Origin of the sequence: Yoonia ponticola (assembly GCF_014199395.1) — a bacterium.
In the GTDB taxonomy this organism is placed as follows: domain Bacteria; phylum Pseudomonadota; class Alphaproteobacteria; order Rhodobacterales; family Rhodobacteraceae; genus Yoonia; species Yoonia ponticola.
This window is the reverse complement of record NZ_JACIJM010000002.1, coordinates 229,143-459,828: the sequence shown is the minus strand read 5'-3', so window position 1 is coordinate 459,828 and position 230,686 is coordinate 229,143. Positions and strand designations below refer to the sequence as shown.

Below are 230,686 nucleotides of genomic sequence, written 5' to 3'. Positions count from 1 at the left end.
GTGGCGTCCTGCCGACTGCCGTTCACCAAGAGATGCGCGTGATCGTGTTAACCACAGCAATCGCACTATCGCTTTGGGTGAACTTCGCGCGTACCGCCCGCGCATCAGTCTTCGTCGAAAAGAACAAAGAATACGTCCAAGCCGCGATGATCATGGGGCAGCATCCGTTGCGCGTCATGTTGTGGCATATCCTGCCAAACATCATGGGACCACTGCTGGTAATCATGACCGTGGACCTCGCCAGCGCGATCCTGTTAGAGGCGACGTTGTCGTTCCTTGGCATCGGATTACCAGCGGATTCCCCTTCGTTAGGGACGCTTATTCGCATCGGGATGGGCTTTTTGCTATCCGGTGAATGGTGGATTTTATGGGTGCCGACGATGTTCCTTGTAGCACTTGTCGTGTCGATCAACATTCTTGGCGATTTCCTTCGCGATGTCTTTAACCCGAGGTTGCGCTGATGCTGCAAGTCACGAACCTAACCGTCAAATTTCCGTCCCGTCGGGGTGAATTCACGGCTGTCGAAAATGTCGATATCAGTGTCAAACCCGGCGAAATTCACGGGTTAGTCGGGGAAAGCGGCGCTGGGAAATCGACCATCGGTGCGGCGATCATCGGGCTGCTGCAATCGCCCGGCTATGTCGCACAGGGCGAGATGTCTTTGCATGACACCAACCTACGCACGTTAACGCCTGCACAAGCCCATGCTGTGCGCGGTGCGCGTATTTCTATGATCTTTCAAGATCCGCAAACCAGTCTGAACCCGTTGATGCGGATCGAAGATCAACTGATTGAGACGATGCAGGCGCACGAGGACATTTCAGACGCTGATGCGCGTGATCGCGCTGTCGCATTGTTGTCTGAGATCGGGATCAAAAACGCGGCGGAGCGGATCAAAGCCTACCCGCATCAGTTCTCTGGCGGAATGCGGCAGCGCGTCGTGATCGCCTTGGCGCTTTGCACGAACCCCGAGTTGATTATAGCGGACGAGCCGACAACCGCGCTGGATGTCGCGGTGCAATCTCAGGTTCTCGACCTGATCCGCGCATTGGCCGACGAACGCGGCATCGGCTTTATCCTGATCACGCACGACATTGGCGTGATCGCGCAGATTACCGACAAAGTGACCGTGCTGCGTGGCGGAAAGGTCATGGAAACCGGCGAGACGGCAAAGATTCTGCGCGAGCCTGAACACCCGTATACCCAAGCATTGCTGGCCGCCGTGCCAAGGTTGGATAAAAAAATCGACCGCTTTTTGGTGCCTGCGACCGAGGCCGATGTTGAAGCCCCGCAAATCATCAGCGGCATCGATGCCGAAGCGTGGTTGCTCGACGGTGGTGTACAAGACCCTATCGGGTTACAGGCGCACGATATCACCGTAAAATTCGCGGGCGAACGCACGTCATTGTTCCGAAAACCGGACAGTTTCACCGCGTTAGACTCTGTTTCGTTGGATGTTCGGGCCGGCACGGTCATGGGCTTGGTCGGCGAAAGCGGCTCGGGCAAATCGACCATGGCGAAAGTGTTAACCGGCCTCGTGCAGCCCAGCGCGGGCACGATGACATTGGGTAACGACGCCTTGCCTGACGCGAAATCACGCGCCCGCAAAGACCAGTCGCGTCGCATCATTCAAATGGTGTTCCAAGACCCTTATTCGAGCCTGAATTCGCGGCATCGTGTTGGCGCGCTGCTGGCCGAACCTCTCTGGCTTTATGGCTTAGAGAACGATGCTGCAAAACGGCGCGCGCTCTGTGAGGCGATGTTGTCGCTGGTTGGGCTTGCCCCTGACGCGATCGACAAATACCCACATCAGTTTTCGGGCGGTCAACGACAACGGATCGCTGTGGCGCGTGCATTGCTTGCCCGTCCACGGTTTCTAATCTGCGACGAACCGACATCCGCGCTTGATGTATCTATCCAAGCGCAGGTTTTGAACTTGCTGAAAGACCTGCAAAAGACCTTTGGCCTGACCATGTTGTTCATCAGTCATAACCTCGCGGTCGTGCGTCAAATGTCCGATGACATCACTGTACTGCAAGGCGGAAAAGTGATGGAATCCGGCGGATCAGAGCCGTTTTTCACCAATCCACAGGCGGACTATTCAAAGAACCTGTTGTCGCTGACGCCGACGCTTTAGTCCGCGATAAACGTGCCGTAGACCTTGCCGCTGGTTCCGGTCGAAAAGATCACGCCACCCACTTCGTCGGGGGCAGTGCCATCAACGCCAAAGAACTGGCCTTGCGCCACAGTCGTGCCGTCCGATCCGGTGATATCAACCGCGCCGCTGTCATTGCGCAGTGCCAAGGTGCCGCCCGAGAAACCACCACCAGCGATCATCGCGTTGCTCAGGACCATCTCGGACACGGGGGATGCAACGACATTGCCGCTAAGCTGGTTCACACCTTCGAAATCATCAAGCGTCACCGTCACGCGGCCTGTGGCGAACGCGACATCCACGACGCTGCTGCCGTTGATGAGGTCAACACCATTGGTGCCTGTGATGACAAAGCCGGATGCCCCGCCCTCATAACGTGCATTGCCGTTTGTCGGCATCGCGGTTGTCGGCGTGGCTAGGCCCACGACGCCAACCGTGCCGTTCTGGTCATGGTAAAACGATGCGGCGTGGTCGTAATCGCCCCGCACATCGTTGCTCACGGTTGCGGCCAGACCTGCGAGGCTAAGCACCCCATCAGTCCGCGTGTATAGGCCGTTGCGTATCTGCGTGCTGCGATTACCAGCCGCATCGGTGACAAGTGCGACGGCGCTGAGCTGTGTTTCGTTTGCAGTAAATGCGGCAAGGGTCGCCAGCAATTCTGGATCGGACGTATCAATCCCATCGGGCAGCACTGTGCCAATATCGTCAAGCGGGTTTGGGTTTACTGTCTCGTTAGGCGGCTCTGACGTTGACAAGTTGTTGTCGGTTGGCGGCACGGATGTTTTCGGCACATCCACGGACACTGGCCCAGCGCCGCCGCATGCTGACAACACGATGAGGGACGACATGAGTATCAACGACTTTGGCAGTAACATTCGCAGCCCCTTAAAATACAAAAACATCGGACGTCAGCATGTCTGCTGATATCCCGAATAACGTGATCGTGGTTGCTTGGGCGGAGAACACCGCACCATCATCGCCGTCTGACACAAAATTCATGACGTTCGACGTATTGATCCCACTGAAACCTGTCAGCTTGATCGTATCAACCCCGACAACAAAATCAGCAGACACCGGATCAATGTCGCGCCACGATGCTGTGCTGATGTCGCCCACATCAAAGCTGCCGATGACGTCATTGCCGTCGCTTGGCCGGAACACAAACTGATCCGCGCCGCGCCCGCCCATCAACAGATCGTCGCCATCGCCGCCAAAGATCACATCATCGCCAAACATCAAACCACGGCCACCTTCGCCACGGATTTTGTCGTTACCGGCACCACCAGACAAATAATCCCCATCAATTCCGCCGATGATGATGTCGTCGCCGCTACCGCCATCAAGATTACCGTTCCCAGACAACGCCACGACAGCATCCGCGCCAGAGCCGCCTTGTGCCGTCGTATCACCAAGCCCGTCGATAATCAGATCGTTGTCCTGACCGCCGATCAGCGTGTCATCACCCGCCAGACCATACAGTACGTCTGCGCCTTGTCCGCCGGTCAGCGTATTATTCAAGTCGTTCCCGATCATCAGATCGCGGAAATTACCGCCAATCGCGTTCTCGAGCAGCGACGACAGGTTCCCATTGTACAGATACGGGTTCGCGATGTTGCCTTCCGCGAAATAATCACCGCTGCCAGTCGCGTCTGGCAAATAGCTATCACCAAAACTAGTAAACGCGCCCGGTTGCAGGTTGATCGTCATATCATCGCGACCGCCCGACAGATCAAGCGTGTCGTTTCCGCCACCGTCCCAAATCGCGCGCTGCATCTTATTGTTATTCGGCACACCTTGGGACGTGCCATCGATCAGCAGTTCGCCAGTGATGAAATTCACCTGATACAGTGTGTCGCCCGATTGCGCGTTAAAATTCGCGCCATATCGGTACTGCAATGCCGCGATATCGGCGATCATAAAGGTCTCTGGTCCGTGTTCATCCCCGAAATACAACGAATCCGTGTCGGGATGGGCGCGGTAGGACATCACGCTCCAGGAATGGCCTTGGTAAGCATCGGGCAGGCCACCGTTTTCGTGACCATGCTCTAACCCCAGCCCGTGACCAAATTCGTGCAGGATCAAATGGTCAACATAGCCGCCCATCACAGGCGTATCGCGGTCCGGATTAAAGACGTGCATCACGCCGCCGTTGTAGGCGTAAACATAGGCCGTGGACGTATTTTTTCGGAAACTGAAGTAGAGATCGGCGGATTGTTCCAACGCGTTAACTTCGGTAAATTGCAGACCAGTATAGGCTGTCACCTCGTCGAAAACTTCAAGTTGACGGTTAATCGTGGCAGCGTTCAGAACAGAGTTGGCGCTATTCGCCGCAATGTCTGCGGTCAGATCAAACGTATAGGTCAGCTCGTCAGTGACGTTGGTACTGTCATCGTTCAGCAAGCCGCCGATGATGTCGTCGAGCAAGGCATCGCCGGTGTTAATCACGTCAGGTCTGCTCTTGCTTGCGGCCAGACCGTTGCCCTCGCGCCGGACATAACCGACGAGATGTTTTGTAACAAAAGACGGCGTGGTGCCTGCGTCAACAGCGACAGAGATTTGATCAAAGTAGTCGCTCCTGTAAGCAGCATTCTGAAATTCAGCGGTTATACGCCGAAGGTACTGGCATCGGATCGAATGCGCAAACTGCGATCATCGTCGCATATCCTGGTCAACGCAGGTTTCACGTCTTTCGCCACGGTTCGAGCGCCACATACAAAACTGAGAAATTAGCGATAAATCTAACGCTTTCTTAAACAAATTGGCTGAAACATGGTAAGGTGCCTTAGGCGCTTAAAATCACTTTGGGCCGAATTGAAATTACACTGATGCCAGTCCACGTTCACCAAATTATCGTCCTTTTTGATTTTTGCTGGGCGTGGGTCTCGGACAGTGCTGTAAATTTGACGTGATTGTTGCCATTTTCCCCTGCCAACCCATTTGTATTACTGCATATAATCCCTCGAACACGGGGAACGTGTCTTCTTTGAATATTTTAGCGTTGAATTTTACGCATACATTAGAACCAGTAAATTTGATCAAAGCAAAGCGTCGCGTCCTCGCGGCTGATGCGAAAGGTTAAACAGTAAACCATGTCCAATACCGAAACGGCGTCGTCAAATACACTGCTTGCGATCACGCAGCTTAGGGACCTTATCTTTTCGGGTCAGCTTGGTGCGGGCACTGATCATCTAGAAGGCGAATTGGCCGAACGGCTGGGCATGTCACGGACCCCCGTGCGCGAAGCATTGCTGCGCCTCGAATGTCAGGGGTTGGTCGAAGTGCGTCGCCGCAAGGGTGTCCGCATCACCCCCTTCACGCCCAAAGACATGGCAGAAGTTTACGACGTCCTGACCGAGCTTGAAGGTCTTGCCGCAGCACGGGCAGCCGCACGTAATCTCAGCGACGATGATCTTGCGCCAATGGTGCAGGCCATCGCGGACATGGAAGCCGCAGTGGCGGTGTGTAACCGCGACGATTGGGCCGCCGCTGATGATATTTTTCACTGCGAATTGGTGCGGCTCGGCGGCAACGACCGCATTTCCATGATCACGCAAATCATGGCGGATCAGATGCGTCGCGCGCGGCTGGTCATACTGTATATTCGCCCTGCCCCGATGCATTCCAGCAAAGAGCATCGCAAGCTTGTCGATGCCATTCGCGCCGGTGACGCTGATCTGGCAAAGCAAATTCAACGCCAACATCGGACTGTCGCCAAGGGTCTGTTGCTTCAATTGCTCGAACGCCACCACCTGAGCGTTCTCTGACCCCACCGCGTTCAGTTGCGTTCGATCCGTGTAACGCATATCTGCAAAGCACCCACTTGGAGACCGCAGATGGCGAACCACCTTTACCAAAACGATTTGCCTGACGGGCTACACCTTGGGCCGATTGTCGCGATTGATTGTGAAACAATGGGTCTGCACCCGCATCGCGACCGCCTGTGTCTAGTTCAAATGTCGAGCGGCGATGGCGATTGTCACCTTGTCCAAGTCCGCAAAGGACAGACCGACGCGCCGAACCTGTGCAAGATGCTTGCCGATCCTGACGTGCTGAAACTGTTCCACTTCGGCAGGTTTGATATTGCCGCGATGCACAACGCATTCGGGACGCTCGCGGCTCCTGTATACTGCACCAAGATCGCGTCGAAACTGGTACGCACATTCACCGACAGGCACGGGTTGCGCACGCTTTTACATGATATGGTTGGCGTGGATATCTCAAAATACCAACAACAAAGCGATTGGGGCGCCGCGACCCTGACCGACGCGCAACTCTCCTATGCCGCGTCCGATGTTCTGCATTTACACAAGCTAAAAACTGCGTTCGACGCCATGCTGGCCCGCGAAGGCCGCACAGAGACAGCACAGGCGTGTTTTGATTTCCTGCCGATGCGCGCGAAACTTGATCTTGATGGGTGGCCAGACATGGACATCTTTGCGCATTAGAGGCGGATGATGGCGACCTATAACAACTTTCACACGTGGTTCGTCGGATGGGTAAAGATTATCTTGCCACTGATCGCGATTGCGCTGCTGTCCACGCTTTTCCTGTTCGCGCGCACCTCTACGGACGAGCCTGACATCCCTATCGCGCAAATCGAAGAACTCGCGCGCGAGCAACAGATCACTGCCCCACAGTTTTCTAGCGTCACCGATGATGGGTCCGTGATTGCCGTGTCCGCACGCACTGCCAAACCTGACATGGAAAATGATGACACGTTGCTGGTTGCAGACCTCGTGATTGACGTCGATTCCGCTGACGGCACTACGATGAATGTCACCTCTGGCATGAGCATTTTGAACAGCAAAGCCCAAACCGCCCGCCTGAATGGACTATCCCGCGTGACCACATCCAGCGGTTACACGATGGAAACTGTCGGCCTGACTGCGAACCTCCTCACCGGTGAAATCGTGTCGGACGGCGATCTTGAAATCCAAGCCCCGTTTGGCGAATTGTCGGCGGGCAAAGTACGCATAATGATCTCGAAAGACGGCACCGGACAGCAGATGCTATTCACACAAGGCGTTCGCCTGCTATACACCCCAGAACCAACACAGCCTTAGTGGCGAGAGGACAGACCAGATGATCAGATGGATCGCGCTTTTTGCCCTGCTGTCGGCCAGCCCTGCGCTGGCCCAGACCAACATTGACCTTGGCGGGGTCACAACGGACCCCAGCGCCCCCGTCGAAGTTGCCGCCGATAGCCTGTCAGTTGACCAAGACACAGGCACCGCGATTTTCGAAGGTAACGTGTTGATCGGCCAAGGTGATTTGCGGATCGCTGCAGGCCGTGCGCAAGTGGTCTACGATGGCGTCAGCGGCGATATTGCCAGCTTTGCGGCGAGCGGCGGCGTGACTTTCACGACGGCTACCGAAGCGGCAGAAGCGCAGACTGCGAACTACGATCTCAAAAATGGTCAGCTTGTTCTCAGCGGTGAAGTCTTGTTGACGCAAGGCCCATCAGCCCTGTCAGCGGACCGCATGATCATCGACGTGGAAACCGGAAACGCCCAGATGGAGGGCCGCGTGCGTACCGTGTTCCAGCAAGGCAACTGATGACGGAACTTTCGGTGAAAGACGGCGACGTTGGCCTGCGGATCGTCAATCTGCGCAAAAGCTATCGCAAGCGGACCGTTATTCGGGACGTGAGCCTGACGCTTGGACGCGGTGAGGTCGTGGCACTGTTGGGTCCGAACGGGTCCGGTAAAACGACCTGTTTCTACTCCATCGCTGGCCTTGTGACGCCCGAAGGCGGGCAAGTCATCATCGACGGACGTGAAGTTACCACACTGCCAATGTATCGCCGTGCGAAGCTTGGGATCGGATATCTTCCACAGGAAATGTCTATTTTTCGGGGGCTGTCTGTCGAGGACAACATCAAAGCGATCCTTGAGATCGCGGTGCCGTCGAAAAAGAAACAACGCGAACGTCTCGAAGAACTACTGTCTGAATTTTCCATCGAACACCTGCGTCGCGCACCCGCGCTTGCGCTGTCCGGTGGTGAACGCCGTCGCGCCGAAATCGCGCGCTGTTTGGCGGCTGGCCCGAAATATGTGCTGCTGGATGAACCTTTTGCGGGGGTCGATCCGATTGCCGTCGGGGAAATTCGGCATCTTGTTGCTGACCTCAAGAACCGCGGAATCGGTGTGCTGATCACCGATCACAACGTGCAGGAAACACTTCAAATCGTGGATCGTGCCTATATTTTGCATGATGGTAAGGTTCTGATGAGCGGCACAACCGAAGAAGTCATCAAAGACGAAAATGTGCGGCGCGTTTATCTGGGCGATAGTTTCCGCGTGGTATGAACTTGTTCACCGCGTCGCCAGCTTATCATTGACAAATAGCGCAATTACGCGCCCAATGGAGTGGATGACAGACAGGTTTCACGCCCTTCACTACCGTCAGGCCCATGTGGCCGATGCCTCTGGTAAGGCATTGATAAACTTGTCGTTATCACCTTTCCCATCGTACACATTTGCCGCCTAAAATGGTGTATTTTACCGGCGTTGCGGCGTGTACCAGTCAATATTGGAGAACCTATGCGGTATCAGATCAGTGGTAAGCAAATCGACACAGGCAACGCGCTTCAGACCCATGTTCAGAGCGAATTAGGGGCTGTTCTCGAGAAATATGCGGGACGTCCGACGGATGCTAACATTGTTTTTTCGAAGTCCGGACATGAATATGTTTGCGAATCCATCGTGCATTTGTCGACGGGCCTCACAGCACAAGCTACTGGACACGCTACCGAAATTTACGCTGCCTTTGATGCGTCCCTCGAAAAGATGGACAAACAACTTCGGCGTTATAAGCGTCGCCTGAAGGATCACCACAAGGAGAGATCACAGCCTGTTGAACTCTCGGACGCGGGGTCCTATATCCTCGCTCCAACAGACGAGTCAGGCGAAGCGGAGCAAGATACGGTCAGCGCGATGATTATCGCCGAGATAGAGACGAAAATCCCGTCTTTGTCTGCTGGTGAAGCGGTGATGCAGATGGAACTGTCCAACGCCCCGGTGCTGGTGTTCCGCAACGAAAAACATAACGGAATCAATGTCGTTTATCGGCGTGATGATGGAAATATTGGGTGGGTTGATCCGAAGAATGCGGGTTAACCTAACCGGTTGAAAAGTGAGTTGAATGGAACTGTCAAAGATCCTCAAACCAGAAGCCGTGAAAACGCTGACGTCTTGTACAAGCAAGAAGCGGCTTTTTCACGACCTTGGTGATATCGCCGAAACTGCCTATGGGTTTCATCCGGGCGATGTTGTCGACGCACTGATCAACCGTGAAAGCCTTGGACCAACAGGCGTGGGGCATGGCATTGCCCTGCCCCATGCCCGCCTTGCCGACGTGACAGGCGTGTGCGGCATGTTCCTGCGCCTTGAAAAACCTATTGATTTTGACGCGGTTGATCGTCAGCCTGTCGATCTGATTTTCGCGTTGCTTGCACCTGAAAATGCTGGCGTTGAACACCTCAAAGCGCTCGCTTTGGTGTCGCGCACGCTGCGCGATCCGGATATGCAGGCAAAACTGCGGGCCAATGCGGACCTTGCGACACTGCACACGATCCTCACCGAAGCGCACGCGCAGGCCGCTTAAGCCCAATTTCCAAAACCAAACGCAACGTAGTCGCGCTGATATACATCGCGACCGGCTGCTTCTATGTCGGCATCGTAGATTTCGGCAAGACGCTGCGCATGCGGATCAGTCACCTCTGGAATACCCGGCATGGTCTCACGACCGATGTGAGCTGCCAGAATAGCCAAATCGTGACCCATCCGGTCTTCACGTACAATCAGATCAGGAATCGTGAAGTCGGCCATGCCTTGCAGCAACGACAGTTGCGACGCCCAAGCGGGATCAACGCGCAGACTGGTCTGCCCCGCGAGGTTCTTTTTCAGAAACCCGAGAAACGCTAAGAACGCGGTCTTATGCGCGTCCATATCGTAGCCAGCATCAGGATCGCGCAGCGGATCAAACTTTGGAATCGGGACGCCGTGCTGCTTGATCAGGCTAGCGCGAATTTCTGGGAAGCTATCATTCATCGTCGACAAAATCCGATCGCAGAACACTGCGTGCGCACGAGACAACGGATGGCGCAACACAGTAAACGTGCGGTGATCGGTGTACGCAGATTTCCATTGGCGCAGGCTTTTTTGGCTGAACTTCGTCAGTACCTCTGCGCCATCATCCAGTTGCGACAGCCAATCCGTGACGACATCCACGGGGCCGGACTTCAACGGCAAGTACAGCAGCGGCGCGCGCGGCGCGGCGATAAATGTCGGCACATTTGGTCCGCGACGTGGCTCAAAATTCGGCGTGCGATTAAGGTTAAACCGATCCATGCGGGCCAAAGCTTGCGCCATGGCGTCAAAGTTCACCAGTTTGTCTTCCAACGGTTCTGGATTCTGCTTTTTCAGTTTTTTATCAAGCGCATCAATGCGGGACTCCGTCCCTAAAAACGCTGCCAACCCATTCATCACATCAACGTCTTGCAGGTCTTCGTAAGCTACAAAAAACGCAGTTTGCCCCGATTTTTGCAACGTATTCAATAGCGTGACCTGAAACGCTTGTAGGTCCGCCATGTGCTGCTCAAACTCTGCAGCGTCGAATTTCACCTGACTGCTACGGGCGTGTTTAATATTGGTCAGCTTCCACTGTCCCGTTGCTTTCGCGATTTTCCAGCTGACGTAGCTATCAATCGGATTGCGCGTCAGGACAATCTTGGCGCAGCGCGGGTCCGGCAAAATTTCGGCCAACGCCCGCGCATCGTGGTTATTAAAGAACCGAAAACCGCCCAGCCCCTGTGTCTTGGTCTTGATCGTGTTGATCAGGCCAATCGGGTCCGCCTCGCGCATGTCGCGGGTCACGCCAAGGATATTATCCACGTTCGGGAAGCCAACAAAATGCGGATTAAACGCCTCGCCATGGCAAGTTAACCCGTCAAAACTGTTGATATTCGCTTCCAAAAAATTGGACCCAGTCCGCATTTCAGCGAACACAACAAAGTAGTCAAAACGAGACATTATTTACGTACCAAATAGGGTTTACGGGTGGTGGATTTCGGCGCTGGGATTGCATTTTCGACGGGGAAGTCGCCCATCAAATAGGGGTGCATCCCTTGATTTTTGAGGTTCTGTAAGAACTGCCCAAAGCCCTGTAAATCAACCATGCGTGGTGCTTCTGTCACCGTGCGCACCGATTTTCCGGTCATTTCATCGACGATCGTTTGCAACGCTTCCATCGGGCTATCGATGAAATCGGCCATCGTCCAAATCCGCACACGCGCCTTGGTGTCGGCTGCCCGCAGCGCGTTCAAATGTGCAGTTTCAACCTGCTGCATCCGCGCAGCATCGATGCGAATGTCGGCGAAGTTACGGTTCGACAGGAACAGCGGAACAGCCCAAGCGCCTGAAATTACAGAAACTTGCGCGTTGCGATCCCGAATAAAGGACGGTGCAACCTTTTGATTGTCGTCGGGACCAAATTGGAACGCCTGCCGTTCGCCACGTGTGTTCCAAATCAGGTTCGTTAGGAACATATGCGGCTGGTAATCCCGCAAAATCGCACTGTTCGACAACGCACCTTGGAAATGATCCTGCCGGCCGTCAAACATCGCTTTTTCGGGGTGATATAGATGTCCATGCACACGTGCGCCGGTTTCTTTGGCGAGCCAAAATTCGAAATTCTCAAACAGTTCAACAAAGCCTTCGAACACGGAATAAGGCGACGATGTCAGCCCGTTTTCGCGATCCATACGCGGCCAGCGGCTTTGCATATATAGCCCCGGACGCCCCAAAGTGCGACGGTCTACCGCTTTTGCAAAAATGCGGTCAATCTTGCCGGGATTGGGTTCCGCCGCCTTAAACGCTGCCGGATCGGGGTTCAGGAATGTATTATAGAGCCTGTTCGCATGCGGCCACGTTTTACGCGCAACAAAGCAGTCAGACCGCCGCAGCAATTGCAGATGATCATCGTAAAAAATATGTGGTTTACCCTGAAAATCGAACTTCGACAGGGTCAGCGAACGGCTTTCGATGTGCGGAGAATAGAGCCGCACAAGCGTCTGGAAATAGCTTTCGTCAGGGATCCAGACCTTTTTGAAGTAAGCATCATACGCGGGCCGGTCCGGATCTTGTAGGATCGCGGACAATGTTTGCCGCGTCAGGCACCACCACTGCGAGCCCATGTGCGGCACGAGACCGGACGGGATATGCCGTTTGAACCGGAAACGCCGTTGAAGACGGACGTACCCATCAAACAAACGCCGATGCTTTTTCCACGAAAACGGGAACCGCAGCGTGAAGCGTTCTTTATCCAGACCACCGACCGTCCAAGGCACATCCGCCGTTGTCGCGCTTTCGATGAAATCAGTGCGCGGGCGACCATCGAGATACGTGCGCAATTCCTCGACAGGGCGCAGCGGCAGGCACGAGCCAGAAGCAAGGTAAACGTGGCGCACATCAGGAAAACTGGTCAGCATCATTTCGGACGCGTTTTGCGTCGCGGCAACCATGCCCCACGTGCCCCATTCGCAGCGGTATCGTTTCGAAAACTTGACTGTTTTCAGCGGCTTCAGCTTACGCTCGAACGCTTTAAACGTCCCGTTCGGCACACTGGAATCCACGTGAACTACAACAGGGCAGCCACCCTTGACCCAGTGTCGGATGACCTGTTCAGCCCGATCAAACGCCGTGTGAACTAATATGACAATGCCGACGCTACTCATGCCCAGTTTCCTTTGGACATGATGCCGAGAATCTCAAGTTGGCGCCAGTTGATGTACTTTTCGCTCCATTTGCACCAAAGCTCGGGGCTGGTTTTCAAGCCCTCTGCATAGGCTGCGTATTCGGCGCTACCTGCGTAGTGTTCACCGCGCGATAATTCTTCTGCAGCTTTTGCACCCAGCGTGTCGAGGAATTTCATGTGCAGCAAAACGCCCGACGCTTTTTCGCCACCCCATTCGTCATAGACGAGGTTCAGACCGCGCGGCAGCAGCATATGTGTTGAGCTGACGTATGTATAATCGCTCGACCATTTCACCAGCGGCACTTTGTTCAGTGCAGGCGCGCTTTTCGGCCTATCTGCAAAGAAGACACGCGCACGTGGCCCGCCTTGAATCCACAGGTTTCGGAACTGATCATTCCGACTAATCGTGTAGTTTCCGGCATCAAACCAAGGGGCGATATCCAGCGGATTCGTATCGCGTTGGTACGGCGTGTCCGTCACTTTACCCTTGGGGTACATATCCAACATCATCGCGCCAAAGGACCGGATGTTCGAACTATCCAACCAATCGGTCAATGCACGCACAGGCCGCGTATCGCAAAACGGAAAGACGAAAAATTCGTCGACATCAACGGTCAGTGTCCAATGATCGTCGGCGTAACGCATCTGAAGATAGGTCAGCCAATCCAGCCCAAAGCGGGATTTTTTGTAACTGGCGGTTGTGGACCAGATCGACACATCCGGCTGCTTGGCCAGATATTCAGCGCCGCCATCGTTGCTGCCGTTGTCGACGAAAATAAAATGATCGACACCTAACTCGCGGTAATAGCGTAGAAAATACGGGATGCGCACATCTTCGTTCCGCATCGTGCAGAATAGCAGAATATCGTTTGGCCGGATTTCACTGGTGCGATTGGCAAGCGCGCGCAGTTCACGACTTTTGCGGCGAGCGCGCACTTTAAATCGCTTCCGCTTCAATCGTAGCCGATATGATGACCAAACGCTCAACCGTGCCTCGTTACTATTCGGTTCCGGTAGATGATACGCAAATTCTGTTAATAGCTGATTGCGTCAATTCAAAACGGATTACTAATTGGAAACAATCAATAGCAACACCCTGAGATTAAACAAGGTTTAGCGGCATAGTTCACGCCGACCAGTCGCCTTTTGACATCAGTTTACACGCAACCAGCGGTTCCCAGCCCTGATATTGCTTTGATCCATCATACCACAAATCCACGTCGTCGATCAGGGATTGGTAATAATCGTCATAAAGATCAGAGTTCTCAAAGTGTTGGCGCCTACCCCGTTCCTCTGCTGATTTTGCGCCAATGGTGTTCAGAAATTTGCTATGCAGCAGAACACCGGACGGCAGGCCGTCAACCTGCGTATCAAATACATGGTTTAACTTGCGCGGCAGCATGTGGTGGGTCGAAGTTACATAAGCGTAGCCCTTTTTCCAATGGACCAGCGGGACTTTGTTCAGCGTCGGCGCACGTTCTGGCCGATCTTGGAAAAAGACGCGATCACGCACACCGCCTTGAATCCATTCGCTCTGAAACTTTGGATTTCGGGTGCGGCGGTAGTTGTCCGCATCAAACCAACCCAGTGCTTTGCTCGGATCATCGCCCGCCACATAGGGCTGCGCGGAAAGCGGCCCCTTTGGGTATAGATCCAACATAATCGCGCCAAACGACCGGACCTTTCGATCAGCCAGCCAGCCCGTCAAATCCGCTAATCCGCGATTTTCCCAATCAGGGTAGATCAACGCCTCGTCGGCATCCACAGTCAAACACCAGTGACCAGCGCCATATTGCATCTGCAACCACGTCAGCCAATCCATGCCGAACCGCGATAATTTATAGCTATCGCCAGTCCGCCAAAGCGATACATCCGATTGTGATTTCAGCATCTCAACTGACCCATCATCGCTGCCATTATCGACGACAACGAAATGGCGCACACCGAGCCGCCGATGATGATCCAGAAAAAACGGTAGACGCAGGGCTTCGTTTCGCAATGTCACGAAACACAAAATATCGGGCGGCGCGATTTGCTCCGTCCGATCTATGTCCAACCGCAGTTGCGTGCGTTTCCGCCAAGCCCGCAGCAGGAATCGCTTGCGTCTGATCCGCAACCGATAAGCCTGCAAAGCGGACGACCCTTGCAAGGGTTAGTCAGCCGCGATTTGTGGGGCGACGGTTTCGCGCAGATACGCGGAAAGTTCGCCGCGCAGTTCAGGCCGCGCCAGCGCAAATGCTACCGTCGCTTGCAAGAACCCAGCTTTAGAGCCGCAGTCGTAGCGTTCGCCTTTGAATTTAAACCCGAAAACATCACGCCCTTCGACGATCTCTTGGGCAATCGCGTCGGTCAGTTGCAATTCACCGCCAGCGCCCTCGGAGATTTTGCTGAGGTTATTCAACACCTTCGGCGTAATAATATAGCGACCAATCACAGCAAGGTTCGATGGTGCTTCACCAGCCGCAGGTTTTTCGACCATGCCGCGCGCTTTCACAAGTTGGCTGCCATCGTTGTCCGCATCAAGAATACCATAAGACGATGTCGCCTCTGGTGCGACTTCCATCGTGGCAACCATTGCGCCACCAGTTTCTTCGTAGGCGTCGATCATTTGCTTCAAGCAGCCTGTTTCGCCCGCGATCACGTCGTCAGGCAACATTACAGCAAAAGGTTCGTTGCCGATCAAACGACGGGCGCACCAAACCGCGTGGCCAAGACCCAGCGCCTTGTGCTGGCGAATATAGGCAATCGCGCCGCTATCCATGTTGGTCGATTTCAAAATATCCAACAGGTCCAACTTGCCAGCCTTCCGCAAGGATTGTTCCAGTTGCGGTGAGTGGTCAAAGTAGTCTTCCAACGCGCCTTTGCCCCGCGACGTCACAAAGATAAACTCTTTGATTCCGGCCTCGCGAGCCTCGTCAATCGCGTATTGCACCAGCGGTTTGTCCACCAATGTCATGATTTCCTTTGGAACGGACTTTGTCGCGGGCAAGAACCGCGTCCCCATTCCAGCAACAGGGAAAATTGCCTTGGTGACTTTTCTCTTCATGGTGTCCACTCCAATTTCCTTAGGTAAAGCGCAATGTGATGATGCAACGTAGATGGATTCGCTTAAAGGACTAACTCACCCATTTTAGTGGGGAAAATTAGGCGTTAAGCGACTATAAAGCGTTAAGTTTTCTGCAAATTTAAAACCGCGTCACGGTTTTTGAAGCGTCACACCCGGCGCATATGCGATGAAAAACGGGTTCGCGAAAATCTCTTTTCCGTAGCGCAACGGCGTGTGATCATCAAAGCGCACGACGTCACCGCCAGCACCCGTCAGAACCGCGTGACCTGCGGCTGTGTCCCATTCCATCGTGCGGCCAACGCGCGGATAAATGTCCGCTTCGCCAGTTGCGACGAGACAGAATTTCAGCGACGACCCCGCGCTTTTCATGTCTTTGACGTTGTATTTGTTGATATAATCGTCTGTCGCCTGATCACGGTGCGACTTGGACGCGACGACCATCAGGGCATCGTTATCAGGGGTCGTGACCTTGATCGGCTTTAGTTCACCAATCGTGTCTTTTGCGAAATCGCCCATTTCTTCGACGGACACACCATCGGCATCAGTAAAGAACATCCGGCCTTTCGCAGGCGCATAAACGACGCCGCGTACAGGCACGCCATCTACGACATATGCGATGTTTACCGTGAAATCGCCACGACGGTTGATGAACTCTTTCGTGCCATCCAGCGGATCAACAATTAAAAACGTATTGGCTGTCACCGCATGCGATGCGGCCTGTTCTTCTGTCACCAAAGCGACATCTGGGAACACTTTGCGCAACCCATCGCTGATAATCGCGTCAGCTGCTTCGTCCGCAATCGTCACTGGGCTGTCGTCGCTTTTGGATTTTACTTCAAAGTCCGGCCCATTGTAGATTTCCATGATCTTATCCCCCGCTTCCAAAGAAAGGCGGCGCATCACTGTTGTGAGAAGATCATAATCCATCAAAGTACCTATCAATTCGAACCAGCAATCACTGGGAACGTTGAAAATTAAAGTTTCCAGCTTTATGATCGTACACTAACGAGACTTCAAGAATTTCGTGTTAGACCTTTCTCTACAACGCGCCAAACACACCCAAACGAGCAGGATTTCGCCTCATGTTCCAAGTAGAGACCCGACAAACGCGGTCCCGCACAGTTCTAGGCATGTTAGAGTTGATCTATCATGCCACCGTGCGCGAAGTTCGCAAAGATCACCGTAACGCCTTTATCGGCCTGCTGATGAACATGCTGCAAACGGTCATCTTTGTGCTGACCTTCTTTTTGCTCTTTCTGTTTCTCGGCATGCGGGGCAGCGCGATCCGTGGCGATTTTCTACTCTATATTATGTCCGGCATTTTCCTGTTCCTCACGCATACAAAGGCGATGGGCGCTGTCGTCGGGTCCGAAGGCCCCGCGTCGCCGATGATGCAGCACGCCCCGATGAACACCGCGATCAGTATCTCGGCGGCGGCGCTGTCCTCGCTATACTTGCAGACGCTTTCACTGGTGACGGTGCTTTTCATCTACCACGTGGCAGTGACGCCCGTGGTGATCGACAACATGGTTGGCGCTTATGGGATGGTCCTGATTGCATGGATTTCCGGCGTTGGCGTTGGCATGATTTTCCTCGCGATCAAGCCTTGGGCACCCGGTTTTGCGACCATCGGATCAAACATCTATTCGCGGGCGAACATGATCGCGTCGGGCAAGATGTTTGTGGCGAACTCTTTGCCATCGTCCATGCTGGTCCTGTTCGATTGGAACCCGCTATTTCATGCGATTGATCAGGCGCGTGGCTTTATCTTTTTGCATTACAATCCGCACTTTAGCTCGTGGACCTATCCGTTGTACGTCAGTGCAGGCCTGATCATGATCGGGCTGATGGCTGAATTTTACACCCGTAAAAACGCATCAGTCAGCTGGAGTGCGGGACGGTGATCAAAGCACTCGCATTCCTTCTCCTTTGCGCCTCGCCTGTGGTCGCTGACACGCTGCCTGCGCATTTCGTGACCCGCGGTGTTGCCGCTGACGATACGCTCAACATCCGCGCAAAGCCGGATGCCTCTGCTGAAATCATCGGGGAATACGGGCCGCACACGCTGAACATCGAGGTGATCACCACTAGTTCTGACGGCGCATGGGGTTTTGTCGGTATGGGCGAACGCAACGGCTGGGTCGCGATGCGATACCTCGAACGCTCTGACCACCAAGATGAAAATGCGTTTCCCCGTCCAATGACTTGCTTAGGGACCGAACCATTTTGGACGCTCAACGTGACAACGCGCGGGGACGAATACCACGAGCTTGGGTTTGAACGTCGAGATCTGGAAATGACCCAAGGCATGGGCGCGCTGAACGGCGCGATGGCCGTATTCCAAGAGGGGCCCACCTTAAACCGGACACTGATTGTCCAAAAAGGCTACTGCGGCGACGGCATGTCGGACCGTGAATTCGGCTGGAAAGCGACCCTATTTACCGAAGCCCCAGACGGAAATTACGTCCAATCCGGTTGCTGCACGATGGACGCAAACCACTAACGAATCTGCCAATCCTGCGCGGTGTCTTCTTGCCACCCAGTTTCGTGCAAAAGCGGCGTATCGGAATCTGATGCGGTATGTCCCAGACACAAATAGCCAGTGAATAGCCAATTTTCTGGCGTCTCTAACGTGGCGGCGACGGCGGTTGGATCAAGAATCGATACCCAGCCAAGCCCGATATTTTCCGCACGCGCGGCCAACCACAGCGTATAAATCGCCATCACGGTGGAATACGACAGCGTCTCAGGCATCGATTGCCGCCCTAGCCCGCGCCCCTCGTCAACACTTAGATCAGTGAACACCGCCAGATGCACAGGCGCTTCGTGCAAGCCAGCCAGCTTGAGCGCCAAGTAATCTGCCTGTTCATCATCAGCGTAAGCCTGCGCCGCCGCACGGTTACATGCCTCAAAGTTCGCGATAATCTGCGCCCGTAAATCGGGATTTTCGACCTGAATAACCCGCCATGGCCGCGCGTTCCCGACAGATGGGGCAAAAGTCATACTCTTTTGCAGCCGCGCCAAGACGTCAGGATCAATAGGATCACGTCGAAAATGCCGGACATCGCGCCGCCATTTCAGCACATCAGCTAGCATCGCCCTGTGGTTTTCTGTCAGCTGCACGATATTCACCCTCCCGTTGCGCGATGCGGCGTCAAATGCGCATCACACATTCTTTCTCTAACACTTGCGTTACGGCAACTCCACGACAGGCTTACCGCCTCAAAATGCGGGAAAAGCCGCAATTTGACGACGTTTCGTGACCACATCTGCTTAATCCGCCACATCACCCGTAAAACTTGCACTTTGTTCCGGTTTATCCGCCCCCGACTGCTTGCAGCCTCGAAAACCCATCCCTATATACCGTTCGATCACAGCACAGGGCGTGCCCTTGCTGATCTAGTTTAACTCAGGCGCGGGTGCCGTAAGCGGGTTCGCGCTGCTCAAACCGCCTAAACGTAAGGGATTTGAAACATGGCTAAAGTTATTGGTATCGACCTCGGGACCACCAACTCTTGTATTGCGATCATGGACGGCTCTAAGCCCCGCGTGATCGAGAACGCTGAAGGCGCACGGACAACACCGTCCATCGTCGCTTTCACAGATGACGAACGCCTCATTGGCCAACCAGCCAAACGTCAGGCCGTCACAAACCCAGAAAACACAATCTTTGCTGTCAAACGCCTGATCGGTCGTAACGTAAACGACAAGGTCCTGCAAAAAGACAAAAAGAATATGCCGTTCAAAGTTGTCGACGGCGGCAACGGTGCTGCTTGGGTAGAATCAAAAGGCGAGAAGTACTCTCCTTCGCAAATCTCTGCGTTCATCCTCGGTAAGATGAAAGAGACTGCGGAAAGCTACCTTGGCGAAGATGTGACACAGGCGGTTATTACCGTTCCTGCGTACTTTAACGACGCCCAGCGTCAGGCCACCAAAGACGCCGGCAAAATCGCTGGCCTCGAAGTGCTGCGCATCATCAACGAGCCAACAGCGGCTGCGCTGGCTTACGGCCTCGACAAAGAAACAACTCAGACAATCGCGGTCTATGACCTTGGCGGCGGTACATTCGACGTCACGATCCTTGAAATCGACGACGGCCTGTTCGAAGTGAAATCCACCAACGGCGACACGTTCCTCGGCGGTGAAGACTTTGACATGCGCATCGTTGACTACCTCGCAGGCGAGTTCAAGAAAGAGCACTCTGTCGATCTGACCCAAGACAAGATGGCATTGCAGCGTCTGAAAGAAGCAGCTGAAAAAGCGAAGATCGAACTGTCGTCTTCCAGCCAGACTGAAATCAACCAGCCGTTTATCTCTATGGGTTCTAACGGTCAGCCGTTGCACATGGTGATGAAACTGACACGTGCGAAACTGGAAAGCCTCGTTGCTGACCTGATCAAAGCGTCCATCAAGCCATGCCAAGCTGCGTTGAAAGACGCTGGCCTGTCCACATCCGACATCGACGAAGTCGTGTTGGTTGGCGGTATGACACGTATGCCACGCGTCAAAGAAGAAGTGACTAAATTCTTCGGCAAAGAACCACACCAGGGCGTGAACCCTGATGAGGTTGTTGCGATGGGTGCGGCCATTCAGGCTGGTGTTCTTCAGGGTGACGTTAAAGACGTTGTTCTGCTCGACGTAACACCGCTGTCCTTGGGTATTGAAACGCTTGGTGGTGTGTTCACACGTCTGATCGACCGGAACACAACGATCCCGACCAAGAAATCTCAGGTCTTCTCAACTGCCGAAGACAACCAGAACGCTGTAACTTTGCGTGTGTTCCAAGGTGAGCGCGAAATGGCTGCGGACAACAAAATCCTTGGTCAGTTCAACCTCGAAGATATCCCGCCAGCACCACGCGGCATGCCACAGATTGAGGTTACGTTCGACATCGACGCCAACGGCATCGTGTCTGTTGGGGCCAAAGACAAAGGCACCGGCAAAGAACAGAACATCACGATCCAAGCATCCGGTGGTCTGTCTGACGACGATATCGAGCAAATGGTACGCGACGCCGAAGAGAACGCTGATGCTGATAAAGCACGCCGCGAACTCGTTGACGCCAAGAACCAAGCGGAAAGCCTGATCCACTCGACTGAAAAGTCCATGGAAGAGCACAAAGAGAAAGTCGATCCAACAACCATCGAAGCCATCGAATTGGCTATCGCTGCGTTGAAAGACGATCTCGAAGGCGACAACCCGGACAAGATCAAAGCCGGTATTCAGAACGTCACAGAATCAGCGATGAAACTGGGCGAAGCCATCTACAAAGCATCCCAAGATGCTGAAGAAGGCGTTGAAGAACCAAAAGGTGCGGATGAAGGCGGCGACGACGACATTCTCGACGCTGACTTCGAAGATCTGGACGGCGACAAGCGTGACTAAGCCCACGGGCTAAACGACTGGACCGGTCCGTTTACAGCGGGCCGGTCTTTTCCGTTCCCAAAGGGGGAAGATACCATGGCAAAAAGAGATTATTACGAGACACTCGGCGTCGCCAAAGGCGCGTCTGAGGCTGAGATCAAGAAGGGCTATCGCACCAAGGCGAAAGAACTTCACCCTGATCGCAACACTGACAATCCAAACGCCGAGGCGCAGTTCAAAGAAGCGAACGAAGCCTACGACGTACTGAAAAACCCCGAGAAAAAAGCCGCTTATGACCGGTACGGCCACGCAGCCTTTGAAGGCGGTATGGGCGGCGGCGGTCAACGCGGCGGCGGCGGTCAAGGTGACTTTGCCTCTGCCTTCTCTGATGTGTTTGACGACCTATTTGGCGACATGATGGGCGGCCGTGGTGGCGGTGGCGGACGGGCACGTGCCCAACGCGGCAACGACCTGCGGTACAATCTGCGCATCAACCTAGAAGACGCCTTTGCGGGCATGCAGAAAACCGTGAACGTGCCGACTGCTGTTAGCTGTGATGGCTGTAACGGCACTGGTGCCGAAGGTGGGTCCGAACCCGTGACCTGTCCGACATGTGCCGGCATGGGTAAGGTCCGCGCGCAGCAAGGTTTCTTCACTGTTGAACGCACTTGCCCGACCTGTTCTGGCATGGGCCAAACGATCAAAAACCCATGTGACAAATGCCACGGCCAAGGACGCGTCGAGAAAGAGAAATCTTTGTCGGTCAACATCCCGGCTGGCGTTGAAACTGGCACCCGTATTCGTCTCGCTGGTGAAGGCGAAGCTGGGATGCGCGGCGGTCCAACTGGCGACCTGTATATCTTCATCGAGGTGAACGATCACAAGCTGTTTGAACGCGAAAACACCAACCTGTTCTGTCGCGTGCCTGTCTCAATCACGTCTGCCGCTCTTGGTGGCGAGATCGAAGTACCGACAATCGACGGTGGCCGCTCTCGCGTGAAGATCCCTGAAGGGTCGCAATCTGGGCGTCAAATGCGCCTGCGTGGCAAAGGTATGCCCGCACTGCGTGGCGGTGGCCAAGGCGACATGTTCATCGAACTTGCCGTGGAAACCCCCGTGAACCTGACGTCTCGCCAAAAAGAAATCCTCAAGGAATTCGACGAGATCGCAGCAGAGAACAACCCCGAAGGGTCATCGTTCTTTAAGTCTGTGAAATCATTCTGGGACGGGATGAAGGGTTAAAACCCAATTCTGGTGAGCGACGTTAACCCGCCGTTCACCAGAATCACCACAAGCTTCGGCAATGTCACACTTTGCCGAAGCCCGCTCTTTTTTCGACGACGATGTTCAGGCCATTGCGCCTGTCATTGATCGTGCAACCCCACACATCAGCGTCCACCGCAAACACCTACGGGACCGTTTTGCGATGGGTGGCGGCCCCGCAATGTTGGATTGCGAGCTTCTTGAATTGATCCTAGTCCGCGCCATTCCCCGCCACGACGTTCGGGCGATTTGCATCGATTTGCTTGAACAATTCGGCGATTTTAACAGGGTCGTGTCCGCACCATTGCATCGCCTACTCAAGGTCAGCGGCGTCACCGAGGCAGCCGCCTTAGAGATCAAGATGATCGAAGCCGCCGCGCATCGCCTGTCACGCGCGAAAATCCTGCAACGCCCTATCGTGTCGAGTTGGGACGCGTTGATCGACTATTGTCACACCATCATGGCGCATCGCGACACTGAACAGCTTCGTGTGCTGTATCTTGATACGAAAAACACATTGATCGCGGATGAGACACAGGCCAACGGAACAATCGATCACGTCCCCGTCTACCCCCGCGAGGTCGTGAAGCGGGCGCTGGACCTGAACGCCGCCGCAATTATTCTGGTTCACAACCATCCGTCCGGCGATCCAACACCCAGCCAATCCGACATCACCATGACGCAGCAGATTGCGGACGCGGTGAAACCTTTGCGGATCACCCTGCACGACCACCTTATCATTGGACAATCTCGCGAGTTCTCTTTCAGGGCTCAAGGATTACTTTGATTGATCCATAGCTCGACACGGCGATTCATTTGCCGCCCCCATTCGGTGTCGTCGCAGCCCATTGGCAGCGCTTCACCAAAGGCTTCGGTCTCGACGGTGACATCATCAGGCAAGCTACCCAATGCCGCGGTCAATGCGCGCTTCACCGCTTCAGCACGCGCACTCGACAATTCACGGTTTGGCTGCGGCGCACCGCGCCCATCGCTAAAGCCAACCAACATCAGGCTTTGCCCATCATAGCGCCCGTCCCTGATCGCTTGCCCCAGCGCCATCAAATTTGATCGAGACTGCGCGTCTAGCCGCGTTGATCCGACCTCAAACCTGAAACTCGTCGACAACCGCGTGCGTGGCATCAACACGCGCACCATCCGTTGTAATTCAACCAGCGGAATGTCTTCGCCCGCATTGGCAATCGCATTTGCGAAACGCTGCCCTTGGGCATCAAGCGAGATCGGCACGGCACCTTGATCAACAAAACCGGAACGCCTGACCACCAGTTGCGCCTCTGGCCCACGCAGCCACGCCAAAAAGTCGCGCACAATTTGCGGCTGAATACGATCTGGAATGTAAAGAAACAGAGGCTCTGTCAGCGGATAATCTTCGGTTTTTAACGTCGTCGTAACGGGGATCGACGTGAACCCACAGGCATCGCGCAAGGCTAATGGCTGTGTATTCCCCGTCTTACTGAACGGCAAAACTGCAATACTGCCGGGCACTTCAGACACCGCGCTGCGCAACGCCTCGAAGTCAGTATGGCGTATGACGTCTTGCGCCAGTGTCCCGCGCCCCAGACTGATTACCCGATCCTCAAAGAACTGCATTTGCCCGTTCCCGTCGGGACCGAGGTGCCGCTGCACAGGTAAATCGGGACCGCCGATATCCGCCCAGTTATCGACCAATCCGCGAAACACGCGGGCGACGTCTTGCAGGGCAATCGCGTCTAACTCCAACGCTGGATGCACCACAGGCACAAGCGCATCCAAGCCGATGATCCGACTTTGCCGTGGCGCGGTCAAATCACCTAGCCCCGCGTCCATTGCCAACTGCGCTTCATCCGCATGAATTTCGCGCACGGCCAGCGCCATGTCCGCTTCAAACGCCACAAGATCGGCGAAGCCTTCGTCGGTGGTGGTAATCCGGAATGCAAACGTGGCCTGCGTGACCTCGGCGTCATCCAGTAATGCGACTTCAAAATGTATCGGATCAATTTGGGTCAGGACCGACTGCCAGCCATAGGACCGGCCGAACGCTTCAACCAAGGCCGGCATCGCGACCTCGACCATCCGTGCTGCGCCGGACATCCGTACAATCGGAACGAAGTTTTCAGGATCAGGGCAATCCGCGCCCTCGCAGTCAACAGCGCCGTAATGCAGCGTCAAAGGCCCGTAATCAGTATGCAACTGCAAAAACGCGCCATCATACCCGACCACATCACCCGTCAACGCCAAGCCGCCACTCTTGGATGTGACCGTAACAGGATCAGCCGCAGCGCCAGACGCACACAGCAAAACTGCGGCAATACATACCGCAGTTTTCAGTTTTTTCGTAAATGGGGCCAAACAATCTCGAGTCATCTCGCAGCGAGTGTCTGTTCCCCCAGTACCTTTTTCAACTCAAGAGTTGCGCCAACCTGTTCACAACTCGGAAGTGTGATGCGGATGTCCTTAAACGCAAGGTCAACAACGCCCGGAAAGATCGAAAAGCTTTCGGCGACAAGCGCCTGACCGCAGTTCAGATCGGTGACTTGGGCAATCACGTCAATGTCGGCCAATCCAGTTGCCATGTCGGTGTCCGCCGGAAACGTATAGATTTGTGCGAACCGGGGGATTGCACCGACGTTTTCGCCAAGCAACACAATGTTCGCGTCGTCGGCTTGCAGGTACGATCCCTCGTGGCCTTCCCACTGAAACACCACGCGGTTGTACAGCGATGCATCCGGTGCGTAGGTCGACGTTGCAAAGCTTTTGCCGTCGCTGAATGTGATAAAGAAGGTCGCATCTTCGGACAGCGCGGGCACCGTTAGTTTCGCAGTACCTTCGGCATCCGTCTGTGCAGAAAACGAAAGCCCGTTATGGCTGACCGTGAACGGCATGTCCGCACGGCATTCCGATGCAACCGTCATTGCCACCGAACCCGTTGCATTGGGTGCGGTTACGGCGCTAATTCCGCAATCGCGTCTCGGGCTGGCGTTCGATTGAGTTTGTGCAAACAAGCTTTGGCTGTCCACGGGTTCGACGTCTTCGATCAACGCGATCAGCTTCACACTATCGGGATCAACCGCCAAATTCGATGTCGATGTCATATAAACAGATGCAGGGTTTTCCGCCTTTGGCGACATGCTATCCAACGCAGTCAGCGGCGAATAATCGACCAACAAAACCGGCTTGCGAAGCTCAATGTGGGCATCAGGTTGGTAGCGCGCTGCATCCGCATCGTCGTATTGCATGACAAAGCCGATACCCAACGCCATCGCAAATGTACCTGCAATGGTTGTTACTTTTTTCACTCTCGTTAGTCGCGACATTAGATAGCTCCCGATTCCACTTGGAAACAATAGCACCTGAGTCGTGACCCCAACGCGGCCGCGCTGGGGTTTTACGGTGACGGGAATATGGCTGAAATTAGCCGAGTTTGCCGTGGCAATGTTTGAACTTTAGCCCAGAACCACACGGGCATAGGTCATTCCTACTTGGCGTGCCCCATGTTGATGGATCATCTTCGACGAAACCTTCACGCGCTGTGCCAGCCGTTGTTGCGCTAGCGGAAACAGCGGTCGCGCCTGCAGCTGCAGCAGCGGCTGCCGCTTGTTGTTCACGCACCTGCGCAACCATACGTTCCTGTTCTTCCGCAGACATTGGACGGATCGCGCCCAGTTTTTGCGTCACATCAGTCCGCAAGCCATCCAAAAGGCGCTCAAACAGTTGGAACCCTTCGGTTTTGTATTCATTCAACGGATCACGTTGCGCGTACCCACGGAAGCCAACGACAGAGCGCAGGTGTTCCAACGTCAACAAATGCTCGCGCCATTTCGCATCAATGGTCTGCAACAACAGTTGCTTTTCGATGTTGCGCAATGTCTCTGGGCCAAAGGCTTCTTCTTTTTCGGCCATGTATTTGTCTGACTCGGCCTCTAGCCGTTCACGCATCACATCAGCATCAACGCCTTCTTCAGACGCCCACTTCATCACAGGCGCATCCATGCCAAGATCGCGGATCACAGCGGCATATAACCCTTCGGTGTCCCATTGATCGGCGTAAGATTTTGGCGGCATGAATTCGTCAACCAAATCTTCGATCACTTGCAGACGCATATCGCGAGCAACTTCGGACAGATCGCTGTCTTCCATGATGTCGCGACGCTGACCAAAGATCACTTTGCGCTGCTCGTTCATCACGTCGTCGAATTTCAACAACTGCTTGCGCATGTCAAAGTTACGACCTTCGACTTTCGCCTGCGCACGTTCTAGCGATTTGTTCACCCATGGGTGAATGATCGCTTCGCCTTCTTTCATGCCAAGCGTAGACAACACTTTGTCCAGACGCTCGGACCCGAAAATCCGCATCAGATCATCTTCGAGCGACAGCAAGAACAACGACCGGCCCGGATCCCCCTGACGGCCAGACCGACCGCGCAACTGGTTATCAATCCGACGGCTTTCGTGGCGTTCAGTGGCCAGAACGAACAGACCGCCCGCCTCTTTTACCTTTGCCTCTGCGTCCGCGTGCTCTGCTTCAATCCGCGCACGGACCTCGTCGGGATGCGCGTCTGGGTCGGCGGCCAAAGCCTGCACGATCTGCATCTCAATGTTACCGCCAAGCTTAATATCAGTACCGCGACCCGCCATGTTGGTGGCGATTGTCACTGCACCCAACTTGCCCGCGTCACCGATGATCTGCGCTTCTTGCTCGTGCAAACGCGCGTTCAGCACGTTGTGCGCAATGCCTGCGTCAGTCAGCATCTGGCTGATCAGTTCGGATTTCTCAATCGACGTTGTACCAACCAGCATCGGCTGGCCTTTTTCGTGGGCTTCCTTGATCGTATCAACAACGCCCTGATATTTCTCACGGGCAGTGCGGTAGACCTGATCGTTTTCGTCGATCCGCGCGATCGGACGGTTCGTCGGAACCTCGACCACACCAAGCCCGTAAATCTCGTTGAATTCGTCAGCTTCGGTCAACGCGGTGCCAGTCATTCCAGCAAGCTTGTTGTACAAACGGAAGTAGTTCTGGAACGTAACCGACGCCAGCGTGACGTTTTCCGGCTTTGGCTTCACGCCTTCTTTCGCTTCAATCGCTTGGTGCAGACCATTGGACAGACGGCGCCCGTCCATCATCCGGCCCGTAAATTCGTCAATCAGGACCACTTCACCGTCACGAACGATGTAGTCTTTGTCTTTTTGGAACATCTTGTGCGCCAGCAAACCTTGGCTGACGTGGTGCACCAGCGTAGCGCTTTCTGGATCGTAAAGCGTCTGACCTTCGGGCAGTTGACCCATTTCGGACAGGCGTTTCTCGATGAAATCGTTGCCGTCGTCGGTGAACGTCGCCTGACGCGACTTTTCATCTAGGGTAAAGTGATCGTCTTGTACTTCGGGGATCAAACGATCAATCGCGATGTACATTTCAGACCGATCTTGCGCAGGGCCGGAGATGATCAGCGGTGTCCGTGCTTCGTCGATCAAAATCGAATCGACCTCATCCACAATCGCAAAGTTGTGATCGCGCTGGGACATCTGGGACAATTCAGACTTCATGTTGTCGCGCAGATAATCGAACCCAAGCTCGTTGTTCGTCGCAAAAGTCACGTCAGACGCATAAGCCGCGATCTTTTCGGCTTCTGGCTGCTGCGGGTAAATCACACCAACAGTCAAACCGAGGAAGTTATAAACGTTCGCCATCCATTCGGCGTCACGCTTGGCAAGGTAATCGTTGACGGTAACGATATGAACGCCTTTGCCCGTCAACGCATTCAGATAGGCGGCGAACGTCGCTGTCAGGGTTTTACCCTCACCAGTTTTCTGCTCTGAAATATTGCCCTGATGCAGGAATATCCCGCCCATCAACTGTGTATCAAACGCCCGCAAGCCAAGAGCACGACGCGCGCCCTCGCGACAGTTGGCAAACGCTTCTGGTAGCAACGCATCCAGACTTTCGCCGCCCATCGCGCGACCAGCAAGTTCTTCTGTCTTCGCTTTGATCTGCTCGTCAGTCAGTTTTTCAAACTCTGGCTCTAGCGCGTTGATCTTTGCGACCAACGGACGAACCGCTTTGACTTTGCGATCATTAGCGGTGCCAAAAACTTTTTTGGCAACATTTCCTAAACCAAGCATGTGTTCTCCGGTGGCGCAGACACGCCGTTCTAACATCGAATTGAGAGGAGGTCGCTTGTAGCCCCTGAACAGGCCACCTACAAAGGGCCAAGACCAGCCCCCTCAGGGTCTCTCAATGATCTAAGGTCGGGGTTGAACAGTGTCAACGTCACGCACCTGCGTGATGCATTAAGGGATCGTTTTATGATGAAACATGCAACATTTTTGGGGTCGGCGGCGCTGATCGCAGTACTCGCAGCACCAGTTGCAGCGCAAGACACCACAGCCGCGACCGTTATCGCAACAGTTGGTGAGACCGAAATCACACTCGGCGAGATGATTATCGCACGCGCTCAACTGCCTCAGCAGTATCAGGCATTGGCTGCCGACGTGCTGTTTGATGGCGTTTTAGAGCAACTGATCCAACAACAGCTTTTGTCTGATGCCGTCACAGAAACACCTGACCGCGTCGAATACGCCCTGCGCAACGAACGCCGCTCTTTGCTGGCTGGCGAAGCAATCGACATGCTTTCCGTCGAAGCAATGACCGACGAAGCGCTGCAAACCGCCTACGACAGCAAATATGAGACAGGCGAATCAGAAACCGAATACAACGCAGCACACCTGCTTGTTGAAACGCTGGAAGAAGCCGAGGCTGCCAAAGCGCGTATCGATGAAGGCGAAGAATTCGCAGACGTCGCGAAAGAAGTGTCCACCGGACCTAGCGCGCCAAACGGCGGCAACCTTGGCTGGTTCGGCGCAGGCCAGATGGTCACACCGTTTGAAGATGCCGTCATGAACATGGAAGTCGGCGCTGTTTCCGACCCTGTCGAAACGCAATTCGGTTTTCACGTGATCAAACTGCTCGAAAGTCGCGTCAAAGAAGCACCAGAGCTTGAAGAAGTCCGTTCAGAACTGATGGCCGAAGTGCAGGAAGCCGCGATTCAAGCCCGCTTGGCCGAATTGACCGAAGCTGCTGACATCGTGCTGCCAGAAGACGGCGCATTTGATCCTGAACTTCTCGGCGATCTGTCCTTGCTGGAGCCGAAATAAATGCCACTTTCCCCGCTGGCCCCTGCGGCCTTTCCCGACCTTCCCGTCATCGACGGCGTGACATTCGCAACTGCGGAAGCGGGGGTGAAATACGCCAATAGGGCCGACGTCATGTTGGCCCTATTGACCCCCGGCAGCACCATCGCCGGGGTCTTCACGCGCTCTGCAACGCGGTCCGCCAACGTGCTGGACTGCCAGGAAAAACTAGGTGGCGACCAGTCCGGCCCCGCCGCGATTTTCGTGAACTCGGGTAACTCCAACGCATTCACGGGCAAGCATGGCACAGGTTCGGTCAACGCGATTGCATCCGCGATCCAAGACACAACAGGCGTCGCCGCAAATCGCGTCTTCACGTCCTCGACAGGCGTGATCGGCGAGCCATTACCGCACGACAAAATCATCGCGAAAATCGGCGAACTCCACACAGCGCAAACGACCGCAGGCCTGTCCGACGCGGCCCGTGCGATCATGACCACCGATACCTTTGCCAAAGGATCGACGCGCCAGATCACCGTGGACGGCAAGACAGTCAACATCGCAGGCATCGCCAAAGGATCAGGCATGATCGCGCCGGATATGGCGACGATGCTGGTCTACATCTTTACCGACGCTGTGATTGGCTTTGAGGCACTGCAATGGGTCCTGACGGATAACACCAACAAAACATTCAACAACATCACCGTCGATAGTGACACATCGACCTCTGATACGCTGCTTGTCGGGGCAACTGGCGCATCTGGTGTTGACGTCACGGGCAACGACGATTTCGCCGAGGCGCTTCACGCGGTCATGCTTGATCTCGCCCACCAAGTTGTGCGCGACGGTGAAGGTGCGACCAAATTCATCACCATCGACGTCACCGGCGCAGATAGCGACGACGACGCGCGCAAAGTCGCAATGGCCACGGCCAACTCTCCACTCGTCAAAACCGCTATCGCTGGCGAAGATGCGAACTGGGGACGGGTCGTCATGGCCGTCGGGAAATCCGGCGCCAAAGCAGATCGCGACGCGCTGTCGATCAGTTTCGGCGATATCAAAGTAGCCGACAACGGCTGGCGCGCGCCTGATTATTCAGAAGATGCGGCAGCGGCCTACATGAAGGGCGATGAAATCACGATCAGCGTTGATCTTGGCATCGGTTCCGGCAGTAGCACCGTTTGGACCTGCGATCTGACCCACGAATATATCCGTATCAACGCGGATTATCGCTCGTGAAAACGCTTCTGGTTTCCGCAGTCGCGCTCATCGACACCGATGGGCGCGTCCTGCTTGCACAACGACCCGAAGGCAAATCGCTCGCGGGCTTGTGGGAATTCCCAGGCGGCAAAGTCGAGACTGGCGAAACGCCCGAAGTCGCCCTGATCCGCGAACTGCAAGAAGAACTCGGCATCGACACATGGGAAAGCTGCCTCGCGCCGCTAACCTTTGCATCACACAGCTACGACGATTTCCACCTGTTGATGCCACTTTTCGCATGTCGCAAATGGAACGGAACACCGCAAGGCCGCGAAGGGCAATCGCTCAAATGGGTCGCCGCAAGAGACCTGCGCGACTATCCAATGCCGCCCGCAGATATCCCGCTCATCCCGATCCTCAGGGACTGGCTTTAATCGCACCACGCCCTCGGCTTCTTTGACTTCTTCTAAATCCCCGCCGGAGGCATCCGACTGTCCCCCCACGCAAACACATCTGCGTGGGGGAAACCGTTCTATTTACCGAACCAAATTCAACGACGTACCATCATCAGTTGTATCTTATGGCTTAGGTGGCGGCCCACCACGATCACCTTGCGCGGACCCAATGCCCTGCGCGGCGGTTGTGCTAAAGTTATCCTGCGCGGACACCCCAACCAGACAGTTCGGCAGGTTCGGGAAAGTTTCGCCAGCGTGGTAATGGTAAACAGCCTCGTCATCTGCGGCCGTCATACCGATATGGCCACCGCACCTATCCAGATCAGCGGGCATCGTGCCGTCCGCTTCTGTGTGTCCAAAGATCGCGAAACCGTCAAACGCATAGGCGAACAATGCGCCGCTATCCTGCGCCACGCTGCATGTGCTCTCAATTCCGGCTTCTTCCAGCGGTGTCGCGATATCGGTGGCGGTCGCGTGCCAGTGATACCAGCCACCTGGGTCAATATGACCACCACAAACGTCCAGCGCGGGCATATGTGACCGCTCTAGAACCGATGGCGCATCGGCAAAGATTGGCACGCCATCAATCCCGATACCCACCTTCGCAACGGTGCCCAGATCAGTTGGTTCATCCGCCATCACAGGGTTAATCGGGATCAGAACAGTCATCTCAGCCGCCTCATCGAGCGACGCATTGATACATTCGTGGTCTTCAACAGGACGTTCGGTGCGAATATCAAACGAATAGACATTCTCGTCACCATCATAAAACGTGTAGCCCTGCCCGTTCAGCATCTCAAAGAACGCGCGGTCCAGTAGATACGTACCGTCACGTTCGCCGTCCCACTCCCAAAGCCCACCCGTTTCATCAAGTGTCGCAGGGCAGAACGGTCCGATTTCCAGATCGTCAGGCAATGATTTCACAGTGTACGACGCACATTGCGCCGCATCACCGTTTTCAAGCGTACAATCGACGATCTCGCTTGGTGCCGTCAGGGCATTTTCGGCGACCGTGTCGTGGTCTGCGTGGGCGAATAACGCCGACGGCAGTAGGCATAACGCAGCGATCGGGGCAAAAACGGGGCGCATCAAATCTTCCTTCATGAGGTGCTTTGCGAGTTAAACGATAGCACAGGTGATTTCCGTCGCACAAAATACGTCAGAAACGAAAAAGGGCGGCCCAACCGGACCGCCCTTTTCAATTCTTTGGATCGCCTGATTACAGGTTCCGTTCGACTTCTTCACGCTCGAAGATCTCGATGACGTCGTTTGCACGAACATCTTCGTAGTTCTCGAATGCCATGCCGCATTCCTGACCGGACTGCACTTCTGGCACTTCGTCTTTAAAGCGTTTCAGTGTTTTCAGCGTACCTTCGTGGATCACGACGTTATCACGCAACAGGCGAACACCCGCAGAGCGACGCGCAACACCTTCGGTCACAAGACACCCGGCAACCTTACCAACATTAGACACCTTAAAGACGTCCTTGATAGTAGCGTAGCCGATAAAGTTCTCGCGGATTTCAGCAGACAAGAGACCAGAGGCCGCCGCTTTCACATCGTCTACGAGATCGTAGATGACGGAATAGTAACGGATTTCCACGCCTTTTTGGTTCGCTGTGTTCCGCGCTGATGCGTTTGCACGGACGTTAAAGCCGAACACAGGCGCACCTGACGCTTCGGCCAAACCGATATCCGTTTCAGTGATCGCACCAACACCCGAATGCAGAACGCGAACGCGAACTTCATCGTTGCCGATTTTTTCCATCGCTTGAACGATTGCTTCAGCGGAACCCTGAACGTCAGCTTTCACCAAGATCGGCAATTCGCTCACGTCTTCGTTCGCTTTGGCGTTCGCCATCAGCTGTTCCAGTGTCGTCGCCGCACCCGCTGCTGCGCGTTTATCTTTCGCAGCATTTGCACGGTATTCCGCGATTTCACGCGCTTGTGCTTCGGTGGATGTCACGTTCAGCACGTCGCCCGCTTCTGGTGTCCCGTTCAGACCTAGCACCTCAACAGGAACGGATGGACCCGCTTCTTCGACGCGCTCGCCGTGATCGTTGATCAGCGCACGGACTTTACCCCATTGTTCGCCCACAACGAAGATATCGCCGCGACGTAGTGTACCGGATTGAACCAGAACCGTAGCAACTGGACCGCGACCAACATCAAGTTGGGCTTCGATCACCGCACCAGTCGCAGCGCGATCTGGGTTGGCTTTCAGTTCCAAGATTTCAGACTGAAGCGCGATAGCTTCAAGCAGCTTATCAAGGCCCTGACCTGTGATCGCAGACACTTCAACGTCCTGCACATCGCCGGACATTTTTTCGACAATCACTTCATGCTGCAACAAGTCTGTCCGCACTTTATCAGGGTTCGCACCTTCACGGTCGATCTTGTTGATCGCAACGATCATTGGGACCTTAGCTGCTTTCGCGTGTGCAATCGCTTCAATCGTTTGTGGCATCACGGCGTCGTCAGCCGCAACAACAAGAACAACAATATCAGTTACTTGCGCACCGCGTGACCGCATCGACGTGAACGCAGCGTGACCTGGTGTATCGAGGAACGACAGCACTTGGCCACCATCAGTTGTCACCTGATAAGCACCGATGTGCTGTGTGATACCGCCAGCTTCGCCAGCCACAACACGTGTCTTACGGATCGCATCCAAGAGCGATGTTTTACCGTGGTCAACGTGGCCCATGATCGTGATGATCGGGGCGCGTGGTTTCAGGTCTTCGGCTTTATCTTCAACCGCTGTAATCACCTGCTCAACGTCAGCATCAGAAACGCGCACAACAGTGTGGCCAAACTCTTCGATGATCAATTCAGCGGTATCCGCGTCAATCGTCTGGGTTTGTGTGGCCATGATACCGTTTGTCATCAACGCTTTCACAACGTCAGCAACACGCTCGGTCATACGAGCCGCCAATTCAGAAACGGTGATCGCTTCTGGCAATGACACCTCGCGGTAAACCTTTTCACGCTCAGCAGACACACCCATCGCTTTTGCGCGGGCACGGTCTTGCTTGCGTTTCATCGCAGCCATTGAACGCTGACGACCACCTTCACCACCGCGCATCGCGGCGTTGACTGTCAGTTTACCTGACCGACGACCATCGTTTTCACTGCGACCCGGCTTGCCGGATTTGTTGTCGCGGTTGTCACGCTCAGGCGTTTTGTTGCGCGGTGCAGCGTTGCGTGCAACGCCACCCGTTGTCGGTGCTTCGTCCGAAGGTGTCGTCGATGTAGCAGGTGTGGCAGCAGCGCGACGTGCGTCGGCTTCTGCTTTTGCCTTCTTAGCGGCTTCATCTTCAGCTTTTTGCTTAGCGCGCTCTTCGCGCTCGCGGTCTTCAGCCTCTTTGGCTTCTTGTTCCGCGCGACGTGCAGCGCGATCGGCGGCACGTTCTTTTTCTTCAGCTTCGCGTTTCGCGGCCTCTTCGGTCTCGCGGGCACGCGCCATCGCAAGTGCTTTCATCCGGCGCTCTAGCTCGACATCAGAAATGCCTGCTGGGCGTTTGGACGGATCACCACCGATGGGCCGGCCTGTTGGGCCAGACGGCACAGGTTTCCCCGCGCCAGGCTTTGGAACCACAACGCGTTTACGCTTTGTTTCCACCACGACGTTCTTCGTCCGCCCGTGGCTAAAACTTTGTTTCACGTTGCTTGGACGAGAACCGCCAAGACCAAGTGTCTTTTTGCCGTCGTTATCGCTCATTTAAATTCGTATCCTTCCCAAAGGCCGCTTTGCCTTTGCCAGTCTTTTGACCATCAATCCCGCGTAAGCCCGAAAGCTTTGTTGCATCCTCTACAACACGATTGCTGAGTCCACCAGTGGAGAGAGCGCAATGTATCACACTTCCTCTGCCAAAGGCCAAACCCAGCTCTTGCGCGGTCAGACAACCAAAATAGCGGGCCCCTTCCGGGGTCCATAGTTTCGTTTTGCCCCGTTCAGACCCGTCAGAGGCCTGCATCAAGACACGGACGTTCTCGCTACCGGCGAGCCACCCTTTTACTTTTTCAAAGCCGCACACGGCGCGACCAGCCTTGCGAGCAAGACCAAGCAAATCAATGACATGCTGAGCAATCAATCGCTCAACATCGTCGATCAAGGTGTCCGATACTGTCACGGCTTGCTTTGCACTACGGGCAAAATGCCCTTTTCGTGCGTCTTCTAGAACAGCCCGGTCAGCGGTCACGTACATACCACGAACCGGCAGTTTACCCAAGACATCTGGATAAACAGCATTATCGGGGCCAACCACAAACCGGATCAATCCGGCTTTTGGTTGCACCTCTCCCGTGACGATGCATTTACGTTCCGCATCATCGTTAGGGTTCTTATGTTGGCCACCGCGCGCCATATTCAAGGTCAGAAGCCAAATTAGGCTTCTGATTCCTCCTCTGTCGCGGCAGCTTCGTCTGCGGCCAACTCGTCGGGATCAACCCAACCCAGCATCACGCGGGCAGTCATGACCATGCTTTGCGCTTCCTCAAGCGACACATCAAATGGCTCAAGTACACCGTCATCTTTGGTGCGCTCGCCTTTGGTGATGGTCCAGCCACCAGCCAATTCCCAGTCAGCACAGGTCGCGAAATCTTCCAGCGTTTTCACGCCATCAGCGCCAAGTGCTTCCAACATCTGTGGTGTCAGACCTTCAAAGTCGATCAAGGACTGCTCGACACCAGCGGCCAGCGCGGCATCCATCGCCTTTTTGTTCTGTGCTTCAAGGTATTCGCGGGCACGTGTTTGCAGTTCGCCTGCCGTACCTTCGTCAACACCTTCGATAACCAACAACTCTTCAGCCTCAACGTAGGCGACTTCTTCGAGGTTCGTGAACCCTTCGGAAACCAGCAGTTGTGCAAAGAATTCGTCGAGATCCAGCGTATCCATGAACAGCTTCGTGCGCAGTTCGAATTCGGCCTGACGACGTTTGGATTCTTCTTCTTCAGTCATGATGTCGATATCAAGACCAGTCAGCTGGGACGCCAAACGCACGTTCTGACCACGACGGCCAATCGCAAGCGACAGCTGCTCATCAGGAACAACAACTTCGATTTTGCCAGCTTCTTCGTCCAAAACAACTTTGGAGACTTCAGCAGGCTGCAATGCGTTCACGAGGAAAGTTGGCATATCTTCATTCCAAGGAATGATGTCGATTTTCTCGCCCTGAAGCTCGTTTACAACAGCCTGAACACGTGAACCGCGCATACCGACACAGGCACCGACCGGATCAATCGAGTTATCATAAGAGATAACAGCGATCTTAGCGCGGGAACCCGGATCACGCGCAACTGCTTTGATCTCGATAACGCCTTCGTAAATCTCTGGAACTTCCATCTTGAACAGCTCAGCCATAAATTCTGGCGCTGTACGTGACAGGAAGATCTGTGGACCGCGCTGCTCGCGACGAACTTCTTTGATGTAGCAACGAATACGCTCGTTCGGGCGATATGCCTCGCGACCGATTTTTTCGTTACGACGCAAGATCGCCTCGCCAGAACCCACGTCGATGATGACGTTGCCATACTCTTCACGCTTAACAAGCGCGTTGATGATGGTGCCGGCCTTGTCTTTGAATTCTTCGTACTGCTTGTCACGCTCAGCTTCGCGGACCTTTTGCAAGATCACCTGCTTGGCGGATTGCGCCGCGATACGGCCCAATTCAACTGGCGGCACTTCTTCGATCAGCTGTTGGCCGACCTCAGGGTTGTCCATGTAGTCCTTGGCGCTCGCAACAGTGAATTCGGACTGGTAGTTTTCGAACTCTTCGTCCGACACAACAGTCCGAACACGTGTGAACGTGGCCTTACCAGTGCGACGGTCGATGGCCACGCGAATGTCCATTTCAGCGCCGTAACGGGATTTCGCAGCACGCGCGAGGGATTCTTCCATCGCTTCGATCACCAACACAGGGTCGATGTTCTTTTCGCGGGCTACGGCCTCTGCGGTTTGCAGCAGCTCAAGCTGGTTGGCTGAGGTAATCGCCATTAGTTACTCTCCTTGTTCGCGCTGTTCTTTGAACTTGGGCGCTTTTTGGACTTGCCGGTCTTAGACGGGGCTTCGTTTTCTTCACTGTCGATGATCGTTTTGACCTCATCGAACTGTGATTCATCAATTTGGCCAGCATCTTTACGGCCACTCAAAACATCGCGGATCAACTCGTCAGTCAAAACCAGCTTGGCGTCAGACAGCCATGCGAATTTCAAACCAATAGTGCCTTCTTCGATGGTGATCAGCACTTCGTCGTCCTGCGTACCAGCCAATTCGCCCTTAAAGCGGCGGCGGCCGTCGATCAGTTCGTCAGTTTCCAGCTTTGCCTCAAAACCCTGCCACTGGTCGAAATCTTTCAACCGCGTCAGCGGGCGGTCAATGCCAGGGCTGGACACTTCAAGGTTATAAACTTCAACAATCGGGTCTTCGACGTCCAAGGTCGCAGAAATCGCAGTGGACACCTGACCGCATTCATCAATTTCGATCTGGCCATCGGGGCGCTGGACCATAATCTGAAGAATCGTCTCTTTGCCAGACATCAGACGCACGCGCACGATCTCGAACCCCATGTCTTCTACGACAGGGGTGATGATGTCCGCGATGCGACGGTCAATCGCTGCTTTTGCAATCAAATCATTCATTTAGCTTCGCCATTCTATCAGGCACAAAAAAACGGGCGCGCGGCCCGTATCAGATTTCCGGTTGGGTCGGGGGTGGAAGCCGACGCCGCTGTTAGCAAGGGACATAGCCCTTAAAGGCGAGAACTGCAAGGGGGTCTGCATTTACTGCCACCAAACCCGCCGACCCATACGTTTGCGCAGCCAACCTCCGACACTGAAATGATCGCGATTGATCAGCAGGATCAGCGCGACAAACGCCGCAAGCACCGCAAGATCAATGACTTGGTTCCGGTTAATCGGAAAACCGCGCTCGTTCAGGGCAAATGGATCAAAAAACCCATCCCAGCGCCGCGTCACGGTAAAGAAGTGCATTACAGCAAGGCCGGAATAGCTCATCAGCCGCAGCGCACCAATCGCGGTCAACACACATAACGCGATCTGAAACCCAGCCGTGGCGTAAATCTGCGCAAACGAAATCTCAATACCTTCATAGTTGCGCACAAGCCCCTGATATTGTCCGGGCGTGATGATCTTATGGGCGGCCCACAAAAAGATGAACCAAGCCAGCCCGATCCGTAAAATAAACACGGCGGCGGCATCTTTGCGATCGTCAAACGTCATGGAATCCTCGGGGTTGCTTGATCATCGTTAGACCACGACCCGCAGTCAGAGCAATCCACTTAACTGCATCGTGATCAGCGCGCGGTCACAACCCAAGCATCGCGTGCAGTTCCATCATCGCGTCATTCGACAACGCCACCTTGTCACACAGGTTTTCAAGCGCGGCCTGCGCTACGATCTGCGCGGCCTCTGCACCTTGCTGCAATGCGTTATACGCGTTGGCCGCATCATCCTTGCGTGCGTGGAATTGGCGTCGCGTCAGGCCTACTTGCGATGCGGTCATCGCGGCCAAGTCTTCGAAATGTTCTAGCGCCATGTTCTGGGCCGCAACCGCACTTTCAAGCACACGTCGCGCTTGCTGATAGGCGTATAACTTGCCTTCTAAGCTATCAGGTGCAGCATTCGCGAGGTTTGCTTCGCTGGCATCCACATCTTCGATCCCCGCCATGGTTTCCGCCAAAGTCGCCCGAGACAGCCTATTCAGATCACCTCCATAGGCAGAGGTTGGCGCGATCAGCAGTGCAAAGCAAACGGCAGAAATTCCAATAATTTGGGCAGGCAATGCAGTAAACCCAGCATGGCCTGAACTATTTAGAAATCTCATGCGACAAAACCCGTTCGTTTCTCAATGGTTCGGTTCTTGCATAGCGATTTGGCAGGATTATGGCGACAACACACCCCTTAAGTTGTGCAAATCATCCCCCAAAAAAACGCCCCACCGTTTCCGGCAGGGCGTTTCTATCATAATAATAAGGTCGTTTAGACTTCTGACCAGCGCTCTGCCATGCGAGCGTTATCCATCTGCCACAAGTTCCCAACAGTATCAGGAGTCGCGATACGGTTGTTTACAGCCTGCACATAGTTGGCAAACATCGGAACGATAACACCGCCATCGTCACGCAGGATTTGCTGCATCTCATAGTACTGGCTGCGACGTGCATCCGTGTCCAACTCGCCACGCGCAGTGACAAGCAACTCTTGGAAACGAGCGCTGTCTTTGTCGTCCCACTGGCTGTCGTTCCACGGCACACCAGTCTCGTAAGCGCTAGAGAACATCCAGTCCTCAGTCGCACGACCAGACCAATACACAGCCGAGAACGACTTTTTCAGCCAGACGTTGGACCAGTACCCATCAGCAGGCTCTTGGATCACGTTCAAGTTAATCCCAGCAGCACCAGCAGACGCTTGATACAATTGCGCCGCATCAACAGCGCCTTCAAACGCCGCGTCAGACGCCGAAATGTCGATGTTCAAGCTGTCGAGACCCGCTTCCTTCAAATAGAAGGCGGCCTTGTCTGGATCATAAGCAAGCTGTTCCATCTCGGTGTTGTAGTACTGGTTTGCAGGACCGATTGGCGTGTCGTTCGCAACAGCACCGTGGCCTTGCAGGATTTTGTCGACCATTTCCTGACGGTTAATGCCGTACTTCAACGCGCGACGCACGTTCACGTCGTTCAATGGCGCGTTATCAGTCAGCATCGCAAAGGTGTAATGCTGGTTGCCGGTGACTTCTTGAATACGAACCTGTGGGTTCGCGTTCAGCAGACCTTCGGTCTTGAAATCGATCCGGTTAATCGCATCAACCTGACCCGTCATAAGCGCGTTCATCCGCGCTGTGTTGTCGTTGATCGCAATATATTCGATCTCGTCAAAGAAGCCCGCAGCGTCACCTTTATAGTGATCATCAACGCGCTTACCGACAAAGCGAACACCTGGATCAAAGCTAACAACGCTATAAAGACCCGTACCGATACCGTTCTGAATGGCTTCTTCGATCTGGCCCGCTGGGAACATCAGGATGTGATAGTCGGACATCAGATATGGGAAATCGGCGTTAGCGGCGCTCAGTGTCATCGTGACCTGATAATCGCCCGTCTTTTCCATCTTCGCGATATTTTCAACAATCGGCTTTGCTGCTGACTTGGATTCTTCGCCAAGGTGCATCTGCAACGATTCAAGCACATCTTCAGGACCAAACGACTTGCCGTTGTGGAATGTCACGCCCTGACGCAGGTTGAACACCCACGTGATCGCGTCATCGGATTCCCAGCTTTCAGCCAATTCGCCCTTCAGGCTACCGTCGGCGGCAACTTCGGTCAGCGCATCAAAAACTGCGCCGTTGGCAGAGGCAATCATGAACAAGTCAGAATGCGTACGGCTGTCCCAGCTATCAGATGTATTCGCGCCGTTCAGACCGGCAGTCAGTTTACCGCCTCGTGTCTGCGCACGCAGCGGCATACCCGTCAGGCCCAGAACACCAGCAGCAGCGCCGGTTTTCAAAAGACTTCGTCTGCTAATTCCATGCAACATGTTTCAATTCTCCCTAGTTTTGATTTCGGACGTTTAGCGTCCAATTATGTCGTCCGTATAAACGGATGATTCGTTTTACATATTATCAACGGCAGCATCGCCGATGTTATCGACGCCACGTTCTGCCAGCAAATTCGTTAACCAATCGGGGTCCATTTCTGGCACCGATGACAGTAGCAAATCGGTATAAGGGTGATGCGGCGGCTTGAACATTTCGCGCTTCGGCCCTTGTTCGACCACACGCCCCTCTTTCATCACAACCACTTCGTCAGCAATTGCGCGCACGGTCGCAAGGTCGTGGGTGATGAACATATAAGACAGAGACAATTCATCCTGCAACCGCGCCAATAGCCGCAGGATACCTTCTGCAACCAGCTGATCCAACGCCGATGTCACTTCGTCGCAGATGATAAACTTCGGTTCCGCAGCCAAGGCACGCGCAATCCCGATCCGCTGTTTTTGACCACCCGACAACTCGGACGGCAACCGTTTGTAATATTCATCCGCAGGCAGCTCAATCTGATCCATCAGTGAATCAACGCGCTTGCGCAGCGCCTTACCCGTCAGTCCCGAATAAAACTGCACGGGCCGCGCGATGATATTGCCAACAGTCACCCGTGGGTTCAACGCCGTATCGGCCATCTGATAAATCATCTGCACTTGGCGCAACTGATCCTTGGTGCGGCGTTTATAACTCGGCGGCATCACCTCGCCATCAAACAAGATCTCGCCCGCAGACGGTGGCAATAGCCCCGTAATACACCGCGCCGTTGTCGATTTACCGGACCCGGATTCACCCACAACCGCCACAGTGCGGCCTTCGTGCATGTCAAAACTCACGTCATGCAACACCGGCACTTTACCATATGCCGCATCAACGGACCTGACAGAAACCACAGGCACGGCGCTTGCGATCACAGGCGATTTCAACGGACGTTCAAAACTACGCACAGCCCAAAGCGACTTCGTGTATTCCTGCGTCGGTGCGGTAAGCATCGTGCGGGTGTCAGCGGTTTCAACCTCGTCACCCTTAAGCAGCACCTTAATCCGGTCCGCCATCTGCGCGACAACTGCCAAATCATGCGTGATGTAGATCGCGGCAGTGTCAAATTCCTGAACAATCTCGCGGATCGCGGCCAACACTTCGATCTGTGTCGTCACATCCAGCGCCGTTGTCGGCTCGTCGAAAATGATCAAGTCGGGACGACAGGCCATCGCCATCGCCGTCATCGCACGCTGCAATTGACCACCAGAGACCTGATGCGGATACCGGAAACCAATCTCGTCAGGGTTCGGCAAACGCAGCTTGCGATACAGTTCCATGCCGTCGGCTTCGGATTCTTCCTTGGTCATCACACCATGCTGGGTCGGGCCCTCGACGTGCTGGTCGATGATTTTATGCGCAGGGTTAAAGCTGGCAGCAGCAGATTGCGCGACATAAGCGATCCGCTTGCCTAGCAAATCGCGTTTTACAGCAGCCGAGGCGTTCAGCAGATCGATCCCGTCGAATTCAACCGACCCCTTAAAGACGCGCACGCCGTCACGACAAAAGCCCATCGCAGCCAGACCCAGCGTGGATTTTCCGGCACCGGATTCACCGATCAGCCCCAAAACCTCACCTTTTTTCAGGTTCAGATCGACGCCATTGATAATCGGGTTCCACGTCTCGTCACTGCGGCCCTCAAGCCAGAGATCGCGGATTTTGACCAGTTGATCGCTCATTCCTTCAACCCCGATGATTTGTGCAGCATCCAATCGACGACAAAGTTCACAGCGACGGTCAGCAAAGCAATCGCGCCCGCTGCCAACAACGGCGTGACCGACGCTTGCGGTGCGAATTGGGCGTAGCTGATGAAACCCGCCAAGTCGCGGACCATCGTGCCCCAGTCAGCCAAAGGCGGCTGGATACCGACACCCAAGAACGACAGCGCGGCAATCATCAGGAATACAAAGCAGAAGCGCAGACCAAATTCGGCCAACAACGGTGCAGTCGCGTTCGGCAGGATTTCCTTAAACACAAGATACCCCATACCTTCGCCGCGCAGTTTTGCCGCTTCGATATAATCCATCACCACGATGTTTTGTCCAACGGCACGCGCCAGACGGAACACGCGGGTACTGTCGATCAACGCGATAATCAGCACCATAAACACAGTCAGCGGAATACCCAACGTCGCGGACCACACACTTGCAATCGTCATCAGCAAAAGTGCGAAAATCAACGACGGGATCGCCATCAACACGTCCACCAGACGGGACAGCAACTGATCCAACCAACCGCCAAAAACAGCGGCAAGGAACCCAAGCGTGCCACCCAACAAGAACGCCAACATAGTTGTGACAAACGCGATGCCAACGGTGTTTTGTGCACCGTAAATCAAACGGCTCAGAATATCGCGACCGATCTGATCTGTGCCCAGCGGATACGCAGGATCACCGCCCAGCGCAGTATTACCGCCAGCGGTTACGTTCGCCGCAGCCCCTTGGATGATCTCGTCCTGCCCATAAGGCGCAATCCACTGCGCAAAAACAGCCACGACGATGTAAATTATAATCACCAACACACCAAAAGCAGCCGTCAAAGGCATCGACCGGAACATCTTTTTCGACCATTCCGTACCGATGGTCTTGCCTGCCAATTTGAACAGCCAAGCAGCCACAGCGAAGATCACAAAACCTTCGATCGCGGCCTTCAGGAAAAAGAACTTGTTCGCGACCAACGGATCATCAGACCGCGCTTGCACATAACCCCACGCGAGCCATGCAATGAGCGCCACCGCAAGAACGTAACCAAACGCGACACCATAGGTCATATCGCGAAACTTGGGCGCGTTACCGGTCACTTTTTGACCAGCGAACCGCATCACCCACGCAGCAACAGCAATGACAGCAAGATAGATAATCAAATTAATCATTTCGGATGCCTCAGACGCGGATTGCTCAGGATCGACATGATGTCCGCCGTGAGGTTCAACAGGATATAAGCCGCCGCAAAGATCAGGCAGCAAGCTTGGACGACAGGAATATCGCGGATTTTCACACTATCCACGAACAACTGACCGATGCCCGGATAGACAAACACCACCTCGACCACGACCACACCTGTGATCAGATAGGCAAGGTTCAGCGCCACCACGTTAATGATTGGGGCCAATGCGTTCGGCAGGGCGTGCTTCACAATCACCCGCATCGGGGACATGCCCTTAAGCCGCGCCATTTCGATATAGGGGCTGGCCAGCAAGTTGATAATCGAGGCCCGCGTCATCCGCATCATATGCGCGGTCACAACCAGCGTCAGGGTCAGCGCAGGCAGCATCGTCTTTTCAAGACGGTCACTTAAGGCCATGCCATCATAGATATTGGACAGCGACGGAAAGATCGGATTGATCACGGCCAGCACGAGGATCAGCACATAGGCCATGAAAAACTCTGGCGATGATATCGAACTGAGCGTTGCGATGTTCGCGACCCGATCAAAGATTGTATTGCGATACAGCGCGGCCAAAACACCCAATGTCACGGCAATCGGAACCGCGATCACGGCGGTCACACCCGCAAGGAACATCGTGTTGCCCAAGCGCGGCAAAATCTGATCCAGCACAGTGACGGTATTCGCGCCACCCATGTTGGTGGCAAAGTTCAGCTGTGCGAAACTTGATCCCAGATCACCGGTCAGCATGCCGCCAAGCCAAGTGAGGTATCGCGCGACCATCGGCTGATCGAGCCCTAGATCCCTGCGGATCGTGTTAACGGCTTCTTCTGTTGCCCCTTGGCCTAGGATCAATTGGGCGAAATCACCGGGAAGCAAGTTCACCGCAACAAAGATCACAACAGAGACGATCAGAAGTGTGAGAACGCCCAGCGCAAGGCGTTGCAGTATAATGGTTAGGACATTGCCCAAAATAAAAGGTACTCCCTGAGGATTAATAACAAGTTAGCGCCATCTACGTATCTGTAAACCCTACAGATTCAGAAAGTCGCGTTTGTCCGCGAACATATCCATGGTCTGGACCAACTCGCGACTGATCCCCGGTTCGGACAAAGCGTGTCCCGCTTTACCCACCATGACCAATCGCCCCTTGGGCCATTTCGACGCCAGAGTGTACGCAGAAATCGGCGGACAGATCATATCGTAACGGCCCTGAACGATGACGCCCGGAATGTCCGCAATCCGGTCCATGCGGTTCAAAATCTGCTGATCTTCAGACAAAAATCCGGCATTTACAAAGTAGTGGTTCTCAAGCCGCGCAAAGGCACGCGCATAGCTCGCAGGGCTGTCGCCCGTTGATCCATTCGATTCAATCGAAGCCAGCGCATTTTCCCATCCAGCCCACGCACGGCCAAAGCGGGATTCCATCGCGACGTCACCCGAAAACAAGCGGCGGTGATACGCCGCGATCAAATCGTTATGCTCGGACTGCGGGATCATATCAGCGAATTTTGCCCATAGATCAGGCCAGAATTTCCCGGCCCCGCCACCATAGAACCAGTCCAACTCTGGCTGTGTCATTAAAAACACGCCGCGCAACACAAGTGCCGCAGTGCTTTCAGGATGGCTTTGCCCATAAATCAACGACAGGGTCGCGCCCCAGCTGCCCCCAAAGACGACCCAGCGATCAACACCAATCGCCTCGCGGATCATCTCGATGTCGGACACCAGATGCCATGTCGTGTTGTTTTCAACGCTTGCATGGGGTCGTGACCGCCCGCAACCGCGCTGATCAAATAGCACGATGCGGTAAACGCTTGGGTCGAAATAACGTCGCATCGCAGGGCTACAGCCACCACCCGGTCCGCCATGCAGCACCACAACGGGAATCCCATCAGGGTTCCCGCATTGCTCTACATAAATTGAATGCCCGTCACCCGTGTCCAGCATACGCTGATCAAACGGGTCTATTGGGGGATACAGATGCGCACCTGTGCGCTTTTGACCTACGACCTTGTCCATAATCGTCCTATATAGCGCATTGAGACGGGAAACCATGACCCGACAGCGAATTGGATGATGAAATGATTGATGCCGCAACAAACACAGTAGATCCCGCAGAAATTGCGAAATTCGAGGCAATGGCCGCCGAATGGTGGGATCTTGAGGGCAAATTCAAACCGCTGCACATGCTGAACCCCTGCCGCTTGGACTACATCACCAGCCAAATCGCCGCGGAATTCGGGCGCGACCTGAACGGTCCTGCGCCGTTCGACGGTCTGCGTATCCTCGATATCGGTTGCGGTGGCGGGTTGCTATGCGAACCGATGGCGCGGCTTGGGGCGACGATTGTGGGTGTTGATGCGGCAGCAGGGAATATCCCAGTGGCGGAAGTCCACGCGCAGCAATCCGGCCTGACCATCGACTACCGCCACAACACGGCCGAGGCGATGGCCGCAGACGGTGAACAATTCGACGTCGTGCTGAACATGGAAGTGGTGGAACACGTCGCCGACCCTCTTGGGTTCCTGACCGCATGTCGCCAGCTTTTGAAACCCGCTGGCTTGCACATCTGCTCAACCATCAACCGCAATCCCAAAAGCTTTATGATGGCGATTGTCGGGGCTGAACATGTGATGCGCTGGCTGCCCAAAGGCACACATGAGTTCAGCAAATTCATCACGCCGGACGAATTGTTCGACCTGCTACGCAATGCGGGTCTCGACCCCGTTGACCGCAAAGGGTTCCAGTTTAATCCAATCATGTGGAACTGGCGAATTTCTGACCGCGATCTATCGGTGAATTACGTCACAGCCGCGATCAAACCGGAATAGAAAAAGGGCGGGCCAAACGACCCGCCCCATACTTGCTACTGCACAATGCTTATTTCAGCAGCGCCAACAACTGCTCTGCTGCGGCCTCTGACGAGGCTGGGTTCTGGCCCGTGACCAGTTTCCCGTCAGTGATCGCAAAAGACGCCCAATCATCGGACTTCTCATACAGACCGCCGTTTGCTTTCAGCATGTCCTCGACCAAGAACGGTACAACGTCCGTCAGTTGAACAGCATCTTCTTCGGTGTTGGTGAAACCAGTGACGCGCTTGCCGTCCACGAGCGGTTTGCCGTTAGCGCCTTTGGTGTGTTTGAACACAGCCGGGGCGTGGCATACAGCACCAACCGGACGGTCGCTGGCCGCAAATGCCTCGATCAAACGAATGCTGTCCGCGTCTTCGGCCAGATCCCACAATGGACCGTGCCCACCTGGGAAAAAGACCGCGTCGAAACCTGCGTCTTGCACGCCAGACAGAACAGCCGTGTCAGCCAGATCAGCCTGCGCATCCTCGTCAGCCTTAAAGCGTTTCGTCGCCTCGGTCTGTGAATCCTCTGCGTCACTTTTCGGATCAATCGGCGGCTGACCACCTTTTGGGGATGCCAGAACAACCTGCGCACCAGCATCTTTCAGCGTGTAATAAGGGGCGGCAAATTCTTCCAACCAAAATCCGGTCTTCTCGCCTGTATCACCAAGTTGATCGTGTGATGTCAAAACCATAAGAATCTTCATGGGCGTGGTCCTTCCAGTGTCATGAACTCGGGTCTGTAACGCGCCTGCAGGCAAAGCGTTCCCGTCACCTTGCGTCACCATCAAGTTGGCGTGATCCTATTGAATGCGGCCCGCGACAGCAGGTTAATCCGCGTCCGCCAAACGCTGCCGCAATTCACGCAAAACAGGCAACGCACCACGGACACGCATGGGACCGATGTCTTTAACAATCTGGGCAATCATCGGGGAAATCGCTTGGATCGCAGCATTCCGCGCCGACACACCCGCAGGCGAAATCGCAACCATCTTGCGCCGCGCATCATCCCAATCAGGGCGAATATGCACCCATCCGGCCCATTCAAGTTTACCAAGCGTGTTTGTCATCGCACCGCGCGTCAAATGAAACGTCCGCGCCAGTTCGCCGGGGGATCGTTCAACGCCACTATGGGCAAGGTGATTAAGGACGGAAAAGTGGGACAGCTCCATGCCGCGCGGCAGAACCTTTGTGACACTCGCGCGGGTTAGCTGATCAACTGCCAAGATCTCGCTGAATAACGTCGCAGCCAGATCATTGGATTCATCGGTCATCAGGGTCCTGCGAAATCTCTGTCGTGTGTCAGCGCGGGGATGCGCTTGCGCGCATGTGACACTTCTGCGACATCAATATCAACCATTACCAAGGTCGGGTCAGTGCCGCCGTCCGCCAAAACCTCGCCCCATGGACTAACAACCAATGAATGGCCGTAAGTCGTGCGCGGCCGCGCGGCGGTCTCGTCGTATGTTCCGGTTTGGGCAGCTGCGAAGACATAACACCCTGTTTCTATGGCTCTTGCGCGCAATAAAGTTTCCCAATGGGCTGCCCCCGTCACAGGCGAAAACGCGGCAGGCACCAGTAAAATATCAGCACCAGCCTGCGCCAACTGGCGGTACAAATAAGCAAAGCGGACATCGTAACAAACCGACATTCCGACCCCACCAAACGGCGTTTTCACCAATGTCGCGTGATCGCCGGGGCGATAGCCCTTCGATTCGCGGTACGTTTCGGCCTCTGAAACCGTCACATCGAACATATGGATTTTGTCGTAGCGTCCGGCAATCGACCCGTCAGGGGCAATCATAAACGACCGATTGGCAAACCGACCATCCGCGTCGCCTGTTTTCAGCGCAAGCGATCCAATCGACAGCCAGACGCCCAGCGCCTTTGCCTCGGCACGCAACGCAGCCAGCGTATCGTCGTCATCTTCAAGCTGTAGAACCGCGTCCTGTTGGGCGCGCTTCCACGTCAAACAATTCGTTACTTCAGGCGTCAGGGCAAACTCAGCGCCCTGTGAGGCCGCATCGCGCATCATGCCCAGAACCGTTTCCAAGTTTTCGGCAGGATCATCGCCCGACGTGATCTGAAGTAACGCTATCTTCATGCTTTCAACAACGCATCCAGTTTGCCACGCGCATTCAACGCGTTCAGATCATCATACCCACCGATGTGTTTACCATCGATAAAGATCTGCGGCACAGTTGATCCGCCCTTCGCGCGTTGGATCATCTCGGCGCGCTTTGCAGGTTGCGCGAGAATGTTGATGGTGGCGTAGCTTGCTTTTTTGCTGTCCAGCATACGGGCCGCCGCGTGGCAAAATCCGCAAGTTGGTTTCATATACATTTCAATCGTCGCCATCGGGCATGTCCTTTTATCTGGGTCGCGGCTTACTTAGGTATCCTTGACCACCCGCGCCAGAGTAACAATAGACACATTTGCGGCACCGGCCATCCGTGCTGCTTCTGCCGCAGCGGCCAATGTCGCGCCAGACGTCATCACATCATCGACGATCAAAACGGACTTGTCGCGTAGGGCAGCACTGCGTTTCGGATGCGGTTGGATTTTACCGCTCAACATATCAAACCGCGCCGCGCGTCCTACGCCATCCAGCGGCTTCGTGCGCTCTAACCGCACCAGCGCGTCCACAAAAACCGGACGTTTCAAGTGTTTTCCTAGGTCCACCGCCAATGCAGCCGCTTGATTATATCGCCGCTTGACCAATCGCGACCAATGCAACGGTACAGGCACAATCACCGTATTTTCCTTGACCAACGCGGCCGCACGCACCGCCATCCACCCTGCCGCGGGCCATGTCAGATCCAACCGATCCCCGTGTTTCAACCCCAGAACCAGACGCCGCCCGATCCCTTTGTATTCCAATGCAGCCCGCCCCTGATCCCACGGTCGGGCTATCGTCATGCACTCATCGCACTGCACACGTTCCCCCTCATCCGTACCCATCTGCAGCGCACCGCAGGTGTCACAAACCAACCCGCTGATGAACGCCGTTTGCGCCCAGCAAGGACCGCATAAACCATGTTCCGCCTCGGTCAGCGTTTCACACGCGACACATTGAGGCGGGTAAATTGCACGAACGACACTTTGCATTAAGCTCTGCACGCTCTAAATCCCCCTTATGGATACGCCACCGAATATAACCGACCGCACCGCCCTGACCCGAAATCGCAATCGGGCAGAGCCTGATGCCTTGTTCTTGCATGACGTCGTTGCCGACGAATTTCAGGAAAGACTCAACGAGGTTAACAGAACGTTTACGAACATCGCGATTGTGACCGGTTTTCCCGATTTTTGGGCGGCGAAGTACCCAGATGCCACAATCGTCAGCGACGAGGACACGCTCGCGCTAGATGTCGAAGCCTTTGATCTGGTGCTGCACACGCTCGCGTTGCACTGGGCGAACGATCCCGTCGGGCAGCTTGTCCAATGTCGCCGTGCGCTGAAACCTGACGGCTTGTTTCTCGCCGCCTGCTTTGGTGGGCAGACGCTAAACGAGTTGCGCACTGCGCTGGCCGAAGCAGAGATCATCGTCAGCGGCGGCTTGTCCCCGCGTATCGCTCCAATGGGTGAAATTCGTGACCTTGGTGGCTTGCTGCAACGCGCTGGCTTTGCCCTACCCGTTGCCGACGGTATCCCGCTAAACGTCAGCTACGCCAACGCATTCCACCTGATGCACGACCTGCGCAAAATGGGCGAAACCAATGCCCTGACCGACCGCATCAAAACCCCAACGCCACGCAATGTTATGACCGAAGCCGCGACCATCTACGCCGATAACTTCCCCGCCGAAGACGGTGTGCGGATCACGGCAACCTTTGAAATCATCACGCTCACCGGATGGGCGCCCGCCGAGAACCAACAAAAACCGTTGCGCCCCGGCAGTGCGACAACCCGCCTCGCCGATGCCCTCGGCACTGACGAGACCCCGCTGAAATAGCTAAATTAGCCAAATGAACCGGACGAAACACATGAATGACACGCCCTCAGAACGCCCCGCCACTTGCCCGGTTCACGCAAAAGCCGACCACCCCGCAGTGAAACCTGCGCGGGTTGGTGTGCTACTTGCCAACCTCGGCACGCCGGACAGCACGGATTACTGGTCGATGCGCCGCTATCTCAGCGAATTTCTGTCCGACAAGCGCGTCGTCGATCTGCCCTCGTGGAAATGGCAACCGATCCTGCAACTGATCATCCTGTCGAAACGGCCCTTTTCATCCGGTGCGGCCTATAAGTCGATCTGGAACGAAGAAGCCAACGAAAGCCCGCTTCTCACCATCACCAAAAAACAGACAGCGGCGATCAAAGCAAAGCTAGCGGCAGAATACGGCGACGACGTGCGCGTCGATTTTTGCATGCGCTACGGCAACCCCACAACCAAATCCAAAGTGCAGGAAATGGTCGACGCGGGCTGCACTAAAATCCTGTTTTTCCCACTCTACCCGCATTATGCTGGCGCCACGTCAGCCACAGCCAACGACTCGTTCTTTCAGGCGTTGATGAAACAGCCATGGCAACCAACCGCCCGCGTCGTTGATCCCTATTTCGAAGACCCCGCCTACATCGACGCCTTGGCCAAATCCATCGAAACAGCCTACGCAAAGGCCGAGAAAAAGCCCGAAGTTCTCGTGTGTTCCTACCACGGCATGCCGGAACGCTACCTGACCGAAGGCGATCCGTACCACTGCCAGTGCCAGAAAACGACGCGCCTGCTGAAAGAACGGCTCGGCTGGGATGACACCCAAATCCGCACAACATTCCAATCCGTCTTTGGCCGTGAAGAATGGCTGAAACCTTACACCGTTAAAGAAGTCCCGAAAATGGCGTCCGAGGAAGGCATTAAAAACATCGCCGTCTGCGCCCCCGCTTTTTCCGCTGACTGCATCGAGACGCTGGAAGAAATCAACGAAGAGATCAAAGAAGCCTTTGAGCATGCAGGCGGCGAAGACTTTACCTACGTGCCCTGCCTGAACGACGATCCTGCGCACATCAACGCACTGACTGGCATCATCAACCGCAACCTGCGCGGCTGGTTACGGTAATAAAAACAACGGCTAAGGTTTCCTAGCAGACCTGAGCCGGACACCTCTATGTCGATGCCCCCAAAAGACATTCATGACATATTTCATAGGATTGTCCCCACATGAGGGTCTAATTTCCGACAAACTTGAACGATATCCCATCAAGAGCAAAACCTTTCTGATGGATACTACCATGAAAAATACAATTTTAACGATGTGCCTTGTTATGCTCGCAGGATGTTCCGGTAGCTGGGTCACTGATTATGGCACCGGCATTGAAGCCTCTGTTTCACAGGGCTGGAACGTCACCGAAGTAACTGTAGCCGTTCCGTCTAATTTGACGACAACCGAAGCAAACAGCTACGCACCAAACGCAGATATCGTATGGCACGAAGACCCTGCTGGCGACCGCAGACAGCAAGTCGCAGCAATCTTGCAAAACGGCATCGCGACAGGCGCGAAAACATTGCGTGGTAACCGTCGTGTTCAGTTGAACGTCACTTTGGAAGAATTCCATGCCGTGACACCAGTCACGCGCGCGCGTGCGCCTTCTGCCGTGCATAACATCAGCTACGTCATCCAAGTGGTCGATGCCCGCTCTGGCGAACCACTGACAGAACCACAGCTTATTCGTGCCGACTTGGAAGCCTACGTTGGCGGAGAAGCATTCGAAGCAGTCGCACGAGGCGAGACCCAAAAAGTAAGGATCACACGTCACCTTGCAGCCGTCACCGCTGGTTGGTTGGGCATAGGTCCAGACCCTAGCCGCAAGTTCTCTTCCGTAGGTCGCTAAACGCCTACACGTTCAGAATACAAAAAAGCCCCGCCAGATTTGGCGGGGCTTTTTTCGTTAGACTGTTGTGACGGTGCTAGATCAACATGACCTGCGCACCATTCCCGACAAGCGCGTAGAGCTCTTGAATGTGCTCGTTATACAGACCGATGCAGCCGTTCGATGACCGGCGACCAATCTTGCGTGTGTCATGCGTGCCGTGGATACGGTAATACTGCCAGCTGAGATACAAAGCGTGCGTTCCCAATGGGTTATCCGGTCCAGGTCCGATCGTGGCGGGCCATTCAGGATTGCGTTCGCGCATCGACGGCGTCGGCGACCATGATGGGCCTTCGACCTTGCGGATCACTTCGGTTTTACCGCGACGTGTCAGGTCTTCGGATAATGGAACCGATGTCGGGTACAGTTTGTAGATGCTTTGATCTTGCGACCAGTAATGCAAAACGCGGCTCTCAAGGTCGCACAAGATCGCGCCACCAACCAACGTGTCAAAATACGGACGCCAATCTAGCGACCGGAATGATGCGGTGTTGCGGCTTACGCCGCGACCGATATTTGCTTCGAGTTCGGTGGAATTATTCGTCTGGCCAATAGCAGCCGTGCCAACCGTGGCAGCAGTCGCAGCCATAAAGCCGCGGCGTGAAAGGGACTTGAAGTCGGACGTCATGGTCTCGCGCTCCGTGAAATACCAAAAATGACTGACCCAGATTTAATCGCCTTGCTGAAATCGCGCAATCAAACCTGCGTCACAGCCGTGTTATATTAGCAAACTGTTGCCGAACGGTGTTTGAAGTGTGCAAGGAATCCAGCTAGGATGAGGCATTATAAAGGTGAGTAAACCCATGTTTCGACGCGAAATCATCCTTGGACTGACCGCATTCGGTTTGGCCGCTTGTTCTAGCCGCACACCCGTTGCGCGAATAGGGCCCGACGGCCTGCCTTTGCCGACCGTTTACCAAATCGGGGCGAACGACGTCGATGCAATCCAGTTCCGTATGGAAGAAAGCATCAATGCGCTGCGTCAGGCTGCGGGCGTCACACCTGTGGCACTTGATTCGAACCTGATCGCTGCGGCAGCAACACACGCCCGCGACATGTCGGTGCAAAACCGTCCGTGGTTGTTTGGGTCTGACGGATCATCACCACTGGACCGCGCGCGTCGCGCAGGTTTCACAGGTCAGTTGTTGGGTGAAATCATCTCTGAATCCTATGAGACAGAGCTCGAAACCCTCGCCGCATGGTCCCAAGACCGCGATAGCCGCGAAGTGCTGCTCGACCCATCTGCACGCCGCATCGGCTTTGCTTGGTATCAAGAACCGGCTGGCAAACTGTGGTGGACACTGAACGTCGGCTCCGCACCGGGTTCACTGTCAGCACCATCACCAGTTGATATCCGCCCGCTCGGGTCTCCCGTCGCAGGCAGCACGTTTCAAGGATAAATGTAGATCGGCGTACCGTTACGCACCATCGCGTACATCTCTTCGATCTCATCATTCGTCACGGCAATACAGCCCCAAGTCCAATCCTTTTCGTTGGAAAACGGATTTGGGGTGCCGTGAATAAAGATGTCACCACCAGGGCTTAGCCCGTGTGACCGCGCAAAGTTCAAGTCATTGATATTCGGGTAGGAAATACCCAACGACAGATGAAATCTGCTGTTCGGATTGCGACGGTCGATCAGATACGCGCCTTCTGGCGTGCGTCCGTCACCTTCGAATTGTTTGTGTTTGGTCGGCTCAAAGCCCAACTCAAAGTTGTAGTCCTTCAACAGCCGTTCGCCGTTCAAAAGCTGCAACTTCCGCTTGCCTTTAAATGCCTGAATCCGCGTGACTGGCGGTCCGTCATACGTCCGGAATCGATCCGGTGTCGCTGTCGAACATCCTGCCAGTGCCGCAGCACCCATACCTGTTACTACTGTTCGTCTCGATATTTTCATCTGCCCACCGCCGGTCTATGCCGCTTTATTCGGATATTACTCTTTAACTTTGATCTACTATAAGGCTCAGCGTCAAAGTGTTGTTCACTTTCGCGTGAAGCTGCCAACAACCTCAACATGCGGCGACCAGCGGAATTGATCAACAACTTGTAACCAATTCAGCGTAAATCCGGCGGCAACCAGTGTTTTTGCGTCACGCGCAAAGGTCACAGGGTTACACGACACCATCGCAACCTTCTTGATCGCGCTCACAGCCAGCGTAGCGATCTGCGCCTCGGCACCTGCACGTGGCGGATCGATCACAGCCGCATCAAACTTGCGCAACTCATCCGGCTCTAATGGGCGACGGAACAAATCGCGTGTCTCGGACGTCACGCGCTTCAGGTTTTTGCCGTCACGCCAACCACGATCAAGCGCTGCGATCATATCCGCCTCACCCTCGACCGCATGAATTTCTGCGCCTTTCGACAGCGGTAAAGCAAAAGTGCCCGATCCAGCAAACAGGTCAACAATCCGGTTCGCACCCGCCGTGATCTCTGAAACCGCATCACGCAATGCCGCCTCACCATGCTTTGTCGCCTGCAAAAACGCACCAGCAGGCGGAACAGCGGACACACCGCCAAAGTCCTGCGCAGGCGGCTGCATCGTGACGATCACCTCGTCCTGCCACACCAACCGCGACAAACCATGCTTCTGCGCAAACACCGCAAGCTCCATTCGCAACTGCGATGTTAACTCTTTTTCAGTCTCTACACTGACATCCGGCCCCACAGCCGTTTCCGTCACCGTGAACGAAACATGCGACTTACGCGATGCCGCGATCATAATCAGCGCCTCTAGCGCAGGACGCGCATCATGCAATCCCACCGTGATCAACTGGCAATCAGGCACCGCGATAATCGTGTCCGAACCCTTGGCATAGAACCCGAGCATCACGCCCTTTTTCGTGCGCTGTCCAGCAAACTTTGCCCGACGCCGCGACTGGGGTGGTGACGTCTGAATCTCACGAAATTCCGCTGTTAGACCCTGAGCAGTGACCGCTTTACGCACGATCTCTTGCTTCCAACTCGCGACAAAAACGTCATTGGCGTGCTGCATCGCGCAACCGCCACAGGTCTTGAAATGACGACACGGGGCCGCAACACGATCCACCGACGGTGTGATAATGCGGACAGTGCCATCTTGGTCAACACTCACTTCTTCGCCCGGCAAAACGCGCGGCAACAATGTGCGCCCGTCGTCCAATTTGCCCAGCCCGAGGTGGGTTAACCCTTCGATCATCGCCATATGATTATTCCGCCGCGTCTTTTACGTTAATAAATCCGCCCGACTGCCGGTTCCAGTACCGCGCATACAGGCCATCTTGCGCTAGCAAGCCTTCATGGCTTCCTTGTTCAACGATGCGCCCCGCGTCAAGCACGATGATGCGGTCCATCCGCGCCAATGTGGACATGCGGTGTGCAATCGCGATGACGGTCTTGCCGATCATAACAGTCTCTAACGCTGACTGAATCGACGCTTCCACCTCTGAATCAAGCGCCGAAGTCGCCTCGTCCAATACCAAAATCGGTGCGTCTTTTAATATTGCTCGCGCAATCGCAATCCGTTGTCTCTGGCCACCAGACAGCTTCACACCCCGTTCACCAAGATGCGCGTCGTATCCTTCACGATCCCTGAAATCCTTAAGATTCTGCAAGAAATCGTGCGCTTCGGCCTGCTCAGCAGCCGCAAGGATCATATCGTCGGACGCGTCCGGCGACCCATATCCGATGTTGTCCCGTGCAGACCGATTAAACATAGCAGTTTCCTGCGTGACCATCGCGATATTGCGCCGCAGGCTTTCCTGCGTGACCTGCGCAATATCCTGACCATCAATCAAAATGCGGCCTTTTTCCGTGTCATAGAGCCGCAAAAGCAGCGCAACCAACGTCGATTTACCCGCACCAGACGCCCCGACAATGCCCAAACGTTCGCCGCTGGCAATCGTCAAATCCACCTCGTTCAATCCACCCGGACCGCCGCCATAGGAAAACGTCACGTCCTCCAGTTTGATCTCGCCTTTCGGCACAGCCAGCACGTTGGCATTCGGCGCGTCCAACAGAGTATGGGTCGATGTTAACGTTTGCACCGCGTCCTCGACGACGCCGACGTTCCCGTACATGCCCATCAACGTAAAACTGACCCAACCCGTCATCTGCGCCAAGCGCAATCCAATCGTGCCGGCCACCGCGATATCGCCCGTCGTCGCGCCCCCGCGTGTCCAGACCAGCAGCGTCACGCCGACCAAAATCAACGGAAGCACCCCTGAAAGCACCATCAACGACCCGCGGAATGACGCGGAAATCCACCCCCAAGCAATCGCTTTTTTGCGCATTTCCTTCATCGCAAAAATAGCCGCTTGGTCTTCGTGATTGTCGTGTGCGAATAGTTTGACCGTCTTGATATTCCCGATCGTATCAACGATTTGGCCCGAAACCATGGCGTTTGCCCCTGCCCGCGCCTTCGATGCGACACGAATACGCGGCATGAAAAACCGCAAGAACATGACATACGCCAGCACCCACAATGCCAGCGCAATCCCTGCTCGCCAATCCAACGTCATGACCAAGATCAGCGATCCCACCACGGACGCCATCGCGAAAACGACCGTGTGGACAAATTCGATCACAATGTCGGTTAACGCTCGCGTCGCTTGCATCTGCTTTTGCGAAATCCGGCCCGCAAAGTCGTTATCGAAAAACGTGACTGCTTGGCCGATGGTGTAGCGGTGCATCCGCGACAGGATTAACGCCGAAATCGATGGCCCCAAGACCACCGATTGCATCATCCCTGCTAACGCTAGCCACGCCGGACGGAACACTAGGAAAAACAGAGAAACCCCTAGTATTAGTGTCGTATTCTCGGCAAAAAATCCTTCGGTCGTGCCCGCCAAAGCCGCGTCAATCACCATGCCCAACATCAGCGCTGAAGCGACCTCGATCAGTCCGGACACCACCGAAATCGCAGAGCCAAAGCCAATCGGGACAAAGCTGCCCCGCAACGCCCAGCGCCCGAATGCAACTAGGGTTTTCGGCGGCGCACCGTCTGCCGCTTGAAACGGTTTTATCCAATTTGCTGGGTTCATGCGTCAGTTCCTGTCGTGTCTTGCCCCAGAAAACCACCCGATTGCCGCGCCCAGAACCGAGCATATTGCCCACCTGCAGCCAGCAATTCATCATGGCTTCCGTCTTCAATAATGCGCCCTTGATCCATCACGATAATCCGATCCATCTGCGCAATCGTAGACAAACGGTGCGCAATCGCGATCACCGTTTTGCCCTCCATCATGCCATAAAGCGTCTCTAATATGGCGGCTTCGACCTCTGAATCTAGCGCGGAAGTCGCTTCATCCAAGAGCAAAATCGGCGCATCTTTTAAAATCACGCGCGCCAACGCAATCCGCTGCCGCTGTCCGCCCGACAGCTTAACACCGCGTTCACCAACACGCGCCTCATACCCGACATTGCCCTCGTTATCTTCAAGCGTCAGAATGAAATCATGCGCCTCGGCCTTGCGTGCAGCCGCGATCATTTCGTCTTTGGACGCACTCGGGCGACCATACAGAATATTGTCGCGCACAGACCGATGCAGCAACGCGCTATCCTGTTGCACCATGCCAATCGCGGCACGTAGACTATCCTGCGTCACGGACTTGATCGGTTGGTCATCGATCAAAACTTGCCCGCTCTCGGCATCATAAAACCGCAAAAGTAGCTTTACGAGGGTCGATTTTCCGGCACCAGACTGCCCGACAAGACCGACCTTTTCACCAGGTGCAATCGCAAGGTTAATATGATCCAAACCACCGGCCTCTTTGCCATAGTGGTGCGACAGATCTTGCACCGCAACAGCGCCGTTTTTAACCTGCAAGGGCGCAGCGTCTGCATCATCCAACAGCGTAATCGGCTGCGCAATCGTCCCCATGCCTTCCTTCACAACACCAAGATTGCGGAAAAACGCGGAGGCCGCGAACATGATCCAACCGGACATCGAATTCAGCCGTAGCGCCAACGCCGTCGCCGCAGCAACAACACCCACGCTCGCCGTGCCCTGCATCCACAAATACATCGCCCAACCAACGATCCCCACAACAAGGAAACCGTTAATCAAGGTTAAGCCGCCATCCATCATGGTAAACAAACGCAATTCGATCTGAAACGTGCGCCGCGCCTCTTCGATGCTTTCCTTGGCATAGTCGATTTCACGGTCATGATGCGCAAACATTTTCACAGAATGGATGTTTGAATAGCTGTCGACGACACGACCCGTCACGGCAGATCGAGCATTCGACGCCGCCTCGGACGCGGGTTCGATCTTGACCATGACCCAGCGCATTAACCACAAATAAGGCACTAACCATAGCAAAAGCGGGATCATCAAGCGCGGATCAGCGTCCCCCAGCAATATCGCGGCACCAATCACATAAGCCACAGCAAAGGTCAGCGCGTCGAAAATCTGGAACACAACCTCGCCAGCGGCGGGCGGCGTTTGCATGATCCGGTTTGCAATCCGTCCGGCCAGATCATCTTCGAACCAACCCACAGATTGTCGCATTACATGACGATGCGCGCGCCACCGCACCAACGTGCCGACATTCGGCAAAATCGTCTGATGCAACAGCATGACCTGCACAATATAAACAACGGGCCGAATGGTCAGAACGGCGATTGCGACAAGAATAAACTCCAGCCCATAGGTCGCCCAAACCACAGCTGGTTCACCATCGCCCAGCAGGTTCACAAGCCGGCCCATGTACGAAATCAGCATCACTTCGATGATCGCAATCAGGATCGACATCAGCCCTGTGGCGATGAAAATGCCCCTGAAGGGCTTGCAATAGTCCCACAAAAATACACGCAATGATTGCGAGGGGTTGTTGTTTTCTGGATAGGCGACATAGGGGTCGACCAGCTTTTCAAAGAAACGAAACATGACCATGACCTTTTAAGTTACACCTCAGACATAATCGCCTAAGTGGTCGTTGGAAACCTGCACTAGCAATCTGGCCAGATCACAGGCCTTTTCTCAGCCAAGCAATGCGTCTTTGCCCAACATAAATCCTGACGCAATCCACCGACTTTCGGCATCCTTGATCGCGCGGCCTAGCGCCGCACCTTGTAGCGCGGGCATGAAATCTGCCGCCGTGATCGGGAAGTGTTGACGCGCTGCGAAATGCACAAATTCTATCGCTTTAGGGTCTATTTCGCAGCCCAGTGATGCCGCTTGAAGAGCCAGCTTATCCATGCCCGCATCCGCACCAAATCGATACGCAATCTCTGCTGTAGACATGTCATCGCGCAGCAAACCGTATCGTCGCGCTTTTGCCTTCGACAACCGCAGATTTTCGGTCACATCCTGCCCGCCCAAAACCGCAAGGCGGCGGATCGCATCAGGCTCTAAACCAGCGACACCTTCCACATGAACCAGCACGGACAACGCGCCGTGATCTGCGCCCGGCAAGACCTGCATCAGCCCGCCGCAAGACGCAAATGATGCCACCGCAGGGGCAGGATCAGGCGCGGCCAGCAGTTTCAGCATTTCCTGCCCGATCCGTTCTTTTGACAGGGTTTGAATGCCTTCGACGTGCATTGCGCAGGCAGCCAAACCATCCGCGTCAATGCCCGCATCAACGTCGCCGTACCATGCATGAAACCGGAAAAAGCGCAGGATACGCAGGTAATCTTCCTGAATCCGCCGTTCGGGATCTTCGATAAACCGCACATGGCGGGCCTGTAGATCAGGCAATCCGCCCAGCGGGTCGGCGATATTCCCGTCCATATCCGCGTACAAAGCGTTCATCGTAAAATCCCGACGACGCGCATCTTCAAGCAACGTATCGGCAAAAGCGACAACCGCACGGCGGCCATCCGTTGCGACATCGCGCCGGAATGTTGTGATTTCGATCGGCGTTTTTTCGACAACAATAGTGACTGTACCGTGCTCAATTCCGGTAGGAACGACACGCAGTCCAGCATCCTTGGCAAGCCCCACGACAACGTCAGGCCGTGCGTTCGTGGATAGGTCCAAATCCGCAACAGGGGCGTTTAACAGCGTATTACGAACGCAACCGCCCACGAACCACGCTTCAAATCCGGCATCGGTTAACAATGCACAAACCGTCTGCGCAGGTCGGGACGTTAACCAATCCGCTGTTAATTTCATGGTGCAATCCGTTCAGCAAGACCGCGCAAAATACGCGCCGTCGCACCCCAGATGTAATAGGCACCAAAGGGGGCGACAAAATATTCGCGGCGGCGTCCCTGCCAGCGTCGCCCCTCGACGCGGTAATTCGCAGCGTCCGTGAAATGTGTGAAAGGCACCTCGAACACTTCCGCGACCTCGCCCAATTCGGGGATCACCGTGAAATCACCGTGAATAAGCGCCACAATCGGGGTCACTTGGTACGAGGTAACCGTCTCGTGGCAGGGCAATGCGCCAAGCACATCGACCTGATCGGACGGCAATCCGATTTCTTCGCGGGCTTCGCGCAATGCAGCGGCCGCAAGATCAACATCGGTGTCGTCCATTTTACCACCCGGAAAAGCAATCTGCCCCGGATGGTGCTTCAACTTTGCAGAGCGTTTTGTGAGGATCAAGTTCCCGTTTTCGCGCACACCAACCAGCACAGCGGCAGGTTTCAGAACGCGCCCCTCGGGGATGGCAATGTCAGGGTTCAGATCAAAGTCGGACGACGCGCTGCCCGTTTTAGACAGCGCGTCGCCCAAGATTTGACCGTAATCAGGCGTCATCGCCTTTGCCCTCAGGCGTCGTTTCCGCCTCAAACCCTAGCGTCAAAGGATCGAACACGTAATGCGACCCACAGAACTGGCAATCGGCTGTGACCGTGCCTTCGTCGGTGGTCATCGTTTTGATATCCTTGGCCGAATAGATCGACAGGGATTGACGCACTTTTTCTTCGGAACAGGTGCAGCCGAACTTGACTTGGTTCGCGTCAAACACGCGCGGCTGTTCTTCATGGAACAAACGCACCAGCAATTCCGTCGGCGTCACGGTCGGCCCGATCAGCTCCATGTCATCCACCGTACCAACAAGCGCTGTGGCGCGGTTCCAGTTTTCACCGTCTTCGGCATCCAGGAAATCCATCGGATCGGTCAAACCATCTTCGCGCGCAGGTTCTTCACCGGATGGCGCGTCAATCGAACCCTTCGGCATCTGCTGCAACATGATCCCGCCAGCACGCCATTTCGGACCTTCGCCCGGCATCTGGTTTTTACCGTAAGACAACGAAAACTGGGTCGGCAACTGCTCGGACTGGGCAAAATACGTCTCGGCACAGGCCGCAAGCGATCCACCCGCAAGCGGGGTCACACCTTGGTATGGCGTCATGTCTTCGCCCTGATGGATCATAATCGCAAAGTAACCTTTGCCGATCTGCTCGAAACCGTCAGCGTTCAGATCAATCGTGTCTTTGTTGTAGCTGGCATAGGCACGAATGCGGGCGGGTTGCCCGTCATCCGTCGGCGCATAATAATCGGTTGCCAGAATACGCGCAGCGCCTTCGCCGCGCACTTGCAACGACAGCTTCCAACGCAGTTTCATCGACTGGCCGATCATTGCGGTCAGCAACGCCATCTCAGCCAACAGACCTTCGATCACGGCAGGGTAGTCGTGTTGTTTCAGAACTTCTTCCAACACCCCATCCAAACGGGCCACGCGGCCACGAATGTCAGAACGGTCAAGTTGAAACGGCAGGACGGTATCATCCCAGGCAATCGCACCTATGGTCATCGGCTTTCCTATCTTGTCAGGATTTGGCATATCGCGGCTATATAGGTAGGACAAGCACAGCGTCCAAGGGGGCAAGGTATGATCAAACGGTATGGCGATGCGCCAATTACGGGACAGAAATACAAATTACGGCCCGGTGCCTATGCGATTTTGCCCCGCGACGGCAAGGTTTTGGTGACCTATCAAGCCGCCCCGCACGAGGAATTTCAACTGCCCGGTGGCGGGATTGATCCGGGCGAAGGCCCGATCGCAGCACTGCACCGCGAAGTTTACGAGGAAACTGGATTTCGCATCGGGTCGCCGCGCAAGCTGGGCGTATTCCGGCGTTTCGTGTTCATGCCTGACTACGATATGTTCGCGGAAAAAGTCTGCCACATCTATCTGGCGCGCCCCATTCTGCCACTTGGCCCACCAACAGAGCCGGGACATATGGCGGTTTGGCTTGATCCAGTGGTGGCATTGGCAGAACTGTCCAACGACGGAGACGCCGACTTCCTCGCCGGCGTCTTCTAAGAGTTTCTCTGCGAAACTCTGTTTATTAACAAAGGGTTAATCTACTAAAGGCCGCTCTTCGATGACGTGACCATAGATCGTTGTCAGGACCGAAACACCCAACATTATGGTAAGCCATTGCCACGCAAGGTTAAAAACCGCGACGACAATCGGCGCAATAACAGCCAACCGCGAAAACAGTTGCGCTGGCACCGCGTTGATCAGCACCAGCAAAACCGCCACACCGAAAATGACGCCGCTGATTTTCCCAGTAGCCGCCCACGCCGCCCCAAATCCCAAAGGTTTGCCAAGCGCAGTTCCAACCAGAGCAATGCCAAGCCGCAGCGAGATAAACGAAATAAAGACGAAAACAGCTAACAGAATGATCAAGGTCGCCAGCAGACCAGCAGATCCAGATTGCGCGCTATAACTCTGTGGGCCAAGGAAAGCCCCCAACCCAAGGGCACCGATCAGATAAAAAGTAGGCACAGCGATGAGCATAATAATAAGCGCTAGCAAGATACCTTTGCCCACGTAGGACCAAATCGGACGCCCCGCCACCGCTGGCAGAACACTTGTGTACTCTTCAAGCAAAATAAAGCGATGCCATGACACCGCGACCCATGACGTGACAAAAAGCATAAGCGGCAGAATGAACAGCATAAGAATTGGAAGATTCCCTATACTTTCGCCAGACATGCTCGTCGCCGCGAAGAACAACGCGCCAATAGTCAAAAGCAGTATCAGATAAGGCCCAACAGACACTTTCAGGGCCTGCCCAAGGTTGCCGAAAATCATGCGGAATGTGTGAAGTAGAATTTTAAAAGCCATAGGGATGTACTCGTCTAATGAAATGATCCGCCTAGGTTGCATGCCCACACACCTCCGTCAACGCTGGCATCCTTGCCCTATCCGTCCAAACGCAGTATCGCCGTTTCCAACAAATCTTTGCATAAAAGGCCCGTTCTCATGTCCGCTCCTAAAAAAGTCGTCCTTGCTTATTCTGGTGGTCTCGACACCTCTATCATCCTCAAATGGCTTCAGACCGAATATGGTTGCGAGGTCGTGACCTTTACCGCCGATCTTGGCCAAGGCGAAGAGCTGGAACCAGCGCGCGCCAAGGCTGAAATGATGGGCGCATCTGCGATCCACATCGAAGACGTCCGCGAAGAATTCGTGCGTGATTTCGTCTTTCCGATGTTCCGCGCCAATGCGGTTTATGAAGGCATCTACCTGCTCGGCACATCCATCGCCCGTCCGCTGATTTCCAAGCGTCTCGTCGAGATTGCTGAAATGGAAGGCGCTGACGCCATCGCGCATGGTGCGACTGGTAAAGGCAACGATCAGGTGCGCTTTGAACTTGCCGCTTACGCGCTGAACCCAGACATTAAGGTGATTGCGCCGTGGCGTGAGTGGGATTTGACATCCCGCACGCGGTTGATCGAATTTGCAGAGCAGCACCAGATCCCTGTCGCCAAAGACAAACGCGGCGAAGCGCCGTTCAGTGTCGATGCGAACCTGCTGCACACATCTTCCGAAGGTAAAGTGCTGGAAGATCCGGCAGTCGAAGCACCGGAATATGTGTATCAGCGGACCGTTGCACCTGAAGATGCGCCAAACGAGCCCGAATTCATCGAAGTTGGTTTCGAGCGCGGCGATGCGGTGTCGATCAACGGTGAGGCCATGTCGCCAGCGACGATCCTGACAAAGCTGAATGAATATGGCGGCAAGCACGGCATCGGCCGTCTTGATCTGGTTGAAAACCGCTTTGTTGGCATGAAATCACGCGGCATCTACGAAACGCCCGGCGGCACAATTTTGCTGGAAGCACACCGCGGCATTGAGCAAATCACGCTCGATTCCGGTGCTGGCCACCTGAAAGACAGCCTGATGCCACGCTACGCTGAACTGATCTACAACGGTTTCTGGTTCTCGCCAGAGCGTGAAATGTTGCAAGCCGCGATCGACAAATCGCAAGAGCACGTCAGCGGTACTGTAAAGCTGAAACTGTACAAAGGGTCCGCGACAACTGTTGCGCGTTGGTCTGAAAATTCACTGTATTCAGAGGCACATGTGACGTTTGAAGAAGACGCTGGCGCATACGATCAAACTGATGCGCAGGGCTTTATTCAACTGAACGCGCTGCGTTTGAAACTGCTTGCAGCGCGAAACCGTCGCAACAAATGACGCAGGCCGAAATGGTAGACCTACTGCAGCGGGGCGTGGATCACGCGCCGCTGGCAGGATCGCTGAAATTCGATAGCGGCGATGATGGTGTGATTATCCTAGAGGATCAGACAGTGAGTACTGTTGATCGCGATACGGATTGCACGATCAAGATCACAGCGCCGAACATGGCGAAACTGATCAAAGGCAAGCTGAACCCGATGACGGGTGTGATGACTGGCAAGCTAAAGGTATCCGGCGATGCGCGGATTGCTTTGAAACTGGGCGAGTTGCTGAAGTCATAAAAGACGTATCCCGGTGGCTTTCACCACCGGGAACAAAACATGATTCTAATCGTTACAAACTACAATTCACTTTTAGAATCGATAGGTTGCGATTTTCTGAATCCGACTGCTAAATCTTCTCTTTTTCGAGTTGCTCGTAATATGGCAGCGTCTCGGCCAGTAATTCGGCGTCGCGACCCGTCAATTCCGGCAGCGGCCCTTCGGCACCAGCAAAGCCCGTCGATTGATGCACGGCATTGTACCAATGTTTGGCCCAAATCCCGTCCGCATCGCGCGGCCCCGCTTGCCAAGATAGCATAGCCGGATCAAAATCGAGCCCAATCACATCGCATAGCAGGTTCAGCATTTCTTCGGGATCAGCGCGAATATCGCTGCTGTCGATCACAACGCCACCGATTTTGTCGAACATATCAACCTGCTGTTTGAAACCCAGATCAAGCGCGGTGACCTGTTCACGCTTTGCCGCATAGCTCGCGATGACGCGGGCAGGATGGCGGATCAGGTGAATGTTTTCACATGCAGCAGCCCAGTCTAACGGCATACCGTCGATCATGTGGTGCGGCATGTGTTTCATGTAGAAATGCGGCTTTTCGTCAGGAATAGAGCCTATGCAGCGGGCGGCGACTTTGGCCGGATCAGCCTCGTGCGCCGCGATAATCTCGGCGGCCATTGGATGATCTGAACCGGTCTGCTTGAGGTACGCCGCGTAAAAAGGTTCGTCCCAAACGGCAAAATCGGCGCGATTGCCGAAGGCGTACATCATCGCCGTGGACAAATTTCGCGGGCCGGACCACATCGCGATGCGCATTAACGACATTCCTGCGCGATCATGTCCGCGTAAAGTTTCCGTAAACGTGTCGTCATCGGGCCGAGATTGCCATTGCCGATCACACGGCCATCAATGGACCCAACGGGCGTTTGCGCACCAAACGTACCCGTCAAAAACGCCTCGTCAGCACCGTAGGTATCAACCAACGAATAGTTCCGTTCGAAAACCGGAATGTCGTTAGCGCGACACAGGTCGATGACCTTTTGGCGGGTGATCCCGTTCATGCAATAGTCGCCCGTCGACGTCCAAACAGCACCCTTGCGCACGATGAAAAAGTTGCAGGCGTTTGTCGTGTTCACAAAACCATGCACGTCGAGCATCAGCGCCTCGTCAGCGCCCGCTTTTTGCGCGGCGATACAGGCGAGAATGCAGTTCAGTTTGGAATGCGAGTTCAGCTTTGGGTCTTGGGTCATCGGCAAGCCGCGCTGGTGCGGCACGGTGGCAAGGCTAATCGGGCGCGGGATTTTCGGTTTCGAATGTTCGACGATAATCACGAAGGTCGGGCCCGTTTGCGACAAGTTCGGGTGCTGGAACGGGCGAATTTTAACGCCGCGTGTAATCATCAATCGCGCATGGGCATCGGTGGTGATGCCGTTCGCTTTTTGCGTCTCTAATAACGCGTTCATCACGCCTTTTCTGTCCATCTCGATATCGAGATCAATGGCTTTGGCCGCCTCAAAAAGGCGATCAAGATGCTCGTCCGCAAAAGCCCACGTATTGTCATGCAAACGCAGCCCTTCCCAGACGCCATCGCCGAGCATGAAGCCGCTGTCATAGACACTAACAACGGCTTTTTCCTTTGGAACGATCTTTCCGTCCACATAAATGAGGATGTTGTCGTTGCGGGCGTCTTCTTCGGCTTGGTGGGTCGTGAGGTGGTCGGTCATCGGTTGAATGCCTGTACTTCTGAAAGGTCGGGAATGACGTCGGCTGTGCCGTAGCGTGTCACCATCAATGCGCCTGCTTTGAGCGCCAGTGCGATGGATTGTTCCATGGTTAACTGCCGATCAAGTCCTGCAAGAACGTAGCCTGTGAACGTGTCGCCAGCCCCTGTTGTATCGACGGGATCTACGTCAATAGCTTCAAAATGCTGCTTGCCGTTGCGCGAATACCAATCCGCGCCGCCCGCGCCCAAGGTCACGATCACGTCCTTCACGCCAAGGTCGGCAGGGTCTTGACCAGTGGCTTGTTTCAGCTGCTCTGCTTCAACCGCATTCAAGATTAGGAAATCGAGGTATTCAAGGACCGCTTGTACACGTTCGGCGTCAAAGGGAGCTGCGGCATAAGCGACTTTGAGGCCCATTTTCTTGGCCAACTGCGTGCCTGTTCGCTGCAAATTCGTTTCGTTTTGCGTGATGAACCAATCGCCGGTCTGCGCTTCTGACAACGCATTCTGCAAAATCGCCTGCGGGATTTTTGTGTTCGCACCAGGATGCAGAATAATCATGTTTTCGGAATCGGCATCAACGGCGATGATCGCATGAGCCGTTTCAGTGTCTAACGTTGTGATATGTTGGGTATCGACGCCATATTCGAGCAGGCGCTGCTTGGTCCACAAACCATCGTGGCCAATGGCCCCGATGTGTTTGACCTGCGCGGCGGCACGTGCACCTGCGACCGACATATTTGCGCCCTTCCCGCCCAAGAAAACCTTGCGATCAGTGGCGGCTAGTGTCTCGCCGGGCGCGGGGATATGCGGCACGGTATAGACGAAATCCGCGTTGATAGAGCCTAAATTCCAGATAGTCATATTTTACCCAATGCGACATGCGGCGATAACGGCCATGTTCAAGATATCATTCACCGTAGAGGTCGCAGAGCAGATTTGCACAGGTTTTCCGACGCCGGATAGAATTGGGCCGATCACGGTCGCGCCCGCCATTTCTTGCATCAGTTTGACAGAAATCGAGGCAGAGTGACGCGCCGGCACAACCAACACATTCGCGGGGCCAGATAACCGTTGGAACGGATATTGCGCCATGACTTTGGGGTTCAAGGCGACATCGACGTTCATTTCGCCTTCGTATTCGAAATCAACGCCGCGCTGGTCTAAGATCGTAGGCGCCACGTGCATTTTCGTCGCACGTTCCGACACCGGATAACCGAAGGTCGAGAACGACACAAAGGCGACGCGTGGATCAAGGCCGAGTTCGCGCGCAACGGAGGCACCACGTTCGGCGATGTCCGCCAAATCGTTTTCGTCGGGCCATTCATGGACGAGCGTGTCGGCCATCAGCACGATTTTACCCTTGTTCAAAATCGCGCTGACGCCAACGGCACCGTCATGCGGGCCAGCGTCGAAAACGTGGTTAATCAGTTCGAGTACATGGGCGGATTTGCGTGTGGCCCCCGTGACCATCCCGTCGGCGTGACCGTGTGCGACCATGAGCGCGGCGAACACGTGACGGTCCCGCGCAGCAAGGCGATGAACGTCCTGCATGTCCAACCCTTTGCGTTGGAGACGCTCGTAGAGGAAGTCTTTGTAAGTGTCTAACTCGGTGGTTTTGGCCGCATTCACGATTGTCAGTTCGCCGATTGCGTCGGACATGCCTTCGGATCTCAGCTTGTCCGCGACGTCATCATCACGCCCCACGACAAGGGCGGTGCCAAAGCCGGACCGCTGATATGTGATCGCGGCACGCAGCACGCGCGGATCATCGCCTTCGGCAAAAACAACCGTCGATTGGTTCGCGCGGGCGCGGGCATTCAGGTTCCGCAACATGTTCGCGGTCGGGTCCATCCGCGCCTTGAGCGACGCCTCGTAGCCGTCCATGTCAACGATGGGACGACGGGCGACGCCAGTGTCCATGCCAGCCTGTGCGACTGCGGTGGGAATGCGGTAAATCAGACGCGGATCGAAAGGCGTTGGAATGATGTAATCGCGACCAAATGACAGCTTTTTCCCGTATGCCAGCGCGACCTCGTCAGGCACGTCTTCGCGGGCGAGATCGGCGAGCGCCTGAGCGCAAGCGATTTTCATTTCATCGTTAATGGCGCGGGCGTGAATATCCAGCGCACCACGGAAAAGGTAGGGAAACCCAAGGACGTTGTTAACCTGATTGGGGTAATCGGAACGCCCCGTTGCGACGATGACGTCATCGCGGACGGCGTGCGCTTCTTCTGGTGTGATCTCTGGATCAGGGTTTGCCATGGCGAAAATCACAGCATTCGGGGCCATGGACATCACCATGTCTTGGGTCACGGCACCTTTGGCAGACACACCGAGGAACACGTCGCAACCATCCATTGCTTCTGACAATGTACGGGTGTCGGTGTTGGCGGCGTGGGCGGATTTCCACTGGTTCATACCTTCGGTACGACCTTGATAAATCACGCCTTTTGTATCGCACATGATGCAGTTGTCGTGCTTTGCGCCCATCGCCTTGAGCAATTCGAGGCATGCGATACCGGCGGCACCAGCACCGTTGAGAACGATTTTAACTTCGTCGATTTTCTTGCCAGAGATATGTAGCGCGTTGAGCAACCCCGCCGCGCAGATCACAGCCGTTCCATGTTGGTCGTCATGGAAAACAGGGATGTCCATTTCCTCTTTGAGGCGCTGTTCGATGATGAAACACTCGGGCGCTTTGATGTCTTCAAGGTTAATGCCGCCAAAGGTCGGGCCCATTAACTTTACCGCGTCACAAAAGGCGTCTGGGTCTTCGGTGTCCAGTTCCAGATCGATAGAATTCACGTCTGCGAAGCGTTTGAACAGGACCGATTTGCCCTCCATCACCGGCTTTGACGCGAGAGCACCAAGATTGCCAAGGCCCAGAACAGCGGTCCCGTTCGAGATCACCGCAACAAGGTTTCCCTTGTTCGTGTAGTCGTAGGCCGTCGCAGGATTTGCGGCGATTTCTTCGCAAGGAATGGCCACGCCGGGGGAGTAGGCGAGCGACAAATCGCGCTGCGTCGTCATCGGCACCGTCGCCTGAATTTCCCATTTTCCGGGTGTCGGCGAGATGTGGAACGACAATGCGTCCTCTCGCGTCATTTTCGTCTTGGCCATGCTGTTCTCCCTTGCGCGTTCAACCTTTGTAAGGGGGGATCAAACCAAAGGGCAACGGGGTCATTTCGGGGTTTCGTCGCTAACATCGCATCGGTATTGTGGTTTTGATGATCCAGGGGGCCCAATGGCAGTCGAAAAAAGCACAGTAACGCCCATGATGGCGCAATTTTTGGAGATAAAACAGGCGCATCCGGATGCGTTGTTGTTCTACCGAATGGGCGACTTTTATGAGATGTTTTTTGATGATGCCGTTCATGCGGCAGAGGCGTTGGATATTGCCCTGACCAAACGTGGTAAACACGACGGGGAAGATATTCCGATGTGTGGTGTTCCGCATCACGCGGCTGAAGGATATTTCCTAACATTGATCCGTAAAGGATTTCGTGTTGCAGTTTGCGAGCAAATGGAAAGCCCAGCAGAAGCGAAAAAGCGCGGTTATAAAGCAGTCGTTCGCCGTGAAGTTGTGCGATTGGTGACACCTGGTACGTTGACCGAGGATTCATTGCTCGATGCGCGGCGGCATAATTTTCTCGCAGCTTATGCGACTGTACGTGATGAAGGCGCGCTAGCTTGGGTTGATATTTCGACGGGCGCATTTCACGTGATGACCTGTCCGCGCGTTGCGCTCGGTCCAGAACTGGCCCGCTTGACGCCACGTGAAGTGATCGTCGTGGACGGTGTAGAGAGCGAATTCGCTGAATTAGTGTCTGATTCAGGCGCGGCATTGACGACATTGGGCGCTGCTGCGTTTGATAGTACAGCTGGCGAAAAGCGCCTGTTGGACCTTTACAAAATCGGGTCGCTGGATGCCTTTGGCTCGTTTGCGCGGGCCGAAGTTGCTGCGATGTCGGCTGTGGTCGAGTATTTAGAAATCACGCAAAAAGGTAAATTACCGCTGTTGCGGCCGCCTGTTTCAGAGGGTCAGCGGTCCACGATGCAGATTGATGCAGCAACGCGGCGTTCGTTAGAACTCACCCATGGGATGAGTGGTGGTCGTGCTGGATCGTTGTTGGGTGCGATTGATAAAACGATCACGGCGGGTGGTGCGCGATTGTTAGAGCGACGGTTGTCGTCGCCATCTTGCACATTGGCGGTCATTCAAGAGCGGCAAGAAGCGGTTGCGTTTTTGGCTGGTGATACACGGTTAACGGCTGATTTGCGCGACCACTTGAAGGGCGTGCACGATCTGGATCGGGCGTTGTCGCGGCTTGGGTTAGATCGCGGTGGTCCGCGTGATATGGCAGCTATTCGCAACACGATTGGCCATGCACAGACACTGCTTTCGGCTTTGTCCGGCGATTTGCCGGGAGTTTTGATCAGTGCGGCGTCCGGCTTGCAAGGGCATGATGAATTGCTGGCGTTGCTTGATGATGCGCTCGTCGCAGAACCGCCTTTGCTGGCACGCGACGGCGGATTTATCGCGCCCGGATATGACTCAGAATTGGATGAAGCGCGCAAATTGCGCGACGAAGGGCGATCTGTGATCGCGGCGATGCAGGCCGAATTTATAGAGTTGTCGGGCGTTTCTGCGCTAAAGATTAAGCATAACAATGTGCTGGGTTACTTTATTGAGACCACAGCGACGCACGCTGGAAAAATGATGACGCCGCCGTTGAACGAGACGTTTATTCATCGCCAAACGACTGCGAACCAAGTGCGATTTACGACCGTTGAATTGTCCGAGATCGAGACGCGGATTTTGAATGCAGGCGGTCGTGCGTTAGAGATCGAAAAGCGCCTATTTCAGTCTCTAATACAGGCGATTATTGCGCAAGCTGGACCGCTAGGCGCGTTGGCGCGGGCATTGTCAGAGATCGATTTGACCGCTGGTTTGGCGCATCTTGCGACGTCAGAAAATTGGGTTTTGCCAAAGATGGACGATAGCCGCGCATTTGATTTGCAAGGCGGGCGGCATCCTGTGGTTGAGGCGGCGTTGCAGGCGTCCGGTTCGCCGTTTATTGCCAATGACTGCGACTTGTCAGAGCAGTCGATTTGGTTGCTAACGGGTCCCAACATGGCCGGTAAGTCCACGTTTTTGCGGCAAAATGCGTTGATCGCTGTACTGGCGCAGATGGGCAGTTTTGTACCCGCAAAATCTGCGCATATTGGGATTGTCAGTCAGATTTTCAGCCGCGTTGGCGCGTCGGATGATCTGGCAAAAGGGCGATCTACGTTCATGGTTGAGATGGTCGAAACGGCCGCGATTCTGAACCAAGCGGATGATCGGGCCTTGGTCATCTTGGACGAGATCGGGCGCGGAACCGCGACTTATGACGGTTTATCAATCGCTTGGGCGACGCTGGAGCATTTACACGATGTTAATCGTTGTCGTGCATTGTTTGCCACACATTACCACGAAATGTCGTCGCTATCCGCGAAACTGGATGGCGTGGATAATGCGACGGTCACGGTAAAAGAATGGGAAGGCGACGTTATTTTCCTACACGAGGTTCGCAAAGGTACGGCGGATCGCAGTTATGGTGTGCAAGTCGCGCGGCTTGCCGGATTGCCATCGGTCGTGGTCGAGCGGGCGAAAGTCGTTTTGGAAGCCTTGGAAAAGGGCGAACGCGAGGGCGGAACGAACCGCAAGGCGATCATCGATGATCTGCCGTTGTTTGCGGCCGTACCGCCGCCCGCGTCGGTGAAGGAAGTTGTGAAAGAATCCGCAGCAGAAGCGCGGTTGAGAGAGATCATGCCGGACGAATTGACGCCGCGCGAGGCACTGGCGTTGGTATATGAATTACGGGACTTAGCGGGCGACTGATCGGTCGGAGTTTGAGTTGTTTTGGCGAAATGAAGGGGCGGCTGCGTGTTACCAGCTACCGCTTGCCCCGCCGCCACTGGATCTGCCGCCGCCGAAAGATGCGGATGATGAGGAACTGCTTGGGGACGATGACGATCCGCATCAGAAGGTTGGTATCGTATTCGCCGGAAAACGACCTGTGACCGCGCGGATGATCTTTGTCGCACCGTTGTCGATGCCTGCGTAATACGCGTCTTCGCGGAAGGCGGGCGTGATTGTGGTGTTGATGATACGCTGCATTTCGGCGTCGAGTGCGTTGCCGTAGCCGGACCCGAGTTCGATCCGCAACGCGCGATCAAAGCGGGACACGAGCAGTAAAATCCCATCATTTCGCAGTGAATCGCCTATGCCCCATTTGTTGAACAGGCCCGTTGCGAAAGGTTCAATTGCCCCATCATGCCCGTAGTCGGACATTCGGTTTATTGTGAGGATGGTGAAATCGATGTCTCTCGCGACTTTGAGAGCTTCGAGTTTGAAGCGCAGGCGAGATTCCCATGAATTCGGGATGATGCCAGCATAGTCGTTCACGTAGAGATTTTCGTAGTCGGGATAGGTCGTTTGCGCCTGAGCCTGCGACGCAAAAAGCAGGAGCATTACTGCCCCTGCCCTGATTGTATTTGCGAAAGCGTGGATTAGGACGCCGGTGTTGAGGAAACCCCAACTTGTGCCGCCCGCAAAAGACGGTCGTGCAGCATGAAACCTTCGGCGGCAACTTGGATGATATCGCCCGCTTTGGTGCCAGGCACGGGTGCTTCGAACATCGCTTCGTGCAGTTTTGGGTCAAAACGATCGCCAACTTCGGGCACAATCGGGTCGATGCCGTGCTTTTTGAAAGTTGAGATCAGCGCGCGCATTGTCAGCTCGACGCCTTCGAGCAAAGCTTTGTTTGCTTCGCCGTCAGCTTCGTCGTTGGACTGCAACGCGCGACGCATGTTGTCGTAAACCGGCAGCAAATCACGTGCGAGTTTGGACCCGCCGTAGTTTTCAGCCTCGCGCCGGTCCCGTTCGGACCGTTTGCGAATGTTTTCTACGTCCGCCAGCGCACGCATGAATTTGTCGCGAAACTCGTCACGCTCGCCCTTGATTGCTTCGATTTCTTCAAAGCTGCCTTGGTCAAAATCAGGCTCTTCGCCTTCTGCCACAAGGTCATCCAAGGACATCGGTTCTGCGTTTTCGTCTACCATTTTTCTACCTCTAAGACCGGTCCGCAATCATCTTGCCAACCAGCTGTGCCGTGTAATTCACTATGGGCACAATCCGCCCATAGTTGAGACGAGTCGGCCCAATGACGCCAACCGCGCCAATGATCTTCTGATCGGCGTTCATATAGGGAGAAACCACCAAAGAGGAACCCGAAAGTGAAAACAATTTGTTCTCTGAGCCAATAAAAATGCGCACCCCGTCGGCATCGTCCGCAAGTTCAAGGAATTGCGCGATATCACGCTTGGCTTCGAGGTCGTCAAAAAGGGTGCGGATGCGTTCGAGGTCAGCCTCGGATTCGTTGTCGGTCAGCAGATTGCCCCTGCCCCGCACGATCAGCCGCTCGGTCGATTCGCCTTTGTTTTCCCAGATCGCAGCACCGCTTTCCACCAACTCAGCCGCAAGCGCGTCGATTTCCTGACGCCGCGCTGCGATTTCGCGGGTGATGATCCCATCGAGTTCTGACAGCGTGTGCCCTTCGGCAATCGCATTCAGGAAATTTGCCGCTTCGCGCATTGATGATGGGGTTTGACCCGGTGGCGGGGTGAACAGGCGGTTTTCGACGTGACCATCCGCAAAGACCAGAACCACGAGCGCACGTTCGCGCGACAAGGACACAAAATCGATGTGTTTGATCGGGGCTTCGTGTTTCGGCGTCAAAACAAGGCTCGCGCCATGCGTCACCCCAGACAAAGCAGAGCCAACACGGTCGAGGAGCGCAGTGACGTCGGTGTCTTTCTCTCCCATTGTCTGGTCAATTTTCTGACGATCCTCGGCACCGAGGTCACCCATTTCGAGAATACCATCAACGAACATGCGCAGGCCCAGTTGCGTCGGCACCCGTCCTGCGCTGACATGCGGTGATCCAACCAGACCGAGATATTCGAGATCCTGCATCACATTGCGCACAGTCGCGGCTGACACGCTTTCCGACAACGTGCGGGTCAGCGTCCGCGATCCAACCGGCGCACCGGTCTCAAGATAGCCTTCGACCACGCGCTGGAACACTTCGCGAGACCGTTTGGACATATCGTCGATTTGAGGTGTTTTATCGGACATCGGACTTCTTTTATTGGAGGTAGTGCAGTTAAGACCGAGATCGCATTGGCGTCAATCAGGCTTGGAATTTCTATGTGGGCGGCGTATCGCAGGAGTGCAACTAATGACAGGAGTTACCCCATGCGTCCATCAGGCCGTCAGACAAATGAAATGCGTGACGTTTCGATTGAAACAAACGTGACGATCCACGCCGAAGGATCGTGTCTGATCAAAATGGGCAACACGCATGTGCTGTGTACTGCCACTGTTGATGAAAAAGTACCGCCGTTTATGCGCAATTCCGGCCTTGGTTGGGTGACTGCGGAATACGGAATGCTGCCACGTGCGACACATACACGGATGCGGCGCGAGGCGAAGAACGGTCAATCTGGCCGTACTCAGGAAATTCAACGCTTGATCGGGCGGTCCCTGCGGGCTGGTGTTGATCGCGTGGCATTGGGTGAACGTCAAATTCAGATCGATTGTGATGTTATTCAGGCTGACGGCGGGACGCGCTGTGCGGCGATCACTGGTGGTTGGGTTGCGCTAAAGCTGGCTGTGAACAAGTTGATGAAAGCGGGTATGATCACATCAGACCCTTTGATAGAGCCTGTTGCAGCGATTTCGTGCGGAATTTACGCAGGCCAAGAGGTTCTTGATCTGGACTACCCAGAGGATTCCGATGCTGGTGTTGACGGCAACTTTATCATGACGGGTGACAAGTTGATCGAAGTACAAATGTCTGCAGAAGGATCGACGTTTAGCCGGTCACAAATGAACGGCCTGCTTGATTTGGCGGAAAAAGGCGTGTCGGAATTGCGGGCTGTACAGTTGGCGGCGGTGTCCTGATGCGCAAGTTTACGGGTGATCAACTGGTTGTCGCGACCCATAACAAAGGCAAGCTGGAAGAAATCAGCGCGTTGCTTGCGCCTTTTGGTGTGAAAATCACGTCGAATGATGATCACGGACTGCCCGAACCTGTTGAGGATGGTTTGACGTTCATCGACAACGCACGGATCAAGGCACATGCAGCGGCCAAGGCGACTGGCCTGCCAGCGTTGGCGGACGACAGCGGCTTGTCGGTGGATGCGTTGGATGGTGCGCCGGGCATTTACACGGCAGATTGGGCGGAAACGCCAAATGGTCGTGACTTCGCGATGGCGATGCAAAAGGTTGAAAATGCATTACCTGCGGATGCAGATCGCACTGCGCAGTTCAATTGCACATTGGTTTTGGCGTGGCCCGATGGGCACGACGAAGTGTTCGCCGGCATCATGCCCGGCACATTAGTTTGGCCGATGCGCGGCGCGGGTGGTCACGGCTATGATCCAGTGTTTCAGCCCAACGGATATGACATCACATTTGGCGAAATGGACCCTGTCGAGAAAAACAAGATCAGCCACCGCGCTGATGCTTTCGCCAAGTTAGTGTCTGGTTGCTTTGACTGACGACTGGGAACATGGCGGTTTTGGGCTTTATATTCACTGGCCGTTTTGTCAGGCGAAATGCCCCTACTGCGACTTTAACTCTCACGTCGTGCGCGAGATCGATCAGGCCGTTTGGCGTGATGCGTACATAAGCGAAATTCGTCGCACTGCCGCGGAAACACCGCACCGTATTTTGCGGTCGGTGTTTTTTGGTGGTGGCACGCCGAGCATGATGGACCCAGATCTGGTCGACGCGATCCTGCGTGAGGTCCGTGCAGCGTGGCCTGCTGCGAACGATATTGAGATTACGCTAGAAGCGAACCCGACGTCTGTCGAAGCCGGCAGATTTCAGGGCTATCGCGATGCGGGTGTAAACAGGGTCTCGATGGGTGTTCAGGCGTTGAATGATCCTGATCTGAAAGCCTTGGGTCGGCTACATTCCGCGTCAGAAGCCATGGCTGCGTTTCATGTCGCGCGAAGTGTCTTTGATCGCGTGAGTTTTGACCTGATTTATGCGCGTCAGGATCAGACTGTCACAGCATGGGAGGCAGAACTAAAACAGGCTCTAACGCTAGCGATAGACCATGTTTCCTTGTATCAGTTGACGATTGAAGACGGCACTGCATTCGGAGATCGCTACGCTGCGGGAAAGTTGCGCGGTTTGCCTGATGAAGACCGTGCGACTGAAATGTATGAGGTCACGCAGCGGATCACGACCGATGCAGGCTATCAGACGTATGAAGTGTCTAATCATGCGAAACCCGGCCAAGAAAGCCGTCACAATCAGCTATATTGGCACTATGGTGATTACGTTGGGATTGGTCCCGGTGCGCATGGCCGCGTCACAATCGATGGACAACGGTTCGCGACGGAAGCGCCGTTAGGCCCGTTTGATTGGCTTAAAGCTGTGCGTACTACAGGTACTGGCGAATTAGAGCGCACCGCGCTTACCTTGTCGGATCAGACGAGCGAATTTTTGTTGATGGGATTGCGTGTCACGGAAGGTGTCGCGCTGTCGCGACTTCAGGCGTTGTCGGGTGGTGCTTATGATCAGAACATCGGTGGTCTGGTCGATATTGGCATGGTTGAAATCAGCGACGACCATCTGCGCGTAACGCAGAAAGGCCGTCCATTGCTGAATGCGGTTCTGAACGAACTATTGCGAGATTAGCCGCCTAACGCGCGGAGCAAATCGTCAAGTTGATCAAGGCTACGGTAGTTCAAAACCATCTTGCCGCCCTCACCGTCATTTGAATGATCGATGCTGACTTTCATGCCCAATGTTGCGGCCAATTCGGCCTCGATCTGAACCGTATCAGCGTCTTTTGAGCCGGACGGCTTTTTCGCTTTTGGTGTCGAAGCGGCTTTGTTTGTCTCTTGTTTTGCGAGACGCTCTGCGTCGCGAACAGACAACCCACCTTCGACAATTTGACGCGCCAAGGCGCTGGCGAACGGATGACCAACCAAAGCGCGCGCATGGCCAGCAGAAATCTGACCATCTGTCAGCATACGCTGCACATCATCGGGCAAATTCAACAAACGCAAAAGGTTCGCGATATGGCTACGGCTTTTGCCCAAAGCCTGCGACATCTGTTCTTGAGTGTGGCCGAATTTATCCATCAGTTGGCGATAACCTGCGGCCTCGTCCACTGGGTTCAAATCGGCCCGTTGGATGTTCTCGATGATCGCGATTTCAAGGACTTCGGTGTCGTCGAAGCTGCGCACGATAACGGGAACTTCGTGCAGTTGCGCGATCTGCGCGGCACGCCAACGACGTTCACCTGCGACGATTTCGAAGTTATCCGGTTTGTTCGCCAAAGGACGCACGATCAACGGCTGAATGATGCCTTTTTCTTTGATCGACGCAGCGAGCTCAGCCAGCGCATCTTGGTTAAAAGCACGACGCGGTTGGTCTGGATTTGGGTGCACCCGCTCTACCGGAATGTGCGTTTCGGCGCGGCGCGGCGCAGTCGATTGTTCGGGGCCAACATCGGCCATCAAAGCAGAAAGACCACGTCCGAGACCACGGTTTTTATTGCGTTTTTCAGACATGGGTTAAACCTTTTGTTTTGTGGACACTTCGCGCCCGATAATTTCTTTCGCCAGCGCGCGATACGCCTGACTGCCCTTAGATTGCGGGTCGTATTGTAGGACGGACAGCGCAAAAGATGGCGCTTCGCTAAGACGTACGTTTCGCGGAATGACGGTTTTAAAAACCAGATCACCAAGATTATCACGCGCGTCCATTTCGACCTGTTGAGACAGATTGTTGCGGCTATCGTACATAGTTAACGCCACGCCTTCGATCCGCAAATTCGGGTTCGCGGTCTGACGTACATCGCGGATGGTCAGCATGAGTTGCGACAGACCTTCGAGCGCGAAAAATTCGCTTTGCAGCGGGACGACGACGGAGTCAGCGGCGACCATAGCATTCACTGTGAGGATGTTCAGCGATGGCGGGCAGTCAATCAAAACGTAGTCAAATCCATAACGGTCGATGTCGATTTGCCGCAGAGCATCGTGCAGCAGGTAGCTACGTTTTTCGTTGGAAATCAGTTCGATATCAGCCGAGCTGAGGTCGGTTGTCGCGGGAATAATCGCGAGATTTGCGACATTAGTGGCCTGAATAGCATCCTCCAACGTCGCCTCGCCCGCCAAAAGATCGTAAGTCGTGACATCGCGATCTTCTTGCTCGACGCCAAGACCTGTTGACGCGTTCCCCTGCGGATCAAGGTCGACCAACAATACGTGACGACCTGCCTCGGCGAGCGCAGCACCTAGGTTAATCGTCGTCGTTGTTTTGCCGACGCCGCCCTTTTGGTTGGCGACGGCGATAATTTTGGGTCCAGTACTGCGACGATTATGCGGCACGGGTGATCCTTTTCAGTGAGAGAATGCGTGAGTCTGGATCCGTGATACTGGGGTATTCGGTTAAATCAAAGTCCCAATCGTCGCCAACTGCATCTAGTTCAGCGGCATAGGTCCGGCCTTTCATTAATAGAGCGGTCCCAGTTGGGATGAGGTGGCGTTCGAGATGCGGAAGGAGATCAGGAATGCTACCCAGCGCACGTGCGCTTACTACATCTGCGCCTTGGGGTTCCGTATTTTCTATACGTTGTGTAATAACATAGGCGTTTAATTCCTGTTCGCGGATTGCTGTGCGCAGGAACGTGCATTTACGAGCGTCGCTTTCGATGAGCGTAAACTTTGTCTCTGGGGATAGCTCTTTCGCCATGATCGCGAGCACGATACCAGGGAAACCGCCCCCGCTACCGATATCGATCCAATTCTTAGGCTGGTTCGCGTATTGAAAAACTTGTGCAGAGTCGACGATATGGCGGTTCCAAACGTCAGGAATCGTGGACTTGGAGATCAGATTTATCTTAATTGTCCACTTGCGCGTTAGCTCTGCGAAGGCTTCCAGCCGCTCTATTGTTTCACGTGAAACACTGATGCCGATATTATCCATCATTCAGCTACCCGTTTTTCTAGAGCTAGTCTTACGTAATTGACTAAGGACCAACATTAAGGCCGCAGGAGTGACACCATCGATGCGGCCCGCTTTTGCGATGGTTTCAGGACGTGCATTTGTCAACTTTAAGACCATTTCATTCGAGAGACCGCTGATCGCACTGTAGTCCAAGTCTAACGGTATTAACTGCTGTTCATCACGCTCCATCGCAGCGATGTCTTTGTCTTGCCGCGCGATGTAGTTTGCGTACAAAGCGTCACATTTAATCTGCCTTTGGATGACCGGGTCTGCGGACAAAGGCTTATCTGTTAGCGCGATTACATTTTCAAAATCGAAATCAATCAAAGCGAGTGCATCAAGCGCAGATCGGCGCGGCCCGTCTGCGTTAAGCTTAGCGCCCTGCCCCGCTATTTCCCTTGCAGAGAGCGAGATATTTTCAAGCGCAGCTCTCGTCGTTGAGATCATGTCCATTTTCGAGGCGAATTTTTCCCATCTGGTCTCAGACACGCATCCGAGGTCGTGCCCGAATCCTGTTAATCGTTGATCTGCGTTATCCGCGCGCAGTGAAAGGCGGAATTCAGCGCGTGATGTGAACATGCGGTAAGGTTCAGTGACGCCACGCGTTGTTAGGTCGTCTATCATTACCCCGATGTAAGATGTGCGGCGGCTAAAGTGGAGCGGTTCTTGGGCGTGCACCGCTCTTGCTGCATTCAGACCAGCAACCATGCCTTGCGCCGCTGCTTCCTCATATCCTGTGGTTCCGTTGATCTGACCTGCTAGATATAGTCCGGGAACATCTTTTAACTCTAACGAAAGGCTTAAGGCACGCGGGTCGATGTAGTCATATTCGATGGCATAGCCCGGCTGCAAAATTGCTGTGTTTTCCAATCCAACAATAGACCGCACGTAATCTTCTTGCACATCAACCGGAAGCGACGTCGATATTCCGTTTGGGTAAACCGTGTGATCATTTACGCCTTCTGGTTCGAGAAAGATCTGATGTGACGTTTTGTCGGCGAAACGCACGATTTTATCTTCGATAGACGGACAATAGCGCGGACCAATACCATCGATGTGGCCACCGTACATCGCAGAGCGTTGAAGGTTGTCGCGGATGATATCGTGTGTGTTTTCGTTTGTGTGCGTAATGCCGCAGGAAATCTGTTTGGCGGTAGGCCTGTCAGACAGGAATGAAAACATGGTCGGATTGTCATCACCGGCCTGCATTTCGAGCTTATCCCAAGCAATAGTGCGCCCGTCCAGACGTGGCGGAGTTCCGGTTTTTAGGCGACCGAGGGGCAATTTGAATGAATCGATCCTCTCGGCAAGTTTGATTGATGGATTTTCGCCCATCCGCCCGCCAGGTTTAGACACGTCACCAATGTGAATGACACCACGTAGAAAGGTGCCAGTCGTCAGGATAACCGATTTTGCATCGATTTCACTTCCGTCGGCGAGTTTTACACCGATGACACGTCCATCTGTCATGATGAAGTCAGCAACTTCACCTGCGAGAACGTCCAGATTTAGCTGCTCAGTGGTAAGCCGTTGCATCTCGCGTCGGTATATCTCGCGGTCAGATTGTCCTCGGGGACCTTGTACAGCTGGGCCTTTGGTCCGGTTTAGTAATCGAAATTGAATTCCAGCAAGATCGGCGACAACACCCATTACGCCATCAAGAGCGTCGATCTCACGTACTAAGTGGCCTTTTCCAAGCCCGCCAATTGCCGGGTTGCACGACATCACACCAATTGTGTCGGATCGCAGCGTGATTAACGCCGTTGCAACGCCCATACGCGCAGCAGCGTGCGCAGCTTCGGTTCCAGCGTGACCACCACCGACCACTATGACGTCGTAATGTTTCACGTGAAACACTCCCTACTTTCCGATGCAAAAACTTAAGAAAATCTCGTCCAGCACATGCTCGACATCTACACGTCCTACAAGAGAATCGACAGCCCGTATAGCAGTCCTCAGGTCTTCGGCAATTAGGTCGCTCATTCCCAGCGGATCAGCGAGCGAATCAATTGCGACATCTAGCCCAGCGATACCCTGTTTTAAAGCTATCCGATGACGTTCCCGCATCGCAATGCCGACCAATGCAACGCGCTGCCGCAGTTCAGTGCCGATCATTTCCAGAAGTTGGTCAACGCCCATCCCTGTTTTGCCTGAAATGGCAAAGTCAGATGAGTCCACTTGATCGCCTTTCGCTCGCACAACAATATCTCCTAACAAAATATCCAATTGGATATCATCGTCAGGCATCAGCAAATACACGCGCAGGTCGGCGGTCCCTGCCCGATCTTTTGCGCGCGCAACGCCGATCATTTCAACAGTATCATCGCTATCGCGCAATCCAGCGGTGTCCAAAAATGTAACCGGAATCCCATCAAGATCGAAACGAACTTCGATAACGTCCCGCGTTGTTCCCGCAATTTCGGATGTAATTGCCGCATCCCGCCCAGCGATACGGTTAAGTAACGTTGATTTTCCGACGTTGGGTGCGCCAACGATAGCAACCTCGAAACCATCCCGCACACGTTCCGCGATCCGAACACCGTCGTGTTCGCGCACCATGCTTTTCCGCACATCCACGATCAGTTCCGAAACTTCTGGCCTCGTGTCATAAGGCACTTCTTCATCGGCGAAGTCGATTGTTGCTTCGAGCAATGCCGTTGCTCTGATCAGTTTTTTTCGCCAATCTTCAGCACGATTGCCAAGCTCGCCAGAGAAAACCCGCAACGCTTGCTTTCTCTGTCCTTCGGTTTCTGCATCGATCAGATCAGCAAGCCCTTCGACCTGAGCCAAATCAAGACGTCCGTTTTCCAAAGCCCGCCGCGTGAATTCGCCAGCTTCAGCTGGTCGTAATAGTGGATGATCGCCAAGAACGCGCAAAACGGCTGCCACAACTGCCGGACTTCCGTGTAATTGTAGCTCGACGATTTCTTCGCCCGTAAAGCTGGCCCCTGCCGTGAATCGTAGGACAAATGCCTCGTCCAGCAGAACGCCATCATTGTCCAAAACTTGCCGCACGCCGCGACTTTGCGGGACGTCTGACATGAAATCTTGCGCCGCTTGCACAGCATTAGGGCCGGACAGGCGAACAACTGCAACGCCTGCTCGTCCCTGTGCTGTTGCCAAGGCGAAAATCGTGTCCATCATCCTAACCCATTGTTTAGGAATAGTAATTTATGTGTTCATCGAGTCGAAGAAGTCTTCGTTTGTCTTTGTCTGCTTCAATTTCCCAATCAGGAATTCGATCGCATCCGTGGTCCCCATCGGGTTCAGGATACGCCGCAGGACATAAGTTTTCTGCAGGTCGATTTTGTCCACCAACAGCTCTTCTTTGCGTGTGCCCGACTTCGTGATGTCAATCGCTGGGAAGACCCGCTTGTCTGCGATTTTACGATCAAGCACGATTTCAGAGTTACCCGTCCCTTTGAATTCTTCAAAGATGACTTCGTCCATCCGCGAGCCTGTATCGATCAGCGCAGTCGCGATAATCGTCAAGGAACCGCCTTCTTCGATATTCCGCGCAGCACCAAAGAACCGTTTTGGCCGTTGCAACGCGTTTGCGTCCACACCACCGGTCAAAACTTTGCCGGATGATGGTACGGTCGTGTTAAAGGCGCGACCCAAGCGTGTGATCGAGTCGAGCAAGATCACAACGTCGCGTTTATGCTCAACGAGCCGTTTCGCTTTTTCGATCACCATTTCAGATACTGCCACGTGACGTGTCGCAGGTTCGTCGAAAGTCGAAGACACAACCTCGCCTTTTACCGAACGCTGCATGTCGGTGACTTCTTCCGGCCGTTCGTCGATCAACAGAACGATCAGATACGCCTCTGGGTGGTTCTTTTCGATAGAATTCGCGATGTTTTGCAGCAGAACCGTTTTACCAGTCCGTGGTGGCGCCACGATCAAGGACCGTTGGCCTTTCCCGATAGGTGCAACAAGATCAATGATCCGCGCTGACCGGTCTTTTGAGTTATTTTCAGACGTGACTTCCATGTTCAGTCGCTCGTCCGGGTAGAGCGGTGTCAGGTTTTCAAACGCAACTTTGTGCTTCGCCTTTTCAGGGCTTTCAAAGTTAATCGCCTCAACCGCGATCAGCGCAAAGTAGCGTTCGCTGTCGTTTGGTTCTTTCATCACGCCTTCGACGGTGTCGCCTGTCCGCAGCGAATGTTTGCGGATCATGTCTGGCGACACGTAAATATCATCTGGTCCGGGCAAATAGTTCGCCTCAGGCGACCGTAGGAAGCCGAAACCGTCCTGAAGCACCTCAAGCACCCCGTCCCCGCCGATCACCCACTCTTCGTCCGCACGTTCGCGCAGAATGGCAAACATCATGTCGCCTTTGCGCATCGTTGACGCGTTCTCGATCTCAAGCTCTTCAGCGAGCGACAACAGGTCTTTCGGGCTTTGCGCCTTTAGGTCGGCAAGGTTCAAACGGTCAGTCATATGCAAGGTATCCACGCGCAACCCAAATGGCGGCACAATTTTCAAAAATAGGTCTGGAAAATGCGGTCCCCGAATGGGGTGCATCCTTGCTTTAGGGTTTTATGGCGCTTGAGTCAATCAAAACGGCCGCACGACGATTGCCACAACGATAATCAGCATCAGAACTGTTGGGATTTCATTGGCTAATCGATACTGACGTCCAGTTTTCCCCTGCCCGATTGCCACCGCTTTGCGTTCTTTGCCAAGCCAGATGTGGAACGCCGTCATTGCGATCACTGCTAAAATCTTAGCCCATCCCCAGACAGCACCGAAATCCAACGCACCAAAGCTAATCATGATTAGGCCGCAACTCCAAGCTACCATCATTGCAGGGTTCATAATCACGCGATGCAGTTTTTCTTCCATCATTTGAAAGGTTTGATCCATCTCCGATCCGGCTTTTGCCCGTTCGACGTGATGTACCAGCAATCTTGGAAGGTAAAACAGTGCTGCCATCCAGCTGATCACTGCTGCGATGTGTAATGCTTTGATCCAGGGGTACAGACCAGCCAAGGCGTCCATCATTGATCTGTTCCTTTCTCTTTCTTCTCTTAAATAAGTATTAAGTATTAGAAAGATGATGATGATTATAGTGTCGTCGTTTTCTGTGGCTTATTTTTTTATCCGAAGAGTTATCCACCGATACGCCTGTCAGTACATTTGTAAAATTTCGTATACAACGATAGTTTTATTTATATATTTCAGTTAGTTAGTGATTAAGAAACAATGTGTTTTTACGACACCTGCATATTGACTCTGGTCTGGCATACGATTCTTCCACATGCCCGACTTATCCCCATCCACCGTGGACAAACACCGTGAAGTCTGGGCAAAACGCCATGGTTATACCCAGATGAAACTGCTGGCTGCTTTACCCTCAGAGTCGCGCCCCGATTCTTCACGTTCTTTTCCCAAAGGTTATGCACATGTCCGATCCTATTATTCTTGCGTCAGGCTCGTCGATCAGAGCTACTTTATTACGCAACGCTGGTGTCGACTTCACCGTGGACGTGGCGCGTGTGGATGAAGACGCGATCAAGCAAGCATTGCAGGCCGAAGATGCCCCACCCCGCGATATTGCCGACACTTTGGCCGAGATGAAAGCGAAACGCGTGGCGTCCAAGCATCCAGATGCTCTAGTGATTGGTTGCGATCAGGTGCTTGCCTTTCAACAGCAGACCCTGTCGAAACCTGTGTCGCCTGATGACGCCCTTGCCCAGTTGAAAATGATGCGCGGAAAAGTACATCAACTTTTATCTGCTGCCGTGATTTACGGTGAGGGCAAGCCGCAGTGGCGCCATGTGGGCGTTGTCCGGCTACATATGCGTGATGCGTCTGACGCTTATCTGGAAGCATATGTTGACCGGAACTGGGATAGCATTCGCCACGCGGTCGGCGGTTATAAGCTGGAAGAAGAAGGTGCGCGTCTCTTTCACCGTGTTGAGGGTGACTATTTCAATGTGCTCGGACTACCTTTATTAGAGTTACTATCATATCTGACCTTACGCGGGACCTTAGACGGATGAGCGCGACTATAATTCCATTGGCAGGCGTGATCGGGAATCCGATTTCACACTCGCAGTCACCGAAGATGCATAAATACTGGCTTCGTAAATACGGATTGCTGGGTGATTATGTGCCGTTGCATGTGCATGAAGATAATCTGGAACAGGTTCTGCGCACGATGCCTCAGATGGGCTTTGCTGGTGCAAACGTCACGATCCCGCACAAGGTCAACGTGATGTCGATTGCGGATCAAGTCAGCGACCGTGCGACGTTGATTGGTGCTGCGAATACGTTGATTTTTAAGAACGACGGCAAGATTTACGCTGATAACACCGACGGCTATGGCTTTATGGCGAATATTAAGCAGAACGCCCCGCATTGGGATCCAAAGGCTGGTCCTGCTGCGATTTTTGGTGCTGGTGGGGCTGCGCGCGCAGTCATCGTGGCCTTGGCTGACGCTGGTGTGCCTGAAATTTATTTATCGAACCGCACCCGCCCTAAGGCTGAGGCGCTGAAATCCGAATTTGGTGCCCGCATTAAGATCGTGGATTGGGTTCAAGCTGGCAATATGCTGGACGATGCCACGACGGTTGTGAACACCACATCGCTTGGGATGACGGGCGCCGCTGAATTCCGTGTGCCGTTGGATGGTTTGAAACCGGGAATGGTTGTGACTGATCTGGTATATACACCCCTGCGCACTCGACTGCTGGACGAAGCAGAGGCGGCTGGTTGCACGGTTGTTGATGGTTTGGGTATGTTGCTGCACCAAGGCGTCCCAGGTTTTGAGCGTTGGTTTGGTGTCCGTCCTGAGGTTGACGACGAATTACGACAGGTGATGCTGAGATGATAACCTTAGGTCTGACCGGATCAATCGGGATGGGGAAATCCACCACCGCGCAGATGTTTGCTGACCTCGGCGTGCCTGTGTGGGACGCTGACGCCGCTGTTCACCGGATATATAGCGTGGGTGGTGCGGCTGTGGCCCCTGTGTCAGAGATTTACCCGATGGCGATCACCAATGGCGCTGTTGATCGCGGGAAGCTCAAAGACATGATGGCGCAGCGCGAGGGTGTTTTGGAGAAAATCCAAGAGATCGTGCATCCGCTTGTTGGTGCGGATCGTCAGGCGTTTCTTGATGAACACAAAGACGCGGATTTTGTCCTGCTTGATATTCCGCTGTTGTTCGAGACAGGCGCTGATGCGTGGATTGATGTCACGATTTGCGTGACCGCCCCCGCCGACGTCCAAGAACATCGCGTGCTATCGCGGCGCGGCATGACGAAACAGACGTTTGATATGATCTTTTCGCACCAGATGCCGGATGCGGAAAAGCGGGCGAAGTCCGATCATGTAATTGAAACGCTTGAAATGGATACGGCGCGTGCTGCTGTTCAGACGGTGATGGAAGATTTGAGGGCGCAAAATGGCTGATCGTGAAATCGTTCTTGATACGGAAACAACGGGGTTTGAGCCGCATGAAGGCGACCGCATTGTCGAAATCGGCGCGGTTGAGCTGATTGGCAAAATGCCCACGGGCCGGACCTATCACCAGTATATCAACCCGATGCGATCAATGCCCGAGGGTGCGTTTGGTATCCATGGGATTGGGCCGGATTTGCTGGCTGTGCCGCGCGATCCGAAACCGGGTGAAGTCATTCTGAAGGACAAGCCGCTGTTTGCAGATATTGCGCAGGATTTCGTCGATTTTGTTGGCGATTCCGTGATGGTGATCCATAACGCGGCCTTTGATATGAAGTTCCTGAACGCCGAACTTGGGTGGTTGAACCGTCCGCTTTTGCCGATGGCGCAATCGCTGGATACGTTGGCGATTGCGCGTCGTCGGTTCCCCGGTTCGCCCGCATCGCTGGATGCGCTTTGCCGTCGGTTTGGCATCGATAACACCAACCGGACGCTGCACGGCGCGCTGCTCGACAGTGAAATTCTGGCCGAAGTGTATTTGGAATTGATCGGTGGACGTCAGCCGGGCATGGAATTGAAGGCTGTTAGCAACAATAATTCCAGCGGTGCTGATGAAGATTGGCGACCGTCGCGTCGCGCTGACCCTCTGCCGTCGCGGATCTCCGAAAAAGAGGCCGCCGCCCACGCTAAATTTATTGATAGCTTGGGCGACGATGCTTTGTGGAAGACGCTGAACTAGCGCCTAAATCTTATTGTACGGGTGTCGCTGCTTTTTGCGCTTCAACACGACGTGCGATTTCAGAGCGGTAAAGCGCCAAGAAGTCGATTGTTTCGAGGTTTAGTGGCGGGAAGCCACCGTCGCGTGTGATGTCGCTGACAACACGGCGCACGAACGGGAACGTAATGCGCGGGCATTCGATCAACAGGTACGGGTGCATTTGGTCTTCTGGCACACCTTCGATGTGGAAAATGCCGGCATATTCCAGTTCCAGAACGAACAACGGCTCGCCAGACTCTTTGGCGCTGCTGGTGATGTTCAATTTTGTGATGACTTCGAACTGGTTTTCAGCGGCGCGTTTTTTCGCATCCAAGTTCACCTGAACTTTGATTTCCGGTTTCGCGTCTGGGCTGGCACCCTTTTGCGCAAGGATGTTTTCAAACGACATATCGCGGATGTACTGCGCTAGAACGCGGCTTTTCGGCTGCGTTGCTTGGTCTTGCGCTGTCGCGTCTGGTGTTTGCGGTGTTTCGTCAGCCATTTGAGGTGCTCCGGCGTATAAAAATTGATTTTGAGAATTGGTAGCAGGGTGACGCTCTGGCCTCAACCACGTTAGTGTTTTGTCCAGCCAGATGGGCCGTTTTGGTTGTTTTTGGTTTGGGTCACATCTTCAAAATCGGCGTCGATCACCCGATCGTGTGGCCCACGCTGGTCTTGGCGCGGTTGGTGATTAGCAGCACCACCCATGGTAAAACTTTGCACGTTCATGCGTGATTTGACTGCTTTGAACGCTGCGGCCCGTACTTGTGGGATCAACAGCGCAAAGCCTACGGCGTCCGTAAAGAACCCCGGTGTCAGCAACATCGCGCCCGCGAACAAAATCATTGCCCCGTTTGCCAATGGTTCGGTCGGGTCGCGCAGTTCATTAAACGAGCCGCGCAAGTTCATAAGTTCACGCGCCCCTTGCGATCTGACCAACCAAGAGCCTAACATGGCCGTCAAAAGGACGATCAATAGTGTCGGCCAGAGGCCAATTGCCCCACCAACTTGTATAAATAGACTGATTTCGATCAACGGAACGGCGACAAACGCCAATAACAACCACATTTTGGGCCTCTTGTGCGACTTCTTGGTTCGAAAGGTGGACTCGGCCACCTCTCGAACCTACATAAGCATTGCTACGCGTTTTTCCATGGTTTCCTAGAATGAGGTCCGAATGAACAACTCGATTATTCAGCTGCTGGTGCTTGCTGGCATTGCTGTGTTTCTTATCATGCGTCTGCGCGGTGTTCTTGGGACTCGAGAGGGCTTTGAGAAACCTGACGTCGTTGAGAAGCAGCGCCGCGGTCCCGACCTCGAGGTGATCGAAGGCGGTCCAGACTTGGACATCACAGATCATGCCGAAGATGGTAGTGATAAGGCCCGTGCATTGGCCGCGATGAAACGCGCCGATCCGTCTTTCCATGTTGGTGAATTCTTGGGTGGTGCCAAAGGTGCCTATGAGATGATCCTGATGGCGTTCGAGCAAGGCGAGCTAGAAGGTGTCGTGCCGTTTATTTCGGAAGACGTGTTCGAGGCGTTTGCGGCCGTGATTGATCAACGCGAACAGCAAGGGCTGACAATCGAGGCCACATTTATTGGCCTATCCGATCTGACCCTTATGGATGCGCAATTTGACGAGACAACGAAAGAAGCCGAAATGACCGTGCGCTTTAGGTCTGAACTGGCTTATCTGGTGCGTGATCGTGGTGGTGACATCGTCGAAGGCAACCCGAACGAGATTAAACGCCAGAAAGACGTCTGGACCTTTGCGCATGACATGGGCTCGAACGATCCGAACTGGCGTCTTGTCGCCACGGGTGAGTAACATTTTATGCTGGGCCGTGCGGTAGCAATTGCATGGTTTGGTATAATGCCAGCGGGGGCCGTTTTGGCTGAACCGACTTATACGATGCTTGGGTTTGACGACCTGAATGGCTGGGCCGCTGATGATCATCAGGCGGCCCTTTCCACGTTTCTGAACACCTGCGGTGATATTAACGATCCCGAGTGGGCAAACCTGTGCGCTTTGGCTGCTGACGCGACGGATGCCCGCGCGTTCTTTGAGTTGTTCTTTCAACCTGTTTTGATCGAAGACGGTGAACCGATGTTGTTCACCGGATATTTTGAACCCGAATTGCGTGGGTCACTAACGCAAAGCGAAGAGTACCAGCATCCTATTCACGCTGTGCCTGATGATCTGATTGTCGGACAGCCCTATGCGACGCGCCGTGAATTGCAGGAAGGTGATCTGCTGGCTGGCCGTGGTTTGGAAATCGCATGGCTCGCTGATCCGGTTGATCTGTTTTTCTTGCAGGTGCAGGGCTCTGGCCGTGTGAAACTGCCCGATGGAAACAGCATTCGCGTGGGCTACGGCGGCAAAAACGGACGTGAGTATTCATCTGTTGGCTTGGAATTGGTTAATCGCGGGACGTTTGAATCGCATCAGGTGTCTGCTGATGTGATCCGTAACTGGGTGAATGAGAACCCCGATGAGGGTCGCGAATTGCTATGGGTCAACGACAGTTACGTGTTTTTCCGCGAAGTGAGCGAAGTGCCCGCCGATCTTGGACCGCTGGGCGCGATGAACCGATCCATTACGACGATGCGGTCTATTGCGGTTGATCCGTCGATCACAAAACTAGGTGCGCCTGTTTGGATCGAAAAGGAGGGCGCTGATCCGTTGAACCGCCTGATGATCGCGCAAGACACCGGTTCCGCGATTAAAGGTGCACAGCGTGCTGATATTTTCTTTGGTACGGGCGATCAGGCCGGACTAGATGCAGGTCGGATCAAAGATGCGGGGCGGATCGTTGTGCTGCTACCGATCCAACGCGCTTTTGCGAAACTTCCACCTGAACTTATTGAATAATGCGCAGACCTCGGCATCTTTCACCCGAAGAACGGGACTTGTGGGACACCGTTGCGGGACGGATGAAACCGCTTGACCCAAAGCGCCCAAAAACGCCTGAGCCTGCCCCGCCACCGAAGAAACCTGTGCCAAAAGAACGTGATATGATTGCTGACTTTATGGTTGGTGCAAAGGCTGATCCACGGCGACCCAACGATGTTTTGAAACCCGTCGGTGCGCGGTTGACGTCAGCCCCCGTAAATATGGACGCGAAAAACTACGGACGGATGACCAAGGGCAAGCTGAAACCGGAAGGGCGGCTAGACCTGCACGGGATGACTTTGGCCGAAGCGCACCCCGAATTGGTCGCGTTTGTGCTAGGGGCGCAGGCGGTTGGAAAACGGTTGGTGCTGGTGATTACTGGCAAAGGCAAAGAGCGCGACGAAGGCTACGCGATACCCGTGCGCAATGGGGTTCTGCGGCATCAGGTGCCGCAGTGGTTGGCGCTTCCGCCGATGTCCCAAGCGATTTTACAGGTCACGCCCGCGCATCTCAAACACGGCGGACAAGGCGCGTATTACGTCTATTTACGCCGGATGCGGTAGGTTGGCGGACGCACGGCGCAACGGCACGATCATGACCAAACTGGCAAAGATGAATGAGGCGGCATAGCCCAACATCTGCTGCTCGAAACCCACGCCTATGTCGATCAACCAGCCTGACAATCCGGGTCCAATCGCCGAGCCTAACACCATCACTGCTGCAGCTGCCGCTTTGATCGAGCCTATATTGCGGGTGCCGTAGAATTCGGACCAAACCGCCATCAGCACGGTTGATTGCCCCCCGCCTGCAAGCCCCATCAGGCAGACTGCCAGCGCGGTCCACGCGAGACTGTCTGCAGACCAGTGCAAAACAAAGGCCGCAACAAGGGGTAGCAGGTAAAACGGAAGTAATGTTTTTGCGCCGACGCGGTCGATCATCCAGCCGTAGGCAATGGTCGACATGGCCAGAACGGCGGTCCCGATTGGGAAAACCGCGACAAGCGCGAGGTGCGAATAGCCTTTGATTTCAGCAAAGTGGACTTGGTGGAACCAGAACGCCGTCGCGAAGGCCGGAAAGAACATCATCGCGGGCGTCAGCGACCAGAATAGCGGATGGCGCAGCGCGTCTTGGCGGGTCCAATGGTGATCTTTCATCCCCGGAGAGGCGTTTTCTTGGATCGCGGATTGCGGTGTGCGTTCAAGGCGTAACAGCCGGATTAACACGGGGATCATCGCAAGAACGAACACGGCCGCACCGATCCATAGCATACGCCAATCGGCTAAGGTTTTCAGCCATACAAAGGTCAGCGGCAGTGTCGCTTCGGCCAGCATAAACCCGAGGCCTGCAATCGCCAGCGCCTTGCCGCGCGTTGCCACGAACCAGCGGGCCATGGCGACAACGGCGGTGTGGGTCATCATGCCTTGGCCAGCGAAACGCAGCGCGAAGATAACAAACGGCAGGATGAGCGTGATGGTGTTGAATGCCATCGTGACACAGGCGGCAGCCAACAGGACCGCGACGGAAACACCCAATGTACGCACGCGAAGTTTGTCGGCAAGCCCGCCTGCGAACACCATCGCGACAGCGGACGCCGCGGTGCCGATCATATAAAGCAGGCCCCAATCGCCATGCGACAGATTGAATTCGGCGCGAATGTCGCCCGCGAAAACCGCGATGAAAAACGTCTGTCCAAAGGACGACAGGAACGACAAAAGCGCACCCGTCGCAAGGAAGGGTGCGTTTTCGCGCATGAATTGAATATAGCCTTGCTTCATGCGCGGAAACTGCACCTGAAGCTTGGGAATGGAAAGCCCTAAAGCACGTAACGGCTAACGTCTGTAGAGCGGCTAAGTTCGCCAAGATGTTCCTCAACGAATGCCGCATCAACCGTGATTTCATCGCCCGCTTTGTCAGGTGCGTTGAAGGATAGGTCTTCGAACACGCGTTCCATCACGGTGTACAAACGGCGTGCGCCGATGTTTTCAACGGACTCGTTCACTTCGGCGGCGATTTTGGCGAGTGCGGCGATACCTTCGGGCGCGAAAGTCACGGTGACTTGTTCGGTCGCCATCAGGGCTGTGTATTGCAGCGTCAGTGCGTTGTCGGTTTCGGTCAGGATGCGAATGAAGTCCTCTTCGGTCAGCGCCCGTAATTCAACGCGGATCGGCAAGCGGCCTTGCAATTCTGGCAACAGATCAGACGGTTTTGCGACGTGGAACGCGCCGGATGCAATGAACAGGATGTGGTCGGTTTTGATCGGGCCGTGTTTGGTGGAAACGGTGGTGCCTTCGATCAATGGCAACAGGTCGCGCTGCACACCTTCGCGGGACACATCAGCGCCACGCGCATCGGACTTCGCGCAGACCTTGTCGATTTCATCAAGGAAAACAATGCCGTTCTGCTCAACGGCTGCCAGCGCAGTCTTTGTCACGCTTTCATCATCCAGCAGCTTGTCGGCCTCGTCGGCGATTAACGCTTCGTAGCTGTTCGCGACGGTCATCTTTTTCTTAACCGTGCGCCCGCCACCCATTTTACCGAACAAATCGCCAAGGTTCATCATGCCGCCCATGCCAGCGCCGGGCTGACCGGGGACCTCAAAACCGCCCATGGGGTTGGAATTGTCGGCGAGTTCAAGTTCGATGATTGTGTCGTCAAGTTCGCCTGATTTCAGCTTGCGCCGGAACATTTCGCGGGTCTGATCGCGGGCGTCTGTGCCTGCTACGGCGGTGATCACGCGTTCCTCTGCGGCTTCGCGTGCTTTCGCTTTGACGTCTTCACGCATGTGGTCGCGGGTGTCGTTGATCGCGACTTCGATCAGGTCGCGGATGATCTGTTCGACGTCACGGCCGACATAGCCGACTTCGGTGAATTTAGTTGCTTCGACCTTGATGAACGGCGCACGGGCCAGTTTCGCCAGACGGCGCGAGATTTCGGTTTTACCAACGCCAGTCGGCCCGATCATCAAGATGTTTTTCGGGTAAACTTCGTCGCGCAGATCGTCGGACAGTTGATTGCGGCGCCAACGGTTGCGCAAGGCCACGGCGACTGCACGTTTGGCGTCTTTTTGGCCGATGATATGGCGGTCCAGTTCGGACACGATTTCGCGGGGAGTCAGGTTTGTCATTTGATTTACTCTGCTGGTGGAAGTCGGTGGAGCGGAACGATTGCGGGCATGAGGCGCAGTAGCCTTGCCCGGAATTTTTCCCAGAACGCACCGAGAATGAGAAGGATGATCCCGAGAGCCAGGATCGTGGTGGCAATGCCGTCGCCGCCAAAGACTGTCCCTGCGACCGCGACGACATAGCCGATGGCAGTGATCAGGAACGAACGGCGGTCGATGATCATGGCAATCACGGCGATGACCGCAAGGAATGCGAGCAAGGCTGTCATATTATCATCGTTAATAAGCGACAGGGCGATGGTGTTCACAAGCGCGGGTGCCGCAACCACGTGAAGCCAGAACCCGTTGGCCGACCGGCGCGTAACGCGGTGCGGATCGGACATATCGAATGCCATGGCGGCAATGAAAATCGCGATGCCAAGGCCAAGGGTGATCCATGCAAAGGGGCCGCCTGCAGAAAGCAGAAAAAGGTCAGCGGGGCTTTGTGGCGAGCCTTGGTTAATGGCTGCGACCATCATCGCGACGATGAACAGGCTGATGGCGATCATTGCCATGGCAAACGGGACGCGAAACCGGAACCAAAACACGCCGACGGCGATGGTGGTTAGTGCGAGCGGAAACGGCAGGCTGCTGTAATCTTGCTGGCCGATCATGAAGGGTTCAGCAAAGTATGCGACAAGCGTGACGCCAGCGTTGATCCCGAACAGGATCGAAAGCGCTATTGCGGGGCCAACCATGCGTCTGCGCCAGATGAAATATTCCGACAGCAACCACAGAACCGCCGCTGCGGGCAGGCCATACCAAAGCGCTGCGTCGCGAAACCCGATGATCTGGGTGTCGAACACGGCTGTGATCAAACCGACCCAGCCAATCGACAGGATGATCAGGCCAACAATGATAAAGACTTCGTTGAAGCCTTTGAACAATTCAAAGGGTTCATCGCCGGGGTGAAGCCCCTCGCGGGCACCCCTGCGGCTATGTGCGAGGGCGGTCAGGGACGCGGCTTGTTTGTCGGTCAGAATGCCTGCGGCGACGCTTGCCCGAATGTCATCAGTTTCAATCATGACAGATACCTATGATCTGTTGAGCCAAAGGCCAAGTGACGACGCGGTTTTTTGCCTTGCAGCACGATGGGGGCTAGCCCCCAAACCCCCAGAGTTGTTCTGGCAAAATGAAGGGGAATCCGTGCTATGATTTGGGTTTTTCGATGGTTTCAACGGTGAGTTTGCCGTTGGTGTAGACGCAGATGTCGGAGGCGATTGCCATGGCTTTGCGTGCAATGGCTTCGGCGTCGAGATCGCTGTCCATCAGCGCGCGGCCAGCTGCGAGCGCAAAGTTTCCGCCGGACCCGATTGCTGTGACTTCGTGTTCGGGTTCGAGCACATCCCCTGCCCCTGTGATTACCAGTAGTTCGTTGCCGTCAGAAACGATGAGCATCGCCTCGAGTTTTTGCAGGTATTTGTCGGTGCGCCAATCTTTGGCAAGCTCGACAGAGGCGCGGGCGAGTTGACCTGGTGTGGCTTCGAGTTTCTTTTCCAGCCGTTCGAGCAGTGTGAATGCGTCGGCTGTGGACCCTGCGAAACCGCAGATCACGTCATGCCCGCCGGGGGATAAACGCCGCACTTTGCGTGCTGTGCCTTTGATCACGGTTTGACCAAGACTGACCTGTCCATCGCCTGCGATCACGACTTTGCCGCCCTTACGAACGCCGATGATTGTCGTGCCGTGCCAGCCGGGGAAGTCGTCATTTGCCATGGGTCAGGTCCTTTGTTGCTTGTGGTCTATATGGCAATCCACTTGGCGGCTGACAATAGGCGCGGTTTAGCGTAGGGATTTGCCCACGAAAAAGGGCGCCACATCGGGCGCCCTTTTGTATGTGATAGCCGAAAGGCTTAGATGGATTCTTCGATCCAGCCTTGCAGTGCTGCTTTTGGTGCAGCACCGGTTTTGTTGGAAACGACTTCGCCGCCTTTGAACAAAAACAAGGCTGGAATGCCGCGAACGCCCATTTGCGCTGGCGCATTCGGGTTTTCGTCCACGTTTACTTTGACGATTTTGACTTTACCGTCCAATTCAGCGGAAAGTTCTTCCAATGCAGGTCCGATTTGCTTGCATGGACCACACCATTCGGCCCAGAAATCCACGACAACTGGGATATCTGACTGGCGAACTTCGGCGTCGAATGTGGCGTCGGTGACGGCTACTGTGGCCATGATGGCTCTCCTTTGATGATGTTGCGCTGAACCTATGAAGCTGCGCGAGTGTGGTCAAGCGCGGTTCACATCTAGGTGACTGTGCGCAGCGCATCTTCGGTGAGATTGCTTGGTAATTGCATGAGATTTGCGGTTTGCGTCCATAATATCGCCGTTTCAATCGTATGATCCGGAAAGATTTGTTTCAATGCGGATTGGTAAGCGCCCATTTGCCGCAAAAGCCCGACTGGTGTTTGCTCTGGCGATGAAGGCACCGCACGATTTGTTTTGTAATCCACGGCTAGAACAGTCGTCTCGGTGATCAACAAGCGGTCGATTGCGCCGTGAATGCGGTCGTTGAGTTCGGGCAGATGCGCGGTGACATCGACCTCGGTCAACGCGTCATCGCTGAAGATGTGCGCAAGGTCAGGTGCGTCCAGCAGGGCGGCGACTTGGCTAACGAGGGCGGGATCAAAAGCGTCATCCCCCTGCCCGTTCAGCAGTTTGTGGCCGAATTCAACGCGCTGTGCGGGATCAACGAGCGGTAGATGTTCGAGCAATAGATGGATCATGCTGCCGCGTGCCATCGCGGCGTCTTTATCGCCTTCACCGGGATCGCCGGGCAGGATTTTTGAACCCTTTAGGTCTGAAGGTGCGAGTGTCTTTCGGCGTATCCCAATCGGCGTTTCGCCAAAGATGGGTGGCGTGACGATCACCTTTTTAGTGACTGTTTTTTCGATTTTTTCACCGGAATGCCAATCCAAATGCGGCACGCGGCGAATGTCGTGGAGCCCTACTTTTTCGACCACATCGCCAGCGTGGATCATGCCGTCGGAAATGATGTTGTACCAACTTTCGTCACCATCGCCGACATCGCCAGCAGCACCGACAATTAACCATTTTTCGGCCCGTGTCATCGCGACGTAAAGCAGGCGCATACGTTCCTCGGATTGTTTTTCAATCAAAGTGTCGCGCAGGCCGGTTATGGTGGAAGGTGATTGCGCGGCGGGGGTTTTCCAGATTGCCGTGCCGTCTTTCGCGAAGATGTCTTGTTTGACGTCGATCCGCCGTTTCGCGGTGTCAGGTAGGAACACAATCGGGGCTTCCAGCCCTTTCGCCCCATGCACGGTCATCACGCGGATGCGGTCACCTTGGCTGTCCATTTGGCGTTTTACTTCAAGATCATCGGTGGCCATCCACGCGAGAAAACCTGTTAGACTTGGGACGCCCGTGGACTCGTATGCGAGCGCTTGGGATAGAAGCGCGTCGATGCCGTCTTCGGCCTCTGCACCGAGCCGCGCGAGTAGTTTGCGGCGGCCATCGTGGCGGGTCAGGATGCGTTCGATCAAGTCGTAAGGGCGAAGAAAGTCGGATTGTTTGCGCAGGTCACGCAGGATCGCTTTGGTCGGTTCATGATCGTCGCTTTGCCGTAAGGCGGGCCACAGATGCCCTTTGTTTGGACGATGATGTGCGAGAGCGTAGAGGTCTTGTTCAGACCAGCCGAATAGCGGGGATTTTAAAGCGCTGGCGAGCGATAGATCATCCTCTGGCAAGGCAAGAAACGATAAAAGCGCGGCGAGGTCTTTGACCGCGAGTTCTGCACCGACACGCAGCCTGTCCGCACCAGCAATTTTCAGGTTAGCGGCTTTGCATGCACGAATGATTTCCGAGAACAAATCAGACCGACGCTGCACGAGAATCAGAATGTCGCCTTCGGTCACTGGACGGTGGTTATAGGTGCCGGAATGCCCAATTTCCTCTGGAATAGTCTCTTCTTTGACCATGCGTTTGATTTCGAACGCGATCTGATTGGCGAGCCGGACGACATGGTGGTCAGTGCTAATGATATCGACGGGATCGGTCCAATCCACCTCTGGTTTGTCGTCGGTGGGTTCGATCACGGGCCATAGGTCAACGCGGCCCGGCATGTTCTGTTTAAAGGCCAAATGCTGCACATTAGGCTCTAATCCGGCGGCGCGGTCACGTTTGAAGGTCTCGTCCACGACCCGCAAAATCGCCTGCGACGACCGGAACGAATGCAGCAATGCTTCGCCGTGCAATTTGTCCTCGACGGCGGCGAGCCCTTCTTCAAAGTGCCCGCGCATTTGGTCAAAGGCGGCGGGATCGGCACCTTGGAATGAATAAATCGACTGCTTTTTATCACCCACAACAAAAATAGTGCGGCGGCGCGTAGGATCGGCCCCCTCGCCCGCTGTGAATTCTTGGGTCAGCTGTTTGATCACGGCCCATTGATCGGGGCTGGTGTCTTGGGCTTCGTCGACCAGCACGTGGTCGATACCGCCATCGAGCCGGAACAGAACCCACTGGGCCACGCGACGATCCGTTAGCAGCGCCTTGGTTTTCTGGATCAGATCGTCAAAATCAAGCATCCCCATCGCGGTTTTACGCGCCTCATAGGCAGGTACAAAGGCCGCGCCAAAACGGTTCAACGCGAGCGAGCGGTCGAATGCAACAAGCGCGAGCCTGTCATCGCGGGCTTGCTCGACGGTTTCCATGATGATGTTCAGGTCGTCGATCAGTTCGGGATGCGCTTCGCGGGTTGCTTTGGTCGGGAAGCTGTCGATTTTCGCGCCAAAGGGCGATTTTGCTTTTTCGCCAAAGAGGAAAAGAGACTCTAACACGGCGATATGCGACAGTTTTGGTGGATTGTGCAGGTCGATGCTGGCAAGCGCATCGGCTGCTTTTTTCTCGGTAACTGTACCAGTGGACAGAACTGTTTGGAGACGTTTCAGTACCTCGCGTTCTTCAACACCAAGGATGGTGTCGAGCAGAATATCCGAGGTCAGGCCAGACCGAAGGTCCAACGCATTGTGCAGCGCATCGACGGATAAGCCGTCGGAAAACAGGCCGCGCTTGTTCGCGACTTCGGCGGTCAGAGACGCGACATCCGCGCCAGTGAAATGCCGCAACATGGTGTGAACGGTGTCGGCGTCGGGGCCAAGCAGCAGTGCGTCCATGACTTCGGCGCGTAGGATTTCGGCCTGTCGGTCTTCCATTTCGCGGAACTGCGGGCTGACTGCGGCCTCTAGGGGGAACCGTCGCAAAACGCCTGCGCAGAACGAATGGATTGTCTGGATTTTCAAACCGCCGGGCGTTTCAATCGCTTGCGCAAAGAGCGTGCGAGCGCGTTTCAATTCGTCGCTGTTGATCGTTTTGTCGAAGCCGAGCGTGGTTAAATCCGCGCGAAGTGCGGCGTCAGGCATCATCGCCCATGCGCCAAGTCGTTTGAACAAGCGGTTCTGCATCTCGGCGGCGGCGGCTTTGGTGTAGGTCAGACACAGAATATTTTGCGGGTCGACTTGTTCGAGCAACAAACGCGCCACACGGTCTGTTAAAACACGCGTTTTCCCTGACCCTGCATTCGCGGATAACCACGTCGAATTCAGCGGATCGGCGGCGTTTACCTGCCGTTGCGTTGCGTCATCGCGGATCATGAGACGCCCTCGGTTTTCGGCAGGTCTGCCATGGTCCATTCCCCAAATCGGGATAGGTGATCGTAGTCGCTGATGTCGTCTTTGCTGAACATCGCCATGCGGGCGCTGTACCCTTTGGTTGGCATGTTCCATTTACCAAAAAGCGTCTCTAATCCAGCGTAAACGGCTTCAATCGGGGCTTTGTCTAGCGGCGCTTCGACGTCGCGCATGGCGGCGTTTACGCCGATAAAGACCGCTTCGTCGACGTGTTTTTCACCCAAGTCTGTGAACGCGCCACGCGATACCATGACGGCTTCGGCGAGTAGTTGTTTGTCGAATTTTTCTTGCACGTCTTTCGTCGGCACGACCCCGGTTTTATAGTCGTAAATGAGCGCTGTGTCTTGGGGGGTTAGGTCGATGCGGTCCGCCTTGCAGGTTATTGCCATGTCGACTGACGGCATTTCCATAACGCCCCAGCCTTCGGATATTGCGAGCGATCCTTTGGATTGGCGTTTTGCTTCTGCGGCCAAAAATACAGGTGCGAGCTTTTCCATCCGCGCCATCCATTGCGCACGGATTGTGGGCCACGGGCATTGATCGTTGAAATGACGTGCGGCGGTTTCCATCAATTGGTTAAATGCGGCGGGGTCAGTCGCATCGGGGCGCGTGCCGATGAATTCGTCCAAAATCGCGTGGATAATGATGCCGCGTAACGGCGCATCTGCGGTCGGAACAAGCGGATCAAGCCGCTTAAGCCGCAACACTTTGTTCGCATAAATCGCGTAAGGGTCACGAATGAGGGTCTTGATCTGCGTTACTGAGATGGTTTTTGGGCGGTCGGCCACTGGCGGCATTGGCGAAGGTCGATGCGCTGGTTCTATGGCGGCGGTTGGCACGGACATTTGTGCTGCCATCGCGATCCAGCGGTCGCCTTCGGCCTGCATTTTCTTCAATGCTTCGGGACCGTTCTGATCTGGCAGGCCGCTGAGAAGGTTGGTTAATCTGTTCACCCAACGCGACGGCACAGTTTCAGCGTCGGCTGTGCGTTTCGCCCGCGTGATCCAGACTTCGGGGCTGGCGACGGCCTGTTGGTAATCATGCGCTGACAGACCGATGCGCCGCTCGGGCAGTAACAACCCAGCTTGGGCGCGCATTTTACGGTTAAGCCACGGGTCTGGTGTGGGCGATTCAGGCCAGACACCTTCGTTCATGCCGCCAAGAATGACGAGATCGGCGCTTTGCACACGTGCTTCGAGCGTTCCCCAGATCAGGATATTAGGGTGACCTTCGTCGCGGTCACGGACGGTTCCTGCGGACAAAAGCGAACCAAAAAGGCCAGTGAATTCGGTGGCGGTTATTTCGCCGCTAGCCTCGGCGTCGCGTAGAATGGTGTCGCAGACGTTGCGGGCGCTGCGTCCAGCCTTTTCTTTCCAAAGTTCACCAGTTCCATCGACGTTTTGACCGCGCGCCAGCGCTTCGGCAAGTCCGATGACGCCTTCAATATGGCGCGTCAGATTTTGCTTTTGTGAAACCTGAATAGTTGGAACGACGGTGCTTAACCATGTGGCCCATGCTTGGCGTTTTTCGATCTTGCTTTCTTCGCTTAAGGCCCACGCATTCACCGTTTCAGGGGTCGGATACGGGACGCTGTGCCTGCGCAAGTAAAGTTCTAGTTCGTAGGTCAAGAGCAGATGCGGGCCGCGAAACCCGTCAACCGAGTTGCACAACGGGTGTTTCAGTAGCGTCAAAAGGGATTCCGACGTTAGTACATTGCGCGTCATGTCAGTGACATGCCGCAAAAACCGACCCGGCGGGGATAGGGCTAGCGGCATGCCCGCACTGTCGTCGGGGACGATGTTCCACAGATCAAGTGCTGCAGCGACCTGCCGCGTTAGGTTCCGATCCGGCGTGATGAGGGCCGCGGTCACACCGTCTTCGGCGGCTTGGCGGAGGCGAAGCGCGATTGTCTCGGCCTCTGATCGGGGCGAGGGGGCTTCGATCAAGGTTAGACCTTGCGTCGCGCTGTTCAGATCGCCCAACTCAGGACCATCGGACAACCATTGATCGGTGACGGGGGCAGGGCGTAAAGATAGCGAAACCAATGCGTTACGTGCAGCGTTTGGGGCTGGCGTGTCGCCCCAACGCATCACGTCATCGCGGTGCAAATCCATGGCGGACATGAGTTTGCGAAACCGGAACTGCGGGTGATCTTCGGCCACGCCTTTGTCACCATCCAGCGCATCCCAAACGTGCGCAGGCATGTCGAAATCAAAACCGGGCAAGACGATTGCACCTTGGGGTAGGTCCGCAACGGCGCGCATGAACAACCCAGTCGCGCCGCGCGATCCGGTCGAACCTGCGACGATAATGGGATGTTTTGGCGGTGTCTCGGCCCACAGCGCGGTGAGTGTTTCGACAACTAACCGTTGGCGGGCTTGTTCGTCGGGGTCGGCATTTTCTCCGGTGAAAAACGGGGAAATAATATCGAGGAATTTCTTCGACCTGTCCCAGTGGCCGGATTGATCGGTGACGTCGAGCGACGCAATGGCGTCGGGCGTGACGCCTTCGCCCTGCATTTCATCCATCAAATTCGCGAGGCTATCCGACAGATCGTATAACGCTGCCCTCGGTGCAAGTTCCGGTTCTTGATCGAGTAAACTAGATACTAACGTGGCCAATTCGAGACGCCTGCGCAATGCTGAGACTTTGGGTTTGACGTCATGTGAGATCGGATCGTTTGCTAGATCGGTGATCAAGCGGATGCGTGGCAAAAGACGCGGCGGGCCTGCGTCGAACACTTCTCTGATCCGGCGTTGCATCCGCGATGTGTTCACGAAGATTTGGATTTTCGCGAAATCTTGCGGCGGTAAATCTCCTGCGAGGTCAAGTAGTCCTGCGACCAAAGCGCTCGCGAAATCCGCGCCTGGCGGCAGGCCAAATACGCGGGCTTTGGGTGTTGGTTCAAACATTTGTTGTCTCGTCAATCAGGCTCTCGGCAAGTGGAATGCTGTCGGGTTGTCCCACATCGCACCACTGACCCGTGTAGGTGATGCCATGCAATTTACCACGTTGAATTGCGTTGTCCCACAGGCGGTTAAGCGAAAATACGTCGTCAGAAATCTCTGCGAGACCATCGGTGCGGATCATCTGCAAGCCGCTGTAAATGTGGTCGGGATGGCGGCTAAGATGGCCTGTTTCGTCGATGGTGAAATCACCAGCGCCCTTATGGCCAAGAACTTGGGGTGTTGGGATGAGCATTAGCAGACCTTCCATATCGTCGCGCCAAGCGTTTAAAAGCTGCGAAATGGGGTTGGGGCCTTTCCATATGGCGTCTGTATTTAGGGTCACAACAGGGCTGGAGCCAAGCAGCGGTAGCGCGTGCCGTAGTCCCCCACCAGTGTCGCGCAGCAGATCCGTTTCATCAGAAAAAACGACGCTTCGGTTTGCAAGATAGTCTCGTAGGATGTTTGATTTGTAATGAAGGTTAATGACTGGCGGATGCAAAGGTTGATCGTCTGTTAAAGCGAGCGCGTGATCTATCAGAGGCTTACCCGCAACTTCGACCATCGGTTTTGGTCGATCGGCGGTCAGTGGACCCATCCGCGTTCCAAGCCCTGCCGCAAATAGCATAATGGGGGTCATAGCAGGTCCTTGATTTGGGATTTGTGCGGCGGTGGTAGTGTTTGTTGCACACATTTTTGTAGGCTTTTCAACGCTGGGTGGCGCAAGTCGGCGTCGATCATTGCCCAGATATGGGGGATCATCGACATGTACCGCGTTTTGCGATCGCGCACGGCGAGCCGCGCAAAAACACCCAAAATCCGAAGGTTTCGTTGCACGGCGAGGCAGGCTAGTGCAGCAGGCGTCGTATCTGGATCTGCGCCCGTTTTCGAGATGAAATGAGCGGTCATGTTGTGGGCGATTTGAGGATCAACGACGCGGCGCACATCGCGAAGCATGGAAATCAAATCGTAACCAGGCGGTGCGATGAATGCGTCCTGATAATCGAGCAGACCGACACGATCTGTACCGTTCAGATTGGGTCGCCAGATCATGTTTTCAGCATGAAAATCACGCAGGGAAAGCTTGTCCGCGGTAGGGCAAAACCGTTCGAGGTGATTTTTGACCTCATCGATAATCTGTTTTTGCGACGAATCGCCATACCATTCGGTGGTGATATCCAGCATGTCGCCACCGACTTCTGGGGTCATGCGCGACAGTCCCGCGAGTGGTTTCGTGCGGTCGATTTGCACCAGAATATCCGTCGCGGCAGTGTACAACAGTTCGGTTTCATTTGGGGCGTTCGCGAGGTGCATCGCGAAATCGACGGAACCGAGGTCTTCGAGCAAAAGCAGCCCATTTGCGGGGTCATGCAGCAAAGTTTTGGGCGCACAAAGCCCCTGTCGCGTTAACCAATCGCCAATGTTAGCGAAGGTGGTTGTCGATTGTCCGGTGGCGGGATCGGCGTCCATCAGAATTGCTGTTGTCTCGCTACTGGTTAGGCGTAGATATCTGCGCGACGAGGCATCACCTGCGAGTGGGCTTTGTGTCCAGTTTTCCCATTTCGAGCCGGCTAAAAACTCTCGGATTAGTGTTTTGCGATCAGTCATTGAGATTACCTAACCGTGCGGTCCAATCGGCGTTCGGCGAAAGGGTCACGGAATGACCGTTTTCTAAGGCATCGAAGTGCAACTTAAGCGCGTTTTGTGGTGCGAGATCCCCCAATCTATCAGGCCATTCGATCAGACAGATCGCGGTTTCGAATGCCTCGTCCAGCCCCAATTCGAATGCTTCGTCGGGGTGCGTTAGGCGGTATAAATCGCAGTGCCAAATTTCGATGCCCGCGACGTCGTAAGTTTGCACGAGTGTGAACGTCGGCGAGGGAACTTCGATTTCGGCGCCTGCTTTCGTGCGGATAACGGCCCGCGAAAAGGCAGATTTGCCTGCACCAATGTCGCCCGACAGCAAAATCGTGTCGCCGGGCCGTAGGATTTCTGACACCCGCGCCGCGAAGCGCACCGTGTCTTGTTCAAGCGGGAGGAGGATCGTTTGCGTAACCATATCGCATGATTATGATGTCATGCTGTGCCTGCAAGCGAATTCAACCCTTCAGGCCGTAGATCGCCGGATCTGGCATCGTGAGATTGTGCTGAATCCGTGGGCGCATCCGCGCCAAAACGGTGAACGAAATCATGGTCATGCCGCCAGAAATTGGCTGTGCTTTGCAAGTGAACTGTCGGCCATCGTCAAGGATGGCGCGGTCTGTCCATGTGCCGCGATCCCCGCTTTTTCCAATGAAATCGCGTAGTTCGCCCCAGATTGGTGCCGCTGCACAATGGCTTTGCCACGTTAACATTTCTGCCCGTAAATCATGGGCTCGGACGCTGGTATCGTGGTCAACATCCCAAAGCTGGCCGTAGAATCGGTTCGACATAACCAAGGTTCCGTTCGCGGAAAAGACGGCGATAGCTTCGGGAAGCGCATCAAGCACGCCTTGGCCGGTTTGAATGTCGGATCGGAACCTGCGTGTTAACGATACTTCAGCGCTGATATCTTCGAAAAAGAATGCGTAGGAATCGTCTCGGCCCGGTTGGCCTGTGACTTTGAATGTTTGGCCGTTCGCGATTTCCCAGTTTTCACAATACGCGATGCAGTCCGACGAGGCGTCGTTCAAGGGAAACTGGCCGCGCCATTTTACGTAGTCTTTGGGTTCGGGCAGTAGTCGCGCCTCGCGCAATCGATCCAGAAACATCTGCATGGAGGGTTTGCCGCTTAGAAATTCCGGCGACAGGTTTGTCATTTCGAGCAAGGCGGGGTTGAACATTAACAGTCGGCGCGATCCGTCAAAAATGGCGAGCCCGGTTGATAGTTTTGCAAAAATGCGACCAAACATCTGGACCGAGCGCCGTTTTTCCTGCTCGGCCAAAACGGCTTTGTTTGCGTTGCTTGCAAAATGCAGCGCGTGTGAGCCTGATTTTAGGGAGGTGACATCAAACCACGCCTCGCCGTTCTGCGCTGGAATGTCGACGGACATGCGTTGCACCTTTGGCTTGTCGTCGCTGACGTCGTGATGCAAATCGGGAAAAATTGCCTCGCTTGGCCAAGATTTTACCGCCTTGTCCGCGTCGTCGGATAGGATGTCCGACAGGTTCAGGTAGGACTGATTTGCCCAGCTGAGTTGGCCATCTTCATCCTGTTGCCAAACAAGGTTCGGTGATTGGTCCGCGAGATTGCGCAGCATGGTTAACTCACCAAGCAGAGCGTCTTGAGCGGCAATCGCACTAATCGTCAAACCGTCTTGGGCGCAGGTGCCTAGCAGTTTGATTTGAACCAGTCCGTTTATCTCGGTCAGTTCCAGCGAAATCGTAGAATTGTCTGTCGCCACAAGGGTTTGCACCTCGTTACGTTCGATTTTATCCATGACGGTGGTCAAGGTCGGAAACCGTGCGCCAAGTACATGAAGAACGGATTCCCGATCGTTCATGTGTTTTGGTGCGTCCTTAATTAGTACCTGCGCATCTACCGTCGCGTCGCGCAAATCATTCCCGTCAAACAGGAACGTCGGTGCGATATTCTCGATGCCAGCGTAACGATGCCGCGCTACCCCTCGTATCGTCATTAACCAAAATCCAACAGCGACAATAGCAGTGCCGCCAAGAGATATAGCGGCGATCAACGCCACCTCTAAAAGCCCAAGTGATTCCATTTTGCCCAACCTAGTTTGCCCAGACTGAGAGTCGCTTTGTAAGGTTAATGTTGGGTAAACGTTTGCTGTGACTCGGAAAATTCATTTCTAAGTCTATGAAAACTGTTGATTTTCACCCAATGGTTCACCCGCTTCCGGGGCTGCAATGTACTCTATATCGCGCGGCCACCGGACCGAAATCAATGCACCAGCCAGCGGTTGCGCGGTTGTTTTGGTGCGGCTGTTGGCGAATGTCAGCGTAGCACCAGAGCGTTCGAGCAGCGTTTTGGCGATGAACATGCCCAACCCCATGCCCTCGTATCCGGGGCGATCATTGGTCTGGCGTCTGCGCCGCACAAAGGGATCACCGATCCGCGGCAGCACGGAGGCAGGAAACCCTTTGCCGTCGTCCATAATGCGGACGTTAATCATGTCGCGATCCCATGTTACGTTGATTTGAACATTGCTTTCGGCAAAATCGACGGCGTTTTGGATCAGGTTCCGAAGGCCATGTACGATTTCAGGACGGCGAGGAATTGTCGGCTGAACGAGCGTCTCGTCATTTACAGACCCTACGTGAAACAACACCGTTTTACCGCGATTGAGGTGGGGATCAGCCGCCTCTCGGACGACAGTTTCGAGCAGCGCATACCGCATGTGCAGGTCATCTTTGCCTGCGCGCCCCATGGATCGCAGGATGTCGCGACACCTGTCAGCTTGGTTCCCGATCAGGGCCACATCGTCGTAGTGATCGGTGTTTTCTTCCAATTCTTCCATTAACTCGCTGCTAATTAGTTTGATGGTAGAAAGCGGCGTGCCAAGTTCATGTGCCGCTGCGGCGACGACCCCACCCAAGTCGGTTAATTTTTGTTCGCGGGCGAGGGCGAGTTGGGTTGCGAGCAAGGCTTCGGCCATCGCGTGCATCTCCATTGTGACCTGACGCGCGTAGACTGCGAGAAAGGCGATGCCGATTACCAAGGCGGCCCAAAAGCCGAACTGGATCAGCGGCGGAAGCGTCAGTATGATCCCATCGGCGGTCGCAATAGGTTGGGAATACTGACTAATCACCGAAACGAGTGAAATCGCGACCATGCCGAGAGTTAGTGTGCTGCGCAGTTGTAAAACAGTAGCAGCAATGGTCACGGGCGCGAGGATAAGCACCGCAAACGGGTTCACAAGTCCGCCCGTCACATAAAGCAGCAAGGCCAGTTGGAAGATGTCGATGATCAACATAAAGAACGCTTCGGGTTCCGAGAGGCGCTTGTTTTTAGGGTAAACGGCTGTGAAATAGAGGTTCGCGATGATTGCCAGACCGATGACCGCGATGGCGTAACCGGTTTGCATCCGTAATCCGTAGACTTGGACGGCCACTATGATTGCGGCAGATTGCCCCAGTATCGCAAACCACCGGACGCGCAAAAGCGTGCGTAGGCGGACCCAATTGCTGCGTTCGCGGTCTTCACCCATCTGATAGTCAATGACGTCCATGTGATTGTATTTTACTTATATCTTTGCCCTACATACACCGTACGTACACTATAAATGGTCAATCGACTAAAGGGTTAAAGGGGCAAGCAATGTCAAAAAATTTAGCAATTGCGACAGCTGCGGTATTTATTGTGGCTGGTGCTGGTGCCACATTTGCGATGAGTCAGTTTGGCGGCGGCGGTATTGAAAGCTGTAGCACGAGCGCTGTGGCTGGCGGTGATATCGGCGGAGCGTTCGAGTTGCTGGACAAGAACGGCGAGCTTGTCACGGATACAGACATCATCACAGAGCCGACCTTGGTCTACTTTGGCTTTACGTTTTGCCCTGATTTCTGCCCGATGGATATGACCCGCAATTCCCAAGCCGTCGATATACTGGCCGAAGAAGGCATCTCTGCGACGCCGCTGTTCATCACGATTGATCCTGAACGCGATACGCCAGAGATCGTTGGTGATTACGCCTTTAACTTTCACGACAAAGCAATCGGCCTGACGGGTAGTGCTGAACAAATTGATGCCGCGTCAAAAGTATATCGGACCTTCTATCAAAAGGACGACAGCGGTGATCCTGACTACTACTTGATGCAGCATACAACGCTGACTTACTTAACGCTGCCTGAAATAGGGTTTGTGGATTTCTTTAGAAACACCAATACTGCAGAAGAAGTTGCAGAGACGGTCAGTTGCTACGTGAACGCGATTTAAGGAAAAAGGTCGCATTTGACCCGGCGCTCCGATGGTCTAAATTCTGTCATGAACAAAGGACACGATGATGATCGCGGAAACTAATGCACTGCCCATCGGTGACGACCCGTCGCTATTGCTGGTTGATGACGACGAAGCGTTCTTGAAGCGCCTCGCAAAGGCGATGGAGAAACGCGGGTTTTCTGTTGAAACAGCGGATTCAATTGCAGCCGGCAAGGCGATTGCGACGGCTAGGCCACCTGCTTATGCCGTGGTCGATCTGCGGCTCGGTGATGGCAACGGGTTGGACGTGGTCGAGGTGTTGCGTGAACGCCGTCCTGATGCGCGTATTGTTGTTTTGACTGGTTATGGTGCGATTGCGACGGCGGTTGCTGCGGTCAAGATTGGCGCGACGGATTATTTATCAAAGCCTGCTGACGCGACGGATGTCACCAACGCGCTGCTGGCCACGGGCGATGATCTGCCGCCACCGCCTGAAAACCCGATGAGCGCGGATCGTGTGCGTTGGGAACATATCCAGCGGGTTTATGAATTATGCGACCGGAACGTGTCCGAGACGGCGCGTCGGTTGAATATGCACCGACGGACGTTGCAGCGTATTCTGGCAAAACGCAGTCCGCGTTAGGGTTAACGGATCACTGGCAAATCGCCAAAGCGGCTGGGGATATGCCGTAGGGCGGTTTGATCACCGTGCAATTCAGCGCCGCGCCTGATCTGTCTCGCGTCTGGAATTCAAAGTAGTTTGTGCCGGTTGGCTGGTTCCGCGTGTCCGTGGTCTGTGGCAAACGTGTGCCGGATAGCGTGGTCACCACGGCTTCGATATTGGTACCGTCTTCGTTGGTACGCGACCAGAATATTACGTTTAGAACCAATGTGTTATTGCTACAGACCTTCACCACATGGCCGCTAAACCCACCCGCAAGGTTCACAGGTCCGACCCGTGCGTTTTGTGACCGACTGGTAGGGTCGGTGCTGCAGGGCGTTGTATTGAACTTGGCCGCATTTACCTCTGAAACCGACGGAAATGCGCTGGGCGCAGGGACAAGCGGCGTCGTGCCGCTACATGCGGCGATACTGAGCAAGCAGGCGGTCGCGATAAGGTGTTTCATCACATGGGGTCCTTGAAGCGAAAGAGTTACAATAGGTCTTCTAAACCTGAGATCGCAGCCATTTGCGAAATATTTTTACTTTTTCAGCATCTGCACCATGCTGGCTGACAATATAGTAACCAAGATCGGGTGGTGCTGCACCTTCTTGCACGGCGATCAATCGACCTGACGCTATGTCGTCTTCGACCATCGCGCGGATCACGACCGACACGCCGCCACCAGCGCGCACTGCGGATGTGATCATGCTCATTGAGCTAAGTTCGCGGATCGAACATGCGGCGATATCCAGACCGTTTTCAGCGGCCCAGCGTTTGTAAACGGGCAGGTTCGGGCTAAACAACCAGGTGAAATCTTGGAGATCGGCAATCGCACAGGCCTTGCGTCCGCCAAGTAGCGAGGGCGTGGCGACGACGACGTAGTCGCCTGCGATCAGGAATTGTGATTGAAGATTGGGGTTTTTGCCGTCGCCATAGCGGATCGCCATGTCGTACCCGTCGCGGCGCAGATCGATCAGGTCGTTGCTGGCGGTGACTGTGACATTGATATCGGGATGTTTTGTCCAAAAATCACACAGTCGCGGCATCAACCAATATTCAGCAAAATTCGGGGTTACAGACACCGTCAATGGGCTGGCGTGGGTATCTTCCACAATCCGCGTGACGCCGTCAATGATCGCGCTGAACCCTGTTTGCAGGTCACTGGCCAGTTGTGCGCCCGCGTCGGTGAGGACCATTTTACGACCTTCGCGATTGAGAAGGGACATGCCGAGGTGGGCTTCAACGGCGCGGACGTGCTGGGCAACCGCCGCATGGGTGACGTTTAATTCTCGCGCGGCAGCACTAAACGAACCGGCGCGCGCGGCGGCTTCAAACCCCTTGAGGGCGGCGAGCGATGGAATGTCACGCCAGTTCATATGATAGTTTTGCTAACATATAATAATTTTTCCTGAGTAGGTGATCCAATGCAAGTGTTTTATTCCGGTAGGCAGGAAATCACGAAAGGAACATACTATGTTTGGTATCTTTAATCGCGTGCTGCGCACCGCAACTCAGATCGAGGATTGGCGCGCGCCTGACCACTGGAAGCACAGCTTGCATCAGTCGACGTATGAACGCCAACGCCGCAAAGCAGACGCCCACAGAATTCGGTTGGCAAAGGACATCGGCTTGTGGCGGTAGGGCTAGATTAAAGCGTTAGGCGCTTTGTCACACGATCCAAGGGCGTGCCGTCTTTCAGCGGTACGCCTTTGTCGATGTGGTGATCCACAAACCCCATTTTGCTATAATACGCGAGGCCGGGCGCGTTATCGGCCCTGATTTTTGCATCGATAAAAGCAAAGCCATTGGCAATCGCCGCAGTCTTGGTGGCGTTGAATAAAACGGTCCCCGCACCGCGAACAGGTGCTTTCTGGTCGGTGAAGCTACCGATCGCCAAACCGTTTTGGGGCAGGGCAAACACGGCTTGGAAACCAACGGGTTTGGTACCGTTCAGGACAGTATGCACAAAGGCGGGATCGTCGAAATAGTGGGACTTGAACGTAGCGTAGTCCCACTCATCTTCATGCGCGGTGGTGCCGCCGATGCGAACGGTGTGGTTGAACAAATTAACCAAATCCGGAATGTCAGATTCGCGTGTTTTGCGTGCGGAAAGCATCAAATCTGACCTAACAATTGGGTATGTTTAGCTGTGAAATCTGCACGTACCAAAGGGGCAGGGCGGAGTGTGATTGAGAGACCGTCAATGAGCGTTTGATCAACTTTACCGAAGATTTTGTTGGCCTCAGTCACGGTAAAGCCTGCGATTTGTGTGGCTTCCATCCACGCACTAACGGTGTCTGCTTTTTTGATCTGCTTTTTCACGGTTACGGGGATTTTTGCGGGAAGACCAAAGCGAAAGTGGATCGCTGCTGTTAACCGTTCGTCTAATGCCTCGTAATCGGAACCAACCGCTGCCTTCACGGGACTGATCATGTCGCCGATCACATACTCGGGCGCGTCATGAAGCAACGCTGCAAGTTGCCATTTTATCGGCGCTTTGGGCTGCATACGGCAAAAAATCTCAGTCACAAGCAGTGAATGTTCAGCGACAGAATAAGCGTGATCGCCAGCGGTTTGCCCATTCCAACGCGCAACAAAAGCAAGGCCATGCGCAATGTCTTCGATTTCGATATCAACGGGGGTTGGGTCCAGCAGATCAAGCCTGCGACCTGACAGCATCCGTTGCCATGCGCGTGGTTGTTTCATGCGTCTCTCCGTTGGTGGTTGTACGACTGGGTAAATCGGGAGGGCGAACATGTCGAGATTTAACGTAAGTGCATTTTGGTTATATCTACGCGGGTTTCCCACACGAGATGATGGGCGCAAGCCCCCAAGCATAGGCCCGCGCGAATCCGATTATGGGGTGCGACATGGAGGAAGTGAGCGTCGTTGGCATGCGGCAGCGAATAAATGAGATCGTGAATTCCGGTGGTTTTCCATTTGCGCTGCCCTAGAAGGCAGAGACGGATGGCTTTTCATTCTGTCCGATGATTATGGCCTTTATGAATAAGAATTCCCGGCTGTCGAATTGCTCACATCGCTGATTCAAAAAGATTAATTTTAATGGAGGTATCTACAGCCTGTGGTGGTGTGTGCAGCGATATGGAAAAAATTTGGGCTGTTAGTAACGCCTACACAAGCGCCAGAGTCAGTAAATTAAGGAGCAAGATAGACGGAATGGTATTTCTGCGCTAACTTTTAAATGCGGCATTATCTATTCTGATTCACGACGCCCGATTTTATTTGACCTAATTTTTTAAAGCCGCCTCGATTTTGGCGTCAATTTTTAAGCTATATTTGGGGGAAATACATTGCCTTATAATCATCACATGAAAACCTTTGAGTTTTCCGCATTTCGCGAGTCTGATTTTACAGACGGTAACATCGGTCGCTGGTCGACCTTTGAAATGCCCGACAGTGCAACTTTGAACATCGCTGTCGAAGATAACGACGCCTATCTGTCGGGTGACAGTTGGCGAAATGAAAATGCAACTGACTACAGAGGTCAGCAAGCGAACATCACTGCTGACGGCGAAGAAATCGGAAACGGTGGCCAAATTTACGCTGAACAATACATGTGGCTGCGTGATAATCTCGGCAACTATTACGTGATGGTGGAGATCGAACAAGAAGGGACGAACGAAGATTATTTCACCTTCTACGAACCTTATGGCATCCCCGCAGCGGGTACGACGCTGACTGTTGTCGGAAGCGGCAACATAACGACCTGCGGGTGGAACCCACGGTACGACGATCTTGGTGGAGGTGACGTGAGCGTCCCTAGCGCGATAAGCGGTCGATACTTTTTCGATACCGATGGCAGTGACACCGACAACGGCGAAGCGGGCGTTGTTGGCGCGCAGGTGACGGTAACAAATCTAGACACAGGCGAAACCTTTACCACGATGACTGACGATGACGGGTCTTATTCCTTCATCGGATTGGGGCAGGGCGATTACACCGTCACCTTTGCCGAAGTGGATGGATTTGGTTTTGTCACCGCAGGCCAAGGCGATGACACCACGATTGACTCTGATGTGGACAGCACCGGCACCACGATGACGATTTCGATCGGGGCTGGCGAGGTCGTGACCGATGTGGATGCAGGTATCCGTCCTTGTGGCGACATTCATGGATCCGGTGGCGTTGATGACGTTCTAATAGGCTGCGACACCGACGATCATATCAGAGGGTTCTCTGGTGATGACACGATTGAAGGACGGGGTGGCGATGATTTGATCGACCTTGGTCGTGGTGACGACGTAGCGATTGGAGGTAGCGGCGACGATGTGATCGATGGCGGTGAAGGGTATGATATCGCGATCTTTGCGGGCAATGCTGCGGATTACACGATCACGGTTACATCTCTTGACGGTAGCAGCGTGAATGTGTCTGGCGCTGACGGCCACGATGCATTGGTTGATGTTGAGATGCTGCGCTTTGATGATCAGGATGTCGTTGTGTCGTCGTTCATTTTATCAGCAAGCGATGATATCGCAGAGCTACCAGCATTGAACGCGGACGTCGTCATTGATGTCCTTGCGAATGATAATCCGGGTCTCGCTGGTGGAACGCCGTCGGTCATGTCTGTCACAGACGGAAAATTCGGAACGGCGGCTATCGGTGCGGGTGGCCAGATCACATATACCGCAACAGTTGAGGCGACTGGCGGGTTCGACGTGATCAGCTACACAATCGTCGATAGTGCAGGGCGTATGGCAACCGCTGAGGTCCTGATCGGGAATATAGCTGCACCGGACGCATCCGCAAGCGAAGCAATCTTGCTGGGCGATACCGGTGTCACGTTTGAAGGAACCGGCATTGATGAGATCATTATCGGCGGGCTTGGTGATGACACGATCACCGGCAGGGGCGGCGATGACGAGATCAGCGGTGGTGCTGGCAATGACGTTATTGCGGGATCAGCAGGTGACGATACGATCATTGGCGGGGACGGTGATGATGAACTGTCGGGCAATCTCGGGAATGACCTGATTTCAGGCGGCGCTGGCAACGATGATATCACTGGCAGTGGCGATGATGATCAAATCCTTGGTGGTGACGGTGACGATGTGATCACAGCCAATCCCGGTGATGATTTCATTTTCGCAGGTGCCGGTGATGACGATATATCAGGCAATGCCGGTAATGAGCTGATCTTTGGGGGCCAAGGCAACGACGAGATCAAGCGTATCGGTGAAGGACAAGACACGGCCTTTGGTGGTGACGGCGATGACGTCTTTATCTGGCGTTCATTCCAAGCCGATAACGAACGTGATCTGATCGACGGACAGTCTGGTATTGATACGCTTGAACTGGAAGTCGATGCTGCTGACTTTGCTGCAGTGCAAGCTGAAGTTGATGCCTACATTGGCTCACTTGCCGCAAATGCGGGGGATACGAACGGGGTCTCGTCAAGCTACAGCTTTACGACAATCGCGCTTGATATCGCAAACATTGAAAGCATCGATCTGACGTTTGGATAAATGCAATCGGCGCGGCATTCCAAGCTGCCGCGCCGTCTCTGCTGACCACGGGACACTGCGAATATTCTTTACGGTTTTTTCAGTATTTAAAATGAAGCCTCAATTAACCCGAAAGGGAGAAAATGATATCAACTGTCAAACGCGCTATTGGGCGCAACACATTGCTGCGGAATGTCATTGTCGAAACAACGGCCTTTGTGGAAAAGGGTCGTATCCGTGGGTTGATCGATGATCTAAACGGTCACGGCGATCCGATTGCGTCGAGACTGGCACAGGGTATCGACAACTTTGCATTTGCCGGCCTTGCTGAATCTCAGGCCTGGGCGGAGAAGATTGAGGCGCAGCGCGCGACCATGCTGGATGATACGTCTATGCTAGCGACCGGTGATCTTGGCGCGCCGGGGGGGCATGACGAAGGTCAGCGGATTTGCGATGTTGTCGCGGTCAGCAAAAGCGCGCGCGCGGCAAAGCTGTTGATGGACCTCTGTGCAGCGTTTGCCCCGAAATGCATCCTTGAAATGGGAACCAATGTTGGCGTGTCGTCGGCCTATATCGCGGCAGGTCAGCGTATCGCGAAGGTAAGCGGCGCTGAGCTGACAACGCTTGAGTTTTCGCCTTACCGCGCTAATATCGCAAAGAAGTTGCATGCGAGCCTTGGTCTTGATCACACAGAATTTGTGCTTGGCGATTTCAACGACACGCTTGGGCCTTTGCTGCCAGCGCTACCGTCGTTGGACCTCGCGTTTATCGACGGCAATCATAAATACAAACCAACGCTGAAATACACCGATATGATCTTAGGTGCGTCTCAGAATGACGTGGTCTTGATCTATGACGACATTCGCTGGTCGGACGGGATGGAAAAGGCGTGGCTTGAGATCATGCACGATCCACGCTTTTCTGTGACTGTTGATCTAAACTCAATGGGGATCGCAGTGCGCAGCAGTCAATCACACCCAGCCTACCGATCGCAGCGGATCCGAAGTCTGTCGGCTTAAGGGGTGGCTGCGTGCGACGTAGTGAGCCCAGTCTATTTCGTTGAGTTTCTCAGCCAAGCCATATCGTTCACGATCTGACGATATGTCAAAAGCACTGTGACGCCGGTCGCGATGATGCAAAGGCAGACGACGACAGCGCAATCCTGTAGCGTAGAAAAATCCCAAGGTGCGCGGATATAGTGCCCGAGTATCGCTGCTACCAATCCAACGCAGGCCGGAAGAACCAGTACCTTTGCTTCGGACATGATCGATAACGGCACGCATTTGTTCATGTAACGCCAATAGCGGGGCATGTAGATCACGGCGAAAATGCTTCTGACTGCGATTGCGGCTTCCAACCCAAACGGAAGCGCGAGTAGAAACAGGATCGTGCCAAGGATGAACCGTTCGATTGACATGCGCAGGCGTAGATCGGTGCGGTTGGCTGCCATGAACACCTTTCCCCCGATTGATGACACCAGTTCAGCCAACAACGCGGGTACAGCTAAGCCAAACAGTGGGGCAACGTCGCCCCATGGTTCGGACAGGACCCAAGCGAAAACGGGCCTGGCATGGAATGCCGCGACGATTAAGCAGGGAAACAGAAAAATGGCCAATAATCTGGACGACGCCAGATAGGTTTGCCCCGTATCAGCGGCCCCCGCTCCATCGCGCCACTGTCGCGACATTGCGACCATCGCGACCCGCGAAAATGGGCCAACAGCCCCAATTTTAGGAAAGCGGGACAGTCTTTCTGACATCGACCACAGCGACACGGCGAGCGTGCCAAAAAGCTGGTTGAACGCAATGATCGGTAGCTGTTTCTGGATGGCCATAATACCTGAAAACAACAATGTGTTCACGCCAAAGCCAAAATGGAGGTGTAGCAATTTCGGATGGAAGGTCAGCTTGGGCCGAAATTCACTCACATAGGCGTAAGCGGCAAACTGAACGGCGACGAGCAGGATTTGCTGGATTACTAATGCCCAGTAGCCGAACCCTAAAAGCGCAAGGCAAATCGCGGTGGCCAAACTGACCAATCCGCTGATCATCATGATGTTCGCAATTTTTTTATAGCCAAAATCGCGTTCGATCCATGCTTGATAGACTGCGCTGAGCGATTGCAAGAATGGCAGCAGCGCCAACACGATCATAACCGCGAAGAGTTCGGGCACGCCGGTGGCGTTTGCGTAAAACGGTGCGGCGAGCATGACAATCCCCGCCAGACCAGCACCAACGGCAGCAAGGAACCAGAACACAGTGCTCCATTCCGCGTGATCAAACTTTTGTAAGCGGATCAGTGATTTCCCAAAGCCAGAGTCGCTGAAGGTGTTGGCAAAATGTGGGATCACCATGCCAAGCGCGACGATGGCGAAGTCTTCTATCGACAAAAGTCGAGTCAGAATTGGTAGGCTCAGAAACTGCAAAAACATGACGAAAGCACGCGCACCGACGAGTTGCCGCACGCTGGCAAAGAAGTTGTCTCGTCGAGGTGGGGGTGCTGATAAGGTCACAGAACTGACTTGTACTTACTTCTGCGCCTTGGCAAACTTACTTTATGCCCTACATTGGTTCGTACTTGGGTGAATTTAACGAGGTTGTCTGACAGCATTGGGAATGGCCTGACTGTTAGATGGGTAAAGGCGAATTTAATGCAGTTTGTGCGTGCACTTGGCATCTTAGGCTTGCTTGTCGCCTTATCGATCGCCCTTAAATTATATCTTGGTGGGTCAATTTTCATTTGGATCGTCGGCGCGTGGATTTTCAGCGCGCCCATGATTTTGCTTGATGCTTGGTTATTCAGTGCGCGCACCGATCAAGCGGACAAGCCTGACGAACTGGGATCAGTAGGCACCGTTCAACCTGCAGTTCAAAAGCTTGCGCGCAGTCGTGCTGATGAGTGATATGTCCGTCCGCAACGTCGCGTTGTGAACATAATCGGCATCTTTCATCACGCGTGACCGATACGATCCGTCGGAACGTTCTGATGATTGCCACGGACCAGTCAAACCTGGACGCACTGAAAGATACGCCTCTTTGTGAATTCCGTAAAATTGCAGTTCATCTTTAACAATCGGGCGCGGGCCAACGACGCTCATGTCGCCGCGCAAGACGTTGAAAATCTGTGGAAGTTCATCAAGACTGGATTTACGTAGCAAGGCACCGGCACCGGGTACAACGCGGGGATCACGGCGCAATTTGCGACAGGTCTCCCATTCCATGCGAACCGCATGATTTGACGCCAATAGGTCAGCAAGCCGCTGATCGGCATCCATCACCATTGTTCTGAACTTAAGGCAATTGAACAGTTCGTTGTTTTTCCCAATGCGCGTATGGGAATAAAAAATTGGACCGGGACTAACAAGCTTTAACCATACCGCAATTAAAACCATCGCAGGCGCGAAGAGAAGAAGCATAATTGCTGCAACTATTAGATCAAAATAACGTTTGCCTTTAGAGTTTGTTGTCCAGTTATTGGATTCATGAATGATGTGCGAATGATACATATTCCTAACCATCTATTAATAAAATAATCGATTTTAAATCGGCAAAAATATAGAAATCGGCAAAAAATATAGCCGCGAGGTAGTTTCGTTAAAATATAGTTAACATTCTTGCGTGGGAACGTGCAGATCGCAAGCTATTTTTAGGTGGTGAGGCATGTCGTAGAGCTGTGCAAAGCCCCAATTTTCACATTGTTTTTAAGACTTTTCTTGCGTTTTGGGTTGGTGTGTTCATCGCATAAGTTGGTCGATTTCGAAAGGAAGATTTCAGATTTCATGCACGTAACTATGTGCCCCAACTATCTGCAAGAAAAGAAATTTTTATTTTATATGACGACTTCTAAAAACTGAATTTACGTTAACTGTCCTCATCAATAGGCATCACATTTTCGCCATAATTTGTGACGTTAAAATCGATGATGACGTTCGTCATTCGCGCCACCTGTTTATCGGAAAAATGTTTTCTCCATTTGGAAACCTGTTGCTCAGGCGTTTCCAATTTACTGGTTTTTTCCGTCATTCTGCTCGCTTTCCGCACAAGTGACAGCACATTGCCGGGCATCGATTCGCCCCATCTGTCGAAAACCCGCTGAATTTCGCGAGCAGGATCCATTGTCAGATTCTCATAGTGCACCCGTATTGTACGTTCATGGGTCAAAGGATCGTTCAAGGCCGCCTGATGGGTGCGGCACCACATCGCCACGATCTTTTCTTCATCGGTTGAGAGGCCGCGAATGTAGCGAGAGGTTTCGACCATGCATTGTGTATACGGGCCACGGTCGAGGTCGCGATCCATACCATCGGTATCGAAGTTGCCCATTTTGATCTGCGACGCAGCAATTGCAAATGGATGGCGTAGGAAATGGATTGGTTTCCGTTTGAATGCGATCTTGCGGACCATCCAAGGCAGGAAGCCATTGGCGCGGCAGCACTTAATGATCAGTCGTTCGGCCCGCAGAAAATCCACGGCGGGATTTGCCCAGCTAGTCCATTGGTTGATGACCCCACCTGACATTACTTTACGGATCAATGTTTCCGCCTCGGGCCAGTCGGCGTCGGCGGGAATGTACTGCCGCCAAGCAAAACCAAGATCCTTAACCTCGGGTACGTTGTCACGATGAAAAGGTTCCCATATCACTGCGCTTGGGGTTGCCGCACCCAAAACTTCGCTGATCCACGTTGAGCCGCTTCGGGGGTCGCAGCTAAGGACGATCGCATCCTCTGGCTTATGGCGCTTGACCCGCAATGCCGTCGATATGAACGCTGATCTGAGGTGTTGTTTCATGCCATGTCGCCAAATTCTGAATAACCCAACCGTGCGAGCAGTTTGCTGCGTTGCGTAACGGTTTTGTCTTTGCTGCGTTTGGGCGGGCCGCCGTCAGTCTGCATTTTCGGCTGCGCTGAACCGTCCAGTATGCTTTGCACTGCGTCGGGAACAACATTTAGTGCCGCCAGCAGATTTTTTGCGCGCACCATCTGAGGCGATATTGGTGCGTCAACTGAAGTCGGCACCTGCCGCACAATCGCGCCAGTATCTACACCTTTTTCGACGCGGTGTATCGTTAGGCCCACTGTGTCCATGCGATCTTCCAGCACTTGCCAGAACTCTGCCTGCGTCCCGCGATAATCGGGCAGCAACGATGAATGCATGTTGAACGTCCCTAGCGGAGGCAGGTCAAAGAGATCGGGCTTGAGGATTGGCGCCCCCGTCACGATAATCAGATCGGGAGATAAGTTGCGCAGCCAAGCGAGTGCCTGTGTTTCGTTCGGATTGGACGTTGTGAAAATGTCGACGCTGTCCGGCCATGCCATTGGCGGTTGTGCCATGGTGTCGAAATGCTTTTGCGCGGAGTTTTCCAAATCCAATTCGACGCGTCTGATGCGCCGTTCTAACGCGGATGCTTTGAATGCCTGCTTAATGTTGCGCAGTAGTGTTGCGCGCCGTCCGGGCCTGCGGTCAATCGCAAGCGTACCAACCAACCCTTGTCCGAACCGTGCGTGCAATGCGGCGGCCATCGCTTTGCCAAATGGGGCCGCATGGCAGATCAATATGATGCGCGCGAGGGTCATTTTCGGTTGCCGTCCTCGCGTGCAATAAGACGGAATATTTCGGTTTTTGTTAGAAAATGCCGCGTGAACGTGTCCGGCAGTCCGGACCATTGTGGTTCAGGGTCGTAGGTGCCCAGTTGGGATTGATGGGCAGCCAGCGCTGCTTTCTTCAGGTGTAGGACGCTTTGAGTCCGCACCGATATCATCGACCAATCGCGGATAGTGTTCAGCATGTCTTTGACGCCTGCAACGAAACCTTTGGTATTGGTCATATCCTGCACGCGCCATGATCGGAAATCGAAGCACCAGACCGGATATTCCAAGATGCGAACGTAGCCGGCGTAGTCCTGCAAGGCCAGATGGGTCGCTTGTGCCAGTGCGGTATGGTCTGGGTGACCATCGCGTTCGGCACACACGAAGACATCGTCGGGGCGCGTCGCGTGCAGCAGGGTCGTGATGGCGGTGGTGAGAGCTGCGATATCCCCTGCCAAATCTCCATCTGGTTGCTTGAGAAAGCGCACGTCGTTCGTGTTGACACCGAGCGTTTTGCAAGCGGTTAGGGTTTCCGTCTCGCGCAATGCAATCAGTGCATCCAATGTGGTGGCCGACCATATTTCGTGGCGATGTGACGCCGATCCATCAGTCGCGACAGCAACTGTTACATCAGTTCCTGCGTTGCGCTTTAACGCAATGACACCGCCGCAACCAAGCGTTTCGTCGTCCGCGTGTGGGGCCAGAACGAGCGCACTGCGCTGTGCAATATCTGCGCTTTGGTCTTTTGCCTTTGCCTTGAGGGCATGGTGCATGGCAAAACAAGCCAAACGTTCGGCCCTTGCCCAGAACGCACGGCGTAGTCCATTTAATTTGTCTGACCGAGCGACGGGCTGATTGGAACTTTGCATATCTAACGGTCCATTTTTTGGAGGTCGGAGAGAGTAAATTCGTGCCGCCGCATCAGTCCGATAATCTTTCGCATCACCTGAATTGGATTTTCTGACCGATTTGGTTGCACCCCTTCTTGTGGGACAGGTAGGTTCAACTGCTTCAACCGACTGGGAACTGAACTAAACCTGTGTGTTTCGCAGATGGCATCGCGCGTCTTGGCTGCAAAGTGCCGCGAGCCGACCGGATCATGACGCATGTTTTCGATAAGTCGTGCGGTATCATGGGGGTCGCAATAGACGGCAAGATTGCCAAACGTCGGTTTCAGCCGTGGATCAAGGATACAAAGCGCACCCATCAACATGGCCTCAGCGACGGTACGGCCAAAACTTTCGCTGGCATCTGGGTGAAAATGATAAACGAAAACATCAAGTTGATCTAGAAAATCGGGCACCGGTTCGGCGTTGAATGGCAAGATCGTCCAGTCGTCAGTGTCCACGCCCATTGCCGCGATGTCATCGGCTGGCAGCCCCATGACGCGGATCTTGCACTTAGGAAGGGTCGGTAGGCTATCAGCGATGGCTTGCGCGGTTTCGGGCCATTTCAACAGATCAGAACGCCCATGGCGGCCGATTGTGATTGTATCGGAGGTAAATGTTTCCTTTTTCGGCTGCCACGCGTCCACGTCAAACACGTTTGGCCAATCCTGTGAGGCAAGACGTATTAAAGGTGAAAAGGAACGCAGTTGTTGCCGGCAAAGCCCCGATACAGGCGCCCACATCGGGCTGACGCCCGTAAAATACCGCGCGCGTTGTGTTGTTGTGATGGGATCATATTGAAGCGATCCGTCGCCGCGAAACGGAAGATGATGTGCAACCAAATAGGCGTGGTCCGCTTCCAGCTGAATCGGCTGGTCCAGTCCGTAATAGAACGTCATCGGATGATGCAGGAAAACGGTGCGTGCACGATGTTTTTGGCGCTGGGCGCTGGGCAGGCAAATGACCCGATTGTCCTGACATAGATTATCAATAATTGCGCTGCGCTTTGCAGACCGAGATTTAATATACGAACTACGCACTTCGACTAAGCCGACTGACTGGCCGTCGTTCAGAAATGCGGTGACGTCACTCGCCGCCGCGGCGGCAGTTCCACCTTCAAACCGCGAGTCGATGACGCAGATCACATCCAGCATTTTTGTGCCCCTAGCGCGAAACCGACGGCGCGAAGACAGTCCTGAATCAGCTTGTCACGCAAAGGGTCGTTGGGATTAATCGCAATCATTTGCCAATCCAATTACTCCTCAATACGAAGTCAGCGCTGAGAAATAATAGCGCTTTATATCAAATTATTCAAAATACTAACCGAAGGGCGGGACTTATGACAAGTCTTGCACGAATCGCAGAGTCGCCTTAACTGTTAATACATTATTTTTAATATTTTTTTGTTTTGGCGTATATATGTTTAATCATGAAAAGCGCTTTGGCGTGCAAATTGCGTTTCTTTTGAGTGCAGTTTCAGTGACTGCATTGATGATAGCCATTTCTTGGTACTTGGCCGGAAGTCCGGGTACGAATGGTATTGATGACGCCGCGATTACGCGGTCCTATTCCGAAAACATCGCACACGGCCATGGGTTCGTTTACAATATAGGCGGAGAACGGGTTGAAGGTGCCACGTCCTTCTTGTGGACGATACTTGTTGCAATCCCCTATCTGTTTGATGGGAACGTCGAATATCCCATTCTTGTCGCGACCACCTGTCTTACAATTGCGGCTGTTTTTTTGGCCTTGCGCTTGACCGCGCGCGCTGTAAATGACACGCCGCCGATCGTTGCTGCCTTAGCGATGTCCATCGCGATGGTCGGCTTACCCGGCTTTTTTATATGGTCCGTTTGGTCGATGATGGAAGTCGGACTTTGGACCTTCCTTTGCCTACTATTGCTTGATCAATTGTCGCAACTGACCGAAGCAAAAGACACGCCACCCCGCTGGAATATTGCCGTTTTCTGCGGGGCCATTGGGTTACCGTTAGCACGACCAGAAGGTGTTGCGGTGGCGGTTGGGTTACTGGTTTTGGCTATGTTTCTGCGCCCCCGCGCCTTCCGCCCGCTATTGGTGGCAATTCTTCTATCAGTGTCGTCGTTTGCCGCTCTTATTTTTGGTCGAATGATCTATTTTGGATACCCGTTTCCAAACACCTACTATGCAAAAGTGTCGGCGGATCGGATGCAGAGCATCAGCGAAGGCACCAAGTATCTGATTGATTTTTTGATAACTTATCCGTTTGCTGAAGTGCTTTGGGTGGGGTGGATCATACTTCTGGGATTCAGTTTGCGACGCGGATTGAAAGACATGTCGTCCAGTTATTGTACGCGCATTCTGTGTGCTGCTTTTGTTTTCGGCATCCTGTTGTCCTACGTTCTGCTTGGCGGGGATCATTTTGCGTATTGGCGTTTTTACCAGCCGATGATGCCGATTTTCGCAATGCCTGCTGTGGTTGCCTTGGTTTGGTCTTTCCGAAATATCGCGGAACGTTTTGAGCGCGCGGTCATTGGGGCTGGAGCAGCCGTGTTAACCGGCGCGTGGATCGTTTTGAATAACATGCATTTCTTTCAATCGCGTTTTGATGTGGGTGGTGAATATCACTTGTCTAAACGTGGTGAAAACTTTGGCACTTACATGAACAGTTTTGATCCTCTGCCCGTCATGGGGGTAACTGCCGCTGGTGGTATTGCGCTGACTTATGACGGCGAATTGCGTGACCTTTTGGGGCTCAATTGGGTCGAAATGGCGCATGCTAACCCGATAAAAGATGGATTTCGTAACCACGCCAGTTTCGATGCTGCGACATTTTGGAAATATCCTCCGCAAATTGTCCCGCTTTACAACCGCAGCACATGTCAGCGCGAGCGGTGGACCGAACAATCTGGCGCAGGTGAAACCGGCGTGAAGCAGTTGTATGTGGAACCAAGGTTTCAGCAAGCTTATGTGCCGATCATCCTTGAGAGGGATCGTGGGCGCTGCACCAATGCTTTCGCGTCCAAGGAATGGCTGGCGCAGATTGACGACGATCGGATCATCAGTGCCAATTGGGATGATCTGATCATTCTAGGCCAGCGCAGGTGACATGCATTTACATCAAATCGGAGGGACGGTAATGCCTTTCATCGATTTGGATCGTGCGTCAACGCGTACCTACGACGCCTGCGTAATCGGATCAGGGCCAGCGGGCATGGCCGTTGCGGTGTCGTTGTCACAAAAGGGCCAATCTGTTCTATTGATCGATGCAGGCGGCACAGTACCGACGCCGGGCCCTGCCGCAAATCTGTCTTCGCAACAGTCCCACGCACCGTTGTGCCAAACCAACTGTCGTGCGTTGGGTGGCACCAGCTGGATGTGGGGCGGTCGGATCATGCCATTATTGAAGCGTGATTTCGTACAGATGAACTGGCCTTTAACATATGACAGTTACGCCGCTTATTTGGATGAAGCGGCCGCGTTTCTAGGTGGGTCCACGCTGGGACGCCCGTTTGTCCGCGAAGACATAGACCGGATTGACTGCAACGCGGTCGAGATGTTGGCGGCGGATCTGCCGATCGCCCAACGCCATGCCAAGGTGCTGGATGCACAGGATGGGCCTGCGATTCTGTTGTCCGTTGTTGCGACCGGTCTGAACCTTGTAACTGATCCCGATGGTCGCGTGCGATGCATAGGGCCGCGGGTGCGATCATTGTCTAATGAAGCGGCTGTTGATCTGGTGGCACGCACAACGATTGTCGCCTGCGGTGGTGTCGAGACGGCGCGACTATTGCTAGCGGTTCAAACCCGAAACCCTAATGAATTGGGACATTTAAAAGCCCTTGGTCGCGGATATTGCGGTCATCTTACAGGGTCGATTGCGCAGATGGTTTTGAGAAAAAGTGTGAGACCAGATGGTTTTGGTTGGGTGTCGCGCGTGCAAGGTGGTTTCACGCGACAAGTATTCCGTATGACACAAACAGAGCCGGCATCTGGGGCGAATGTGTTCTTTTGGGCGCGCAACTGTCCGATTGAAGATGCGGCTCATGGGTCGGGTATTCAATCGCTGAAGTACATTTTGCGGCGACTGCGTGATGGACGCGGGTCTGCAAGTGAAACAGGTTCACCGGTTTTGCGGCACTTAGTCAACGTCGTGCGCGACGCGCCAACGTCGCTAAAGGCTTTGCCCGGAGTATTGCGGTCCAAATTCAACAGGTCGCGTCAACATCTGGACCACCTGATCGCAAATGGGGCAAATGCCTACAGATTGTGCTATCATGCGGAACAGAGTCCATCTGATACCAATTTTATCGCGCTTTCTGGGCCAGTATTGCCGGACCAACTACCGGACATAAAAATCAGCTATGCTTTTTCAAAAGCGGACGCGGAGGCGGTCCTGCGGGGACATGAAGCGCTGGTCAAGGAATTGGTCGCGTCGAATGTCGCCGACGTGATCTATGACGAGCCCATCGCAAGGAGGGTGGACGCGATTTTGAAAACAGCGAGCGACGGTTTTCATCAAATTGGCATTGCCCGCATGGGAAAAAATGCGGCTGACAGTGTCGTCGATCAACACTGCAAGCTGCACGGTGTCAGCGGCATTTACGTCGCGGGATCAAGTATTTTCCCGAGCAGCGGTGCCGCCCCTCCAACTCAGTCAATTGTGGCCTTTGCACTGCGCCTGGCAGACCACCTGACGCGTGCGCCTGTATCTAGCGGCGGTCCGTGAAATGTCTATTGCCGTGAATAATCCGACTGTCCCAATCGAACATCAGGCCAGTCATGCCGTTGAAAAGGCGTTGGTTGTGCTTTGGTTTGTGGTGACGTTTACAGTTTTCAAGAACGACGAACTGATCCTCTACGCGCTCGCGTTCTATTTTTTCTACGCATTTGTCCGGCAAAGAGACGAAACGATCCCGCTACTTTTCAAATGTTGGCCACTGCTGTTGTTGCCCCTTTGGGCGCTGGTATCGTCGGGGTTCGGGGTTGTCCCGCAAGTCGCGATGCGGACTGCGGTTCAGATGATCCTCACACTTCAAATTTCGATATTAATCGTTGTTTGGTTACGTCCCCGCGAAATCATTTTAACGGTCCTTGCCGCGACGGGGATTTGCGGTGTGCTGAGCGTTTTTATCACATCTTACCACGATGGTGCGATGACCGGGATTTTCGCCCATAAGAATATGCTTGGTGCAAAAATGCTGATGCTGTGGACCGCCGCGTTATGCGTCGCTTTGGACCGGTGGATACGCCTGTGGGTGCGACTGGTCGCGGCGGGTATGTCGATTTTGGCCTTTGCACTGATTTTGGCAAGTCATTCGGCGACCGCGCTAGTGTTGGCCTTGGCGATTGTTGGGATGATTAGCACATTCGCATTTTTCGCGGGCAGGGGGCGGCTCACGCCAGTCTCACGGTTTGCGTTCGGTTTGATTTTATTTGGAATTGCCGGGCTTACGATTCCTGCGATTGCCAGTGAAGCGGGATCATTTGTTGATTCCGCTCTCGGGTCGCTTGGGAAAAGCCGGACCCTGACCGGACGGACGGACCTATGGGCTTATGCCGAAGATGTCATCAGAGAGCGTCCTTGGATCGGACATGGTGCGGGCGGTTTCTGGCGATACGAGGAAAGCGATCTCGTCCGCGAAATTTTTGCAGAATTTCACAAAAACCCTAACCAGCACTTTTCGTTTCACAATAGTTTTTACGAAATCACGGTGCATTTTGGTCTTATCGGGTTAGCGTTAACTCTCTTCACGCTGGTCTGGATTTACCTCGGGCAGTTCAAACAATTGTTGCTGCGTGGCGGCCTTCCGTTCGTGTTCTTTCCGACCATCGCGGTGGTGGAACTAATCCGGTCATTTGTTGAAAGCAGTTTGATGAAACCCTTTCAGATCGCGAATGTGCTGATCTTTATCGGGGTTATCTTGACCGTCAAGTATCCGTTGACGCGTGGACAGTCGGGTAGGTGAGGGTGTCAGTAGCCCCTCCCGAAGGGCGAATCTTCGGGAGGGTATCGTGGCTTTAAAGTAAGTCAAACTGGTCTGCGGTTTCCAAGACAAGGTCGTTCGAGTCGTCCGCTGGTGGGCCGACTTGTTCAATCGTCACATCAATATCGAACAAAAGGTTCACTTGGATCGGCGTCCCTTGGACAATGTCCATATCCGCCAATTCGATCTGCACGTCAGCGGACGAGCCGATAAACTCAAAGGTGCCGACAAGCAGTTCTGAAAGCGCAAAAGCCGCGTCACCACTCGAAAAGGACCCGGACTGGTCGGTGCTGCTATCGAGATCAGTCAGCTGCATTAAGTTACCGTCAGCATCAGCGGCCACGGACTGCTTAAAGATCTTTGTGAAAACGTCTGCGATTGTGAACGATATGATAGACCAGAATGACGCCCAAACGATATTGTTCGGGGCCTCTGGAACCAATGTATCGCCACCGGACGTGTTACCGCCGTTCATATCACCACCCGAGGTATTGCCATCGGACGTATCGCCATCGGGCGTATCAACATCGGACGTATTGCCATCGGACGTATCAACATCAGACGTGTCGCCACCGGATGTATCTCCCCCAGACGTGTCACCGCTATTATTATCGACGCCAGCCGAGGCTGCGAAAAGAGTTTGATAGCTGTCGAGCGGTGTGATTTCTCCGGATGGTAAGTCGAAGCTGGTAATCTCATGTTGCTTTAGAAATGAGTCCTCAAAACCAGTGAGTTCAACATCTATCCGATAAGCAAAGTGTTCGCCTGTCACGCGGTCTGTCACCCACAAGGCCACTGGCATGATCCATCCTGCGCCGTCGCGCATCGCGCCATGAATGGCGATGAGTTCTTCCGGTTCAGGCGACCCGATCTTGGTGGAATGGATGTCGATCCCGTCTTTGTCTGACGATGTCGTGGTCGTCCAGCGATTGGACCCAATATCAATTGTGCCTGCGCTGTCCTTAATCGTTCCCGATATGTACAGGTTGTCATCTTTGCGGCCTAATGTCAGGTCGGATGATCCATCAATCGTGACAATCGGTTTAGCAAGAAGATCGACGTCGTCGTAAGATTGCAGCCGCTCTTCGCCGTAATAGTCAGCTTGGATTTTGTTCGCGATATTCTTGAACGTCAAACCAATATAGACTGCGTCGTTGTTCAAACCGTCATCGGAGATCGCATTTTTGAAGTTTTCAAAATGCGTGTTGATGATCGACGTGCCTTCGTGTTTGCCCGGCACTTTGATCGCGCGACCTGCCCCGTCACGACCGATAAACAGACCGTCACGAATGACGTATTCGCCTGTGTAGCTGAACATGTCGAGAACCCGGTCAACTTCCCATGCTTTCAAACCGATAATGTCGCTACGCAAATCGGTCGACAGCGAAGCATCCTGCCTGTGACCGGTGTCGATGACTGTCCCGACTGCAATCGCTTCGTTATCGTGAAACCCGATGATCGCGGCTTCTTCATGGTTGAAGTCCGATTTAAAGGGCATCGGATCAAAGTCGATCGCAGCCCGATCAGGATCGTCGGCACTGGTTTCCGCCGCGCGGAACATCCAGCCGGTGTTGGCGTTGGCCGCGATATTGTCCTGTTGTAGGATCTGGCGAGCTTGGTTTTCGAAAGCAACGCCGGAATGTCCGAAATCGGCGTCCAGTTCATCGCGGCCGATCGTGAACTTTTCACCGTGCCCAGTGACACCGGTAACGAAGTTGCCAATCCATTGACCTGTTTCGTCCCCGTCTTCGGAAACGATACCTGCGCCCTGAATGTCGTGGACAAAGTTATAATCAATCGCGGCAACGCTTGAATGCTGTACGATCCCCCAGCCAGGTGATCCGTGCACTGAATTGCCGTACAAAACGGCCATATCGCTGCCTGCTTCGGTTCCGGTTTCATGTAAATGTAACGAATAACGGCCTGCTACATTGTCGGTTTCATTCAAAAGTTCGCCTTTGTCTGTCCGTCCCAGATCAGTGAACTCAGCAAATGCGATATTGACGTCAGGCGTATGCATCATCATCACGTGACCGCGCACACCTTCAGGGTTTTCAGAAGAAAACTCTACGTTGCGGGTCGAGTTTCCGACATAGATATCCAGATCATGGCCGTCAGGTGTCGTGTGGTTGTGATCCAGCGCGCTATCAAGCGTGATCGTGATGCCATTCGGGCCTTCACTGATGGCTGTTATTTCGCGGTATTCGTCCTGAAACTTCTCGTAGGCTGTGCCCATGACAACAATCGTGTCACCGACAACCCATCCATCTGTTCCTGACTCGAGCGTGATGGCTTTCGCGCCCGACATCGCGTTGCCATCTAGCGTGCCATAGGGGCTTTTTTCGGCGCCGTGGATGATAACCTTGCCCTCAGCGACCAGTCCGTGCCCCAATTGTTCGGGGTCTTCAGATAGATCAAGCGGTCCGTCACTAAATACGATGTTTGTTTTCACATCCGCATGAATCGGGTTTTCTGCGGTCCCAATCGTCAAAGTCGACATCAGCCCTGTATAGATCGATTCGACGATCATATTGGTGTCTTGGTCGGTCGCAAAATTCAGTGTTCCGTCAACACGGACGATGTCGAGTTTTGCGTTTGAAGTGGCGTTGTAGGTAACTTCGATCCCCATTGGAATGTGAACCAAAGCACCTTGCGCTGGTACTTTACCATCCTCCCATGTGTCCGGATCAGTCCACGCGCCAGAATTGACTGCCTTGTGAGTTGCGTCGTTGCCGTCAAAAATTTGGTTCGTCATGCCTGTTGAACCGTCAGACATCATCATGCCTTCAGTGCCGTTCATTTCCATTTCTTTTCCCGATTTGGCCCCGAGTGGCGGGGTCTGTATAATTCTGTTTCCACGTTGTTTGCCTGCGGCAGCGCTACCCGTAGAATTGGGAAAATTAGGAAGATTAGGTTAAATTGGCGTTACAGGGTCTGATTTGGCGGTTTGATCACGCCAAAGTCCCATCACATTTGAACGTGAATAGGGCGGCAATCGCGTGATAAAGCGGCCAGATAACGACAGCGTGAGTGGTGGTATCGTGTCAGCCTGATTGGCGCAGTCCCGTGCGGCAATGCGTGCTGAAGATTTTGTCCTTTTGAGTGTATTTTATATGCAGGGCCCAACTAGGACGTGAGTTCGCGGCTGGCTAGGACCTAAATTCCGGGATGCCGAAATGTCCCCGAAATAGGCAGAATCACGTCACGAATTGTGTCAGGTTTGGCGAACTCTCGCCGGAACTCATAAAATTTGGGATTCTCGCGCCATATTACCTGACGGAATTTTTTAGGCTGTTTTGCCTAGGAAAGACCATAAACGCCTGAAAACGAATCACTCAGCCAGAATGTTGGACAGATACGTGTTGCTCAGTCGATCTAACGCAGCCTGTCCGGCCTTTGATGCGGCTTTGCGCAGGTCATCATTCTGCAGAAGCTGCGCCACCTTTTCCGCGAATTCAAACGGTGTTTCAGCCGTTGCTACGATATCGTCCAGTTCACGACCAAAGGGGCGGGTCGCCTTGTCAGTCGCAACAACAGGCAGACCAAGCGCGAGGTAATCTATAATCTTGATCGGGATGCCACTGCCAAGGTCCATCGGCGCAAGTCCAACAGCGTTGCAACTAACCGCTCTGGCAAGGTCAGGCACCGCACCGATCAGCAACAGCCCTTCGCGTGCGGCGATCTCTGGTTTGATTGTGTCACCAATTGTCCCGACGATATGAAGTTTTGCGAGTGGAATGCGCTGTCGCACGAGCGGCCAGACTTTTGTACGCAGATATGCCAGCGCCCCGTCATTTCCAGCATGTTTCGAGCCGATGAAGACCGCGCATATATCGTTCGGTCGTTTCGCTTGGGTCGTAAATGTCGGAACCTTCGGTCGCATCCAGATGTGCTCTGCCTGTGGCAGTGCGTCCTGCAACGCATCGATTTCAGTACGACTCGCATGGATTACGATTTGAGCGGCGTCACATCTACGGGCTTCGTCACGCAAAGAAAGGTCAACGTGGTCCGGCACAAGGCCCTGCGACATGAAATTCTGCGCACGCAAAGAGAACAAGTCGTGAAGAAACACCAAACGCCTTTGTTCAGGGAATGCGGCTAAAAGCGGTGCGAGGCTACTATATTCCACCGTCACTAGTTCGGGTTTGCAGTGTTTTGCCCGCGCAACTGTGACCGCAGTCTCGGCTTGGCCAAGCACCTGCCCCAATTTGCTGGGATAGGCGGTCGTGCGTTGCCTGCGCACCGCGCGGATTGCCTCGCATCCCAATCGACAAGCAAATCTGGCCCATACCTTTGGTGATGTCGACACATAGCGCCCAGCCAAGTGCATTGTGCCCGACCAATCAATGTCGTCAACGACCGCTAGGATATCGGGATGCACGCGTGACCAAGCCAGATTTCCAAAGGATCGTTGGGGGGCAAAGACCAAGGTCATATGAAGCGACTGTGCGCGGCAAAGCACGAGGTAAGCCAATAGATATTGTCCGCTTCCGCTTTGGACATCGTCCAGCCGTCTGGCAACAATCATCACGGCACGCTTTGTGGGACTTTTTTTGTCCATGCCCGATTGGGTTTGATCCTTGATCATCGGTTTCGTCCAAACCGTTTTGCAATCGCCTCGCTCAGATGCAATGCGACGCGTCCTGCCGCACGTGGTCGTTTCAGCAACGCCATCATCGACTGATCAAGGCGACTGGATTTAAGATTGCGCAAAAAAGTCTCGGTCGTTTGCAGATCGCGTAGGTTCTCGCGACGAATGTTCATCCATTTGCGCAGTGTGATCTGGTCCGTCGTGCTGGCGACCTGATCGTCGGCGATCTGCAATGCGCGCAGGTGCGCATCGTTTGCTTTGTGCGAAACAGATCCGTGCCGACGCGTGTAGTTGTACCCGATCTGTGCGGTGAAATAGACGGAGGCTGCGTTGAGAAGTGCGTTGAGTATAAGGTGATAGTCCTCGCCGTTTCGTAGGGTTTCATTGTAATGCAGGCCTTTTTGACGAACGAATTGGGTGGACATAACAGGTTTCGCATAGCCAAAGCTGACCTGTGATCGCGCGAATGCATTCAGCGCGACCCAGTCAACGGCGCTGATCAAGCCAGCGGATTTGCAGCTCGACAGGGCCGCGTCGGGGACCACGTCGCCGTTTTCGAGAACTGATTGAAAATCGTCCAGGACGATGTCCGCGTTTTGTCGCTTGGCGATATCAATCATGCGGCGCAGGCGGTTGGGCTGAAAGCTATCGTCGGAATCAAGCACTGCAATCCAATCGGACGTGACCTGCGCCAGCGCCAAATTGCGCGCAGCTGCTGGACCCTTGTTGGCGGGCGCCATGATGGTTTTGATGCGGGTGTCTGATTGCGCTAGCCGTTCCAGTACTTCTAGTGTGTCGTCACTTGAGGCGTCATCGACCACGAGAATTTCTAGCGCCACATCGGTTTGCGCCAGCGCACTTGCAACTGCGCGGTGGATAAACGGCGCCGCATTATAGGCTGCGATGATGACTGACACACTAGGCTGGGCTGTCATTTGGCGGGTGCCATCGTGTGGTACGTCATTGCCTTGACGCCTGTTTGGCCCGGTCAATCACGTCGTAATCCGCAAAATACCGTGCTTTGATCTTGTCTCGCAGGTCCGGTTCCAAAAAGCTTGCGTCATCCGGCATCGTCCCCGTGTCTGCAAAAAGCTGCCGGAGATCACCAATCGGCAATTCCGCTGCCCCGTTCAATTGAATATGCTGGACATGCGACGTCTGGTTTACAGGACGCCGAAAGTAGGTGTCGCCGATGTTCTTTCCAAGAATATCACACATGCGTGGGTAGAGGTCGGGGATGTCGACGAAGTCGGTGTAGATCGCCCTGCGCAGGTGAACAGATTGCGGCAAGACGTGGCGATCCAGTTGAGAAAAGCGACGTTGCATGTAGTGTTCAATAAAATATCTGAAGCTGACGTGGGCAGGATCGACACCTTCGAGTTGCATAAAATTTGCATGAATATCGGTGGCACCGGTGCTGGCGATGAATTTGTTCCGAAACATTGACAGCGTGCGTTTGATTGGGTCGCGGTAAACGAAAATGATGTGGTCGCAATCTGCGAAATCTTTGTCGTTCATCCGGTGGTGCTGCCGCATGAAATCGATAGGTCGTTCATCTGGGTGATAGTCGGCGCGGTGCGGCGACTTGTCGAGAAACATTTTCTTGAAACTCGAACAGGCATTTTTACGCACATAACAATAGCCGATCCGTTTGCCATCAACATTTAAAGAAAAGTGATTGCGGCCCAATCCACGGAGATCGTCGATCTTCTTCTGGATGCGTGGTAATCCAGCTTTTGTGATGAGGGTCCGATTATCTATCATCAAACATACCAAACCTGTTTCCGGATATTCACCCTTGCAGACGGCCCTAAGTTGGCTGATCGGTGCCATAAATCTCTAGTGATTTGCCGCCCAGAAATTCATAAATGACACCGGCATGCAAAGTGCCGCGCAGCAGCCATGATGCCGATTTATCAATCACAGGTGCCGTTAATATTGCCATGCCGAAACAGCAAAACGCCTTGCCCATCACGACAGGGACGTCGCGGCGCGGGCGCAAGCGCTGGCCTAAAATACCTTCTTTTAACATCAGCCCGTGGGTCTGGCCAAATCTGAACTTGCGCCGCAATAACCACATGAATTTGGCACGCGCCGGTGGAACCGCCTCTGTGACAAGCGCGTCAGAGGCATAGGATATTTTGCCGCCACGCTGGTAAATGCTGGAAATGAATACAGTGTCTTCACCGCCGCTTCGGCCTAAATCAAGGCGGAATCGCAGGCCGGCAACTGCGGGCGCGTGGTGCATCAGTAAGGTGTTGCAGCTGTAACCGCTACGGATTTCGCCGTCGACGTAGGTCGCACTTGAGGAATGATGCTCACGTCTTTGCATCCACCTGGGCGCGGTGCTTGCGTAGATTGCCCGCGCAGGGCCAAGCACCACATCTGCATTGGACCGCTGTTGTTCGGTGACGAGATTTGTCAGCCAGTTTTGTGTTACGAGTTCGTCATCGTCGATAAAAACAACAATAGGGGCCGTTGCGGCATCGAGGCAGGCATTGCGCGCAATGGAAATGTTGCGGCCAGGTGCGTGAAGATAGGTTACAGCAAAGGGCAGGTTACACGCTGACACCATGTCCTTAGCGGATGGCGTATCATCGTTGTCGACAACAATGATACGAATATTTAACCCGTCAGGCGGCGAAATCTGACCCACCGATTCAAGCGTGTTAACGATATGCGCGCGCCGGAAGGTGCAAATTGCGATATCGATGTCGCTCGTCATGCTGCTGGCCGCGCATATTCCAGCGTGCGGTGGCCCACCATGCCGGACAGGATACCGGCGGACCGTGACAGTAGGGCGATCCCATCCGCAAAGCCACGTTTGCCCTTCACCACTGCGGTGAGCATCATGGCCAACCCGACGCCCGCGATCGCTGTCCCGCGGGCGAGGCAATATAATGTGGCTTGGGGTCTGGACCTGCGCAGTAAAGCGGTCATCGCCCGCGTTGAACCGTAACGGAATTGCCTGTTGATCGCCCACTTCCACGTCAGGCGGCCGGGCGGTTGCACTTCTTGAACCCAGGCATCAGCGGCATAGAACCCCTTGCCGCCGCACGCGATGATATCGCGAAAGAACAGGGTATCAGTACCTCCGTCGTAGCGCAGTCGGTTTTCGAATCGACATTTTTTACGGGTAATAAAGTCGAGATCGATCAGGACATTGTTGGTCCAGCTTTCGTGGCGGCTAGCGCCGTCAGCAAATTCTTTCTGGCGAAAGAAAATTGTATCAAGCCACCAACGATCCTCGGGCTTTTCAACCGTCATGCGGACGGGTCCTTGCACAAAGGTTGCGTTGGTTTCTGTGGCGACGCGGTAGAGTTCAGTCAGCCAAGTGGGCGTGACTGTCTCATCATCATCGACAAACGCTACATATCCGTCACGTCCAGCAGCAGTCAGCGCACGGTTGCGGGCGATCGGTATGCCCGCATCAGGTTCGTGCACGTATTGCAAAGGCCACGGAAAATCCTTTGCTGCGGTTTCAATCTGTTCTTGGGACGACGGGTTTACGTCGTTGTCGATAAGAACAAATCTTAAATCGACGCCCTCAGGGGGGATGATGGTCTTATAGGACGAAATCAGATCACGCAGGCCTTTTGGCCTTCGAAATGTACATCCACAGACACAGATTTTTGTCTTTGCCTTATTCATAAAAATACCTTGGATCGAAAATTGATCACGCGTGCTAAAAATTGTCAGCACGCCAAGTGTAAGACATTTTCAGCATTTTGTCACTAAAGTTGATATCATGCGACTGGGCACGGTCCTGATTCTATATGTGATGGCAATTAACTGATGACGTCCGAGCCTCAAAAATTTTAGCAAACGGCAAGAATTTATTGATCGGATCTGGCGATTAAGAAAAGATCGAACAAATTAAGACGGCCTTATTTTTCTACGACCCAATTTTTTATTATACGATAGTCATTGGAAGTTTGCATGATCGTTTCCCATCGACACAAACTGATCTTTATCAAGACGTTAAAAACGGCGGGCACCAGCGTTGAGCTAGCCTTGTCCAAGCATTGCGGACCGGACGACGTGATCACGCCAATATTTCCAGCAGTTGAGGGCAATTCTTATCGCAACTTTAGAGGGTGGTTCAATCCGTTGCGCGGTGCGCGTAGCAAGCCTGATTTCGTAAAAAACTGCGAAGAGTTGGCTAAGCGTAAGCGGTTTTATAATCATATACCCGCCCGCTTTGCCAGAGCGCGGATGCCGCGACCAATTTGGGACAACTATCTAAAGGTTTGCGTTGAGCGAAACCCTTGGGACAAGACGCTATCGCACTTTCACATGTTCCAAAATGCAGCATGGCATCGGCATTACACGCCGAACTTGACGCTTGATGCGTATTTGGAAAAGGGTATCTTTTGCCACAATGCACCATTTTACTGCGATGTGGATGGTACGGTCATCGTCGACCGCATTTTGCGATATGATCGGCTGAGCCAAGAATTATCCGCGTTATTTGCTGAATTGGATATTCCTTTTGATAGGTTGCCCAACGCCAAGGGCGGTATCCGTCAAGACCGCCGATCATATCAAGAAGTTTTTAACGCGGGCCAAAAATCAAAAGTGGAAGAGGTATTTCAGGCAGAAATCAATTTACTGAAATGGGATTTTTAACAATGTTTATCAATGATTACCGTACGCCTATATCGGCTGCTGGACTGGTGCTCTGTATGGCTGCGACGTCGGTTTCGGCGCAGACAGAGCAACGACAACGTAACATGGGTGAGCCGTTTCGCACCGTCTTTGGGTTGACCGGGCAACTGCCGGAGTGGTGGATCGCTGAATATGATCATCAAGAAACATGGATGCAAACTGCTTGGCGTAAATCGAATGTTGCATTTAGCCCTGTTGGCGTTGAAATCGCGCTTTTCGCTGCCGCCGATCAAAACCTCGTACCTCTGGAAGATTTCCGCGAAGATCCGGCCACATTCATCGAAGCTGGGTTAACGACGAAACCCTTCCTGAGCGGGCAGATTCAGCGGCGCGGTTGGTACGGCTACGGGCGCTATGAAATCATCCTGCAATCGGCCAAGGGCGCGGGTCTGATTTCCGCCTTCTACATCTACACAGGACCACATTTTGGCGACACCCACGAAGAGCTCGATATCGAGGTTTTGGGTCAAGATACACACAAGGTGCACCTCAATCGGTATCGCGACGGGCAACCGATGGCAGAACCGGTTACGGTTGATGTTGGTCTCGATACCAGTGAACAACCTCAGTTGTTCGCGTTTGAATGGCACGAAGACGGGATCACGTGGTACATGAACGACATCGAGCTGTTCCGTATCGATGAGCCTTCAGAGGTGCCATTGCCGCCGGCCAAGATATATTTCGACTTGTGGACAGGGGGCGCCAAACAGGCGAATTGGGCTGGTGAGGCTGAAGCGGATGCAACGGGTTACGCCGTTGTGCAATGCGCATCGTTCGAGGCGCAGAATTTATCCAGCCCGCAGTGCAGTGACTTGAAGTCAGGCAATTAAAAGGCCTATTGCGTGGCGGATTTCGAGACGAGTTCAATTTCGAAAACATCCCCTGCGAGGATCGGATCGTCAGGGCCGATGACCAGCACTGTGACCGTACCATCCACATCACGACGCACACTTAAAACCAAATCGAACGCAGTTTCGATGGACGTTACACCGTTCAACGCACCCAACTGGGAAAACATTTGTTCTCGCGTTGTCTCTAGCGCGATGCTGTGGCGGGTTTTCTGTAGGTCTGTCATTGTGTCTTCGCGTCGATTATCAACCATTTGCGACTGATCGCGCTCGGTCTCACCGATCCGTTGACGTGCCCGAAACATAGCCGTGTTCAAGTCTAATTCTTCCGCGTTCAGGTCCGCGATCCCTTGCTCAGCAGCAATCAGTCGGTTTGCAGGAACTGCTCCGCTCGCGACAATACCTTTGAGGTTTTCCAACTGATCCAGCGCGACTTCTTGTTGGCGTCGCAGTCCAGCCAGCTTGGTTTCCAAACCGGCGAGTTCCGTCTTGTATAGCGCGATCAACGCGGCATTTGAATTTGTGGCGCGGTCCAGCGTTTCCCTGCGGAGCGCGAGAATAGATCGTTCTTCTTCCTTCAGCCGCCCCACAAATGCAGCACCATCCGGATGGAAAAACGGATCGGGAAATGTGATGTCGGCGGCCTCTGAAAGTTCAGCCTCTTGACGTGCGGCGCGTGCTTTGAGGCGTGCCAATTCAACTTGGGTGCCTCGCAGTGACGTGAATTGCCTGATCCCGTTTGTTTCGTCCATGGTTTCGACACTGAGACGGGTTTGGCCCCCTGCCAGCGCGATGGCCTTCATCGGGGTCAGCTGGGGTTGCCACGGATATGCACCAGGATTGTTCACAGCGCCAAGCACATAAAACGGGCGGTACTGGGCGATCTGCACCGACACTTCGGGCAATTGAAACAGCCCTGCGTTTGATTGTAACGCTTCAGCTATCTGGTCGCCTAGGGTGTCGACAGTCTGCCCGCCCGCGTCGACGGTTCCTACAATTGGAAAGGAAATGCGTCCGTTCGCCATGATCCGATAATCGCCGTCAATCACCGTCATCGGCGTGTAGCTGGCTGTCGCCTCGTCCCAGCTTGAAATTCGCAAGGCGACGACGTCGTCAGGCGCCAAGCGATAGTCATCGGCGAAAGCTATGATCGGTACTGCGATCAAACACAGGTAGCCAAGACACCGCATGATCCATTGAAACGGGATGATCATAACAGCGCCTCATCGTGTTTCATCGTTTTGCTGTAACCGACATATTCGTATTTGCGTTCAATGCGTCGTTTTACTTGCGTCATCACCATCAACACGTTTAGCGCGGCCACATCTTTCAGCTTTTCAATGCACGTTTCGACTGTTTGGCGCGGTGTCGCGTTCCACCTTGATGCTATCACCAACGTGTCGGCGGCTTTCACAAAACGTAGGGCGCCGGCGGACGACAAAATGGGCGGCGCGTCGATCACAATGTAGTCGTAGACCCCGGATACAGTTTCAAGGATATCGTAGATTTGCTTGTCCGACAGATAGCTTAGCGCGGGTGTTTCGTCATTCAGGAACTTCAGAACATGAAGCGTCGCGGATGTTGTGACGATCTGAAGATTACCGGACTCGGTATTCGCCTCGGTCTTGTCTTCAGAGACCTGCTGCCCATTGACGGTCTGGTTCCAGTTACCGCACGCATCCATCAGGATGACTTTTTGGTTCCGATCAGCAAGCGCATTGGCATAAAGCATGGCAACCAGCGAGGCATCTTCGCCCGCGATGGCCGAAGAAACAACGACCGTTTGCTTTCCGCTATTCATGGCATGTTGAATAAATGACGCGACGCCGTGGCCTTCTTGGATCGCGGTTTGGAACTTCTGTGGGACATGTTTGCGGTCTCCGTAGGCGATAAATTCGCGTAGCTGCGCGATTCTTCCTTTTTTGACCTCGCTAAAGCTGCCGATCACAGGGCGTCTTGATATATCTCGCAACTGTCGAGTGGTTTTGAACTTATCGTTCATTGTCTCAATCAAGATCGCAATGCCGAGACCCGCCACAAGACTACTTAGCCCTGCGATGGCCAAGGTCATGAGCGTCCTTGGTGAACTTGGTGTCGACGGAATTTCGGCAAAGGACAATGGGCGAATAGTTGGCTGTTGCAGTGCACGGTACTGTGCGGATTCCGTCGCGATACTCAGGAATTCTTCGTAGGCAATGCGGTTTGCATCGGCGATCCGTTTCAATTTGGCCAATTCGACCATGTTACGCGACCGCGACAAGACGGTGTTTTCAGACCGCTCCAGTTCGGATGCAATGGAGTTCTCGATGCTCTTTGCGATGTCCACTTTGGTTTCATGTTCGGCAAGCAGCCGAGCGGTTTCGACCTCGATTTCTTCGTAAATACGGTTGATGACCGCGTCGATCCCAGACACTTGGCTCGATTGAGGGCCAAAACGTTCCACAGCGCGACTGCGTTCGATCCGGTGTCCGGATAGTTCGGCACGGACATTCGATAGGATCGGCGAGCTTAGGACATTAGCAGCCGCAATCGGACCTTCGGACGCGATGATTTCAACAACTTTGTCAGAACTAGCCTCCGCGCGCAGGACATCGGCGCGCGCGTCAATCAAGCTATTCGCAAGACTTGCGATTTCGCGGTCTAACCGTTCTGCGCTGGTGTCGTTAACGCCCATCACCTGCTCTTGAAACGCGACAACCGCAGTTTCGGCTTCTTCCAGATTTTGCCCCATTTCATCCACTCGGGCGCTAAGAAGTTGAACCTGCTCTTCAATGGATTCACCGCGGATATTTAAGCTAAAACGGGCATATTCAGACGAAACCGTGTTCGCAATTTGCGCCGCAAGTACTGGGTTGATGGATAGCGCGGAAACGCGAATGACATAGCCATTTCCAAGTTGTGAGATGTTGAGCATCCCACTTAACTGATCGGCGGTCGCACCATACTTTTCTTGATCGGCAGCAAGGATAAGAAAGGCATCATCAGGCACAAAGCGCGGCGTCAACACGAGGTCGGCGTTTGCGTCATCAATGACGTCCGGCGCTGCCGCAACAGGCTGTGCGGGGAGGCTGGGTTTCATGGGCGCGGGTGAAATGAAGCCCGACACCACGCGCTTTGCGCTTCGTAGCAGGCGCACAGGCAGGATCGGCGCTTGTGGCGTTTCCAATTCCAAGGAGCCATTCTCAGCTTCTAACCTCTTTGCCACATCGATCATGAAGGCCTTCGACTGCATCGTCGTGATTTCTTGCTGAACAAGCTGACGACTAAGCGGCACACCCGATAAAAGGTCCGCAATTGGAATGCTTTGTTGGCGTTGGTCGATCAGAGTTAATTCGGACGTTGCGGAATAGCGTGGCTGAATAGTCGTTAGCATCGCGGCCGTGGCCAGAACCACTAACCCCGAAATAACGCCGATCATTAACCAGCGTCTGCGCAAAAACATAAGGACATCGACGACGCTTAATGCATTTTGCCTTGGCTTATAATCCAGTGGATCGTCCAAAATAAAATTAAGACCTCTTGCCCGTTTATTCACGCTCAAACCCTCAAGTATTACTATAGATTAGCAGATTGCGGTGATTTCTCAAAATCAGGCTCAACTTGACCCTAATTCGGCGGCTTTCAACATCGCATACCTTGCCATATCTGCGACATGTCGCGTTCGATCAAATTCGACAAACCAGCATTTCGTGCCGATAGATGTTCTTCCAAATAAAAGCGTGTTTCTGGTGCCATGGGTTTGGCTTTTTCAGCGGTCATCAAACGTGCGTTCACGTGTTTGAACCACCAATAATGCAGCTTCTTTGTAATACGGTGACTGCGCTCGCCAGACTGCGCCATGTGCGCCAAGTATTTGCGCCGGACCAAAGGTGTGCCGATCACATTCGCAGCTCGTTGTAGGGTAAGGTTGGATGGATATCTTGTTTTGTTAAACCATGATTTTTCTGGATTTATCTGAAACGGATCGGCACCGAGAAAACGAACCACATCATCCAAAACAGCCTGATTATCCTTTTGAAAATCCTCGAAAAGACAGATTTTCACTTGGTTCGGGCCGAACACATCAATGAATCGCAGCAGGCCCGCATAATACCCTGAACCCAAAATAATTTGTGGAAACTGTAGCAGTGCTTTTTCAAAGCTCAGTGTTGTGCGCGCGGTTTTCACCAAGTGCCAATATTGGGAATAAGCGCGATTAACTGGATGGCGTAGCATGAAAATCATACGAACGTTAGGTAGTAATGCTTGTATGCGGCGGGGCGCAACTTCGGACATAAGATAGGTGGTCGAATCCTCGCCAACTATTTGATTTTTTTTAGCATTTGAAAAGCGCGTAGCGTACCACGCAAGGTGTTTTACATTGGCAGAACCGGGGTCCCACCACAACAATTTGTTGTTTCGCGCGGCCAGAAAATCGGGATGTGAGATTGGGTCGTCCGCATCGAAAAAATGCACCTCATCGTGCGGAATTGAGATGTCTTTGTGTTGATCCAGAATAAAATGCAGCGACGTCGTTCCGCATTTGGGCGCACCCCCGATGATAAAGTCAGGGTAGCGGCGCCTCGCAAATTCCTTGTCAGTCTGATCTAAAGCCGACATCAGCAAATAACTTACCTCACCAAAACAATGCGCCTAAGATAATATTCTGGACGCTGATCACTCAATGTTATCAACCCCGCAGATAATAATGCGCTGGGGTATAAGATTTAGCGAAAAAACTAAATCCAGCCTTTTAGGCTATAAAATGGTCAAAACTCTTTCGAGATGGGACAAAGTCCTCATAATGGGACCGTATTATAAATATGCGAATCAATATTAATAATTTCACTATACCCATTTAGACTACGTTAGGGGCTTATGTGTCCAGAATTTCTGTAATTGTACCAACTTACAATCGTAAGGATTACTTGCGCGATGCGCTTTTGGCGCTGCAGAAACAATCGCGCCCCGTTGATGAAGTTATTGTTTGGGATGACGGTTCGTCAGATGGCACCGATAAGGTGGTCGACGGATTACGAATACCGAATCTGACCTATGTCCACGCAGACAACGCTGGCAAATGTGCAGCACTGAATGGGGCCATGTCACATGCGACGGGTGACTACATTTGGGTTTGTGATGATGATGACATCGCATTGCCCCATGCCGCTGAAAAACTGGCCGCCGTGCTGGATCGCAACCCTGAGATAGGAATTTCAGGGGGCGGATATGAACGGTTTTGTGATACAGATCACGGCCAAGAGAAAAGCGGGCCGGGATATTGGCCTGATCTGTCGGACGGCACACCGCTGCGTCACTTGCTCGAGGATATTTACCTTTTCCAAAATGCCACCATGGTGCGGCGAGCATGTTATGATACTGTCGGTCCGTTCAATGAAAACCTTGTGCGATCAATAGATTACGACATGATTGTGAGGCTCGCGACCAAATTTCCGTTACACATGTCAGAGGACGTTATGTTTCTGCAGCGCAAACATGACGGCGACCGAGGGCCTGCGTCGGCACGGCATAGTATCGCCAAGGTGGAAAGTGTTTGGGCAGCGCAGGACCGTATTGTGTTTGAAGGGTTGCGCGATCAGATCCCGATCATGCTGATTGCTGCTATGTTTGAAGGCGATGCGGAGAAAGTGCTGCGTGCGGCATACATCGAACGGGCCTGTATTTTCGCGCGACACGACTTATGGGATTTTGCGATTGATGATTTGCTGAAGGGCGAAAAACTCGCCCAGGATACACCCCTTGGACCGGTCGAATTTGCGATGTGTCGGCGTGCTGTATCGGGCAAGCAGGGCGTCCGCATCGACCGCAATCAGTTGCGCAGACTGACCAAACTGTCCCGTTCAAGCCCGATCGGCCAGCAAATTGTAGGCAGCCTTGGTCGCGGGTTGATCTGGTCGGTGCGCAGAGCGTTGGTTCACCGTGATTTTGCAACGGTGATGCGCTTGGGGGCCATTTTGACGCGCACCGGCTTGAAAATGACACCTGATTCCGCTGGATCTGATGTGAACGAAAGGCGGACAATACCCCTGACCGCTTATGGATAGGTCAGAAATGATCGATACAAGTATTGAGTAGCTGTGTGTAACGGCGACGACGTTTCCTGGAATTTCGTGGAGTCTGGCGTGACACGCAAAGAGGGTTGAGTGCGAGGTGCTATGGTGAAAATCGTGTTTTTTGGGCATAATTCAAACGAGCCCACGGTTCGCAAACGCGCACATGCCTTTGCTGCATCTGGCATGGATGTGGTCAAAATCATGCCGCATCGTGGTCCTGTTCGGCCAGACGAAAGCGATCTTATTTCCTTGGGAACGACGCAAGATGGCGCTTATTTCACGCGTGTTTTGACGTTGATGAAAAGCGGGTTTCTATCGGCAAAGACTTTTCCGCAGTTGCATCAGATTGATGTGATTTATGCTCGTAATCTGGACATGCTCGCCTGTGCACATGCATTTCGACGGTTTCACAAGCTTCGGGTCCCCGTCATTTACGAGGTGTTGGATATCCATCCAAAGATGATCGGTAACAGCGCACAGTCTAAAGCTTTGCGACGGTTAGAGAGGGCGTTGATGAGGCGTAGTCATGCGTTGGTTTATTCGTCACCGCGTTACATCGAAAACTACTTCGATGTGTATCATCCGGGGGACTACCAACGGTATTATTGGGCCAACAGGCTGGCTGCGGACGACGTAGACGAACGTCAGCAGCAACTCCCGACTGCGCAGCAAGGCCCGATCAAACTGGGTTGGGTCGGCAATTTAAGGTGTCGCAAGTCTATGAATTTGCTAAAACAATTGGGGGGCATGTTCTCACCGCATCTTGAAATCGTGATCCACGGTTATCCTGCCAACACAGTTTTTCCTGACTTCGCTGCCGAAATTTCGCAGGCCAAGGGCATGACCTACTTCGGCCCGTATGACCGAGCGACAGAGGTGGCTGATGTTTACACTGGGTTGGATTTGATTTGGGCGGCCGATTGGTTTGAATCTGACCAGAATTCGATCTGGCAAATCCCGAATAGAATTTATGAAGGTGGATTTTTTGGCGTTCCCGCGCTCACCTTGGAGGGCACTGAAACCGCAAGGGTGGTCTCGGATTGGCAATCTGGGTGGGCTTTTCGCGACCCTGCGGAGCACACTGTTCCTGCTCTGGTTAAGCGACTGCTGAGCGCGAGATGCGAGATTGAAGCATGCAGTCGCAATCTCATGGCGCTGCCGCGAGATGTGTTTGTGGAGAAACCGGGCGAATTGCGGCAGTTGATCGAACAGATCATGGCGACGAGCCAAGCGGCGTAGGGTGATTGTTAGCGCGATCTGGGAATGCGATGTCCAGGTGTCAGCCGTCGTTTGAGACGTTTCACCGCTTGTGCGAACAGTTTTCGCATCAAAGACAAGGTCACTTTGGGGTGCTCGTACATTACCGCAAACATCACAGGGACGTCGCGTAGACGGACTGCGTCAATCAGCCGTCGCCACGCCCATTCCGTGTGTGTTTCAAGACGGTGCTGCAAGATCACGTCGCGTTCTGTTGATGATAAATCAGGATGAACCAGCAGTTGATCATCAGCTTTAACAATGGCGCCAAGGTCTGCCGTGCTGTGATTTGAGCTGAGCGAATCTGCGCGAAACACGGCAAAATATCCGCAAGGATCTGTGAGACAAAACCTACCTCCCGCGATCAGTGCTTGTGCATAAAGCAGATAATCCTCGGCCAGACGCATATTGGGCGCGTAGGTCAAACCGTTATCAATCAAGAACTGTCTGTGCATGATAGGTTTCACAAACCCGAGTTGGCCCCTTTCGCCTGTAGCCTCCCGCAAATTGCCTGCGACGAAATGCTCTAAACTCAAATTACGCAGGCCGCCGTCACCTTCACCAAAAAGTGGCTGGTCGGTCGCAGTAAGATCAGTATCCGTCACACGGTAGATATCATCAGCGAGCAGGTCGAGTTCGCCCGCGACCGCTTGGGTTAACAGTTTTTCAATCCGGTCAGGGGCCATAAAATCGTCAGAATCCAAAATCGCGATCCATGGCGTTGTGCACTTTGCGAACCCTAAGTTTCGGGCCGCACCCGGCCCGCTGTTTTTATCCATCCGGTAGGCCTGAATGTCGGCGCTTGACCGGGTCAGTTTCATCGCGATGTCGTAGGTCGCATCCGTCGAGCAATCGTCGACGATCACAATTCTGACCGGGACTGTTTGGGCGCTAGCAGAACGCACCGCGCGCATTAACGTATTTTCAGCGCAGTAGGCGGCGATGACGATAGATACAGCTGGTTCGGTCGGGGCGGAGTTCATCCTTAAAGACTTAGTTTTTTGAAAATGGATTCGGGGATCGCGCAGATGATCCGCATAATCAGCCACCAAATTGGTCGAACATAAATGATATTGCGGCGGGATTGGGTGGCTTGAAAGACTTTTTCTGCCACCTCTGTGGGCGCTGCGGTTAACGCTTGGGGTAGGTCCATGTTCGCTGTCATCTGCGTTGCGACAAATCCCGGCTTTACAGTGATCACGTGGACGCCTTTATCCGCCAATCGGTTGCGCAGGCCGGACAGATACGCGGTAAAGCCCGCCTTTGCCGATCCGTAGATGTAATTCGTAGCACGGCCGCGATCCCCTGCGACGGAACTGATACCGATAATCGTGCCGTTACCTGTTTCTGCCAGCCTTTGCGCAAACAGTCCCACGATAAGCGCAGGCCCTTCATAATTCGCGCGCATCACCTGTGCTGCGGCATCCAAATCCTTTTCGCCCGCACTTTGATCACCCATCGTACCGATCACTGACACGATAATCTTCGGAAATGGGTCAAGTTGACCCACAAAATCCGGCATTTGCGCGGTGTTCAAGGCGTCGAATTCAGTCAATGCGACAGTCACGTTGTAGCGCACGGCAATGTCGTTTTGTTCGTCCTTCAGCGTTTCGGCATTGCGCGCAGCCAAAACAATCGGGTGACCAGCCCTTGCGAAGCGATGCGCGATGGCTAGACCGATGTCGGATCGGCCACCAAGAATAAGAACAGGGGCCAAATCGGTCATAGGAGTAGCCTTTCGGATTGTGCGGATGAAAACTGTCGATCCAGGCCAGACTTTAATCGCATCTGCCTAAGGTCTGACATGCGCGGGTCGGATTTATGCAGTGTTGCGGCCGCCAATCGCGCGTCTTTTGCCAAATAAAACCGTCCGCCATGATCAAGCGTGATAGCATCAAGGCGATCTAGTAACGCCAATGTCTTTGCGTTAGCGGGGAAATCCAAGGCCAGCGTATAACCTTCCGTGGGGAAGGATAATTTGCTGTCCTGAACGCCAAATCGTTTTAAAACAGCAAGGAATGACCCTTGCCCTGCCGCTGCGGTTTCGGTGAGAATGGCGGTCAAACCGGCCTCTGACTGGTCCAAAGGCAAGACACATTGAAACTGGACAAAGCCGGCTCGCCCGTAAAGTCGGTTCCATTTCAAAATCGCATCAAGTGGATAAAAATAGCTGTCCCAATCCACAAGCGACGTGCCCGTCGATTGTTTGCCTTTGCGCCAATACAATGCGTTGAACAGCTTTACGGTAGCCTTGTTCAGGCACGCAGTGGGGGCATCAAACGGAAAGGTTTTCTTTTTGCGTTGCGGCGTGCTGAATGGATGATCGCGCCGCTCGGCAGGCAAATCGGATAACGTTGCATGTTCGCCCAGCATAATGATCGACCGCCCAAGATTTTTGCCCTTAGCAAGGCAATCGATCCATGCAACGGAATAGGTCGCTGCTTGTGTATTCTCGATGGTTTGGATGGCGGCTGTCAGGTTTGGGGCGACTAGCGAGTTTTGCTGAATCCACGCGGTTTCAACGGGTCGAAGTCTAATTGCCGCTCGCAAAATCACACCCGTCAGTCCCATGCCACCTATCGTCCATGCGAACAAGTCCGTGTTCTCAAACCGGCTCGCCCGTGTGACGTGACCAGCGGCGTCCATGACATCAATCCAATTCACAAATGCCCCAAACGACCCGTCACAGTGATGGTTCTTGCCGTGAACATCTGCCGCTATCGCGCCGCCGAGACTAACAAACTTGGTGCCGGGCGTGACAAAAGGAAACCACCCACGTGGTAGGAATGCGTCGATCACATCGCCCAGCAAAACACCGGCCTCTGCCACGAGTTGCCCGTGAGTGTCATCAAACGAAATCATGCGGTTCATCGCCCGCATATCAAGCGTTGATGCCGACCCGATGGCACTGTCGCCGTAGGCGCGTCCATTTCCGCGTGCAATGATGCCGTTTTGAGCGACGTGGGCCCGGATCTCTGTTTCAGTCCGCGGTCGGACCATTTGACCCGGTTTACGCGGATAGCGGCCCCAACCCATGATGTCTGTTGTGCGTGTCATACGGGTTTAACGAATGCGCTGTTGGTAAATACGAAACGTCGGTCCAATTGGTATTTCACAGTGTAGCCAATCATCAGGCCAATGACGGCCCCCAGTTCTCGCATCATGTCGGTTCGCCATTGCAACCAGAATGCGGTTTCAGTGATCCAGAAAATCGCGGTCGTGAAAATTCCCATGGCAGAATAAAGCGCGAATTTTTTGCCATTTGCTGCAGTGCCAGCGGTGAGGTCCCGAAAAATCCATCTTTTATCTAAGAAATATTTGATCATCAATCCGATCAATGTCCCCATAAAAACTGCGACAGTAAAACCTGCAGCACCATCATTCATGAACAGAACAATGCGTTGCGTCAGCAAGTTTGCAATCGTCGCTATGACGGCGAACACAACATAGAGACCAAGAAGTGACAAACGTGTCAAAACATGGTCCCGACAATGGCACAGACAAAGATGATAATCGCACACACAATTGAGATGTAGTCGCGGGCCGCAAAAACGACGGGATCGTCGTGCATCCAGCCGCGATGTGAAATCATCGTCATCCGGCTAATCCAAAACAACAGCACCAGACAGATTCCCCACAAGGGGGCAGGGAACGAATACAAAGCGCGCACCGTGTCGGAATATAGATACAACGCCATTACAAGAACCGACACATATCCTGATGACACGGCCATGTTGGCAATTAGGGGCAAATCACTGGTTTTGTAGCTGCGGCCATGCGCCTTTTCTTGTCCCATGTTTTGACCGGATTTTAGCTCTGCCTGTCGCTTCATGGACGCGAGTGAAAAGAAAAAGAACATCGAAAAAGCGAGTAACCATACCGACAGCGGGATGCCAGTGGCCACGCCGCCTGCAATAATGCGTAACGTATAAAGGCCCGCCAGCGCACAGATATCCACGATAAGTTCACGCTTCAGCAAGAACGAATAGGCCGTAGTAACCGCGTAATATAGCGCCATGACCCCAAAAAAGGCCCACCCCATAAATAACGATAGACCGAAGCCCGTCATCAAAAGGAGTGGCGTCAGTAACGTCCCCCAGACCAACGGTAATTCCCCGCTTGCGAAAGGCCGGAACCGTTTGCGTGGATGGGCGCGGTCTGCATCGAGATCAAGCAAATCGTTGAGCAGGTAGACCGAAGACGCGATCAGACTGAAAACAACAAAAGCGAGGATGGATTGCGCCACGGTGATTGCGGAAAACTGATGTGCGGCCATCATTGGTAGGAAAATCAGAACGTTTTTCAACCATTGATGCGGCCGCATCGCCTTGAGGATCGGTTTGACGGGACGCTTGCGGTCGGACAGGCGTTCTACTGGAATGCCTAGGGCTTCAACGCGCTTTGCAAGTGGTTTCGATACGCCAACTGTGATTGCTTTTGTCGTGTATTTCCAGACCTCTAGGTCAGCGATGGCATCGCCCATATAAGCAAAATTGCTCTCGCCGTAGGTGTCTTGCAAATATTTAGCCTTTTCCGGTCCTTTCAGGTTTCGCGTACCATCTGACCCACACACGGCGTCAAAAAGACCAAGGTGATCCGCAACTTGTTGTACCAATCGCTGATCTGACGCTGAGACAAGCGCAACTTGCCCGCCTTTCGCGCGCCAGTCCGCGATATAATCCAAGACATCGGAATTGTACGGCAAGTGAGGGATATCGATCGGCCCCATTTCTTCAAGTGACCGTTTCAAGGCTGCTTTGCCATTCATTGATGCACGCATCGCTGGAATAATATTAAGCCACCGCGCAGAGATCGCTGACCAAAATGTTTCATACAACATATCGGTGTGAATCAGCGTGCCGTCCAAATCAACGATCAGAACGGATTTATTGGTTGCACCTAAAAAAAATTGCGCATCGTCCATGGCAAAAATCTCACCATCTAAATTGAAAATTCATAAAAATTATTAGCACGTTGCACCTCTTGCGTTCGCCAATCAAGTTTTTTGACAAAGAGATTAGATTTCGCGAATGTTTTCAGATGGATGAAATGGGTCTGACTTTGTTTTGCGTTATAACATGACGTTGATATTTCCCTGTTTGCCCTCAGAATCCGAATCATAAATTAGGCGTCGCAAATATTTTTGTTGTGCGAAACCAAGTCGCAATCTAACGTCAACGGCTTAAGGTTGCGGGGTTTTGTGACCTATTTTATTTATTCTTATTCGATTTTATAATGACTTACGGAATAAACCTTCAAAGCGGTGATGCTCTCGAAGTCGCGACCTATACGCCGCAACATATCCTTGTCGTGATTCCTGCATTAAATGAGGTCACGCATATTGAACGTTGTATTCAATCGCTGACGCAAAATGATTCCTTTGCGAACAATACAATGATGGTCGTCGCTGACGGCGGCAGCACCGACGGGACCCAAGACATCGTCCGAAGACTGACCGAGCTTCACCCTGATTTGCATTTATTTCACAACCCACAAAAGCTGCAGTCGGCTGGTATCAATGCGGTAATCGACGAGATGGCGCGACCGCACCACCGCATCATCGTGCGTTGCGACGCCCATGCGATTTATCCAGCAGGATACATAGCGGACATCGTAAAGGCCTTTGAAAACCAGCCAGATGCGGCGTCGATTGTTACCGTTATGGACGCGGTTGGGGCGAATTGTTTTCAACGTGCAGCGGCGTGGATCGTTGATACCCCATTGGGGTCTGGCGGATCGGCTCATCGCGGTGGAAGAACCTCATTTTGGGTGGATCATGGGCATCACGCGGGTTTTCGGCTTGATTGGTTTAAAAAGATCGGGGGCTATGATCCGCGTTTCAGTCACAATGAGGACGCTGAATATGACCACCGTTTAGGTCTAGCTGGCGGGCTTATCTGGCTGGAAAGCGAGATACGCCTAGATTACCATATGCGACCCACCCCGATGGCACTTGCACGGCAATATTGGGCCTACGGGCGTGGACGTGGCCGCACAGTTTTGAAACATCGTATGCAGCCAAAAATAAGACAAATGATCCCTGTTTTGAATATGTTAATGATGTCTGCTTGCGTGGCTCTTATTGCTTTCAACCCGCTTTTTGGGATTTTGCCGTTGATTTATTTTGGCATGATTTTTGTCGTTTCATTGGTCTGTGCGGTCAGGATGAAATCGCTCTGCGGATTTTGGGCCGGATTGGTTGTTGGAATTGTGCATAATGCGTGGGCAATCGGATTTATATCCCAAATGTTAGCCGTAAAATCCGTGCCGAAATAAGCACGCAATTTGTACGTCAATACTCCTGCCCTAACTTTTGTGTAGATTGACAGATGTTCTTGACGCTCTTAACCTTTTCAAATGCTCGTCGGTATTATTGAGCACTAGGGCGCATTATTTTTCCCTTTTTACACAAAGGATTACGGCGATTTTTCCGCTGAGAATCCTTCAAATTTTGAATACAATTTTTAATAACCTTTGGGGTTGTGTTGTGAATTATGTTTTGGAAACCGACAACGTCGGTATTGATATACAAGACCTGTCGCTCATTGGCGATTTTACGATTGAGTTCAATATCTTCTTTGAACCAGGTTCAGAAATTGCCAAGAATGACGGCGCGGTGTCGTCGCAAATTGGGGGCGGCAATGACATCAACTTTTTCGGGGGAATACCACGGCTATACGATAGCACGTTTGGTGACGTTGTCGTCGGGACATCGCCACTGGTTGCGGGTGAATGGAATCACGTCGCTTTTGTCCGCGAAGGTGGCATAGTCCGTTTGTACGTGAACGGCGTCAACGACGCGAATTCGACCACGCAGAACTATACGTCGGCCTTTGAAATCTCACAGCTAGCGTCAAGCAGTGTGGGCGCACTTGAAGGGCGCATGGACGAAGTGCGCATTTGGGATATTGCACGCCCCGGTGCCGAAATACTTGGTAACGCCGATCAACCGCTTGATATCGCGGGGGGTGTGCCGGTCGGATTGCAGCGCTACTACCGTTTCGACGATGACACGGGACATATCATCGATGCGACCGGAAACGCCGAAACGGGCCACAGTCTGCACCTGCCAACTGGTGCATCGGTCGTTCAAGACGACAGCGTTTTTGACACCCCTGTTGGTGACGTCGGTGGGTTCATTGACACAAAAGTCGTGAACGCTTTGGTGTTGCCGACCGATATGGCGTTTCTGCCCGATGGTAGGATGCTTGTTATTCAGAAAAGCGGTGAGGTCATCATCGTCGAAGACCCGTCCGTGGCTGATAGCACAAAATCGGTGTACCTTGACCTAAGCGCGCAAGTCGAAAATTCGCGCGAGGCAGGTTTGCTCAACATCGAAGTGGACCCGAATTTTAGTGAAAATGGGTATGTTTACCTGCTCTACACGAATTTGCAGGAACAGCGCATGACCGTATCGCGGTTTGTGCATCAGGAAAACGCGGGCGGTGCAGCCAGTTCGGGTGATCTGAGTTCGGAAACCGTGATTTGGCGGGAATTTGATACTTATTCCAACAAGGACCACCAAGGCGGTGGGATGGCAATCGGGTATGAACCCATCGACGCCAATGACCCTAGCCCTTACAAACTTTTCATCTCGATTGGTGAGGAGTTCGAGCCGGCCAATGCGCAGGATTTGACCCATGATGACGGTAAGGTGCATCGCGTCAATCTGACCGACGGTTCGATCCCTACCGATAATCCCTACTACGATCCTGTGGCGGCCTCAGCCTATACACCGTCCGTCAACACGCAGACGGCGATTTCGACAAGCGCGGAAAACCTTGCGCTTGATCCTGAAGGCGTCATGACAACTATCTACAGCTATGGATTGCGCAACCCGTTCAGGGCTGAATACGATCAAACATCGAACACGCTTTGGATTGGTGAAGTCGGCGGTAACGGGCGATTTGCGGACGAAGACATCCACATAGCAACAGCTGGCGCGGATCACGGTTGGCCAAATTACGAGGGTTATCTGCCGGACCCCAATGACCCCGGCAATCCCATCTACAGTTACGAACACGCCTCTGCGCCGGGTCAGGACCAATTGCCAAGCTATGGTGATGCCGGATCATCTATATCAGGCGGTGTGGTTTATCGCGGGTCACAGTTCCCTACCGAATACCAAGGCGTCTACTTTTACGGCGACTGGGTGAGGAACTGGATACGCTATCTTGAAATTGACTATTCGTCAGGCGAACCAGAACTTATATCCGACAATCATTTTAAGAATGCGACAGGTCAGGTTCTGACATTTGCCGAAGCACCTGATGGCACGTTGTATTACATTACAACTTTCCAGACCGGAAACATCTTTAATTTCCAAGGCGCTGTGAACCGGCTGGAGTATAGCATCGGTAATGCGGCACCCGGCGGACAAGGCATTATCCTTGATCCGGGTGAGGACACCAGCCTGACCGCACCGCATACCGTGACCTTTGAAACGGACGCGTTCGATCCTGACGGCGATGATCTGACTTTTGTTTGGTCGTTCGGGGATGGACCGGATATCGACGGAGATGGGATCGGTGATGGTGCGACATCAACAGAACAAAATCCGACGTACACCTACACTGCCGAAGGGCAGTACACGGTTGAACTGATCGCAACCGACGCGAACGGGGCCCAGACGGTCTACAATCCCATCGACATCACGATCGGTAATGCGCCTGAAGTAACGATCAACACGCCAATCGTCACGGATACGTTCCGCGCTGGTGATACGATTACCCTTTCAGGCTTTGCGACCGACCTTGAAGACGGGACTTTGACGGGACCGGATGTGTTTTGGTCGGTGAACCTTGCACACAACGAACATTTTCACCCAGAGGTTTCGGCGGTTGAAAATATAGCGGGAGGCGTTCAAATCGTTATTCCGACTAGTGGGCATGACTACTATGAAAACGTTGGATTTTTTGTAGCGCTCACGGCGATTGACAGCTCTGGTCTATCGACGACCAAAACCCTCGTGATCTATCCTGAGGAAAGCATCACCACCTACGACATGCCGGATGTGCCTAACTTCACCTTCTTCCTCGATGGGGTCGCATTCACGGGCGATCAGGTGCGCGACAACGTCATCGGATTCCACCATGATGTCGTTGTACAAAGCACTTACGTGGCAGACGGGTTCGAATGGAATTTCTCGCACTGGGAAGACGATCCAAACATCACAACAACACAGCGTACCTTCGTGACACCCGAAATCGATTCTGTTCTGCGACCTGTCTACGCACAAGGTGCTGTTGTCGGCCCTGTTGATGCGAATGACGATGATATCACCTTGGCTGTCAGCAGTTTGGGCGGTAACACGATTACAATGATCGGTAACGCGCTGGCGAATGACACCAACCCGACAGGCGATCCGTTTTCAGTTGTCGCACTCAATGGATTCAAGATCACGGGGGCGCCCAAGACGGATAATTTGATTGACGCGTCGGGCCGGTTTGGTTGGGTTTGGGGCGATAACGGCGGGCAATTCCGGATCTATCCTGACGGCACCATCGAATTTCGCGATAGAGATCTGGAGTTTGCAACCCTATCCGCGGGTGAGATCCGCACAACATCAGTGACTTACGATATGGCAGATGGCGACGATACTGATACTGCGTCCGTCAGCCTAACGGTCCAAGGGGAAGGTACGCCCAACACCGCACCTAGCGGCACGGGTATTGTCCTTGATCCGGGCGAGAACACATCAAATATCCTGCCCTACACGGTAACTTTTGCGTCGGATGTGACCGACGCGGAAGATCACGCGCTGACCTATGCGTGGGACTTTGGCGATGGGGTGACGTCAACTGACACGGCCCCGTCACACACCTACATTACCGACGGGCTTTTCACGGTGACGTTGACGGTGACAGATGAGCTTGGCGCGGCGACGACATACGCCACTGCGGACATCGACGTGGGCAATGTCGCGCCGGTAGCAGTGGACGATACGTTCGACCTGACCACCGGTTTCGACCCGGTCACGAACCACTTGCATATCTTAGACAATGATACTGATCCGGATGGTATGCTAAACATGCAAGCTGTTGAAATCGTGAGTGGACCTAGCTTTGGCACGGTCGAGATTATGGACACAGAGCAAGAATTGATCGACCGTGGCTTGCCTGTTGGCCACTACGGTCACGCGGAATATGTGCCAACCGACCCACAATTTGAGGGCTTTGATAGTTTCACCTACCGCGTGCAGGACAATGAAGGAAAATGGTCGAACATCGCGACAGCGACGATCAATGTGGCCACGACACCCCCGCTTGTACTGGATGCCGTCGATGATCTTGGCAGTATTGACCTCGCAGGCATAGCGTCTGGCGATTGGATCACTTTACCTTACAATATTTTTGCGAATGACACGGACGCTGGCGCCGGGTTCAATCTGATTGAACTTGCAGGCTTCAAAGCCAACGGTGCAAGCGACACCAACAGCACCTTTGATTCATCTGGACGGTTAAAAGTCTGGTCCGACGGCGGTGGTATTTTCCGTATTGGCGATGATGGAACGGTTGAATTCAAAGACCGCGATTTTGAATTTGCTTCGTTAGCCGTTGGGGACAGCGTTACCGTCTCAATTGAATATGTGATTGGCGACGGGACTGACACCGACAGCGCTGCCATCTCCCTAATTATCGCGAATGGGAATGCGGGACCGCCCAACACCGCACCTAGCGGCACGGGTATTGTGCTTGATCCGGGCGAGAACACATCGAACATTCTGCCCTACACGGTTACTTTTGCCTCCGATGTGACCGACGCGGAAGATCACGCGCTGACCTATGCGTGGGACTTTGGCGATGGTGCCACGTCAGCTGATGTGGCACCGTCACACACCTACACCACGGATGGGCTGTTCACGGTGACGTTGACGGTGACAGATGAGCTTGGCGCGGCGACGACATTTGCCACTGCGGACATTGATGTGGGCAATGTCGCGCCGGTAGCAGTGGACGATACGTTTGACCTGACCACCGGTTTTGATCCGGTCACGAACCACTTGCATATCTTGGACAATGATACTGATTCGGATGGTATGCTAAACATGCAAGCCGTTGAGATTGTGAGCGGACCTAGTTTTGGCACGGTCGAGATTATGGACACGGAGCAAGAACTGATCGACCGTGGCTTGCCTGCGGGCCACTACGGTCACGCGGAATATGTGCCAACAGACCCACTGTTTGAGGGTTCTGATAGTTTCACCTATCGCGTGCAGGACAACGACGGAAAATGGTCTAACGTCGCGACAGCGACGATCAATGTGGCTTCTGGTGGCGGCTCGGGTGGCGGTAATGCCGGATCGCTTCTGAGCCAAAACAATGGTTCGGGCGTCGACGTTCAAGATCTTGTCGTCACAGGTGATTACACCGTCGAATTCTGGGCCGCACTGGAAACTGGCAGCAACGTCAACAAATACGATTCCATCTTTAAGGGCGGCCAACATGACAGCGCGTCGGGCGATGATCCGGCGACAGACGGGATCTTAGGCAACGATCTGAACTTCCACGCGGGTCGGTTACGGCTCTACTCCACGGAATCAACTATTTCGACGGATGTGATCGTTTCAAATACCACTGTGTTGGCCGATGACGTCTGGAATCATTTTGCGTTGGTTCGGGATGGCGATGATTTCTCGATCTTTGTGAATGGTGTTTTGGATGCGACTGCAACAAATGACTTGGCGTCCGACCTTCTGATCGACGACATTGCCGCGAATGTGCGCGAAAACAAAGCGTTTGGTGGGAAGCTGGACGAGCTGCGTATCTGGGATGATGCGCGCACAGCGTCCGAGATCGCAAGCAATTTTAACATGACCATTGACCCAACCGAAGCAGATTTACTGCGCTATTATCAGTTTGATGATGCCTTCGATATTATCGATTCCACTGGGAATGCTGAAGGTGTTGGCGCGCTGGATTATGCATCAATCTCGGGTGTCGAATGGTCGGAGACGGATGTCTTCATCATCGCTTAAACACGCAGGGTAGGGCGCGTTCATAGGTGTCCCGCCCTGTGTACCTTAATTCGAAAGAAATGCATTTTACTGCAATATTAGTGAGTTAACCTACATATGCCTCATACGACGCAGGTCCCCCCAGATGGTAGCGAGGGTGTTGAATCGCCAGCCTTACCTTCGCGCTATGCCACGCCCGTTGTTTTGGCGATCGGATTGGTTCTTTTTGCCATCAACCTATGGCGAAACCGATTTTTCCTTCATGACGACGCGTTTATTTCACTCCGCTACGCCCAAAATTTTGCAGATGCCGGCGACCTGTCTTGGAATTTGGGGGACCGCGTCGAAGGCTACACCAACTTTCTTTATGTTATGATTACGTCTGCCTTGCTGAAGGCGGGAATTGATCCGGTTGTTGCGGTCCGGTTGATCAATATTTTCGCGGTCATTTTGCTCGTGTGGGCCGTCTTTTTGGGCGCGCGCGCGATGTATCCGCATCGGTCAGAGGCAGCAGCGCTTGGTGTCGCGATGATCCTAGGGAATGTCTCGTTGTCGGTTTGGGTGTTAGGTGGGTTAGAAGCACCGCTTGCCGCGGCCTTTGTCGCTGGCGCGATGGCTTTTGTGGTCCGCGCGCTTGTCACCCAAGCGCCCAACCCGCTGCCCTACTGGACCCTTTTTTGCGCAGGAATAGCCTTTGCCTTTGCCGTTTTGACCCGTCCCGATGGTGTGATTATCGTGGCGGCGACGTTTTTTGCGCTCCTGATCGCCGGGCCTTTTGGGTGGAAGCACCGACTGACCTGCGCCGTCATCGTGGCAGGTATCCCTTTCGTGGTCTTTATGATCCATCTTGGATGGCGCGTGTCGTATTATGGCGACATATTGCCAAATACATTTCATGCAAAGGTTGGATTGGACTTGGCCCTGCGCCTCGAACGCGTGGGTGATTACCTGTTGCGATCTGCGTTGCTTTATCTGCCAGTCATGACGTGTAGCGCAATTGCACTTGTCGCCACTTTGGTGTGGGGGCGTTTGAACCGCGTTGCCATTGTATTGTTGATCGTGTGCGGCGCGTTTGTGGGCTACGTCATTTGGTCAGGCGGGGATCATATGGCGGCGGCACGTGTTCTCTTGCCCATATCGGGACCATTTGCACTGCTGGTCGTCGCTTTGTGGGGTAGTCTACGTCCGATACCCGCACGCATTGGTCTAGTGGCCTTGCTATTTATTATGATTGTAGCGGCGTTGACGGCTCGATCATACCGCATGGATTGGGCCGCGTTTAATGGGACCATCGTTGGCCGCTACATCGCAGCAAATTGGCCAGCTGGATCGACGGTAGGGCTTAACACGGCTGGATCGACACCGTTCCATGCGCCGTCCCACATCTACATCGACATGCTTGGCCTAAATGACAGGACAATTGCTATGCGCGCGGATGTCCCCATCCTAGCACGCCGTCAGTCGATGCCGGGCCATGGGAAGGGCGACGGGGCCTATGTGTTGTCGCTTGCGCCTGATTATTTGATCCTTGGTGGGTCCGAAGGGATCAACGTCGCCGATGCAGACAAATGGTTTTTGACAGGGCTAGAACTTCGCGACCTCGAGGGGTTTAGCGCCTGCTATGCTGTGGCAACGGCGACCTTGCCTATTCCGGCCGATCTTGCAAAATTTCGGCCAACGGCAGGCCATGTCACATTTACCTATTATCAGCGGACGTGTGAATAGGCGGATATTCACACATAACAATTCGATTCATCACCAATTTAGCGCCATAATCCTAGATCTAAGTTAGGAATTCCCGGTCTCCATGGGGATCGCGCCACAAAGTTCCCGATACGGCCTGTGTTGTGCGAGTTGCGACAGGCCATGTCGAATGCTAGGTGATGTCCAACATTATAACCAATTTGGAGGCTTTCATGGCCGAAGACTACATTGTTAAAGACATCGCTCTTGCTGGTTTTGGCCGCAAAGAGTTGGATATCGCTGAAACTGAAATGCCAGGTCTGATGGCGTTGCGCGAAGAATACGGCGAAAGCAAACCTCTGAAAGGTGCGCGGATCGTTGGTTCGTTGCACATGACTATTCAGACCGCTGTTTTGATTGAAACACTCGTTGCGTTGGGTGCGGATGTGCGCTGGGCGTCTTGCAATATCTTCTCGACCCAAGACCACGCGGCGGCGGCAATCGCTGAATCCGGCGTGCCTGTTTTTGCGATCAAAGGTCAATCATTGGTCGAACATTGGGACTACCTAGACCGGTCGTTCATGTTCCCTGAAGGCGCGAACTTGATCTTGGATGACGGCGGCGACGCGACTTTGTACGTGCTGCTGGGCGCGCGTGTTGAGGCTGGCGAAACTGGCTTGATCGAAGTTCCGACATCCGAAGAAGAAGAAGCGATTTTCGCGCAGATCAAAAAGCGGATGGCGGAAACGCCCGGCTTCTTCACGAAAACACGCGACGCGATCCTTGGTGTGTCCGAAGAAACCACAACTGGGGTGCACCGTCTGTATGAATTGCAGCGCGATGGTCAACTGCCGTTCCCTGCGATTAACGTAAACGACTCCGTCACCAAGTCGAAATTCGACAACAAATACGGCTGCAAAGAAAGCCTCGTTGACGGCATCCGCCGCGCCACTGACACGATGATGGCTGGCAAGGTCGCTGTTGTGATGGGCTACGGCGATGTGGGCAAAGGGTCAGCCGCATCACTGTCCGGTGCTGGTGCGCGCGTGAAGGTGACAGAGGTCGATCCGATCTGTGCGTTGCAAGCTGCGATGGACGGCTACGAGGTTGTCCGTCTTGAAGATGCCGTTGAAACTGCTGATATTTTCATCACAACAACAGGCAATAAAGACGTCATTCGCATCGAGCATATGCGCCTGATGAAAGACATGGCGATTGTCGGCAACATTGGCCACTTTGACAACGAAATCCAAGTTGCTGCGTTGAAAAACCACAAGTGGACGAACATCAAAGAGCAGGTCGACATGATCGAGATGCCAAATGGTCATCGTTTGATTTTGTTGTCAGAAGGTCGCCTTTTGAACCTTGGTAATGCCACTGGTCATCCATCCTTCGTGATGTCTGCATCTTTCACCAACCAAGTGTTGGCGCAGATCGAGCTGTGGACGAAAACTGCGGAATATGCGCCGGGCGTCTACATCTTGCCAAAGCATCTGGATGAAAAAGTTGCGCGTCTACACCTCGACCGGATCGGTGTACGCCTGTCCGCGCTGAATGCAGAGCAAGCGGCATACATCGGCGTGAAACCCGAGGGTCCGTTCAAGCCAGAGCATTACCGCTACTAAGGTGGTATGGTGAAACCTCACCAACGACCAGAACCGATAAAACGCCGTCCATCCCGTTTGGGGCGGGCGGTGTTTTTATGTACGTTGATCGGTTTGATTTGGGGCGGATATCAGGCGATTTATCACCCTGATAGCCCGCTCCCGCGTGAGTGGAATCCGACTAAACCGCTAGAAATCACTGATCCGGTGACACCATTGACCGCGTGGAAATTGGAACGCGCACTTGCCTCGACGCAAAGCTGTTTGGCAGTTCTAGAAACCACAGCAAATTTCACCCGCATGAATGACCTTGAAACATCCGAAACCTGTCACATTAAAGGTCGTGTCGATTTGCGCGGCGTTGGTGATGCGGCACTTGCGCCGATTGAAACCCGTTGCGCAATCGCTGTGCGACTGGCGATGTGGGAACATCACGCGCTGCAACCTGCGGCGCTTGAGCAGCTTGGTGCGAACATCACGCAGATTGACCATATAGGCAGCTACAATTGCCGCCGGATCAGGGGATCAGCTGAACGTTGGAGCAAACATGCAACCGCAGATGCAATTGATATTTCGGGCTTTCGTTTAAGCGACGGGACGGACTTGCGCCTGATTAAAGATTGGGATGATGGCGGTCCCAAGGCCGCATTCCTTCGTCGCGCCCGTGATAGCGCCTGCGAATGGTTCCGCGTCACGCTTTCACCCGACTATAACAGTCTACACGCTGACCATTTTCACCTGCAATCAAACGGCTGGGGGCTGTGTCGCTGATCCGCCGAGCCAAAGTTTCCCCTTCATTTTTGCTTTACGCAGCGCGAACCAACAGACTAACGTACCCGCAATACGGTCAACAACGGCCAGATCTACAACGAGGGATGACACAATGGGTAAGAGAGACGATTGGATCGCGAAATACGCGGAAGACCTTAAAGGCAAATGCAACATGACTCCGGACATGGATTTGCTTACAAAGGTCACGATTGGTTGCGGTCCTTCGATCTACAACGCCGATGCATCGACCGTTGCAGGCAGTCAGACGGCAGAGCTTGAAACCGTCAAAAACAACTTTCTTATCAAGAAATTGGGCCTAGCAGATGGTCCGGAATTGATGGAGGCGATCAATTCCGTAATCGAAGTTTACGGCAAATCAGAGCGCAACAAATACCGTGCGGTTGTTTACTACATGCTGACCAAACATTTTGGAAAAGAAGCTATTTACGGCTAATTTGACCGTTTAAGATTTGAAAAACCCGCCGTGTTCACGGCGGGCTTTTCCTATTCATACCGAAGCTTAGACACTCGGATCTGTCGCGCCTAGTTCGCAGACAATTGCCCATTCGGCGTCTGTGACGGGCTGCACCGAAAGCCGCATGCTTTTAACCAATGACATCTCTGCCAGTCGCGGGTCAGCTTTGATCGCTTTTAATGTCACAGGCTGTGCGAATGGTTTGACCGCTCGCACATCTACGCAGTCCCAGCGATCATCGTCTGTAGTGCTGTCTTGATGTGCTGCGGCGCAAACTTCGACGATGCCGACAATTTCGAGACCCGATCGTGAATGGTAGAAAAAGCCACGGTCGCCAACGGCCATTGACCGCATGTTGTTGCGCGCTTGGTAGTTGCGTACGCCGTCCCATTCTTCGCCAGCGTCGCCTTTGGCGATGAGGTCATCCCACCCAAAAACTTCAGGTTCCGATTTGAAAAGCCAGTAGGCCATTAGCCGAGCACCTTGTTCCACGCATCCAAAGTGACGTTGTCGAACAGGCCTGCTTTGCCGTATGGATCGGCCTCAACAAAAGCCTGCGCTTGTCCCATGTTTTCGACGTTCAGCACGATCAACGACCCACACATGCCGCCGTCTGCGTCCAATAAAGGCCCAGCCATTTCAACGATACCAGACGATTTCAGATGGGCCAGATGCGCGTCACGATTATCAAGTCGCGTTTGTAATGCGCCGGATTTGTCACGTGCCATGAGAGCTACAAGCATGTTCATTCTTCCTTTAAGGGACGTGCCATGAGCGCCTCAAGCGCACCGGAAACGTCGGTTTTTTCATCGATAAGATCAGCGACAACCGTGCAGATTGGCAGGTCAAGATCAAGCGTTTTAGCCAACTTAGTGACTGATTTCGCTGTCGCAGCGCCTTCAACCGTCGTTGTTTTGTCAAAGTCCGTGGCGCCTGCAAGCGACTGCCCAAAGCGGAAATTGCGTGACTGAGTGGATGTGCAGGTCAGCACCAGATCGCCAAAGCCAGACAGGCCGCCTAGCGTGGCGCGATCCGCCCCCAACCTGTCGGCCAGGGTCAGCATTTCCGAAAACCCACGCGTCATCAGTGCTGCGCGTGCACTGTCGCCAAGTCCCGCGCCGATAGCCACGCCGCATGCAATCGCCATGACATTTTTCAACGCGCCGCCCAGTTCCGCGCCGATGGTGTCGGTGGTGCGATAGACGCGCAAGGTTGGTGTCGCGAGAAGACTTTGCAGGTTTGCGCCGATGGTGTCGTCAGGGGTGGCAAGCGTAAGCGCGGTCGGCAGCCCATTTGCGATATCAGCGGCAAAGCTGGGTCCGGTTAACATCGCAGCATTTGCGCTGGGCACGATCTGACGGATGGTTGTGACAGGGCCAGTCATAGTGGTCAGGTCGATCCCTTTGCAGCAAGCAATCAGTGATTTACCTGTGAGCGCGTTTTTGTGGGTCTCCAAAAACGGACGCATTGCTTGTGCCGGCAGGGCGAGGGCGATGATGTCGTGGGCAAAAACAGTGTCTAAACTGGCGGAACATGTGATGTTTTGCGGTAAGACGGCGTCAGATAGGCGCGGAATTTCACGCGTCTTTTGCATCGTGCTCATTGTATCCGCATTGCGGCCCCAAAGCGTCACGTCATGACCCGCTTCGGCCCATGTGATCGCAAGAGCCGCGCCGAAAGCACCTGCGCCAATGACTGCAATGCTCATGCTTTTGCTCCCTTTTTGCCTGACCCTAGCATCGGTGCGGCTGTTGAATCGAGAGGCCAGCGTGGGCGAGCGGATAGTGTCAGGTCGTCGATATCCCCGTTTGCGAGGCGTGTCAGGCCGACATAGGCGATCATCGCGGCGTTATCGGTGCAAAGCGCCAGCGGTGGCGCTGTGAATGCGACGCCAAGTTCGGCGCAAAGGCGTTGAAGTCCGTCACGGATCTGACCGTTCGCTGCGACACCACCAGCAACGGCAAGCGTCGGAGTGGCAGGACGCAGGGTGAGGTATTCAGTCAAAGCGCGACGGGATTTTTCGACAAGAACATCTGTGATCGCAGCTTGGAAGCCAGCGGACAAATCGGCTTGATCCGCCTTTGTTAGACCCTGTTTTTCCAAAACGATACCATCACGCGCCCGCAACATTGCAGTTTTGAGCCCCGAGAAAGACATGTCACAGCCGGGACGATCAAGCAGCGGACGGGGAAGCTTGAACCGCTTGGGATCGCCAATCTTCGCAGCCTGCTCAACAGAAGGACCACCGGGTTGCGGTAGGCCTAGAATACGCGCGGTTTTGTCGAATGCTTCACCAGGTGCATCGTCGATAGTGCCGCCGAGGCGTTTGAAATCATCAGGACCGTTGGCGATAAGAAATTGGCAATGACCGCCGGAAACGAGCAGCATCAAAAACGGAAACGCAACGTTATCGGTCAGGCAGGGCGTCAAAGCGTGACCTGCTAAGTGGTTCACGCCGATCAACGGCAAACCTGTCGCGGCGGACAATCCTTTGGCGCACATGACGCCGGATAATACGCCGCCGATCAACCCCGGACCAGCGGTCACTGCGATGCCGTCGAGGTCCGTTAACGATAATTTCGCCTGTGTTAGAGCCTCTTCTATACAATGATCTAGCTTTTCAGCATGCGCACGTGCTGCGATTTCGGGGACCACACCACCGAAATCGGCATGCAACCCCGTTTGACCATACACTACCGATGACAGTACGGTCGCGGTGCTATTGAGGCGCACAACTGCGGCGGCGGTATCGTCGCAGCTGCTTTCGATCCCGAGAACGGTGAGAGTATCTGTCATCATGCGCCCATTGCCTGTTGTCCGTTTGCAGGTAACACTCTGGTTAAGGCAAAACAACGGGAGGGGATGAACTGACATGACCGCTTGTGTATTGATCACACGTCCAAAAGCGCAGGCCGCAGCTTTTGCTTCCGCATTGCAGGTGGCGCATGGCGAACCTTTGCGATGCGTGATTTCACCGTTGATCGAGATTGTATCGCTGAAGGTTGAGGGCGCGTTCGATGACGTCGCACATGTCGTTTTCACGTCGGTGAATGGGGTGAACGAAGCACGACGCGTCGGTATCCTGCAGGGCATTCCTGCATGGTGCGTCGGGTCTAAGACTGCAAAAATAGCCATGAATGCCGGATTTGATGTGCGAATTGCAAAGGGGGATAGTCGCAGTTTGGTGTCTTTGATTGCAGGGAAGTCCCCCAAAGGGCGGATGGTGCATGTGCGCGGCCGCCATGTCGCGGGGACGGTGATCGAGAGCCTTGATGCGGTTGGGATACATTGCGAAGCGGTGATGGCCTACGATCAGGTTGCAGTCATGCCAACGCAGGCCGCTATTGATGTTTTGCGTGGCGAAAACCCCGTGATCGTACCGCTATTTTCGCCATGTACTGCGAAACTGTTCAGCCAGATTGCTGACTTCAACGCGCCCTTGCATCTCGTGGTGATGAGTGATGCGATTGATGTGCAATCGCGCGACACACGAGTGTTCAGCCGCGTTATTGCTGGAAATGGCGCAGGATTGGGCATGTTGGAAAGTACACTAGCAGCATATGCACAATTCTCTCCTTGAACATGCCTTGAGGGTCTGTGCAGAGCGCTATAACGTGAATGTGCGACCCTAGGGTCGATTGTGTGAGTTGGGAAAGGGCGACACGTTGGCAAAGAAGAGTAAATCTAGTCAAAACGATGAGACCCCAGACGTGGTCGAAGTCGAAGAGACGACCGCTGAAGTGGCATCGGAAGATGTTGCTGATGAGACTGGCGTAGAGGTTCCTGAGACCCCGGAAGAGTTGGAAGTTGCGGAAGAAATTGACGCAGAACCAGTTGTTGAGGAACTGGTCAAAGAGCCCGAAGGTCGCCCCACGCCACCTGTTCAGAATACCCCCATACCGCACGATTCAGCCTCGAATAGTGTCTTTTTACCTGCAATCTTAGGTGGTTTGATCGCTGCTGGACTTGGCTTTGGCGCGGCTTATTACTTCATACCACGGTTTGATCCCGCGATGGTTGAAGCGATGAACGCGAACGAGGCTGCGATTGCTGAGTTACGTGCAGACGTGACAGCTATCGATGCGCCCGAAGATATCGCGCCGTTGACAGAGCAAGTGAACACATTGAACGGTCAGATCACCGACCAATTTGGGGCATTTGACGAACGAATCGCTTCTTTTGAGGAACGTTTAGTCGCGCTCGAAAAGCAGCCTAGCGGCGATGGCACACTGCAAGATACCGCGTTGCAGGCTTATCAGGCCGAGCTGGATAACCTGCGTTCGCAAGTCGAAGAGCAAGCAAATGCCGCGTTCGCACAGCTTGAATCGACCCGTGAAGAAGCCGCAGCCATTGAAGAAGCCGCGCTGTTGGCCGCACGCAATGCCAAAGCCCGCGCAGCGCTTGCTGAAATCCGCAGTGCGCTGGACACAGGCGCGCCGATGGCAAACGCGCTGACTGAATTGTCCGAAGTGTTGGACGCGCCGACACCAGATGCCTTGGCCGCTGTCGCTGAAGGCGTTCCAACGTTGGCAAAGCTTCAAGGTGATTTTCCACCCGCAGCCCGCCAAGCGTTGTCTGATGCGCGGTCCGAAGGTGCATCTGGCGAAACCACTGGCGCGTTTGGATCATTCTTGCGCGAACAGTTGAATGTCCGCTCCGTTGCCCCGCGTGATGGCGACGATGCTGATGCGATTTTGTCGCGTGCGGAAGCTGCCTTGAAAGAAGGTCAGCTTGATACCGCGATCGCCGAAGTGTCGGCCCTTCCTGATGTTGCCGCTGGTCCATTGTCCGGTTGGGTGCAGCAGGCGCAGGCGCGTTCAAACGCGCTGGCAGCGGCGAACGACATTTCCACTTCCTTAAACGATAACTGAAGGTCAACGCATGCTCTGGTCCCTGATCAAAATTCTGGCTTTCATCCTTGCCGTCACTGGCTTGACCTACGGCGCAACCCAACTGTTGGAGGTCAGCGGCGGTGTTGCGGTCACCATCGGCGGGATTGAAATTACGCTCACCGTTCTCGAAGCGGTCTTTGCCTTCATCGCGCTGGTCGTGTTGGTTTGGCTTGGTCTGCGCCTGATCAAGTTGCTGATCGCGACGTTCCATTTCCTGAATGGCGACGAAACCGCGATTTCCCGCTACTTTGACCGGAATCGCGAACGCAAAGGGTACGAGGCGTTGTCTGAAGGTATGATGGCGCTGGCATCTGGCGAAGGCCATCTTGCAATGACCAAAGCGTCACGCGCAGAACGCTATCTTGATAGCCCGAAACTGACAAATCTGCTGACAGCGCAAGCTGCCGAAATGGCTGGTGATCGGCGCAAGGCTGAGGCGACTTATAAAAAACTGCTAGCCGACGACTCGACTCGTTTTGTTGGTGTGCGTGGCATTTTGAAGCAAAAGCTAGACGCTGGCGAAACCGATACCGCATTGAAGCTGGCGCAAAAAGCATTTGCGCTGAAGCCAAAGCATGTGGAAACGCAGGACGTTTTAATCAAGCTGCAAGCTGAGAAAGAAGACTGGAAGGGCGCCCGCGAAACGCTAAACGCAAAGCTGAAATCGGGTTCCTTGCCACGCGATGTGCATCGTCGTCGCGATGCTGTCTTGGCGCTTTCCGAGGCCAAAGATATCTTGAACGAAGGTAACGATGTGTCTGCACGCGAAGCCGCGATTGAAGCGAACCGCATGTCGCCTGACCTTATTCCTGCAGCGTGTATGGCTGCGCGCGGCTATGTTGAGGCGGGCAATGCACGCTATGCAACACGTGTGATCACAAAGGCATGGACGGCACAACCGCACCCTGACTTGGCGTCTGTGTTTGCTGAGATCGCACCGGATGAAACGCCTGCTGCTCGCCTTAAGCGGTTCAAGGCGCTGACAAAAATCAAGCCAGACCATCCTGAAACTAAGATGCTGTTGGCGGAACTGAACATCGCCGCCGAAGACTTCCCAGAAGCAAAACGCGCACTTGGTGATCTCGTTACAACTGACCCGACAGCGCGTAGCTTGACCTTGATGGCCGCGATTGAACGTGGCGAAGGTGCAAACGACGACGTCGTGCGCGGTTGGTTGACCAAAGCGTTGACAGCATCACGCGGCCCGCAATGGGTGTGCTCGACATGTCAGCACGTGCATCCGATTTGGGGTCCGGTTTGCGATAACTGCTCGTCCTTTGACACATTGGCGTGGACCACCCCGACAAAGGGCGACGTCGCTATGCCGTCCGGCACAGAGATGCTGCCTTTGATCGTGGGCCAGTTGAACAAGCCTGAACCAGAGCCTGAAACACCTGATGATGTGATCGACGTCGAAATCGAAGACGCTGAAGAAGTGGTTACCGAGGCATCGGCAGAGCCGAAACCAGGCCACGTGAAGTAAGCTAAAACGCCACAATAGACCCTAAACGCAAAAGGCCCCGCAGTGATGCGGGGCCTTTAGTTGTTTCACGTGTAACTTATTTGGCTTTGGAAACGGCACGTCCAGTCATGACTTTCACGAGATGCGCCCGATATTCGGCGGACCCATGAAGATCGTTGATCAAGTCGTCGGCTGAAACGGTCAAGTCGGCCAATGCATCGGCTGAAAAGTTGGCGCTCAACGCTTCTTCTGCCGCCGTCCAGCGGTGTACGCCTTCGTTTGACGCACCCGTGACCGCCACGCGCACAACGTCCGCGAATTTGGCGACATAGACCCCAACCAGCGCGAAACGCGATGCAGGTTGCACGAACTTTTCGTAATGCGCTTTTTCAGGGATCGGGAACGAAACCGCCGTGACGATTTCGCCTTCGTCCAGAGCTGTGGTGAACATGCCTTGGAAGTAGTCATCGGCCGCGATTTCGCGACTGTTCGTCACGATTGTAGCGCCCGATGCCAATGCAGCAGCAGGGTAGCAAGCCGCTGGATCGTTGTTCGCGATAGACCCGCCGATAGTGCCGCGATTACGCACCGCAGGATCACCGATGTGGGACGCCAAAGCTGCTAATGCCGGATAAATCGCAGCCGCCTCGGTGGCGACTGTCGCGTGGATTGTACCGCCACCGATCCGCAAGGCGCCGCCTTCCGACGACATCCCTTGCATCTCAGAAATCCCAGAGAGGCTGATCAGCTTTTCAGGGCTGGCAAGCCGCGCTTTCAGCGTTGGTATCAGCGTTTGACCGCCCCCCAACGCCTGCGCGTCTTCGTTAGACAAAGCCGCGACAGCGTCTGCCACCGTTGCGGGCCGTTCAATGTCAAATGCATACATGGTCCGCTCTCCTTATTTAGCGTTGTTCATGGCAGCCCAAACCCGATGCGGGCTGACGGGCATGTCGATGTGGGTGACGTTCATGCCGCCCGACTGGATCGCATCGATCACTGCGTTCACCACCGTTGGTGGCGACCCGATTGCACCCGCTTCACCGCAGCCTTTCACGCCTAAGGGGTTGTGCGTACAGGCATTTCCTTGGGAATGATCGACGATGTAGTAAGGCACATCATCGGCACGCGGCATTGCGTAATCCATGTAAGACGCGGACAATAGCTGTCCGTTTTCGTCGTAAGTGGTGTTTTCCAACAGCGCCTGACCGATGCCTTGGCCCAGACCGCCATGCACTTGACCGGTCACAACCATCGGGTTGATCACATTGCCAAAGTCATCGACGGCAGTCATCCGATCTACGCGGACTTTGCCCGTTTCAGGGTCGATTTCCACTTCGCAGCAGTAAGCGCCTGATGGATAGGTAAAGTTTGCCGGATCGTAGAACGCGGTTTCCTCTAGGCCCGGCTCGATGTCTTCGAGCGGGAAGTTGTGCGGGATGTACGCCTTCAGCGCGACCTCGCCAAAGCTGACCTTTTTATCGGTGCCAGCGACAGAGAATTCACCGTCGGTAAAATCGATGTCCGCCTCTGCTGCTTCGAGCATATGCGCCGCGATCTTCTTGGCTTTGTTGATGATTTTCTCAGTTGCGCGAACAACCGCAGACCCACAAACCGCCAATGACCGCGATCCATATGTCCCCATCCCAAATGGGATTTTCGAGGTGTCGCCATGTACGATTTCGATCGACATTGGGTCGATTCCCAACATCTCTGCGACGACCTGCGGGAACACAGTTTCATGTCCTTGGCCGTGGCTATGTGCGCCGACCATGACGGAAAGATTGCCCGTCGCATTCACACGCACAGTGGCCGCGTCATAAAGACCAACGCGAGACCCTAGAATACCAACAAGGTTCGACGGCGCGATGCCGCAGGCTTCGATGTAGGCATTCACGCCAAAGCCGCGCAGCAATCCTTTGGCCTCGGATTCAGCGCGACGTGCGGCGAAACCTGCTTTGTCAGACACTTCTTCCATCTTATCCATGAGCGCGTCGTAGTTGCCGCTGTCGTACTCTAGGCCAGCCGCAGACGCGTAGGGATATTGGTCCGGTTTGATAAAGTTCTGACGGCGTAAATCTGTCGGATCGCGCCCGATTTCACGCGCAGCCATGTCGATCACACGCTCCAGCGAATAGGTCGCTTCGGGACGACCAGCACCGCGATAGGCGTCAACGGGGGCGGTGTTAGTAAACACGGCTTTCACATTCACGTAGACCAGCGGCACCGTGTAGTTGCCCGCCATTAGAGTGCCGTGCAGGAACGTTGGCGTCGCTGTGGCAAAGTTGGACAGATACGCGCCGACGTTCGCATGTGTTTCCGTGCGGAACGCGAGGAAATTGCCGTCTTTGTCCATCGCCAGTTCGATTTTGGTGACGTGATCGCGACCATGGGCGTCTGTCAGGAACGCTTCGGACCGATCAGCGGTCCATTTGACAGTGCGGCCCAGCTTTTTCGCGGCAGCAAGCACCAGCGCTTCTTCGCCGTAGTGGTAGATTTTAGAACCAAAACCGCCGCCCACATCAGGCGCAATCACGGTGAGTTTGTTTTCTGGAATGCCCATCACAAACGCAGAAATTAGCAACCGTGTTAGGTGCGGGTTCTGCGATGTTGTGTGCAGCGTGTAGTCGCCAGTGCCAGGGTGGTACGACCCGATTGAACAACGTGGCTCCATCGCGTTCGGCACAAGGCGGTTGTTCACCAATTCCAGTGTCGTGACGTGATGCGCGTTCTTGATCGCTTCATCGGTCGCGGCGCGGTTGTCTTCGATCCAACCCCAATCAAAACACTGGTTTGTGCCGATTTCGTCATGCACGAAATTGTCGCCAGCAAGGGCATCTTTCATATTCACGACGGCGGGCAGTTCTTCGATGTCAGCTTCGATCATCTCGGCTGCGTCACGTGCTTGTTGCACGGTTTCAGCGATAACAGCGGCATAGGCGTCGCCCACGTGCCGAACTTTGCCGTGCGCCAGAACCGGACGTTTTGGCTCTTTCATCGGCTCGCCGTCGCGGCTGTTAATCAGCCAGCCAGCAGGGTTGCCGCCGACCTCAACAAAATCTTCACCTGTGAAGATCGCCAGAACGCCGGGCATTGCGGCCGCAGCGGTTGTATCGATTGATTTGATGATACCGTTTGCCACCGTCGAGCGGGCAAAAATGGCCGCGCATTCAGCGTGAGTTTGGATATCGTCGGTATATCTTCCTGTGCCGGTCAAAAACCGGACGTCTTCGCGGCGCGTGGTTGCGGCGCCAATTCCACCATCTTTAGGCATATTTATTCCTCCCTATCGGAAAACGAATTCTCTCCAAAATTCGATTATTCGGCGGCGATTGTGCTGACGTCTTGACCGGATGCGGCCAAGATCGCTTTGACGATGTTGTGGTATCCCGTGCAGCGACAAATATTGCCTTCGAGATGTTCGCGGACTTCTTGCTCGGATGGTTTCGGGTTGATTTTGAGCAGGGCGGCGGTCGTCATCACCATGCCTGGTGTGCAGAAGCCACATTGTAGACCGTGGTGATCTTGAAATGCTTGCTGGATCACGTTCAAAGAGCCGTCAGCGTTCGCTTGACCTTCAATCGTCGATACCTGCGCCCCTTCGGCTTCTGCTGCAAACATCGTGCAGGATTTCACCGTTTTGCCGTTAACATGCACGGTACAGGCCCCGCACTGTGACGTGTCACAGCCGATGTGGGTGCCAGTCATACGCAGGTCTTCACGCAAAAAGGACGACAACAATGTGCGCCCTTCTACGTCTCCGGAAACTTCTTTTCCGTTGATGGTCATTGTGACTTTTGTCATCGCATCCTCCCTTGGATCAATCATTTAGCTGCCGGTTACGCGCCGGAACCAGCCCTTCTTTTTTGTTTCTTCTTCGGGTGCTGCATCGTCGCTGGCATCCGGTGGCTCAACTGCGTCTTGGAAGTTGGCAAAGAATTGGTCGGCCATCTTTTTGGCGAAACCGTCGATGATCCGGCTACCAAGCTGGGCCAGCTTACCGCCAACGTTGGCTTCGACTTCGTAGTGCAGGATGGTCGTATCTCCGTCGGCCTCTAGCCGAACGTTTGCGCCGCCTTTGGCAAAGCCTGCTGGTCCGCCTTTGCCTTCGCCTGACATCTTGAGGCTTTGATGCTCGACCATTTCGGACATCTGCACTGCGCCCTTAAAGGTCGCCTTCACAGGTCCGACTTTTTGGACCACGGTCGCCTCAAAACCCTCTTCAGGGGATCCGGACATTTCGGTGCATCCAGGTACGCATTCTTTCAACACGTCAGGGTTCAAAAGCCCGGCCCAGATGGTGGCAACATCCGCTTGGATGGTACGGCTATCGTTCAGTTTCATGTGTTTTTCCGTCGTGGTTGCGGGGTTCAGCCTAGGACCGAGAAGGTGTCGAGGATATAGGACCAATGGCTTAGTTGTGAGATTGATGGCAGCAACGTCGCGCAACGCCTAACAAAATTTATGTAGCTTAGACCTTTGGCGCATTGGCGGATTGTTGTTTGCCTGCTTTAGTGAGGACATGATGACGCAAGCGCACCCCACTCAATCTGAAACGCGGCCAGCACTGATGCGCGGTTGGGCATTGATCATCGACGATCACCCACTGTTCTGTGATGCCTTAGAACTGACATTAAGCGCGTTGGACGACTTCACCGAAGTTGTGACCGCCGATTGCTTAGAGGCTGGTTTAAAAGTGCTCGCTGACAAAGGCCCAAGTGGCCCTGCGTTAGTCTTGCTTGATCTGAACTTGCCCGATGTCAGTGGGCTGGACGGGTTGATCCGCATTAAACGTGCTGCAGACAAAGCGCCGGTCGTGATTGTGTCATCAATGACCGACAACGCAATTATTAACGGTGCGATTGCAGCTGGCGCGTCTGGCTTCGTGCCGAAACATTCCGGTCGGGCGGTATTCAAAGACGCTTTGGCCGAAATCGCATCTGGCGGTGTGTACAAGCCCGCTGGTTTCGTTGAGTCAGCCAAAGGCGACGATCTGGAACGCGTTTTGGTCCGCCTGTCATCACTCACGAACCAACAGGGCCGCATTCTGGAATTGATCTGCGAAGGCAAACTGAACAAGCAAATCGCCTTTGATTTGTCGATTGCCGAAGGCACAGTCAAAGCACACGTCACAGCAATTATGCGCAAACTTGGCGTGCAGCGCCGGACCCAAGCTGTCCTGGTCGCCCAAGAAGCAAAATTCTTTAATACATTGCCAAACGGCGAAACCTGATCCTATCTTTCCCTCAGGGAGAGAGAAAATGACAATTCAGGGAGGAATCCGCCGGAGCTTGCTCTGCAAGGCGGAGGTGCGGTGTACGACCACCGCGCCGGTAGCTGCGTTGAAAAACGCGATGGGCGATGAACCGCTTTGTTTACTGGCTTTATTTGTGACCTCGCAGACCGATTTTGGCGACGTGATCGCCGAGGCAGAACTGTTATATCCGGATGTAGATGTGGTGTGCTGCACCACCGCCGGCGAGATTGGCGAGATGGGATATGACGACGGGTTGATCGTCGCTGTCGGCTTCCCGCAATCGCATTTTGCGTCAAAGTCATTGGCATTTGCCAACCTCGATATCTTTTACGCGGAATCCGAAATGGACCGGATCGCGCAAGAACGGGTCGCACTGCAAGATCGCAGTCCTGAGATGGAGGAAGGCTTTGCATTCCTAATCGTCGATGGCTTGTCGCGCCGTGAAGACACACTGACCTCGACGATTTCACCCGCGCTACGTGATATGCCGCTGTTTGGTGCTTCTGCGGGCGACGGCGCGGATTTTCGTCAGACGCTGGTTGCGCTGAACGGGCAGATCATGACGAACGGGGCCGTGTTGAACTTAATCCGCAGTACGCACCGCACAAAGGTGTTTAGCCTTGATCATCTCGTCCCGACTGAGACGCAGATGGTCGTCACAGGGGCTGATCCGGAGCGGCGGATCGTAAAGTCGATTAACGCCGAGCCTGCTGGCCGCGAATATGCGCGAATCGTCGGCAAAGACCCAGAGCAGCTGGATCGGTTCACCTTTGCATCGCATCCTGTCGTTGTGCGAATAGGTGGCGATCATCATGTTCGCGCTATTCAGCAGGTGAACGACGCTGGCGAGTTGGTGTTCTTTTCGGCGATTGACGAAGGCATGGTGCTGACCGTCGCCACACCGTTAAACATGGCCCAGCATTTGACCGACCAGATGGCCGAAATGGCAGCAGATGGGCCGTTTACCGATATCATTGGATGCGATTGTATTTTGCGTCGGATAGAGTCAGAACAGACCCAAATGACGCACGAACTTTCAACCATTATGGCTAAGAACAACGTCACCGGTTTTTCCACATACGGCGAGCAAATCGGCCCGTTGCATGTGAACCAAACAATGACCGGAGTGGCGTTCTACCCCAAAGATGTGACCTAAATGTCGATTGTAAACCCTGACGATACGATTGAGCGGCAGAACGAAAAGCTGCTGGTGATCGCCCAGTCGCTGATGCGGCGGGTCGAGCAGAAAAACGATCAATCGGGGCTCGCTTATCAACAGTTCGAACGCGCGGCATTGCTGGAAACGCAGGTGCGGCAGCGGACGCAGGAACTCGAGCGCACGCTTGATCTGCTACAGGAATCGAACGCGCGTCTCGAAGATGCGAATGTCGAAACCGAAACCGCCCGCAGCAACATTACCGAGGCAATCGAGACGATCAACGAAGGCTTTGCGCTGTTTGATCCTGACGAACGGTTGGTGTTGTTTAACAGCCGTTTTTGCCGCGATATTGCCGATGTTGCGGACCATCTGGTCGAGGGATTGCCGTTTCAAGGCTACGTAGAATTGCTGTCGCGTAGTCCGCATCTCGCCATGGAAGACGGCGAAAGCCCGGATGATTGGGCGGCAAGCCGTCTTTCGCGCCACAGTCACGATCATGTCGTGTTTAATGTGCGGCTGATGTGGAACCGCTGGCTTCAGATTTCCGAACACCGCACTGCGCGCGGCGGCACCGTGATTTTGCAAACAGATGTCACCGATATGATGCGGTCAGAGCGGCAGCAGCGCGAACAATTGCTGGACCAACAAGCTCGCATTTTGCAAGCAACGCTGGACCACCTGAACCAAGGTGTTTGTATCTTTAACCACACCAAAACGTTGGTCGGTTGGAACAAAACCATGAGCATTTTCGCCGCAATGCCATCCGGCGATAGCGTGCATGGGCTGACATTTTCGGCGTTACTCGATAATATCAGGGCGGAATTAACCTTTCACGAAGGTTTTGATCACGTCCGGTTAGAACGCTGGGCCAATCACCGATCACGACGCAAGCCAATCGCATTTGAGGTCACGCGTAACGACGTGCAAATCCTAAGCGTTTTTGCGCAAGAAATGCCGGATAGGGGCTTTGTGATCAGCTTTACGGATGTGACTGCAGAACGCGAAGCGGCCCGCGCTTTGGCCGATATGAACGAGACGCTCGAAGCGGGGGTGATCGCCAGAACCGAGGAATTAGGTGTCGCGCTGGCCGAAGCGGAACGCGCCAACGCGTCGAAATCACGGTTCGTCGCTGCGGCGTCGCATGACTTGCTGCAACCTCTGTCAGCCGCGAAACTGTTTATGTCGTCGCTGTCGGATCAATTGGAAAGCCCCCAAACCTTAACAGTCTTGGGCAAGGCGGAAACAGCATTAGCTGGCGTCGAAAAGATCATCGCGGCTTTGTTGGATATTTCCAAGCTGGACGCAGGCAAAGCCGTGTTTGACGTACAACCAGTGTCTTTATCCGCGATTTTTGGCCCTTTACGCGATGAATTGACGCCTGTCGCGATGGCGAAGGGGTTGTCGTTAACGATCATCGATAGCTCTCTGAGCGTACAAAGCGATCCGGGTTATCTGCGCCGGATCACGCAAAATCTGATCTCGAACGCGATCAAATACACTACAACAGGACGCGTAGTCGTTGGTGTGCGACGCAACGGTGGATCGGCCCGCATTGAGGTTTGGGATACCGGACCGGGGATTGCCGAAACAGATCGCCTGACCGTGTTTCAAGAATTTGAACGGCTTGACGGCGCTGCGCCTAACGATGGTTTGGGGCTAGGTCTCGCGATTGTTGAACGTGCGGCTAAGGGGCTCGGCCATGACCTAAGCCTTTGGTCGCAGGTCGGGCGCGGCAGTTGTTTTGCCTTGAACGCGTTGGTCGCTGTTTCGAGTTCTGATAAGGCTATGGGTCTGCCGAATTTTCAGGCGGATTGGGGTAACGCACTAGAAGGTATGATTATTTTACTCGTCGAAAACGACACGCATCTTGCCACGGCGATGACTTTGATGATGGAAAATCACGGGGCTGAGGTGCTGCCCGCCGCGAGTGCGCAAGAGGCCAAAGATTTGCTTGGTGAAATTCAACTGGTGCCTGATGTACTGCTTCTAGATTATCAATTGGGTGCGGGCGCGAGCGGTATTGATCTGTACCGCGACCTGCAAGCGACGTGCGGCGATGTTCCCGCTGCGATGATTTCTGCGGATCGTAGCCAAGCGTTACGGCAAGGTTGCGCGGCTTTATCATTGAAATTGCTCGCTAAACCCATCGATAAAGAGAAATTACTAAGCTTCCTTGTCGTGGTGCGCGAAGACGTTGTCGACCGGGATAGCTATGATGCGTGATTGGGACGATGCCTATGCCAATTCTGCGTATATTCCAGGGGCAGAGGCGCTGCCTGCTCTTTGGACGCAGCAGGCGTTGGACTACCGTCAAAGTGGTGTGCGTATTGATTGCGATGTGCCATATGGTGATGCGCCACGAGAGGTGTTTGACCTGATTTGGCCCGATCAAACACCCAAAGGTTTGGCGGTGTTTGTGCATGGCGGGTATTGGATGGCGACGGATAAATCCATGTGGACCCATCTTGCCGAGGGCGCGCGTGCGCAAGGTTGGGCGGTTTGTTTGCCAAGTTATACGCTCGCACCTGATGCGCGAATTTCACAGATGACACAGCAGATACAGGCGGCAATACGATGTGCTGCGGGTTTCGTTGCTGGCCCAATTCGGATCGCAGGTCATTCTGCTGGCGGCCATCTGGTGACACGTATGGCGTGTGCCGGGCAGGGCGTTGATCGGCTAGAACATGTCACCTCGATCAGTGGGCTGCATGATTTGCGCCCGTTGCTGCAGACAAAGATGAACGCAACGCTGGGTCTGGACATGGCAGAGGCGACCGCGGAAAGCCCCGCTTTGCTGCGACCCAGTCCGGCCGTGCGCACCACTGCTTGGGTTGGGGGCAACGAACGCCCCGAATTTATCCGCCAAACGCAACTGCTTGGGATGATGTGGAACGGGTTCGATACCAACATCAGTTGTCATGTGGACGTAGGTCACGACCATTTCTCTGTGATTGAGGGGTTGAAGGACGCGGATAGTCCGCTCACAAATGCCTTTGTTGGTTAATAAAGGACGCATGCCATGACCCTTCCGATGAAAGACCAGTTCGCGCTGCCTGACGGGATGATTTACCTTGATGGAAACTCGCTTGGGCCACTGCCAAAAGCTGTGAATGCGCGGTTGTCAAAAATGGTAACGGATGAGTGGGGCGAACATCTGATCAAGGGCTGGAACCTTGATGATTGGATGGGCCAGCCAATGCGCGTCGGCAATATGGTCGGTCGGTTGATCGGTGCGCCTGAGGGTTCGATCACAATGGGCGATACTCTGTCCGTAAAGGTGTATCAGGCGTTGTCGGCGGCCTTGGAAATGCGGTCCGATCGCAAGGTAATTCTATCGGATAGCGGCAATTTTCCGTCGGATTTGTACATGGCACAGGGTCTGATCGCGCATCTTGGCAAAGGTCACGAATTGCGGATCGTTGAGCCCGAGGATGTGATGGATGCGCTGACCGATGACGTCGCCGTCGCGATGATCACTCAGGTCGATTACCGAACCGGACGCTTGCACGACATGGCTGCGATGACGGCCAAAGCGCATGATGCGGGTGCTGTGATGATGTGGGATCTGGCGCATAGCGCAGGCGCCTTGCCTGTTGATCTGGCCGCATCAGGTTGCGAGTTCGCGGTTGGCTGCACGTATAAATATCTGAATGGCGGCCCCGGTGCGCCGGCGTTCATCTATGTGCGTCCTGATATTGTCGGCGATACTTTTCCGGCTCTCTCAGGCTGGCTCGGCCACGATGCGCCCTTTGCCTTTGAACAGGATTACCGCCCCGCGATGGGGATTGAGCGGATGCGCGTTGGCACACCGCCGATCTTACAATTAACCGCGTTAGAGGCGGCTTTTTCGGTGTGGGAAAAAGTCGATATGGCAGACCTACGCAAGACGTCGATTGCCTTATGCGATCTGTTCATCAGCCAAGTCGAGGCACGTTGCCCGCAACTGACATTGGTCAGCCCCCGCGATGGTGCGATGCGCGGCAGTCAGGTGTCTTTCGCGTTTGAACACGGTTATGCGGCGATGCAGGCGTTGATCGCGCAAGATGTCATCGGGGATTTCCGTGCGCCGAACATCATGCGATTTGGCTTCACGCCATTGTACATCGACGAGGCGGATGTGATCCGTGCGGTCGACAGGATGGTCGATGTTTTGGATAACAAACGGTGGGATGATCCCAAATTCCAGATGACTGGCCGGGTGACGTAAATGGATCGCGCGGACGTCGTTGATGCCGCCTTTCGTGCGCGGCTTGCGTCGGGCGATTTTCCCGACGGTGCCGCGCCGACAGGTCCTTTGTCCGATGCTGAAGCGGTCGCAATATTTAAGGCGCAATGCCTCAGCCGCAATCTTGATCGCCGCTCACGCAAAATGCAGGCGGCAGGTGAGGGGTTTTACACCATCGGCTCGTCCGGTCACGAAGGTATGGCGGCGGTTGCGTCAGCCTTGCGTCCTGATGATATGGCGTTCTTGCACTACCGCGATGGTGCATTCCAGACACGCAGATCAGGACAAGTCGGCGTGGATGCGGCGCAGGACATGTTGCTTAGTTTTGCGACGTCCGTGGATGATCCGATTTCTGGCGGACGGCATAAGGTGCTTGGGTCCAAGGCGCTAAACATTCCGCCGCAAACCTCAACCATCGCCAGCCATTTACCCAAAGCGGTTGGGGCGGCCTACTCAATTGGGCTTTGTCAGCGGCACCAGCCTGAACATCAGCAGATCCCGAATGATGGGTTGGTGATATGCTCTTTCGGTGATGCCTCATCAAACCATTCCACGGCACAGGGTGCGATCAATACGGCTTGCTGGACGTCCTATCAGTCAGTTCCGCTGCCGCTTTTGTTTGTATGCGAAGACAACGGAATCGGAATTTCGACACGCACGCCGCAGGGGTGGATCAAAGCAAATTTCGGTCAAAAACCGGGTCTAAAGTACTTTCACGCAAACGGGCTGGACCTGTATGAAACGCACCGCGTAACAGCCGAAGCTGCGGCTTATGTGCGGACGCGAAAGAAGCCAGCGTTTCTACACATATCCCTTGTTAGACTCTATGGGCACGCAGGATCGGACCTGCAACAGGCGTATCTCGCAAAGGATGTTTTTGAGGAATGGGAAGCGGATGATCCGCTTTTGCATTCTGCGCGATTGCTGATTGCATCGGACGCTGCAACGGCTGACGAAATCGGCGCGATCTACGAACAAACAGAAGCCAAATGCGCCAGAATTGCTGAGCAGGTCATCACGCGCCCCCGTTTGCAAAACGCGACAGAAGTCATGGCCAGCATTGTACCGCCTAAACGCGATATGACGCCGACTAATGGCCCATCAACAGATGCGCGAAACGCCTTATTAGACACTGATCTACCTCAGATGGATAAACCACAGCCGATGTCTCGGTTGCTGAATTGGGCGTTGACGGATTTGATGCTGACGCATGGCGATATCGTCATGATGGGCGAAGACATCGGCGCCAAGGGCGGTGTTTATGGTGTCACCCAAAAACTGGCGACGCGGTTCGGTCGCGACCGGATGATTGATACGTTGCTGGACGAGCAAAGCATTCTTGGTCTTGCGATTGGCATGGCGCACAACGGATTTACGCCGATCCCTGAAATCCAGTTTCTGGCCTACCTTCACAACGCTGAAGATCAAATTCGAGGCGAAGCTGCGACGCTTCCGTTCTTTTCTAACGGGCAGTTTACCAACCCGATGGTCGTGCGAATTGCGGGCTTGGGCTATCAAAAGGGCTTTGGCGGGCATTTCCATAACGATAATTCACTAGCCGTTCTGCGTGACATTCCGGGCGTGATTGTCGCCGTACCTAGTCATGGTGCGGACGCGGTAAAAATGATGCGCGAATGCGTGCGCCTCGCCCGCGAAGAACAGCGCGTAGTTGTGTTCGTAGAGCCTATTGCGCTGTATCCGATGCGTGATCTGCATGAAAAAGACGACAAAGGCTGGATGCGAACGTACCCGCCGCTTGGTGAAACGGTAGCTTTTGGTGATGTGGGTGTGACCGGTGACGGGCCGCTGGCGATTGTCAGCTACGGCAATGGCCACTACCTAAGCCAGCAAGCGGCGCAGGTGCTCGACGATCAGGGCATTGCGACGCGGATTATTGATATTCGGTGGATTTCGCCTTTGCCAGAGACTGATTTACTGAATGCGCTGGGTAGTGCCGACAAAGTACTGGTCGTCGATGAATGTCGCAAATCGGGAAATGTGGGCGAAGGATTAGTGTCGCTTTTGACGGAGAAAACCGATGTGCCAGTGTCGCTACTGGCCGCCGAGGAAAGCTTTATCGCAACAGGTCCTGCCTACGCTGCGACGATGCCATCATGTGACAGCATCGTCGCAGCGGCGATTGCGCTTAACGGAACCCTTCGTAAGGGCCCGCCGGAATAACCTTTGCGGGGATCATGTTACCTAAGACGTCCACCGCGAAAGCGGTGTCAGGTTCGGCATACATAGGGTCTACAAAGGCATATGCGATGTTTAACCCAGTCCGGTGGCCCCAGTCGCCGGATGTCACAGTCCCGATGACGTTGCCGTCCAGCATGACCGACGCGCCGCCACGCGCAGGGGCGTCGGTGCTATCCAACACCATGCTGATCAGCTTTTTGCGCAGTTTCCCTTCGCGGCTTTCGAGCGCCTTTTTCCCGATGAAATCAGGTTTGTCCATTTTCACAAAGCGCGGAAGGCTCATCTCGAATGGGTCAAATTCGGTGATGATGTCGGCTTTCCAATGCAAATATCCCATTTCCATCCGCATGGAATCCACAGCCTTTGCGCCGAAAATCCGCATGTCATGGGCTTTACCTGCCTCACGCAGCGCCAGATATGCCGCGTATAGCGACGCATTTGGGATGTGAATCTCGAATGCCATTTCGCCGGAAAAGCTGACCCGCATCACGGTCGCTGGCGCAATTCCGATGTAGCATTCGCGCACAGACAGAAACGGGAACGCTTCGTTGGACCAATCCGCACGACTGACAGCGGCAAGCACATCGCGGGATTTCGGGCCCGCGATCACGAGAATGGTCTGATCGTTCGTGAGAGATTTGATGTGTACGTCTTCGTCTGCGGCAATGTGCTGCTGCAACCAATCCATGTCATGCAATTCGGACGCGGCGGCAGAACCATACCAAATGCGAACTGGCCCGCGATCTGACGCTGGGATGTTGGCGATTGTTGCCTCGGCTTTGACGTTGCCATCGTGATTTAACAAATAAGTCAAACCCAACCGACCCGCTTTGCGCGGCAAGCGGCTGCAAACCATACGATCTAGGAAATCTGCGGCGTCGGTGCCTGTTATCTCAAAGCGGTTAAAGCCGTTGACCTCGCAAATGCCGACGGATGTTTGCACCGCTGCGACCTCTGCGCCGACGATGTCGAAGGCTTCATCGAACGTAAAGGTTGGGGTAACGTGAAAATCCGGCGAGGGCTTGATGAACTCGACCCGCTCCCAACCATTCACCACTGTAAACTCAGCGCCTTCGGCTGCCATCACAGGGGTAAGCGGAGTGGTTTTGGCATTGCGGCCAGCGGGGCGATGTTCATTCGGGAAATGGAAACGGAATTCGTTTTGGTAATCTTCGATTGCCTTGAGCGCTGTGATTTCAACATTGGTGTGCTCGCCAAAGCGACGCGGGTCAATGCACCACGTGTCATAGCACGCCTCACCATGCACGATCTGTTGGGCAAGCATCCAGCCGTGGCCGCCCCCTTCACCAAGTCCCGCACGTAAGCCGATGCAGCAGAACGCATTGCGTTTGCCGGGGATTGGTCCAACCAGCGGCGCACCGTCGATAGTGTAGGTGATAGGGCCGTTCACGATGTTCTTAATGCCGACCTCCATCAGGGCGGGCATCCGTTCAAACGCGCCTTCCAACACGTCAGTGATGCGGTCCAGATCGTCAGGGCAAAGCGCGTTCACAAAATGTGGATCGATGCCGTCCATGCCCCAAGTCTTGCAGTCCTGTTCATAGAAGCCAACAAGCAGGCCGTTCTTTTCTTGACGGCTATAGTAGTCACTGATCGGGCAGCGCAGCAGCGGCATCCTGTGGCCCGCGTCGACAATCGCGGGGATGTCCTCGGTCACGAAATACTGGTGTTCCATCGACGTGACTGGATGTTCGACGCCCATCATCGCGCCAACCTCGTTCACGCGATATCCGCAAGCATTCACCACGATTTCACAGTCGATATCGCCGTGTTCCGTATGCACGGTCCAGCTATCGTCTTTGTGTTGCGTCAGCCCAGTCACGGGCGTGTTGCGGTAAACCTCTGCGCCAGCTTTGCGGGCACGCCGCGCGAGCGCTTGGCATAGCGATGCCGGATCAATGTCCCCGTCGTTCGCATCCCAGAGCCCGCCATGCAGATTGTCGGTAGAAATCAGCGGATGGCGCCGCGCGCATTCGGCGGCGTCAAGTATTTCAAACTCGATGCCCATGCCGCGCGCCATGGATGCAAAATGACGGTAGCCTTCCATGTGCGCTTCGGTATTCGCGAGCCGAATACCACCGTCACCGTGATTGTAGCTGACCGGATAATCGGCGTCGTCACGCAGTTCTTTATACAGATTAATAGAGTGTGTTTTCAGTCCGACCATTGTCTGGTTCATGCCAAAGTTGGTGACTTGAGCTGCTGAATGCCACGTTGTCCCTGACGTCAACTCGTTGCGTTCAACCAGCACAACGTCGGTCCAGCCCTCTTGGGTCAGGTGATACAACGTCGAGCAGCCTGCAATCCCGCCACCAATAACAACAACTCGCGTCTGCGACTTCATTCGATCCATCCTCTTCTGTGTTTCGACCAGTGACCTCAAACGCCCTGTGTTGGTCAATCGGAAAGCTACACGTTCTATCTTTGCTGAACGGGGCCTCAGGGATTTCGGAACGAAGCGGCTTTGCGCTATATTAAGGTCCCATGTTCAGGGTTGCGTATGCTGCGAAATGGGCTCGAATCAACTAGAGGGATCATCTGACGACACGCGACGCTGCAAAGCGGCAGAGAGCACGAAAAAATTAACACCTTGACCGAAATGTTAACGGCTAATCGTTATGGGTTTAACCGTTAGTTTTATAGCACTTCCCGAATTAAGCGCTGCTTTTGGACGCGGAATTCGTTAACGAACAGGCGGGAATACTCGGTGTTTCGCGTGTTCGTTTGAATAGTTTTTTAACAAACTTTAAAGTAGGGTTTATTAACTGTGGGTATCTTAAAGTAGACTTTTATATCGACTTATCAAAAGCTTGGATATGTCTTAAATCATTCATTTGCGTATGTCCGAATGCTTCGCTATGAACACCTAATAGGATTAAATCGATTTGCGAATTTCAGTAATCTAGTTGTTAGTACTTTCTTGGGGGCTACCGTGAAGCATCAGTCGATCGAAACTTTTGCGATCACATCAGACTCTGGCCCTGCAACTGCAGCATCGCGGCGTCTAGATCCACCTAAAACCGTACCAAATTTGACCTACTTTGCAGCAAAGCGGACGTTTGATATCGTCATGTGCCTACTGTTGGCACCTGTCATGATCGTGACGTCTTTGGTGCTGCTGTTGGCCAATCCCTCCAAGAATGCTGGTCCGTTGTTTTATGTGCAAACGCGCATGGGCCGTGATTGCAAACCATTCCGCGCAATCAAGTTTCGCAGCATGACCTGTGCTGACATTATCGAACGTGGCGCGGATGATCCTCTGGAAACGCACCGCATTACGCGGCTTGGCGATTTCTTGCGCCGCTCGCGGTTGGATGAAATCCCCCAGATCATTAACGTTATCAGAGGCGACATGAGCCTCGTGGGGCCGCGTCCAGATTATATCGTGCATGCAGACGAATACGTCGAAACAGTCGCGGGCTATAAAGAACGGCACTCCGTCCGCCCTGGCATCAGTGGGTATGCGCAGACCGAAGTGGGTTATGCCGAGGGTATTGAGGCGACGCGCAACAAAGTTGCCGCCGACTTGTATTACATTGGAAATCGATCTCTGCGCCTAGAAGCATGGATCGTTTGGCGCACAATCCAGACCGTTGTCTGTCGCGGTGGCGCATAGGCGCGTTTCATGCCGATCAGAACCTAATCCCACATGACTGTGGTGCTTGGTTGTCTTTTGCTAATCGTTAAAACCGTAGCCTGACGATCTGTCATGTGGTGAGCCGCGCAGTTCCATTGCATGCGGATTGATCGCATGGCTTAACCTCGGGCAGGACCCATCGGATTAAGTGGTTAGCATTGATTAAAAAGCTTTGACGCTGACAAATAAATAAAGGCCGCAGTCGAAACCACGGCCCTTAAGGAAGTGTATCTAAAGTTCGGTGTGAACTTAGTTTGTGCCGTTTGTGCCGCTAGAGCTACCACCGCCCGAAATTGCACCAACTGCGATGATTGCGCCAAGGCCTAGCGCCAATGGACCAGCCGCGGCAAGAGCAGCGCCAGCAACAGGCGTAAAGCCGGTGACCGGAACAGCTGTTCCAATTGCGCCGGGATTAACAGCAACGCCTACTGCAGTTGGAGTGGGGCTAACTACGGCAACTTCAGTGCCTGCAGGTGCAACGACTGTTGTGGACTGAGCAAACGCAGGTGCTGCGCCGAGGGAAAGAACGAGTGCAGAAAGAATAATTTTAGTGTTCATTAGGGTTCTCCAGATTTTCTAATTTTGCTTATCATGCCGCATCTTTAAATCAAAGCCTTAGAGTGCTTGTTTTTATCGAAAATGCCTATTAGGACACGGTAAATTACGGTGACTTGAAGCGCGGGAATTTCCCCGCTGTTTCTAACGCTAATTTAGCGGTGCCTGTCAAAAAATAAGCAGACATAACCGCAATCCTGCATTGCAGTTGTTAGTCAGAACCAAGAAGCGGATAAGTCTTTGGATCAAAAGCGTTTTGTCGAAGATATTGATGATGACACGATTGATCTGTTCGCCTTGATGCGAACTGTTTGGTTGGGAAAATGGGTAATCGCGCTATTTTTCGTGATTGCTGCATTTATTGGCATCTATATCGCATACTTTGCCTCAACTCCGATTTATCGCGCAACATCAGTTGTTATTCTTGAGACGAATCAACAATCGCCCGTGCTTGACCTGCAAAGTGTTGTGAGCGGTGCATCAGGTGACTCAACAGGGGTAAAGTCCGAAATAGAAGTGCTGCGTGCACGCAGCTTAATGGAATTGGTCGTCAATCGTATGGATTTGACCAACGACCCCGAATTTAACAGCAGCTTGTTGCCCGAAACGAAAAGCGACCGTTGGAAATCGGCCACGATTGGTTTTATCAAAGGATTAGCCATTCGTGCGACGGGGGGCGAATACCCGCCCGCACCCGACGCCGATCTACCTGCCGATGTCGTGGCGCAACGCAAACTTGATTCAGCAGTGGATACATTGCTCGATAAAACGACCGCGCAAAACATCAACGGGTCGCTGGTGTTCCGTATCACAGCAGAGTCCGAAAGCGCGACAAAGGCTGCTGAACTCGCCGATACGATTGTAGCACTGTACATCATCAATCAGGTGAATGTGAAATTCGAGGCGATGGAGCAGGCGACGGCATGGTTGAGCAACCGTGTGTCCGAGTTGAAGATAGAACTTGAAGATGCCGAAGGCGCGATTGCAGATTTTAACGCTGGAACTGATCTGGTCTCGCTTGAGATCATCAAAGATTCCGAATTGGAACTTAACGAGTTACGCCAACGATCTGCCGAGGCACGCGAAACGCTCAGCGATTTTGACGAGGCGCTCGCTGCCTACCAATCCGCCACATCGCTCGCTGATAAGGTTGCCGCGTCGAACGATCCGCAATTGCGTCGTCTGGCTGAAACTGTCGGGTCCGATCCACGCAGCAGCGCCGCGTTTGATGCGCGGTTTGATGCGCTCTTCCTGCGCGCCGAACAAAACGTTGAAAGCGCGAATTTGCAGATCACGGCATTGGACAGGTTAGAGCAAGACCTCGAAGCACGGATCGCCGTTCAAAGTCGTGATTTGATCGCATTGCAGCAATTGACACGAGAGGCCGAAGCGACGCGATTGCTTTACGAATACTTCCTGACACGCCTCAAAGAAACATCAGCACAACAAGGCATTCAACAAGCGGATAGCCGGATTTTATCCGATGCGGTCATTCCACGTGTTCCATCCGAGCCAAAGAAATCACGCATCGTTGCGCTGTCTGGTATTCTCGGCATTATGTTGGGTGTCGGGGCGGTTCTGCTACGGGCTAGCAGGCGAAACGGTTTTCAAACTGCGGGCGAGTTGGAAAAACACACCGGCGTCACTGTTATCGGTCAGATCCCGACAATCCCGGCACGTAAGCGTATGAAAGTGCTGGATTACTTAATCTCAAAACCAGCGTCGGCCGCAGCGGAAGCTGTACGAGATTTGAGGACGTCGGTGATGTTGTCGAACCTCGATAATCCGCCAAAAGTTATCGTTTCGACGTCGTCTATTCCAGGCGAAGGCAAAACAACAAACTCACTCGCTTTGGCGCAAAACCTGTCCTCAATGGGCCAAAAAGTCCTCATGATCGAAGGCGACATTCGCCGCCGCACCCTGAACCAATATTTTGATGCCAAACCAACGCACGGCATCGTATCTGTTCTGTCGGGCGATAAACGCGCCGAAGAGGTGATCGAGCACTTCGCTGACAAAGGTTTCGATGTGATCTTTGGCGAAAAGACCAGCGCGAACGCCGCTGATGTCTTCTCGTCTAACCGCTTCAAAGAATTTATCGCGGCGCAGCGTGAAAACTACGACACGATCATTATCGACACGCCCCCAGTTCTGATCGTTCCGGATTCGCGGATCATTGCCCAAGTCGCCGACGCGACTCTGTTCTCGGTGAAATGGGACAGCACATCGCGTCCCCAGGTCGACGAGTCCCTACGCTTGATCCAGAACGCGAACCAAAAGGTCACAGGTCTGATCCTGAGCCAAGTCGACGCGGCTGGAATGAAAAAATACGGATACGGCGGCAGTTATGGCGCGTATGCGGGTTATGGGGCGCAGTATTATTCGAACTGATCAGTCCGGTGACTAGATCAGATAGCAAGATTTGATATAGCTTTGCGCAAATTAAAGCGCTTTAGCATACGAAATAATGAGATGAGGAGTACGCGAGTGCGTCTGTTTGGAATGGCTGTGATTGTGTTGGGGCTGGCGGCCTGCGGTTCTGTTTACCGGACACCTGACGTGATTGCTGGTGCTGGCCAAGGCACAAACGTCCGCGTTATTCCCGTGACAGCAGAGACCGTCGTGCAAGCGAACCGTTCCCCATTCACGCCCACAGCATTGCCCGCGATCTTTTCGCAGACGGCTGGCGCTGGTGGTGCAATTCGCGGAACCGGGGCGTTGCCCGACGCGCCGTTGCAGCCTGAAATCGCACCGCAATCATTGACGCTGCGCCTGCCACCCGACGCGCCAACCCAGCCCTACCAGATTGGTGTTGGCGATGTTGTGTTGTTATCGACCCCGACTGCGACAGGCAACACCGTCGCGGAATTGTCGGGACTTTTGGCCGCCCAGAACTCTCGCCAAGGCTATACTGTTCAAGACGACGGCACGATCAACATTCCAAACGTTGGCCGGATCGACATAGCGGGCCGCAGCATTGAAGACGCCGAAGCACGCCTGTTTCAAGAGCTTGTTCGCAACCAGATCGACCCGAATTTCAGCCTCGAAATCGCAGAGTTTAACTCGCAGCGCGTGTCTATCGGCGGCTCTGTTTCGAACCCGACGGTTGTACCTGTGACGCTAGTTCCCCTGTATTTGGACGAGGCACTGGCCCGCGCAGGCGGCATTGCAGTGAGCGACATCGATTTTGCGTCCGTGCGTCTTTACCGCGATGGCAGTCTTTTTCAGATCCCGCTTGCCCAGCTTTACGCCAACAGCCAACTGACCCGTACGCGCTTGCAAGACGGCGACGTGCTGTTCGTGGATTCCGAGTTTGAACTGGATCGCGCTCAACAGTATTTCGAACAGCAACTGACCATCGCGAATGTCCGCCAAAGCAATCGGCAATCCGCACTTCAGGAACTACAACTCGAAATCGGCCTACGCCGCGCTGACTTGCAAGAAGCCCGCCAGAATTTCCAATCACGCATCGACTTAGGCGCGGACAATCGCGAGTATGTTTATCTCGCTGGTGAAGTCGGCCAACAGGGTCGGTTCCCGTTGCCATATGAAAGCCGCGCCGTGCTGGCCGACGCCTTGTTCGAAAACGGCGGCATCGCGTCGTCGACTGGCGACGTGAGCCAAGTCTATGTGCTGCGCGGCTCGACCCATCCGCGTGAATTTGGCGCTGTGACGGCTTGGCAACTTGATCTGCGAAACGCTGCAAATTTCACACTGGCGACGCAATTTGAGTTGCGTCCCGATGATACTGTTTTTGTTGCACAACAACCGGTTACACGCTGGGATCGTGCGCTGTCGCAAATCATACCGCAGATCATCAGCATCGGTACAAACGTTACGAATTAGCGCTATATCTTCGTAGCAATCAAGCCGCTGTAATCCCTCATTCTGATCAGGCTCGGATCGTGGCAGCCACAAACGCGTCGGTCGAAGGCGTGCTAGGCGCAGGACATTAACCGCAGCGCATCGTAAATCGCGGCATGCGTGTTTCGAGCGGACACTGCGTCGCCGATGCGAAACAGTTGAAACGTACCATCAGGGTTGGTGTGAATTGCTTGCGGTGCGCGATTGATAAAAGCGTCGTGGTCCAGTTCGCCACGGTTTGAGGACAGCTCTCTCAGGTCGAAATATAGGTCATCTAGCGGCAGCGTCCCGTAATTCACGACGACCTGATCGTAATGTTTGGTCGTCAGACGATCCGAATAATCGGTGCCGATAGTGGCCATCAATTTATTACCATCTTTCGCTACGGATTTGAGGCGGTGGGTCACAGTGAACGTCACATTATCGGCCTGCAATGCGCGCATATACGGCGTCAGGTTCATCGCCATCACTTCGGGTGCAAATGTGCGGTCAGGTGTCATAATCTCAACGTTAGAGCCTGCTTTCATCGCAATTTCAGCCGCCTGCAACCCCGCATGATCGCCCGCTTCGTCGTAGACTAAAATCGACGCGGCGGGGGCTACATCGCCCGAAAGGATATCCCACGACGACACAACATTTTCGGCGTCCCGATCTGTTTCGTACAGCGCGACATTGGCCATGCCACCAGTCGCCACGATGACGATATCAGGGGCTTCAGCGGTAATGTCATCCACGTCGGCAAAGGAGTTATACCGGATCGTCACGCCCAACGCCTCGCATTGCGCGACGCGCCAGTCGATGATCTGCATCATTTCTACGCGACGTGGCGTTTGGGCGGTCAGACGGATTTGCCCGCCAGCCTTATCTGCGGCCTCGAACAGCACCACGCTATGACCACGTTCTGCTGCGACGCGGGCAGCCTCTAAACCACCGGGACCAGCGCCGATCACCACAACCTTTTTCGGCCTGTCCGATTGAGTGATCTTATGCGGCATGTCTTGCTCGCGACCCGTCGCAGGGTTGTGAATGCACAGCGCCATGCCTCCCTGATAAATCCGGTCGAGGCAGTAATTTGCCCCTGTACAGGGTCTAATATCCGCCTCGTGACCGCTCAAAATCTTTTGCACGATGTGGGGATCAGCCATATGGGCGCGGGTCATTCCGACCATATCAAGGTGACCTTCGGCGATCGCATGACGCGCGGTTGCGACGTCTTGGATGCGGGATGCGTGGAATGTTGGCAGGCCCGTCGCTTTGCGAATTTCGGAAGCCACATCAAGATGCGGTGCGCTGCGCATACCCGCGACGGGGATCATATCGGTCATGGCCGGATCGGTGTGAATACGTCCGCGATTAACGTTAAAGAAATCAACCATGCCGCTGTCGCGTAACATAGTGGCGATTTGAACGCCTTCTTCGGCGGTGATGCCGCCTTTTTGCATCTCGTCCACCGTGCCGCGCACGCCGAGGATGAATTCAGACCCGACGCGTTTGCGGATCGCAGTCAGCACATCCAGCGTCATGCGGACCCGATTTTCCAACGTGTCTGCACCGTACGGCCCCTGCAAAGTATTCGACAGAGGCGACCAAAATTGGTCCAACAGATGACCCCCCGCATACAGCTCAACGCCGTCAATGCCGCCCGCTTTCATCCGTTCAGCGGCGGTGGCGTAATCGTCGATGATACGCGCGATATCCCAGTCTTCCATCTTTTTGGGAAAGGCGCGGTGGGCCGGTTCGCGGTCATGGCCAGGTGCGACCGAAGGCAGCCAGTCACCCTTGTTCCAATTCGTGCGGCGTCCGAGGTGCGTAAGCTGGATCATGCAGGCTGCACCGTGTTCATGCACAGCATCAGTCAGTTCGCGCACCCACGGCACGACTTCGTCCTTGTACGCTAGAATGTTGTTGAAAACCGGCGGGCTATCGCGCGACACAGCGACGGAACCGGCGGTCATTGTCAGAGCAACACCACCCTTCGCCCGCTCGGCATGGTAAGCGCGATACCGCCCCTTGGGCATTCCATCCTCGGGATAGGCAGGTTCGTGGCTTGTCGTCATCACCCGATTTTTGAGCGTCAGATGTTTCAACTGATAAGGCTGCAAAAGCGGGTCGGTGGACATGGGCGAAATCCTGAACGGTGAAGATGAAATCAAACAGCGCGTGCTATGTTTTCACTTCACCAGAATGCGTCATGCTTTTGCAAGTCTCGCGTTGCCCGCCGCCGTTTTGACCACCTCTGCGATCTGTACCAATTGTTGCGCCAGTGGATTTGTTTTGCGCCAGATCATCCCAATGGTACGGGTAGGCTGTGTTCCGCCAAATCGGGTGACGCAAACGGGGGCAGACTTTGCCTCGACGCTTAGGGCCATTTCGGGGATCAAGGTCACGCCGATACCAGCGCCGACCAGTTGCACCAGCGTAGACAGCGAACTGCCGTCCAATCCGTCGCGCGCGCGGGCTGTTTGCCTGTCGCAGTACGACAACGCCTGATCGCGCATACAGTGCCCTTCTTCGAGCAATAACAAGCGCATGGTTTGTAGGTCATCGATATGCGGGACCGCTTCGTTTGCATCCTTTTCGGGACGCACGAGGACAAAATCTTCGGTGAACAATGGGGCAATCGTAAAGGACGATTCCGCAATAGGCAGCGCCACAATTGCCGTGTCGATCTGACCATCCTGCAATTCTTGGACGAGTCGCGGCGTCGTGGTTTCGCGGACATGAATGTCCAACTCTGGATGAGTGCCGGACAATCGCCTCAGGATACTGGGCAGCAAATAGGGCGCAATCGTGGGGATCACTCCGATCCGCAGACGACCCGCCATTTGATCGCCTGACATACGCACCAAATCTTCCAGCTCTTCGACGCCGCGCAGAATTTCTCGTACACGGACGGCAAAGTCTTCGCCAAAGCCGGTCAAACGAACTTGGCGGGCGCTACGTTCAAACAGCGGCGCACCTAGGATTTCTTCCAACTCTTTGATCTGCATCGACAATGCGGGCTGCGATATTGCACATGTGTCTGCGGCACGACCAAAGTGGCCATGCCGGGCAAGCGCTTCAAAGTAGCGGAACTGCTTTAAGGTGACGTTTATCATAAGGCATACTTATCGTCGCAATCAGAATATTCAACTTAAACTAATTCTAAAACTTTGCTAAGCAGTGCGTGAATAAGACATCAACAGCGGAGTAGAGCCATGGACGGCGATAAATCAAATGCAGGCAAATGCCCGGTTTTGGGCGGTGTAAACCGTCAAAGTGCTAAGGGGACAACGGGAAACCAGCACTGGTGGCCTGAACAGTTGAACCTGAAAATGCTGCATCAGAATACGCCGCAGGGCAATCCAATGGGCGACGATTTCGATTACGCCGCAGAATTCAAAACGCTGGATATTGATGCTGTGAAGGCCGATTTGGCCGTCCTGATGACCGACAGCCAAGACTGGTGGCCTGCCGATTATGGTCACTACGGTCCATTCTTCATCCGCATGGCATGGCATTCCGCAGGGACGTACCGCGTCGGTGACGGTCGCGGTGGTGCACGGTCTGGTAGCCAACGGTTTGCGCCGCTGAACTCTTGGCCTGATAACGTAAGCCTTGATAAAGCGCGCCGTCTGCTGTGGCCGATCAAAGCAAAATATGGTGCTAAGATTTCTTGGGCCGATTTGATGGTCCTGACGGGCAACGTTGCACTTGAGACAATGGGCTTTGAAACCATGGGCTTTGCCGGTGGTCGTGAAGACATCTGGGAGCCAGAAGAAGACATCTACTGGGGTCCAGAAACCGAATGGCTCGAGGACGAACGCTATACTGAAGGCCGTCAGATGATCGGCGAATTGGGCGCAGTTCAGATGGGTTTGATCTACGTAAACCCAGAAGGACCAAACGGCGTTCCCGATCCGCTCGGTTCTGCGCGTGATATTCGTGACACGTTTGGCCGTATGGCGATGAACGACGAGGAAACTGTTGCACTTGCCGCTGGTGGTCACACCTTTGGTAAAGGTCACGGCGCTGCTGATCCGGGTCTATATGTTGGTCCAGAACCAGAAGCGGCACCTTTGGAAAACCAAGGCATCGGTTGGACATCCACATACAAATCCGGCAAAGGCGAGCACGCCATTTCATCTGGCCTCGAAGGGGCTTGGACAGACAACCCAATCAAATGGGACAACGGGTACTTCGACAACCTGATGGGGCTCGAATGGGAACTGGGCAAAGGCCAAGGCGGCGCGCACCAGTGGTATCCAAAGAGCGGCGAAAAAACCGTACCAGACGCACATGTTGCTGGCAAAATGCACGTCCCGACTATGTTCACAGCGGATATCGCACTGAAAGAAGACCCGATCTATCGCGAGATTTCAGAGCGGTTCTACAAAGACCCATCCGCCTTCCAAAAAGCGTTCTCCAAAGCGTGGTACAAACTGACGCACCGCGACATGGGCTCTTACGAGCGCGGTCTGGGTGACCATAAACCAGCAGAGCCGCAGCTGTGGCAAGATCCCGTGCCCGCTGTCGATCACGAGCTGATCAACGACGTGCATATTGCTGACCTGAAGGCGAAAATTCTCGCGTCTGGTCCGTCGATTGCTGAATTGGTGTCTGTCGCTTGGGCGTCTGCCTCTACATTCCGTGGGTCCGATTTGCGTGGCGGTGCCAATGGTGCCCGTATCGCATTGGCCCCTGCCAAAGATTGGGAAGCAAACAACCCTGCGCAACTCGCAAAAACACTGGATGCCCTGCGCGGTGTTCAGGCGTCATTTGGTCACCCTGTATCGCTTGCCGACCTGATCGTTCTGGGTGGTTGCGCGGCTGTTGAAGCAGCAAGTGGCGTTTCCGTTCCGTTCACACCGGGCCGGACTGACGCGACGCAAGAGCAGACTGATGTTGAATCCTACGCTTGGTTAGAGCCAAAAGCAGACGGCTTCCGCAACTATTACAACGGTGCGACATTGCAGCGGACGCCGGCAGAGATGCTGGTCGACAAAGCACAGTTGCTGACGCTGACAGCGCCGGAAATGACTGTTCTGCTGGGTGGCCTGCGTACATTGGGGGCCAACTACGACGGGTCTGCGAACGGTGTCTTTACTAATACGCCAGGTACGTTGAGCAACGACTATTTCGTGAACCTGCTGGACATGGGCACCGAATGGAAAGCCACGTCCAAAGACAGCTACGAGGGTGTAGACCGCACAACAGGCGAGTTGAAATGGACAGCGAGATCAGTAGATATCCTTGCCGGTTCCAACTCTGTCATGCGGGCCGTGGCCGAAGTCTACGCATCCGCTGATGCCGCAGACAAATTCAAGGCGGACTTCGTCGCAGCTTGGACAAAGGTTATGACGCTCGACATCGTCTAAGCGACTTACCTGTAAGACAAAAATGGCGCTCCAGTGAAAACTGGAGCGCTTTTTGCATTTCGCCACAACGGGTGCTGGTGTTGGTCAACAACGCCGCCTACAGTTCGCGAATGACGTATTTTTACGCAGGCTTAGACCCTGCAATCGCAACATTTCTGTTTGCCGCCAGCTTTGTCGGGTCGTTCATTACGGTGGCGCTGGGCATCGGCGGCGGCATGATACTGTTGGCGCTCATGGCCACGCTTATACCGCCAGTCGCGTTGATCCCTGTGCACGGGGTGATCCAGCTGGGGTCCAACGTGAACCGTGCAATTGTCATGGGGCGTCACACCTATTGGCCGCCCGTTATGGCCTTTGGGGTCGGTGGTGTGATCGGCATCTCGATCGGCGGTGCTATTGTTGTGGATCTACCGCCAAGCGCTGTGCAAATCGGCGTCGGCATCTTTGTGATCTGGTCCGTACTGCGTAAACCGCCGGGGTGGCTGACGCGGTGGCCGTGGGTCACGGGGATGATCTCTAGCTTTCTGACGATGTTCTTTGGCGCGACTGGGGTTTTTGTCGCGGGATTCGTCCGGTCGCTTGGTTTAGGGCGCGAAGCCCATGTCGCCACCCAAGCGATCCTGATGACACTGCAACACCTGTTAAAGGTGATCGTCTTTGGCTTGCTGGGATTCGCATTTGGGCCGTGGCTTGGTTTTATGGCGATTATGATCGCGACAGGGCTACTTGGCACACTGCTAGGGCGGCAAGTTTTACGCCGGATGAACGACGCAATCTTTGGCAAAGTCCTGAATTGGATTTTGATCGCGCTGGCACTGCGGCTGATCTGGCAAGGGATTGCTGGTCTTAGGTAAGAAATTTCCACGGCTGGATCACAGCAACCTGCTTTTGCGCGTCGCCGCGGTCAACGACCACAGCAACGGCAAGACCAGGAAACAATTCACCCATACCAAATTTACGCAGAATATCTGCGTGCACAAAAATCTCTTCGTTGGTTCGGAACAACATAACAAAGCCGTAACCTTTAACGGAATCGAACCACTTCACACAGCCCGGCTCAAGCGTGTCTTTTTCTTCAGTCGTCAGGTCGTCGTAAGTGACAACATCGTTCGGTTGGCGGATTTCGAGGACACGAGCAACGCGAACACCGCGCTCTGTTCCCTCAATAATAAAATCCACCACGACTTCTTTCGCAATCGTGTTGATGCCAAACTCGCGCAGCGTGTTGACGTGCAGTAGCACTTCCTTCCCAGACTCGGCGTCGACGACGAAACCGAAGCCCTTTGCGGGATCGAACCATTTGACAGTACCAGAGAAATTTTTGTCGTCAGTATACATAATAGACCGTTAACTTGATCAGAAGGTTGGCATCTACTTCTGGTTAAGCCTGCCAACAGGGGCAAGCAATCACAGCAGGGGCCGACCTGACCTAAAGAGCAGGTACAGTTGTGTAGAAGGTTCCGAATACGCCTAAAACGTGTCGAGATTGGGTGGTAATTGCCTTAAATGCCTATGTTTTTGGCATATGCGTATGCATGCATCGCCAGAGATTCGTTAATCCGGCGGTGACTTTAGCATTTTTAACGTGGGTCAGAATCGTATTCCGGGTCAGCTTTTGATCGACTCAATCCACACTTCGACGCGGCGATTAATCGCGCGACCGTCTTCGCTGATATTACAGGCGGTTGGCGCGAGTTCACCAAATCCAGAGGCATCCATCTCAAGCGTAGCCAAACGTTCGCCCGCAAATTCCTGAAGCTCAGCCATCATCTGCGTTGCACGACCTTGGGACAACACGTGGTTATTTGTGAACAGGCCAACACCATCAGTGAACCCGACAAACCGAACCTTTGTGCCGTCAGGCTGTGTGGCGAGATAATCGGCAAGGCGTGCCATGTCAGCAGCCCCGCGTTCATCCAGACGGGACGATCCGGTGTTGAAACGGAACGTCGTCGAAAGACGATCAAAGCCATCCATCTGTTCTAACATCTGTGCAATCACACCATTCTCAAAATCGTCACCGCTGTGATCAATCAACTCAAGCGCACGGGCGCTGTCGGCAGGTTGCGCACGGCGATTGATCCCGAGATCAATGAACCCAGAGGCCGTAATCGCAGCATCAGCGTCCTGCGACACAACAAAATCGACAAAGCTTTGGGCAGAGGCGTCCAGCACTTCATCGCGATTGTAGAGATAAAGGCGGCGCTGCAACGCATATTCTTCGGTCTTGGCCGAGAATGCGTCAGGCGTCATCGCCATTCCACATTCGTTGATCAGCGTCAGCGGCTTGGCGTCCTGCTGAAACGCATAACCGACAAAACCAATGGCAGTAGGATCGGCGTTGACCTGTGCGGCGACTTTGTTGTTGTCGTCCACAATCATTGCACCATCAACAAGCGTCGGTTCGTCATCGCCAAAGATGCGGGCCTCAAACACGTCCCGCGTGCCGGACCCAGCTTCACGGCCAATGACGGCAATCGGGGCATCGTCGCCACCCAACTCAGACCAATTGGTGATCTTACCGGAATAGACATCGCGCAATTGCTCTAACGAAATCTGCTGAACTGTGTTGTCAGGATGCGTGATGACCACGAGGCTATCGACCGCGATGATGTGTTCCTGACCAGGCGCAATCATATTGCCAGCGCCACTGTCACGCAGCGCGGTAACTTCTTCGGGGCGAATACGGCGGGACGACATGCCAAACTGGGCGGTTCCATCAAGCAGGGTCGCGAAGGCATCGCCAGAGGACGTCGATGTGACGTGATAATTGCCGATCACACCATCGCTGACCAAGCTGGTCAGCATCACGCCGTCGGTTTGATCCGCAGCGACTGATGCTTTGACGTTCAGATGTGTGGCAAGGCCGGAAATCAACTTTGGCATCATACCGAGCCCAACAGCATCGGACCCAGCGATCTGAATGTCAGTGGTTACAATGTCGGCGGCGGGTACAGTATGAATGACGGGGCAAGCATCGCCATCGCAGCGGACTTTGGATGCGGCAACCCAAAGATCGCCCAACCCTGTGCGGATGGCATAAGCATCGTCTTTGAATTCAAGAAATTCGCCGACAAGGTTCACGGTCCCGTCGTCAGAAGTCAGTGTGATCTCGCTGGCCAAAACAGACATCGGCAATGCGCCAACGGCAAATGTAATCAATGCGCGGTTGGCAATACGACCCGCGGTTTTCTTGTTCAAAGCCATCTCAAATTCTCCACTTTTCCTGAAACGAGCGCCCGGTCGCTTATGCGATCTCTTGGCGGTTCTCTCGTAAACCCGTCTCAAATCGTGACGGTCCACGCTGGATTTGACAAAAATTTATGTGGATTTTAAGGCCAGACTAAGGGCGAAACCTGACGCTTTGATAAGGGGTCTTTAGGTCGTGCAGCGGCAGTCGCGCATCAAAGTGCGGCTTTGCCCCAAGCACCATGCAATTGCGCCATGTTCTCAGATGCATAGCACAAAATCGCGGCCTCTGATCCGTTCTTGGCAATAGCCACGGACCCTGCTTCACCCAGCGCATCGTTCAAACAAATAAAGCCAACGTCGCCAGCCAACTGATCAACTGAATCCGAAAACGTCGACCATTTCTCGGCGATTGTATCACGCAGAACAGCGAGTTTCGCACCATCGCCACCAGTCCGGTTTTCAGATTTGTCCTTAAGAACGACCCAAGCCGTAACCAGATCACCGCAATCGCGCGCGAACGCCATCATCGGCGTGAGTGGTTCAGGGTTCAGATCGACCTTCCAATGGTCAGCAAGGCTCTGCGCCGTAAGACCAGCGTCGGACTGACCACCCATCACGTCGGGATCTTCGCTAACCACCGTCATCTGACCAGCGGTCGCAGTGAATTGGGCGATAATGCTGTGCAGGCCATCGACGACGTCGGGCGCGTCATGTGAAACAGATTTACCGATCACGCCCATCACGCCTTTGATGTCCTTGGATGCTTGGACCAGACCGCGTAGACGGCGGCCACCAGCGACTAACGAAATCTCAGAGCCATTCATGCGGAACGACAACTTGCGGGGCAGAACGGTCATGTCAACTTCGGTCAGGATCGCCGTCAGGATCGGCGGCTCAACCCCATTAGACACGACGCGCAGGCCGTTTTCAAAGCTTTCGCCAGCGGATGAAAGAGCGGCCAATTTCTGGGCAAGTGTCTGTTTATCCATCACAAAGGTGATCCTGCATCATGTTAAAAGTAGTCTAGCAGCGGGTGCGTCACGATCCGCTGCTGATTTTTTGTAACGTCGGGCGTGCGGCAGCCAGAAACGCCGACACGTCGATGGTCGGCTTGCAAATGCAACACAAGACGTCTGCTGGTTCACCGCTTGCCCGTAAAAAGATGGTCAACCTTTCGCGGGTAGCAATCAAGGCTGTGTCGCTTTGCCCGTCGCCGAAATTCGGACTACCGGGTTTTCCAAGGCTTTTCGCGGCATCTGCACATAACGCATTCAACGCCTCGCGTTGCTGCGGCGCATCCGTGTTCGTGACCAAAACCATATCAGCAGACAAGTCTGCAAATGCGAGCGTTTCGCACTGCGGAAACTGGCTGTGCAGCGCGTCCAATTCTTCTGAGGCCATATCTTGCGCACTCTATCCCGTTACACCCAAAGTCCTTTTATGACATTCGGGCGCACAGGGAAAGGGACTGCGACGTGGGCGTGATGTTTAAGACGCAATCTGGGATTTGGCACCAGAATCCAGATCATCCGATCCGAAAACCGAACGCGACGCAGACGGGCGACTTGTGTGGCCCGTGCCATCAGCGGCCGATACACGACGCGGGCTAACACGGCGCGGAACAACAGCTTCAGCCTCTGGGTCACGACCCGCAACAACCGGATCAGTCAGCAGCAATGCGGTCGGTTCGGCCTCGTCCACAGGTTCAGCAATATTGTCGCCGGACACATAGAGCGATTCTGTTGTACCCGCGACGGCCAGTGTCAGTTCTTGAACCATCTCGATCAGGTGTTCGGTGAACGCGGCGGCACCACTTTCTTCCCAAGCATCGTAGTCTTCGCCAGCATTCAAAGCGCGTAGCAATGCCACCGGGAATGTTGCCCCGAACTGGCCTTTGGTTTCGTGTTTCACGCGGGCCAAGACACGGTTGCGATCGCGTTCTGTCGTCAGTTTATCAAACCGCGTGATCAACAGAATTGACCGTTTGCGCACAGCTTCGGGCATTTGCGCCCAAAGCGCGGCTTCGGATTGACGCCACGCTTGTGTCGCATGGGTACACCACAAAACAGCGTCCACTTCGTCCAACATCCGGTCGACCACGTCAGTTGACATGTTCGGGTCAGAAATGCCTGGAAAATCAATAAGATCGCAGACATCAAGAATATCGCTCTCAAAGAACAGGCGGATCACACGAGTATTTTCAACGCCAATTTCTTCGAGGTGAGCGAGCGAAATCAGTTCTTCGGTGCCGTCAATATCGACACGGTACGGGGGCTGTGATCCAGCCGCCATCCAAACAGGGGACAGGCGTGTTGCCGTCACCTTTTCAGGCAGAGGACGTGACCCCAGCAACAGGTTCGATAGTGTACTTTTACCAGCACTAAACTCACCCATAAGTGCGATACGCGGCTTACGGTTCAGCGAAGTCGAATGTGTCATGCGGCAGCACCTCCAGAAATCTTAGTCGTTTCAAAGTCGTAGCTTTCGTCACCAATCGCGAGGTCTTCGAAAATGATGTCGAACAATTCTTCGCGCTCTTGTTGCGCCGTGATGCCGAACAGACCCTCTAGATCATCAAGACCGATCTGGGACTTCTCAGCGATATCAGTCAAAATCCCACGTTGTTCAGCAAGAAAATCGGCCATTTCACCAAGGGCGGTTTGGCGAATGTCATCAAGTTGGCGATGCTTTAAATCGTCCACGATTGGGGCGGTTTCAGCCTCGATCAACTCGTAAAAGTTGCTAGCAAAGGCGCGATAGCCCTTGCGACGTTGCCACCAGCCTTTCCACCAAGACGTTTGTAGGTCTAGCGCAATAGTCTGGCCCAAAGAAACGGGCGCAGGAACAGTCGGCGCATCCGGCGGTGCGACAGTAAAGTTATCGACATCGACAGAAAACGCATGACCATAAAGGTCAGTCAAATCAGTCGCAGCATCGCCAAAGGTGGCGTTACACATCGCGGTGAAATCTTTCTTCATCACCTGATATCCGGTGCGCAACAGAATGCGCAGACCATCAGGCGAATACTGCCAAATCTCGTTTTCACCATTCGTTTCAAGGTGTTGGATCAATGTCTCAACAGCGCGGTCTAAGAACCGTTTGTTAGATTGATCGATCCGACGACTGAATTTGGTGAAAACTTCGTTCAGACCATCGTTCAGCTTTTGAATGTGTTTCGCGTCAATCGCGTCCAGATGCGCGGTCAGCGTCGTTTCATCCATCGTCTTCACTTTGCCACCCTCAAGGCGCATCGAGACAAGCGAACTGGACGCACGCAGGCCACCGACGTGGTTTTGCGCGCTCTTGCGGATCGACTGCAAACGCTCTGCGCCTGATCCTTCGGCGATCCGTTCGGAAATCGCGTTGTACAGATGCGGCAAACCCGACAGCTGCCAAACCATTTCAAACGGGTCCATGTCCGTGGCGTCATCACCAATGACCGATTCGGCGTAGCTGAACAGGGCACTCGCACTGTCATCAACGATCTCGGACAGATCACCGCCCAGCGCCATATTCGCCCAATAAGCCGAGCCAAACAGCACTTCGCAATTCTTCGGACCGTTGTTGTCGGCCAATGTTTGAATAATGGACGCGCGGATTTCATCGATCTGGTTCGCAGGGTCGGACAATTCATCAACGCGGTTCACAAAGATCACAACTTCGCGGCTTTTCACGTTTGAAATCAAACGGATAAGGCCCATGTCCATCGACGACAACGCCTGATGAGCTGACAATACGACGACACAAATCCGGCTATCGCGCAGGGCTTTGATCGTGATTTGCTCGCGCATCATAAAGGTATCGTTCACGCCGGGCGTGTCACGGATACACAGCGGCATCGGCAAGAACGACGCATCCATATACAAGTCAGCGGATTTGGTAATATCGGCAAAGCGACCCTGTTGTTCCGCTTGTGAAATCTCGTCGAAATCGTCGCCCATGCAGACATAACGCTGCATCAGATCATCATCGAGTTCGGCGTAATTGTGCCGTTGACCCAACAGCATTTCAAACTTGCGACCCAGACGGTCGCGGGTCTTTTCGTACATCTGCCCGATCTGTTCGCGGACTTTGGACATTTCTTCGTCGGCACCAGCGCGGCTCGACAATTCACCGATGCGGCCACCGTTCTCAACAAGGTGGTCCCATTCGTTTTGATCAAAGAATTGGAACGACGCGCGCGGCGCACCAGCAGCCATTGGCGTGTTCAGGTGCAAGGATGTAATCACGGATGTCCACGGGTTCACATCCGCAGGCAACAGGTTCGGACGACCAGCCATCGCGTTCACAAGCGACGTCTTGCCGGCCTTGATCTGACCAATCATGGTGATGTTGGGCTCAAAAGCACGCAGCTGTTTAACCAGCTTCTGCGCCTTCTTTGCGGCTTCGGGGCCACCAACCTTTTCGATGTCGAAAAGGGTGTCCTCAAGATCGCCGAGTTCTTCGTGGTAGGCCTCTAACTTATTCAGGCCAATACGCATGAATCCAGGTTGTGACGCTTGGGTCACTTCACCCGGTTTGTTGGTCAACTCTTCCATATTCACGTTCTTTCCTGCCCACGTTGTGCGGGTCGCTCGCTCTGGTTTGGGCCAAATACTGGCCAAAACCCTCAATTGATCTGTCTAAAGAAACAGTCGTGCGCGGCGAAATTAAGGCAATAGTTCGCTTAAAACTTGAACGATTGTCGTTTGCCGCACGCGAAGCCCTTTATTTTAAGCAGCCTGAGTGCGGCTGCTGTGCCGGCTTAGCGCGATTTCGGATTCGAGGTCACGCTTCAACTGAATCACCAGACTCAGCGCATCCAGTGCCGCTGTCTCGTTGCGTTCGATCTGCATCAGCTGCACCAATTCGGCGGCGTCCAACGCGCGTGTACGGGTTTTTTCCAACACAGGATCGCCAGTGATCGCGAGATCCTCAAGATAGTCGCTCAGCCACATGATGTTATCGACGGACGCGGTCATCAGATCGTTAGGCGACAGCGCGTCGTGGGCCGCAATATCTTGGGTCAACGCACGGCCTTGCTTGGTCAAATGCGCAATTGCTTGATCGTAGGCGTCGCATGTCTCTGACTTTGCACGCGGAATAATCGCAGCGCCGCGAGCCTTTGGCATAAACCCAACCCGAGGCTTCTTTGGCGCTTCGGCAGTAGGTTCTGGCGACGGAATAGCACTCGGCGCAGGTTGCGACGGCGTCAGCGCAATCAGTTTCGATTTCACATCCGGACGAGGCGCAAGCTTCGCCGCAGCGTCGGCCATATTGACCGGCTGCGCTGTCTTCATTTCCACGACATTGATCGGGGCAGAGACCGCCTGCGGAACCGCATCTTTAAATTTTTCGACCAAGATTTCGGCCTGATCCACAGTTTCCTGCAGGCGCGAATCGACCTGACGCAGGATCGCGGAAATCAGGGCAGAGCCGCCGCTTTTCTGCATCATCGTTTTATCAACGGTGCCGTCAGCTTTGCGAGCAGCAATTGCAACTGGCGTCGCAATGGGCAGAATTTTGTTGAACTGATAGGCGTGATTCTCGCGCACATCAGTCAGAGTTTGTTCCAGATGACCACGGGCCAGCGCCTGATCCGCATGGGTCAGCAGCATAAAACCGTTGTCTTTGATCGCATCGGGCATCGTATCCCAAAGCGCCTGTTCGGATGTATCAAAATGATCCGTACACCAAAGCGCCAGATCGGTCCGCTTCGCGGCCCAATGCATCGCGCGTTGCTGATCCTGAAGCACGCCGGGGGCGACGACCTCTAGAATGCTGATCCGCCCAAGCGCGGGCAGGGGCAGCGATACCTCGACATACATCGGGGCAGCAGCGGCAATCTGAAACGGATCGGCCTCGGCTAGCGTTTCGAGACGGCCATCAGTCAACGTCAGAACAGCCGTCGGTTTTTCACCGTGCACGTATAGGGTCGTCGGCAGGCTGATCCCGTCCGGCACAACCGTCGCATTTAACAACAGGTTCACCAGCGTGGATTTCCCGGTCTTCGGGAAACCCATCAAGGTCACGCGCATCGGGTCCCGCAAACGCGTCAGCAGCGCTTGTGCGGTTTCAGCGGTGTCGGCAGGAATCTTTCCCACCGACAGCGCGTCATTTAACACCTGATAAACTTGATCAGCGGCAGCGCGTACTGTCGTCATATCACTTCCCTCCAGAAACCAGTTTCAACGCTGGTTCGCCATTTGCAGCCACACCCGTTTTTTGGGTGTCATCTGCATCATCAAGATGAACAACACGGGTCATATTCGGGGATGTCGTGTCCACGATATCCGTAGGTTTCACGCGAACTGCGCGGTCCATTGGCTTGTTGTGGTTCAACTTGATCACCGCAAAAGACACGTTGTCCTGATCGACGTCGCCCAGCTTTTCAATCGCTTCCAACAGATGACCTGCGATCTCGGCGCTTTTGCGACGACGGTATTTGTGCAGGATCTTCTGGATCACGTCGTTATCAAGGTACTGAAGCCCGTCTGAGGACACGACCACAATATCGCCAATTTCCAAGCCAAACGGATCATTCGGACAGTCGGACTTTGCAATCCGGTCACCCAAAATCACAGAGGTCAAACAGTTACGATCTGGATGGTTCTTCGCCACATCAGCGTCGATCAAACCCGATTGCACCATAAAGTCGATTTGCGGCGCCATTGAATGGTCTTCGTTCAACTGACGCAGCTTACCACCGCGCATCAGATACAGTGGGCTATCGCCAACCGACATCCAGAACATCCGGTTTTCAACCATCACGAGGGATACCATCGTGGCGCCCATACCGCGCGTCAAAGGATTGTCACGGACGTGATCGCGGACACAGACGTTTGCGCCAGCAGTGGCATCAATCATCATCGACGGGATGTCTTTTTCAAACTCGTGAAAGTTCGCAGATTGGAATTTCAGCTCGCTAAAGACTTCTGTGACAACAATTTTCGAGGCAACATCACCAGCCGCATGACCACCCATACCGTCAGCAAGAACGACAACACCGCTGTCGGAACCAAACGGAAAGTCGGTAACAATCGCATCTTCTTGATAGTCACGGCCGCCCTGGCAGAGCGCAGACGCTACGTCGTAGCGTGGTTCAGGCGATCGCCACATCGTCAGACTCCTCTTCGCTGGATTTTTGGTCGGCCCAGTTAAACTCTGGCGAACACAGTGGGATAAAGCGCAGCGTCGTTTCACCGATACGGATCATATCGCCGTCTTTCAGGTCTTCGTTGCTGATCACTGGCTTGTCATTCAGGCGCACAAGGTTGCTTTTGCCGCCGTGTCCCAACAAAAAGCTATGGGTCTCAGAGTCGTAAACAATAGCCGCGTGATTGGTGCGGGACACCGCGTTGTCGCCAAAATCAAGCTGGATCGCCTGATCTTCGCCACGACCGATCTGCGACATGCCTGCTTCCAACGAGAAACATTCGCCACGACCTGGTCCATCAACAACAATCGCCCAACCAACAGGAAACTTCGCGCGCTTTGTCGGTGCAGCAGCAGGTGTACTGTCGAACAGATCAACTACACCGGAACTGCTTTCAAAACCGATCAGACGTGTTTTGGTCCGGCGTGCACGTGATGGCGCTTTTGCAGGGGCAGGGGCCGCAGCTGGGCGCATTTCTGGCAGAGTAGCAACAGGCGGCAAGTCTTCGTCAGTGTCCCAAATATTAGCTTTGGGGGCTTTCGCCGTGACTTTTTCGCTGACGTTGTCGAGTACCGCACTTGTGCTAACTTGTTGGCGAACCTGATCAGCATGCGCTGTGATATCGGCAAAGTTTTCAACAGGTGCATCGGCTGGTTTGGCGTCCACGCGCTTGCGGCTAAATAGATCACTCAAAAATTTCATTGGAACTACCTCTTGTTTTTTCGTTGGGCACAGGCTGATGTCATTGTGCGCTGTCGGTGTAATCGAGCGATGTAATCCACATCACGCCGTCACGGTTCACAGCAAAGCTAAATAGCGAAGTGCCGTCTGCGATTTCACGATTCATGATCGCCTTGAGAGACGTCCGGTCATTCACCAACTCGGATGTCAGCATATACGCCACAACCTCATCACCGACTTTCAGATCAGTGTTTGCGGTATCAGGCACATCGGTGACGGTTGTGACCCATGTGTCATCAGCGCGTCGTGTTTCAAATCCAAGACCATTTAACAGTTCGGTCTTCTGGATGATTGGCATCACAGAGCTTTGCTCGGTCCGAACGCCGGTCGCTGTGTCGCGAATGCCGAAGTTGACTTGCAACTCGGTCTCGTCAGCCAGTTTCACGGAGGTCTGCAAAGCACCCTCAATCCCATCGAGATTGACGATGGAACGGCCATTGACCGTGTCAATTTCAACGCCTTCGTTCGCCCAGCTTGGGGCTTCCAGATCAACGGTTCCGATCACGCGGGATGATGTTGATGACGCGTTAAACGGCAGATCAACAGTCCAGCTCGACTGAACAACTGAATCGTCCAAATCAGGCTTCGTCACGATTTCATTGCCGAGAGCAAAAGCAGGCACCGTTTCAGTCATTCCGAACGCATCAGCCTCAAAGTCGGCGCTTTTGCCAAGGGAAGCAAAGCTTGCGAAGTGAACCATATCGTTATCGATCAAAGACGCGCTCACTGTCGCCACTGGCTTTTCAGGCGCACCGTTTCTGACTGTAGGCATGTTGTGCGCGTCGTCGATGTCAGTAGGCGGCTTAGGCGTATGAGCCGTCGCAGGAACCAGCGTAATCGTCTGTGGTTGCGCAGCTTCAGCTACAGCCAAAACAGCGGCTTGCGCTGCGGCATCAGCTTGGGCTTGGGCGACGGCTAGCGCTTCAGCTGCAGCATCTGCCTCAGCATCCAGTACCGACGCGGCTTCCGATGTCTGCGTTTCCGCCTGAGCAGGTGCCGAGATCACTTCAGCTTTTTCAGCCGTATCAAATGCACCAACCGAAAACGCCACGCCAACACCAACAATAGCAATCGCAGCAGCGGATGCCATCAGGATAAACGCCTTAGAACGACCCTGTGTCGCTTCCGTCGTCGCTGCAACCGCAGAGGCCACATTGGCCGTCGGTGCTGCAACAACAGGCGCAGGCAAATGCTTGCCGTCGATCATATCCAGCCACTCTTGCGCAGATTGAACACGGTTCTTTGGCAGCACCTCAAGCGACTTATCAATCGCCGCGAGGAAATTGTCGTCATAGCCCTCAATCGCGCCTTTCAGCGGGATGTACGGATCTTTGTCGCCTGACGCGAGTGCGGCCAAACGAGCCTGTGAATTCGGCGGGGTATCACCCTTCATAAAGTGGTAGAAGCTCGCGCCCAGCGCATACAAATCCGACGACGCATTTTGGTTTGACCCAGCGATGTAGAATTCCTGCGGGGAATACCCGTCCTTGACCACACTCAACGCAGACAGCACACGGCTTTGCTTCGTCGCTTCTTCGCGCGCAGCACCAAAGTCGATCAAAACCGGATGGCCGTCTTGGCCGATCAGGATGTTGTCTGGTGAAATATCGCGGTGCAGGATGTCTTGGCTGTGAATAAATCCAACAGCGCCCAGAATTTCGATCAACATCGTTCTGATCAATGACGGCGCGACGTTCGCATCCGGATCATCCATCGTGTCCAGCATGTCGCGACCTTCAACAAAGTCGAGCGCCATGTAGGCAGTATCGTTATCTTCAAAGACCTGATGCACACCCACGATATTCGGGTGGGACAGTTTGGCTAGGCTCTTGGCCTCTTGCACAAACAGGCGAACCATTGATTTCAGTTCTTTTTGGTGCGCGCGAGACCGTGCTTGTACAATCGACCGACTGCGACGGCAGAACGCACCAGGGAAACATTCCTTAATGACGATCTTCCGGTCAAGACTGTCTATCGCCAAATATGTAATCCCAAACCCCCCCGCATTCAGGAAGCTTGTGATCGTATATTGGCCGTGCATCAGTTGCGTACCCGGTTTCAACTCGTCGACGAAATCTTCGTCGGTGCTGATCTCTGCGCCAATCTCTGCTGCGTTTTCGTTGCCCATATCACATCCAGCTTTCAAACATATAAATAGACGGGAAGATCCGTCGTGCTTGGCATCAGGAAATGTCATTCAAATTAGGCTAAAAGGTGACGTGACTTTGTTGTTTAAGGGCCTTTAATCACGTTTTTGTGGTTGGATTGGCGTCGATCCGGGAACAATGGGGGCGGGTTTTCGCGAAACAATCCCTAGCAACCTTAGCTATTTTGCATCAAACTTCCTTAATAAATGAAAGGCTTCCGATGATCTCTGACGCACAAACCACCGCGCTAAGCTACGTAGAGGCAAGCGCATCTGACCTGTCACAGGCCTGTCAGACGATATTCGGCTACGGCGAAACGGCTTGGCGGGAATACGAATCTGCGGCGTGGTACGTGAAACGGCTTCGCCAAGAGGGATTCGTGGTCGAAGAAGGCAGCGCCGGAATGCCAACAGCGTTCTGTGCGGAATGGTCAAACGGCGATGGTCCGATCATCGGAATGTACGCAGAATACGACGCCGTGCCGGGTAATTGTCAGGCGGCTGTCACACACCGCGCCCCACGCACAGGGCTCGGATATCAAGCGGGCGGTCACACCGATCCGCACTCCGGTCTCGGTATTGCAGGGCTCGGTGGATTGTTGGCGACAAAAGCCGCGATGGAAAAGCACGGGATCAAAGGCGGGCTGCGCTTTACAGGCGAGCCTGCGGAAAAGGTACGCGGGTCAAAACCCATTCACGCGGCTGCTGGATACTACGACGGGCTTGCCGCGATCCTATCGTTTCACCCGTTCTATATGCTGCCGATGTGTAACACGGTGCGCTGGGACACCCACTGTGGTGCGGCCTATTCGATGATCTATCGCTTTATCTGTGACGAGCCTGAAACATGGGGCACGACAGACACGCCGATCCCCCAAAGCCATTCCGCCGTGCGTGCCCCCGGTGCAAATGATGCGCTCAATATGATGTATCTCGCGTCGAAATCCCTGCGCGACAGTATGCTACCGCATCAAGGCGGCTGGTCGATATCCGAAGCAATCCTGACCGCAGGCCAAGCCACAGCCGACAATCTGCCAGCAGGTCTGGCTGAAATCCAATACATGATGCGGACGCCTGACATCGCGATGGCCGAGCAAATCACCGCCGTTCTGGACCGCAATGCTCAAGCTGCCGCTGACATGACGGGTTGTCGCTGGGAACGGCACTGGGTCTGCAAATCGCGGCCCGGTTTGGCGAACCACGCGATTGCCAGCACAGTTTGGGACGCGATGCAGCACGTCGGTGCGCCTGTTTGGAATGAGGCCGCCAAAGCGGTCGGTCGCGAAGTGCAGACGAACCTTGGCCTGACGCCGATGGATGATCCGTTTATTCCAGAGATGACCCGTCTGATTGATCCACAAAGCGCCGAAGCAATCCTGCGCCACGATCTGCCGCCGTCCCAAATTAACTCAACGTCCGATGATTATACCGACATGACGTGGCATGCGCCGACCGCCCGATTCTATGTGGCGCGTCCGGCTTTGCAGGCCCCAAAGGGCGTGACTTATCCGTCTTGGGTGATGAATGCGCTGGGCGGAATTCCGGCGACGATTGATCCGATGGTCCAAACCGCGGCTAAAATCCTCGCGCTCTCGGCGCTGCGACTACTCGAAGATAAAACCGCCCGCGATGCCGCGATGGATGAATTCCAGAACCGAACCGCGCAAAATGCGATCCCGCCATTATGCGATTATGAACCGCCAATCCACTTTCGCTGGCCTGAATATGTGACCACGGCACGTGGCCGTGACTGGTGGATACCAAGCACGATGGACGGGGCTTGATATCGGGCTCGGCACAAATTGTCGTGCCTTAACAAAATCAAACCACAACGCACGTCTTCCCCGCGGGGAAGGTTTCAGTTTCGCTTGCTCGTCAGCACGCCTTAGGCAAAGGTGGCGACATGACTGAAAACACCGCACAAATGACCGCCCTGATGGCCGCGATTGAAGACCGTCGCTGCGACCTTATCCAACTCACCGGTGACTTGATCCGCATCCCTACGCTGAACCCGCCGGGTGAAAATTACGAAGCGATTTGTGATTTTCTCGCAAAACGGCTCAAGGCATCAGGATTTGAGATCGAATTGGTCCGCGCTTACGGCACGCCCGGCGATAGCGAACGCTACCCGCGTTGGAACGTGATCGCGCGGCGCGAAGGCAAGCATGCGGGCGACTGCGTTCACTTTAATTCGCACACCGACGTTGTCGAAGTGGGTAAAGGTTGGACGACTGACCCGTTCGGTGGTGAGTTAATCGACGGTAAAATTTACGGACGCGGGGCCTGCGACATGAAAGGCGGGCTTGCCGCGTCGATTATTGCGGCCGAAGCATTCCTTGCGGTCTACCCCGATTTCCACGGCGCGGTCGAGATTTCCGGCACAGCCGACGAAGAATCCGGTGGCTACGGTGGCGTGGCTTATCTGGCTGAGAAAGGCTTTTTTGCGCCCGAGCGTGTGCAGCACGTGATCATCCCCGAACCCCTGAACAAAGATCGCGTGTGCTTGGGGCATCGCGGCGGGTGGTGGGCCGAGATAGAAACATTCGGCGAGATCGCGCATGGCTCAATGCCCTTCCTAGGCGACTGCGCCGTCCGGCATATGGGGGCGGTATTGGATAAATTCGAGACCGATCTCTACCCTCTCATGGCAAGCCGCCACACCGACATGCCCGTGGTGCCCGAAGGTGCGCGATCATCTACGATGAACATCAACTCGATTCACGGCGGTATGGCAGAGCAAACCGACGACTTCACCGGACTGCCAGCACATTGCGTCCCAGATTCCTGCCGTGTCGTGATCGACCGCCGTTTCTTGGTCGAAGAACCGCTGGACCAAGTACGCGGGGAAGTCGAAGCGCTGCTCGAAGGGCTCAAGGCGGATCGGCCCAAGTTCGACTATGCCATGACCGAACTGAATTCTGTGCTGCCATCAATGACCGACCGGAATTCGCCGATTGCCGCGACCGTGGCTGCCGAAATCGCGCATGTCCTTGGCAAAGAGGCCGAATTTGTGGCCTCGCCCGGCACATACGATCAGAAACACATCGACCGGATTGGCAAGCTGAAGAACTGCGTGGCCTACGGTCCGGGCATTCTGGAACTGGCGCACAAGCCGGACGAATACATCGGCGTTGACGATATGATGGACAGCATCAAAGTCATGGCGCGTAGCCTCGTCAAACTGCTGGTGCCATAGGCCAGATGCAGCGCGATGATCGGCTTCGCATGGCGAAGGGCTTGATTTGACTGAACGTTCCGTCAACAGTGAACGCAACAAAAACGGGGGCACTTATGAAGTACACTAAGGCATTAATCACGTCGTCTTTCATCGCAATCTGCGCGACAGGCGCTTTGGCGAACGACAGTGTCACGATTGCGGTTCAACTTGAGCCGCCGAATTTGGACCCAACGGGCGGTGCCGCGCAAGCGATTGACACGGTGATGTATCACAATGTCTTTGAAGGGCTGACACGTTTCGAATCCGATGGCGCCGTTGTGCCAAGCCTCGCGCAAAGCTGGGACATTTCAGAGGACGGCCTGACCTACACCTTCCACCTCGCCGCTGGTGTGATGTTCCACGACGGCACGGCGATGGATTCCGCTGACGTGGTGTTCAGCCTTGATCGGGCGCGCGCCGAGGACAGCACCAACGCGCAGAAGGCGCTGTTCGAAAGTATCGCATCGGTGGAAGCGGTCGATCCGTTGACTGTCAAAGTCACGCTGTCCCAGCCGAACGGGTCGTTCCTGTTCAACATGGCATGGGGCGACGCAGTGATCGTGGCCGAGGAAAGCATCGCTGACATCGCGACAAACCCAATTGGAACAGGCGCTTACAAATTCAGCGACTGGGCGCAGGGCGACAAAATCGAACTGACCCGCAACGATGATTACTGGGGCGAGGCCCCCGCGATTGAAACCGCGACATTCCGTTTTATCAGCGACCCGACAGCGGCTTTTGCGGCTGTGATGGCCGAAGATGTTGACGCTTTTGCAGGCTTCCCAGCCCCCGAAAACCTGCCGCAATTTGACGCCGATCCACGTTTCACCGTGCTGCGGGGGAATACCGAGGGCGAAACGATCCTTGCGATGAACAATAAAATGCCGCCGTTTGACGACGTGCTTGTGCGCGAGGCGGTGAGCCATGCGATTGACCGCCAAGCGATTATTGACGGTGCGCTGTACGGGATCGGCACGCCAATCGGGACGCATTTTGCGCCCCATAACCCCGATTACGTCGATCTGACGGCGAATTCGAACTACGATCCTGAAAAAGCGCGTGCGCTGCTGGCCGAGGCTGGTTTTGAAGACGGCTTTACGACCACGCTGAAACTGCCGCCGCCGTCCTATGCACGGCGAGGTGGTGAAATCATCGCGGCGCAACTGCGTGACGTTGGGATTGAGGCTGAAATCAGCAACCTCGAATGGGCGCAATGGCTGGAAGAAGTGTTCAACGGCAAGGATTTCGGTCTGTCGATTGTCAGCCATACTGAACCAATGGACATCAGCATCTACGCGAATCCCGACTACTATTTCCAGTACGATAACCCTGATTTCCAAGCGATCATGACCGAGTTGGAAGCAACCGCCGATCCAGCCGCGCGGTCAGCGTTGCTCGCTCAGGCCCAAACGATGATCTCGGAAGATTACGTCAACGGATACCTGTTCGAACTGGCCTATCCGACGGTTGTGAAAGCAGAGTTGCAAGGCATGTGGGAAAACCAGCCGACGGCGTCGGTTGATGTGACTGCACTTAGCTGGGCAGAGTAAACGAAATGCCCCCGACGTGATGCGTCGGGGGCAGCTAACGTCAGGCGGCTACATGCAAATTTCGATACACGCCCGTGATGGACAAGGCCGCATCCGCCGCCTCGCGCCCTTTGATCTTAAAGTGTTCGCTGTAGATCGCGACATGATGCGCCGTGTCTTGAAAGTGGTGCGGCGTCAGGGACACGGACAGGATCGGCGTGTCGGTTTGCAGGCCCACATCCAGCAGCCCTTTGACCACGGCATCAGCTACAAAATCGTGACGGTAAATCCCGCCATCCACGACCAAAGCCGCACAAGCAATAGCGTCGTATTGCGCGGCAAGACGCTTGGCCAGCAGGGGCATTTCAAACGCGCCCGGCACGTCAAAGACGTCAACATTTGGAATCAATTCTTGAAAGCCAACAAGCGCCTGATCGACAATATCGGCGTGCCATTTGGCTTTGATGAACGCAAAACGGGGTGGTGTCATTTGTGATCTCCTTTTGTAACAATCGACACGTCACCCAAGGCATCACACGTATCACGTCACCCAAAAGGGTGCTGCGATCCGCGTTCTCTTTCATCCAGACTATCACTGTCGGCTCAGGCATCGCACCTGATCTGCTTGACCCTTCCACCGGAAGGCGCTCGCGGGCTCGTGTTACCACATACCGCCGGTGGGGAATTACGCCCCGCCCTGAGAACAGCGCGATTGATACATTGTTGATGTGGCTTGGCAAGCAGAGTTATCCACTATGATCCGTTATGTTTTCGGACGATTGCTGTCCTTGGTGATTAGTTTGATCGTGGCGTCTGTCGTGATTTTCGTCGTGATCGAGATCGCACCGGGCGACCCCGCGTCGTTCATGTTAGGTCTGAACGCACAGCCCGAAACGGTGGCCGCATTGCGGGCAGAACTGGGGTTGGATGTGTCCAAGGTCGAACGCTATTTTACGTGGGTCACTGGCATGTTGAGCGGGGATTTCGGTACATCCTATACCTATAGATCACCCATTTCAGAACTTATCGCAGACCGCGTTGTCGTGTCGTTACCGCTAGCGATTTATGCGCTGATCCTGTCCACGGTGATCGCATTTCCTGCGGGAATTTACGCTGCATCGCGACGCGGTGGTGTTGGCGATATGTCGGTGATGGGGGCCACGCAATTGGGCGTCGCGATCCCGAACTTCTGGTTCGCGATGATCATGGTGCTGATTTTCGCGATCAATCTACGCTGGTTCTCGGCTGGTGGATTTCCGGGCTGGGACAAAGGTTTCTTTGGCGGAATCAAGGCATTGACCCTACCCGCCATATCACTAGCGCTTCCCCAAGCCGCGATTCTCGCGCGGGTTATGCGGTCGTCACTGCTGGACATGCTAGGCGAAGATTTCATACGGTCAGCACGTGCCAAAGGCCTGTCGCAACGCCAAGCCTTATGGAAACACGCGGTACGCAATGCGCTGATCCCCGTGCTGACAATCATCGGTTTGCAGTTCTCGTTCCTGCTGGCAGGCGGGATCATCATCGAACAAGTCTTCTTTTTACCGGGCTTGGGTCGGCTGATCTTTCAAGCCATCAGCGCACGCGATCTGATCGTCGTGGAAAGTGTGGTGATGCTGCTCGTCTTTGTCGTGATCGTGGTTAATTTCGCGGTCGATATTGCCTACGCGGCGGTAGACCCACGGTTAAGGACAAAAACATGAAGGGGCTCTGGATTGGCATCGTCTTAACCGTGGTTTTTCTGGCGCTCGCGTTGGTATCGTTCGTCTGGACGCCATTTAACATCGAAGCCTTCGACATCCCAAACAAGTTGAAATCGCCCAACGTGACCAACTGGTTGGGCACCGACCAATACGGGCGCGATATCCTGTCGATGATCATGATGGGCGCGCGCACGTCGATTGCGGTGGCGTTGCTGGCTGTGGGGATCGGCATGGCGATTGGCGTGCCGCTAGGCCTATGGGCGGCGGCGCGGCGGGGATCGTTGCTGGACGAGTTGATCATGCGCGGCAACGATTTGATCTTTGCATTCCCGTCGCTGGTCATCGCGATCCTGATCACGGCGGTGTTCGGCGCAGGTGCGATCAATGCAATCATCGCCATCGGCATTTTCAACATTCCAGTGTTTGCCAGATTGACACGCGGCGCGGCGCTATCCCTCTGGGAACGCGACTTTATCCTAGCGGCACGGGTGTCCGGAAAATCAGCATTCCGCATATCGTGGGAACACATATTCCCCAACATCCTGAACCTGATGATCGTACAGGGCACGATCCAATTCTCGCTTGGCATCTTGGCCGAGGCCGCTTTGTCCTACATCGGATTGGGCGCACAACCTCCCACGGCAAGCTGGGGGCGCATGCTGGCCGACGCGCAAACACTGGTCAGCTTCGCACCGCATACAGCCCTGATGCCGGGTGGTGCAATTGTGTTGATGGTCATGGGGTTAAACCTGATGGGGGACGGTTTGCGCGACGTGTTGGATCCACGGATCAGGGTGGATCGCACATGACGTTGCTCTCTCTTCAAGACCTATCCATCACGATCAATGGCAAGCCGATTTTGCATGATGTCAGTTTTGACATCAGGGCAGGTGAGATCGTGGCGGTCACTGGCGAAAGCGGGTCCGGGAAATCGATGACCGCACTCGGGATCATGGGCTTGTTGCCGCGCGGTGCTACCGCGACGGGCCAGATTGATCTGGATGGCGTTGATATTTTGCGCACCGAAGAGGCCGCACTTTGCAAGATGCGCGGCAATGACGTCGGCATGATTTTCCAAGAGCCGATGACCGCGCTGAACCCCGTGCAAACGATTGGCGATCAGGTCGCCGAGACGATCCTTGTGCATCGTGCTGCGCCTAAAGCCGAGGCAATGACGCGGGCGGCTGAAATGCTTGAACGTGTGGGCCTGCCTAATGACCGGTTCCCGCTGTCGCGCTATCCGCATGAATTATCGGGCGGGCAGCGGCAGCGCGTCGTGATTGCGATGGCTATTGCCTTACGGCCCAAGCTGCTGATCGCGGACGAGCCAACAACCGCACTTGACGTCACCACCCAAGCAACGATCCTTGATCTGCTGCGCGACCTTGTTGATGAATTCGGCATGGGTCTGTTGATGATCACGCATGATCTGGCGGTTGTGGCGAACATGGCCGATCGGATCGTGGTGATGCAGCACGGGCACTTGGTCGAACAAGGCGCGACCGACGATCTGCTGCGCAACATGCATCACCCCTATACCAAAGCGCTATTTGCCGCATCCGGCCACAAGGTCAGCCTACCGACGAACAGCCATTCTGCTCCGTTTCTATCCGTCCAAAACGTAACCCGCGATTACCGTACGCCGCGCAAAACACTGTTTGGAAAACCCGGCACGTTTCGTGCGGTGAACAACGTGAGCTTTGAACTGAACAAAGGCGACAGACTGGGACTCGTCGGGGAAAGTGGATGTGGAAAATCAACACTAACACGCGCAATTCTCGGGCTGGAACCCGTGCAATCCGGCACAATTACGCTGAATGATGCACCCGTTTTTTCGGGCAAAAAGCCAAACGCAGATGTGCGGCGTAAAATGCAGGTGGTGTTCCAAGACCCTTACGGATCATTCAACCCCCGCCACCGCGTTGACCGCCTGATCAGCGAACCTTTCCACCTGCTTGATACCCCGCCAACCGGCGCGGCGCGGTCTGATGCGATTACAAAAGCGCTTACTGATGTTGGGTTAACGCCTGCAGATGCGACAAAATACATCCACGAATTTTCGGGCGGTCAACGGCAAAGGATCGCCATTGCGCGGGCGTTGATCACTGACCCCGAACTCATCGTTTTTGACGAAGCGGTGTCCGCGCTTGACGTCTCTGTCCGTGCCCAAGTGCTGGATCTCATGGCGAAACTTTGCCGCGAAAGACCGCTATCCTACCTGTTCATCTCGCATGATTTATCAGTCGTCCGCACGATCACAGACCGTGTTCTGGTCATGAAGTCCGGCGAAATCGTTGAACAAGGCGCTACCGAAGACGTTTTTCAAAACCCGAAACACCCCTACACTCAAACCCTGCTTGAAGCGGCGCCGACTTTGCCCGACGATCAAGCCACGCGCTAACCTTTCGCTTCTTTGGCTTTCTTTAAATCCCCGCCGGAGGCAAACCCTTAAAAGAATCCGCGCTTGCGCGGCCAATTGGATCAGACAAGATGAAGCTCGGACCTTTGAATTTGATAACTGATGTCAGAGGCTTGCGCGTGGGGAATGCGCAGAACGCAGAGATCAAAACCGGCACAACCGTTGTCAGTGGCGATAAACCGTTCACAGCATCTGTGCACGTCATGGGCGGCGCACCAGGTACGCGAGAGACGGATCTATTGGCGCCAGACAAATTGGTTCCTGCGGTTGATGCGCTCTTTTTGTCCGGCGGGTCGGCTTACGGGCTGGATGCCGGATCTGGCGTTATGGACGGGCTTCGCGCGGCAGGACGTGGTTTTGCGGTTGGGTCCATGACCGTGCCTTTGGTGCCGGGCGCGATCCTGTTTGATCTCGTGAACGGCGGTGACAAAGCGTGGTTGGACAACCCGTACCGCGCCTTGGGACGTGCGGCGTTTGATGCGGCGGATGTCGATTTTGCGCTGGGCAGTCATGGCGCGGGAACGGGTGCGACGGCTGCGATGCAAAAGGGTGGGCTTGGATCAGCATCGGCAGTTTTGGCCGATGGCACCACGGTTGGCGCATTGGTTGCGGCGAACCCTATTGGGTCCGTGACAACGCCCGAGTCCGCGCATTTTTGGGCAGCTCCTTACGAGATTGACGGCGAGTTCGGCGGGCTGGGCGTGAACCCTACTGCAAACCTTGGCGACTTACCGGACAGTAAAAAAGCGGCTGCGATGGTCCTATCTGGCCAGCCTATGAACACCACAATCGCAATTGTCGCGACCGATGCCGCTTTGACCAAAGCGCAATGTCAGCGCGTGGCGGTTGCTGCACACGATGGCATGGCCCGTGCGATCGTTCCTGCCCACACGCCATTTGATGGCGATCTGGTTTTTGCGCTATCAACGGGTGATGCCACGGCACCGGTGGATGATGCCGCTCTTCTTGCGATTGGCCATGCCGCCGCTGTGTGTTTGAGCCGCGCGATTGCGCGTGGTATTTACCATGCGACCCCAGCTGAAAATGATCTCTTGCCGTGCTGGTCCGCAACCCAGTAACCATTTGGTCAGTATGTAAGGAAGCATTATGACGACTATTCCAACGACCCCCATTGATGGCCAAAAACCCGGTACTTCAGGTTTGCGCAAAAAAGCGCGGGTGTTCATGGAGCCGCATTACCTTGAAAATTTCGTGCAAGCGATTTTCGACGGAATTGGTGGCATTGCAGGCAAAACGTTGGTGCTTGGTGGCGATGGACGGTTTCATAATGACGTTGCTGTGCGGACTATCCTGCGGATGGCGGCCGCGAATGGCGCTGCAAAAATGATCGTGGGGCAGGGTGGTTTGTTGTCCACGCCTGCTGCATCGCATCTCATCCGGCTGCATGAAACGGACGGCGGGATCATCCTATCGGCGAGCCATAATCCCGGCGGTATCGACGAAGATTTCGGGATCAAGTTCAACACGCCCAACGGTGGCCCCGCGCCGGAAAGCGTCACTGACGCAATTTATGCGCGGACGAAAACCATCGACAGCTATCAAATTTTGGAAGGCGACGCGCCCGATATCGACGCAATTGGCAACAGCACATTGGGCGATATGGCGGTCGAGATCGTTGATCCGGTGACTGATTATGCTGATCTGATGGAGGAATTATTCGACTTTGCCGCGATCCGCGCGTTGTTTGCGGATAATTTCACCATGCAATTCGATGCAATGAACGCGATTACCGGACCTTATGGGCGCGAAATTCTCGAAGACCGACTTGGCGCGCCGAAAGGCACGGTGGTGCATGACACACCGCTGCCCGATTTTGGCGGAATGCATCCTGACCCGAACCCGACATGGGCGCACGAGTTGATGGACGTGATGTTTGCCGACGATGGTCCTGATTTTGGCGCGGCGTCTGACGGGGATGGCGATCGCAATATGATCGTCGGGCGGCGGTGTTACGTGAGCCCGTCGGATAGTCTCGCGTTGATTGCGGCCCATGCCACCGTCGCGCCGGGCTACAAAAAAGGGCTTAGCGGTGTGGCGCGGTCGATGCCGACGTCTGCTGCCGTGGACCGCGTTGCTGCGGCGCTTGATTTACCTTGTTTCGAGACCCCGACAGGCTGGAAGTTTTTCGGAAACCTGATGGATGACGGGCAAGTGGCGCTGTGCGGCGAAGAAAGTTTTGGCACTGGATCGGACCACATCCGGGAAAAAGACGGGCTCTGGGCGGTGTTGATGTGGTTGAATATTATCGCGGCAACGGGGCAAGGCGTGGCGGAATTGCTCAAGGCGCATTGGGCGACCTATGGGAGGAACTACTATTCGCGCCACGATTTCGAAGCGATCCCGACCGATCAGGCAGATGTAGTTTTTGACGGGTTACGTGACCGCTTGGGCGATCTTGTTGGGCAGTCGTTCGGCGATTTGACGGTCAGTGCGGCGGATGAATTTAGCTACAATGACCCGGTTGATGGATCGGTTTCCCACCAGCAAGGGCTGCGCGTCATGTTTGAAGACGGTGCACGGTTTGTGCTGCGCAAATCGGGGACCGGAACGACCGGTGCGACGCTGCGGCTGTATCTTGAGATTCTAGAGGACGATCCGGAATTGCTGGATCAAGATGCGCAAGACGCATTGGCGAATGTGATTGCGGCGGCCCATACGATCTTGGGGTTTGAGGCCGCGATTGGGCGAACGACGCCAGATGTTGTGACGTAAGCCGAGGGTGGTATGCACCCTCGGCAAAAGTGTCATCCAACGGATGTGAGGCGTTTCAGAAGCGATGATGTATCCCAGCGTCCGCCGCCTAGTTTCTGAACGTCCTTGTAAAATTGATCGACAAGGGCGGTGACAGGCAGGCTCGCGCCGTTGTCGTCCGCCGTTGCCAAGCAAATGGCGAGGTCTTTGCGCATCCAGTCTACCGCGAACCCATGGTCAAATTCGTCTGCGATCATGGTTTTGTAACGGTTGGACATCTGCCAGCTGCCAGCTGCGCCTTGGCTGATCACCTCGACTACGGATTCGCCGTCGAGCCCTGCTTTATCAGCGAAGTGAAGCGCTTCTGATAGTCCTTGCACGAGGCCCGCAATGGCGATCTGGTTGCACATTTTGGTCATTTGGCCTGCGCCACTGTCGCCAATACGGCGGCATAGCTTTGCGTAGGTTGTGATGACTTTTTCGGCGGTATCGTATTGCGCCTGCACACCGCCACACATGATTGAAAGTTGGCCGTTCTCAGCGCCCGCTTGTCCGCCAGAGACGGGGGCGTCAACAAATCCGATGCCTTTGTCGGCCGCTGCCGCAAATAATTCTGCCGTGACCGCTGCTGATACCGTCGTATGATCCACAAAGATCGTGCCATCGATCATTCCGGCAAACGCGCCGTCGTCGCCTAATGTGACAGATCGCAGATCGTCGTCGTTGCCCACGCAGGCCATGACCAGATCGGCCCCAGCAGCAGCATCGCGCGGGGTGGCGGCAGACGAACCACCGTGTTCTTTGACCCAAGCGTCCGCTTTCGCGGCTGTGCGATTGTAAACTGTGACGTCGTGGCCAGCTGCCTGAAGGTGTCCAGCCATCGGATAGCCCATCACCCCAAGACCTAAAAATGCGAGTTTTGCCATGTGAGAGCGCCTTTTGTTTGGTAAATTAATTCACCGCAGCATGGCGATATCAGGCAGGGCCGCAAGATGAATTACAGCTCAGGTAGCAACTCTTGCAGGTCTGCCGCGCTCATCGGGCGGGCAAGCCCGTATCCTTGCAGGTAGTCGCACCCTAAGCTTGCAAGGACGTCGACGTGTTCTTGGGTTTCGACGCCTTCTGCGACGACTGCGATGCCGAGGACATGACCAATTTCGATGATTGAGGCGACAAGGCGTCGTTGTCGTTGGCTGCGGACCAGCGGCATCACCAACTGGCGGTCAATCTTGAGCCGATCCGGTTGCAAGTTCAGCAAGCCAACCATGGATGCGTGCCCAGTTCCAAAATCATCAACCTCAATCGAAATGCCAAGATTTCGAATACATGCGAGATTCGTTGATAAGTTGGCGTCCGCATCGTCCAAGAAAACTGACTCGAGTAGTTCGAAGGCGAAACGCTGTTCTTCGTCCGCGAGATGAGAAATGCGCATCGCCAACATGGGATCTAGCAGCCGTTTCGCGGATACGTTGACCGAGATTTGGGGCACATGTTTTCCAGAGGCGCGCCATTTCTTGGAGTCTTCGAGAGCGCGTTCAAAGACAACTTGGTCGATTTTCGCCACGATATCCAAATCTTCGGCGACATCTAAAAAGGCGTCAGGCGCAAGGCGACCACGTGTTGGGTGATCCCACCGCACAAGGGCTTCTGCCCCGACAATTTCCAAGGTGCTACAGGCGTATTGTGGTTGGTAGACGCATTGAAACTGGCCTTGTTCGAGCCCGATGATCATGTCGTCCGCGCATTGGCGTCGCGCACGCGCTGCTGATTTGAGGCCCGGCGAATAGAAATGCATCTGACCGCGCCCTTCGGCCTTTGCCTGATAGAGCGCGAGGTCCGCGTTTGAGAACAGCGCCGAGTCGTCGAGTTCGGCGGTCTCGTCGACTGCGATGCCGATGCTGAACCCGAGCCGACATTCGTGACCTTCGTAGATGAAAGGGTGTTTTGCCGCTTGGATTAGATCGCGGGCCCAATAACCCAACACTGCGTCACGGGGCGCGTGGTCTAGAAAGACGGCAAATTCGTCGCCACCCACACGCGCGACGATGCTGTTTGGTGTCGCGGCGCTGCTGAGAATGTCTGCCACATGTTTGAGAACGGCGTCACCAGCGGCATGGCCCAACGTGTCGTTAATCTGTTTAAAACGGTCAAGGTCGATGTGCAGCACGGCACTGCGCATGTTGTTGGCGATCCGGCGTTGTCTGGCGTCGTTTAAATACGCTTCGAGTTTGCGGCGGTTCGGGAGACCCGTTAGCGCGTCATGGTTGGATTGGTATTCCATGTCCGCGCGCGCCGCTTCGAGGGCGGTGTTTTGTTCGACGGTTTTGGCATTCGCTGCCCGCAAAGCGCTGGCCTGTTCGTGTTCGCGCGTCAGGTCGCAGATGATGCCGATCAGTTTGGGCGTGCCGTGTGCGTCGATGAAATGATGCCCTGTGGACCGCAAATACCGTGTCTCACCATCTTCGCGGATGATCCTGTAGGATAAATCATAGTCGGTGCGGTCTTGCAAAAACGCTAAACTGGCGGTGATGGCCTCGTCTTTGTCGTCGGGGTGCAGGTGCTCTTCCCAAACTGTGGGGGACCGTTTTTTTTCGGGGTCGGTAATCCCGTAGATTTCGTACATCTGCTCGTCCCAAACGACGCTTTGGGCTTCCATGTCGAATTCCCAAACACCGATTCCCGAGGATTTGACGGCAAGCTCTAGCCGCTTGGCCACATCATCGTATTCGTTGCCCAACTGTTTGACCCGCGTGATGTCGGTGTCAGTCCCAATGAGGCGGGTGGGTTGCCCATCTTTGCCACGCGAAATGACCTGACCGCGCGACAGCACCCAAATCCAGCGACCGTCTGTGTGCCTTACGCGGAATTCATCAAAAAATTCGTCAATATCGCCACGGTCAACGGCGTTCACACGCATAACCACGGCCCCACGGTCTAGCGGGTGAATGTTATCAAGGAATTCTTCGGTGTTCATGTAATCGCGGTGACTGCCGCCCAGCCCGCGAATAAATCGCCAACCTTCTGAATAATAACGTTTGTTTGTTGCGAAATCGACGTCCCAAAGGCCGTGCAATTCGCTATCCATCGCAAATTGCCACCGCATTTCAAGCGTCTTGAGTTGGTCGAGAGAGGACTGCGTTTCGTGCAATTTTGTGACATTGCTGTCGGTGCCGATTAACCGCATCGGCTTGCCGTTTGCGTTGCGTTCGGTGACGCGGCCTTGAGAACGCACGTTGATCCAGTGACCATTTGCGTGCCGTTCCCGAAATTGTACATCACAGATCCCATTCCGCAGCAGCGCGCGCGTTGCTTGAATGACATTTGGTAGGTCGTCAGGATGAATACTGGCCAACTGTCTGGTGCGCGACGTGTCATCCCTATTGGTTTTAGAGAGCCCTCGCAATTCGAACCACGCGTCAGAACGAAATGACTGCGCGAGTGTGCGATCATAGGACCAGAACCCGTCGGGCAGGTTATCGATCACCTCGGACCAGAAACAGCTTTGCGGTTGGTATCCATCGGGTTGCATATCGCAACTGCGGCTAGGCACGACGAGGCCAAGGATACCTGTGTTCCATTTGTCCACACCGCCAACAGCCGTGAACCAGATCGACCGGCCCTTGTGGGTGGTCCGAAAGACGCACCCATCGCCGGCGGTCAGCCCGTGGGGTGTTAACCGTTTCATAAACGCATGTTGCTGTGACGAATGGATCAGGCTGCAAATATTGGGTCCAAAGATCGGCGTTGGATCATGGCTGATCCAATCGACCCACGCCGTATTGTGGTGAATAATCACCCCATCTGGTTTCAGATAGACAGCCGGAATCGTCAGCGGGTCAATTAAACTGGCCGCAAGCAAATCCGCCGAAGATTCGCGCCCCATTTTCAATTTGATAGCCTCGCTTCCAATTCAACCCGACCAGTTATCGCGAACAGAGGTTACAATAGCGTAAAGAGATTCACGGCAGGTCTGCGTAGGTGAGACAATATGCACCTTGATCGGCGCGTTTTTCCCCAATATCCGATGTGAAATACTCTTTGTTTAAGGACGCTTACGTATGCGCAAGTTTATGACTTTACTGGCCTTTGTCGCAGCGCCATCGCTTGCGATGTCACATGAGTTCACGGTCGGGGACCTGTTCATTGACCACCCTGTCGCGAACACAACGGCAGCGACTGCGATGTCGGGTGCTGGCTATCTGTCGATCACGAATAATGGCGATACGTCGGATACGCTAATCGGTATCGAAGCTGATTTTCCGCGGGTGATGTTGCACGACACTATCGTTGAGAATGACATCGCAAAGATGAGCCACATCGAAGCGGCTGAAATTGCGCCCGGTGAAACGCTGACGTTCGCGCCAGGTGGTAAGCACGTCATGTTTATGGGTCTGGACGGCGATCCGTTTGAAGCTGGTGAAAAGATCGATGCCACGCTGATTTTCGAAAAAGCGGGCCGCATTGACGTGACTTTCGACGTCGAAGACCTGAGCCACGGTGACGCAGGTCATAGCGATCACAGCGGCCACTAAACGGGTTGAGATATCTCTGCTTTCCCGTGATTCTATCGCGGGTGAGCGAGCGAAAGATCAGGGTGAAATTTTGGTTTGCGAACGAATCCAATGCGTTACGTCTATGACCTTGTAATGCGCGCTGGCATTGATCATTTATAAATTCCTGAGGTCAGCGAAAAGCCCGCGCAAATCGTCTCATGCGTCGGCCCCCGCTAGGTCACAGAGAGTTTTACAACGAGGGCTGGACCCGCTGCGCGTAGGCGCTAACGTTATTGAATGCTGGATCGCGACACGCATCCGGCACCTGAATACAGATCGAGAGGAATACGATCATGAAGACATTGAATATGGTAGCCGCACTGACGATGTTCGCCGCCCCTGCATTGGCAGAAGGCGATGCGGCTGCTGGTGCAGAGCAGTTCGACCGCCAATGTGTTTCTTGTCACGTCATCGCGGATGCGGGCGGTAACGTCATTGCAGGTCGCGCTGCACGCACAGGTCCAAACTTGTTTGGTCTCGTTGGTAATGCACCGGGCACTGTAGACGGTTTCCGCTACGGCAATTCCATCGTGGAATACGGTGAAACTGGTGCGACTTGGGACGAAGAATCTGTTGTTGGCTACATCATGGAGCCTACGGGTTTCTTGCGCGAGGCGCTGGGCGATAACCGTGCTCGTGGGAAAATGTCCTACAAAGTACGTGACGCGCAGCAGGCGGCCGACATCTATGCTTATCTGGCGACATTCAGCGAATAATTCGACTGACACCTGACTTTGACAGGCCGTGACGGAGTTCATTTCGTCGCGGCCTGTTTGCGTTTGTCCCTCTTGCGCAAATCGCAATTCAGTGAAACCATTGGGGATGGAACATCACATTAAAACTTGGGCTGAAATGGCCCCCCGCTTGGTTGCTGTTGCCGCAGGGCGCGAACATGCTGATCTTGTGATCCAAGGCGGTCGCCTTGTGAATGTACAGACACGCGAAATTTTGGACGGCTGGCAGGTTGCGATTGTCGAAGGTCGCTTTGCGTATGTTGGCACGGATGCGTCGCATTGCATCGGACCTGAAACAGAGGTGGTTGACGCCGCTGGTCGCTATTTGATCCCCGGTTTGTGCGACGGTCATATGCATATCGAATCCGGTATGTTGACGCCTGCGGAATTTGCCGCCGCCGTGATCCCGCACGGCACGACCACGATGTTCACTGATCCGCATGAGATCGCGAATGTGCTGGGTCTGGACGGTGTGCGGATGATGCACGACGAGGCCTTGATGCAGCCCGTGAATATCTACACGCAGATGCCGTCTTGCGCGCCCTCTGCCCCCGGTCTGGAAACGACCGGTTACGAGATTTCCGCCGAAGATGTCGCCGAAGCAATGGCGTGGCCCGGTATTATCGGTCTGGGCGAGATGATGAACTTTCCGGGTGTGATCAACGGCGATCCACAAATGTTGGCCGAAATGGCTGCGACCATGAACGCTGGCAAAACCGTCGGCGGTCACTATGCGTCGCCTGACAAGGGCATTCCGTTTAGTGCTTATGTGGCTGGCGGCCCTGCCGACGATCACGAAGGCACCGCCGAAGAAGACGCGATTGCCCGTGTCCGGTTGGGGATGAAGTCGATGATGCGGCTTGGGTCTGCGTGGTATGACGTCGAAACCCAAATTACGGCGGTGACGGAAAAGGGGTTGGACCCGCGTAACTTCATCCTCTGTACCGATGATTGTATGGCGGGAACGCTGGTGAACGACGGTCACATGAACCGCGTTGTGCGTCATGCGATTGACTGCGGTTGTGATCCGCTGATCGCGCTGCAAATGGCGACGATCAATACGGCGACGCACTTTGGTTTGGAACGAGAGCTTGGGTCGATTGCGCCGGGTCGCCGTGCGGATGTGATTCTGACGTCTGATCTGAAAACGCTGCCGATTGAGGTGGTCTATGCACGCGGTGTGAAAGTCGCAGAAGCGGGTAAAATCGCCGTGGATTGTCCGCATTACGATTGGCCGGAAAATGCCCGCAAAACAGTCAATATGGGTAAATTTCTAAGCGATACCGACTTTGCCATCGCCGCGCCGAACAATGCACCGCGCCAAACTGTGAAGGTGATCGGCGTTGTCGAAAACCAAGCCCCGACCAAAGCGTTGCGGGCGAACTTGCCTGTGATCGATGGGGTTGTTGAAGGCGAAGACGGCACTTGTCAGATTTCGCTGGTTGAACGGCACAGGGCGACGGGAAATGTCGTGAACGCTTTTGTCTCCGGCTTTAATTATACCGGAAAAATGGCAATGGCCTCTACTGTGGCCCATGACAGTCACCATATGATTGTGGTCGGCACTGATCGGGATTGTATGGCGCAAGCCGCTAATCGCTTAGGTGAAATCGGCGGTGGCATTACCGTTTGGAAAGACGGTGAAGAGCTGGCGCAAGTGGCATTGCCGATTGCCGGATTGATGTCCGACAGCCCCGCCGCAGAGGTTGCCGCGAATGCCGACAAAATGGTTGCGGCGATGGCTGCATGTGGTTGCACGCTGAACAATGCCTATATGCAGCATTCGTTGCTCGCGCTTGTTGTCATTCCAGAGTTACGGATCTCTGATCTAGGTCTCGTGGATGTGACGACGTTCGAGATGACGTCGCTGTTTGAGAATGAAGAAGAATAATTGTTGCTGATGGCGCCGCATGACACCTTGCGACGCTGCTGCGAAACTTAAGAATATGTGATTTAGAATATGATGAATGAAAATACACGCACCTTGCTGTCACCCGATGTGCCAGCGCCCGAAGTCTTTACCGATCCCGTCGCTGCCGTGGCCCGACTGAACGATCTTTACCGGACGGCTAGCGCATTCCTGTGCAAGAACTTTGCCGACGCAGTGTCAGGCAAAACACCGGAACATAAATACCGCGCCTTTTACCCCGAAATCCGCCTGACAACGACTAGCTATACCAAAGCCGATAGCCGCCTGTCCTTTGGCCATGTCGCAGAGCCGGGTGAATATAGCACGACCGTCACGCGGCCTGACTTGTTCAAAGGGTATCTTGAGCAGCAGATCGGCCTTTTGATCGAAAACCACGGCGTGCCTGTGATTGTTGGTGTGTCTGATACGGTGATGCCGGTCCATTTTGCGGTGGCGAATGATGCCAACATGACGGTACCACAAGAAGGCTCGATGGATTTCGCGCTGCGTGACGTGTTTGACGTGCCAAACCTAAGTACGACGCATGATAACATCGTAAATGGGGCAGGATTTCTTTACCCTGACGGTTCCGCGCCATTAGCACCGTTCACGGCACAGCGCGTGGATTATTCGCTGGCGCGGTTGCAGCACTACACAGCGACGGCGGCAGAGCATTTCCAGAACCATGTTTTGTTTACAAACTACCAGTTCTACGTCGAAGAATTCGAAGCCTACGCCCGTTTGATGCTCGCTGACCCCGAGAGTGGCTACACCAGCTTTGTCAGTACCGGCAATGTCGAGATCACCGACGCCGACGCGCCATTGAATGCACCGACAAAACTGCCGCAGATGCCGACCTACCACCTGAAACGCAAAAGCGGCGGAGGCATTACGCTGGTGAATATCGGTGTTGGTCCATCAAACGCCAAAACCGCGACGGATCACATTGCTGTACTGCGGCCACATGCGTGGTTGATGGTGGGGCACTGCGCTGGGCTGCGCAATTCGCAAAGCTTGGGTGATTTTGTGCTGGCACATGCGTACCTGCGCGAAGACCACGTGCTGGACGACGATCTGCCGATTTGGGTGCCGATCCCAGCGCTAGCGGAAATCCAGATTGCCTTGGAAACGGCAGTGGCAGATGTAACCGAACTGAGTGGCTACGAGCTGAAAAAGATCATGCGGACCGGTACTGTCGCGACCATTGATAACCGGAACTGGGAATTGCGCGAGCAAGCGGGGCCTGTGCAACGTCTGTCACAATCCCGCGCCATCGCGCTGGATATGGAAAGTGCGACAATCGCCGCCAACGGTTTCCGGTTCAGGGTTCCCTACGGGACGCTCTTGTGTGTGTCGGATAAACCGCTACATGGTGAATTGAAACTGCCCGGCATGGCCACTGATTTCTATAAAACACAGGTGGCTCGTCACCTGATGATCGGAATCAGAGCGATGGAACGTCTGCGGAATATGCCGCTAGAACGCATCCACAGCCGGAAATTACGCAGCTTTGAGGAGACCGCGTTCCTCTAAAGGCGCATTCGCCGTGAAAATAAGCAAAAATCAGTGATAACCTACTTATTTTCCTTGCGCAGCACATACAAACTGTAGTGGATAGCCACCAGATACCGTTCGTTCAGACGGTAGGGGACCTACGGGTTGTTTAGAGTATAAATCGAGGGAGACTGAACATGGCAACGAAGCCTATGACAAAAGCGCAGCTTGTCGCTGCAATCGCCGAAGAAACCGGCTTGGACAAAAAAGGCGCGACAGGCGCACTTGATGGTATCGTTTCCATCATCACCAAAGAAGTATCCGGCGGCGGCGCTGTGACACTTCCTGGCGTTGGCAAAATCTATTGCCGTGAGCGTCCAGAGCGTATGGTTCGCAACCCAGCCACCGGTGAGCAGATCAAAAAAGACGCGGACAAAGTTGTCAAAATGACAATCGCAAAAGCATTGAAAGACAGCGTCAACGACTAAGCGTTGCGCATCTTACGAGATTAGGAAAGGGTCGCCAGATTGGCGGCCCTTTTTCGTTGGACAGATGACATGGACATACGCGCGATCTTAATGGGGTTGGCCTTTGCGGCGATGTGGTCATCAGCGTTCACATCGGCACGGGTCATCGTTGAATTCGCGCCACCCCTGACTGCGCTGGCCCTGCGTTTCTTGGTCTCTGGCATTATCGGCGTGCTGATCGCATTGGCGCTTGGTCAAAATGCCCGACTGACGCGACAACAATGGATTGGCGTTGTTGTCTTTGGCGTTTGCCAGAACGCGCTATACCTCGGTTTGAACTTTGTCGCGATGCAAACAATCGAAGCGTCGCTGGCTGCAATCGTTGCCTCGACGATGCCATTGCTTGTGGCGCTTGTCGGTTGGTTGTTGCTTGGGCAACGCATGCGACCCCTTGGCGTCGCTGGCCTGGTTGCTGGCGTGATCGGCGTGGCGTTGATTATGGGCGCACGGATCTCAGGTGGCGTCGATATCTACGGGCTTGTGCTTTGCATGATCGGGGTTGTGTCTCTGACTGTGGCCACACTGGCGGTGCTTGGTGCTGCATCCGGCGGCAACGTCTTGATGATTGTCGGACTTCAGATGCTGGTCGGTAGCGCCGTGCTATGGGTGCCTGCCCTTGCGTGGGAAAGCTTCGACATCACGTGGAATTGGCAACTCATCGTCGCCTTCATCTACACAACCATCGTCCCCGGCCTGATGGCAACGTGGGTGTGGTTCATGCTCGTTGGCCGCATTGGCGCAGTCAAGGCGTCAACATTCCACTTCCTCAACCCGTTTCTTGGCGTAGCGACGGCCGCAGCGCTTTTGGGGGAAAAAATCGGCTTGTTAGATGTCGCAGGGGTGGTGATCATCGCTGGCGGCATTTTGGCTGTTCAACTCAGCAAACAACCAGTGCGGCCGTAACTCTTCATTTTGCCGAAACAACTCCGGGGGTGCGGGGGCTGGCCCCCGCGCTGCTACCCGATCTGACCGCGCACACCACCAGTTTGACCGCGATCTAGCAGCAAGTGATCCAAGATCACGCAGGCCATCATCGCTTCGCCAACAGGGACAGCACGGATGCCAACACAAGGATCGTGACGCCCCTTTGTGATCACTTCGGTTGGCGTGCCGTCCATACGGATCGATTTGCGCGGGCTGAGGATCGACGACGTCGGTTTCACCGCAAAGCGCACAACGATGTCTTGGCCTGTGCTGATCCCGCCAAGGATGCCGCCTGCGTGGTTCGATGAATATTCTGGCCCGTTTGGACCCATGGAAATTTCGTCTGCGTTGTCGCGACCCGTTAGTGCCGCCGCCGCCATGCCTTCGCCGATTTCTACGCCTTTGACAGCGTTAATCGACATCATCGCAGAGGACAAATCGGTGTCGAGCTTGCCATAGATTGGCGCCCCGATGCCAGCAGGCACACCGCGTGCGACGACTTCGATAATCGCGCCGACAGAGTTGTGGTCATCTTTGCGCAGCCACGCGAGATAATCGTTCCATTCTGCGGCAGCATCCGCGTCAGGGCAGAAGAAATCGTTCTTGTCGATCTGACCCCAATCCAGTTTCGATCGATCAATCTGCTTGGTGCCCATCTGGGTCATGTAGCCGCGAATTTCGATGTTCGGTGCGATCGCTTTGATTGCCTCGCGCGCCACGCCACCAGCCGCAACGCGCGACGCGGTTTCACGCGCAGATGACCGACCGCCACCGCGATAATCCCGCACGCCGTATTTCTGGTGATAGGTGATATCCGCATGACCGGGCCGGAAGGTGTTGGCGATGTCGCCGTAGTCTTTGGACCGCTGGTCGGTGTTTTCAATCATCAGTTGGATCGGCGTTCCTGTGGTCACGCCTTCAAATACGCCTGACAGGATTTTGACTGCGTCGGCTTCTTGGCGCTGTGTCGTGTTTTTGTTCAAGCCGGGGCGACGTTTGTCGAGCCATTGCTGGATCATCGGGGCCTCTAACGCGACACCGGGGGGGCAGCCGTCGACTGTTGCACCCAAGGCAGGTCCATGGCTTTCACCCCAAGTGGTGAACCGGAAAAGATGGCCAAAGCTATTGATCGACATGGAAGTCCCCTTCGTTTGTGCCCGAATAAGACAATCGGTCCATTCTTGGAAGGGCTAGCGCGGTTTGAGCCACGCGTTTTGCCAAGTTGTGACCGAATTTGCGGTCGTTTTTATTTTGCCACGCGCCCGATCCAGCGGGAAAGTGGTGCTGCCGAGATGCCGTGCAGGATGATTGATAGAAAGACAGTCATGGCGACGCAGGCCAGAAGCTCTTGTTCGCCGGGGAATTCGAATTCGTCGATCATGATTAACGTGAACAGGATCGACGCCAATCCGCGCGGTCCGAACCAGCCGAGGAATAGCTTTTCACGCAAAGCCAATCCGGTGCCGAGTAGCGACAACCAGATCGGTAGCATGCGGACAACAGTGAGGAATGACAGTGCCAGGATCGTGGTCGGCCATGTGATGTGTTCCAACCCGACGGGTAGCAATAGGGCCCCGAAGGCAAGGAACGCGAACATGGTTAATAACTGCCCGACGCCTTCCATAAATTCGCTGATAAAGTGGATTTTATGGGTGTATGTATTACCAAACACCATGCCCGCGACAAAAGCCGCGATGAACCCGTTGCCGCCCACAAGTTCGGACCCGATATAGGCCGAAAAAGCGACCGCCAAGAACGCCACGCCACCAGCGGCTTCGGCCATTAGATCGCAGGTTTGCGCGTAGTCCATGGTCTTGGCGAAAATCCAGCCAAAGGCGATCCCGACAAGCGGGCCAAGAACAACTTGGATGACAGCGCTTTGCGCAAGTCCGTCTGTGTTTGCGCCTGCGATATCGGCGGATGCGAGGATCGCGCCGAACAATACAAACGGTAGCACCAA

Annotated in this window: 199 protein-coding genes and 1 riboswitch (2 of these 200 only partly in view); of the genes, 82 read left to right on the top strand and 117 right to left on the bottom strand. The window is 54.2% G+C overall.

Annotated features, from left to right (window positions below; genetic code table 11):
- Window positions 1-461, top strand: the 3' portion of a protein-coding gene (locus FHS72_RS04970) for an ABC transporter permease (RefSeq protein WP_183526445.1). 445 nt of this gene lie to the left of the window's left edge; 461 of the gene's 906 nt are visible here — the last part of the coding sequence; the start codon falls outside the window, past its left edge; its stop codon occupies window positions 459-461.
- The gene (locus tag FHS72_RS04965) at window positions 461-2,137 is read left to right on the top strand and encodes a dipeptide ABC transporter ATP-binding protein (protein WP_183526442.1); all 1,677 of its coding nucleotides are present in this window, start codon (window positions 461-463) and stop codon (window positions 2,135-2,137) included. The genes FHS72_RS04970 and FHS72_RS04965 overlap by 1 nt, the downstream gene beginning before the upstream one ends.
- Here FHS72_RS04965 and FHS72_RS04960 read toward each other — a convergent pair.
- Window positions 2,134-3,030 carry a HupA family protein gene (locus tag FHS72_RS04960; protein WP_183526439.1) on the bottom strand — a complete coding sequence of 299 codons (897 nt, stop codon included), beginning with the start codon at window positions 3,028-3,030 and terminating at the stop codon, window positions 2,134-2,136. The genes FHS72_RS04965 and FHS72_RS04960 overlap by 4 nt on opposite strands.
- A 10-nt stretch (window positions 3,031-3,040) precedes the next feature.
- Window positions 3,041-4,600, bottom strand: a complete 1,560-nt coding sequence (locus FHS72_RS04955) for a M10 family metallopeptidase C-terminal domain-containing protein (RefSeq protein ID WP_183526435.1) — start codon at window positions 4,598-4,600, stop codon at window positions 3,041-3,043.
- 644 nt (window positions 4,601-5,244) lie between these two features.
- Between FHS72_RS04955 and FHS72_RS04950 the strand changes: the two genes are divergently transcribed.
- From FHS72_RS04950 to FHS72_RS04920, 7 genes are all read left to right on the top strand, one after another.
- Complete coding sequence (locus FHS72_RS04950) at window positions 5,245-5,919, top strand: GntR family transcriptional regulator (RefSeq protein ID WP_183526432.1); 675 nt, start codon at window positions 5,245-5,247, stop codon at window positions 5,917-5,919.
- Window positions 5,920-5,988: 69 nt separating this feature from the next.
- Window positions 5,989-6,600: a ribonuclease D gene (locus tag FHS72_RS04945; RefSeq protein WP_183526429.1), complete on the top strand. Its 612-nt coding sequence runs from the start codon at window positions 5,989-5,991 to the stop codon at window positions 6,598-6,600.
- Window positions 6,601-6,609: 9 nt separating this feature from the next.
- The gene (locus FHS72_RS04940) at window positions 6,610-7,218 is read left to right on the top strand and encodes a hypothetical protein (RefSeq protein ID WP_183526426.1); all 609 of its coding nucleotides are present in this window, start codon (window positions 6,610-6,612) and stop codon (window positions 7,216-7,218) included.
- Window positions 7,219-7,237: 19 nt separating this feature from the next.
- Complete coding sequence (locus FHS72_RS04935) at window positions 7,238-7,711, top strand: LptA/OstA family protein (protein ID WP_183526423.1); 474 nt, start codon at window positions 7,238-7,240, stop codon at window positions 7,709-7,711.
- Window positions 7,711-8,463 carry an LPS export ABC transporter ATP-binding protein gene (gene lptB, locus FHS72_RS04930; protein WP_183526420.1) on the top strand — a complete coding sequence of 251 codons (753 nt, stop codon included), beginning with the start codon at window positions 7,711-7,713 and terminating at the stop codon, window positions 8,461-8,463. Before FHS72_RS04935 ends, lptB begins: the two co-directional genes overlap by 1 nt.
- A gap of 234 nt (window positions 8,464-8,697) precedes the next feature.
- Window positions 8,698-9,273 carry a ribosome hibernation-promoting factor, HPF/YfiA family gene (gene hpf / locus FHS72_RS04925; protein ID WP_183526416.1) on the top strand — a complete coding sequence of 192 codons (576 nt, stop codon included), beginning with the start codon at window positions 8,698-8,700 and terminating at the stop codon, window positions 9,271-9,273.
- 25 nt (window positions 9,274-9,298) lie between these two features.
- On the top strand, window positions 9,299-9,760 hold the full coding sequence (locus FHS72_RS04920; RefSeq protein WP_183526413.1) for a PTS sugar transporter subunit IIA: 462 nt from the start codon (window positions 9,299-9,301) through the stop codon (window positions 9,758-9,760).
- On the opposite strand, the gene FHS72_RS04915 is transcribed toward FHS72_RS04920, so the two are convergent.
- The 6 genes from FHS72_RS04915 to cysQ all read right to left on the bottom strand — a co-directional run bounded on the left by FHS72_RS04915 (window position 9,757) and on the right by cysQ (window position 16,904).
- Entirely contained in the window at window positions 9,757-11,187 is a 1,431-nt protein-coding gene (locus FHS72_RS04915; RefSeq protein ID WP_183526410.1) for a sulfotransferase family 2 domain-containing protein, read from the bottom strand. The two genes, FHS72_RS04920 and FHS72_RS04915, sit on opposite strands and share 4 nt — an antisense overlap.
- The gene (locus FHS72_RS04910) at window positions 11,187-12,890 is read right to left on the bottom strand and encodes a DUF5927 domain-containing protein (RefSeq protein WP_183526407.1); all 1,704 of its coding nucleotides are present in this window, start codon (window positions 12,888-12,890) and stop codon (window positions 11,187-11,189) included. Before FHS72_RS04910 ends, FHS72_RS04915 begins: the two co-directional genes overlap by 1 nt.
- Window positions 12,887-13,897: a glycosyltransferase family 2 protein gene (locus FHS72_RS04905; protein ID WP_183526404.1), complete on the bottom strand. Its 1,011-nt coding sequence runs from the start codon at window positions 13,895-13,897 to the stop codon at window positions 12,887-12,889. Before FHS72_RS04905 ends, FHS72_RS04910 begins: the two co-directional genes overlap by 4 nt.
- Window positions 13,898-14,036: 139 nt before the next feature.
- Window positions 14,037-15,041 carry a glycosyltransferase family 2 protein gene (locus FHS72_RS04900; protein ID WP_246414482.1) on the bottom strand — a complete coding sequence of 335 codons (1,005 nt, stop codon included), beginning with the start codon at window positions 15,039-15,041 and terminating at the stop codon, window positions 14,037-14,039.
- Window positions 15,042-15,062: 21 nt separating this feature from the next.
- Window positions 15,063-15,956 carry a UTP--glucose-1-phosphate uridylyltransferase GalU gene (gene galU / locus FHS72_RS04895; RefSeq protein ID WP_183526401.1) on the bottom strand — a complete coding sequence of 298 codons (894 nt, stop codon included), beginning with the start codon at window positions 15,954-15,956 and terminating at the stop codon, window positions 15,063-15,065.
- A 150-nt stretch (window positions 15,957-16,106) separates the two neighbouring features.
- Window positions 16,107-16,904, bottom strand: a complete 798-nt coding sequence (gene cysQ, locus FHS72_RS04890; protein ID WP_183526398.1) for a 3'(2'),5'-bisphosphate nucleotidase CysQ — start codon at window positions 16,902-16,904, stop codon at window positions 16,107-16,109.
- Window positions 16,905-17,059: 155 nt separating this feature from the next.
- Here cysQ and FHS72_RS04885 point away from each other — a divergent pair, with 155 nt between their 5' ends.
- Both FHS72_RS04885 and FHS72_RS04880 read left to right on the top strand, forming a co-directional pair.
- On the top strand, window positions 17,060-17,881 hold the full coding sequence (locus FHS72_RS04885; protein ID WP_183526395.1) for an ABC transporter permease: 822 nt from the start codon (window positions 17,060-17,062) through the stop codon (window positions 17,879-17,881).
- Window positions 17,878-18,480 (top strand): hypothetical protein, encoded by a 603-nt coding sequence (locus tag FHS72_RS04880; RefSeq protein ID WP_183526393.1) that lies wholly within the window; start codon window positions 17,878-17,880, stop codon window positions 18,478-18,480. The genes FHS72_RS04885 and FHS72_RS04880 overlap by 4 nt, the downstream gene beginning before the upstream one ends.
- Here the strand turns inward: FHS72_RS04880 and bluB are convergent.
- Window positions 18,477-19,100 carry a 5,6-dimethylbenzimidazole synthase gene (gene bluB, locus FHS72_RS04875; protein WP_183526390.1) on the bottom strand — a complete coding sequence of 208 codons (624 nt, stop codon included), beginning with the start codon at window positions 19,098-19,100 and terminating at the stop codon, window positions 18,477-18,479. The genes FHS72_RS04880 and bluB overlap by 4 nt on opposite strands.
- Before the next feature lie 351 nt (window positions 19,101-19,451).
- Between bluB and dnaK the strand changes: the two genes are divergently transcribed.
- The 3 genes from dnaK (at window position 19,452) to radC (ending at window position 23,391) form a co-directional block, all read left to right on the top strand.
- Window positions 19,452-21,362, top strand: a complete 1,911-nt coding sequence (gene dnaK, locus FHS72_RS04870) for a molecular chaperone DnaK (RefSeq protein ID WP_183526387.1) — start codon at window positions 19,452-19,454, stop codon at window positions 21,360-21,362.
- Window positions 21,363-21,437: 75 nt separating this feature from the next.
- Entirely contained in the window at window positions 21,438-22,583 is a 1,146-nt protein-coding gene (dnaJ, locus tag FHS72_RS04865) for a molecular chaperone DnaJ (protein ID WP_183526384.1), read from the top strand.
- A 61-nt stretch (window positions 22,584-22,644) separates the two neighbouring features.
- The gene (gene radC / locus FHS72_RS04860; protein ID WP_183526381.1) at window positions 22,645-23,391 is read left to right on the top strand and encodes a RadC family protein; all 747 of its coding nucleotides are present in this window, start codon (window positions 22,645-22,647) and stop codon (window positions 23,389-23,391) included.
- Here radC and FHS72_RS04855 read toward each other — a convergent pair.
- The 3 genes from FHS72_RS04855 to secA all read right to left on the bottom strand — a co-directional run bounded on the left by FHS72_RS04855 (window position 23,376) and on the right by secA (window position 28,721).
- Window positions 23,376-24,950, bottom strand: a complete 1,575-nt coding sequence (locus FHS72_RS04855) for a phosphate ABC transporter substrate-binding/OmpA family protein (RefSeq protein ID WP_246414478.1) — start codon at window positions 24,948-24,950, stop codon at window positions 23,376-23,378. The genes radC and FHS72_RS04855 overlap by 16 nt on opposite strands.
- An 11-nt stretch (window positions 24,951-24,961) precedes the next feature.
- Window positions 24,962-25,915, bottom strand: a complete 954-nt coding sequence (locus FHS72_RS04850) for a hypothetical protein (protein ID WP_183526376.1) — start codon at window positions 25,913-25,915, stop codon at window positions 24,962-24,964.
- 97 nt (window positions 25,916-26,012) lie between these two features.
- Window positions 26,013-28,721, bottom strand: a complete 2,709-nt coding sequence (gene secA, locus FHS72_RS04845) for a preprotein translocase subunit SecA (protein WP_183526373.1) — start codon at window positions 28,719-28,721, stop codon at window positions 26,013-26,015.
- Window positions 28,722-28,904: 183 nt separating this feature from the next.
- Between secA and FHS72_RS04840 the strand changes: the two genes are divergently transcribed.
- The 3 genes from FHS72_RS04840 to mutT are packed head-to-tail and all read left to right on the top strand — an operon-like array spanning window position 28,905 to window position 31,363.
- Window positions 28,905-29,753 (top strand): peptidylprolyl isomerase, encoded by an 849-nt coding sequence (locus FHS72_RS04840; protein WP_183526369.1) that lies wholly within the window; start codon window positions 28,905-28,907, stop codon window positions 29,751-29,753.
- A complete protein-coding gene (gene argJ / locus FHS72_RS04835) occupies window positions 29,754-30,968 on the top strand; it encodes a bifunctional glutamate N-acetyltransferase/amino-acid acetyltransferase ArgJ (protein ID WP_183526365.1) in 1,215 nt (404 codons plus the stop codon).
- Window positions 30,965-31,363 carry an 8-oxo-dGTP diphosphatase MutT gene (gene mutT / locus FHS72_RS04830; RefSeq protein WP_183526361.1) on the top strand — a complete coding sequence of 133 codons (399 nt, stop codon included), beginning with the start codon at window positions 30,965-30,967 and terminating at the stop codon, window positions 31,361-31,363. The genes argJ and mutT overlap by 4 nt, the downstream gene beginning before the upstream one ends.
- Before the next feature lie 144 nt (window positions 31,364-31,507).
- Here mutT and FHS72_RS04825 read toward each other — a convergent pair whose 3' ends face one another.
- The 12 genes from FHS72_RS04825 to pip form a co-directional block, all read right to left on the bottom strand.
- Window positions 31,508-32,473: a YHYH protein gene (locus FHS72_RS04825; protein WP_183526358.1), complete on the bottom strand. Its 966-nt coding sequence runs from the start codon at window positions 32,471-32,473 to the stop codon at window positions 31,508-31,510.
- Window positions 32,474-32,603: 130 nt separating this feature from the next.
- Window positions 32,604-35,105 carry a translation initiation factor IF-2 gene (infB, locus tag FHS72_RS04820; RefSeq protein WP_183526355.1) on the bottom strand — a complete coding sequence of 834 codons (2,502 nt, stop codon included), beginning with the start codon at window positions 35,103-35,105 and terminating at the stop codon, window positions 32,604-32,606.
- Window positions 35,095-35,751 carry an RNA-binding protein gene (locus FHS72_RS04815; protein WP_183526352.1) on the bottom strand — a complete coding sequence of 219 codons (657 nt, stop codon included), beginning with the start codon at window positions 35,749-35,751 and terminating at the stop codon, window positions 35,095-35,097. The genes infB and FHS72_RS04815 overlap by 11 nt, the downstream gene beginning before the upstream one ends.
- Before the next feature lie 20 nt (window positions 35,752-35,771).
- Window positions 35,772-37,379, bottom strand: a complete 1,608-nt coding sequence (gene nusA, locus FHS72_RS04810) for a transcription termination factor NusA (RefSeq protein WP_183526349.1) — start codon at window positions 37,377-37,379, stop codon at window positions 35,772-35,774.
- Window positions 37,379-38,023, bottom strand: a complete 645-nt coding sequence (rimP, locus tag FHS72_RS04805; protein ID WP_183526346.1) for a ribosome maturation factor RimP — start codon at window positions 38,021-38,023, stop codon at window positions 37,379-37,381. The genes nusA and rimP overlap by 1 nt, the downstream gene beginning before the upstream one ends.
- A 141-nt stretch (window positions 38,024-38,164) precedes the next feature.
- Window positions 38,165-38,623 (bottom strand): hypothetical protein, encoded by a 459-nt coding sequence (locus tag FHS72_RS04800; RefSeq protein ID WP_183526343.1) that lies wholly within the window; start codon window positions 38,621-38,623, stop codon window positions 38,165-38,167.
- Window positions 38,624-38,708: 85 nt separating this feature from the next.
- On the bottom strand, window positions 38,709-39,227 hold the full coding sequence (locus FHS72_RS04795; RefSeq protein ID WP_183526340.1) for a hypothetical protein: 519 nt from the start codon (window positions 39,225-39,227) through the stop codon (window positions 38,709-38,711).
- Window positions 39,228-39,382: 155 nt separating this feature from the next.
- A complete protein-coding gene (locus FHS72_RS04790) occupies window positions 39,383-40,933 on the bottom strand; it encodes an ABC transporter substrate-binding protein (protein ID WP_183526337.1) in 1,551 nt (516 codons plus the stop codon).
- Window positions 40,934-41,008: 75 nt separating this feature from the next.
- On the bottom strand, window positions 41,009-42,655 hold the full coding sequence (locus tag FHS72_RS04785; protein ID WP_183526334.1) for an ABC transporter ATP-binding protein: 1,647 nt from the start codon (window positions 42,653-42,655) through the stop codon (window positions 41,009-41,011).
- Window positions 42,652-43,848, bottom strand: coding sequence for an ABC transporter permease (locus FHS72_RS04780; protein WP_183526331.1), 1,197 nt, complete (start codon window positions 43,846-43,848; stop codon window positions 42,652-42,654). Before FHS72_RS04780 ends, FHS72_RS04785 begins: the two co-directional genes overlap by 4 nt.
- On the bottom strand, window positions 43,845-44,834 hold the full coding sequence (locus FHS72_RS04775) for an ABC transporter permease (RefSeq protein ID WP_183526328.1): 990 nt from the start codon (window positions 44,832-44,834) through the stop codon (window positions 43,845-43,847). The genes FHS72_RS04780 and FHS72_RS04775 overlap by 4 nt, the downstream gene beginning before the upstream one ends.
- A 60-nt stretch (window positions 44,835-44,894) precedes the next feature.
- Window positions 44,895-45,884, bottom strand: coding sequence for a prolyl aminopeptidase (gene pip, locus FHS72_RS04770; protein ID WP_183526325.1), 990 nt, complete (start codon window positions 45,882-45,884; stop codon window positions 44,895-44,897).
- A 62-nt stretch (window positions 45,885-45,946) separates the two neighbouring features.
- On the opposite strand from pip, the gene ubiG reads away from it, so the two are divergent.
- Window positions 45,947-46,696: a bifunctional 2-polyprenyl-6-hydroxyphenol methylase/3-demethylubiquinol 3-O-methyltransferase UbiG gene (ubiG, locus tag FHS72_RS04765; RefSeq protein ID WP_183526322.1), complete on the top strand. Its 750-nt coding sequence runs from the start codon at window positions 45,947-45,949 to the stop codon at window positions 46,694-46,696.
- 49 nt (window positions 46,697-46,745) lie between these two features.
- Here ubiG and FHS72_RS04760 read toward each other — a convergent pair whose 3' ends face one another.
- From FHS72_RS04760 to FHS72_RS04740, 5 genes are all read right to left on the bottom strand, one after another.
- Complete coding sequence (locus tag FHS72_RS04760) at window positions 46,746-47,423, bottom strand: type 1 glutamine amidotransferase domain-containing protein (RefSeq protein ID WP_183526319.1); 678 nt, start codon at window positions 47,421-47,423, stop codon at window positions 46,746-46,748.
- Window positions 47,424-47,546: 123 nt separating this feature from the next.
- Window positions 47,547-47,990: a MarR family winged helix-turn-helix transcriptional regulator gene (locus FHS72_RS04755; RefSeq protein WP_183526316.1), complete on the bottom strand. Its 444-nt coding sequence runs from the start codon at window positions 47,988-47,990 to the stop codon at window positions 47,547-47,549.
- Window positions 47,990-48,820 carry a carbon-nitrogen hydrolase family protein gene (locus FHS72_RS04750; protein WP_183526313.1) on the bottom strand — a complete coding sequence of 277 codons (831 nt, stop codon included), beginning with the start codon at window positions 48,818-48,820 and terminating at the stop codon, window positions 47,990-47,992. Before FHS72_RS04750 ends, FHS72_RS04755 begins: the two co-directional genes overlap by 1 nt.
- Window positions 48,817-49,074: a glutaredoxin 3 gene (gene grxC, locus FHS72_RS04745; RefSeq protein WP_183526311.1), complete on the bottom strand. Its 258-nt coding sequence runs from the start codon at window positions 49,072-49,074 to the stop codon at window positions 48,817-48,819. The genes FHS72_RS04750 and grxC overlap by 4 nt, the downstream gene beginning before the upstream one ends.
- Before the next feature lie 33 nt (window positions 49,075-49,107).
- Window positions 49,108-49,824, bottom strand: a complete 717-nt coding sequence (locus FHS72_RS04740) for a ComF family protein (protein WP_183526561.1) — start codon at window positions 49,822-49,824, stop codon at window positions 49,108-49,110.
- 28 nt (window positions 49,825-49,852) lie between these two features.
- Between FHS72_RS04740 and FHS72_RS04735 the strand changes: the two genes are divergently transcribed.
- The 3 genes from FHS72_RS04735 (at window position 49,853) to FHS72_RS04725 (ending at window position 52,545) form a co-directional block, all read left to right on the top strand.
- The gene (locus FHS72_RS04735; protein ID WP_183526309.1) at window positions 49,853-50,671 is read left to right on the top strand and encodes a methyltransferase domain-containing protein; all 819 of its coding nucleotides are present in this window, start codon (window positions 49,853-49,855) and stop codon (window positions 50,669-50,671) included.
- Window positions 50,672-50,702: 31 nt separating this feature from the next.
- Window positions 50,703-51,773, top strand: a complete 1,071-nt coding sequence (gene hemH / locus FHS72_RS04730; protein WP_183526307.1) for a ferrochelatase — start codon at window positions 50,703-50,705, stop codon at window positions 51,771-51,773.
- Between the two features lie 172 nt (window positions 51,774-51,945).
- Complete coding sequence (locus FHS72_RS04725; protein WP_183526305.1) at window positions 51,946-52,545, top strand: DUF6778 family protein; 600 nt, start codon at window positions 51,946-51,948, stop codon at window positions 52,543-52,545.
- A gap of 76 nt (window positions 52,546-52,621) precedes the next feature.
- On the opposite strand, the gene FHS72_RS04720 is transcribed toward FHS72_RS04725, so the two are convergent.
- Complete coding sequence (locus tag FHS72_RS04720; protein WP_183526303.1) at window positions 52,622-53,212, bottom strand: L,D-transpeptidase; 591 nt, start codon at window positions 53,210-53,212, stop codon at window positions 52,622-52,624.
- Between the two features lie 175 nt (window positions 53,213-53,387).
- Between FHS72_RS04720 and dalA the strand changes: the two genes are divergently transcribed.
- The gene (dalA, locus tag FHS72_RS04715; protein ID WP_183526301.1) at window positions 53,388-53,984 is read left to right on the top strand and encodes a divisome-associated lipoprotein DalA; all 597 of its coding nucleotides are present in this window, start codon (window positions 53,388-53,390) and stop codon (window positions 53,982-53,984) included.
- Here the strand turns inward: dalA and FHS72_RS04710 are convergent.
- From FHS72_RS04710 to hslO, 7 genes are all read right to left on the bottom strand, one after another.
- On the bottom strand, window positions 53,975-54,481 hold the full coding sequence (locus tag FHS72_RS04710) for a L,D-transpeptidase family protein (protein WP_183526298.1): 507 nt from the start codon (window positions 54,479-54,481) through the stop codon (window positions 53,975-53,977). The genes dalA and FHS72_RS04710 overlap by 10 nt on opposite strands.
- A gap of 84 nt (window positions 54,482-54,565) precedes the next feature.
- Entirely contained in the window at window positions 54,566-55,768 is a 1,203-nt protein-coding gene (locus FHS72_RS04705; RefSeq protein WP_183526296.1) for a class I SAM-dependent RNA methyltransferase, read from the bottom strand.
- A 4-nt stretch (window positions 55,769-55,772) separates the two neighbouring features.
- Window positions 55,773-57,605 carry an ABC transporter ATP-binding protein gene (locus tag FHS72_RS04700; protein WP_183526294.1) on the bottom strand — a complete coding sequence of 611 codons (1,833 nt, stop codon included), beginning with the start codon at window positions 57,603-57,605 and terminating at the stop codon, window positions 55,773-55,775.
- Window positions 57,602-59,452, bottom strand: a complete 1,851-nt coding sequence (locus FHS72_RS04695) for an ABC transporter ATP-binding protein (protein WP_183526292.1) — start codon at window positions 59,450-59,452, stop codon at window positions 57,602-57,604. Before FHS72_RS04695 ends, FHS72_RS04700 begins: the two co-directional genes overlap by 4 nt.
- Before the next feature lie 93 nt (window positions 59,453-59,545).
- Entirely contained in the window at window positions 59,546-60,682 is a 1,137-nt protein-coding gene (locus FHS72_RS04690) for a CCA tRNA nucleotidyltransferase (protein ID WP_183526290.1), read from the bottom strand.
- A complete protein-coding gene (locus FHS72_RS04685) occupies window positions 60,679-61,269 on the bottom strand; it encodes a CoA pyrophosphatase (protein WP_183526288.1) in 591 nt (196 codons plus the stop codon). The genes FHS72_RS04690 and FHS72_RS04685 overlap by 4 nt, the downstream gene beginning before the upstream one ends.
- A complete protein-coding gene (gene hslO, locus FHS72_RS04680) occupies window positions 61,259-62,269 on the bottom strand; it encodes an Hsp33 family molecular chaperone HslO (RefSeq protein ID WP_183526286.1) in 1,011 nt (336 codons plus the stop codon). Before hslO ends, FHS72_RS04685 begins: the two co-directional genes overlap by 11 nt.
- Before the next feature lie 78 nt (window positions 62,270-62,347).
- On the opposite strand from hslO, the gene FHS72_RS04675 reads away from it, so the two are divergent.
- A complete protein-coding gene (locus FHS72_RS04675; protein ID WP_183526284.1) occupies window positions 62,348-62,782 on the top strand; it encodes an NUDIX hydrolase in 435 nt (144 codons plus the stop codon).
- A 36-nt stretch (window positions 62,783-62,818) separates the two neighbouring features.
- Here FHS72_RS04675 and FHS72_RS04670 read toward each other — a convergent pair whose 3' ends face one another.
- Complete coding sequence (locus FHS72_RS04670; protein ID WP_183526282.1) at window positions 62,819-63,592, bottom strand: hypothetical protein; 774 nt, start codon at window positions 63,590-63,592, stop codon at window positions 62,819-62,821.
- A gap of 138 nt (window positions 63,593-63,730) precedes the next feature.
- Between FHS72_RS04670 and FHS72_RS04665 the strand changes: the two genes are divergently transcribed.
- Together FHS72_RS04665 and FHS72_RS04660 are read left to right on the top strand one after the other, a co-directional pair.
- Window positions 63,731-64,948: an argininosuccinate synthase gene (locus FHS72_RS04665; protein ID WP_183526278.1), complete on the top strand. Its 1,218-nt coding sequence runs from the start codon at window positions 63,731-63,733 to the stop codon at window positions 64,946-64,948.
- Window positions 64,945-65,232, top strand: a complete 288-nt coding sequence (locus tag FHS72_RS04660; RefSeq protein WP_183526275.1) for an SCP2 sterol-binding domain-containing protein — start codon at window positions 64,945-64,947, stop codon at window positions 65,230-65,232. Before FHS72_RS04665 ends, FHS72_RS04660 begins: the two co-directional genes overlap by 4 nt.
- A 109-nt stretch (window positions 65,233-65,341) precedes the next feature.
- On the opposite strand, the gene FHS72_RS04655 is transcribed toward FHS72_RS04660, so the two are convergent.
- Genes FHS72_RS04655 through FHS72_RS04640 form a run of 4 tightly spaced genes read right to left on the bottom strand, consistent with a single transcriptional unit; the run spans window position 65,342 to window position 70,070 of the window.
- On the bottom strand, window positions 65,342-66,040 hold the full coding sequence (locus tag FHS72_RS04655) for a sulfotransferase-like domain-containing protein (protein WP_183526272.1): 699 nt from the start codon (window positions 66,038-66,040) through the stop codon (window positions 65,342-65,344).
- Window positions 66,040-66,948 carry an aminotransferase class IV gene (locus FHS72_RS04650; protein WP_183526269.1) on the bottom strand — a complete coding sequence of 303 codons (909 nt, stop codon included), beginning with the start codon at window positions 66,946-66,948 and terminating at the stop codon, window positions 66,040-66,042. The genes FHS72_RS04655 and FHS72_RS04650 overlap by 1 nt, the downstream gene beginning before the upstream one ends.
- Window positions 66,945-67,811, bottom strand: coding sequence for a ribokinase (locus FHS72_RS04645; RefSeq protein WP_183526266.1), 867 nt, complete (start codon window positions 67,809-67,811; stop codon window positions 66,945-66,947). The genes FHS72_RS04650 and FHS72_RS04645 overlap by 4 nt, the downstream gene beginning before the upstream one ends.
- A gap of 3 nt (window positions 67,812-67,814) precedes the next feature.
- Window positions 67,815-70,070 (bottom strand): NADP-dependent malic enzyme, encoded by a 2,256-nt coding sequence (locus tag FHS72_RS04640; RefSeq protein WP_183526264.1) that lies wholly within the window; start codon window positions 70,068-70,070, stop codon window positions 67,815-67,817.
- A gap of 124 nt (window positions 70,071-70,194) precedes the next feature.
- On the opposite strand from FHS72_RS04640, the gene mutS reads away from it, so the two are divergent.
- On the top strand, window positions 70,195-72,834 hold the full coding sequence (gene mutS, locus FHS72_RS04635) for a DNA mismatch repair protein MutS (RefSeq protein ID WP_183526262.1): 2,640 nt from the start codon (window positions 70,195-70,197) through the stop codon (window positions 72,832-72,834).
- A 141-nt stretch (window positions 72,835-72,975) separates the two neighbouring features.
- On the opposite strand, the gene FHS72_RS04630 is transcribed toward mutS, so the two are convergent.
- The 3 genes from FHS72_RS04630 to hrcA are packed head-to-tail and all read right to left on the bottom strand — an operon-like array spanning window position 72,976 to window position 75,132.
- On the bottom strand, window positions 72,976-73,467 hold the full coding sequence (locus FHS72_RS04630; RefSeq protein ID WP_183526260.1) for a TPM domain-containing protein: 492 nt from the start codon (window positions 73,465-73,467) through the stop codon (window positions 72,976-72,978).
- 38 nt (window positions 73,468-73,505) lie between these two features.
- Window positions 73,506-74,057: a nucleotide exchange factor GrpE gene (locus tag FHS72_RS04625; RefSeq protein WP_183526258.1), complete on the bottom strand. Its 552-nt coding sequence runs from the start codon at window positions 74,055-74,057 to the stop codon at window positions 73,506-73,508.
- Window positions 74,058-74,067: 10 nt separating this feature from the next.
- A complete protein-coding gene (gene hrcA, locus FHS72_RS04620) occupies window positions 74,068-75,132 on the bottom strand; it encodes a heat-inducible transcriptional repressor HrcA (protein ID WP_183526256.1) in 1,065 nt (354 codons plus the stop codon).
- 120 nt (window positions 75,133-75,252) lie between these two features.
- On the opposite strand from hrcA, the gene rph reads away from it, so the two are divergent.
- Genes rph through hemW form a run of 3 tightly spaced genes read left to right on the top strand, consistent with a single transcriptional unit; the run spans window position 75,253 to window position 77,709 of the window.
- A complete protein-coding gene (gene rph, locus FHS72_RS04615; protein WP_183526254.1) occupies window positions 75,253-75,960 on the top strand; it encodes a ribonuclease PH in 708 nt (235 codons plus the stop codon).
- A complete protein-coding gene (gene rdgB, locus FHS72_RS04610; RefSeq protein WP_183526252.1) occupies window positions 75,960-76,559 on the top strand; it encodes an RdgB/HAM1 family non-canonical purine NTP pyrophosphatase in 600 nt (199 codons plus the stop codon). Before rph ends, rdgB begins: the two co-directional genes overlap by 1 nt.
- Window positions 76,552-77,709, top strand: coding sequence for a radical SAM family heme chaperone HemW (hemW, locus tag FHS72_RS04605; RefSeq protein WP_183526250.1), 1,158 nt, complete (start codon window positions 76,552-76,554; stop codon window positions 77,707-77,709). The genes rdgB and hemW overlap by 8 nt, the downstream gene beginning before the upstream one ends.
- On the opposite strand, the gene FHS72_RS04600 is transcribed toward hemW, so the two are convergent.
- From FHS72_RS04600 to FHS72_RS04570, 7 genes are all read right to left on the bottom strand, one after another.
- Complete coding sequence (locus tag FHS72_RS04600; RefSeq protein ID WP_183526248.1) at window positions 77,706-78,590, bottom strand: ParB/RepB/Spo0J family partition protein; 885 nt, start codon at window positions 78,588-78,590, stop codon at window positions 77,706-77,708. The genes hemW and FHS72_RS04600 overlap by 4 nt on opposite strands.
- Window positions 78,591-78,593: 3 nt before the next feature.
- Window positions 78,594-79,409 carry an AAA family ATPase gene (locus FHS72_RS04595; RefSeq protein ID WP_183526247.1) on the bottom strand — a complete coding sequence of 272 codons (816 nt, stop codon included), beginning with the start codon at window positions 79,407-79,409 and terminating at the stop codon, window positions 78,594-78,596.
- Window positions 79,399-80,010, bottom strand: coding sequence for a 16S rRNA (guanine(527)-N(7))-methyltransferase RsmG (gene rsmG / locus FHS72_RS04590; RefSeq protein ID WP_183526245.1), 612 nt, complete (start codon window positions 80,008-80,010; stop codon window positions 79,399-79,401). The genes FHS72_RS04595 and rsmG overlap by 11 nt, the downstream gene beginning before the upstream one ends.
- Window positions 80,011-81,885 carry a tRNA uridine-5-carboxymethylaminomethyl(34) synthesis enzyme MnmG gene (mnmG, locus tag FHS72_RS04585; RefSeq protein ID WP_425511105.1) on the bottom strand — a complete coding sequence of 625 codons (1,875 nt, stop codon included), beginning with the start codon at window positions 81,883-81,885 and terminating at the stop codon, window positions 80,011-80,013.
- Between the two features lie 3 nt (window positions 81,886-81,888).
- Window positions 81,889-83,169 (bottom strand): tRNA uridine-5-carboxymethylaminomethyl(34) synthesis GTPase MnmE, encoded by a 1,281-nt coding sequence (mnmE, locus tag FHS72_RS04580; RefSeq protein WP_183526241.1) that lies wholly within the window; start codon window positions 83,167-83,169, stop codon window positions 81,889-81,891.
- A 30-nt stretch (window positions 83,170-83,199) separates the two neighbouring features.
- Complete coding sequence (gene rho, locus FHS72_RS04575; RefSeq protein ID WP_183526239.1) at window positions 83,200-84,471, bottom strand: transcription termination factor Rho; 1,272 nt, start codon at window positions 84,469-84,471, stop codon at window positions 83,200-83,202.
- A gap of 117 nt (window positions 84,472-84,588) precedes the next feature.
- A complete protein-coding gene (locus FHS72_RS04570; RefSeq protein WP_183526237.1) occupies window positions 84,589-85,035 on the bottom strand; it encodes a CopD family protein in 447 nt (148 codons plus the stop codon).
- A 401-nt stretch (window positions 85,036-85,436) separates the two neighbouring features.
- Here FHS72_RS04570 and FHS72_RS04565 point away from each other — a divergent pair, with 401 nt between their 5' ends.
- From FHS72_RS04565 to dnaQ, 4 genes are read left to right on the top strand one after another with little or no spacing between them, the layout of a single operon-like run.
- Window positions 85,437-86,036 carry a Maf family protein gene (locus FHS72_RS04565; protein ID WP_183526235.1) on the top strand — a complete coding sequence of 200 codons (600 nt, stop codon included), beginning with the start codon at window positions 85,437-85,439 and terminating at the stop codon, window positions 86,034-86,036.
- On the top strand, window positions 86,033-86,866 hold the full coding sequence (locus FHS72_RS04560) for a shikimate dehydrogenase (RefSeq protein ID WP_183526232.1): 834 nt from the start codon (window positions 86,033-86,035) through the stop codon (window positions 86,864-86,866). The genes FHS72_RS04565 and FHS72_RS04560 overlap by 4 nt, the downstream gene beginning before the upstream one ends.
- Window positions 86,863-87,450, top strand: coding sequence for a dephospho-CoA kinase (gene coaE, locus FHS72_RS04555; RefSeq protein ID WP_183526229.1), 588 nt, complete (start codon window positions 86,863-86,865; stop codon window positions 87,448-87,450). Before FHS72_RS04560 ends, coaE begins: the two co-directional genes overlap by 4 nt.
- A complete protein-coding gene (dnaQ, locus tag FHS72_RS04550; protein ID WP_183526227.1) occupies window positions 87,443-88,177 on the top strand; it encodes a DNA polymerase III subunit epsilon in 735 nt (244 codons plus the stop codon). Before coaE ends, dnaQ begins: the two co-directional genes overlap by 8 nt.
- 10 nt (window positions 88,178-88,187) lie before the next feature.
- Here dnaQ and secB read toward each other — a convergent pair whose 3' ends face one another.
- Both secB and FHS72_RS04540 read right to left on the bottom strand, forming a co-directional pair.
- Window positions 88,188-88,697, bottom strand: a complete 510-nt coding sequence (gene secB / locus FHS72_RS04545; RefSeq protein WP_183526224.1) for a protein-export chaperone SecB — start codon at window positions 88,695-88,697, stop codon at window positions 88,188-88,190.
- A 71-nt stretch (window positions 88,698-88,768) separates the two neighbouring features.
- Window positions 88,769-89,263, bottom strand: a complete 495-nt coding sequence (locus FHS72_RS04540; protein ID WP_183526221.1) for an FxsA family protein — start codon at window positions 89,261-89,263, stop codon at window positions 88,769-88,771.
- A 109-nt stretch (window positions 89,264-89,372) separates the two neighbouring features.
- On the opposite strand from FHS72_RS04540, the gene FHS72_RS04535 reads away from it, so the two are divergent.
- From FHS72_RS04535 to FHS72_RS04525, 3 genes are all read left to right on the top strand, one after another.
- Complete coding sequence (locus FHS72_RS04535) at window positions 89,373-90,023, top strand: Tim44/TimA family putative adaptor protein (RefSeq protein ID WP_183526218.1); 651 nt, start codon at window positions 89,373-89,375, stop codon at window positions 90,021-90,023.
- 6 nt (window positions 90,024-90,029) lie between these two features.
- Window positions 90,030-91,067, top strand: a complete 1,038-nt coding sequence (gene mltA / locus FHS72_RS04530; RefSeq protein ID WP_246414475.1) for a murein transglycosylase A — start codon at window positions 90,030-90,032, stop codon at window positions 91,065-91,067.
- Between the two features lie 143 nt (window positions 91,068-91,210).
- A complete protein-coding gene (locus tag FHS72_RS04525) occupies window positions 91,211-91,651 on the top strand; it encodes a Smr/MutS family protein (protein ID WP_343042653.1) in 441 nt (146 codons plus the stop codon).
- Here the strand turns inward: FHS72_RS04525 and FHS72_RS04520 are convergent.
- The 12 genes from FHS72_RS04520 to regB form a co-directional block, all read right to left on the bottom strand.
- Window positions 91,634-92,863: an MFS transporter gene (locus tag FHS72_RS04520; protein WP_183526212.1), complete on the bottom strand. Its 1,230-nt coding sequence runs from the start codon at window positions 92,861-92,863 to the stop codon at window positions 91,634-91,636. The two genes, FHS72_RS04525 and FHS72_RS04520, sit on opposite strands and share 18 nt — an antisense overlap.
- A gap of 38 nt (window positions 92,864-92,901) precedes the next feature.
- Window positions 92,902-94,212: an ATP-dependent protease ATPase subunit HslU gene (gene hslU, locus FHS72_RS04515; protein ID WP_183526209.1), complete on the bottom strand. Its 1,311-nt coding sequence runs from the start codon at window positions 94,210-94,212 to the stop codon at window positions 92,902-92,904.
- A gap of 5 nt (window positions 94,213-94,217) precedes the next feature.
- Window positions 94,218-95,273, bottom strand: a complete 1,056-nt coding sequence (locus FHS72_RS04510) for a hypothetical protein (protein WP_183526206.1) — start codon at window positions 95,271-95,273, stop codon at window positions 94,218-94,220.
- 124 nt (window positions 95,274-95,397) lie between these two features.
- Window positions 95,398-95,964, bottom strand: a complete 567-nt coding sequence (gene hslV / locus FHS72_RS04505) for an ATP-dependent protease subunit HslV (RefSeq protein WP_183526203.1) — start codon at window positions 95,962-95,964, stop codon at window positions 95,398-95,400.
- Window positions 95,965-96,101: 137 nt separating this feature from the next.
- Window positions 96,102-96,422: a thioredoxin gene (gene trxA / locus FHS72_RS04500; protein WP_183526200.1), complete on the bottom strand. Its 321-nt coding sequence runs from the start codon at window positions 96,420-96,422 to the stop codon at window positions 96,102-96,104.
- A 71-nt stretch (window positions 96,423-96,493) separates the two neighbouring features.
- A complete protein-coding gene (addA, locus tag FHS72_RS04495; RefSeq protein WP_183526197.1) occupies window positions 96,494-99,856 on the bottom strand; it encodes a double-strand break repair helicase AddA in 3,363 nt (1,120 codons plus the stop codon).
- Complete coding sequence (addB, locus tag FHS72_RS04490) at window positions 99,853-102,804, bottom strand: double-strand break repair protein AddB (RefSeq protein WP_183526194.1); 2,952 nt, start codon at window positions 102,802-102,804, stop codon at window positions 99,853-99,855. Before addB ends, addA begins: the two co-directional genes overlap by 4 nt.
- Window positions 102,797-103,477: a nucleotidyltransferase family protein gene (locus FHS72_RS04485; RefSeq protein WP_183526191.1), complete on the bottom strand. Its 681-nt coding sequence runs from the start codon at window positions 103,475-103,477 to the stop codon at window positions 102,797-102,799. Before FHS72_RS04485 ends, addB begins: the two co-directional genes overlap by 8 nt.
- Window positions 103,474-104,445 carry an aminoglycoside phosphotransferase family protein gene (locus tag FHS72_RS04480; protein WP_183526187.1) on the bottom strand — a complete coding sequence of 324 codons (972 nt, stop codon included), beginning with the start codon at window positions 104,443-104,445 and terminating at the stop codon, window positions 103,474-103,476. Before FHS72_RS04480 ends, FHS72_RS04485 begins: the two co-directional genes overlap by 4 nt.
- Window positions 104,438-104,896: a tRNA (adenosine(37)-N6)-threonylcarbamoyltransferase complex ATPase subunit type 1 TsaE gene (gene tsaE, locus FHS72_RS04475; protein ID WP_183526184.1), complete on the bottom strand. Its 459-nt coding sequence runs from the start codon at window positions 104,894-104,896 to the stop codon at window positions 104,438-104,440. The genes FHS72_RS04480 and tsaE overlap by 8 nt, the downstream gene beginning before the upstream one ends.
- 40 nt (window positions 104,897-104,936) lie before the next feature.
- The gene (locus FHS72_RS04470; RefSeq protein WP_183526181.1) at window positions 104,937-106,541 is read right to left on the bottom strand and encodes a PAS-domain containing protein; all 1,605 of its coding nucleotides are present in this window, start codon (window positions 106,539-106,541) and stop codon (window positions 104,937-104,939) included.
- A gap of 93 nt (window positions 106,542-106,634) precedes the next feature.
- Window positions 106,635-108,008 (bottom strand): sensor histidine kinase RegB, encoded by a 1,374-nt coding sequence (gene regB / locus FHS72_RS04465; RefSeq protein ID WP_183526178.1) that lies wholly within the window; start codon window positions 108,006-108,008, stop codon window positions 106,635-106,637.
- A gap of 89 nt (window positions 108,009-108,097) precedes the next feature.
- Between regB and FHS72_RS04460 the strand changes: the two genes are divergently transcribed.
- A complete protein-coding gene (locus FHS72_RS04460) occupies window positions 108,098-108,712 on the top strand; it encodes an SCO family protein (RefSeq protein WP_183526175.1) in 615 nt (204 codons plus the stop codon).
- 67 nt (window positions 108,713-108,779) lie between these two features.
- Entirely contained in the window at window positions 108,780-109,337 is a 558-nt protein-coding gene (locus FHS72_RS04455) for an ActR/PrrA/RegA family redox response regulator transcription factor (RefSeq protein WP_183526172.1), read from the top strand.
- A 10-nt stretch (window positions 109,338-109,347) separates the two neighbouring features.
- On the opposite strand, the gene FHS72_RS04450 is transcribed toward FHS72_RS04455, so the two are convergent.
- Both FHS72_RS04450 and FHS72_RS04445 read right to left on the bottom strand, forming a co-directional pair.
- Window positions 109,348-109,821, bottom strand: a complete 474-nt coding sequence (locus FHS72_RS04450; protein ID WP_183526169.1) for a hypothetical protein — start codon at window positions 109,819-109,821, stop codon at window positions 109,348-109,350.
- Window positions 109,822-109,861: 40 nt separating this feature from the next.
- The gene (locus tag FHS72_RS04445; protein WP_183526166.1) at window positions 109,862-110,734 is read right to left on the bottom strand and encodes a LysR substrate-binding domain-containing protein; all 873 of its coding nucleotides are present in this window, start codon (window positions 110,732-110,734) and stop codon (window positions 109,862-109,864) included.
- Between the two features lie 97 nt (window positions 110,735-110,831).
- Here FHS72_RS04445 and FHS72_RS04440 point away from each other — a divergent pair, with 97 nt between their 5' ends.
- Entirely contained in the window at window positions 110,832-110,999 is a 168-nt protein-coding gene (locus tag FHS72_RS04440) for a hypothetical protein (RefSeq protein ID WP_183526164.1), read from the top strand.
- A gap of 7 nt (window positions 111,000-111,006) precedes the next feature.
- Here FHS72_RS04440 and FHS72_RS04435 read toward each other — a convergent pair whose 3' ends face one another.
- Entirely contained in the window at window positions 111,007-111,474 is a 468-nt protein-coding gene (locus tag FHS72_RS04435; RefSeq protein WP_183526161.1) for a GNAT family N-acetyltransferase, read from the bottom strand.
- Entirely contained in the window at window positions 111,474-112,064 is a 591-nt protein-coding gene (locus FHS72_RS04430; protein ID WP_183526158.1) for a YfbR-like 5'-deoxynucleotidase, read from the bottom strand. Before FHS72_RS04430 ends, FHS72_RS04435 begins: the two co-directional genes overlap by 1 nt.
- Window positions 112,065-112,687: 623 nt before the next feature.
- Here FHS72_RS04430 and FHS72_RS04425 point away from each other — a divergent pair.
- Together FHS72_RS04425 and FHS72_RS04420 are read left to right on the top strand one after the other, a co-directional pair.
- Window positions 112,688-114,844 (top strand): SdrD B-like domain-containing protein, encoded by a 2,157-nt coding sequence (locus FHS72_RS04425; protein ID WP_183526155.1) that lies wholly within the window; start codon window positions 112,688-112,690, stop codon window positions 114,842-114,844.
- Between the two features lie 122 nt (window positions 114,845-114,966).
- A complete protein-coding gene (locus FHS72_RS04420) occupies window positions 114,967-115,842 on the top strand; it encodes an O-methyltransferase (protein ID WP_183526152.1) in 876 nt (291 codons plus the stop codon).
- A gap of 32 nt (window positions 115,843-115,874) precedes the next feature.
- Here FHS72_RS04420 and FHS72_RS04415 read toward each other — a convergent pair whose 3' ends face one another.
- From FHS72_RS04415 to FHS72_RS04390, 6 genes are all read right to left on the bottom strand, one after another.
- On the bottom strand, window positions 115,875-117,287 hold the full coding sequence (locus FHS72_RS04415; protein WP_343042655.1) for an oligosaccharide flippase family protein: 1,413 nt from the start codon (window positions 117,285-117,287) through the stop codon (window positions 115,875-115,877).
- 378 nt (window positions 117,288-117,665) lie between these two features.
- A complete protein-coding gene (locus FHS72_RS04410; RefSeq protein WP_183526145.1) occupies window positions 117,666-118,328 on the bottom strand; it encodes a sugar transferase in 663 nt (220 codons plus the stop codon).
- A gap of 355 nt (window positions 118,329-118,683) precedes the next feature.
- On the bottom strand, window positions 118,684-119,610 hold the full coding sequence (locus tag FHS72_RS04405) for a sulfotransferase family protein (RefSeq protein WP_183526142.1): 927 nt from the start codon (window positions 119,608-119,610) through the stop codon (window positions 118,684-118,686).
- Entirely contained in the window at window positions 119,607-120,395 is a 789-nt protein-coding gene (locus tag FHS72_RS04400) for a formyltransferase family protein (protein ID WP_183526139.1), read from the bottom strand. The genes FHS72_RS04405 and FHS72_RS04400 overlap by 4 nt, the downstream gene beginning before the upstream one ends.
- Window positions 120,392-121,276, bottom strand: coding sequence for a PIG-L deacetylase family protein (locus tag FHS72_RS04395; protein ID WP_183526136.1), 885 nt, complete (start codon window positions 121,274-121,276; stop codon window positions 120,392-120,394). The genes FHS72_RS04400 and FHS72_RS04395 overlap by 4 nt, the downstream gene beginning before the upstream one ends.
- Window positions 121,277-121,278: 2 nt before the next feature.
- The gene (locus FHS72_RS04390; RefSeq protein ID WP_183526133.1) at window positions 121,279-122,448 is read right to left on the bottom strand and encodes a glycosyltransferase; all 1,170 of its coding nucleotides are present in this window, start codon (window positions 122,446-122,448) and stop codon (window positions 121,279-121,281) included.
- Window positions 122,449-122,785: 337 nt separating this feature from the next.
- Between FHS72_RS04390 and FHS72_RS04385 the strand changes: the two genes are divergently transcribed.
- From FHS72_RS04385 to FHS72_RS04375, 3 genes are read left to right on the top strand one after another with little or no spacing between them, the layout of a single operon-like run.
- The gene (locus tag FHS72_RS04385) at window positions 122,786-124,381 is read left to right on the top strand and encodes a hypothetical protein (RefSeq protein WP_183526131.1); all 1,596 of its coding nucleotides are present in this window, start codon (window positions 122,786-122,788) and stop codon (window positions 124,379-124,381) included.
- A 31-nt stretch (window positions 124,382-124,412) separates the two neighbouring features.
- Window positions 124,413-126,002 carry a GMC oxidoreductase gene (locus FHS72_RS04380; RefSeq protein ID WP_183526128.1) on the top strand — a complete coding sequence of 530 codons (1,590 nt, stop codon included), beginning with the start codon at window positions 124,413-124,415 and terminating at the stop codon, window positions 126,000-126,002.
- Window position 126,003: 1 nt separating this feature from the next.
- Entirely contained in the window at window positions 126,004-127,242 is a 1,239-nt protein-coding gene (locus FHS72_RS04375; protein ID WP_183526125.1) for an O-antigen ligase family protein, read from the top strand.
- A gap of 52 nt (window positions 127,243-127,294) precedes the next feature.
- Here FHS72_RS04375 and FHS72_RS04370 read toward each other — a convergent pair whose 3' ends face one another.
- The 6 genes from FHS72_RS04370 to FHS72_RS04345 all read right to left on the bottom strand — a co-directional run bounded on the left by FHS72_RS04370 (window position 127,295) and on the right by FHS72_RS04345 (window position 135,502).
- Window positions 127,295-130,060: a G8 domain-containing protein gene (locus FHS72_RS04370; protein ID WP_183526123.1), complete on the bottom strand. Its 2,766-nt coding sequence runs from the start codon at window positions 130,058-130,060 to the stop codon at window positions 127,295-127,297.
- Window positions 130,061-130,591: 531 nt separating this feature from the next.
- Window positions 130,592-131,848, bottom strand: coding sequence for a glycosyltransferase (locus tag FHS72_RS04365; RefSeq protein WP_183526120.1), 1,257 nt, complete (start codon window positions 131,846-131,848; stop codon window positions 130,592-130,594).
- Complete coding sequence (locus FHS72_RS04360; protein WP_183526116.1) at window positions 131,845-132,786, bottom strand: glycosyltransferase; 942 nt, start codon at window positions 132,784-132,786, stop codon at window positions 131,845-131,847. The genes FHS72_RS04365 and FHS72_RS04360 overlap by 4 nt, the downstream gene beginning before the upstream one ends.
- Before the next feature lie 25 nt (window positions 132,787-132,811).
- The gene (locus FHS72_RS04355; protein ID WP_183526112.1) at window positions 132,812-133,615 is read right to left on the bottom strand and encodes a sulfotransferase family 2 domain-containing protein; all 804 of its coding nucleotides are present in this window, start codon (window positions 133,613-133,615) and stop codon (window positions 132,812-132,814) included.
- A gap of 46 nt (window positions 133,616-133,661) precedes the next feature.
- Entirely contained in the window at window positions 133,662-134,576 is a 915-nt protein-coding gene (locus FHS72_RS04350; RefSeq protein WP_183526110.1) for a glycosyltransferase family 2 protein, read from the bottom strand.
- The gene (locus FHS72_RS04345) at window positions 134,573-135,502 is read right to left on the bottom strand and encodes a glycosyltransferase family 2 protein (RefSeq protein WP_183526107.1); all 930 of its coding nucleotides are present in this window, start codon (window positions 135,500-135,502) and stop codon (window positions 134,573-134,575) included. Before FHS72_RS04345 ends, FHS72_RS04350 begins: the two co-directional genes overlap by 4 nt.
- 288 nt (window positions 135,503-135,790) lie before the next feature.
- On the opposite strand from FHS72_RS04345, the gene FHS72_RS04340 reads away from it, so the two are divergent.
- Both FHS72_RS04340 and FHS72_RS04335 read left to right on the top strand, forming a co-directional pair.
- Entirely contained in the window at window positions 135,791-136,480 is a 690-nt protein-coding gene (locus FHS72_RS04340) for a hypothetical protein (RefSeq protein WP_183526104.1), read from the top strand.
- Window positions 136,481-136,482: 2 nt separating this feature from the next.
- On the top strand, window positions 136,483-137,349 hold the full coding sequence (locus tag FHS72_RS04335) for a family 16 glycosylhydrolase (RefSeq protein ID WP_183526101.1): 867 nt from the start codon (window positions 136,483-136,485) through the stop codon (window positions 137,347-137,349).
- Between the two features lie 5 nt (window positions 137,350-137,354).
- Here FHS72_RS04335 and FHS72_RS04330 read toward each other — a convergent pair whose 3' ends face one another.
- The 3 genes from FHS72_RS04330 to FHS72_RS04320 form a co-directional block, all read right to left on the bottom strand.
- Window positions 137,355-138,581: a polysaccharide biosynthesis/export family protein gene (locus FHS72_RS04330; protein WP_183526098.1), complete on the bottom strand. Its 1,227-nt coding sequence runs from the start codon at window positions 138,579-138,581 to the stop codon at window positions 137,355-137,357.
- Window positions 138,578-140,785 (bottom strand): GumC family protein, encoded by a 2,208-nt coding sequence (locus FHS72_RS04325; protein WP_183526095.1) that lies wholly within the window; start codon window positions 140,783-140,785, stop codon window positions 138,578-138,580. The genes FHS72_RS04330 and FHS72_RS04325 overlap by 4 nt, the downstream gene beginning before the upstream one ends.
- A 203-nt stretch (window positions 140,786-140,988) precedes the next feature.
- Window positions 140,989-141,966: a sulfotransferase family protein gene (locus FHS72_RS04320; RefSeq protein ID WP_183526092.1), complete on the bottom strand. Its 978-nt coding sequence runs from the start codon at window positions 141,964-141,966 to the stop codon at window positions 140,989-140,991.
- A gap of 260 nt (window positions 141,967-142,226) precedes the next feature.
- Between FHS72_RS04320 and FHS72_RS04315 the strand changes: the two genes are divergently transcribed.
- Both FHS72_RS04315 and FHS72_RS04310 read left to right on the top strand, forming a co-directional pair.
- A complete protein-coding gene (locus FHS72_RS04315) occupies window positions 142,227-143,411 on the top strand; it encodes a glycosyltransferase (RefSeq protein ID WP_183526089.1) in 1,185 nt (394 codons plus the stop codon).
- 123 nt (window positions 143,412-143,534) lie between these two features.
- Entirely contained in the window at window positions 143,535-144,659 is a 1,125-nt protein-coding gene (locus FHS72_RS04310; RefSeq protein ID WP_221235344.1) for a glycosyltransferase family protein, read from the top strand.
- An 8-nt stretch (window positions 144,660-144,667) separates the two neighbouring features.
- Here the strand turns inward: FHS72_RS04310 and FHS72_RS04305 are convergent, their stop codons facing one another.
- The 5 genes from FHS72_RS04305 to FHS72_RS04285 are packed head-to-tail and all read right to left on the bottom strand — an operon-like array spanning window position 144,668 to window position 149,601.
- A complete protein-coding gene (locus FHS72_RS04305) occupies window positions 144,668-145,660 on the bottom strand; it encodes a glycosyltransferase family 2 protein (protein WP_183526083.1) in 993 nt (330 codons plus the stop codon).
- A 2-nt stretch (window positions 145,661-145,662) separates the two neighbouring features.
- The gene (locus FHS72_RS04300; protein WP_183526080.1) at window positions 145,663-146,403 is read right to left on the bottom strand and encodes an SDR family oxidoreductase; all 741 of its coding nucleotides are present in this window, start codon (window positions 146,401-146,403) and stop codon (window positions 145,663-145,665) included.
- Window positions 146,400-147,734, bottom strand: a complete 1,335-nt coding sequence (locus tag FHS72_RS04295) for an FAD-binding oxidoreductase (RefSeq protein ID WP_183526077.1) — start codon at window positions 147,732-147,734, stop codon at window positions 146,400-146,402. Before FHS72_RS04295 ends, FHS72_RS04300 begins: the two co-directional genes overlap by 4 nt.
- Window positions 147,731-148,153: a GtrA family protein gene (locus tag FHS72_RS04290; RefSeq protein WP_183526074.1), complete on the bottom strand. Its 423-nt coding sequence runs from the start codon at window positions 148,151-148,153 to the stop codon at window positions 147,731-147,733. Before FHS72_RS04290 ends, FHS72_RS04295 begins: the two co-directional genes overlap by 4 nt.
- On the bottom strand, window positions 148,150-149,601 hold the full coding sequence (locus FHS72_RS04285) for a UbiA family prenyltransferase (protein ID WP_183526071.1): 1,452 nt from the start codon (window positions 149,599-149,601) through the stop codon (window positions 148,150-148,152). Before FHS72_RS04285 ends, FHS72_RS04290 begins: the two co-directional genes overlap by 4 nt.
- A 311-nt stretch (window positions 149,602-149,912) precedes the next feature.
- Between FHS72_RS04285 and FHS72_RS04280 the strand changes: the two genes are divergently transcribed.
- The 6 genes from FHS72_RS04280 (at window position 149,913) to FHS72_RS04235 (ending at window position 161,145) form a co-directional block, all read left to right on the top strand.
- Complete coding sequence (locus tag FHS72_RS04280) at window positions 149,913-150,953, top strand: glycosyltransferase family 2 protein (protein ID WP_183526068.1); 1,041 nt, start codon at window positions 149,913-149,915, stop codon at window positions 150,951-150,953.
- A gap of 211 nt (window positions 150,954-151,164) precedes the next feature.
- Window positions 151,165-156,654: a PQQ-dependent sugar dehydrogenase gene (locus tag FHS72_RS18390; RefSeq protein WP_221235343.1), complete on the top strand. Its 5,490-nt coding sequence runs from the start codon at window positions 151,165-151,167 to the stop codon at window positions 156,652-156,654.
- 96 nt (window positions 156,655-156,750) lie between these two features.
- Entirely contained in the window at window positions 156,751-158,358 is a 1,608-nt protein-coding gene (locus FHS72_RS04250; protein ID WP_183526065.1) for a hypothetical protein, read from the top strand.
- A 191-nt stretch (window positions 158,359-158,549) separates the two neighbouring features.
- Complete coding sequence (ahcY, locus tag FHS72_RS04245) at window positions 158,550-159,941, top strand: adenosylhomocysteinase (protein ID WP_183526062.1); 1,392 nt, start codon at window positions 158,550-158,552, stop codon at window positions 159,939-159,941.
- A 69-nt stretch (window positions 159,942-160,010) separates the two neighbouring features.
- Entirely contained in the window at window positions 160,011-160,691 is a 681-nt protein-coding gene (locus FHS72_RS04240; protein ID WP_343042652.1) for an extensin-like domain-containing protein, read from the top strand.
- Between the two features lie 112 nt (window positions 160,692-160,803).
- Window positions 160,804-161,145, top strand: coding sequence for a DUF2853 family protein (locus tag FHS72_RS04235; protein ID WP_183526056.1), 342 nt, complete (start codon window positions 160,804-160,806; stop codon window positions 161,143-161,145).
- Between the two features lie 66 nt (window positions 161,146-161,211).
- Here FHS72_RS04235 and FHS72_RS04230 read toward each other — a convergent pair whose 3' ends face one another.
- The 4 genes from FHS72_RS04230 to tsaD are packed head-to-tail and all read right to left on the bottom strand — an operon-like array spanning window position 161,212 to window position 163,962.
- On the bottom strand, window positions 161,212-161,637 hold the full coding sequence (locus FHS72_RS04230; protein ID WP_183526053.1) for an EVE domain-containing protein: 426 nt from the start codon (window positions 161,635-161,637) through the stop codon (window positions 161,212-161,214).
- Window positions 161,637-161,909, bottom strand: a complete 273-nt coding sequence (locus FHS72_RS04225) for a YciI family protein (protein ID WP_183526050.1) — start codon at window positions 161,907-161,909, stop codon at window positions 161,637-161,639. Before FHS72_RS04225 ends, FHS72_RS04230 begins: the two co-directional genes overlap by 1 nt.
- Before the next feature lie 2 nt (window positions 161,910-161,911).
- Window positions 161,912-162,874: an NAD(P)H-dependent glycerol-3-phosphate dehydrogenase gene (locus tag FHS72_RS04220; protein ID WP_183526047.1), complete on the bottom strand. Its 963-nt coding sequence runs from the start codon at window positions 162,872-162,874 to the stop codon at window positions 161,912-161,914.
- Entirely contained in the window at window positions 162,871-163,962 is a 1,092-nt protein-coding gene (tsaD, locus tag FHS72_RS04215; protein ID WP_183526042.1) for a tRNA (adenosine(37)-N6)-threonylcarbamoyltransferase complex transferase subunit TsaD, read from the bottom strand. The genes FHS72_RS04220 and tsaD overlap by 4 nt, the downstream gene beginning before the upstream one ends.
- Window positions 163,963-164,038: 76 nt before the next feature.
- On the opposite strand from tsaD, the gene FHS72_RS04210 reads away from it, so the two are divergent.
- The 3 genes from FHS72_RS04210 (at window position 164,039) to FHS72_RS04200 (ending at window position 167,541) form a co-directional block, all read left to right on the top strand.
- Window positions 164,039-164,746 carry a uroporphyrinogen-III synthase gene (locus tag FHS72_RS04210; RefSeq protein WP_183526039.1) on the top strand — a complete coding sequence of 236 codons (708 nt, stop codon included), beginning with the start codon at window positions 164,039-164,041 and terminating at the stop codon, window positions 164,744-164,746.
- An 85-nt stretch (window positions 164,747-164,831) separates the two neighbouring features.
- A complete protein-coding gene (locus FHS72_RS04205) occupies window positions 164,832-166,037 on the top strand; it encodes a COG4223 family protein (RefSeq protein ID WP_183526036.1) in 1,206 nt (401 codons plus the stop codon).
- Between the two features lie 10 nt (window positions 166,038-166,047).
- A complete protein-coding gene (locus FHS72_RS04200) occupies window positions 166,048-167,541 on the top strand; it encodes a heme biosynthesis protein HemY (RefSeq protein WP_183526032.1) in 1,494 nt (497 codons plus the stop codon).
- Between the two features lie 76 nt (window positions 167,542-167,617).
- Here the strand turns inward: FHS72_RS04200 and FHS72_RS04195 are convergent, their stop codons facing one another.
- The 4 genes from FHS72_RS04195 to FHS72_RS04180 are packed head-to-tail and all read right to left on the bottom strand — an operon-like array spanning window position 167,618 to window position 171,861.
- The gene (locus tag FHS72_RS04195; RefSeq protein WP_183526030.1) at window positions 167,618-168,406 is read right to left on the bottom strand and encodes an FAD binding domain-containing protein; all 789 of its coding nucleotides are present in this window, start codon (window positions 168,404-168,406) and stop codon (window positions 167,618-167,620) included.
- 12 nt (window positions 168,407-168,418) lie between these two features.
- On the bottom strand, window positions 168,419-170,791 hold the full coding sequence (locus FHS72_RS04190; RefSeq protein ID WP_183526027.1) for a xanthine dehydrogenase family protein molybdopterin-binding subunit: 2,373 nt from the start codon (window positions 170,789-170,791) through the stop codon (window positions 168,419-168,421).
- A gap of 44 nt (window positions 170,792-170,835) precedes the next feature.
- Window positions 170,836-171,321: a (2Fe-2S)-binding protein gene (locus tag FHS72_RS04185; protein ID WP_183526024.1), complete on the bottom strand. Its 486-nt coding sequence runs from the start codon at window positions 171,319-171,321 to the stop codon at window positions 170,836-170,838.
- A 24-nt stretch (window positions 171,322-171,345) separates the two neighbouring features.
- Entirely contained in the window at window positions 171,346-171,861 is a 516-nt protein-coding gene (locus FHS72_RS04180; protein WP_183526021.1) for an SRPBCC family protein, read from the bottom strand.
- A gap of 181 nt (window positions 171,862-172,042) precedes the next feature.
- On the opposite strand from FHS72_RS04180, the gene FHS72_RS04175 reads away from it, so the two are divergent.
- Genes FHS72_RS04175 through FHS72_RS04150 form a run of 6 tightly spaced genes read left to right on the top strand, consistent with a single transcriptional unit; the run spans window position 172,043 to window position 180,339 of the window.
- Window positions 172,043-172,750, top strand: a complete 708-nt coding sequence (locus FHS72_RS04175) for a response regulator (protein WP_425511106.1) — start codon at window positions 172,043-172,045, stop codon at window positions 172,748-172,750.
- A gap of 28 nt (window positions 172,751-172,778) precedes the next feature.
- Window positions 172,779-173,930: an FIST N-terminal domain-containing protein gene (locus FHS72_RS04170; protein ID WP_183526018.1), complete on the top strand. Its 1,152-nt coding sequence runs from the start codon at window positions 172,779-172,781 to the stop codon at window positions 173,928-173,930.
- Complete coding sequence (locus FHS72_RS04165) at window positions 173,931-176,156, top strand: hybrid sensor histidine kinase/response regulator (RefSeq protein ID WP_183526015.1); 2,226 nt, start codon at window positions 173,931-173,933, stop codon at window positions 176,154-176,156.
- The gene (locus FHS72_RS04160) at window positions 176,146-176,937 is read left to right on the top strand and encodes an alpha/beta hydrolase (RefSeq protein WP_221235342.1); all 792 of its coding nucleotides are present in this window, start codon (window positions 176,146-176,148) and stop codon (window positions 176,935-176,937) included. Before FHS72_RS04165 ends, FHS72_RS04160 begins: the two co-directional genes overlap by 11 nt.
- 15 nt (window positions 176,938-176,952) lie before the next feature.
- A complete protein-coding gene (gene kynU / locus FHS72_RS04155) occupies window positions 176,953-178,140 on the top strand; it encodes a kynureninase (protein ID WP_183526009.1) in 1,188 nt (395 codons plus the stop codon).
- Window positions 178,141-180,339 carry a thiamine pyrophosphate-dependent enzyme gene (locus FHS72_RS04150; protein ID WP_183526006.1) on the top strand — a complete coding sequence of 733 codons (2,199 nt, stop codon included), beginning with the start codon at window positions 178,141-178,143 and terminating at the stop codon, window positions 180,337-180,339. It abuts the gene before it with no gap.
- Here the strand turns inward: FHS72_RS04150 and FHS72_RS04145 are convergent.
- Window positions 180,305-182,722 carry a GcvT family protein gene (locus tag FHS72_RS04145; protein ID WP_183526003.1) on the bottom strand — a complete coding sequence of 806 codons (2,418 nt, stop codon included), beginning with the start codon at window positions 182,720-182,722 and terminating at the stop codon, window positions 180,305-180,307. The two genes, FHS72_RS04150 and FHS72_RS04145, sit on opposite strands and share 35 nt — an antisense overlap.
- A gap of 588 nt (window positions 182,723-183,310) precedes the next feature.
- Between FHS72_RS04145 and FHS72_RS04140 the strand changes: the two genes are divergently transcribed.
- The gene (locus FHS72_RS04140; protein ID WP_343042651.1) at window positions 183,311-183,994 is read left to right on the top strand and encodes a sugar transferase; all 684 of its coding nucleotides are present in this window, start codon (window positions 183,311-183,313) and stop codon (window positions 183,992-183,994) included.
- A 270-nt stretch (window positions 183,995-184,264) separates the two neighbouring features.
- On the opposite strand, the gene FHS72_RS04135 is transcribed toward FHS72_RS04140, so the two are convergent.
- Entirely contained in the window at window positions 184,265-184,573 is a 309-nt protein-coding gene (locus tag FHS72_RS04135) for a hypothetical protein (RefSeq protein WP_183525997.1), read from the bottom strand.
- Window positions 184,574-184,810: 237 nt separating this feature from the next.
- Here FHS72_RS04135 and FHS72_RS04130 point away from each other — a divergent pair, with 237 nt between their 5' ends.
- Together FHS72_RS04130 and FHS72_RS04125 are read left to right on the top strand one after the other, a co-directional pair.
- Window positions 184,811-186,961, top strand: coding sequence for a GumC family protein (locus FHS72_RS04130; RefSeq protein WP_246414469.1), 2,151 nt, complete (start codon window positions 184,811-184,813; stop codon window positions 186,959-186,961).
- A 96-nt stretch (window positions 186,962-187,057) separates the two neighbouring features.
- Entirely contained in the window at window positions 187,058-188,416 is a 1,359-nt protein-coding gene (locus FHS72_RS04125; RefSeq protein ID WP_425511104.1) for a polysaccharide biosynthesis/export family protein, read from the top strand.
- A 92-nt stretch (window positions 188,417-188,508) separates the two neighbouring features.
- Here the strand turns inward: FHS72_RS04125 and FHS72_RS04120 are convergent, their stop codons facing one another.
- Together FHS72_RS04120 and FHS72_RS04115 are read right to left on the bottom strand one after the other, a co-directional pair.
- Window positions 188,509-190,554, bottom strand: coding sequence for an NADH:flavin oxidoreductase (locus FHS72_RS04120; protein WP_183525994.1), 2,046 nt, complete (start codon window positions 190,552-190,554; stop codon window positions 188,509-188,511).
- Window positions 190,555-190,623: 69 nt separating this feature from the next.
- A complete protein-coding gene (locus FHS72_RS04115) occupies window positions 190,624-191,532 on the bottom strand; it encodes a hydrogen peroxide-inducible genes activator (RefSeq protein ID WP_183525991.1) in 909 nt (302 codons plus the stop codon).
- Between the two features lie 99 nt (window positions 191,533-191,631).
- On the opposite strand from FHS72_RS04115, the gene katG reads away from it, so the two are divergent.
- Window positions 191,632-193,791 (top strand): catalase/peroxidase HPI, encoded by a 2,160-nt coding sequence (gene katG, locus FHS72_RS04110; protein WP_183525988.1) that lies wholly within the window; start codon window positions 191,632-191,634, stop codon window positions 193,789-193,791.
- 110 nt (window positions 193,792-193,901) lie between these two features.
- Complete coding sequence (locus tag FHS72_RS04105) at window positions 193,902-194,645, top strand: sulfite exporter TauE/SafE family protein (RefSeq protein ID WP_183525985.1); 744 nt, start codon at window positions 193,902-193,904, stop codon at window positions 194,643-194,645.
- On the opposite strand, the gene FHS72_RS04100 is transcribed toward FHS72_RS04105, so the two are convergent.
- The 10 genes from FHS72_RS04100 to FHS72_RS04055 form a co-directional block, all read right to left on the bottom strand.
- Window positions 194,638-195,129, bottom strand: a complete 492-nt coding sequence (locus FHS72_RS04100; protein WP_183525982.1) for a cold-shock protein — start codon at window positions 195,127-195,129, stop codon at window positions 194,638-194,640. The genes FHS72_RS04105 and FHS72_RS04100 overlap by 8 nt on opposite strands.
- A 270-nt stretch (window positions 195,130-195,399) precedes the next feature.
- Window positions 195,400-196,998 carry a phosphate ABC transporter substrate-binding/OmpA family protein gene (locus FHS72_RS04095; protein ID WP_183525979.1) on the bottom strand — a complete coding sequence of 533 codons (1,599 nt, stop codon included), beginning with the start codon at window positions 196,996-196,998 and terminating at the stop codon, window positions 195,400-195,402.
- A gap of 197 nt (window positions 196,999-197,195) precedes the next feature.
- The gene (locus tag FHS72_RS04090; RefSeq protein WP_183525976.1) at window positions 197,196-197,972 is read right to left on the bottom strand and encodes a hypothetical protein; all 777 of its coding nucleotides are present in this window, start codon (window positions 197,970-197,972) and stop codon (window positions 197,196-197,198) included.
- 49 nt (window positions 197,973-198,021) lie between these two features.
- Complete coding sequence (locus tag FHS72_RS04085; RefSeq protein ID WP_183525974.1) at window positions 198,022-198,384, bottom strand: hypothetical protein; 363 nt, start codon at window positions 198,382-198,384, stop codon at window positions 198,022-198,024.
- Between the two features lie 87 nt (window positions 198,385-198,471).
- Window positions 198,472-199,422: a dynamin family protein gene (locus FHS72_RS04080; RefSeq protein WP_183525971.1), complete on the bottom strand. Its 951-nt coding sequence runs from the start codon at window positions 199,420-199,422 to the stop codon at window positions 198,472-198,474.
- Window positions 199,419-201,521 carry a dynamin family protein gene (locus FHS72_RS04075; RefSeq protein ID WP_183525968.1) on the bottom strand — a complete coding sequence of 701 codons (2,103 nt, stop codon included), beginning with the start codon at window positions 201,519-201,521 and terminating at the stop codon, window positions 199,419-199,421. Before FHS72_RS04075 ends, FHS72_RS04080 begins: the two co-directional genes overlap by 4 nt.
- 174 nt (window positions 201,522-201,695) lie before the next feature.
- Window positions 201,696-203,126: a hypothetical protein gene (locus FHS72_RS04070; protein WP_183525965.1), complete on the bottom strand. Its 1,431-nt coding sequence runs from the start codon at window positions 203,124-203,126 to the stop codon at window positions 201,696-201,698.
- Window position 203,127: 1 nt separating this feature from the next.
- A complete protein-coding gene (locus FHS72_RS04065) occupies window positions 203,128-204,081 on the bottom strand; it encodes a PP2C family protein-serine/threonine phosphatase (protein ID WP_183525962.1) in 954 nt (317 codons plus the stop codon).
- Window positions 204,065-204,820: an FHA domain-containing protein gene (locus FHS72_RS04060; RefSeq protein WP_183525960.1), complete on the bottom strand. Its 756-nt coding sequence runs from the start codon at window positions 204,818-204,820 to the stop codon at window positions 204,065-204,067. The genes FHS72_RS04065 and FHS72_RS04060 overlap by 17 nt, the downstream gene beginning before the upstream one ends.
- A 40-nt stretch (window positions 204,821-204,860) precedes the next feature.
- Entirely contained in the window at window positions 204,861-206,987 is a 2,127-nt protein-coding gene (locus FHS72_RS04055; RefSeq protein ID WP_183525957.1) for a serine/threonine protein kinase, read from the bottom strand.
- Window positions 206,988-207,226: 239 nt separating this feature from the next.
- On the opposite strand from FHS72_RS04055, the gene FHS72_RS04050 reads away from it, so the two are divergent.
- The 3 genes from FHS72_RS04050 (at window position 207,227) to FHS72_RS04040 (ending at window position 211,772) form a co-directional block, all read left to right on the top strand.
- Window positions 207,227-208,789, top strand: coding sequence for a zinc-binding metallopeptidase family protein (locus FHS72_RS04050; RefSeq protein WP_183525954.1), 1,563 nt, complete (start codon window positions 207,227-207,229; stop codon window positions 208,787-208,789).
- 119 nt (window positions 208,790-208,908) lie between these two features.
- On the top strand, window positions 208,909-210,201 hold the full coding sequence (locus tag FHS72_RS04045) for an acetylornithine deacetylase/succinyl-diaminopimelate desuccinylase family protein (protein ID WP_425511103.1): 1,293 nt from the start codon (window positions 208,909-208,911) through the stop codon (window positions 210,199-210,201).
- A 95-nt stretch (window positions 210,202-210,296) separates the two neighbouring features.
- The gene (locus FHS72_RS04040; protein WP_183525951.1) at window positions 210,297-211,772 is read left to right on the top strand and encodes an ABC transporter substrate-binding protein; all 1,476 of its coding nucleotides are present in this window, start codon (window positions 210,297-210,299) and stop codon (window positions 211,770-211,772) included.
- Between the two features lie 40 nt (window positions 211,773-211,812).
- On the opposite strand, the gene FHS72_RS04035 is transcribed toward FHS72_RS04040, so the two are convergent.
- Window positions 211,813-212,241, bottom strand: a complete 429-nt coding sequence (locus FHS72_RS04035) for a 6,7-dimethyl-8-ribityllumazine synthase (RefSeq protein ID WP_183525948.1) — start codon at window positions 212,239-212,241, stop codon at window positions 211,813-211,815.
- Window positions 212,242-212,319: 78 nt separating this feature from the next.
- Window positions 212,320-212,460, bottom strand: a riboswitch (FMN riboswitch).
- Window positions 212,461-212,506: 46 nt separating this feature from the next.
- On the opposite strand from FHS72_RS04035, the gene FHS72_RS04030 reads away from it, so the two are divergent.
- From FHS72_RS04030 to FHS72_RS04010, 5 genes are all read left to right on the top strand, one after another.
- Window positions 212,507-213,454, top strand: a complete 948-nt coding sequence (locus FHS72_RS04030; protein ID WP_183525945.1) for an ABC transporter permease — start codon at window positions 212,507-212,509, stop codon at window positions 213,452-213,454.
- Window positions 213,451-214,263 carry an ABC transporter permease gene (locus FHS72_RS04025; protein ID WP_183525942.1) on the top strand — a complete coding sequence of 271 codons (813 nt, stop codon included), beginning with the start codon at window positions 213,451-213,453 and terminating at the stop codon, window positions 214,261-214,263. The genes FHS72_RS04030 and FHS72_RS04025 overlap by 4 nt, the downstream gene beginning before the upstream one ends.
- Window positions 214,260-215,855, top strand: coding sequence for an ABC transporter ATP-binding protein (locus FHS72_RS04020; RefSeq protein WP_183525940.1), 1,596 nt, complete (start codon window positions 214,260-214,262; stop codon window positions 215,853-215,855). Before FHS72_RS04025 ends, FHS72_RS04020 begins: the two co-directional genes overlap by 4 nt.
- 89 nt (window positions 215,856-215,944) lie before the next feature.
- The gene (locus FHS72_RS04015) at window positions 215,945-216,952 is read left to right on the top strand and encodes a P1 family peptidase (RefSeq protein WP_183525937.1); all 1,008 of its coding nucleotides are present in this window, start codon (window positions 215,945-215,947) and stop codon (window positions 216,950-216,952) included.
- 28 nt (window positions 216,953-216,980) lie between these two features.
- The gene (locus FHS72_RS04010; protein ID WP_183525934.1) at window positions 216,981-218,606 is read left to right on the top strand and encodes an alpha-D-glucose phosphate-specific phosphoglucomutase; all 1,626 of its coding nucleotides are present in this window, start codon (window positions 216,981-216,983) and stop codon (window positions 218,604-218,606) included.
- Between the two features lie 32 nt (window positions 218,607-218,638).
- On the opposite strand, the gene FHS72_RS04005 is transcribed toward FHS72_RS04010, so the two are convergent.
- Both FHS72_RS04005 and FHS72_RS04000 read right to left on the bottom strand, forming a co-directional pair.
- Complete coding sequence (locus FHS72_RS04005) at window positions 218,639-219,511, bottom strand: NAD(P)-dependent oxidoreductase (protein ID WP_183525931.1); 873 nt, start codon at window positions 219,509-219,511, stop codon at window positions 218,639-218,641.
- 71 nt (window positions 219,512-219,582) lie between these two features.
- Window positions 219,583-222,468: a PAS domain-containing protein gene (locus FHS72_RS04000; RefSeq protein WP_183525928.1), complete on the bottom strand. Its 2,886-nt coding sequence runs from the start codon at window positions 222,466-222,468 to the stop codon at window positions 219,583-219,585.
- Window positions 222,469-222,643: 175 nt separating this feature from the next.
- Between FHS72_RS04000 and FHS72_RS03995 the strand changes: the two genes are divergently transcribed.
- From FHS72_RS03995 to FHS72_RS03970, 6 genes are all read left to right on the top strand, one after another.
- On the top strand, window positions 222,644-223,117 hold the full coding sequence (locus tag FHS72_RS03995; protein WP_183525925.1) for a copper chaperone PCu(A)C: 474 nt from the start codon (window positions 222,644-222,646) through the stop codon (window positions 223,115-223,117).
- 314 nt (window positions 223,118-223,431) lie between these two features.
- Window positions 223,432-223,854, top strand: a complete 423-nt coding sequence (locus tag FHS72_RS03990; protein WP_183525922.1) for a c-type cytochrome — start codon at window positions 223,432-223,434, stop codon at window positions 223,852-223,854.
- A gap of 106 nt (window positions 223,855-223,960) precedes the next feature.
- Window positions 223,961-225,763: an adenine deaminase gene (gene ade / locus FHS72_RS03985; protein ID WP_183525919.1), complete on the top strand. Its 1,803-nt coding sequence runs from the start codon at window positions 223,961-223,963 to the stop codon at window positions 225,761-225,763.
- A gap of 69 nt (window positions 225,764-225,832) precedes the next feature.
- Window positions 225,833-227,314 (top strand): AMP nucleosidase, encoded by a 1,482-nt coding sequence (locus FHS72_RS03980; RefSeq protein ID WP_425511102.1) that lies wholly within the window; start codon window positions 225,833-225,835, stop codon window positions 227,312-227,314.
- Window positions 227,315-227,472: 158 nt separating this feature from the next.
- Window positions 227,473-227,763, top strand: coding sequence for an HU family DNA-binding protein (locus tag FHS72_RS03975; RefSeq protein WP_183525916.1), 291 nt, complete (start codon window positions 227,473-227,475; stop codon window positions 227,761-227,763).
- A 69-nt stretch (window positions 227,764-227,832) separates the two neighbouring features.
- Entirely contained in the window at window positions 227,833-228,705 is an 873-nt protein-coding gene (locus tag FHS72_RS03970) for a DMT family transporter (RefSeq protein ID WP_183525913.1), read from the top strand.
- Between the two features lie 53 nt (window positions 228,706-228,758).
- Here FHS72_RS03970 and aroC read toward each other — a convergent pair whose 3' ends face one another.
- The gene (gene aroC, locus FHS72_RS03965; RefSeq protein WP_183525910.1) at window positions 228,759-229,862 is read right to left on the bottom strand and encodes a chorismate synthase; all 1,104 of its coding nucleotides are present in this window, start codon (window positions 229,860-229,862) and stop codon (window positions 228,759-228,761) included.
- Window positions 229,863-229,972: 110 nt separating this feature from the next.
- A protein-coding gene (locus FHS72_RS03960; RefSeq protein WP_183525907.1) for a cation:proton antiporter crosses the window boundary here: on the bottom strand, window positions 229,973-230,686 show its 3' portion. 501 nt of this gene lie beyond the right edge of the window; the window shows 714 of its 1,215 coding nt (coding positions 502-1,215); the start codon falls outside the window, past its right edge; its stop codon occupies window positions 229,973-229,975.

What these genes read in the sequence shown, in the direction of transcription:
- FHS72_RS04720 (WP_183526303.1), bottom strand. Translation starts at nt 53,212, where the DNA reads ATGACGTCCGACTTCAAGTCCCTTTCACGCCGCGGCTTTATGGCTGCG.
- FHS72_RS04570 (WP_183526237.1), bottom strand. Translation starts at nt 85,035, where the DNA reads ATGATGGACGCCTTGGCTGGTCTGTACCCCTGGATCAAAGCATTACAC.
- FHS72_RS04320 (WP_183526092.1), bottom strand. Translation starts at nt 141,966, where the DNA reads ATGTCGGCTTTAGATCAGACTGACAAGGAATTTGCGAGGCGCCGCTAC.
- FHS72_RS04675 (WP_183526284.1), top strand. Translation starts at nt 62,348, where the DNA reads ATGATCAAACGGTATGGCGATGCGCCAATTACGGGACAGAAATACAAA.
- FHS72_RS04185 (WP_183526024.1), bottom strand. Translation starts at nt 171,321, where the DNA reads ATGACAAAAGTCACAATGACCATCAACGGAAAAGAAGTTTCCGGAGAC.
- FHS72_RS04625 (WP_183526258.1), bottom strand. Translation starts at nt 74,057, where the DNA reads ATGGTAGACGAAAACGCAGAACCGATGTCCTTGGATGACCTTGTGGCA.
- FHS72_RS04430 (WP_183526158.1), bottom strand. Translation starts at nt 112,064, where the DNA reads ATGAAACAACCACGCGCATGGCAACGGATGCTGTCAGGTCGCAGGCTT.
- aroC (WP_183525910.1), bottom strand. Translation starts at nt 229,862, where the DNA reads ATGTCGATCAATAGCTTTGGCCATCTTTTCCGGTTCACCACTTGGGGT.
- dnaQ (WP_183526227.1), top strand. Translation starts at nt 87,443, where the DNA reads ATGGCTGATCGTGAAATCGTTCTTGATACGGAAACAACGGGGTTTGAG.
- FHS72_RS04885 (WP_183526395.1), top strand. Translation starts at nt 17,060, where the DNA reads ATGTTCCAAGTAGAGACCCGACAAACGCGGTCCCGCACAGTTCTAGGC.
- hslU (WP_183526209.1), bottom strand. Translation starts at nt 94,212, where the DNA reads ATGACAAACCTGACTCCCCGCGAAATCGTGTCCGAACTGGACCGCCAT.
- FHS72_RS04780 (WP_183526331.1), bottom strand. Translation starts at nt 43,848, where the DNA reads ATGATTAATTTGATTATCTATCTTGCTGTCATTGCTGTTGCTGCGTGG.
- FHS72_RS04010 (WP_183525934.1), top strand. Translation starts at nt 216,981, where the DNA reads ATGACGACTATTCCAACGACCCCCATTGATGGCCAAAAACCCGGTACT.
- coaE (WP_183526229.1), top strand. Translation starts at nt 86,863, where the DNA reads ATGATAACCTTAGGTCTGACCGGATCAATCGGGATGGGGAAATCCACC.
- FHS72_RS04935 (WP_183526423.1), top strand. Translation starts at nt 7,238, where the DNA reads ATGATCAGATGGATCGCGCTTTTTGCCCTGCTGTCGGCCAGCCCTGCG.
- galU (WP_183526401.1), bottom strand. Translation starts at nt 15,956, where the DNA reads ATGAAGAGAAAAGTCACCAAGGCAATTTTCCCTGTTGCTGGAATGGGG.
- FHS72_RS04435 (WP_183526161.1), bottom strand. Translation starts at nt 111,474, where the DNA reads ATGCTTTCCGCACGCAAAACACGCGAATCTGACATTCCGGATTTGGTT.
- FHS72_RS04365 (WP_183526120.1), bottom strand. Translation starts at nt 131,848, where the DNA reads ATGATCAAGGATCAAACCCAATCGGGCATGGACAAAAAAAGTCCCACA.
- FHS72_RS04350 (WP_183526110.1), bottom strand. Translation starts at nt 134,576, where the DNA reads ATGACGAGCGACATCGATATCGCAATTTGCACCTTCCGGCGCGCGCAT.
- tsaD (WP_183526042.1), bottom strand. Translation starts at nt 163,962, where the DNA reads ATGACAGATACTCTCACCGTTCTCGGGATCGAAAGCAGCTGCGACGAT.
- hslV (WP_183526203.1), bottom strand. Translation starts at nt 95,964, where the DNA reads ATGGCAAATGACGACTTCCCCGGCTGGCACGGCACGACAATCATCGGC.
- FHS72_RS04480 (WP_183526187.1), bottom strand. Translation starts at nt 104,445, where the DNA reads ATGACTGATCGCAAAACACTAATCCGAGAGTTTTTAGCCGGCTCGAAA.
- FHS72_RS03980 (WP_425511102.1), top strand. Translation starts at nt 225,833, where the DNA reads ATGATGAATGAAAATACACGCACCTTGCTGTCACCCGATGTGCCAGCG.
- FHS72_RS04305 (WP_183526083.1), bottom strand. Translation starts at nt 145,660, where the DNA reads ATGAACTCCGCCCCGACCGAACCAGCTGTATCTATCGTCATCGCCGCC.
- trxA (WP_183526200.1), bottom strand. Translation starts at nt 96,422, where the DNA reads ATGGCCACAGTAGCCGTCACCGACGCCACATTCGACGCCGAAGTTCGC.
- FHS72_RS04115 (WP_183525991.1), bottom strand. Translation starts at nt 191,532, where the DNA reads ATGATAAACGTCACCTTAAAGCAGTTCCGCTACTTTGAAGCGCTTGCC.
- FHS72_RS04400 (WP_183526139.1), bottom strand. Translation starts at nt 120,395, where the DNA reads ATGACCCTCGCGCGCATCATATTGATCTGCCATGCGGCCCCATTTGGC.
- hslO (WP_183526286.1), bottom strand. Translation starts at nt 62,269, where the DNA reads ATGACCATAGGTGCGATTGCCTGGGATGATACCGTCCTGCCGTTTCAA.
- FHS72_RS04200 (WP_183526032.1), top strand. Translation starts at nt 166,048, where the DNA reads ATGCTCTGGTCCCTGATCAAAATTCTGGCTTTCATCCTTGCCGTCACT.
- FHS72_RS04120 (WP_183525994.1), bottom strand. Translation starts at nt 190,554, where the DNA reads ATGTCCACCGACCCGCTTTTGCAGCCTTATCAGTTGAAACATCTGACG.
- FHS72_RS04150 (WP_183526006.1), top strand. Translation starts at nt 178,141, where the DNA reads ATGGATCGCGCGGACGTCGTTGATGCCGCCTTTCGTGCGCGGCTTGCG.
- dnaJ (WP_183526384.1), top strand. Translation starts at nt 21,438, where the DNA reads ATGGCAAAAAGAGATTATTACGAGACACTCGGCGTCGCCAAAGGCGCG.
- dalA (WP_183526301.1), top strand. Translation starts at nt 53,388, where the DNA reads ATGTTTCGACGCGAAATCATCCTTGGACTGACCGCATTCGGTTTGGCC.
- FHS72_RS04785 (WP_183526334.1), bottom strand. Translation starts at nt 42,655, where the DNA reads ATGAGCGATCAACTGGTCAAAATCCGCGATCTCTGGCTTGAGGGCCGC.
- rsmG (WP_183526245.1), bottom strand. Translation starts at nt 80,010, where the DNA reads ATGATGGATAATATCGGCATCAGTGTTTCACGTGAAACAATAGAGCGG.
- FHS72_RS04795 (WP_183526340.1), bottom strand. Translation starts at nt 39,227, where the DNA reads ATGAGATTTCTAAATAGTTCAGGCCATGCTGGGTTTACTGCATTGCCT.
- secB (WP_183526224.1), bottom strand. Translation starts at nt 88,697, where the DNA reads ATGGCTGACGAAACACCGCAAACACCAGACGCGACAGCGCAAGACCAA.
- FHS72_RS04420 (WP_183526152.1), top strand. Translation starts at nt 114,967, where the DNA reads ATGATATCAACTGTCAAACGCGCTATTGGGCGCAACACATTGCTGCGG.
- FHS72_RS04525 (WP_343042653.1), top strand. Translation starts at nt 91,211, where the DNA reads ATGATTGCTGACTTTATGGTTGGTGCAAAGGCTGATCCACGGCGACCC.
- FHS72_RS04055 (WP_183525957.1), bottom strand. Translation starts at nt 206,987, where the DNA reads ATGGGCAACGAAAACGCAGCAGAGATTGGCGCAGAGATCAGCACCGAC.
- FHS72_RS04300 (WP_183526080.1), bottom strand. Translation starts at nt 146,403, where the DNA reads ATGACCGATTTGGCCCCTGTTCTTATTCTTGGTGGCCGATCCGACATC.
- FHS72_RS04220 (WP_183526047.1), bottom strand. Translation starts at nt 162,874, where the DNA reads ATGAGCATTGCAGTCATTGGCGCAGGTGCTTTCGGCGCGGCTCTTGCG.
- pip (WP_183526325.1), bottom strand. Translation starts at nt 45,884, where the DNA reads ATGGACAAGGTCGTAGGTCAAAAGCGCACAGGTGCGCATCTGTATCCC.
- FHS72_RS04195 (WP_183526030.1), bottom strand. Translation starts at nt 168,406, where the DNA reads ATGTATGCATTTGACATTGAACGGCCCGCAACGGTGGCAGACGCTGTC.
- FHS72_RS04565 (WP_183526235.1), top strand. Translation starts at nt 85,437, where the DNA reads ATGTCCGATCCTATTATTCTTGCGTCAGGCTCGTCGATCAGAGCTACT.
- FHS72_RS04600 (WP_183526248.1), bottom strand. Translation starts at nt 78,590, where the DNA reads ATGTCTGAAAAACGCAATAAAAACCGTGGTCTCGGACGTGGTCTTTCT.
- FHS72_RS04540 (WP_183526221.1), bottom strand. Translation starts at nt 89,263, where the DNA reads ATGTGGTTGTTATTGGCGTTTGTCGCCGTTCCGTTGATCGAAATCAGT.
- FHS72_RS04630 (WP_183526260.1), bottom strand. Translation starts at nt 73,467, where the DNA reads ATGCTCCTGCTTTTTGCGTCGCAGGCTCAGGCGCAAACGACCTATCCC.
- tsaE (WP_183526184.1), bottom strand. Translation starts at nt 104,896, where the DNA reads ATGGTTACGCAAACGATCCTCCTCCCGCTTGAACAAGACACGGTGCGC.
- FHS72_RS04145 (WP_183526003.1), bottom strand. Translation starts at nt 182,722, where the DNA reads ATGAAGTCGCAGACGCGAGTTGTTGTTATTGGTGGCGGGATTGCAGGC.
- FHS72_RS04385 (WP_183526131.1), top strand. Translation starts at nt 122,786, where the DNA reads ATGATAGCCATTTCTTGGTACTTGGCCGGAAGTCCGGGTACGAATGGT.
- mnmE (WP_183526241.1), bottom strand. Translation starts at nt 83,169, where the DNA reads ATGGACACGATTTTCGCCTTGGCAACAGCACAGGGACGAGCAGGCGTT.
- FHS72_RS04655 (WP_183526272.1), bottom strand. Translation starts at nt 66,040, where the DNA reads ATGCGCATCGCGATGTGGTCCGGCCCGCGAAATTTGTCCACGGCGATG.
- FHS72_RS04510 (WP_183526206.1), bottom strand. Translation starts at nt 95,273, where the DNA reads ATGATTGAAACTGATGACATTCGGGCAAGCGTCGCCGCAGGCATTCTG.
- FHS72_RS03970 (WP_183525913.1), top strand. Translation starts at nt 227,833, where the DNA reads ATGGACATACGCGCGATCTTAATGGGGTTGGCCTTTGCGGCGATGTGG.
- FHS72_RS04740 (WP_183526561.1), bottom strand. Translation starts at nt 49,824, where the DNA reads ATGCAAAGTGTCGTTCGTGCAATTTACCCGCCTCAATGTGTCGCGTGT.
- FHS72_RS04080 (WP_183525971.1), bottom strand. Translation starts at nt 199,422, where the DNA reads ATGACACATTCGACTTCGCTGAACCGTAAGCCGCGTATCGCACTTATG.
- rdgB (WP_183526252.1), top strand. Translation starts at nt 75,960, where the DNA reads ATGCGCAAGTTTACGGGTGATCAACTGGTTGTCGCGACCCATAACAAA.
- rho (WP_183526239.1), bottom strand. Translation starts at nt 84,471, where the DNA reads ATGACTGACCGTTTGAACCTTGCCGACCTAAAGGCGCAAAGCCCGAAA.
- FHS72_RS04225 (WP_183526050.1), bottom strand. Translation starts at nt 161,909, where the DNA reads ATGCTTGTAGCTCTCATGGCACGTGACAAATCCGGCGCATTACAAACG.
- mutS (WP_183526262.1), top strand. Translation starts at nt 70,195, where the DNA reads ATGGCAGTCGAAAAAAGCACAGTAACGCCCATGATGGCGCAATTTTTG.
- dnaK (WP_183526387.1), top strand. Translation starts at nt 19,452, where the DNA reads ATGGCTAAAGTTATTGGTATCGACCTCGGGACCACCAACTCTTGTATT.
- FHS72_RS04095 (WP_183525979.1), bottom strand. Translation starts at nt 196,998, where the DNA reads ATGGCTTTGAACAAGAAAACCGCGGGTCGTATTGCCAACCGCGCATTG.
- FHS72_RS04840 (WP_183526369.1), top strand. Translation starts at nt 28,905, where the DNA reads ATGATGAAACATGCAACATTTTTGGGGTCGGCGGCGCTGATCGCAGTA.
- FHS72_RS04020 (WP_183525940.1), top strand. Translation starts at nt 214,260, where the DNA reads ATGACGTTGCTCTCTCTTCAAGACCTATCCATCACGATCAATGGCAAG.
- FHS72_RS04085 (WP_183525974.1), bottom strand. Translation starts at nt 198,384, where the DNA reads ATGGCCTCAGAAGAATTGGACGCGCTGCACAGCCAGTTTCCGCAGTGC.
- ade (WP_183525919.1), top strand. Translation starts at nt 223,961, where the DNA reads ATGGAACATCACATTAAAACTTGGGCTGAAATGGCCCCCCGCTTGGTT.
- FHS72_RS04335 (WP_183526101.1), top strand. Translation starts at nt 136,483, where the DNA reads ATGTTTATCAATGATTACCGTACGCCTATATCGGCTGCTGGACTGGTG.
- FHS72_RS04160 (WP_221235342.1), top strand. Translation starts at nt 176,146, where the DNA reads ATGATGCGTGATTGGGACGATGCCTATGCCAATTCTGCGTATATTCCA.
- FHS72_RS04470 (WP_183526181.1), bottom strand. Translation starts at nt 106,541, where the DNA reads ATGGAATCACTTGGGCTTTTAGAGGTGGCGTTGATCGCCGCTATATCT.
- FHS72_RS04650 (WP_183526269.1), bottom strand. Translation starts at nt 66,948, where the DNA reads ATGACCGACCACCTCACGACCCACCAAGCCGAAGAAGACGCCCGCAAC.
- FHS72_RS04360 (WP_183526116.1), bottom strand. Translation starts at nt 132,786, where the DNA reads ATGACAGCCCAGCCTAGTGTGTCAGTCATCATCGCAGCCTATAATGCG.
- hpf (WP_183526416.1), top strand. Translation starts at nt 8,698, where the DNA reads ATGCGGTATCAGATCAGTGGTAAGCAAATCGACACAGGCAACGCGCTT.
- infB (WP_183526355.1), bottom strand. Translation starts at nt 35,105, where the DNA reads ATGAGCGATAACGACGGCAAAAAGACACTTGGTCTTGGCGGTTCTCGT.
- FHS72_RS04695 (WP_183526292.1), bottom strand. Translation starts at nt 59,452, where the DNA reads ATGTTTCGTTTCTTTGAAAAGCTGGTCGACCCCTATGTCGCCTATCCA.
- lptB (WP_183526420.1), top strand. Translation starts at nt 7,711, where the DNA reads ATGACGGAACTTTCGGTGAAAGACGGCGACGTTGGCCTGCGGATCGTC.
- FHS72_RS04210 (WP_183526039.1), top strand. Translation starts at nt 164,039, where the DNA reads ATGACCGCTTGTGTATTGATCACACGTCCAAAAGCGCAGGCCGCAGCT.
- FHS72_RS04390 (WP_183526133.1), bottom strand. Translation starts at nt 122,448, where the DNA reads ATGCTGGATGTGATCTGCGTCATCGACTCGCGGTTTGAAGGTGGAACT.
- FHS72_RS04170 (WP_183526018.1), top strand. Translation starts at nt 172,779, where the DNA reads ATGACAATTCAGGGAGGAATCCGCCGGAGCTTGCTCTGCAAGGCGGAG.
- FHS72_RS04250 (WP_183526065.1), top strand. Translation starts at nt 156,751, where the DNA reads ATGCCTCATACGACGCAGGTCCCCCCAGATGGTAGCGAGGGTGTTGAA.
- FHS72_RS04035 (WP_183525948.1), bottom strand. Translation starts at nt 212,241, where the DNA reads ATGACACCACCCCGTTTTGCGTTCATCAAAGCCAAATGGCACGCCGAT.
- FHS72_RS04660 (WP_183526275.1), top strand. Translation starts at nt 64,945, where the DNA reads ATGACGCAGGCCGAAATGGTAGACCTACTGCAGCGGGGCGTGGATCAC.
- rph (WP_183526254.1), top strand. Translation starts at nt 75,253, where the DNA reads ATGCGTCCATCAGGCCGTCAGACAAATGAAATGCGTGACGTTTCGATT.
- FHS72_RS04485 (WP_183526191.1), bottom strand. Translation starts at nt 103,477, where the DNA reads ATGACCCCCATTATGCTATTTGCGGCAGGGCTTGGAACGCGGATGGGT.
- FHS72_RS04755 (WP_183526316.1), bottom strand. Translation starts at nt 47,990, where the DNA reads ATGACCGATGAATCCAATGATCTGGCTGCGACGTTATTCAGCGAGATC.
- FHS72_RS04915 (WP_183526410.1), bottom strand. Translation starts at nt 11,187, where the DNA reads ATGTCTCGTTTTGACTACTTTGTTGTGTTCGCTGAAATGCGGACTGGG.
- argJ (WP_183526365.1), top strand. Translation starts at nt 29,754, where the DNA reads ATGCCACTTTCCCCGCTGGCCCCTGCGGCCTTTCCCGACCTTCCCGTC.
- FHS72_RS04455 (WP_183526172.1), top strand. Translation starts at nt 108,780, where the DNA reads ATGATCGCGGAAACTAATGCACTGCCCATCGGTGACGACCCGTCGCTA.
- FHS72_RS04070 (WP_183525965.1), bottom strand. Translation starts at nt 203,126, where the DNA reads ATGACGACAGTACGCGCTGCCGCTGATCAAGTTTATCAGGTGTTAAAT.
- nusA (WP_183526349.1), bottom strand. Translation starts at nt 37,379, where the DNA reads ATGGCGATTACCTCAGCCAACCAGCTTGAGCTGCTGCAAACCGCAGAG.
- FHS72_RS04815 (WP_183526352.1), bottom strand. Translation starts at nt 35,751, where the DNA reads ATGGCGCGCGGTGGCCAACATAAGAACCCTAACGATGATGCGGAACGT.
- FHS72_RS04180 (WP_183526021.1), bottom strand. Translation starts at nt 171,861, where the DNA reads ATGAAACTGAACGATAGCCGTACCATCCAAGCGGATGTTGCCACCATC.
- FHS72_RS03975 (WP_183525916.1), top strand. Translation starts at nt 227,473, where the DNA reads ATGGCAACGAAGCCTATGACAAAAGCGCAGCTTGTCGCTGCAATCGCC.
- FHS72_RS04005 (WP_183525931.1), bottom strand. Translation starts at nt 219,511, where the DNA reads ATGGCAAAACTCGCATTTTTAGGTCTTGGGGTGATGGGCTATCCGATG.
- FHS72_RS04535 (WP_183526218.1), top strand. Translation starts at nt 89,373, where the DNA reads ATGAACAACTCGATTATTCAGCTGCTGGTGCTTGCTGGCATTGCTGTG.
- FHS72_RS04750 (WP_183526313.1), bottom strand. Translation starts at nt 48,820, where the DNA reads ATGAAGATAGCGTTACTTCAGATCACGTCGGGCGATGATCCTGCCGAA.
- FHS72_RS04325 (WP_183526095.1), bottom strand. Translation starts at nt 140,785, where the DNA reads ATGATCGGCGTTATTTCGGGGTTAGTGGTTCTGGCCACGGCCGCGATG.
- FHS72_RS04330 (WP_183526098.1), bottom strand. Translation starts at nt 138,581, where the DNA reads ATGATCATCCCGTTTCAATGGATCATGCGGTGTCTTGGCTACCTGTGT.
- katG (WP_183525988.1), top strand. Translation starts at nt 191,632, where the DNA reads ATGGACGGCGATAAATCAAATGCAGGCAAATGCCCGGTTTTGGGCGGT.
- FHS72_RS04395 (WP_183526136.1), bottom strand. Translation starts at nt 121,276, where the DNA reads ATGCAAAGTTCCAATCAGCCCGTCGCTCGGTCAGACAAATTAAATGGA.
- FHS72_RS04665 (WP_183526278.1), top strand. Translation starts at nt 63,731, where the DNA reads ATGTCCGCTCCTAAAAAAGTCGTCCTTGCTTATTCTGGTGGTCTCGAC.
- FHS72_RS04950 (WP_183526432.1), top strand. Translation starts at nt 5,245, where the DNA reads ATGTCCAATACCGAAACGGCGTCGTCAAATACACTGCTTGCGATCACG.
- mltA (WP_246414475.1), top strand. Translation starts at nt 90,030, where the DNA reads ATGCTGGGCCGTGCGGTAGCAATTGCATGGTTTGGTATAATGCCAGCG.
- FHS72_RS04230 (WP_183526053.1), bottom strand. Translation starts at nt 161,637, where the DNA reads ATGGCCTACTGGCTTTTCAAATCGGAACCTGAAGTTTTTGGGTGGGAT.
- FHS72_RS04380 (WP_183526128.1), top strand. Translation starts at nt 124,413, where the DNA reads ATGCCTTTCATCGATTTGGATCGTGCGTCAACGCGTACCTACGACGCC.
- FHS72_RS04345 (WP_183526107.1), bottom strand. Translation starts at nt 135,502, where the DNA reads ATGAATAAGGCAAAGACAAAAATCTGTGTCTGTGGATGTACATTTCGA.
- FHS72_RS04735 (WP_183526309.1), top strand. Translation starts at nt 49,853, where the DNA reads ATGGATACGCCACCGAATATAACCGACCGCACCGCCCTGACCCGAAAT.
- FHS72_RS04410 (WP_183526145.1), bottom strand. Translation starts at nt 118,328, where the DNA reads ATGTATCATTCGCACATCATTCATGAATCCAATAACTGGACAACAAAC.
- FHS72_RS04280 (WP_183526068.1), top strand. Translation starts at nt 149,913, where the DNA reads ATGACTTACGGAATAAACCTTCAAAGCGGTGATGCTCTCGAAGTCGCG.
- kynU (WP_183526009.1), top strand. Translation starts at nt 176,953, where the DNA reads ATGACCCTTCCGATGAAAGACCAGTTCGCGCTGCCTGACGGGATGATT.
- FHS72_RS04460 (WP_183526175.1), top strand. Translation starts at nt 108,098, where the DNA reads ATGTCAAAAAATTTAGCAATTGCGACAGCTGCGGTATTTATTGTGGCT.
- FHS72_RS04710 (WP_183526298.1), bottom strand. Translation starts at nt 54,481, where the DNA reads ATGAAAATATCGAGACGAACAGTAGTAACAGGTATGGGTGCTGCGGCA.
- FHS72_RS04050 (WP_183525954.1), top strand. Translation starts at nt 207,227, where the DNA reads ATGATCTCTGACGCACAAACCACCGCGCTAAGCTACGTAGAGGCAAGC.
- FHS72_RS04700 (WP_183526294.1), bottom strand. Translation starts at nt 57,605, where the DNA reads ATGAACCCAGCAAATTGGATAAAACCGTTTCAAGCGGCAGACGGTGCG.
- FHS72_RS04640 (WP_183526264.1), bottom strand. Translation starts at nt 70,070, where the DNA reads ATGGCCAAGACGAAAATGACGCGAGAGGACGCATTGTCGTTCCACATC.
- FHS72_RS04560 (WP_183526232.1), top strand. Translation starts at nt 86,033, where the DNA reads ATGAGCGCGACTATAATTCCATTGGCAGGCGTGATCGGGAATCCGATT.
- FHS72_RS04685 (WP_183526288.1), bottom strand. Translation starts at nt 61,269, where the DNA reads ATGACGCCTGATTACGGTCAAATCTTGGGCGACGCGCTGTCTAAAACG.
- FHS72_RS04135 (WP_183525997.1), bottom strand. Translation starts at nt 184,573, where the DNA reads ATGAACACTAAAATTATTCTTTCTGCACTCGTTCTTTCCCTCGGCGCA.
- FHS72_RS04670 (WP_183526282.1), bottom strand. Translation starts at nt 63,592, where the DNA reads ATGGCTTTTAAAATTCTACTTCACACATTCCGCATGATTTTCGGCAAC.
- FHS72_RS03990 (WP_183525922.1), top strand. Translation starts at nt 223,432, where the DNA reads ATGAAGACATTGAATATGGTAGCCGCACTGACGATGTTCGCCGCCCCT.
- FHS72_RS04920 (WP_183526413.1), top strand. Translation starts at nt 9,299, where the DNA reads ATGGAACTGTCAAAGATCCTCAAACCAGAAGCCGTGAAAACGCTGACG.
- FHS72_RS04850 (WP_183526376.1), bottom strand. Translation starts at nt 25,915, where the DNA reads ATGTCGCGACTAACGAGAGTGAAAAAAGTAACAACCATTGCAGGTACA.
- FHS72_RS04340 (WP_183526104.1), top strand. Translation starts at nt 135,791, where the DNA reads ATGATCGTTTCCCATCGACACAAACTGATCTTTATCAAGACGTTAAAA.
- FHS72_RS04105 (WP_183525985.1), top strand. Translation starts at nt 193,902, where the DNA reads ATGACGTATTTTTACGCAGGCTTAGACCCTGCAATCGCAACATTTCTG.
- FHS72_RS04910 (WP_183526407.1), bottom strand. Translation starts at nt 12,890, where the DNA reads ATGAGTAGCGTCGGCATTGTCATATTAGTTCACACGGCGTTTGATCGG.
- FHS72_RS04520 (WP_183526212.1), bottom strand. Translation starts at nt 92,863, where the DNA reads ATGAAGCAAGGCTATATTCAATTCATGCGCGAAAACGCACCCTTCCTT.
- FHS72_RS04075 (WP_183525968.1), bottom strand. Translation starts at nt 201,521, where the DNA reads ATGGAAGAGTTGACCAACAAACCGGGTGAAGTGACCCAAGCGTCACAA.
- FHS72_RS04450 (WP_183526169.1), bottom strand. Translation starts at nt 109,821, where the DNA reads ATGAAACACCTTATCGCGACCGCCTGCTTGCTCAGTATCGCCGCATGT.
- addA (WP_183526197.1), bottom strand. Translation starts at nt 99,856, where the DNA reads ATGATCCGCGATGACGCAACGCAACGGCAGGTAAACGCCGCCGATCCG.
- addB (WP_183526194.1), bottom strand. Translation starts at nt 102,804, where the DNA reads ATGTTTGAACCAACACCCAAAGCCCGCGTATTTGGCCTGCCGCCAGGC.
- FHS72_RS04235 (WP_183526056.1), top strand. Translation starts at nt 160,804, where the DNA reads ATGGGTAAGAGAGACGATTGGATCGCGAAATACGCGGAAGACCTTAAA.
- FHS72_RS04800 (WP_183526343.1), bottom strand. Translation starts at nt 38,623, where the DNA reads ATGACGTTTGACGATCGCAAAGATGCCGCCGCCGTGTTTATTTTACGG.
- rimP (WP_183526346.1), bottom strand. Translation starts at nt 38,023, where the DNA reads ATGAATGATTTGATTGCAAAAGCAGCGATTGACCGTCGCATCGCGGAC.
- FHS72_RS04825 (WP_183526358.1), bottom strand. Translation starts at nt 32,473, where the DNA reads ATGCGCCCCGTTTTTGCCCCGATCGCTGCGTTATGCCTACTGCCGTCG.
- FHS72_RS04790 (WP_183526337.1), bottom strand. Translation starts at nt 40,933, where the DNA reads ATGTTGCATGGAATTAGCAGACGAAGTCTTTTGAAAACCGGCGCTGCT.
- FHS72_RS04725 (WP_183526305.1), top strand. Translation starts at nt 51,946, where the DNA reads ATGAAAAATACAATTTTAACGATGTGCCTTGTTATGCTCGCAGGATGT.
- FHS72_RS04000 (WP_183525928.1), bottom strand. Translation starts at nt 222,468, where the DNA reads ATGGGGCGCGAATCTTCGGCGGATTTGCTTGCGGCCAGTTTAATTGAC.
- FHS72_RS04060 (WP_183525960.1), bottom strand. Translation starts at nt 204,820, where the DNA reads ATGAAATTTTTGAGTGATCTATTTAGCCGCAAGCGCGTGGACGCCAAA.
- FHS72_RS04295 (WP_183526077.1), bottom strand. Translation starts at nt 147,734, where the DNA reads ATGACACGCACAACAGACATCATGGGTTGGGGCCGCTATCCGCGTAAA.
- FHS72_RS04045 (WP_425511103.1), top strand. Translation starts at nt 208,909, where the DNA reads ATGACTGAAAACACCGCACAAATGACCGCCCTGATGGCCGCGATTGAA.
- FHS72_RS04445 (WP_183526166.1), bottom strand. Translation starts at nt 110,734, where the DNA reads ATGAACTGGCGTGACATTCCATCGCTCGCCGCCCTCAAGGGGTTTGAA.
- FHS72_RS04405 (WP_183526142.1), bottom strand. Translation starts at nt 119,610, where the DNA reads ATGAAACAACACCTCAGATCAGCGTTCATATCGACGGCATTGCGGGTC.
- FHS72_RS04100 (WP_183525982.1), bottom strand. Translation starts at nt 195,129, where the DNA reads ATGTATACTGACGACAAAAATTTCTCTGGTACTGTCAAATGGTTCGAT.
- FHS72_RS04175 (WP_425511106.1), top strand. Translation starts at nt 172,043, where the DNA reads ATGACGCAAGCGCACCCCACTCAATCTGAAACGCGGCCAGCACTGATG.
- FHS72_RS04025 (WP_183525942.1), top strand. Translation starts at nt 213,451, where the DNA reads ATGAAGGGGCTCTGGATTGGCATCGTCTTAACCGTGGTTTTTCTGGCG.
- FHS72_RS03995 (WP_183525925.1), top strand. Translation starts at nt 222,644, where the DNA reads ATGCGCAAGTTTATGACTTTACTGGCCTTTGTCGCAGCGCCATCGCTT.
- FHS72_RS04945 (WP_183526429.1), top strand. Translation starts at nt 5,989, where the DNA reads ATGGCGAACCACCTTTACCAAAACGATTTGCCTGACGGGCTACACCTT.
- FHS72_RS04760 (WP_183526319.1), bottom strand. Translation starts at nt 47,423, where the DNA reads ATGAAGATTCTTATGGTTTTGACATCACACGATCAACTTGGTGATACA.
- secA (WP_183526373.1), bottom strand. Translation starts at nt 28,721, where the DNA reads ATGCTTGGTTTAGGAAATGTTGCCAAAAAAGTTTTTGGCACCGCTAAT.
- FHS72_RS04440 (WP_183526164.1), top strand. Translation starts at nt 110,832, where the DNA reads ATGTTTGGTATCTTTAATCGCGTGCTGCGCACCGCAACTCAGATCGAG.
- ubiG (WP_183526322.1), top strand. Translation starts at nt 45,947, where the DNA reads ATGATTGATGCCGCAACAAACACAGTAGATCCCGCAGAAATTGCGAAA.
- FHS72_RS04370 (WP_183526123.1), bottom strand. Translation starts at nt 130,060, where the DNA reads ATGAACGGCACTGAAGGCATGATGATGTCTGACGGTTCAACAGGCATG.
- FHS72_RS04190 (WP_183526027.1), bottom strand. Translation starts at nt 170,791, where the DNA reads ATGCCTAAAGATGGTGGAATTGGCGCCGCAACCACGCGCCGCGAAGAC.
- cysQ (WP_183526398.1), bottom strand. Translation starts at nt 16,904, where the DNA reads ATGGATTATGATCTTCTCACAACAGTGATGCGCCGCCTTTCTTTGGAA.
- FHS72_RS04425 (WP_183526155.1), top strand. Translation starts at nt 112,688, where the DNA reads ATGAAAACCTTTGAGTTTTCCGCATTTCGCGAGTCTGATTTTACAGAC.
- FHS72_RS04965 (WP_183526442.1), top strand. Translation starts at nt 461, where the DNA reads ATGCTGCAAGTCACGAACCTAACCGTCAAATTTCCGTCCCGTCGGGGT.
- FHS72_RS04960 (WP_183526439.1), bottom strand. Translation starts at nt 3,030, where the DNA reads ATGTTACTGCCAAAGTCGTTGATACTCATGTCGTCCCTCATCGTGTTG.
- FHS72_RS04705 (WP_183526296.1), bottom strand. Translation starts at nt 55,768, where the DNA reads ATGGCGATGATCGAAGGGTTAACCCACCTCGGGCTGGGCAAATTGGAC.
- FHS72_RS04285 (WP_183526071.1), bottom strand. Translation starts at nt 149,601, where the DNA reads ATGGACGATGCGCAATTTTTTTTAGGTGCAACCAATAAATCCGTTCTG.
- FHS72_RS04090 (WP_183525976.1), bottom strand. Translation starts at nt 197,972, where the DNA reads ATGGATAAACAGACACTTGCCCAGAAATTGGCCGCTCTTTCATCCGCT.
- ahcY (WP_183526062.1), top strand. Translation starts at nt 158,550, where the DNA reads ATGGCCGAAGACTACATTGTTAAAGACATCGCTCTTGCTGGTTTTGGC.
- hemH (WP_183526307.1), top strand. Translation starts at nt 50,703, where the DNA reads ATGAATGACACGCCCTCAGAACGCCCCGCCACTTGCCCGGTTCACGCA.
- FHS72_RS04030 (WP_183525945.1), top strand. Translation starts at nt 212,507, where the DNA reads ATGATCCGTTATGTTTTCGGACGATTGCTGTCCTTGGTGATTAGTTTG.
- FHS72_RS04940 (WP_183526426.1), top strand. Translation starts at nt 6,610, where the DNA reads ATGGCGACCTATAACAACTTTCACACGTGGTTCGTCGGATGGGTAAAG.
- FHS72_RS04165 (WP_183526015.1), top strand. Translation starts at nt 173,931, where the DNA reads ATGTCGATTGTAAACCCTGACGATACGATTGAGCGGCAGAACGAAAAG.
- radC (WP_183526381.1), top strand. Translation starts at nt 22,645, where the DNA reads ATGTCACACTTTGCCGAAGCCCGCTCTTTTTTCGACGACGATGTTCAG.
- FHS72_RS04040 (WP_183525951.1), top strand. Translation starts at nt 210,297, where the DNA reads ATGAAGTACACTAAGGCATTAATCACGTCGTCTTTCATCGCAATCTGC.
- FHS72_RS04375 (WP_183526125.1), top strand. Translation starts at nt 126,004, where the DNA reads ATGTCTATTGCCGTGAATAATCCGACTGTCCCAATCGAACATCAGGCC.
- hrcA (WP_183526256.1), bottom strand. Translation starts at nt 75,132, where the DNA reads ATGTCCGATAAAACACCTCAAATCGACGATATGTCCAAACGGTCTCGC.
- FHS72_RS04355 (WP_183526112.1), bottom strand. Translation starts at nt 133,615, where the DNA reads ATGATAGATAATCGGACCCTCATCACAAAAGCTGGATTACCACGCATC.
- FHS72_RS04645 (WP_183526266.1), bottom strand. Translation starts at nt 67,811, where the DNA reads ATGACTATCTGGAATTTAGGCTCTATCAACGCGGATTTCGTCTATACC.
- FHS72_RS04690 (WP_183526290.1), bottom strand. Translation starts at nt 60,682, where the DNA reads ATGAAATTAACAGCGGATTGGTTAACGTCCCGACCTGCGCAGACGGTT.
- grxC (WP_183526311.1), bottom strand. Translation starts at nt 49,074, where the DNA reads ATGGCGACGATTGAAATGTATATGAAACCAACTTGCGGATTTTGCCAC.
- regB (WP_183526178.1), bottom strand. Translation starts at nt 108,008, where the DNA reads ATGGACGTCATTGACTATCAGATGGGTGAAGACCGCGAACGCAGCAAT.
- FHS72_RS04065 (WP_183525962.1), bottom strand. Translation starts at nt 204,081, where the DNA reads ATGTGGCGATCGCCTGAACCACGCTACGACGTAGCGTCTGCGCTCTGC.
- FHS72_RS04015 (WP_183525937.1), top strand. Translation starts at nt 215,945, where the DNA reads ATGAAGCTCGGACCTTTGAATTTGATAACTGATGTCAGAGGCTTGCGC.